Raw genomic sequence first — 230686 nt, 5'->3', positions numbered from 1 at the left:
AAATTAACAATCCGACACAAGAAATAATAAACGAATTTACAGAAGAAATAAACGACATTATTAAAAATACTGAATTTGACGGATTGAATGTATTCCAACAAACACTAAACATAAACGGAGAAGACATTAATTTAAACATTCCTTTATTAGACCCAAATAACCAAACAATTGAAGAGTATACAAAACTTATTTCCGAAAAATATGATTCATTATTTAAAACTTTACAAAACATCAGCTTTACACTGCCTTTTGAAACTTCATTCAATCCATACAATATTTACTTTCCGATATATACATCTCAAGCATTTAATTATTATTCGATAACTCCTCAAACTCTTGAATTATTACTTTTATAAACTTAACTTATTTTTCAATTATTTATAATAATTATATAATTTTTTAGCTATAATAATTGTTGAACTATCAACGAAGGAGAACAAAATGAAAAAGCTATTTGCATTTTTCGTGATTTTAGGTATGTTTTTAACAACTGCCAGTGCAGATTTACTTAAAGATGTGCAAAGTCGCGGTGTTTTAAAAGCAGGTGTTAAATATGACTTCCCGCCATTTGGGTATGTAAACTCCAAAGGTCAGGTTGTAGGGTTTGACATTGACTTAATTAAATACATTGCAAAAAAACTTGGTGTAAAACCTCAGTTTACTCAGGTTACTTCAAAAACAAGAATTCCAATGGTTCAGAGCGGAACAATAGATATTGCAGCTGCAAGTATGACCCACAAAGTAAAAAGAGATTTGCCGATAGATTTCACTATCAGTTACTATTTTGACGGACAATCAATTTTAGCAAGAAAAGACTGCAAAGCTAAAAGTTACAAAGATTTCGCAGGTAAAAGAGTCGGTGTAATTCAAGGTGCTACAAGTGGTGACAACTTTAAAAGAGTATGTCCAAAAGTTAAACTTGTTTATTTCCAAGAATATCCTCAAGCTATAATGGCTCTTAAAAGGGGAAAAATCGATGCTGTTTCAACTGACTACACTTGGTGTGCAACTCAAGCTAAAAATTCTCACGGACAATTTAAAGTGATCGGTAAACCTTTCACATTTGAACCTTATGGAATGGGTGTAAGAGAAAATGAATCTAATTTTAGAGATGCTGTAAACTTTGCAATTCAGGATGCTGTAAGAGACGGAACTTATCAAAAACTTTATAAAAAATGGTTCGGAACAGAACCAAACAGACTTCCTGAAGTTTGGCCTAAATAATATTTTCCCCTTTTGGGGGATATAAAAGGTAAAAAAACATGGGTTATGAATTTGACTGGGGTGTATTGATTGAATATAAGGGCCTTTTAATTCAAGGTCTCATTACTACTATAAAGCTGTCAATTTTAGGTATTTTTTTTAGTTTTTTAATCGGTTCGATAGTCGGAATCGGAAGAGCATCAAAAAACTTTTGGTTGTCACTTTTTGCAAGCTACTATGTAGAAAGCTTCAGAAATATTCCTTTAATTGTTCAAATGTTTTTTATCTATTTTACTTTTACACTTTCACAAATATTCCCTTTTTTAAACAATTGGGGAGAATTTCTACATATTCAGGATGTTGATGCATTTTTTTCAGCGCTTTTAGCTCTTATACTTTATACGGGCGCATACATCGGCGAAGTGGTAAAAGCAGGTATTACTTCAATTCCAAAAGGTCAGTTTGAAGCTGCTCAATCACTTGGAATGAACAGATTTCAGGTAATGTGGTATATTATTTATCCACAAGCGATTAGAATAATCATTCCACCTCTAACAAGCCAGTTTTTAAACCTGATTAAAAACTCTTCACTTGCTATGACAATAGGCGTTGCGGAGCTTACATTTGCTACACAGCAAATAGACGCCGAAACGTTCAGAGGATTTGAAGCGGCTACGGCGGTTACGATTTTATATATCTTCCTGACATTAACAACATCATTTTTTATGAATTTAATTGAGATAAAATTCTCAAAAGGTGTAAAAAATGCTTAAAAATATCGAAAACTATTTTAAAAAACACAAAATTCAGTTTTGGATTTTTAACATTATCGTAATAGCCGCTTTACTTAAAACATTTCAAATGATTGCCTACCCGGAAACGCATTTCGACGAAGTTTTCACAAAAGATAATATGAAATTTTTATTTTTCGGAAAACCCGGAGAAATCGGAGGACTTGCACTTACTTTCATACTTGCGGTAACTTCGATTTTTCTAAGTTTTATTGTGGGATCAATATTTGGTATTGCCAGATGGTCAAGTATTAAAATTATAAAAATTCCTGCAATTTTATATATCGAACTTTTACGTGCAACACCTTTACTTATGGTAATATTCTGGGTCTTTTTTGCAATTCCGGTATTTTCAATGGCGTTTTTTAATACGCAAGCACACGTATCACCAACTATTGCGGCCATAATCGCATTTACATTATTCACAAGTGCTTATGTAGCCGAAATAGTAAGAGCCGGAATCAACTCAATTCCTAAAGGGCAGTTTGAAGCTGCAAAATCACTGGGCTTTAACAATACCCAGACATTTTTATATATAATCCTGCCTCAGGCATATAGAAAAATGATTCCCGCATTTGTGTCCCAGTTCGTTGCTTTATTTAAAGATACTTCATTAGCATATACTATTGGAGTTATTGAATTTTTCAGAGCTGCAACAATTATAAACAACAGACTTTATTTAAGTTTTGAGATATTCAGTTTTGTAGCACTTGTATATTTCAGCATAGCATTTAGTATGAGTAAATTTTCTCATCAATTAGAAAAAAAAGTAGAAAAACAGCTTAACGCATAGGAGATTTGATGGAACCGATTATTCAGATGAAAGATATCCAAAAATATTATGGGGATTTTCACGCTTTAAAAGGCGTAAATTTCAATGTTGACAAAGGTGAAGTAGTAGTTGTCTGTGGTCCGAGCGGTAGTGGTAAATCTACACTTATTAGATGTATAAACAGACTTGAAGACATAGACAGCGGAAAAATAATTGTAGATGGACAGGATTTATACGACAAAAAAACAAATATCAATAAACTACGTCAGGAAGTTGGAATGGTATTCCAGCATTTCAACCTTTTCCCGCATTTAACCATTCTTGAAAACATTACAATAGCACCCATAAAAGTTAAAAAAATGCCAAAAAAAGAAGCGGAAGAGTTGGCAATGCAGCTTCTTGAGAGGGTTAAAATACCTCATCAGGCAAATAAATATCCAAGTGAACTTAGCGGTGGTCAAAAACAAAGGGTTGCTATTGCAAGAACGCTTGCAATGAAGCCTAAAATTATTCTTTTTGACGAACCTACAAGCGCACTTGATCCGGAAATGATCGGTGAAGTTCTTGATGTTATGAAAGAACTTGCTCGTGAAAACTATACGATCGTATGCGTTACTCACGAAATGGGATTTGCTAGAGAAGTAAGTGATAGGATCGTTTTTATGGATGCGGGTGAAATCGTAGAAGAAAACACACCTGAAGAATTTTTCAACAACCCTAAAACTGACAGGGCTAAAAAATTCTTAAGTGAAATTTTGCATCATTGATATGCAAACAATAAAAATTAATATAAAATTACATGAAAAAAAAACAAAGGAGTAAACAATGAAAAAACTAGTTATTGCTCTTATAGCATTGGCATCAATGCTGTTTGCAGCGGATTTTAATGTATGGAAAAATTCAACACTTCATTCAATCGTTCAAAAAGGTGAACTTAGAGTTTGTTTAGAACCAGGTTACGTTCCATTCGAAATGAGAGACAAACATGGAAGAATTATCGGTTTTGACGTGGACATTTCCAAAAAAATGGCAAAAGACATGGGTGTAAAATTAAAACTTGTCCCAACTGCATGGGATGGTATTATTCCGGCACTTATAACCGGAAAATGTGATATTATCATCTCAGGTATGACTATCACTCAGCAAAGAAATCTTAAAGTTACATTTGCTAACCCATACTTCTTAGTAGGTCAAACTCTTCTTGTTAATAAAAAACACGCAGGTGTTAAATCATATAAAGATTTAGACAAAAAAGGCATTGTAATAACTACAAAACTCGGAACAACAGGTGAAATTGCGGCAAGAAAACTTTTCAAACACGCTACTATTAAAACATTCGATAGCGAAAGTGCAGCTGTTCAGGAAGTTCTTAATAACAGAGCGGACGCATTTATTTACGACAAACCTTACAATGAATTATTTATGGCAGGAAAAGGCAAAGGAAAACTTATTTTCTTAAAACAAGATTTAACTTATGAACCTTTAGGATTTGCGATTAATCATGGAGATCCTGATTTCCTTAACTGGTTAAATAATTTCCTAAGACAAATCAAACATGACGGAACTTATGACAAATTCTACAAAAGATGGTTCCAAAGCACTGACTGGCTAAAAAGAGTGCAATGAAACAATCAGTAATAAAAGATAAAAGGATCGGGCAGCTTTTTGCCCTTTTATTTTATGTGCTTTTAGGATGGTTTTTATATCAAGCTGCAAGTAAAATAAATTATACGTGGAAATGGGATATGATTCCCAAGTATTTCGTATATGAAAAAAAAATCCCCCTTACATCTCCATGTGACGGAAAATTAGTTGTAAAACAAAACAGCGCTGAAATAATTTGTGAAGATAAAAGTATAAAAACTTTTGATTTAACGGGTTATAAACTTGAATTCAAAAACGGCGATTATCTATATCAGGATGACGAGTTTGCTTATAAATCCAAACTCGAACCTGGTCCGTTCATAATGGGGATATGGGTTACAATTAAAATTTCAATCATTTCAATGGTTATCGCTTTTATTATCGGTCTTATAATTGCCATAATGAGACTAAGCGGCATTCCGGCGCTTGATTACATAGGAAGCGTGTATGTTACGGTAATCAGAGGAACACCTCTATTGGTTCAGCTGTTTATTTTTTATTTTATAGTTGCCACGATTTTCAACTTGCCGAGATTCTGGGCAGGGGTGATGAGTTTATCCATTTTTTACGGAGCATATATCGCAGAGATTTTAAGAGGAGCTATTCAAGCAATAGACAAAGGACAGCATGAAGCAGCTAAATCTTTGGGATTTACATCTACTCAAAGAATGCAGCTCATAATATTGCCTCAGGCTTTAAGAAAAGCGCTTCCGGCACTTGTTGGTGAACTTATTTCACTAATTAAAGATAGTTCACTTGTATCTATTATTTCAATTACAGATCTTACAAAAGTGGGACGCGAAATTGTTGCAAACACTTTCTCACCTTTTGAAACGTGGCTGACTGTTGCGGCGTTATATTTAATGCTAACTTCAATTCTTAGCTTCATAGGTCATAAATTAGAGAAAAAAATGAAAGCAAAAGGCGGAATTTGATCAATTTCGCCGATTTTTTGCTCTTACTTGTTGCAATATTTTGGGGAGTCACTTTTAAACTTGTCCAAAATGCCATTGCGGACATTCCGGTATTTATGTTTTTATTTTTACGTTTTTTTGGTGCATTTTTATTAATGTTTATTATTTTCTATAAAAAAATAAGTTTTGATAAAGATTCTTTAAAAGCCGCTTTTATTTTAGGAATATTTAATTTTCTGGTTTTTTCATTTCAAACATTTGGGCTTTTATATTCACCATCATCTATTGTAGCTTTTATAACCGGTCTTTATGTAATTTTAACCCCGATTGTCGCTTTTTTTATATTTAAAAAACATATTTCAGTTTTTGCTATTATAGGAGTTATTCTTGCTTTTTTGGGTATTTACCTTTTAACGGGAGCTGATATCGGTGGATTTGGAAAAGGTGAAATCTTAACTCTTATTTCAACGGTATTTGTTGCTTTTCATATTAATTATACTGATATATATTCCAAAAAATACAATCTTTATACTTTAGTTACATTTCAGTTTTTTGCTGTAGGAATTTTAAGTTTATTGTTTGTTCCTTTTGAAAAAGGTCATACAACATTTTCAACAGATGTATTAATTGCTCTTATAGTTACGATTTTATTTGCAACAATTTTTGCTTATTTCATTCAAACTTATGCACAAAAATTTACCACCCCTACAAAAACCGCCATTATTTTTGCTATGGAACCAGTCAGTGCGGCAATTTTCGGCTATTTCTATGGAGAACATTTAAGTATTATACAAATTTTAGGTGCAGTTCTTGTAATAATTGCAATGCTCATAGCAGAAATCGGTGATTTACTCTTTAAAAAAATTTTTAAGAGAATTTAAATCTTTTATCAAAATTTTTTTATGTTCTATTTTTTCTATTATTTTTTTATTAATCATTTCATTTATAAACGTTGAAAATCTCTGTCTACTTATACCCAAAAAAGACGCCGTCTCCTCCATTGTGCAATGTATATCAATAATAATACCTGTATCTGTTTTAATCCCTATGCTATTTGCTAAATCCAATAAAAAATCTCTTATCCTTTCTTTGGCACTTTTAAATGCGAGAGATTTTAATATATCCCTTTCAAGAGCAATATTATAATTAATATTATTTAATATCAAATTGACAAAATCACTATTTTTAAAAACAGCAATAAAATGATGAGATTCAAAAAAATAAAATTCACTATCCTTTTTAGCCATAATCATCATATCATTATTACAAAAACAAAAATTATTTCTATGAAGAAAATATAATATAAGTTCTTTATTTTCTTCAAATAAAGAAATTTTTAATTCTCCTTCTTTTAATACAAGAATTCTTGGAGTTTCAGGATAACATATTTCATCTTTTTTTAGAAATCTGTGAGGTATATCTGAAAAAAAATCATTATTAAAAAGTTTTTCTATCTCTTTTGAAGCAATTAAAACTCTGCAATTTTTCATTTTGTCAAATCTTTTACATTTTTTTTATACTTAATGAATTATAATTCATTATGGTTAAATAAAAATTAAGGAGGTTACAATGAAAATTAAACATCTTGCATTAGGACTTGTAATTGTAGAAAGTTTGGCTTTCGCACATACTTTTAAATTAGCTGATACCATTAAAGGTATGGGACCTAAAGTGGAAGCTTTAAATAAAATGTGTCATTCTTACGAAAAATATATTAATTACATTACACCGGACGATTTAAAAAAATGGATGGAAGAAGATAAAGATTTCACTATAGTGGATGTTAGAAGCATTGATGAAATGAAAGGTGGAGAAATTGATTGGCCTGATTATGACGAATATCCTTTAGGTCAGATTCCAGTTTATGCTGCAATGGGAGCTTTCAAACCAACATCTATTTATGTATTTGTTTGTGCTACTGGGCATCGAGCAGTAATTGCAGGAGGACAACTTGTCAAATGGTTTGGTATACCTAAAAAAAATATCTATATTTTAAGGGGAGGAATAAACGGATGGCTTAATACTGGTTATAGTGTAGTTAATAAAGTTACAGAATTTGGTGGATTTACAAAAGGACTTAAAGCTGTAAACAATCCAAAAGAACCTATTATTTTAGACCAGTTCTAAAGATTCCAAATTCCCCAGGCCACCTGGCCTACACTGATCCCCCCGTCGTTAATCGGTATTTGTTTATTGAAATATATTTTTTTATTTACTCTTTTAATTACTTGTGAAAGCAAGGTTTTGTTTTGAAAAACACCGCCACCGAGTATAATATCCAAATCATACATATTTGAAATTTTTACAATTGCTTCCACGATGGAATTAATAAACACTGATGAAATCAATTCAAAATTTCCTCTGTTTTCAGCGGCAAAATTTAAAATAGGATAAAAATTAATCTCTTTATTTATTTCAAAATCTATATAGTCTTTAATACCCTCATTATAATATTTTTCAATCATAAGTCCGCTAACACCTTCCCATTCATTTCTTTCAATCATACCGCTTAAAAACGCAACCATGTCAAATATTCTACCCATTGAAGATGTTAAAGGAAACGAACCATTTGAAAGGTTTTTTGCTAACTTATAATTTTTAAAATTTTTGGCAATTTCGTCATTCAATAATGCAACGGCCATATTTGAAGGGTTCTTTACGGCTTTTTCTCCACCTATTAATTTAAACTGCTTAAAATGATGGATTCTTTTATATTCGTGTCTGTCGCAAATAAACACTTCTCCACCCCATATACTTCCATCATCCCCAAATCCGGTGCCGTCAAATATAAATGCAAGATATTTGCCATCTAAATCATATTCAAACATAGTAGATACTGCATGGGCATAATGATGTTGGATTTGATATATTTTTTATCCTGTTTCATCGCCCATTTTGTAGATTCATAATATGGATGTTTGTCGCAGATAATAATGTTCTCTTTAAAATCATAGAGTTTTCTAAATGTTTCTATTGTCCTTTCAAAATACTCTATACTTCCAAGTGTTCCCAAATCACCTATATGGGGCGAAAGAATAAATCTATCCTTAAACGCAAGTGAAATGGTGTTTTTCTGATTGGCACCCACCCCCAATATATTCAATGGAGAATTGAGAATGGAGAATTGAGAATTATTATTTATTTTTTCATTCTCAACTTTAAGTTTCTGATTAGAATAATTCAACTTTTCATTGTTCACTTTTAATTTTTTATTTATTTCATTTTCTTTATTCTCCCTTCTTAATTCTCCATTCTCCATTCTACATTCTACATTCCTCATTAAAGGAGCATATCCCCTTGAACACCTCATGGTTATATATTCATTTCCAACCGCCTGCACTACGCTGTCATCACATGCGTTTACTATATCCCTGTCGTTATCTAAAATATAATCAACCACGCTTCCTAATTTTTCAATTAACTCATTGCTATCTCTTATAATCGGCTCGTCTGAAATATTTGCACTTGTGGCAACTATCGGAAAATCGATATATTCAAACAAAAGATAATGCACCGGCGTATAAGGCAAAAACACCCCGTATCTGTCTATTCTATCGGCAATCCCATTTAATTCCACTTTTTTCTTTACAAGGGTTATCGGTTTTTCTTTTGAAGTTATAAGATCAATATCTTTTTGAGTTAATTCGCAGTATTTTTTAATAGTTTCAATATTTTTAAACATCATTGCAAACGGCTTGGTAGGTCTTTGTTTTCTGTATCTTAATTCTTTTACGGCTTTTTCATTTGTTGCGTCACATACCAGGTGAAAACCCCCAAGTCCTTTTATTGCTACAATTTTCCCCTCTTTGATTTTTTCAGCAATCAATTCAATTTTTTTAATTCTCCATTCTCCATTCTCAATTCTCAATTCTTTCCATGTTCCATTTTCCATTTTACATTTTACATTTAATTCGGGTCCGCACTCAAAACAGCAGGTAGGCTCGGCATGGTATCTTCTATCAAGAGGATTGGTATATTCTTCGTAGCATTTATCACACATTTTAAATTTAGCCATTGAAGTGTTTTTTCTGTCATAAGGTATGTCTTTTATAATAGTATATCTTGGACCACAATTAGTGCAGTTTATAAATGGAAAAAGATAACGCCTGTTATTTTTATCAAACATTTCTTTTAAACAATCGTCACATATCGCTATATCAGGCGAAATTGATGTAGTTTTTGAGGTTTGTTTTGATTCTATAATTTCAAAATTTTGATAGTTTTTTAGTGGCATCACTTCTTTTTCAATAGTATCTATTCTGGCAAGAGGAGGTAGATTTTTTCTAAGAGAATCAATAAATTTATTTATATTCTCACCTTCGATTTCTATAATAACTCCGTCACTGGAATTTAAAACAAAACCTTTTAAATTAAGCTGTTTTGCAATTCTGTAAACGGTCGGTCTAAATCCAACACCCTGGACTATTCCGTTGATTTTATATTTAATTCTCAACCAAGAGCCTTTTTTAAAATTTTACAACAATTAAAAAGGAGGAAAAAGGAAAAAAGGAGAAAAAATGAAAAAAGCAACTTGCTTTCATTGAAATTATACCTTTTTAAGGTTAAAATGACATTAACTCTTTGAGAGTATTACTGCACTTCCAAACGCTTCTATAGCACCACTTACAGGCAATGCTTTTGGTGTGAAAGTCGGAAAATTTTTCTTAATATTTGTATAGATTTTATTTAAAAATTCACCTTCAAAAAGATCTCCAACAATCACAGCACCATTAAGTGGAGACTCTTTGTCAACCGTTTCGTATGTATTACTTAAAAATTCAGCAAAACTTTCAAGCACTCCAAAACTTAGCAGATAATTATCAACGCCGGCAAGTTTAAAACTCATAGCTGTTCTAATAGCCCAAAGAGGATCAAGATTTTTATCTTTCATTTTGTAATCGATTCTCGGGCCTTTTTTTGCCATTGCCGAATTTGCGTAAATTAGAAGTTTTTCATAAGCTTCGTCAATATTATCCGAAAAACCTAAAACTATTCCGATAAGTCCCCATAAATATGCAATCCCTTGTTTTTTAGTATCTAATTTTGCATTTATTGCATTTCTGAAAAGTTCCGGTTCTTTATTTGAAAAATTGTTTATCAATTTTTCACCTGTATCGTTCATAATTTTTATAGAAGCAAAAACTTCTTCGAAATTTTTAAATTTAAAATCAAAGTCGATATATTCTACAAGACCGAATTTAGGGGAATTAATCATTATTTTATTTTCATTTTCTTTATAAAATGCAAATCCCATCGTAACTTTATCTTCCAACTCCCACTGATTCATAACACCAAAATATCCTGCAAAAGGAAGATTTACTTTTGGTTCTTCATATTCTTCTGTTTTTGTGATAATAGTTTTGTTTTCTTTAGACAAAGCTTTGAAACATCCGCATTTAATTTCAATATCTTTACCAAGATACTTTTCAAATTTAGGAAGAAGACCTCTGTCACCTTTTGAAATCAAAATATCGTGATTTTTTGTATCTGTTACTACGGCAATCGGGATTTCGTCTTTATTTGTTACTTCAAAAGAAAAATCATCACTTTTTTCACTTTTTTTAAGTCCAATTAATTTAATATCATTTTTAATCTCTTCGCATAAAAGTTCAAGCACCATACAATCAGGAAGTTTGACTAAAAATGCAGGATTTGAAAGTCCAAACTCTTTTTTAAAATTAAGATTTGTTTTAAGATTTACGAGAGGTTTTTCAATGCTTCCGAGCGCTTTTGCATCCCCTTCAAAACTCATAAAATACGTAGCTACCGCCGCCAAATCAACTGCCACTATCTGCTCGGCACCTTCAAGATTCGTTGATACTTCAAATTTACCGTTCATTGTCTGAATGTAAATACTACCTTCATTTTTTAGTTTACTTGCTAAATTTTCAAATATATTTTTATAATTTAATTCTCCATTCTCAATTCTCAATTCTGCATTTTTATAACCGCATACTTCACAATGATGAAAAGGATTATAATAATTTTCGTTTTCAGGATCTTTTACTTCACTCAGACATTTAGGACACGGAGGCACATTTATTTCAGGAAAATCCTTAACTAAATCATCATTAAATTCTTCAACAACTTCTGCATTTAATGATTTTAAAAATATACTAAGAGGTAATTCACGTGAAAGTTCTCTTGAAAAATTATCAATATCTTCTTCATTTCCATCAACAAAAGCATATAAATTTTTTAAATCTCTGCTAAGTCCCATTCTTACATTAAGCCTTTTGGCCACTCTTAAAAGAATTTTTTCAATTATCCCGTTATTACTATCTAATTCAAAAATAAATTTTAATACCATATTTTCCCTTTTTTATAAATTAATATTATTAGTATATTATGTATGTTTTATTTAGTCAATTAATAATTAAAATTACTATATTAATTTTTACTTTCAAAACCTCTTAAGGACTCTTCAGGAACACCTCTTTTATACGATTCTTTTGCAATCTGAGTAAGTGTAACCTTGTCATTTTTAACTACAGGTTCTACTCCGAGTTTTTTTATTTCGGTAATTAATATTCTTTCCATAAGTTCTGCTGCTTTTTGAACTTCAGGCGTTATACTAAACGTAGTGTCTTCACCTATTACATATGGAACAACGCCTATAATTTTGGTTTCAGGTAAATCTCCCATCATTTCAATCATTTGTAGTGTTTGAAGCATTTCAACTTCATGTGCGCTCCCCTGCCAACTCACGCACTCAGGCACGTCCCTGAAATCAAAAAAATAAACATCGCCGATATTTGCTTCATCAACGTCAACGCAGTCAAAAATAAAAACTTTATCATAATCTGTAATAATCGGTATTAATCTTTGAGCAAGTGTCCCGCCATCAATTATATCAACCTGATGAGGGCCAATGAAGTCATATTTTTCATCAATAAAATTTGCAAGATGAACACCTATACCCTCATCTCCAAATAAAATATTCCCTATACCTAAAACCAATATTTTCATAACAACCTTTCTTTTTTAATTTAAAGTGAAAAGTGTAAAGTGAAAAATTAAAAGGAGTTTTTAACTTTTCATTTTTCACTTTTCATTATTCCCCGCAAGGGGGAAAAGGTTTAGTGGTCTTCTTTTTCCCATTTCATTCCTGAGAAGATTGCATCCATACCACCATTTTTACCAAACACTGCATTATATACAGCCATATAAATGTGGATAAATACAACAACGATAATTGCCCACATAAATATATGGTGCCAAATTCTTACGTATGCTAATCCTCCAAAGAATGTTTCAACAGATTTAGCTAACGGATAGAAAAACGCACCAAGTCCGTTATGATACACTTCAGCGTAAAGCGCTAGCCCTGTTAAAATAATTCCATAGAAAAATACATAAAGCATACTATAAGCCCAAAATTGTAACGGGTTATAAACACCTTTTGTGTGAGGGTGTTTTGAAATTAATAGATAATATCCAACTTGCTGGAGAGCCACTTTAATATTAAACGCATCCTTAAGTGAAGCTCTTTCATATTTTCCTTCTCTAAAAAAGAAAAAGAAAAACGTTTTATATAAAACGGCACCAATCATTGCAAAACCGAAAATAATGTGCCATTCTCTTAAATATGCCTGTAAAAATCTTGTAGGTTCAGGTGACACATTTGCATATGTAATAAAAGGATTAGCAATGTAAAATCCTGTTGCAATAAGGGCAAAAATTGCTATTGCCCTTATCCAGTGCTGCCATCTGTATCCGGCAGAAAACTCAATTCCTCCCAGATATTCTCCCATTGGTTTTAAAAATTTCATGGTTCACTCCTTAACATGCGCCATATAGCGGATCTACTTTAAACTCACCTAATTTTTTACCTTTTACGTCCATTACGTGAACCGCACATGCAATACATGGGTCATATGAATGAATACTTCTAATTACTTCTAAAGGTTTAGCAGGATCTGCTAAAGTCATACCGATTAGGTTTGCTTCATAAGCACCTTTTTTACCTCTACCATCTTCTGGTCCAGCATTCCAAGTTGATGGAACAACTGCTTGCCAGTTTTCAATTTTTCCGTTTTTGATTCTACACCAGTGACTTAGCATTCCTCTTGGAACATCACCGATAAATCTACCTTTATATTCTTTTGTTTCATCAATTACATAAGGTGCAACTGTAGAATCATCTTTTTTAAGATTTTCTACAAGATTATTAAATGCTTCTAATCCATAATCTGCAATAGTTTTAGTTTGAAGCATTCTAGCCGCAGTTCTTCCAAGAACTGTAAATAGTGCTTCTGCAGGAAGTCCTGTTTGAGCTAAGAAATCATTTACAACTTTTTGAACTTTTTTATTTCCTGCCGCATAGTTAACTACCATACATGCAAGTGGTCCAACTTCCATTGGTTCTTCATTATATCTTGGCGATTTAATCCAAGAATATTTACCTTTTTCATTAACAACTTTTGCTTTTACAATATTTCCTTGTCCATCAACACTTTCACCATCAACATAACCTGTATATTCTGGTTCAGTTGTTTCATCATAAGGATGAGTAGGTGTATCAAGGTTTTTATACCAAGCATGTGTTGCTTCTTCAGTAATTTTACTCTCATCAATTTCATAGAATTTAGTTAAATCATGATTTTTAATATAACCACAAGCATCGAATAACCAAGAATTTGGTCCTGTTTGCATAGTTTTATATGTTAGGAAATTGCCTAAATTTGTTTTTTGAACTACGCTTGGTTCTTTACCATAAGCACTTGCTGCCATTACGATATCTGCATAGTATGCTCTGTTTACATAATCAGCAAGTTCTTGGAATTTAGTTAGATATTCACCTAATCTTGCAGGATCTTTTAAATCCATAACACAAGTTACACCACCAACTGTTAAGCTTTGTGGATGTGGATTTTTACCACCGAAAATTGCCATCATTTGAGCTGCAATTCTTTGCATTTCAAGAGTTTTTAAATAATGGCTTAGAGCAATTAAGTTTTGCTCAGGTGTAAACTTCATAGTTTTATGACCCCAATATCCATTTTTGAATGGGCCTAAATCACCTTTTTCAGCAAATTTAGCAACTCTTTTTTGAACTTCTCTTAGTTCGTCTTCACCAGTTGCAATCGGATTGTATCCTTTTGGAACATATTTAAACGCTTCTTCACTAGCTTTTTTAGGATCAGCTTTAAGTGCACTGATAATATCAACCCAGTCAAGTGCGTGTAATTGATAGAAATGAACAATATGATCATGGAAAAACAATGCAAAATCCATTAATGTTCTTGTTAAAAGTGCATTTAGAGGTGGTTTAATACCAAGTGCATTTTCAACAGCTGTTATACCAGCTTTATAGTGTGAATATGTACATACCCCACAGATTCTTTGAGTCATAAATCCTGCGTCTCTAGGATCTCTTCCTTTTAATATAACTTCAATACCTCTCCATAGTGTCGCACTTGAGAATGCATTTGTAATTTTATTATTTTCATCTACTACTACTTCAACTCTCAAGTGACCTTCTATTCTTGTTATCGGGTCGATTACTACTCTTTTAGCCATTTATTACTCCTTAGGATTTTTAATTGCGCTAAGTGCCGCGTGTGCTGCGATTGCCACACCAGCCACTGTTAAAATTGTTACACCATAGCTATCAGCTGTTGCATCAGCAAGCGGTGAATCATATTTTTTGTTTGCAAGAGGTTCTTCATACGGAGCCATTGAATCCCAGAAATCAGGTTCACTACATCCAATACATCCATGCCCCGCTTGAACCGGCCAAGATGTATGCTGATTAAATCTCTCACGTGAGCAGTTATTAAATGTATAAGGACCTTTACATCCTACTTTATATAAACAGAATCCGTTTTCAGCACCTGCATCACCGAATTGTTCTACAAATTCTCCTGCATCAAAGTGCCCTCTTCTTTCACAAAGGTCGTGAATTCTAAGACCATATGCGAATTTAGGTCTATTGAAATTATCAACAGCAGGTAATGCACCAAAAAGAATTACATAAAGAATTGTTCCAACAATGTTTTTAGCGCTTGGAGGACATCCAGGAACATTAATCACTGGTTTATTAATTACTTGATATACACCTTTAGCCCCTGTTGGATTTGGTGCTGCAGCTTGGATACCACCGAAACTTGAACAAGTTCCAACAGAAATAACCGCAGCAGCATCATTTGCAGCTCTTTTTAATAATTCAAGTCCTGTTTCAGCATGTGGTCCCATTGTTAAATATTGTCCATCCATATTTGTTGGAATACCACCTTCTACACAAAGGATATATCTTCCTTTGAATTTTTCCATACCTTCTTTTAGGTTTTCTTCAGCTTGCCATCCAGCTGCTGCCATGATAGTATCATGATATTGAAGATTGATATAATTAAAAATTAAATTATCAATTGTAGGAGCATCACTTCTGATTAAACTTTCACTACATCCAGTACATTCTGCCATATTTAGCCAAATTACAGGAAGTCTATCACTAACTTCAGCCGCTTCAGCTATTAATGGTGTAAAAGATGTTGGAAGGCTTAACATTGCAGCCATTGCTGCTGACCATTTTAGAAAATCCCTTCTTGTAAATCCACTATCTTCAAGCATTTTAGAAACGCTTTTTTCTCCCATTCCCGGAAGTTTTTTGAGAGCTTCAATTCTCTCTTTTACTTTTTGTAAAGTTGCTTCATTCATTTTGTCCCTCCGAAATAAATTTGCTCAGTGTTAATTATACATAAATAAATGTTCATTTTTCAATAGATATAAAAAAATTTTATATGAATATTCATTAATGAGACATACAAACGGCACAAATATCAAAACATCTAAATATTGAATCGATATATTCAACATTTTCACCCATAAGTGCGGCTTGAGCAGCAGAAGGTTTATCCTTTGTAGAAGAGGCAAGATTAAATTGAGTAGGAACTATAATATTATAATATTCTATTTTTTCATTTTTAATTGAAATTTCGTGTATTAAACTACCTCTTGGTGCTTCTACGCTAATCAAAGCTTTACCATTTTTGATCTCAGGTTTTATAAACGAAGGTTCACATAAATTAATTTCATTAAGTTTATTTTCAATATAAGAAAGCAACAACAGCGGTTCATAAATCCGGGCACACATACGAGTATAAATTGAATCGCCATAAATATTATAAATTTTTTTTATATTATCATTATTATTTACAATCATTCTAGCAAGAGGACCAACCTCATAAAATTCATCTTTATAAAGAGCATTTTTACTTAAAGATTTACTTCTTTCTTCTTTTACATCTAAATAATTACCATTTGTTTTATAAATATTTGATTCACCTAACACTAAAAACCTATTTAAACTTTTTCCTATATCTTTTGGAAGATTTTCAAAAAAATTTTTCAGATCTTCAGATTGTAAATTCTCATCCATAATCTCTTTTATATATTCTTCTTTTATCTCTTTAATCAAATCTTTTAATCTCATTATTTCCATATATGTAGGATCACAAGTTACCCCGCCTGGCACCATATATGAATTATGTGGAAACTGACCTGCTAATATTGCTATAGCTTTAGATATTTTTGAAGAAAATTTTACCGCTTTAAATAAATATTCTTTATCTTTTATCTGTGTCGGATATATTGTAATATAAAACCATTTTATATGATTTTCTACGATTTCTAAAAGTGTAGTAACTTCTCTGAAAATTTCAGCTTTTTTAGAAATTTTGGCATTAAATACTTTTTCAATGACTTTTACAGTTGCATATAAATGAGAATGTCCACATATTCCACATACTCTTGGATTTATAACAAGGGCATCCATAAAATGACGACCTTTTAAATATTCTTCTATACCATGAAACTGCCAAAATTCTATTTCTGCAAATTCAATTTTTTTATCGCCGTGTATTTTTAATGTCGCCTCACCCTCGATTTTATTAATTATTTTTTTATTTATTTTCATCTTGATCCTCACATTTATATTCAATTAATTGTGTAGAAAGTCTTTCATTATTCAAACTTTTGGCTATTCCACTTAACGTTAAATATGCTCTTTTACTGACACCAAGTGGAATATTGGCTGGAATACCCATAAACGTATCGGTTTTGAAAAGCTCGTTTTTAGGGAAATTGGCTTCTGTGCACCCAAAACATGGCGTTCCGGCTCTTGGTTTTGAGCTTACTTCATTCCATAACACCTTATTACAGCTGCTATGCGTAAATGGCCCTTGGCAACCCTGATAATAAAAAAGACAACCCTCTTTAGTCCCAAAAGTTTCCGCATCAATTTTCCATTCAAAATATTCGTTTCTGGTGCATCCCATATGAGACGTATATGCATATATATCTTTGGGCCTATTTAATTCATCCAGTGCTATTCTCCTGTTTTCACTTACCATATCAAGAATAAACGCTATCCAGTCAGGATGAGGAGGACAACCGGGAAGATTGATTATTTTATCCCTGCATTTATAATAATGCCCCTTTTGTTCTTTATTAAACATCAATCCTTCGCCAAAAATTCCACCATATACAGAACAGGTTCCAAGCGCTAGAACTCTTTTGGCTTTAAAAAAAAGTTTTGAAATAAGTTCATTTAAAGAAAAACCAAGCCTTGGATAATTGTTTTTTAAAGCGCCTTCTATGATTAATAAATCGCATTGTTTTATTTCAAGATTGTCGGAAAGAAAAAGAGGATGATATAAAAAATTTACTTTTTCAAAAAGAGATGAAATTTCTTTATAATTTAAAAAAGAATGAGTGCATCCATAACATGTAACCGCATCTATCCATATTACATTAAGCTTTGAGTGCATTGTAAATATTCTCGCTTACTGGTTCTACATATTCAAGTAGAGGCTTTGATAAAATACCTTCTTTATTTAAAAAAGCAAGCCCCCCAACATATCCCATAAATAGACCAAAAGCAGCGAAAAAATCCTGATTTTTAAGTTCTTTTTTTCTTACACCTTCTTCAAAGAAAATCATAATTTCAGTAACAAATGCCGATACACAAAGCATTCCTTCGCATCCGTTTGCGAAAATCTCTTTATTTGAAAGATAAACTCTCATAAAATAATCTACAAGTTCCGGTTCATTTAAAGCCATATTGAAATATAATTCAACTATCTTTTTTATTTTTTCTTTACTGGTAATATCCATTTCATTTATTTTTCTTATTTCATCTCCAAATTTTTTAGAAGTGTATATTAAAAGTTCTTTTGCAAGTGATTCTTTAGAAGGAAAATAGTTATACATATTACCAACGCTCATACCCATTTCTTTTGCAATATCGGCAATAGTTGTATTATAAAACCCTTGCTTTGCAAAAAGATTTAGAGCTGTTTTCATTATTAATTCTTTTTTTTCTTCTTTACTCACTTTTACGCCTTTTTTTCTATTATTATAATATAATTTCATAGATATATCGTTTTTCGATAACTTTTTATTATAAAAAATAACAATTTTTTTACAAAAATTAAAGGATTTTCCATGCATGAATATTCAATCGTAGATTCTTTATTACAATTGGCAGAAGAAAATGCAAAAAAGCATAACGCTAAATTTGTAACAAAACTTGAAATTAAAATTGGTGTTTTAAGTGGGGTTGAACCAGATCTTCTTAAAACTGCATTTGATACTTTCAAAGAAGGAACAATGTGTGAAAATGCGGAATTTATTATGCATATTCAACCTGTAGTAGTAGAATGTAAAGACTGCGGTAAAACAAGCGAACTTCAAAAAGACGAATATTTATGTCCGCACTGCAATTCTCCGCATATTAAAATAATCGACGGAGAAGACATGTATCTTATGAGTATGGAATTAGAAACGGAAGACGACTCCTAGAAAATTCTAGGAGCTATTTTAATTTCAAAAAGATTTCTTTTTATATACAAATTTCCACTTTGGGGATCAAACTCAACCTCTTCAGGTAAAAATTCGTTAATATCGGCAATCTCGTTAAATATAATTTTTCTTTCAAAAAACTTTTCCACAATTACGGGTGAATTATATACTTTGGTTTCATTTCCGAAATGATATTCAACCATGGCGTCAAATTCGCAAAAATCTTCAAACTCCCTCATTTTCGAATTCCAATTTTCAAGAAAAAAATCAAGTGCCTCAAGCCCTCTCATTTCCCCTCCTTTAAATAGTTAACAAAAATCTGCTAAAAGTCCCACTTTTAATTGATTATATACTTCTTCCCCTGCAAATTTTCTAACAATTTCAAGTCCGAAACATATAGCCGTCCCAGGACCTTTTGATGTTAATACGTTTTTATCTTCAACAACTTTTGCATCACTGACATATCCTTCTTTTCTTATATTTCCTTCCCATCCAGGATATGCTGTATAGTTGTCTTTAAGCACACCAGCTTTTTCAAGAGCATAAGGCGCTGCGCAAATCGCACCAACGTATTTGCCTTTTTTATCCATTTCTTTAAGAAGATTTTGTGTAGCTTCATCTTCTGCAAGATTAATTGCACCAGGAAGCCCTCCTGGAAGCACTACTAAATCAAGATCATCTGCATTAACAAGCTCTATTTTTGTATCAGGAATAACTCTTATATTATGAGCGCCATAAATAACATCACCACCGACACCTGCAACAATTACGTTAAGCCCTCCTCTTCTCATTACGTCAATTAAACTCATAGCCTCTATCTCTTCAAATCCGTTTGCCAAAGGAACGCATACATTTACAGCCATTATCCCTCCTTATTTTGAATTGTCACCCTTTTAAAAGGATAATCATCGGTATCTTTTAATATTATACCAAACGTTCCTTTTAAATCTTTTAATTTATGAAGTTTTTTAATTTCACCATCCACTAAAATTTCCGAGCTTTTTATTTTATTTGCTATTACAAATTGCTGAGAAGCTAAAATTTCATCTTCTTTTACAACAAATCTGTCACTGCAGCAATACACAACGCTTCCATCAAACGTATCAAGTTCGTCAATTTCGTCAAGTTCTATTTCATAACTTTTTTCAACTTCAACAATCTCTTCCAAAATAGGATCACTCGGTTCAAAAAAGATTGGAAGGTCAATCCCTTCTATTTCAAATCCCCCGAAATCTCTTAAAATACATAAAAATTTTTTAATATTTTCAATTTTTGGATGAAGAAGGATATCTTTTCCTACAATAATTTTACCTTTTTTGAGTTGTTCGAGGTCAAATTCGTCAAAATTACTTTCTCCAAAAAGGTATCCGTCATCCATTTCATCAAAATAATCTTTTATCTTTTCCGGCACTTTATCATAAGTAAAATGTTTTGATATAAGTGCAATTACAGCTTCTTCGGCCATAGGTTCGTATGTTATGCTTTCTTTATATTTTACCGGGTGTAAAAACACATCCGCATCTATTTCTTTTAAAGGCAGGTTACCTATTGAAATTATCATTTTATTTCCTTAAACTGATTTTGAAAACACTTTTTGATTAGCCATTTTTTTGAAATATTCATCAAACGGAAGAACAATGTTTCTGATTAATAAACTTCCGGTTTTATTAACTTCTATTTTCTCAGGCGTAATTTCAACAAGACCTTCATCTACAAATTCCTGAAGCTCTTTCACTTCTTCTTTAAATTTTTCAAAAAAGTTTATTCCGAATTTATCTTCAAACCTTTTAATGTCAAAACTGAAATTAGCCATCATTTCCATGATTATATATTTTCTTATCTTATCCTCTTCATTTAAAATCACACCTCTGAAAACAGGTATTTTACCTTCATCTACGGCTCTTTCATAATTTTTTAAATCTTTATAGTTTTGCATATAAACATCTTCAGTCTCACCGATAGATGTAAGTCCTACACCAATTAAATCGGCACCACCTTTTGTCGTATAACCCTGGAAGTTTCTGTGAAGCTCACCTTTTGCAATTGCCTTGAAAAGCTCATCTTCAGGTTTTGCAAAATGATCCATCCCTACCATTATATATCCGTTACTTTCAAAGAAATCGATTACATATTTAAAAATTTTAAGTTTTTCTTCAGGAGTCGGAAGAGTCGTTTCGTCGATTTTCCTCATTCCTTTTTTCATCCAAGGAACATGAGCGTAGTTAAATACCGCAAGTCTGTCAGGATTTAATTTTAAAACCAAATCAAGTGTTTTTTTAAACGTCTCGAGTGACTGATAAGGAAGCCCGTATATAAGGTCTATATTTATAGAATTGATCCCCGCTTCCCTTGCAATGTCAACCGCTTCTTTTGTCAAGTCAAACGGCTGAATTCTGTTTACCGCTTTTTGGGTTTCTTCATTAAAGTCCTGAACGCCGAAACTTATTCTATTTACCCCGAATTCCTTCATAACATCCATATGTTCGCGTGAAAAGAATCTCGGATCGATTTCCACACTTATTTCAGCGTCTTCTTCATAATTTTTAAAATGTTTTTTAATAAGTGCATAAACCTCCGCAAGTTCTTCCGGTGTAAAAAACGTAGGAGTTCCTCCTCCAAAATGAACCTGTCTGACGAGTCTGTTTGTATCTAAATGTTTACTTAGCGTTTCAAGTTCTTTTTCAAGATATTCTATATATTTTGTTCTTTTATCCGCTTTTGATGTGTAAATTACATTACATCCGCAAAAATAACATGCACTTTTACAAAACGGAAGATGAAAATAAAGACTTAATGGTTTGTCGTTTTTTAGAAAAGGAAGAATATCGCTTTCACTAAGTTCTTTAAATTCAACCGCAGTCGGATAACTTGTATATCTTGGTGCGTGTCTTGAAAATTTACTCAGTTTTTTAAAATCTATTTTTTCATTTTGAAATTTGTTGTTTTGCATTTTTACTCCAATTACATAAATTCTTTTGCAAATTCTTTACCTGCGTTTTCCCACTCGTCAAATGCAATCACCACTTCTTTTTTAATCATTTTGTCATTTTTAAGAAGTGCCGCTTTAATTTTAATGGAATCGTCAGCCATTATTTTTGCATACACGCCTACAGGTGCATGACATCCAAGATTTAAAGTATCAACAAAATCTCTCTCAATTGTTACGCATATCTGCGTTCTAATATCATTTAGAGGTTTAACTGCCTCGATCACTTTTTCATCGTTTATAGTCTCAATCCCAAGTGCACCCTGCCCCATTGCAGGAATCATAATATCGGTATCAAGAATTTCAAAATATTTCACACTTTTAAGAAGTCCAAGTCTTTTAACGCCTGCATGAGCAAGGATGATTGCGTCATATTTCCCTTCTTTAAGCTTATTTATTCTCGTATCTACATTACCTCTAAGGTCCGTAATAATCAAATCATCCCTAAATGCTTTAAGCTGCATAGCACGTCTTATAGAACTAGTCCCAACAACCGCATTGTGCGGAAGTTCTGCAAGACTTTCAAAAGTTTCGCTTAAAAACACATCTTCAACAGCTTCCCTTTTAGGAATCGCCGCAAGTGTGAAATGATCTGTTTCGTATTGAGTCGGAAAATCTTTAAGAGAATGCACGGCTATTTGAGCTTCTCCTCTTAAAAGAGCTTCTTCAACTTCTTTAATAAAAAGTCCTTTACCGCCTATTTCGGCAAGTGGTTTATCTAATATTTTATCACCTGTAGTTGTTACAATTTTTAAATCTATTTCATGGCCTAATTTTTGAAGTCTTTCTTTTACCCATTCAGCCTGCCATAAAGCAAGTTTACTACCTCTTGTTGCAATTGTTAATTTCATTTTCTCCCTTTATAATTTATGTTTTTGGAAATAATTATACCATTACTTAAGCAGTTTTGCGGCATCTTTTGCGTGATAAGTTATAATCATATCAGCACCAGCTCTTTTAAATGATGTAAGTATCTCCATCATTAAAGTATCATAATCCATCCATCCGTTTAGTGCAGCAGCTTTTACCATAGAATATTCGCCACTTACGTTATAAACGCAAAGAGGTTTTAGTGTATTTTCTTTAATTTCTTTAATTATATCCATAAATGCAAGTGCTGGTTTTACCATTAATATATCAGCGCCTTCCGCTTCATCAATAATACTTTCAAGAAGAGCTTCTCTGGAATTTGCTATATCCATCTGGTATGTTTTTCTGTTTTTAGGCACATATTCGTTATCCACAGGCGCACTTTCAGCCGCATCTCTGAAAGGTCCGTAAAAAGCACTTGCAAATTTTGTAGAATAACTCATAATCGGAACATGAGAAAAGCCATCTTCATCAAGCGCATTTCTTAAAGTTTCGATAATATTATCCATCATACCGCTTGGTGCAATCATATCCGCACCTGCTTTTGCATGAACAATAGCCTGTTTCGCACTTATTTCCAGTGTAGCTTCGTTATCCACGGTTTTAAGATGAGGATTAATAATTCCGCAGTGCCCATGGTCAGTAAATTCACAAAAACAAAGATCTGTAATTATCGCGATTTTATCCCCAAAAGCCTCTTTCGCGGCTCTTACACTTCTGGCAATTAGCCCTTCTTCATCAAGGGCATCGCTTCCACAAGAATCTTTTAGTTTAGGAATTCCAAAAAGTATTACTGCTTTAATTCCAAGGTCTATACACTCACCGATTTCATCCAAAAACTCTTTTTCACCAAACTGATAAATCCCGGGCATTGATTTAATTTCATTTTTACCTTTAAGGCCTTCTTTAATAAATACAGGCATTATTAAATCTTCGCGTCTAACATAATTTTCTCTTACCAAATCCCTTATATTACTGTTAAGTCTAAGTCTTCTTAGGTTCATTAACCTCTCCTTGTAAGTTCTTTACATAAATTTACGAAATATTTCGCATTTTCTACCGGCACATCCGGAAGTATTCCGTGTCCTAAATTAAAAATATGTCTGTGGCCTTTCATAATTCCGGCTATTTTTTCCACTGCCTCTTTTGTTGCTGTTTTTGAATAAAGTCTGGTTGGTTCCATATTACCCTGAAGAGTGTAATTATCCTTAAAAATTCTAAGCGCATGGTCTATAGGAGTTGCCCAGTCAACTCCAACTACATCAAATTCACCATCCATTTCATCCATATAAAGTCCTACACCTTTAGAAAATAAAATCACCGGAATATGAGGATATTTTGTTTTAATATTTTTAGCAATTTCTTTCATGTAATTCCATGAAAATTCAAAAAACTTCTCTTTCTCTAAAGCACCTCCCCAGCTATCAAACACCATTACAGCGTTTGCACCCGCATCAATCTGTTTTGAGAGGTATTCGATTGTCTCTTTTGTATTAAATGCAAGGAGTCTGTGTAACATCATAGGGTTTGAATAAACCATTTTTTTAATTTTTGCGTATTGTTTGCTACCTCTTCCTTCCACCATATAAGTAGCAATCGTCCAAGGACTTCCGGCAAACCCTATAAGAGCTTTCTCTTCTGGGAGTCTTTCTCTAATAAGTTTTACGCCTTTATATACGTATTCAAGTTTTTCATCAGCACTTGAATCAAGCGCTTCGATATCTTCTTCAGTGTCTATTGTTTTATCAAATATAGGTCCCACACCTTTTTCAAATCTGAGAGGCAATCCCATCTCCATCGGTAGGTTTAATATATCACTGAATAAAATAGCTGCATCAACGTCAAGTATGTCTATCGGCTGGATGGTCACTTCCGCAACCACTTCCGGATTTCTCGTCATATCAAGAAAGTTTCCAACTTTACGTCTTACTTCCATATATTCCGGAAGATATCTTCCTGCCTGTCTCATCATCCATACCGGCGTATATTCAGTTTCTTTACCAAAACATGCGTCTACAAATATCATTTATTCTCCTTTTTTCCACTTTATAAATATTTTCCTCTTCACAACTTCACAACTTACCTACTTCACAACTTCACAACTTCACAACTTAATTATTTAAAAATCCCTTTTTCCATATGATATTCACATTTGTTCATATCAAGGTTTTCACCATTCATTCCAAAAAGTCTTTTAACCGATGATACTAAAATATCAACTTCAGCACTATCAGCCATTTTTCTAAGAGTAATATTTGGATGGTGTAAAAATCTTTTAAAAGCATTATGAAGCACTTTTTCAACTTCATCCGCAACTTCAGCCGGAATATATTTTTTCTTAACGGCATTTTTTAGTGCCAAATCCGCACATTCATGCGCTTTTTCCTGTAGAAATTTTATTACAGGATCAATAGATACTGATTGAAGATATTTTTCAAATTCTTCTACACATTTTTTAATAAGCTCTTTAGCGTTTTCAAGTTCTTTTTGTCTTTTTTGCAAATTTCTCTCACTTATCTCTTTTAAATCATCCACTTTTATTAATGTAATATCATCACATGTTGGACCCTCTATATCACTCGGAATTGCCAAATCAAACCATAATCTTCTAAAAGAAGTAGGTTTTATATCTTCACCTCTAATTACCGGATAATTCGCAGCGGTTGCACTAAAAAGCAAACGATAGTTATTGATAAGTTTTGGAAGCTTTTCTAATGAATGAATATCAATATTAACTTCATCCCCAAGCTCTTCTTTTAAAGCAAAAGCATTTTCAACAGTTCTGTTTACAAGAACTATATTTACACCCTCTTTTATTAAATTCTTGCATACAATTCTTGCAGTATCACCCACTCCCACAACTACGGCGCTATAACCGCTTAAATCTTTTAATTCTTCTTTAGCTCGCCTAACCGCAATACTTGCCACACTTACAGGTTCGCTCGAAATTTGTGTTTGATTTCTCACTTTTTTAGCGCATTTAAAAGAAAAATGAATAAGCCTTGTTAAATCCTGTCCAATAAAATGTTTTTCATACGCTTCATAAAAAGCATCTTTAAGCTGTCCAGTAATTTGTGTTTCACCTACAACCATTGAATCAAGTGATGCCGCAACTTTAAAAATATGCTCAATAGCATCTCTACCTTCATATATTTCTGCTTTTACAAGCTCTTCAGGTGTTATCACTTTTTTGTAAACTTTGTCATAAAGTTCTGTTAAATCTTGTTTTTTATCAAAAATTACTTCAATCCTGTTACAAGTAGAAAGAAGAAAAACTTCTTTAAAATCTTTAAAATCTTCAAGACTCAATTGAGCAAGTTTACTTCTTAAAACAACATCAGAATTTCTATAATTAAAACTTATTATAAAATACATTTTCAACCTTTCGGATGATATTCATTATCTTCTAATTTAACCGGTTTAGAAACCCTAGATAATATACCCATAATTAATGTTACTATTACTACAGCAAACCAAGCACCCATTCCTGCAAATATAACATTAATCCACCAATAACCATCAGCCGTCCCTTGTCCATAGCTGTGAAGTCCCTGTGCTATATAGAAATTCACACCGAAATATGTCATTAAAACAAAGAAAAAGCTTAAAAAGCTAAGAAGCGAAAATATAAATTCTCCTCTTAATTTTGGAATCATTTTACCATGAATTACAAGTGCATAAACCACCATTGTAATTAAACTCCATGTCTCCTTAGGGTCCCATGACCAATATCTACCCCAGCTTTCATTTGCCCATACACCACCTAAAAACGTTCCGATACTCAAAAGAGCAAGGCCAATATATAAAGCAATATAAATAATGTTATTTATCTGTTTAATCTGATTATCAAGGTTTTTATATTTTCTAAGTGCAAATAAAATTAAATTAAGGGCACCTAACATACTACCAACACCTAAGAAGCCATAACTAGAAGTAATAACAGCAACATGGATTAAAAGCCAGTATGATTTTAAAACAGGCACCATATTTGTAATTTGAGGATCAATGTTATTTAAATGTGCAACCATCATAAACATACCTGCAACAAATAAACCAGCCCCAAGTGCAAGCATTGATTTTCTAAAGAATATGAGTGAAGCAAATGCACTACCCCAAGCAATGAATACTATTGACTCATATGCATCAGACCAAGGTGCATGCCCTGCAATATACCATCTTAGAAGCATATTTAATGTATGAACTATTAATGCCAATACACCTAATGAATATAAAATTTTTTCAATTACAGGAAATCTTTTTTCTTTTAAAATTTCGGCAAATCCTATAAAAATAAGAATAATTCCAAGAAGTGAATATACTCCTATTAAACTTGGGAATATTTGCCAATGATTATATCTTAATTCCCATTTAATTTTACTAGGATCAGGTAAAATAGGTGCTGAGTATTCTTTTTGTATTTTATATATGTTTTCTCTGATTTCTGCTACTTTTTTTGCATCAAAATCCCTTAATGCTTTTACAAGTGATGCAAACTGATTCACATAAAAATTACCTGTAAATGGATCCAATTTTTTCATCATTACCATATTTTGGATTTCAAATGGTGAATACCATTTATAGTTTTCGTTTTTTGCATTAGGTGTCGGATAAATCTTAAATATTTGTCCCGTAAATACAAGATAAGATACATAAATTCTTTCATTTAATTTAATCCATTCTCTTTGAACTTTAGTTCTGTCTTTATCAGGTGTATTGAAGGCGTCATCTATTTCTTTAGAATATTTTAAATTTCCGTCTCTTCCGAAAAATACATTATAAGGTGCATATTTGCCATCTATTCCGAGTTCTTTTCTGACTTCAGGGTGACCAACGTAAATAAGCGGTGCATTTTGAAAAATTTCTGGATATGAAAGCATACCAGTGATTAACTGATTATAGTTCATTCCTAAAAGTTTAGCTTTTTTTGTAATTTTATGAATCACGTCCAAATCTAGCGTATCCATAGGTTTAATTCTTCCGTTTTGCTGAACAAGGATTGTGGAGAATTCTTTTGCAGTATTTACTGAATTTTTGGCATACTCATCCAAGCTCATAGCCTTTGAAGCACTTGGCATTAATAAAAAGAACAATAAAAATGCAAAAAGTCCGCTTTTTTGTAATTTTTTAACCGTCATCATAAATCTGCTTTTTCTATATATCATGCTCCAGAAAAATCCAATTGCCAATAAAGCATATCCAATATAAGTAATCCACATTCCTGGGTCATGGTTTACAGAAAGAATACTTCCCTGTTCATCCGGAAAATAACTTGCCTGATAAAATCTAAATCCTTTGTAAACTAAAATATGATTCATATATATATGATATGGAAAGCTTTTATCACCATCAATAACAGTTACATAACTATCATAACTGCTCGGCTGCATACTTCCAGGATATTTTCTCATAACAAATTTATCAAGTTTTATTTTAAATCCTAAATCTACAACTTCTTTATCAGAAGGATGAGCTTTGTTTTTAATTACAACTACTTCGCCCTTAACATCACCATTTCTTAAAAATAGCTGCCCTTCATATCCAAAATATCTAGTAATAGCAGCACCTAAAAGTATAATTAACAATGATAAGTGTAATACAAAAACAGGAATTTTTTTATATGTTTTATATTTAAAAAGAACCCCAATAAGGTTCAAACCTAACAACCACATAATTAATTCAAACCAGAATGTTCCATATACATTAACCCATGCATCCGTATCCGTTTTCATTAAGGTAGCACTAATCTGTGCAATAATGAATACTAAAGAAAGCACTACCATAGTTTCTAATGAAAAAAAGACACCTAAAATTTTTTTTATCATTTCTCACCTTTATATTTTTCATTTACATTTTTAATAATTTGTAAAAATGTTTTTGCTGGTCTTGCACCAATCATTGAATAAACAAGTTCACCATTTGGTTTTAAAAACAATATAGTAGGTGTTGATCCTGTAAAGTAATTCTGAACTATTGCAGGTAACGTATCTTGATCAGCTAAATAAAAAACTGCTACGAAATTTTCATTTATATACTTAGAAACTTCTGGATCAGTATAAACTTTTTCAGCTAAATATTTACATGGGGGACAAGTAGTAAGAGCAATGTCTACCATTATTAGTTTATTACTTGATTTAGCAATATTTTGGGCTATATTATAATTCATCGCCCAATTAATTTTTCCACTCCAATCAACAGCAAACAGACTGCTAATTAATACAATCATCACAAACAATTTTTTCATGGCAAACCTTTTTTTATGAATTTTAACAAAAATTTTACATAAAACAACCGATTTTTCGGACTTTTTTATGAATTATTATTCATAATATAATTTTTATTTATTTTTTTAATATAAAAAAACAAAAAAAGAAGTAAAGCATTTAGGGAATTACATAAGTGTCTGTCACTTTTTATAAGAATAAAAACAATAAGAAAATTTTATATATAAAAAAGAGGAAATTATTCCCCTTCGTTTAATCTGTCTAGAAGATTTGGATGCGCAAAATTAACCATAGTATGATCATTATGGCAGTTTACACAACTAATGTCTTTTCCAGCATTTTTTTCTTTCCAATATTGCTCATGTGCATATCTGCTTTCTTCACTCATTCCAAATGCTTTTTCAGGCTCTTTTACCATATGGTGACATTGTAAACATGCACTATCATAAACATAATGTTTCATTTCCCAGAAGTTTTCTTTAAAATCAACCATATCAATTATTCCAAATTGAGCCATTGCATCTCTTGTTCCACTTATACCTTTTGCAATTAAATAACCAATTAAAGAGTTTTTAGGTAAGTGACAATCTGTGCAGTGATGCACTGCAAAACCTTGAGGATTGTTTCCACCATGCACACTTTCATGAAAACTTTCAACCATTGGCTTCATTGTATGACAGCTAGCACAAAAATTAGGTTTACCTGTCACATCAACTAATACAGCAGCTACATATGAAATACCTAAACCGATAATCGCACCCGCTACTAATGCTCCTAATGTTGCTTTTTTCATTCTTCACCTTTAACTTTTTGGAGAATTATAAATAACAAAAGTGCTAAAAGAGTGCTAAATAACGATTCATTAAAATAATATTAAACTATATAAAAAATAATGTTAAATTTAATATATAAAATTTGAAGGTTATACTTCAATTACAAAAACCGCACCGTTTTCTGAATTATATGCATATAGATTGCCGTTAAAATGCTGTGTAATAATTACTCTACTCATATATAATCCTATTCCGGTTCCTTGGGATTGAAATTTTGTAGTAAAATATGGCTCAAAAATTTTATCTTTTATATCATCCGGAATACCACCAGCATTATCTTCTATTTCAATCCTTTTTCCATCAATTCTTATCCAAATCTTTTTATTTTTAATATTTCTCTCTTTTAAAACATCTATCGCATTATTTATAATGTTAAGAATAACTTGTGAAAATTCACTTTTATAACCTTCAATTGGCTCAGTTTTTTTAATTTCAAATATTATTTTAAGTTTATTTTGTTTAATTCTTGCATCCATGAGTTGTAAAGCCTGTTCTATTATTTCTTTAGGACAAAAATATTCTTTTTTGGTGTCCTTTTTAAAAAAATTTGTAAAATCATCAATAGTTTGAGACATATAATCAATTTGTGATAAAGCTTTTTTCTGAAAATTTTCTAAAAATTCTTTGTCAAGTTTATTTTTTTCATACGCCATTTGTAAATTTTGAATTAATAGTGACAATCTTGTCAGAGGATGTCTCCACTGATGAGCAATATTCCCAAGCATTTCACCAAGTGCAGCTAATTTACTTTGATGCATTAAAAGTTGATCTTTTTCTTGAGTTTTAGCTATTTCTTCTTTTACTCTTTTATCTAAATCTTTGTAAAAATTATATAATGGTTTTGAAAAAAATATTCCAAGAGGTATAGCTAAAAATACAGAAATTAATATCATAATCATTGCAAGTTTTTGAGAAACTTCATTTGTTTTATTGATAAGTTTTTTATTTTGAATAAAAACAAGCTTAAATTTTTTATTTAACGAAACAACATATATATCATTTGTTACAAAAACGTTATTAGCTTTTTTAATTCTATCTGCCAATGTATATGTAAACAAGTCAAAAATGCTTTTGGCTTTTAAAAAATTACTATAATAAATTTTACCTTCTTTATCAATTAAAAGTAAATTATAAAAATTGCTTGAAGAATTAAAAAGTCTTTTTAAAGTTGATTCTAAAATAATAAATCCCTTTTTAGAATCCCTTTTTATTGGTGAGATCGTTTCAAAAACCAATCCGTCATTTGTCATAATTTCTTTTGTAAAAAGTGATGTTTGAAGCTTAAAATCCCTGAAAATAAAATTATTTTTATCATTTTCGCCACAAACTATTTCATTATCTATTTTTTTACAAAACACTATTGTTTTACCATATTGATTAACATATTTTATTTTTAAAAAATCTCTGTTTGCAGATAAAAATATTTTAAAAATAGAAGAAACTATTTCCGGGTTTATTTTAAATTCATTTGAAAAAAGCTCACTATTTGCAATCGCCAATGTGCTTTTTTTTATGATATCTTCTTTTGTTCTATATATTTGAATTATATTATTAGCAGAAATTTTTACTTTTTCTTGAAATTCCTGAGTTGAAATTTTAGTAAAGAAAAATATACTTATGTAAGTTACTGATATAACAATTAAAAATGCAAAAATTACAAATGCAACAGTTATATCAAATTTAAAATCATTGCTGTTTCTCAATTTTATACCCGCTTCCTCTTACATTTTTAATAAAATTTTCTTTAAGCTTCGCTCTTAATTTTTTAACTTGTGTTCTTAAAGTGTTGTCACATACGCTTTTTTCTTCCCAAATATAATCTTTAAGTGTTTCCATATCTACCACTTGCCCTATGTTTTTAACAAGAATTTCCAAAAAATATTTTTCATTTGGTGTTAGTTCTACTTCTTCGCCTTTATAAAAAAGTTTTAGGTTTTTGACGTCAAACTCGTAATCGTCAGTTATTTTAACTGAGTTTGTTTTTTTAAACACAAGTCTTTTAATTCTAAGTTCAAGCTCTTTAAGTTCAAATGGCTTTTTAATATAATCTGCAGCCCCTATCTCAAAAGCTTTTTCCACATGATCCATATCCGAATAAGCCGTAATAAATATTACCGGAACGTCACTTGCATATCTTTTAAGTTCTTCGTAAAATTCATAACCATTCATTTCAGGCATATTTATATCCAATAAAAATATATCATAATGACTAGGATATACTTCTTCTAATGCTTTTAAAGGTGATGAATAATAATCAACCCTGTTATCCTGAAGTTCAAGATAATCTTTTATGCTTTCACCAATAAATTCATCATCTTCAACTAAAAGAATTTTCATAAAAAAACCTTTTTTAAATTATTATATCAAAAAAAATTTTAATACAAAACCTAATAATAACTTTATAAAAAATTAATTTTTTTATTAAAAAAGTGCCAATAATGTGCCTTTTTTCTTTTTAAAAGTAAAAAAAAAGTAATATTTAAGTGAAAAAGTTGTATCATTACTATGTAAAAAGCTAAAAAGGAGTGCTTATGTCAATGAATAGAAGAGAATTTCTAAAAACAACAGCAGCGGCAGCAGCAGCAAGTGCGGTTGGAATTTCAATTCCAAACGAAGCTAAAGCAGCAGCTGAAGAAACTCAAGCCGGATGGCAATGGGATAAAGCGGTTTGTCGTTTCTGCGGAACCGGATGTGGTATTATGGTTGCAGTAAAAGACGACAAGATTGTTGCAGTTAAAGGTGACCCTGAAAGTCCGGTTAACAGAGGTATTAACTGTATTAAAGGTTACTTCAACGCTAAAATTATGTATGGTGCGGACAGACTTACTCAACCACTTTTAAGAATGAATGATAAAGGTGAATTCGACAAAAATGGTAAATTTAGACCGGTAAGCTGGAAAAGAGCATTCGATGAAATGGAAAAACAATTTAAAAAATATTACAATGAATTAGGTCCTACTGGAGTTGCGGTTTTTGGTTCAGGACAATATACAATTCAAGAAGGTTATGCAGCTGTTAAACTAGTAAAAGCTGGATGGAGAAGTAATAACATTGACCCAAATGCTAGACATTGTATGGCAAGTGCGGTTGTAGGTTTTTATCAAACATTTGGTATTGACGAACCTGCAGGATGTTATGATGATATTGAAATTACAGATACTGTTTTTGTTTGGGGTGCAAACATGGCAGAAATGCATCCTATTCTATGGTCAAGGGTATCTGATGCTAAACTAAACAATCCTGACAAATATTTTATAGTTAACTTATCTACATATAGAAACAGATGTTCAAACCTTGCAGATATGGAAATTATTTTCAGACCAAATACTGACCTTGCAATTATGAACTATCTTGGTAGAGAAATCATTAAAAGAAATGCAGTTAACTGGGATTTTGTTAAAAAACATACTATCTTCGCTACTGGACATGCAGATATCGGATACGGAATGAGAAATCCTAATTCACCACATGTAACTGATAAAGAAAGAGATACAGTTGCAAAACAAGTTGCAAAAGTTGTAACTGAAGAAGAAGCTGTAGCGCTTAGCCCGATCGGTAAATGGAAAGCTGGTGATGAAATGCAAATGACTCACACTGCAGGTAAAAAACCTTTCTGGCACTGGCAAATTAGTTTTGAAGATTTCAAAAAAGCAGTTGAACCTTATACACTTGATTACGTTGCAAAAGTGGCAAAAGGTGATCCTGACGAATCACTTGATAGCTTCAAAAGAAAATTAGTAAAACTAGCTGATTTATATTGTGATCCAAACAGAAAAGCACTTTCATTCTGGACAATGGGATTCAATCAGCACGTAAGAGGAAGTTGGATCAACGAACTTGTTTATATGGTTCATTTATTACTTGGTAAACAATCTCAGCCAGGAAGCGGTGCGTTCTCATTAACTGGTCAGCCAAGTGCTTGTGGAACAGCAAGAGAAGTTGGAACATTCGCACACAGACTTCCAGCAGATATGCTTGTAGGTAATCCTAAACACAGAAAAATTACTGAAAAAATGTGGAAAATCCCTGAAGGAACTCTTAACCCTAAAGTTGGAAGCCACTTCTTAAAAATCATGAGAGATATTGAAGATGGTAAAATCAAATGGGCTTGGGTTCATGTAAATAACCCATGGCAAAATACTGCAAATGCAAACCATTGGATTAAAGCAGCAAGAACAATGGATAACTTTATTGTTGTAAATGAAGCATATCCTGGTGTTTCTGCAAGGGTTGCAGACTTAATTTTACCAGTAGCTATGATTTACGAAAAATGGGGAGCATACGGAAATGCTGAAAGAAGAACACAACACTGGAAACAACAAGTAACACCTCCAGGTGAAGCAATGCCTGATTTATGGACAATTATGGAATTTAGTAAAAGATTTAAATTAAAAGAAGTATGGAAAGAATGGCCACAAGCTAAACTTCCAAATGTTTTAGATAAAGCACAAGCTATGGGATATGACCCAGAAATGACACTATTTGACGTATTATTTAACAGACCTGAATATCGCAAAAACTTCCCATGGCCAGATCCAATTGCTAAAAACCCTCAAACTGGTAAAATGCATAAAAATACTGAAGCAGCGGGTGATGGAAGAACTATTATCGGAACAGATGGAAAAGAATGGAAAGGTTATGGATTCTTCGTTCATAAAGCATTATGGGAAGAATATAGAAAATTCGGTCTTGGACATGCTCACGACTTAGCAGATTTTGATACATATCATAAAGTTAGAGGTTTAAGATGGCCTGTAGTTAATGGAAAAGAAACTAAATGGAGATTTAATGCAGAATACGATCCATATGCAAGAAAATATGCTAAACCTGGTGAAAAATTTGCATTCTATGGACCATTACTAAAAGCTCTTAAAAGAGGTGACCTTAAAGGACCTAAAACAAAACAAAAATATAGCTTAAAAAATAAAGCAAAAATTTTCTGGAGACCATTTATGGTTCACCCTGAAGATCCAAAATACGATACAAAAGGTTACAATTTCTGGTTATGTACAGGTAGGGTTCTTGAACATTGGCATAGTGGAACAATGACAATGAGGGTTCCAGAATTATACAGAGCAATGCCAGAAGCACTTTGTTATATGAATCCTAAAGACGCTAAAGCTCTTGGATTAAATAGATTTGACTTAGTAGTAATTGAATCAAGAAGAGGTAAAGTTAAAGCTAGAGTTGAAACAAGAGGAAGAAACAAACCACCAAGAGGTCTAGTATATGTTCCATGGTTTGACGAAAAAGTATTAATTAATAAAGTTTGTCTAGATGCAACTTGTCCTCTAAGTAAAGAGACAGACTATAAAAAAGCAGCAGTTAAAATTTATAAAGCTTAAGGATTTAAATGGACAATAAAAGACGCTCATTTCTTATAAATATGATCCAAGCAGGTGCTGCAGCTACTGCTGCGGGCACCATTGTTGCTGGATTTGCAGAAGAAAATAAAGCCAAAGAACTAACACTAAGACCGCCTGGTGCATTAAAAGAAGAAGACTTTCTTAAAACTTGTATCAGATGTGGTTTGTGTGTTGAAGCATGTAAAAACAGAGACAATAAAGTAATAATTGATGGAAATGAAATTATTACTTTAAAATTGGGGGCACCAGGTGATAAGGCCGCAATCGGAACACCTTATTTTATTGCAAGAACTGGGCCTTGTTTTATGTGTGACGACATCCCTTGTATGTATGCTTGTCCAACAGGTGCGCTTACACCTGATGAATGTAAAAACGACAAAGGTGAAGTGGCAATTGATTATGCAAAAATGGGCGTCGCTGTAATCGATCCAAGTAGCTGCATTGCTTTTTGGGGTTTACAGTGCACGGCATGTTATAGAGCATGTCCTGAACTTGATAAAGCTATAACCATTGAATGGAAACAAAATAAAAGAACAGGAAAACATGCTTATAGAATTCCTGTAGTGCATGAAGAATATTGCACGGGATGTGGAATGTGTGAACAAGCATGTGTTACTGAGATTGCAGCAATTAAAATATTCCCAAGAGAAGTTGCTCTTGGAAAAGCAGGAGATAGATACGTAAAAGGCTGGGATGTAAAAGACCAACAAAGAGTTAAAAATGCTTCTACCGATACTAAAACAGTCACAGGTAGAAGTAAGAAAAGTGCAGTTGAGAATTTAAATGAAGGAATCAAATGGGATCAATAATTAAAAACAAATATCTGATTCTAAGAAGAATATCCCAGCTTACAATTCTATTTTTATATTTTGCTGCAAATGCATACGGATGGAAAATTTTAGTAGGAAATTTAAGTTTTTCAAAACTTTTTAATGCGATACCTCTTTCCGATCCGTTTGCAGTATTACAAATGTTATTTGCAGGTGCAGTTATAAGCGCTGATCTGATTTTAGGCGTATTTGTTGTGCTTTTTTTATATGGTGTTATTGGTGGTAGAGCCTATTGTAGCTGGGTTTGTCCAGTAAATATGATTACAGATCTTGCAGCATGGGTTAGAAGAAAAACAAACCATGAAAAAGATAACCTAATTAGCACAACAAAAACAAGAAAATTTAGATACGCGTTTTTGGTGATTTTATTGCTTGCATCAGCATTTATTGGTGCTGCTGCATTTGAATTTATAAGCCCTATTGGAATATTTACAAGAGGGGTTGCTTTTTCATTAGGCTTTGGTTGGGTATGGCTTATAACTATATTCATTTTTGATGCTTTTGTGCTAAAAAATGGATGGTGTGGACACATATGCCCTGTAGGTGCAATGTATAGCTTAGTGGGAAGCAAAAGTTTAATTCGAGTATATCACAATAAAGATAACTGCACAGCATGTGGAGAATGTTTAAATATATGCCCTGAAACTCAGGTTTTAACACCTGTAATTGATAAAAAAAGTGATTTTATTAATGGTATTGAGTGCACAAATTGCGGGAGATGTATAGAAGTGTGTAATGATAATGCACTTAAATTTACCATAAGAAACTATATAAACTCAAAAGGAGAAAACAATGAAAAAACTACTAATTAGTTCTGCTTTAATTGCAGGATTTATTTTTACTGGTTGTCAAACTACAACTACTACTTCAAGTAAGGAAGTTAAGGTAACTGGTATAAGAGAAGCAAATTTAAATGCTGATTCTCAAAATTTACCTGAATTAAAACTTAATACAACACAACCAATTCCTGGTAAAGTGCAAAAACAACCTACTTCATTTGTAACAGCACCTCCTATGATTCCTCATAGTGTAGAAGGTATGGTTCCTATTACAAGAAATAATAATATGTGCTTAAACTGCCATATGCCTCAAGCAGCTAAATCAATGGGTGTTACAGCAATACCTGCTAGCCACTTTATAGACAACTTTGAAGGTGGTAAAAAAACTTCAAAACTTGCTGGAAGTAGATACAACTGCACATTATGTCATGCACCTCAAGCTCAAGTAGACCCTGTAATTGAAAACAAATTTGAATCATTAAAAAAATAATGGATAGACGCTCTTTTTTTAGGAGAGTTAAAACCTCTCCTTTTAAATCTTTCATTTATCCTCCATACTTTAATAAAAAAGAAGATTTTACAAAATGCAATGAATGTGAAAGTAAAGATTGTTTAATTGCTTGCAATGAAAAAATAATTAAAATAATTGATGAAAAACCAACACTTGATTTTACAAACTCAGGTTGCACTTTTTGTGATGAATGTGCACATGCATGTAAATACGGAGTTTTATCAATTCCATATAAAAAAAATAAAATTAATGCTGAAATGATAATTAATCCAAAAAAATGCATTGCATGGAATCAAACAATCTGTTTTTCATGTCAAGATATTTGTGAAGAATTTGCTATAATATATAAAGGAATGTTTAATCCAGTAATTGATTTAGACAAATGCACAGCATGTGGTTTTTGTATAAGTGTTTGTCCAACAAACGCAATAGAAACTAAAATTTTATAGGAGATTTTATGAAAAAGTTATTATTATTTTTAATATCAATATATGTTTTTGCTTTAACACCAGTTCAAAAAATTACATACTCAGGTTATATTTCAAAAATTGCATATAATAATAAATATCTTATTGCCGGGTTAGAAAATGGTTCGGTAGTAATAAAAGATTTTAATACTTTAAAGGAAATTGATAAAATCACATTACCTCAAATCCATGATTTTATGGGTGATTTAATTGCAATGCCCATTTATTCTCTTGATATTTCACCTGACAATAATAAATTAATGATATTAGCAGAAGGTGAAGATGCGAAAAGAGAACTTTTTATTTATTATTTTGATTCAAAAAAGCTTGATCACATTTTTACAACAAAAGAAACTTTAATGAAAGGAACCTTTATAGGAAATAATAAAATTTTCTTTGCATTATTAAGTGATGAAGCTTTGTTATATGATTTAAAAAACAGAAAAAATATATACAGAACGCAAGTAGGAAATTATGTTTTTTCAACTTATGCAATCAATAAAAGCAAAACTTTGGCTGTTTTTGGTGATGAAAGTGGTGCGTTAAAAGTAGTAGATATCAAAACAGGCAGAAAAATCAAAGAACTTAAAGGTTTTAATAAAGACAAAACATTAAGCTGTGATATAGAAAAAAACTTGGCAATTAACGGCAGCAGCGATATGAGGGTAGCAGTTTATGATATAAATACAGGGTATTCCAAACTGACTCTCAAGGTTAAATTTTTACCTTATGGTGCAACAATAAGTCCGGATTTAACAAAGTTTGCTGTTCAATATAATGAAAAAAATGACATTGCAATTTATTCTATGTATAATAAGCTTTTAAATGTTTTAAATGGTCATACAATGGCACTAAATGGAATTAAATTTTTAGATAATCAAACTATTATAAGCTTTTCTCCAGCAGAAATACTTATATGGAAATTAAAATAAAGGAGTAATATGAATATATCAAGTATTATAGTAAGAACAAAACCTGAAAATTACGATGCGGTTTGGTTAAATTTACAAGAATGTGAATTTTGTGATGTTCATTTTGGTGAAAAAGAAAAAGGTGTAATCATTATAACAATAGAAGGTGAAACCGTGGAAGAAGAAATTGAAAAACTTAATCAAATTGAACAAATGCCAATGATTATAAGTGCAGATATGCATATGAGCTATTGTGAAGAAGAGTTAGATAAATTAAGAGAAAACATCGATCTCAACTCTACCGTAGAAGAACTTAATACAGATAAAAAAGCTGAAGAAATAACTTATTTCGGTAGTTTGAAGAAAAAATACTAATTCTTTCTCCCTTTTTTCTATAATAAAAATACTCAAATCCTACTATTTAAATTTGATATAATACTACAACTTTACAAAAAGGTATGTTTATGAAAAAAGTAAAAATTGTAGCAACACTTGGTCCTTCTTCTTCTGATAAAATCGAACAAATGATAAAAGCGGGCGTAGATATTTTTAGATTGAATTTTTCTCATGCTGATCATAAAACTCACAGACATTCTATTAAAATTATACGAGATATAGCTAAAAAATTAGAAAGCAAAACAGCAATTTTACAGGATATCAGTGGACCAAAAATACGTATTGGAGAAATAAACGGATTTTTAGAATTAAAAAGAGGCGACAAAATAAGACTTGTGAAAAAAAATCCAACTAGTTCTTATGATTTAACTTTAACTTATCCAGAAATTATAGATCATGTTAATATCGGTGAGTATGTTTTTTTTGCGGATGGAAGCATAAGAACAAAAGTAATAGACAAAGATAACAATTCTTTAACTCTTGAAGTAAAAAACGAAGGGGTTCTTTCAAGCAGAAAAGGTGTAAATTTTCCTCATTCAAAACTTAAAATTTCAGCAATTACCCCAAAAGACGAAAAAGATCTTGCATTTGGAGCAAGAAATGGGGTGGACATAGTGGCAATATCTTTTGTCAACTCCAAAAAAGATATTTTAAAAGCAAAAGAGATATTAAATAAAAATGGTGCAAATCCATGGGTTATTGCAAAAATAGAAACAAAACAAGCAGTAGAAAACCTAGATGAAATACTTGAAGTAAGCGACGGGGTGATGGTAGCAAGAGGCGATTTAGGAATAGAAGTCGGAATAGAAAAAGTGCCTGTAATACAAAAGAAAATTATCAGACGCGCAAATAAATTAAAAAAACCGGTAATAACAGCAACTCAAATGCTGCTTTCAATGGTTAATTCACCATTTCCTACTAGAGCAGAGGTTAGTGATGTAGCAAATGCAGTTATGGACGGAAGTGACGGCGTAATGCTCAGTGATGAAACGACTGTCGGTAAATATCCTGTAAAAGCAGTGGAAACACTTAAAAATGTTATATTGGAAACTCAAAATATTTATCCATATTATAAAAAATATGAAATATTAGACGAAGACGCAATTGCTGCAAGTGTTGCAGATTTATGTAGAGGAATTGAACCTAAAGGAATTATTTGTTTTACAAGTAGTGGAACAACGGTTAAAAGTATTGCAAAATATCGCCCTAAATCCCCTATTTTTGCTGTAACGCACAGCAGAGAAACAAGTAGAAAACTTAATATGGTTTGGGGTGTTAAACCTCTTTTTGAAATACCAAAAATAAAAAATCCCGAAAAATTAATAGAAAAATTTAGATCTCTAGCAATTAAAACCGGACTTTTTCATAAAGGTGATATGGTTATTGTAACTATGGGTAGCCTTGTTGGAAAAGAAGGAACAACAAATATGATTAGAGTTATTGAAATTTAAATAATTTCTTCATCAAAAAAGAACTCAATTTCAGGAAAGTTTCTAAAAAGGAATTCTTCTATATTTCTTTTTATTTCAGCTGCCTGTTTTTGATTATGGGCTGCAAACACAATAGCAACGCTTGCTTCTTTTGGATATTCACCAGATATATCAAGAACCGATACATTAAATTTTTTTAGCTTCTCTTTAATAGAATTTAATATTTTTCTTCTTTCTTTTAGAGAAAAAACAAAAGGGAGCTCAAAATCAGTAATTAAATTAACAATTACCATTTAATTATTCCATTTGTTTAATAAAATAAAGCTTTCTTAAGAACTTTTTTCTTCTTTAATTTTACAATCTTTACAAATCCCATAAATATAAAGTTCTTTTTGTGAATCAGGATATTGTTTTTCAATTTCACCTTTAATTAAATCATTAAATGGAACATCTTCTACTTTTCCACATTTTTTACAAATAAAATGAGCATGGGGTTCTTTTGTAATTTCAAATTTTGGTTTATGATGAAGACAAATTTCACTTATTATATTTTCATCTTTTAAAGCAGTAATATTTTTATATATCGTTGCGAGTGAAATAGAAGGGAAAAAATCTCTTATATCTTCATAAATTTCTTCAATACTTGCATGCCCTTTTTTTTCTAATTCTTTTAAAATAGCTAATCTTTGCGGTGTTATTTTAAGGCTTGATTCTTCTAATAGATTTTTTAATTGTTTCATACTAACCTTTCAATTCTTTTCTTTAAAAATTCCACAGAACATTTAAAGAAAAGAAAAAAGAAAGAATTAAGCTTTTGCAGCTTTTACTAATTCTTCCATTTCTTTCACATCAGCTTCGTCAACTAAATCAGCTAATGTTACATAAGCTCCTACATTTCCTGTCATTGGCTCAATATCAGTATTTACAGGTAATGTTTTTTTGCCAGGTTTCCAGTTTGCTGGGCAAACTTCACCAGTTTTGTATGCATGTTGATGCGCAATGATTTGTCTTAAGAATTCTTTTACGCTTCTACCTACAGGTGGTGCTTGAACTTCTTGAGCTACAATTACACCATCAGGATTAATTAAGAATCTCCCTCTAAGTGCAAGTCCTGCACCTTCAATCATTACACCAAATTTTCTTGTAACTTCACCAGTTGGATCCGCACCGATTGTAAGTTTAAGATCTTTTAATAATGGCTCAGTCTCAACAAATTTTTTATGTGAGAATTTTGTATCAGTTGATACTGCTAAAACTTCTACACCTAATTCTTTTAAGAATGGTAATGCTGCATTCATAGCCGCAATTTCAGTTGGACATACGAATGTAAAGTCTGCAGGGTAAAAACATACTACAGTCCATTTACCTTTATAATCTTCGCTTGATACTTCTGTGTAATGACCAGTTTCTGCATTATATGCTTCCATTTTGAATTCTGGCATTTCTTTTAATACCAATACACCTTCTTGAGTTTTAATTTCTTCCATACTAACCTCCTCTTTTGTTGTTATTTTTTCATCTTTTATTGCTGTTTTTGTATCTTTTTCACATGCCATTTGGCACCTCCGTTGTTTGTTTTACATCGAAATTATAATTAATAAAAAGTTTTTTGTCAAGGATAATTTAAAAAAAAGGAAAAAATTTTTCCTTTAGAATATTTTATCTAAATCTAAATTATAAAATAAATTTGGATGTTCCAGTTTAACTTTATTAATAATTTCAGTAATAGAAGCATTTTCATTTCTTTTCATTTCTTCCAAAACTACAGCTTTAACATCATCATAATCAACGGGAAATTCACTTAAAATCGCTTTCTCAAGTTTAAGCTCAAAATTTTCTTTCATTATATTTTTCATTGATTCCATTAATTTCATGTATTCATCAACATCAAGGACGATTTTTAACTGATCATTAATTTGCATTATCCAAAGAGGATTTTTTAAATCCCCTTCAATTATTTCAAAATTTTTGCAATCTATAATCGTTTTTTCATTTATATTTAATTTTTCTGCTATTTTTTCAGCCAAACCATCAATCCTTTCTGTGCATGTAATCTGTTTTCAGCTTCTGTAAATATTTCTTCAGAGTGCAATTCAAAAACTTCTTCACTTACTTCATAACCTCTGTAGGCAGGAAGACAATGTAAAAAAATTGCGTCATTTTTTGCTAATCCCATTAATTCAGCATCTACTTCAAAACCTTTAAAATCATTTATTCTTTTCTCTTTTTCATCTTCTTGCCCCATACTCACCCAAGTATCCGTAGTTACCACATCAGCGTCTTTAACGGCAAGTTTAGGATCATATAAAAATTCTATTTTAGCACCGCTAACTTTTGCAAATTCCAAAGCTTTTTGTTTAATGTTTTCATCAACTTCATAGTTTTCAGGGGTAGCAATTCTTATATTAAACCCTAATTTTGATGCTAAAATGAGCCATGAATTTGCCATATTATTTCCATCTCCAACATAAACAGCAGTAGTGTTGTGAGGATTATTAAAATCAAATTTATCAAATTCAATCATTGTCATTAAATCCGCAAGTAATTGAACAGGATGACACAAATCGGTAAGTCCATTTATAACTGGGACTTGTGAATATTTTGCAAATTCTTCAAGCCTTTCTTGTCCAAATGTCCTGATCATCACCAAATCAACCATTCTAGTAATAACCCTGGCCGTGTCTTTTAATGGTTCACCTCTACCTAATTGAATGTCTCTTGAACTTAAAAAAAGTCCGTTTCCACCAAGTTGATTAATACCTGCTTCAAAAGAAACTCTTGTTCTTGTAGAACTTTTTTCAAAAATCATTGCAAGTTGCTGATGTTTTAAATATGGTTTATATACCCCGTTTTTAGTCTCTTTTTTTATTTGAAACGCTAAATCGATTATCTCTTTAATTTCTTCTTTTGAATAATCGCAAAGCCATAAAAAATGTCTCAATTTTAGTCCTTTACGTAAATAAAATGTAAAAATGTCATAAAGCAGGTAAAAAACCTTTACAACTTATCTGCTTCATAACATCATAACTTAATTAAGGTATAATTTTATCAAAAAAAGGAGAGTTTTTGAAAATATCTGAAATTGCTACTCTTCCGACAAAATATGGAATTTTTAAAATTCAATCATTTAAAGAAAACGATAAAGAACATTTAGCTATATTTACAGAAAATTTGCCTGAAACACCTTATATAAGAATACATAGTGAATGCTTAACGGGTGATGCTTTAGGAAGTTTAAAATGTGATTGCGGCGATCAATTAGCATTTGCATTAAAAACTATAAACGAAAAAGGCGGGATTGTTCTTTATCTTAGACAAGAAGGAAGAGGTATTGGTTTATTTAACAAAGTTAATGCTTATGCTCTTCAAGACAAAGGATTAGATACCGTAGAAGCAAATCATCAATTAGGATTTGAAGCTGATATGAGGGATTTTTCTATCGTAGAAAAAATATTAAAACATTTTGGAATAAAACAGATAAAACTTTTAACAAACAATCCAAAAAAAGAATTTGCATTTAAAGAAATCAATGTCATAGAAAGAATACCCATAAAAGTAAAACCAAACCCTTATAATGAAAACTATTTAAAAACAAAAAAAGAAAAATTAGGACATAAACTTTAAAGTGGAAAGCAAAAAATTAAATAAAATTTATATAACTTCAGATGGATTTGTTGCAACACATCTTAAAAAAGCATTTAAAAAAAATTTAACTGATGATATAAAGAACGCGGATATAATTATAAATACAATAGGTATCTTAAGAGAAGACAAATATTCTTTTGAAGAATCTCATATTGAAATAGTTAAGAATTTAATACCATTATGCAATAACAAAAAACTAATTCATATATCCGCATTAGGTTCAAAATTAAATCATCCATCAAAATACAAACATACAAAAGCCCTTGCTGAAAAATTAATTGAAGAAAATCTAAAAAATTACGCAATTATTAAACCATCAATTATTTTAGGTGATGGACAAAAACTTTATGAAGATTTAAAAAAATTTAAAAACTTACCTGTTATTTTAGCACCTAAAATGATAGTATCTCCTTTACATATTCAAGAATTAATAAATAAAATACAAGAGATAATTATAAATGATTTAAAAGGTGAATTTGAAATTTGCGGTAATAAAATGAAAATGAAAGATTTATTTAAGGAAGTTTTTCATTCATTTAAAAAAAATCCAATTATTTTAGAAATGCCAAAAACATTTTTCGGTATTTTTTTACCTATTTTCTCATTGCTTGGTATAATGACAAAAGACGAATATTTAATGATAGAAGATAATATATGTAAGGAAGAAAATGAAAGAAAAATTTGAAATTTTTATTAAAGAACTTTTAAAGTGGAATAAAGTTCATAAATTTACAAATTATAAAACTACTGAAGAAATTAAAGAACAAATTTACGATTCTCTTTACCCTTTAGAAAAAATAAAAGACGCAAAAACTGCTCTTGATATCGGAACCGGTGCCGGTTTTCCGGGACTTATTCTTGCTATGGCAATGCCTGAAACAAAATGGCATCTTGTAGAACCTTTAAAAAAAAGATATTCTTTTCTAAATTATATGAAAATAAAATTAAATCTTCACAACATTCAAATCGTTCCTTCAAGATTGGAAAATGCAAATATTAAACCTGTAGAATTAATTACAACAAGAGCTGTAATGCCAACTTCAAAAATAATCGAAATTTCAAAACCTTACTTACAAAAAAATGGTAAAATACTTCTATATAAAGGTTCTAGTGCATTGGATGAATTAAAAAAAGCAGGCGTAAATGCCGAAATTATTTCAAAAGGTAATAGGAATTACGTATTTTTAAAGGATGTTTAATGGGAAAAATTATTTTATTTATTATTATTGGTATTGCTATATATTTCTTCTTTATAAAATCGAGAGAAATTACAAAAAATGAAAAAGAAAATGATGAAAACGAATTCGTTCAATGTGAGAAATGCGGAACATTTGTTTTAAAAAAAGAGATGAAAGAAAAAAATGGAAAACTTTTATGTAAGGATTGCTATGCAAATTCTTGAAAAACCTTTTAATAATGAAGAATTTATTGAAGTTGAAACACTTGAAGATATTAAAAAATCGCCAAACAATGCTACACTAATTTTTAAATATTGCAATTCTTCTTTGGAATTGTATAATTTTTGTAAAATCAATAATATAAGATATGGAGTTATAGTATCTGACATTAAAGAATTGATTTTTTGTGCAAATCTTGGTGCAAATTATATTTTTTGTGATACAATAAAAAACGCAAAAATTTTTCAAAAAATTGCGGACGAATATTTATTAGATTCAAAAATTGTTCTATTTGTCGATAATTTTGAAGAAATTAATGAAATTGCTCATTATGGAATAGATGCAATCAAATTAAAGGGGAAAAGATGAGAAAGCCTAGCGTCACACCTATTGAAAAAGAAGTCGTTTTAAAAGAAGAAGATTTCATAATTTCCAAAACCGATTTAAAAAGTAAAATACTTTATGGTAACCAGATTTTCATTCAAATGAGCGGTTATAGTGAAGAAGAATTATTAGGACAACCTCATAATATATTAAGACATCCTGATATGCCAAGATGTGCATTCAAAATTCTTTACGACCATATTCAAAACGGAAAAGAATGGTTTGGGTATGTTAAAAACTTAAGAAAAGACGGCGGATATTATTGGGTATTTGCAAACATTTCACCCACATATGACAACAATGGTAATATGATCGGTTATTATTCGGTTAGACGTAAACCAAGAGATGGATTTAAATCAATTATCGAACCATTATACAGATCATTATTAAATATTGAAGCAAGTGAAGGAATGGATGGAGGTTTAAGAGCCGTCGAAGATCTGCTTCAAAAATACAATATGACATTTAATGAAGTAATGTTAAAAATTCAAAAAGGAATTATCAATGAACTATAAAATTATAGCCGGGATTTGCGGAGTTATTTTTTTAATAATTGGTGCATATACAGGTTTCAAAGGGGATTATATATCAGCCGGTATATCAGTATTGGGACTTATTGCATCAATATACGCAATTTTTTCAACACCTGCAAAAACTTCATCTAAACAAAGCAACCTTCAAGAACAAATAGAAAAAATTTTATTAGAGGCTTCTAACGGGAATTTTGAAAGTAGAATTACGCATATTAATACATCAGATCCATCGTCAAAAGCAGCTTGGGCACTTAATGATTTACTTGATCAGCTTGAAGCTTTTGAAAGAGACATAAAAGAATCAATTAATGCCGCTAAAAACGGAATTGATTACAGAGACATTGCACCACAGGGTTATAAAGGAACATTTAGAAGAACGGTTATAATGTTAAATGACGCTATTGATGCAATATCAACAGCCCTTAAAGAACAAGCAAGAAGCGAACTTGCAATGACTCTTAATAATTTAGGAGGGGGAATTAAAACACAAATTAATGAAATAAAAACTTCCCTTGATACTAAACTTAAAGAATTTATGATAAAAATAGACGAACTTTCAGGTGAAATTTATGAAGGTGCAAATGCAAGTGCAGTAAAAATAGAAAATCTTACAAACGTATTAAATGAACTAATTGATTTCATTGCACATACAAATGAAGCTATTAATATGCTTTCACAAAGAACAGACGAAATAGGAAAAATTGTCGAATTAATTACTGATATTGCGGACCAAACTAACCTCCTTGCATTAAATGCCGCCATTGAAGCGGCAAGAGCCGGAGAACACGGAAGAGGATTTGCGGTTGTTGCGGATGAAGTAAGAAAACTTGCCGAAAGAACACAAAAAGCCACTAGTGAAATCTCAATAACTATTAAAACGTTACAACAAGAAACAAGTGAGATTCAAGCCAACTCAGATAAAATCACTGAAATGGCAACTACTTCAAGAGAAGATATTGAAATAGTCCAAAGTATGGTTATAGGATTTAGGGACAAATCACTTGAAAATAGAAAAAATGTTGACTTTGCTCTTACAAGAATGCTTATGGATTTAGCAAAAATTTCTCATCTTATCTTTAAACTTAATGCACACGATGCAATTATTGAAGAAAAAGCAATTGAAATAAAATCAGAAAATGAATGCGATTTCGGAAAATGGCTAAATAGTGAAGAATCATTGAAAAAAATTGGATGTTATCCAGAATACAAAACAATTAAAGATCATCTACATAAACATATTCATCAACTTACAAAAAAAGCTCTTGAATGCACCAAAAATAACTCTTGTATTATCAAAAAAGATGAAACAATCAAAAACTTTGAAGAAATCGAAAATATTTCACATAAACTTTCACAAACGCTTGATGCTGTATTTGAAAAATATACTAAAGAGCCTTGTTAGTGAACAAAAAATTCAATCTAACTCTTATTCTTTTAATTCTCCCCTTTATTTTTTTAAGCCTTTTTTTAGTCAATGAAATTTCACATAGATTATTTATAAAAGAACTTATTTATATCACAATAGGACTAATTGTATTTTTAATTACTTACTTATTACCTATCAGAAAACTTTTATGGCTTATTCCTATAATTTATTGGTTTAATATTTTTTTATTAATTCTTGTTGATACAATAGGGATAAAGATATTAGGAGCCCAAAGATGGCTTAAAATTCCACTTATTAATGTTACTATTCAACCATCTGAGTTTATGAAAACAACTCTTTTACTTATGCTTGGGTATTTAATATATAAATATCCGCCTCGACCATATTATACATTTAAAGAATTCTTAAAACTCTCTTTTTTTATAATTTTACCTTTTATTTTAATTGCAAAAGAACCTGATTTAGGAACCGCTCTGATTACATTAATTATAGGATTTGGTGTATTATTTATTATAGGTGTAGATAAAAAAATTTGGATAAGTTTAACACTTGGTGTAATTTTTATGGCTCCAATTTATTATAAATACATAATGAAAGATTATCAAAAACAGAGAATTGAAAATTTTTTAAATAAGCCAAGTTACCATGTAAAACAATCTATGATTGCAATAGGTAGCGGCGGATTTAGTGGAAAAAACAAAGAAGAAGCCACACAAACTCAACTTAAATTTTTACCTATTGCAAGCAGTGATTTTATATTTGCATATTTAGTTGAAAGATTTGGATTTATTGGGGGTGCAGGCGTTATTTTATTATATTTTATATTGATTTTTTATTTAATGAAAATAGCAAATAAACTAAAAGAAGACTATTTTGCAAAGGTTATGTTTGCTGGGGTTGCATTAATGATATTTATTTATTCGTATATAAATATTTCCATGACGATGAATTTAGCCCCGGTAGTGGGTGTGCCTCTGCCTTTATTAAGCCATGGTGGAACGAGTTTTATTAATTTTATGATACTTTTTGCAATTTTAGAAAATTTAATTAGTAAAAAAGAGTTTATACATACATATGGCGTTAAATAGCTGATAGTTTATAGATAATAATTAATTGTTGCAGTTATGAAAATTTTAAGTGTTAAATTAATAGAACTTTGATATATTAAAATAAAAGCTTTAAAATGCACAAATAATATGGTAATATATTGAGAAGTAATCGAAAAAAAAATATAATTAAATTAAATAAAAAATCTTAAAACATTCATAACAATAGGTGCCAGACACTATATCATTAAAGCGTAAATGGTGCCCAGGGACGGAATCGAACCGCCGACACAGGGATTTTCAGTCCCTTGCTCTACCGACTGAGCTACCTGGGCAAAATGGTGGACTCGGCAGGACTCGAACCTGCGACCAACCGGTTATGAGCCGGTTGCTCTAACCAACTGAGCTACGAGTCCACGTATGTGGACTGAAATTATAACTATTTTTCATTTCAAATTCAAGAGGATTTTTTAAAATTTTATAAAATCCCCTATTCCTTTTTTTAATAATTTTTTACTTAGTTGTTTTTCTGTATAGTTTTGCAAGTTTTTCTTCAAAGAATCAATACTACTTTCAAATGAATCGATATTATTTATAATGATAAATTTATCTGTATTAAACCCGGTTTTTGATATTTCGTTTTTCATTTGTTCATTTAAAATTTTTTTTAATCTCAATTTAGAATTGTTTATTTGAGCATTTAATTCGTGTTTTAAATATTGAGAAAACATTTTATCTATATCTGAAGATATTTTAATGTTATATTTTTGAATATTACCAGAAACAACAATTTTTACATTTAGTTTTTTAAGTTTTTCCACAGCTTTTGCAATATATTTATTTGCTTTAAAAACCATTTTTTCCGGTTTAATATTTAAATCCGTAATAATGTCAAAATATTTTTTTTCTATAATGCCGTGTGAAAAGATATTTATTTTGGAATTCAATAATACTAATTCTCCAACATTCATTTTTTTAATCTGTATATTTTTGGCTTCAAAATCAAACATAGCTTTTTTTAAATATCTAACACTTAATTTCGCTGATTCAAAATACCTGGAAATTGCAGAAGCATTTACAAAACCTTCTTTATTCAAAAGTTCCTGATCCGATGAAATATTAGTCACCTTTATTTTAAGATCAACATCATTGCTTTTTAAAGATATTTTTCCTTTTTCAATCACAAAATCCGGATATTTTATTTTATCTTTGTATGTTATATAAACACCTTCGGATCTAATATATTCTTTATCTTTTTTATCTTCACTTTTTAAGTAAGGCTGTAACAATGTGTAATATTTAATAAATATATCGATGTATTTTTTTATTTCCGGTTGTATGAAAGTCTGGGCAAATGCATAATATTTGCCATTTTTTAACATATCATATTTTTCCGCCAATTTTTTATAGTCGTTGTTTGTTGCTTTTTTAATTTCTTCCAAATCATTCATTATCTGTTTTTTAAGTGTGACAAGTTTATTTTTTTCATATTCGGCTTTGGCTTTTAAGCTATTGATTGATTTTTTAATTTCTTTGGTTTTAGCTACTATTTTTTGAATATTATCCGGAGATTTTATATTTTTACTTAATCTTTCGAGTTCTTTAATCTGTATCTTTATTTGTTCTAAATTTTGTTTTGAATTAATTAAATCTTTTTTTACCTGATTTGCCGCTACAACGAATTCTTCATAATCTGTTTTTAATTTTTCTATTTTTTCCAGTGATTCAAGCTTGTAACCTTTAATAAGCTGTTCAGGTTTAGGTAATGAAACGTTTATTTTTCTTACAATTTTTGATGTTTTTTTAAAGTTTGATGTTTTATTATTTGATAAATCAATAAATTCGTTAATCGATTTATCCGTATGTATGTTTAATACATTTAAATTTTGAATATCAAATTTTTTCCATAAAAGATAATACCATGAAAGTTCAATATTAATCTGATCGGTTTTTGTATCACCAATTTGAAGATTTTTAATTTTTATTTCCGCTTTTTTAAAAGAAGTATCAAAAGTTTCAATTTTTACAGGCTTATTAAAAATTTTAGCCAAGCTGTATTCCGTTACTCTTTTAGCAACAGGATCTAAAAAAACGCCTATAATCACTCCGATAACTGCAAAAATAGTTACTAATCCTAATATTCCACTTAATCTAACAATTTTATTCTTTTTATGAAAATCTGGAACAATCCATTTTAAAAATTTATATCTTAAACAAAAATCAAAAAATTTTTTTCTGTAAATTTTTATACTTTTATTAAGAATAAAAAATAAAACAATTGATAATATTACACCCCAGATTAGTCCTCCCATTACAATCGTATTATTAAAACCACTCCATCTCATTAAAGGTAAATTATATAAATATTCCCATAATGGCATAAAAACTGAAGTTGTTAATAAAGCATAACCTGTTTGGGAGAATACCGGATCCAAAAAGTAACCAACAATAGAAAAAATTCCCCAGCTTGCAAGGAAAAGTCCAAAAGGTATTCTTATTATAAAAGCAATAATCAGTATAATGAGAGTAAAAATATTAAAAAACGGCAAAAAACCGCAAATCATTCCTAAAATAACGGCAAAAATAATGAATTTATCATTTTCCGCACTATTTAATTCTTTAAAAAACTTAAAAACAAACCCCATTTTTCACCCTTTTTGTTATTATTTCGTTATTATATCTTAATTAAAGAAATAAAAGGAAAAGTATGAAAGACTACACGTTTAATGAATTCAGACACGACATACAAAACCTGAGAATAGAAAAACCAGATGCGATACTCGCAATCGCAAGAGGAGGACTTACATTTTCTCACCATTTAGCCGAAAAATTAAATATGAGAGAAGTTTTTAGTATTAATGCTATTTCATACGACAAAGATAAAAAACTTGATACTATCAATATTTTCAATATTCCTGATTTGAGTAATTATCAAAACATATTGGTAGTGGATGATATAAGCGACAGCGGTGATACTTTTATAGAGGTTTTAAAAGTTTTAAAAGAAAAATATCCGGATAAAAACTTTAAAACTATTTCTATCTTTTACAAACCAACATCAAAATTTAAACCTGACATTTATATGCACGAAACAAATGAGTGGATAAATTTCTTTTGGGAAGTTTATTAAAACGGCTTATATTTTTCGATAAATTCTGCCGTTTTTTTTATATCTTCCGATAAATAATAAAATTTTTTGTATTTTTCAAAATTACCCCAAACCATTTTATAAACTTCTTTTTTCCTTTTACGCTTCTTCAATTCCAAAGCAACAGCGGCATTTATAAGACCTTTGTAAGCCCACTGAATTTCATTATCGGTTTTTCTAAGTTCCTGCCACACTTCTTCAAGCACTTCGTGAGCTTCAAAATACTCGCCGTTGATTATGTATTGTTTATATTTTTCAAATTCGTTCATTATCAATTTCCTTTTTATTATAATTACAAAAAAGGCTTTTTATGCTAAATATCGTTACAGCGCTTAAAATAGAAGCCGAGCCTATTATAAAGCATTTTAAATTAAAGTCAAGGAACGGAATATATCAAAACGAAAATATAAATCTTATAATTACCGGTCAGGGAAAAATCAAATCCGCCATTAATACCGCATTATTAGTATCAAAACATAACTATCCTACTTTAAATATTGGAATAGCCGGAAGCGATAAATATAATATAGGTGATGGTTTTTTTATATATAAAATAACCGATACCGATAATGGATATAATTATTTCCCCGATTTCTTCAAATCATTTAATGAAGAAATACACACCGTATCCAAAATCGGAAAATATTACAATCTCACAGATATGGAAGCAAGCGGTTTTTTTGAAGCGGCTTATAAATTTCTAAATGTAAATGAAATAATTTTATATAAGATCGTAAGTGACACACCTTTACATCAAACAGATAAAAACGAAATACCAAATCTTATTAAATCACACATCAATGTAATAGAAGAATTAATCGATGATTTTGCCAAAAAAAACGATTTTTTTAATGAAATAAATAATGCCTTAATAGAAGCCAAAAACAAAATGAAACTTACAAAAACCCAGGAAAACCAATTAAAACAAATACTTACTCTATACAAAATTAAAAACATTCCTTTCCCCACCTTTAAAGAATTAAAGAAAAAAGAAGAAGTTAAAGAGTTTTTAAAATCGCTAAATAAAAGTTATTGAGGTTATTGAGGGTTGTTATGGTTGGTTAAGGTTGTTGGTTAATTGGTTATTAGTGTATTGGTTATTAGTGTATTGGTTATTAGTATATTTGTTATTGTGATTATTATGGTTAGTTAAAGTTAATTAGTTATTGATGTATTGGTTATTGAAATTTTTGGTTGTATGGTTGTTATGGTTTTTGAAGTTATTATAGTTTTAAAGTTTTTATGGTTATTATGTTAATTGGTGTATTGGTATATTAGTTATTCGTATATTAGTTATTGTGGTTATTAAAGTTATTATGGTTTTTAGGGTTGTTGAAGTTACGTTGAAGTTATTAAGTTGGTTGAGCTTTTTTTTGGATTATCAGTGTCAGGCACTAACTATTCTCAAAACTCATAACTCTGCACCTCGACCTAGGAACCCAGTATTTGGAACTTAATTCTCCATCTACAATCCACCATTAACTATCAACTATTTACCATAACCATACTATTAAAAACCTCTTACGTCAATTCCCTCAAGGAATCAAAAACAAACCGGTAATTATTACCAGTTTATTTTTTTAACCTGTGATTTTGAAACATTTACATCGGTATGAGTTACATTCATTTCACTTGTTCTGTTTTCTTCACTGAATTTAGTATTACTTATTGCCTGCACGCCACCCCATGCCGAACCTGATTTTAAAAAGTCAAGTTTTAAACAAGGATGTGTTAAGCAGTCTTGATTTGTGATACTAGGATCTTGATAATCTTTCGCAAGCGGATGATACCAAAGCCATGAATTAATCTGTAAATGCACTTTAGCGCTGTATGGCAATCCATGATTGGTATGAAACACTACTCTTTGCTCTCCGTTATTAATAGCAGGTGAATTTGTAATAGTCACATATGGATTGATAGCTATATTTAAAGTATGGTTAAAATCACCAAAGTTGGCATTTGTATGATCGGTGTTTTTAACCCATCCGTTGCTTGTCCAGTATTGATATTCAAATGTTGTGTTTATATCACTGCTATAAGCAGCAGCATTTGAAACTTTTAATCTACCATATCTGAATTGAATTTGTTTGTTAATGAATATTTTTTCTCCTCTTGCAGTAGTATTAGTTCCATTATATTCATAACTCAAATCATCAATATTATTTGCAGTAATGTTTAAATCTGATAAATTTAAATCTAATGGTAAGATTGTAGTATTATTATCTTTAGGATAATTAATTAAAAATGAAATAATTGTTTTACCATAATTACTTTTTAAGAAATTATTTTTATTTAAAACCAAAGTATCATTTAATTCATAATATTCTCTACTTCCATTATTTTCATTTACTTTGTATATAAAATCTTTACCTGTAGAATTATTTGTAACGTATCCCCATGTAATATTTAAATCTTTAGCAAAACAATTATTAACAAAATTTTTAACTATGCTGTTTCCTTTTGCTACAGCAAAAATATTTCCTTCTACCCTTAAAGAATTATTTTCGTCTTTTGGATATTTTTTTATATCCGTATCATATATCCAACCCGGAAAAGTTGTTAATTTATTTCTTGTATAAGATATATTTACATCAATAATGAATTTATAAGGTATATATGTAGCATTTATTTCTTTATATGTTTTATTTAAATTAGGAGTATAATGATTTTTGTTTGTTATTAAGCATCCATTGATATTAGTTAGCACACCTGATGAAACAGATGTTATATTACTTTCTAATAAAGTCACGCTACTATTCACTTCACAATCAGTTCCCTGATAAAAATTAGCACTATGATTAATATGATGCGTTAAATAAGAAGAATCCCAATCAACTCTTGTCCATCCTCTATCTTGAATTGTAAAATTATATTCTCCAACCTCTGTATTATTAAAATCTTGTAAATTTATTTTGCCATTTATCATATAAAATGTTAAAAACCTATTTGTTATATCATTACAAACAGTTAAATTTTTATCACTGCTCCATATTAACGATACATTATAATCATTAGTAAAATTACTATTGAAATATCTAACGTATCCTGGCACACCATTTATTGAATTATACGTAGTAGCATTTATATCAACTTTATAATTAACACCAGCAGCTAATTTTACTGATGGATTTGATATAGTATTATTTACAATACTAAAGCCAGTTATAGGATCTACAATAGTAATATAATAACTATCTGGTCTTACTGAAAAGTTATCTCTTGAACAAACTTTATTTCCATATATATCTGCTACACATCTTAAACAATCAAAACCATCAGGATTAGCATTAGTATTTGAAAAACAAATATTCAAACAAGGTGAATTATCACCAAATGCTTCTTTAAAATTATCTTCATCTGCTAAGCATTTAGGTATACCTTTTAATGTATTATCAAGTGATTTATCGCTACAACCTGAAGTCAATTTTTCGTAAAATTTTTCCCAATTTACATATTTAACCCTAAAAGCAGCATTTTTAACAGCCCCATTAATACTCAACCATTTCTCAACATGTTTTGTTCCATTAAACTCTACCGGCACTTGTAATGTGTTATTTAAAGGGAATTTGGGTGTATTTGGATTAAAACATGAAGCGTTCACATCATGAAATCCTCCAACATTTATTGCTTCTAATATTACAGAGTAATTATAATCTGCTTCCTGATCTGTATGATTTGCATCATATGAAACAACTAAAAAATCACCTTTTCTTCCAGTAACCTGTGTAGGAATATTGTATTTAGTAGGATCTATATCATATACACCTTTATCTGATACATTGAAAACACTCCATTCTGGCTCATATACATAATTTTGCTGACAAATAGGTAAATCTTTTAAAGCAATATCTGGAACTGGGAAATCAATAACTTCACCATTTATAACTTTATATAATCTAAAACTAAAATACCCATTAACTGAATCATTAAGTTCATTAACCAATGGTGTAATTGCATAATATAAATATCTATAAACAGTTCCGTTTACATCACCAAACGGTATATCAGTCACATTTAAATCATTTCCAGAACTTGAAATATTAAATTCACTTGGATCCAAATGAATTGTAATTCCATCTTCACTTTTATAAATATAAACACTATTTGTTTGAAAAGAAAATTTTGATGTATTTATATCTCTTATATGAAATTTTATATCTTTTGCTATTAAGTCGTTTTGTTCAGTATTTCTCAAATAAATAGAAATATTAATGTCATCACCTCTTTTTACATAATCAGGAAGTTTTGGAAATTCACTAGGAATATAAGGTGTTGTAATATAAACTCCATTTTGCATAAACGAATAATCATAACAAAAATGAGGAACATATAATTTTGTAGAATATGCTACCATACTTGGAAAATATGCATCCCAATCTGTATCTAATGTAATTGTTACAGATGTTTGATTAGGATTATTATCCCTTACATCAGTCATTATTGATGTAACATTATACTCATCAATATCAATTCCATTAGTATTAGAAACATCATTATAGCCAATATTAGGTCTATCAACTCCATAAATTCTAGCATCCATAATATTATCTGGATCCCTAGCACCTGGCATATTTTGATCTTCTAATTTCATATGGTCAGGTGAATAAGGTTCTTCTCCTTCACCTGTAAAAACTGCTAAAAAAGAATCAACATCACCTTGTGGAGGTAAATATAAATTTGTAATAGTAATAGTTTTAGTATCATAATTACCATCGCCATGATCTGAATCTGCCAGTATCTGATATCCGTTGTAAATTAAAACTCTTTTAAATTCTGATAAGTCATTACTTCCATAAATAACTACTAAACTCCAACCACCAAAATCACCTAGCCAATATTCATGTCCTTCATTTGTTGTTAAATTAGCTATAGTAACATTAACCTCACTACCAGGATTATATTGTTGTAAAACATTTTTAACTTTCTCAGTAACATCAGCATATGCTGCATAAACCGCTCCATTATCATCATACCATTTATAATAATACAATGTTTTAGCTTCTATTGGTATATAGTTATTATTACCAATTTTAATTAAAATTTTATTTGCATCTGTATTTTCAATATCTAGAGTTGTGCTTCTACTACCTGTTACATATCTCCAACCATTCTGAGCATTTGAATCAAGAATAGCTCTCCTTTGGGGATCATGAGACCATTTGTTATTAACATTTCCTTGCCAAAATAAACCCGCCCATAATATTTTTTGATTATATGTTGAAGGAAAATGAATTGTAGCCATTGTTGAATTCCAAGTAGAAGCATTACCATCAATGTCTATATATTTAGTAACGCGAACATTGTCATTTACTGAAAAATCATTATCTACACATTGACCATAAAAATCATCATCATGAGTAGTTACACATTCTACAGTATTTCCGACTATAACATAACCACCTTTGATATTTCTTGTATTATCAGGATTTACAATTTCAAAATCATGAAAACCTTCATGATAATCTGTTGCTGCAAATATTGATGTTATTATTAAAAATAAAATATATATTCTCTTCACTTCCCATCCTTTATATTAATCCTACTTTAATTATACAACTTTTTGAAGTAAAAACAAAATGGGGAAAGTTAGTTAGGGTTGTTAAGGTTTTGAAGTTTTTGAAGTTAATCGGTATATTGGTTAATTGGTTATTTGTGTATTAGTTATTATGGTTGGTCGAGGTTATTAAAGTTAATAGAAGTTTTTAAGGTTAATTTTATTTATGGTTGGTTAAAGTTGTTGAGGTTTTTAAGGTTTTTTAAATTTTTTAAGCTCAATTAAATTGTGCTGTTATTATGGTTGTTAGAGTTGTTATGATTTTTATGGTTAATGATTAATGGTTAATAGTTAATGGTAAATGTTAAATTTTAAATACAAAATGCCAAACTTCTTTACTTTTTTCGCTGTGCCAGACACTAATTATAGACGAACATCAAGAAATATAAAAACGGGAAAAGATATAATTGTTTTATCATTTACATATACTATAAATGTTTCTTTACAAATCCTGACCAACCCTAACTAACCTTAAAAACATTCCAACTATAACAACCCCAATTACTAATACATCAATAATTAGTTACAGAATCAATGGTATCTAAACAACTCAACTAACAATAACAACTTTAATTAACTTAAAATTATTACAACCAATACACCAATTCCCAATCCTTTTTGTTACACTTTCAAAAAAGGTTTGCGGTGATATGTTATATCGAAAAAGAAGCTTTAAATGAAAATATAACCCAACACATAATTAAAAAATTCAACCCGCAAATAATAGAAATCAACCATTACAAAGACATTTTCAACCGCTCCCACCAGGATTTTAACTACCAAAAAAACAGAAATGTTTTAATACTCGCTAAGAAAAAAGAGAATTTTTTATACAAAGGGAGCAGTTTTTGCAACAACAGAGGATATAAAAACTTTTATTATTCCACTCAGGTTTTGGGATGCATATATAACTGCGAATACTGCTATATTGGCGGTATGTATCCGTGTGGATATCCCGTAATATTTGTAAATGAAGATGACTTTTTATATGAAGCCGAAAAACTGAAAAACGCCTATATCGCAATAAGCTACGAATCAGATCTGCTGGCTTTTGAAGGGTTATATCCTTTTCATAAAAAATGGATTGATTTGGCAGAAAAAAGACCGGATTTACTGATAGAAAGCAGGACCAAATCGGCAAATGCAGACAAACTTCCGCACAATCCACCCAAAAATTTCCTTTTAGGATTTTCTCTCTCACCCGTAGAAATAAACAAATTTGAAAAAAAAGCACCGAATCTTGAAAAAAGAATAAAAGCCCTTAAACTTGTAATTAAAAAAGGCTATAACGTCGAAATAGCCATAGACCCGGTAATAAAAACAGAAAATTTTAAAGAAATATACAAAAATTTCATTGCTTACCTTAAAAAAGAAATAGATTTATCAAATATAAATATAGAAATAGGCGCGTTTAGAATGAATAAAGATTTTTTGAAAAATTTAAGAAAGACGCACATCAGCGAAGTAACCTGGTATCCGTATGAAATCAAAAACAACGAAGCAAGATATAAAGACGAAAAAGAGATAATCGAATATGTTAAAGAATTGATAGTTGATAGTCAATAGTTAATGGTTGATAGCTAATAGTTTACAATAAATCAATTGAAAACTAAATACAAACAAGATATTGAAAAACCATAAAACATAAATTTGGCGCCAGACACTAAAACAATTGATGAATAGTGTATAATTTCTATAGATAATTCAGTTAATATTATTTTAAAAAAGGCTTTGAATGAAAATTATTTTAACCGGTGCGAGCAGCGGAATAGGAGCGGCTATTAAAAACGAACTTAAAGAGTATGAAATTATAGAAATATGCAGAAATTGCAAAAACAGTATCGATTTAAACGACATAGAAAAAGTAAAATCCCTCAAATTTGAAAATTTATACGGAATAATCCATAATGCGGGGGTAGGATATTTCGGTCAGTTTGAAGATATAAATATTGATAAAATCCAGGAAATGATAAATGTCAATTTCCTTGCACCGATGATTCTGACCAAAAACCACCTTAAAGATATCAAAAAAAACAGAGGATTTATCATCAACATATCTTCCACATCGGCAATCCATCCCGCACGCATGGGTGTGGTTTACGGCGCTACAAAAGCGGCGCTCAGACATTTTGGAACGTCACTTTTTGAGGAAGTTAGAAAATCAGGCGTTAAAGTATGCACCATAATACCGGATATAACACTTACAAACTTTCACAAAAATACATACTTCAAACCTTCTTCCGATGACCTCGCCCATATAAAACCGGAAGATATAGCAAAAATAGTCAAAGATATAATCAAAGCTCCTAAAAATATAGTTCTGCATGAAATTGTTATCAAACCCCAGATTTTCAAACTTGACAAAAACTAAAATACTCTATTTAATACTTTAAAAAGAACTCTTAAAGGAACGTTATGACTGTAAGCGCTAATGAAGTAAAAAAAAGAGGCGTTTCAATTTTCGATGAAATGCTAAAAAAATTCAATGAAATCGTAATAACTTTCAGAGCAAAAAGAAATTTGTCGTTATTGATATAAAAAGATATGAAGAGCTGAGAATGAAAGAATTAGAACTTGCATATAAAGAAGTAATGGAAGTTTATAAAAACGGGGATTATAAAGTTTTGAGCACAAAAGAACATATCTAATCTTTAAAAGAAGAATCAGATGTTTAAATTAATTGAAACCAAAACATATAAAAGAAAAGTTAAAAAATTTTTAAAAAAATCCAAATCTATTTAAAAAATATGAAAAAACAATTTTTTTTATTATTAGAAGCCAATCCTTTTCATCCTTCTTTGAGATTACACAAATTAAAAGGAGAAATGCAGGAGTTTTATTCTGTTTAGATAGATATGAGTTATAGAATAATAACCGATTTTATTGTAATTGATGAAAAAATATTTTTAATAGATATTGAAGAGAAGTTTATTAATTAAATTTCAGCCACTCTTTTGCCTTGCTTCTTAACTCTTCCGGATTATCACTTGCAAAAAGTTTTATATTTGTGTTTTCTCTTGTTTTCAGTCCGTATTCATTTTTGAGAAGTTCAACTATCGCCTGTCCTGAATGTATAAGTTTGGCATTTGGAAAATGTCTGCAAAAACTTTTTGCAAGAAAAGGATAGTGTGTGCAGCCTAAAATTATGTAATCTATGCTATTTTTATCTATATCACAAAAATATAAATCAAAAACTTCATCAACTATTTTACCTTCCGTTATACCTTCTTCAACAAGCGGCACAAACAGAGGGGTTGCAACGGATATAATGTTTTCATATCCTAAAACCTGCAGCATTTTTTGATATTTGTTAGAGGCTATCGTCCTTTTGGTGCCTGTTAGTAAAATATTTGAATTTTTAGGCGCTTTAAGGGCTTTTACCCCAGCTTCAATCACACCCACAACCGGAAAACCTGCTTCACGCCTTAATTCCTCTATAGCTACGGACGAAGCGGAATTGCACGCTACCACTAAAAAATCAATGTCAAAATTTTTAAGAAATTCAAGGGCTTCAAGAGAATATCTTATTATTGTAGATTCATTTTTATTTCCGTAAGGGACCCTGGCGGTATCCCCGAAATATATTATTTCATCAAAAAGTCTGGCTTTTAAAAGCTCGGAAGCAACACTCAGCCCCCCTATTCCGCTGTCAAAAACCCCGCATTTATTCATTAATAATACTTAAAAATTCCTGATTGTTTTTTGTTTTTAACATTTTTGAATACATAAGTTTAAGGGCTTCTATTTCATCCATTTCACTGATAATGTTTCTTATAGCCCAAACTTTTGCCAATTCTTCAGGCGTTAACAGAAGTTCTTCTTTTCTCGTTCCGGATTTAAGCAGGTCGATTGCAGGGTAGATTCTTCTGTCGGCAATTCTTCTGCTTAATACAGCTTCCATATTTCCGGTTCCTTTAAATTCTTCAAAAATAACCTCATCCATTTTACTTCCGGTCTCAATTAAAGCCGTGGCAATAATAGTCAAACTTCCACCCTCTTCTATGTTTCTTGCCGCACCGAAAAATCTTTTAGGTTTGTGAAGAGCGTTTGCGTCAACACCTCCGCTTAATACCTTACCGCTTGCAGGTGTTACCGTGTTGTATGCCCTTGCAAGTCTTGTGATTGAATCAAGTAAAATCACAACGTCTTTACCCATTTCCACCATTCTTTTGGCTTTTTCGATTACAAGCTCGGCTACTCTTACATGGTTTTGGGCCGGTTTGTCAAATGTTGAGCTGTAAACTTCACCTTTTACACTTCTTTGCATATCCGTAACTTCTTCCGGTCTTTCGTCAACCAATAAAACCATAAGTTCGATTTCCGGGTGATTTTGTGTAATTCCGTGTGCTATTTCTTTTAAAAATACTGTTTTACCGCTTCTTGGTGGTGCGACTATCAGTCCCCTTTGTCCCTTTCCGATTGGTGCAAACAGATCAAGAACTCTTCCCGTAAGTTTAGTAGGTTCGTATTCAAGTTTGATTTTTTCCTGCGGGTATAAAGGCGTTAAGTTATCAAACAGAGGTCTTTGTTTGGCTTCTTCAGGCGGAAGATAATTAATCGCTTCTATTTTTAAAAGCGCATAATATTTTTCCTGATCTTTTGGCGGTCTTACCTGTCCCGTTACGATATCCCCCGTCCTTAGTGCAAATCTCCTGATTTGGGTCTGGGATACATATACGTCGTTTAAAGAGTTTTCAAAGTTTCCGCCTATACTTCTTAAAAATCCGTATCCGTCAGGCATAACTTCAAGGATACCCGTAAAGAGCAGATACCCACCCTGTGCCACCTGAGCTTTTAAAATTTCAAACATCAAATCCTGACGTTTAAATTCCTGAGGATTCTCAACACCTAGTTCGTTTGCAATTTTAATAAGCTCTTCTGTAGGCTTGCTTCTTAAATCTTCGATTGTGTAGCCCTCAACCGGAATATGAGTTCTCTGTTTTTTACCATTACCATTATTTGCGGTATTTTGATTTTCGTTTTCCATAAATGTCCTTGTAAGATTAATGTAGTAAAATAGAAGTGTTTTGGTTTTGCGATTTTAATTAAAATGCTTAGTTTTGTCAAGTTTAAAAATTTTTAAAGTTATCAAAATTATTAAAGTTGTTATGATTGGTTATTGTTTTGAAAGTTACTTGGTATATTAGTTATTAGTATATTTGTGTATTAGATTAATATTTTATTTTCTTTCAATTTTTCATTTACACCTTTTTATCTCAGATTAATTACTTTTAACGGATTGATCGGTTTATCTTTATAAGTCACCTCAAATTCAAGGGCGTCTTTAACCCTTGCAATTATTTGACCTCTTTTAACATAACTTCCTTTTTTCAACAGAGGGGAAACTTTTGAAAGATTTGCGTATATACTAAAAAGATTTCCGGGATGTTTGATAAAAATAACTTTTTTATCCCCATTCTTGCCTATATAAACCACTTTTCCTCTCATTATAGACCTGACAACCGAATCGGGTTTTGTTTTTATGGTTATAGAATCATTATATATTTTAATTTTATAAATAGGATCAATGTATGAGCCGAATTTTTTAATTACTTTTCCATACACGGGCGGAATGGTTTTTTTGCCCCTGTATGTTGCCGTTTTTGGTTTATAATATGCCGAGCCCACTTTTTTTACTTTTATTTCCGGTGCTCTTTTTTTTACGATTTTAAGTTCTTGAAGTTTTTTTCTTAAACTTTGCTGTTTTTTTATCATAGCAAGAAGTTTCTTTTTATAAATTTCTTTTTGTTTTTTTAATGACGCAAGTTCTTTTACTCTTTTTTGTTTTAACTTGGCTAATTCTTTTTTCTTTTCAAGCAGAATTTTTTGTTTTTGTTTGATTGTTGTAATTTTTTTGTTTGTAAGATTTAAGTTTTTGTCTATTATTTTGTATTTGGACAATAAAGAAGATATCTGTTTGGAATACAGCTCAAGTGCTTTTTCGTTAATTTCACTGAATATTAAATCGTTTAAAGAATCAGTCTGCTTTGTATTCAGATAATAGTTTTGTGAAATGAACTTTATTACTTCCGCTTTTATTTCCTCTTTGCTTCTTTTTAATCCTTTGGCTAAATCGTTTAGTTCACTTAATGTTTTATTTGAATTTTTAAGTTCGTTTTGGAGTTTATTGATTTCCTGCTCAATTTTAGATTCTTTTTTCTTTAGAGATTCTATTTGAGATTGTTTGTTAAGTATCGCTTTTGCCAAAGAATCTAGTTTTTTATTCATTTTGGCAATTTTGTAAGAGGTGTTTTTTAATTCTTTTTTCGTTGAAGTAATCGTAGCCGCATTAATTAACAGCGCTAATAATATCAAAACAATTTTTTTCATCTGTTCCTTCCGATTACCACGACTATTGATGAAATAAGAGATATAGATAAACTAACAACAAGCAGTATTAAAAACTCTTTTTGCATATTCATATTAAGAGTAATGTTTAAGTCGCTTAAAATTGTTTTATACATTACAGAATTTTGCATATACCAAATAAGTGCAAATGTAGAAATCAAAGCAATTATGGAATCAATAAAAGCGATTTTAAAAAGCGCGGCACCCCTGAACCAAAAAGGAGCACCGAAAAGTTCCATAATATACATTCTCTCATTATGCTGAAGTTTCCAGACTTCCAGCTGTTTAACAATAAGCAAGAACCCGAGAACCGCAATTATAATCATAAAAAGATTGCTTGTTATTTTTAAAAGCATCAAAAGATTGTATATTTTTGTCTGCGAAGAGCGGTAAGTCAGAACCCTTTTGATATAAGGATAACTTTTAAGTGTTCCTTCAATTTCGTTCAATTTATTTGGTGAAGGCAAAGTTTTTAATTTTAACTTATAAAAATATGGCATTTTAATGGAATCAAGATTAAGGTTTTTAAACTTTCTTTTCATATAGTTTAGCTGTTTGGAAATATCGATTTTTTCAATTTTGTCTATCTCTTTTATGTCTATTCTGTTTAACTCTTTTTCACTGACTATTACAATAGAATAATTGTTTAATATATTTTGCTGATACTGATGTAAAACATCATTGAAAAGTCTAAACAAAAATATACTTATAAGAATTGACACAAGAGCCAATATAAGTGCCACATGGCTTTTAAGAGAGTTCATAAACCTGTCCTTTTTCAAGGTGTATTTGCCTATAATTTATATTAAACGTCTGTGGCAGTGAGTGCGACGCTATCATTATCGTTATGTCTTTTTCCCTGTTTGCCATTATGAAAAGTTCCATTACAAGATTGGCTGAATATTCATCAAGCCCGGAAATAGGCTCATCCGCCAATATCATTACTGGATCGTGTATAATAGCTCTGGCAATTGCCGCCCTTTGCTGTTCTCCACCGCTAAGCTCTGCAGGAAATTTATCCAGTTTGTGAGAAAGTTTTACTTTGTTTAAAAGTTTAATTGCTTCTTCTTCAGCGGTTGTTTTATCTATTCCGGCAATCAGCATGGGAAGCATTACGTTTTTAAGTATCGTCCATTCGGGGATAAGTTTATAATCCTGAAATACCACACCCAAATATTTTCTAAGATAAGATAGTTTTGATTTTTTAACCCTGTTAAGCTCTATTCCACCAACATTTAAAGACCCGTTTAATACCGGAACCTCTCCGTAAAGCGACTTTATTATAGTCGTTTTTCCGCTTCCGCTCACACCTGTTAAAAATACAAAATCCTTGGTATAAACCTTAAAATTTGCATTTTTTATAATAGGTTCGTTTTTGTATCCAATATATAAGTTTTTAGCTTCTACCAACACACCCATTAAACAACCTTTTTAATTCGATATGAGCAAGATAGTTTTCTTTTATGGGAGCCGGAAGCTTAAAATATTCCGGTTTTTCCTGATTTAATATGTAAATATGTTCCGGTCTGTTAAAATTACCAATGGTAGCCCTAATTAGCTCTCTTTCATTATCTATTTTAAATATTTTTTCAATATGAATTACAAAATTTTTATAAATTTTAGGTTTAAAATCAAGATTTTCCAGCCTGCAGTCAAACTCAAAATCAAAGTTTTCATTTAACTCCTCACTGACCTGATGATTTATCATATATATATCGTATATATCTTTTTGCTGCCTTTTCCATCTATCTTCATATTTACTGGATACTTCATAAGGAATGTTTTTTTTAACCTTAAGGTCTATTTGCGGAAACTTCATAAATTCTTCAAATGAATAATTAAAATAATTATCGCTGTCTGTTCTCAAATGCAAAAATCCGTTCTTTTCAAGAGTTCTTATCGACTCGTTTATAAAATCATGATTTATAACCCTTCTATGCGGCTTTTTATCCCACGGCACCGGAAAATGGACATAAATTGAATGAAGTCTATTCGAAGGAATTTTGCTTAAAATTATTCTAGCATCGTGATTTATTATTCTTATGTTGTCTATATTTTCATGAATACATCTTTTTAAAACCTGTTCGATAGAAGGTTTATGTATTTCAATTCCGAGTATTGTTTTCTTGGGATATTTCTTTGCAAGATGTATCAGATGCCTTCCGCTTCCAAATCCTACTTCAACAATATCAATACCGCTTAAATCGGACGTTATATCCAACAGGTTTTTATCGGGTATTTTTTCTTTGATTCCTTCAATGTTTTCAAATAAAATCTTTGCGTCATTTAATTTTACAAACGCTTTATACGCCTTTTTTATCTCACTTATAAGCGGTCTAGTTATTTTGTCGTATTTAACAAGGTATCCGTTCTCTTTTTTCAAAACTTTAATCAGAAATTTAGCATTTTGGGTTTTCACGCCGATTAAATTTTCTGCGTTAAATAAAAATTCGACCCCGTCAATTTCTATGGGATATTTAACATCTTTTATTTTATCTACAACTATATGCGGCATTAAAAATCTACCTCCACTCTGTTGGCTTTGGAAATTAACCCATATTTATCAACTGCATATATATCATACACATATGAATGTTTGTGTTGTAATTTATCATCAAAAAACTTATTACCATTTACAATATATTTGTATTCTTTGGCATTAAAAATACTGCCCTCTTTTTTTACAATTAAATATTTTACCGCTCTATCATCCGGACTTGATAAAACAAACTCAACCCCGTTTGGCATTATGTTGGTTGAAACCAAAGGTTTAGCGGGAGCAGGCAGAGTCTGTCCCATAACTTCAGGCGTTTTACTAAGTAATGATTCCGTATCATGCACGCTTACGGCGGTTACTTTATAATATTTTGTAACGCCATCTTTGTTGATTATATCCGTAAATGTAGTTTTGGTTGTTTTAGCAATAGGCGTATAACCGAGTCCCAAAAAATTTTTTGTATAAATTTTATAATATTTTGCGTTTTCGACCGGTGACCACGTTAAAACGATTTTTTTAGGAAGATTATTAGTGGCTTGTATATTCTCAATTACAGGCGGTTTTGGATAAGTTGAAACAGAAATTGTCTGAGAAGGTGCTGATTTTAATCCGTCAAACGTATAAGCGATAATTCTGTATTTGTAAATTTTACCATCTTCTAAGTTTTTATCGATATATTCCACATTATATCTTGGTGTCAGATTTGCTAGTTCTTCCCATTTTGCGCTTTTATCGTTAAATCTTTGAATAATATACCCTTCGACCCTTTCATTTGGGTGAGGTCTGAATATTATTTTAACCATGCCTTTTTGAAGCGGTCTTACTTCAAGCGGAATAACCGGTGCAATGGTAGGAAGTGTTTTTTGAGATATTTCTTTGGCCAAAGAAGGTATTTTGGCTTTGTTAAACGTAGCAATTCTATATGTGTAAGTTGTGGAAGGTTTTAAATCCGTATCAACATATAGCGTCTGAAACGGGTTGTTTATTGTTACAAGCATTTCCCATTTATGGGTTTTATTATTAAATTTTTGAATATAATACCCGCTCATAGATGAAACCGGATTCCATTTTAAAGCTATTGCGTTTCTATCCGGATAAGCACTGAATTTTTCGACTTTTGGCAGAGCCGGATTTGATTTTGGAGCAGGTTTGTTATTTACTGCACAACCCGTTATAAGCAGTAAAGATATCAGAAATAGTGTTAGTTTCTTCATAATTAAATCCTTTAGGAAGGTGTTTTTTAAAATCATCAAACATTGGTGCAATTATACTAAGTTTTTCACCTCTTGGGTGAATAAAATAGAGTTCCTTTGCATGCAGCATTACCCTTGGCGCTTTTTGCTCTTTTTTACCATACAAGGTATCACCGATAATATACCTTCCGATTGTATTTAAATGAACCCTGATCTGATGCGTCCTTCCGGTAAAAAGTTTTGCTGCGGCTATGTTTTCATACAGAGGAACAAAAAGCGTCTTGGCTTCCCGGCCGCTTTTAACATACGCCATTTTAAGTCTGTTTTTCGGGTTTCTGGCTATAGGTTTATCTACACACACTGCATCTTTTAAAGGTTCGTTTAAAATCATTATATAATACCTGCCCATTGATTTGTCTTTAAGCTGGGCGCTTAAAAATTCGTGCGTTTTATTGTTTTTGGCAATTAAAAGCGCACCGCTGGTTTCTTTGTCTATCCTGTGGACTATCCCGAACCTTTCTTCCCCGGCGATGGTTGAGAGTCTATAATTTTTTAATTTAAGCCAGTCAACAAGTGTCGCTTCTTTTACGCTCGGCGCCGGGTGAACTACAATCCCCGGCGGTTTGTTTATCACCAAAACATCCTCATCTTCATATAAAACCGGAATTTCAAAATTTACCACATACTCTTCTTTTGAAGGTTCGGCGCTTTTTATATCGACTTCAATATTATCTCCATTATTTAATTTTACGCCGCCCTTTTTTATAATTTTCCCGTTTACTTTTACCAAAGATTTTTTGATTAACTGCTCTATCTGGTTTCTTGAAACATTCAGTTTTTCACTTAAAAATTTATCGACTCTTTCGTTTTTATCGGAAATAAACGTATGTATCAATCATATCCTTTTTTAAAAATTATAGCAAATAATAATGGTGTTATTAAGGCTTTTAAGTTAGTTAAAATTATTATGGTTTTTAGAGTTGTTATGTTAGTTAGGGTTATTAGTTGGAGTTATTATGGTTGTTAAAGATAATTGTATCTATTTTATATCAGGTGCTACTTTTCTCAATTATTTCTTTACCACAAAAATCTAACGATTTTTCGGGTGCCACTTAATTTTACATTTTCCATTTTAAATTGAAACATTTTCCATTGAAGCATTCTCCATTAATTTGGTATAATACCGTTTTAAAAAGGCCTTCAATGAAAAGAGATCCAAAAAGAATTTTAATCAAATTTTCAGGTGAAGCATTAGCCGGTGAAGACGGCTTTGGAATAAATACAAAAATATTAAAATATTTGGCAGATGAAATAAAATCTGTAATAAACGAAGGCTTCGAAGTAGCCATTGTTATAGGTGGCGGAAACTTCATTAGAGGCGTTAGTGCGGCAAAAGACGGAATCATTAGAAGAACTTCAGGTGATTATATGGGTATGATGGCAACGGTAATTAACGCCGTAGCAATGCAAGAAGCCCTTGAAAACGACGGCGTAGCTGTCAGGGTTCAAAGTGCCATCAAGATGGAAGAAATAGCGGAAAACTTTATAGTAAGACGCGCAATTAGACATCTTGAAAAAGGAAGGGTTGTAATTTTTGCGGCGGGGACCGGAAATCCTTTTTTCACCACAGATACGGCTGGCGTGCTAAGAGCCAGTGAAATCGGAGCTCATGCCATTATAAAAGCCACAAAGGTTGACGGCGTTTACGATAAAGACCCGGCAAAATACGATGACGCCAAACTTTTAAAAGAAATAAGTTATGAAGAAGCACTAAAAGATAACATAAAAGTAATGGACGATACGGCTATCGCATTAGCAAGGGAAAACAGACTTCCGATAATCGTATGTAATATGTTTAAAAAAGGGAACCTTTTAAAAATCCTTAAAAACGACCCTGATGCAAAATTTTCCATAGTAAAATAAACAAAAGGAGCACCATGAGAATAGAACAAATCAACGCAAAAGCACTTGAGAGAGTGAATTATGACAGATATCTGTTAAGCCAGGCGATCGCAAAAAGAGTAAACGAACTTATTAACGGAGCAAAACCTTTAATCGAACTTCCAAAACCAAACATGCAGTTAACTGAAATAGCTACACTTGAAATAGCTGAAGGTCTTGTAAAGGTTAAAGAAATTTGAGAGAAGATTTCCTTCATTTAATAGAAAAAATCAAGCATATAAAAACTACTGAAGAAGCCTTAAGGCTTCTGCTTCAAAGAATCAATACACCGCTTATAAACGAAGCAATCGAATTCGCAATTAAGGCACACAGCGGCCAAAAAAGAAAAAGCGGTGAAGATTACGTAATCCACCCTATATTGGTTGCAGTTATAACCAGCTATTTTAGCGAAGACGAAGATGTAATTGCAGCGGCTATACTTCATGATATTGTGGAAGATACTGATTATACAATCTATTACATTAAAGACAAATTCGGACAAAACGTTGCCAATCTTGTAGAGGGCCTCACTAAAATAGTAGAAATAAGACAAAGTTCTCTGATTCCTTCCACGTCAAACGAAAAACTGACAAAATCGGCAATGACTTTCAGAAAAATGTTACTTGCATCCATTCAGGATATAAGGGTTTTGGTTATTAAACTCTGCGACAGATTGCACAATATGTTAACCCTTGACGCCCTGCCGCCGCACAAACAAAAAAGAATTGCCGAAGAAACACTTGTGGTATATACGCCAATTGCCCACAGACTTGGTATTTCAACACTTAAAAACTGCCTGGAGGATTTGGCTTTTAAATATCTCCTTCCGGAAGAATACAAAAAAATCGACGAATATTTAAAAAAACACAAAGAGGAATTCAGATTAAGATTAAACGAGTTTACGCAAAAAATTCAAAAGCTTTTATTAAAAGAAGGTCTAAAAGATTTTGAAGTTAAAAGCAGAATAAAACATTATTATTCAATTTTTTTAAAAATGCAGAGAAAAGGTATATCAATTGAAGAAATTTTAGACCTTCTCGCCGTAAGAATCATAGTAAACGAGCCGATAGAATGTTATGAAACACTCGGCGTGGTGCATTTAAATTTCAGACCTCTTATTTCAAGATTTAAAGACTATATCGCAATTCCAAAAGAAAACGGATACCAAACGCTTCATACAACGGTTTATGACGGAAACTCTATTATTGAAGTGCAAATAAGAACGTTTGATATGGATAAAAATGCGGAATTCGGAATAGCAGCGCATTGGAAATACAAACTAAATACAGCCCTTCCGAATATCAAATGGCTTGAAGATATGAAATTTGAAGAAGACATAGAAGACTTCTACGAACTGGCCAAAAACGACCTCTTCAGTGAAGATATTGTCGTTTATTCACCAAAATTCGACACATTCACACTGCCAAGAGGTGCTACGGCACTCGATTTTGCCTATATGATACACACCGACATCGGAAACAAAGCGATAGGTGCATACATCAACAAAGAAAAAGCAACACTTTTAACAACACTAAAAACAGGCGACATAGTCAGAATTGAAACAGGAAATGAAATAATCCCAAGATGCAGCTGGATAGAATCCCTTAAAACCAGCAAGGCCAAATACGAACAGAAAAAACTATGCCGTCAAAAAGAAAAAGAGATAAACAGACGCCTGGCTATTGCAATACTTAAAGGTGTATTCGATATAGATGAAATAAAAATAAAAGCTCTTGTAAAAGCGAATAATTTATGCGAATCGATAAGTAAAATCGTAGAAGATAAAAACTTTTTAAAAGATGTAATAAAAAGACTCTACAAAACAATGAGAAAAAGAAATATTCTTTATTTTAAAAATATAAACCTAAAAGAGTTTGAATTCGGAAATATAAGGGTATTAACAAATAAACAGGTCCAGGATATCAGTTTTAATTACTGCTGTCATCCTAAATTCGGTGATAAAATATTAGGTCTTTTAAAGAAAAAAGAAGTTGAAATTCACCACAGATTTTGTAATAATGCCGAAAAGAAAATTGACAAAGCCGTTTTCGTAGAATGGATAAGAAATACACAAAACAGATATTTTCTCGTAGTAACCCTTCAAAACAAAAAGGGGGAACTTGCTAAATTCGTAAGTTTTCTAAGCAGACTCGGTATTTTTATCCATTCTATAAATTTAGGAAAAGAATCAAATAACTGCAAACTCGAAATAGAGTTTGATTCAAAAATGTTTAATACGATTAAACAAAAAATAGCAAGCGAATACAATATCATAGAATTTATTTCAACAAAGGACGCGTATAATGGATAAAATTAAAAATGAAGAATTGCAAAAACACCCTAAACTTGATGAAGCAATGGCTGAAATCAAAAGGGGAAGCAGTGAAATTATAGGCCTTGATTATATTGAAAAACTAATCAACAGATACCTTCAGACAGGTGAAAGATTTACCATAAAAGCCGGATTTGACCCTACCGCTCCGGACTTGCATTTAGGTCATACGGTTCTTTTGCAAAAACTTAAAACTTTTCAAAAATACGGGGCTACCGTTCAGTTTTTAATAGGTGATTTTACAGCACAGATAGGTGATCCGAGCGGTAAAAGCGCCACGCGTAAAATGTTAACCCCTGAAGAAGTGGCCGAGAACGCCCAAACCTACAAAGACCAGGTATTTAAAATTCTGGATAAAGACAATACGGAAGTTGTATTCAATTCAAAATGGCTAAATGCTCTTGGTGCAGCCGGAATCGTTGAACTTACCACAACTTATACGGTTGCAAGAATGCTTGAAAGAGACGATTTTGAAAAAAGATTCAAAAGTCAAACCCCAATCGCAATAAGCGAATTTATATACCCTCTTCTTCAGGGATATGACAGCGTTGCTTTAAAATCAGACATTGAAATAGGCGGAACGGACCAGAAATTCAATCTGTTAATGGGAAGACAACTGCAAAAAACCTATAACGTAGGAAAAGAACAGAGTGTCATAATGATGCCGCTTTTAGTAGGTCTTGACGGAATTAATAAAATGAGTAAATCTTTAGGAAACTATATCGGTATAACCGAAGACCCTAATACCATATTCGCAAAAGTTTTATCAATTTCGGATGAACTGATGTGGGACTGGTATGAACTTTTAAGCGATAAATCGATAGAAGAAATAAACAAATTAAAAGAAGAAGTAAAGAACGGAATGAATCCTAAAATTGCAAAAGAAGCACTTGCAATCGAAATTGTTGACAGATTCCACGGACAGGGCGAAGGACTTAAAGCAAAAGAGCATTTCGACAAAGTGCATAAACAAGGGCAAATTCCGGATGACATACCTGAATTTGAAATAGAAGAACAAAATATCGTTGACGCTCTGGTAAATACTAAACTTGCAAGTTCGAAATCAGAAGCAAGACGCCACATAAAAGGCGGGGCGGTTAGAGTAAACCAGGAAAAAATAAACGACCAGAACTTAATATTAAAAAGCGGTGAAGAATATATACTTCAAATCGGAAAAAGAAAATTCGCAAAAGCAAAGGTAAAATAATGAAACCTCTCAAAATCGGTAAACACACTATAAAACACCCTATAATACAAGGGGGTATGGGACTTGGCATCAGCTGGGATAAACTTGCCGGAAACGTAAGTAAAGAAGGCGGCCTGGGTGTAATAAGCGCAGTCGGGACGGGATATTATGAAGATAAAAAATACGCAAAAAAACTGGTAGAGGGAAGACCTCTTTTGGAAAAAGAGTTTTATAACACTGACGCACTTTTCAAAATTTTTGAAAATGCAAGAAAAATATGCGGTGACGCACCTCTTGGATGCAACGTATTATATGCCATTAACGACTACGGAAGGGTTGTAAGGGATGCATGCGAAGCGGGTGCCGATATAATAATAACAGGTGCCGGACTTCCTATGGATATGCCCGAATACACAAAAGATTTCCCAAATGTCGCACTAGTGCCTATAGTATCAACCGGAAGAGCGTTTAAACTTATTGCAAAAAGATGGGAAAAAAGATACGGAAGAATTCCTGATGCTGTAATCGTAGAAGGACCGCTTAGCGGCGGTCATCAGGGATTTAAATACGAAGAGTGCTTTAAAGAGGAAAACCAGCTAGAAAACCTCATCCCGGACGTAAGAGAAGAAGTTGACAAATGGGATCCAAATATACCTGTAATAGCAGCTGGTGGTATCTGGTCACATGAAGATATCGTAAAATTTATGGATTTGGGCGCTGACGGGGTGCAGCTTGGGACAAGGTTTGCATTAACTTATGAATGCGACGCAAGTGATGAATTTAAACAGATTCTTTTAAACGCAAAAAAAGAGGATATAGTTTTGATGAAATCGCCTGTAGGATATCCTGCCAGAGGTATCAGGACAAAACTTATAGAAAAAGTTGAAAAAAAAGAAGGACCTATAATCAAGTGTATTTCTAACTGCGTATTCCCATGTAACAGAGGTGAAGAAGCAAGAAAAGTAGGATACTGCATTGCAGACAGACTTGCAGATGCTTATATGGGTGATGAAGAGTTAGGCCTTTATTTCAGCGGTGCCTACGCATATAAAGCAGACAGACTTTTAAGCGTTAAAGAACTTATGAAAGAACTGCTCGGAGAATAATGAAAAAATTTATTTTCATACTTCTTTTTTCCTTTTTATACGCAGCGTGTAACAAATCATCTATCAATACCGCATATCAGGATTATTACAAATACCAGCAAAAATATATCGCGGCAATCCTTGACAACAATAAACAAAACGAAATCAAAGCGCTCGAAGGCTTAATTGATTGCGGCGAATTTTTAAAATTTAACGTAACGGATTATAAACAGAAACTTAAAAAATTAAAAAAACACAAACTCAAATCAAAAATAAATTCCGAAAAACCTTCACCCGATTCAACGCCGTCAAATAAAACCAAAAAACCATCAAGATATATCAAAATCTATTCATACAGCCCTTTAAAAATTAAAATACCTGATACAAATATCAGGTTTTTTACAATTAAAACGACAATTTACAAAAAAGTAATAGATCTTCCAAATGCCATAATAGCAAAACCTATATCTAAAAAAATCGGTAACGTAAATTTAAAAATAGCCCAGTTCAATAAAAAAACAGTCCGGATAGTTTACTATTCAAAACAAAAGTTCACAATTAAATACACTTTAAAAAACCACATCATAAACATTCAGATTAACCCGTCGCAAAAAAAACAAACAATAAAAAGCGTTTTAGCACAAAAACCAAAAGCCTATAAAACCAAAAAGAAAATTATAGTTATAGACCCTGGACACGGCGGAAAAGACGCCGGAGGTGTCGGAATTAAAAACAGATATGAAAAAATAGCCGTGCTTCAAATTTCCAAATATCTAAAAAACTATCTTTTAAAAAAAGGTTATATCGTTTATTTAACAAGAAACAGCGATTATTTTATACCTCTTAAAAAAAGAACGCATTTTGCAAATTTAAAAAAAGCAGATCTATTTATTTCCATTCACTGCAACATCGCCCCAAGACACAACAGAAAAATCCATGGAATCGAAACATACTTTTTATCACCTACAAGAAACGAAAGGGCAATAGCCGTAGCTAGACTAGAAAACAAAGAAATAAAAGGTCTTAATTATATGGACCAGAGGGTAATTTTAAATTTTCTAAACAGAGACAGAATGATTGATTCAAACAAGCTTGCAATAGATATACAGCAGGGAATGTTAAGTTCACTTAAAAGCAGATACAACTATGTCAAAGACAACGGCGTAAGGCCCGCACCTTTTTGGGTTTTAGTAGGAACGCAGATGCCGGCTATTTTAATCGAAGCGGGATATTTAACCAATCCTTTGGAATCTTCGAGATTATTCACCCCAACCTATCAAAAACTACTGGCAAAAGGTATAGCCCAGGGAATTGAAAATTATTTCAGAAAAAATCCATAACTAAGTTGTGAAATCGTAAGATTGTGAAATGGTTAAGAAAATATTTAAAATTTATTCTTTAATACCCTTCGCTACTTATCAACTTCACAACTTAACTACTTATTATCCCTTTAATTAATAAGCTCAAACTCATTTTTTTCTTTATTATAATTATAAACTTCCCCGGTTTCGATTATATAATACCAGCCGATTAAATTAAGTTTACCCTCTTGAACCCTTTCTCTTACAAACGGATAAGTCATAAGATTATCAAGCTGTTTAATAACATTTAACTGCTCTACCTCCCACTCTCTGAGTTTTGGGTCTTCAATATCTATAACCGATTCTTTAACGTCATCTATTATTTCAAGCCACTTTTTAACCAGAGGCAGCTTTTCAAGCTTTTCGGGTGGATAAAAAAGAGCCTTCAATCCGCCGCAGTTGCTATGTCCGCATACGAGAACGTTTTCAACTTCCAGGTATTTTACTGCATATTCAAGAATTGAAGCGGTGCATTTATACGTCCCGTCGTTTATTTCAAAAGGCGGCACAATATTTGCAATGTTTCTAACCACGAATATTTCGCCTGGCATAGTTTTGGTTATAAGGTTTGGAACGATTCTGCTGTCACTGCAGCCTATATAAAAAGTATGCGGTTTTTGCCCTTCCTTTAATTCCTGAAACAGGTCTTTATGTGTTTCAAAATCCTCTTTTTTAAAATTTAAAACCCCTTTAAAAAGCTTTTCACTCATTTTTCATCCTTTCTATTAACTTAAGTATCGTATTAAATATTTTTTCTACCGACTTAAGGTTTACCCTTTCATTTACCGAGTGGGGATTTTCAATTATAGGACCTATTGACGCCATAGATACATTAGTAAGCTTGTTTTTTAATACGGCACATTCAAGCCCGGCGTGTATTACTTTATATTCCGTATTCATAATTTCTTTTAACATTCTTGCAAGTTCGCTTACTTCCGGTTTCCAGGCCGGATATTCGCCTTCAAATTCAATCTCGGCCCCCGCACATTTTTGTTTGATATACTCTTTTACTTCTTCAAGCTTTTCATTAGAATTTGCCCTTAGTGTCAAAATTATGTTTTCATTTTCAACCATTGCAAAATTTACCGATTTACTTACAACCTGAAATTCAAAATCGTATTCAAGCACGCCGTGAGGCAGTTTTTTTAAAAATTTCAAATAATCTTTTGAAATCACATTCATTTCCTTGCCGTTTTCCGACTCAAAACAGACTTTTGCATAAGCGTTTGCCGGTATTGAATTTCTTCTCTCACCGCCTTTTATACTACAAATATTACCCACTTTTTTTATCAGTTCGACAATAGCGTTTGGTATTTCTTTGTCAATATCCACGCCGCTGTGACCGCCAGGAAGGTTTTGAATATTTATATCCGCGCAAAACCCCCTGCATTTTATGTATTCCACAGGATATTTTACTTTTACATCCACACCGCCGGCACAACCGATGTAAATATTTTCGTCTTCGCTGTCAAGGTTTAACAAATATCTGCTTTTTATATCAAGGTTAAGATTAAAAGCGCCAATAAGCCCTATTTCTTCATCATTGGTAAATAAAAATTCCAAATTGTCATGTTTTTTCATTAAATAAAGCATAATGGCCACGCCTATTCCGTTATCTGCACCAAGTGAGGAATTTTTAGCTTTTAACCACCCTTCCTCTTCAACTATTTCAATATTAGGTGCACTGCCTACACATACCATGTCATAATGGCTTTGCAGACATAAAACCGGTTTATTTTTAAAAGCTAAAACATTGCCCGCCTCATCCACTTTATGCTCATAACCGCTCTTTTTAATCCATTCAATTAAAAACTCTCTCATCTTTTCCGTATTGCCGCTGCAGTGAGGTATTTTTGTAATTTTTTTAAAAATATCCAATACTTCTTTCATCTTTTTCCTTTTTTTATATTACTTTTTTCTTAAGCTCTTTCCTTCACAACTTCACAACTTATCCACTTCACTACTTCACCACTTAATAACTTTTTTAGATATAATTTAACAAAAAGGCCTTTTATGAAATATTTAAAATTCTTATTAATTATCATACCACTTTTTTTTATAGGATGTGTAAATAAAAAAGGCGTTTCACTTAAATATTATCCGGAATGTCACGAATATTATGACTATTACGGCGTTTATCATGAAGAATGTGATAATAATGTGTATAATTTCGACTCAAAAAAAGAAAAAAAAGAACTGCCTCCGATATGTCTTGACTGCAACTAACTAATAAGTGGATAAGTTGTGAAGGAAAGGAAGGGAAAATGGATATTAATGAAATTTTAAAAGAGCGCCAAAAATGGTTTGAATGGAAAAATATAAAACCGATTTATGAAAAAATTAAACAATGGAAAATGAAAAATGAAAAATTAAACATAACAAATATAAAATTAGACGAAATTATAGAAATAACGCTTGACGAAAATAAAGAAACACTAAATGAAATTGAAGAAATCGCAAAAATGCTAAAACCTTGGCGAAAGGGGCCTTTTCAAATAAACGACCTGTTTATTGACACGGAATGGAGAAGTTATATCAAATGGAATATATTAAAACCCCATCTAAATCTGGAAGGCAAAGAAGTTTTGGACGTAGGATGCAATAACGGGTATTATATGTTCAGAATGCTTGAAATGAGCCCGAAAAGCATTACAGGATTTGACCCAAGCGCTCTTTTTAACCTTCAGTTTGATTTTATTAACTCATTTATCAAAAGTAATATCGAATATAAGCTTTTAGGTGTAGAACACATACCTTATTACGGCAAAAAATTCGATACTATTTTCTGTCTGGGCGTTTTATACCACAGACCGGACCCCATAACTATGCTTAAAGAATTAAAAGCGGGACTTAATCCAAACAGCGAAGTAATTCTTGATACATTAATTATCGAAGGGGAAGATGAAATCGCATTATGTCCGGTTAGATACCAGAAAATGAAAAATGTATATTTTATTCCGACTTTAAAAGCTCTTTACAACTGGATAGAAAAAGCAAAATTTAAAGATGTTGAATTTTTGGGACAAAAATACACAACTTTGGAAGAACAGCGCAAAACAGAATGGATTGAAGGCGAAAGTTTAAATAATTTTTTAAATGAAGATTTAACTAAAACAGTGGAAGGATATCCACCGCCTTTAAGGGTATATTTAAAACTTAAAAATTAAGCTTCACTTCCTGCGTTCATCATGAAGTAATATACTAAAATAATAAATGCAAAAGTTGTAATAAATGAAGCCGCTAAGATTGTTCCGAATCCCATTTTTTCTCCTTTTTTTTTGAAATATAGTAAAATTATACAAAAAAGGAACTAAATGTCAAAACATTTAACCCACACCAAAGACCTAAGCAAAGAGGAGATATTACAAATATTCTCATATGCCAAAAACTTTCTTGATTTCAAAAAAAGAGACGATTTAAAAGGTAAACTGATTATTAATATTTTTTTTGAAAATTCTACAAGAACAAGAAGCAGTTTTGAAATTGCCGCAAAAAGACTAGGTGCGGATGTAGTTAATCTTGACGTTGCAAGAAGTTCTACAAGCAAAGGTGAAACACTTTTTGATACTGCTGCAAACCTTGACGCAATGGGTCCTGACGCAATCGTAGTCCGCCACAACCGCGCAGGCGTTCCTAAAATTCTTTCAAAATATGTAAAATGTTCAATAATTAATGCAGGTGATGGGGCGCATCAACATCCCACACAAGGGCTTTTGGATCTTTTTACCTTAATGCAAAAATGGGGAAGTTTGGAAGGTAAAAAAATTGCAATTATCGGCGATATAAGAAACAGCCGCGTAGCAAACAGCGATATTGAACTTTTTACAAGATTCGGTGCTAAAGTTCTACTTGTAGGTCCACCTCAATTCTTGCCAAAAACACATCTTCCGACAACCCATTCTTTAAAAGAGGCCGTGGAATTTGCAGATGCCCTGATTAGTCTGAGAACCCAGACTGAAAGACATAAAAATCCGACTTTTTCATCACTTCAGGACTATGCGCAAAACTTTAAAGTAACAAAACAAATTATCGGTGATAAAAATATTTTTATAATGCATCCTGGACCGGTTCACAGAAACATTGATCTTGATGACGCTATAATGGATGATGAAAGATGCCTGGTTTTAGAACAGGTCAGAAACGGAGTTGCTGTTAGAATGGCAATCTTAAAACATCTTTTAACGAAAAGCCTGCAGTGAATATTAAAAACTTAAAGTTTTTTCTAATAGATTTCAACGGAAACACCTACATTGAAGATGTCAAAAAATTAAAAGACATCTATTTTTCATTTCCGGCTTATCAAAATCACAATTTCAAACCTCAAAGAAAATGTAAAATTAAAGAAAAAACACCTGTAACTTTTGAACGATACAAAAAAGCTTTTAATTATGTAATAGAAGAGATTAAAAGAGGAAATACTTATTTGTTAAACCTGACTTTTCCTACAGATATCAAAACAGACTGCTCTTTATTTGAAATTTTCATTTCTTCAAAAGCTATGTTTAAATTGTATTATAAAAACAGGTTTGTATGTTTTTCTCCTGAAAGATTCGTAAAAATAGAAAACGATAAAATTTTTACATATCCAATGAAAGGAACAATTGACGCATCTCTGCCCAAAGCAAAAGAAACAATACTTTCCAATATCAAGGAAATGGCCGAACACACGATGGTCGTGGATCTTTTAAGAAACGACCTTGGAATTATAGGAAGAGATGTTAAAGTAAATAAATTTCGTTTTGTTGATAAAATTAAAGCAGGTGAAAAGGAACTTCTGCAGGTTAGCAGCGAAATTGAAGCAACCTTGCCAAATAACTGGCATTATAACTGGCTGGAGCTTATTAAACAAATGCTTCCTGCAGGTTCCATTACCGGAACCCCAAAGAAAAAAACAATAGAAATTATAAAAAAAGCCGAAAATTATGAACGTGGTTTTTATACGGGAATATTTGGTATTACTGATGAAAAAACATTTCTTGATAGCGCTGTAATTATTAGATACATTGAAACCCCTAATAACATACCTTTACAACATTACAACTTATCAACTTATCAACTTTACAATTACATTTACAAAAGCGGCGGAGGAATAACAATTGATAGTAATATTAATAATGAATACGATGAATTAATAAAAAAAGTATATATACCTAATTAACTACGATTTTATTTCTTCCACTATTTTTTGCTTTATATAATCGTTTATCTGCAAGTTTTAACATTTCAGCCAAAGTTTCACCTTCATCAGCTATTCCAGCTGAAAAAGAGTATTTAATGTTTTGCCAAGGCTTTAAACTTTTTCTTATTTTATACATCACAATCATTGCTTCTTCTTTAGTTGTATCAGGCATATAAAGCATAAACTCTTCACCCCCGTATCTTATAAGAAAGTCTGATTTTCTTATAGTGTTTTTGATGGTATTTACAAAGTGAATTAATATTTGATCACCTACTTGATGACCAAAAGTATCATTGATTTTTTTAAAATAGTCAATATCAATCATTGCAATAGATTTTTTTTCATTGATATTAAATATATTTTCAAGATTTCCTTCTAAAAACATCCTGTTATAAGCCCCCGTTAACGGGTCTATTTGAAGTTGTCTTTTTACTTTTTTTATGTTTTCACAAATTTCCAAAAGGTTATTCACTCTTAAAATCAGCTCTTCTTTTAAAAAGGGTTTTCCCAAAAAATCATTAGCACCAAGTTTTAATGTTTTTAAAAATTTATCAGTTTGAGTATCTGAAGAAAGAACTATCACGGGAAGTTCGGACATATTATATTTCTCACGAATTGACATAAGAAGCTGCTGCCCATCCATTTTTGGCATAAGTAGTTCCGTAAGCACCATATCTATATTTTGAATTTTAAGTTTTTCAAGCGCTTCTAAACCATTTTTTGCTTTTATAACATTTATATTGATTTTGTTTAAAATTTTTTCTTCTAAATCTAATATTTCAGAATCTTTATCTACAACTAATACATTAACACTTTTATTCCGATAAAGATGTTTTATAAACCTTATTAGGTAATCAATTGTATGAAAGTCATCTTTTACGATGAAATCAATAACCTCTTTTTCCAATTTAGAACCAATAAATTCTTTTTCAAACTGAGTCATAACAATTATATTACTAGAGTAATTTAAAATGTATTTAATATGTTCACCTTTTAATGAATCAGGCAGTATATAATCACACAAAAAAAGATCATACTCTTTTATATTGGAAAGGTTTTTAAGTTCTTCGAAGTTTTTTACAAGATCACAGCTTGCAAATACGAGATATTTATCAATGTTTTTCTTTAAAAGTTTCCTGTAGATTTCACTATCTTCTACAATTAAAATTTTCATGAAAACCCCCTTTTAAACAGATTATTATATCACAAAAAGAAAAAAAGGGGGAAAGAGATTAAAAATTAGCAAGAATATGAAGTTATGAATTCATACGGATGCGGTCTTCCTTCTACCGGAATAATTTCAGTTTCATATTTATAATCAATGTATGTTTTAATAAACTCATCAGTCATTACAGGTTTTAAGAAGCTGTTTGGATCTTTTAATTCATCTTCAACAGCGTAAATAGCTTCTCTTAAAGTTGCAGGAAGAGTTCTGATTCCTCTTTCTTTAATTTCATCAAGTGTAAGTTCAAATAAATCTTCGTTTAATGGTTCTCTTGCAGCTTCGTAAATTTCAAGGTTGTTTTTAATTCCATCAAGTCCTGCAAGTAACATTACAGTAAATGCTAAATAAGGGTTTGCAGTTGAATCAGGGAATCTAAATTCAGTTCTTACAGATTTTTCACCTGCACCAAAAGGAATTCTACAGCTTGCACTTCTGTTTTTAGCGCTGTATGCTAAAATGTTTGGAGCCTCAAATCCAGGCTGAAGTCTTTTGTAAGAGTTCATTGACGCATTTGTAAATGCAGCAACAGCGTTAGCGTGAGCAAATACACCTGCAATGTATTTTTTTGCAATATCGCTTAAGTTTGCATATCCGTTTGGATCATAGAATAAGTTTTTACCATCTTTCCAGATTGATTGGTGAGTATGCATTCCGTTTCCGTTATCACCATATAAAGGTTTTGGCATAAATGTAGCAGTTTTACCATTTAAGTGAGCCACCATTTTAACTACATATTTCAGTTTTTGAACATTATCTGCCGCTTCTACAAGTGTTCCAAATTTTACACCGATTTCACCTTGAGCCTGAGCAACTTCATGGTGAACAACGAATGTTTCAAGACCTACTTCTTTTAAAACTTTTACCATTTCCGCTCTTAAATCCATCATAGTATCAGTTGGAGGAACTGGGGAATAACCACCTTTTGTTCTTGGTCTGTGTCCGATATTTAGCTCATCACCCCAATCAGCATAATCATTCCATACACCTTCACTTGAATCAACTTCATAGCACTGAGAGTTTATATCGTCTCTGATTACAATATTGTCAAATACGAAAAATTCGTTTTCAGGTCCGAAATACGCAACATCACCGATATTTTGCTCTTCCATATATTTAAGAGCTTTTTTAGCAATGCTTCTAGGACATTTTTCATAAGGTGTTCCATCAGTGTTATAAACGTCACAGAAAATAACCATTGTAGGATCAGCTGTGAAAGGATCTACAAAATGTGTTCCAATTTCAAAGTCTGGTTTTAAAATCATATCAGATTCGTTAATAGGCTGCCAAGCAGGAATACTACTTCCATCAAACGGAATTCCATTTGTAAGAACTTCTTCATCCATAGCATCAATATCATATGTTACGTGGTGCCATACACCTTTAATATCAGTAAATCTGAAATCAATAAATTCGATCTCTTTTTCTCTACATTCTTGTAAGAATTCTTTTGCAGTCATTTGCTCTCCTTTTAAAAATTTGAAATAATTATATCCAAGTTATACTATTTACACCGAAAAAAATTGTATAAATTTTAATCAATGGAGAAAATGTGAAATTTATTGAAACAATATTAATAACAGATAAAATTGAAAATCTTAATTTACACAATAATAGAATGAATAAAACGAGATACAATTTTTTTAAAGCAAAACCGCTAAATTTAAAAGATTATATTGAAATCAAACCTAATAAAAGAGTAAGAGTCACATATTCCGAAAAAATAGAAAACATCGAATATTTCGATATAATAAAAAGAGAATTTAACTCATTTAAAATAGTTTATTCCGATATAGATTATCAATATAAATATGCCGATCGGGATAAATTAAACGCTTTAAAAGATTCTAATTTTGATGAAGTAATTATTATTAAAAAAGGCTTTGTAACAGATACAACCATATCAAATTTGGCTTTTTTTGACGGAAAAGAGTGGTATACACCTAAAACCCCGCTTCTAAAAGGCACTAAAAGAGAAGAACTAATCCAAAAAGGCTTTCTTAAAGAAAAAGATATATCAATAAACGATATAAAAAAATATAAAAAATTTGCAATGTTAAACGCAATAGTAGGTTTTTATGAAAGAGACATAACATGCATCAGTTTTTAAATTTTATAGGAGGGCTTGGATTATTTTTATTTGCTTTAAGTCTGCTTGAATCAAGTATTAAAAACCTAGGTTTAAAAAAACTTAAAGATTTTGTAAAAAAACACACAAGTAGCGTATATGGCGGAATTCTTGTAGGATTTATAGTAACTGCGATAATTCAGTCTTCATCAGCCACTACCATAATAGTCCTTGCGCTTGTAGGTGCAGGAATAATGCCTCTTAAAAACTCAATAGGCGTAATACTAGGTGCAAATATAGGCACAACCGTTACCGCATGGATAGTTACAATTTTAGGTTTTAAAGTAAAAATTATGCTTTTTGCAAATCCACTTTTGGCTATTGGGGCACTCGGGTATCTTCTTATAGATAACAAAAAATACAGGAATATATTTTTATTTTTCATAGCTTTTGCACTGGTTTTCATAGGACTCGAATTTATGAAAGAGAGTATGAAAGAGATAGCACATAATATAAACTTAGCCGATTTCAGGCAGTATAATTTTGTATTTTATTTAATACTCGGAATTATAATCACAGCAATTATTCAATCCTCATCAGCCACAACGGCAATAGCCCTGACCGCAACCGCCAGTGGAATAATAGATTATAAAACAGCCCTTTTAATAATAATCGGTGCAAACATAGGAACTACAATTACCGCATGGCTTGGCAGTATCGGAAGGGACAGCAACAAAAAAAGAGTGGCTTTTATTCATACTATTTTTAATCTGACCACAGGGATAATCGTTTTGGTTATATTAAATCCTTTGAGCAAATTTACGCTTTATCTCTCAAAAAACGACTATTTAATTGCGATTTCCCTGTTTCACACCATATTTAACGTTTTAGGGGTTTTAATCATTTTACCTTTTGTAAACATACTTGAAAAATTATCCAAAAAAATTATAAAAGACAAACCGATAATAGTAACTAAATACATTACCAACATAGACACTTCAATGCCGGAAATTGTTAATGAAGCACTTAATAAAGAATTAAAAAGATTCGTAAAAAAATCGTTAAAATTTTATCTTCATACATTTAAAATTTCGTCAAAAGCATTTAAAGACGAAAAATATTTAAATTTATACATCGATTATGACACCGATGAAGAGTATAAATATTTAAAAAAGCTCTCTTCCGAAATAGAAAAAGTAGCCCTTGAAGTAAATAATGACGAAATTTTAAAAACCCTTTACAACATTACGATTTCAAACAAACAGATAAAAGACATCTCACACAATATAGATGAATTTTTGTTTGACGACAACGAATATTTAAAAGAATACATTTCAGAACTCAGAAACAAACTTATAAATTTTGCAAAAGAGTTTTACGAATGGTATAAAAACGGAGGTGAAAAACCGACTTATAAACCTATAACCAGAGATATCGCCTTAGCTATCAAAAATGACAAAATCAGTCCTTACATTTCCATTACATTATTAAATGTTAATTATTACATCAACAGAGCACTTGAAAATTTAATAAATATTCCCAATCACAGAAACAATATCTAACTTTTAATTAAGTTATGATAAAATTAACAAAAAAAGGATTTCAATGAAATGGGATTTAACTCCTCTTTTCAGTTCGTTAAATGAAGCTGAAGAGTTTTTAAAACAGGCAGAATTTAAAGCGATAGAATTTGAAAAAAACTACAAAAGCAGATTATATACATTAACGCCCGAGGAATTTTTAAATGTTTTAAAAGAGTATGAGGAAATATGGGAAAACATCGGAAGAAGCCTTACTTATGCATATCTGGAATTTGCAACTGATACAAACAAAGGCAATATACTCGCCAGATTTCAGGAAATTGCCAATAAAGCGGAAGAACATTTGATATGGTTTGAGCTTGAATTTATCTATCTTCCGATAGACAAACAGCAAAAATTTATAGACAATGCCGGCGTTTATAAATATTATTTAATACATCTTCAAGAAGAAGCCCCATATAAATTAAGCGAAAAAGAAGAAAAAATTTTAATGAAAAAAGACCTTACAAGCGGTAGTGCATTCAGCAGGCTGTTTGATGAACATATAAGCAGACTTAAATTTTTCTTCAACGGCGAAAAACTGAGTGAAGAAGAGGTATTAAGCAAGCTTTATTCCTCAGACAGAAATGAGAGAAAAAAAGCACAGGTTTCCCTGACTCTTGGACTTAAACCTCATCAGGAACTTTTTGCGTATATCTACAACCAGGTAAAAAAAGACTGGAAAATAGATTTTATAGATATAAGAGGTTATGAAAACGTAGAAGAACCAAGACACTTAAGTAACAAGGTAACCAAAAAAAGCGTGGATGCCCTTGTAAAAGCCGTAAATGAAAACACATATCTTGTTGAAGAATATTATAATCTTAAAAAAGAAATTTTAGGATACGAACAGCTGTTTGATTATGACAGATACGCACCTATAAAACTTACTAAAAAAGAAGAGGAAATACCTTTTGAAAAAGCAAAAGAGATAGTTTTAAACGCTTTTAAAAATTTTTCCAATACATTTTATGATATAGCAAATAAAGCCTTTGAAGAAAAATGGATAGATGTGTATCCGAAAGAAGGTAAAAGAGGAGGGGCTTTTTCACATTCCGCAACACCCCATGCACATCCTTATGTTTTATTAAACTACACGAATCAAAGAAGGGATATATTTACTTTGGCACACGAATTAGGACACGCAATTCATCAGTATCTCGCAAGGGAAGTAGGATATTTAAATCAGGACACTCCTCTTACCACTGCCGAAACCGCAAGTATTTTTGCGGAAATGCTTCTGTTTGAAGAGCTTAAAAAATCACTTCCAAACGATGAACTTATGGAAATATATGCAGGAAAACTCGAAGACATATTTGCCACACTTTTCAGACAGATAGTTTTTACTAATTTTGAAAGAAGAGTCCATGCGGCAGATGAGTTAAAACCGCAGGATTATAACAGAATCTGGATGGAAGAAAATCAAAAAATGTTCGGTGAGAGTGTAATACTTACACAAAATTACGAAATATGGTGGAGTTATATTCCACATTTTATCCATTCTCCGTTTTACTGCTATTCATACTCATACGCACAGCTTTTAGTTTTGACATTATATAAGTTATACAAAAGCGGATTTGAAAATTTTGAAGAAAAATATATAAAATTTTTATCTCAAGGCGGAAGCATACCGCCTAAACAACAGCTTGAAATATTCGGCGTGGACATAGAAGACGAAAATTTCTGGCAGCAGGGCATTAACGCCGTAAAAGACATGCTAAACGAATTTAAAGAGCTAAAGGAAAAAAATGATAGTGAACCTACCCTATTTTAGAGAATTGAAAGCCAAACACGCAAAAGAGATCTTGATGATTCTGCTTGAAAGGGACGAACCATTTTCAATATTAGCCCATCTTCCGGCTATCGAATTTAACCCTCCCCTTCCGGAACACATAACAAAACAATTTACTGAAATAATAGTATTTGCCATAGCAAACTACACACTTCAAAGCGCCCATATACTGGATGAAAATTTTATTTTCGAAGCGGGATTCGGTGAAGAAAACATAGGAAGTGTGGTAACCGTCCCTATTGAAAACATTATTCAAATAACACAGGATGAAGTTCCTCTATTTATCAATGCCGCGGCAACGCTTCCAAAAGAAGAAAAGCCAAAAAACCCGTTCGCAATGAACCCGAGGAACAAGAAATTCATAAAAGAGTAATTTAAAAAAAGGGACAACTGAAATTGAAAAATTTTACTTCCAAGTCTCTCGCTTCAATTACAAAAAAAAGTTTACAATCTACTATATAGTGACAGACACTATAATTTAAATTAAAAATTTATTACATTTACACCTAAAAAAACTAAAACTAAATCCTAAATAAAAGGTATATTGAAAAAGAAATATAAAATATGAATAGTTAGCAAATATTATAATAATCAATACACCGATTAACTTTATCTAACCTCAATAACATTAATTAACTTTAAAAGCCTTAACTTACTTTATTAACTTTCAATCTTATTAACTTTTCACAAAATTAAGAATAGCTTCAATATCTTTATTTTTGTCTTTATAAACGATATAAGTCTTTCTTTTTAGATTCATTCCTTTAATTTTAGACATATAAAGCTTCTTATCACGAAGTTCGTCTTTAATAACCATTTTTGAAATAATTGAAACAACCTGCTCTGTTGAACTCATTACTGTATATTTCAGTGCTGTTGAATTATGAACTACACTTATAACATTTAGAGTATCACAGGCAAATTCAAATTCCTCAAACGCTTTTTTAATAAATTCCCTTGTTGAAGAATCAGGTTCACGGCATATCATTTTATAATTTTTTAAATCCTCAAGTTCTATGCTTGGTGGCAACGGCTTATTGGAAAACACAACTAACTCATCATCTATCCATTCTACATAATTTAAGCCATTGTTTTTCTTTTTGGTTACAAAAGCCATATCAACTGCTTTTTTTTCAACATCTTCAAAAAGAGCATCATTATTTTTGATTACCAAATTTATTTCACGATTAATTAAGCTTTTAAAATACTTTATACATTCAGGCAGATTATAATTCCCAACAGTAGGACTAGCGCCAATCAAAAACGGCGTATCGGCATTTCTGAACTCTTCAAGTTTTTTTTCAAAACCGCTTAAAAATTTTTCAAACTCTTTTGCATAAATTAAAAAAGTCTGTCCTTCTTTCGTAAGAATTACACCATTCTTTTTACGCTCAAAAAGACTAACGCCCAAAAAATCTTCAAGTATTCTTATTTGCTGAGTAACAGCCGGCTGAGAAATACCAAGGGCCTTACTTGCTTTTGAAAAACTGCTTTCTCTGTTTATTACAAGAAATGTATATATCTTATCAAGGTATTTAATTACCATTTCTCTCCTCTTAAATTTTATTAATGGGAATTATAACTAAAAATTATAATAATGCAAATATAAGATATTATAAATGTATTTTTTATGTTTTTTTAATTTTTATCATTTTTGTTATAATTAATATAAAAAAGCGAGAAAATGGATTTTTTAAATGAATTAAACGAAGCACAAAAAGAAGCCGCAACTCATATAGATGGAGCACTTTTAATACTTGCGGGTGCCGGAAGCGGAAAAACAAAAACAATTACAACAAGACTAGCCTATTTATTGAGCCTAGGAATAGATCCGGCAAATACGCTTACCCTTACATTTACCAATAAAGCCGCGAGTGAAATGAGAGAAAGAGCTTTAAGGATGATTAATAACAATACTGCCCATCCGCCTCTTCTAAGCACTTTTCACAAATTTGGCCTTATGTTTTTAAAATTATACATTCATTTAATCGGAAGAAAAAACACATTCGTTATTATTGACGGCGATGATCAGAAAAAAATACTAAAATCGATATCCACCGATCTTCCTTTGTCGTTTGTCAGTAAAGAGATAAGTAAATACAAAAATTCGTTTTTAAACGCTGAAGAAGTATTTTCACTCGCAAAAGATACAACATATAAAAAATTAGCACATATTTACGACAAATACCAAAAATATCTTATAGAAAACAATCTGGTTGACTTTGATGATTTACTTCTTTTAACATACACCATATTAAATGAAAACGACGATTTATGCAAGGAAATTTCAAACAAATATCAATACATAATGGTAGATGAATACCAAGACACGAACGAAATACAGCTTCTGCTTCTAAAAAAACTATGCAGAACGCATAACAATATATGTGTAGTTGGGGATGACGACCAGTCCATTTACGGATTTAGAGGCGCCAATCACAAAAATATATTAAATTTCGAAAAAGATTTTAACGCCAAAGTTATAAAACTTGAAACCAATTACCGCTCAACAAACCAGATATTAAATGCCGCAAATTCACTCATCAGCTTTAATAAAATGAGATATGACAAAAAATTAAAATCGGCTCTTGGAGACGGAAAAGAAATTGAACTTCTAAAAAGCTATAATGAAATGGCCGAAGCCGAAGCTATTGCTAAAAGAGTCAAAAATCTAATCGACAGAGGCGTAAACCCTAAAGAAATTGCCATACTTTACAGAATAAACGCGCTTTCGCGCTCAATAGAAGACGGACTCAGAACTTACGGAATTACATATAAACTCGTAGGCGGTATGAGATTCTATGAAAGAGAAGAGATAAAAGATCTAATCAGTTATTTGAGGGTGTTTGTAAATCCAAATGACGACTATTCGTTCAAACGAATTATAAACAAACCGAAAAGAGGAATAGGAAAAACCACTATTTTAAAACTTGAAGAAGCAAAAGGAGGTAAATCTTTCCTTGAGTTTATAAAAGAGGATGATCTTTCGTTTTTAAGCAAAAAAGCAGCCAAAACACTAAAAGAGCTTGAAAAAACAATAGAGTTTTTAAGCTCGCTTCCGATTGAAGAACTTCCGGAAGCAATTGAAAAAACAATAGAACTCAGCACTAGTTACAAAGATGAAGACAAAAGAAGAAACGTAGAAGAGTTCTATGGAATGATGCATGAAAGAAAAGATTTGAGTCTCAGGGAATTTTTAAACGAACTTTCCCTTGAAAGCGACCAGGACAAAATCACGGATGAAATGATAAACGTAATGACTATCCATGCAAGCAAGGGACTTGAATTCGAACATCTTTTCGTAATAGGTATGGAAGAAGGGTTTTTCCCTCTTAACGAAGCCGACATAGAAGAAGAAAGACGCCTTGCATATGTCGCCATTACAAGGGCAAAAAAAGAACTCACTCTCTCTTATGTTGAAAGCAGATATATAAGAGGACAAAGAAGCAGGGTTTCAAAAAGCAGGTTCCTAACTGAAGCGGGATTAATTAAAGGTGAGAGGGTAAATCTAAAAGAAGCACCAAGTGGCGGTATGTTTAAAGTCGGAGGACTTGTAAAACATAAAGTATTCGGAACGGGAAGAATTCTTGGCATCAACAAAGCCGGAAACAAAACAAAACTCAAAATAGATTTCGGACACAATGTAAGGGAAATATTAAGCGATTTCGTGGAAAAAGCCTAATTAATGGAAAATGCAAAATGAAAAGTGAAAAATTAAAATGTAAAAATATGCTGTTTGTAGCAAACAAGCCTATGTTTGTTAGTTCAAATAAATTTTTAAATACTCTTAAAAGAAAATATGGAATTAAAAAAATGGGATTTTCCGGAACGCTCGATCCGTTTGCCTGCGGATGCCTGATAATTGCAAGCGGGCAATATACAAAACTTTTCAGGTTTTTGAAAAAAACACCCAAAACTTACATTGCAACCCTTATGTTAGGTGCCTATTCCCCTACCCTTGATATTGAAAGAATAGAAAAAATTGAAAACACCGGCGGTTTTTCAAAAGAACAGATTACTGAAACTTTAAAAAGTTTTTTGGGAAAACAAAAACAGCTACCTCCCAAATACAGCGCAAAAAAAATAAACGGCCAAAGAGCCTATTCTTTAATGGAAAATGACAAATTGCAAACGAAAAACGGAAATGTTTATTTAGAAAAAGAAATTGAAATTGAAATATTTGATATTGAACTTATTAACTATTCCCATCCTTTTATCACATTTAAAGCAAGCGTAAGTGAAGGGACATATATAAGAAGTCTAGGATTTGACATTGCTCAAAAATTAGGGGTAAACGGAACTTTGACTTATCTTGAAAGAGTTAATGAAGGCAAATTTCATTATGAATGTGAAAAACTTTTAAATCCTTTAAAATATCTTGATTTGCAAGAAAACATATATCTCTCAGATACCGAAAACCTTATTTTAGGGAAAAAATTAAACATCAATGATTTTAAAATTAAGAAAAACGGACAATATTATGTAAAATACGACAATTTTTTTGCTATTATAGAAATAGAAGAGGAAAAAGTATCATACATATTAAACAGGATTGAACTATGCTAGTAATATCAAGGAAGATAAACGAAAAAATTAAAATTGGAGATGATATAGAAATTACAATAATATCTATTGACAAAAATCAGGTAAAAATAGGCATCGATGCACCTAAAAACATTACTATATTAAGAAGTGAACTAATAGATCAGATCACACAAGAAAACAAAAAAGCAGCAAAAGAGATTGATATAGATATATTAAACGATATTTCAAAAATTTTTAAAGGTAATTAATGAAAATAAAAGCTTATGCAAAAGTAAATATTTTTTTAAAAATTGTCGGACATGACGGATTTTACCATTTAATAAAATCAAGATTTATGAAAGTAAAAAATCTGTATGATGAAATAGAAATTTTAGATGCTGAAAAATTTAATATTGTAGGTGATATAAATTGTGCATTAAGGGAAAATAGTGTTTTTAAAGCTTATGTAGAACTTACTCAGGAGTATCCTGAAATTAAAAAATGGTTTATAGGTAAAGAGATAAGAATACATAAAAATATCCCAGAAATGGCTGGACTGGGCGGAGGTAGCAGCGATGCGGCAGCCTTTTTAAGATTAGTAAATAAAGAAAGTGGTTTAAATTTAAATACAGAAGAATTAGTTAAAATAGGAAATAAAATTGGCAGCGATGTCCCTTTTTTCATATATGACTATGACAGCGCCAATGTATACGGCAGAGGAGATATTGTTGAAAAATATGATGAAGAATTATTAAACATAGAAGTTTTTACACCGCCTATAGAATGCTCTACCCCTGCTGTTTATAAAGAATACAAAGAAAGGTTTTTTAACCCCAAAGATACTGACTTTGATAAAAAAAATTCACTTGAACTTTTAAACAATCACTCACCTAATGAATTAAACGACTTATTGCAGCCTGCTTTAAGCCTTTATCCGGATTTATATAAATATATGGATAAAGGTTTTTTTACGGGAAGTGGGAGTAGTTTTTTTAAAATAAAAAGCAGCTTTATTTAGCTGCTTTAAATTTTCCTAGTTTATTTACGACGGTATATCCGGCTTTCATCCAACCAACCATACCACCTTTTAGGACATATACATGTTTAAATCCATATTGTTTTACAAGTTTAGCACCTGCAAGTGTAGCACGTCCACCTGTTTTACAAATTACTACATATGTGTTGTTTGGTTTTAAATATCCAACTGCAGCTTTTACGTCAACTAAACCTCTTGGAATTTTTTCAAGTTCAATCCAATCAACGGTCCCTGCAGCTGTTTCAGCAGGTTCTCTTACATCTAAAACAACGAAATCTTTATCTTCGTCCATCCATTTTTTCAATTCTTGAGGTGTAATGTATTTTACATATTTAGCGTTTGCTTTAACTTCGGATTTGAAAATATGTGCCATTGGTCCTGATAGAGCAAATGCACTTGTTGCCAATACTGCTCCAAGTCCTAAAGAAACAAGTAGTTTTCTCATTTTTTCTCCTTTGAATGAGTGTTCATTTTTTCAACAATTGAATTATAATTCATTTTTATTTAATTTGTCAATAATTTCTTGTTAATTTATTGATTATAATTTTTATTTATATTAATAATAATTTAATCTTATAGATTTATACTTTTTAACGAGTTAAAGGAGGTAATTATGAAAAGAAGCTTACAATATTTTCCTGTTCAACTTTTTGCCGTAATTATGGGTCTCTCAGGCCTAACTATTGCATTTGCAAAAGCTTGGCATTTTCTTGATATTAATATTTTCGAAAATATTTACAAGTTTTTGCTTTTTTTAGATACGCTGCTGTTTTTTTTAGTTTTTATTACTTATATTATTAAATGGATAAAATATCCAGAAGCTGTAAAAAAAGAATTTAATCATCCTATTAAAAGCTCATTTACTGCAGCAATTTCTATTAGTTTTTTACTTATATCAATTGCATTTTATGATTATGCACCTAGTATTTCTATCATATTTTGGTGGATAGGTGCACCTTTACATCTATTTTTTACTTACAAGGTGATGAAATTTTGGATTGAACATAATTTTGAAGTGGACCATATAAACCCTGCATGGTTTATACCTATTGTGGGTAATGTTCTAATCCCCGTAGTTGGTGTTGACGCACAGCCTGAGATGGTAAATATTTTTTTCTATGCAATCGGTATTTTTTTCTGGCTTGTTCTTTTTACAATTGTAATTTATAGAATGATTTTTCATAATCCTTTAGGAAAAAGATTGCTTCCTACATTTTTTATTTTAATTGCACCACCAGCAGTTGGATTTATAAGTTACTTTAGAATAACTTTCGGACTTATAGATACCGATAGTCTATTTTTATATTTTATTGCATTATTTATTTTTGTATTGCTATTAACAATGTTCAGACAATTTGTTAAACTGCAATTTTTCATTTCATGGTGGGCATATACGTTCCCTATGGCAGCATTGACTATTGCAACAATACTTATGGATTCTGCATATAATACAAACTTAACTTTTTATGGTGCATTATTTTTATTAACCATAACTACTTTACTTGTAGCTTACGTAACATACAAAACATTTATTGCAATAAATAATCACAAAATTTGTATACCTGAGGAGGAATAAATGAATAAAAGAAGTTTTTTAGGTGGATTAATAATAGGTTTGGTAATATCATTATTTATTGTTCCATTATTTTTTAAATTTTCAGCACAAAATATGCTTTTTAAGCAAGTAATAAGCCCTTATTCTTTTGAAAAAACGATAAATATAATTACTAATAGAATATCAAAAACACCAGGATGGCATGTTGTAACTGTAATTAATCAAGAAGAAGAAATTAAAAAATATGGAGGCCCTGACGTAGGTAAAGTTGCAATTATAAAATTTTGTAATGCTAAATACGCAGGTAAGATGCTTAGTGATGACGATACTAAATTTATGGCTGTTAAAATGCCGTTAAGCATAGCTGTATATGAAGACACAAAAGGTGTAGTAAAAATCTCTCTTATGAACGGGTATCTTCTAACTAGAATGCTTAGCGGAACAAAAGAAGCTAAAATTATGGAAAATGTTATAAGAGATATCCAACATATTTTAGGATTTGTGCATTTTAGATATTCTATCTTTTAAAGCCTCTTTTGGCTTTAAGCTTTGAAATTAAATGTTTCCTTTTTTTTAATTTGTTCGTTATTAAATTTTTGAATATTTTTAATTTTTTTCATTTCATTCGATAATTTATTTTTTTCATTTTCTAATATTTTTATAGCTTCTTTTAAATAAGCTTGTATCTCTTTTGCTTCTTCAATAGAATTAAATTCAGGTGTTAAATCGATAATTTCTTCTAATTTTTTCAAATCTTGATTAATTACAGCAACTTTTAAATCGTTTAAATAATTTTTCATTTTAGTTTATTCCGGTCTCTTCTTTCCAAGCTTCTATCAAACCTTTTAAAACCCTAATCACATCATCAAGATACTTTGTTTCATTCTCAAGATTTGCTTTTGCCAGAAGTTCAAGCTGATAAGCATATAACCCATTCAAATAATATGCAATATCACCGCCTTTTTCAAAATCAAGTGAATTTAAAAGCTCAATAAAAATATTTGAAGTTTTGATAATATATTTTACCTTATCTTCAATATTTCCTTCATTTATGGCTTTTTTTGCAAAATTTGCAAATCTTAAAGCTCCCTCATATAACATAAGAATCAATTTTTCCGGTCTATCGATATTTACGTTCATTTGATTATAACTATCTAAAGCTTTATTATATGTCATTTTCTACACCTTTATTTTTTTGCATTTATGGCTTGTTCTATAGCCATTGTAATTGTTTGGCTTTGAGCGTTTAATTTATTTATCATTTCATCATATGCAGCAAATTGCTTAGCCATAATTTCATATTTAGTTTCAAGATATTTATTCATTGCATCAATTCTATCCTGATATCTATCTTCTTCTCTTTTTATTTCCTGATCCAAAAGATTTAGATTAGAATTGTCACCGGTAATTGTAGTTTCAAAATCGACTTTTAACCTAGTAAACATGTCTCCAAAAAGTCTGTTTGTTAAATCGGCATCTTTTTTATAAGCACTCCTGAATTTTTCTTCATCAAAGCTTATCATTCCTGTCTTATCCATACTAAAACCTACATCAGCAGCAGTAAAAATTGTATTTATAGTATATTCATTTCCGTTAAAGTCCAAAGATGTGGTTTTATTTGACATAACTACACCAAATAGATCATTACTAAATTTACTACTTAGCATTGTAAAATCACTATCCCCTTGAAACAACCCAACTGACCCCGTATCTTTATCATAAGCAGTTAAACTTTGCAGGTTTGAAATCATTGCGTTATAGTCTGCTACAAATTTTTTTATAGCTTCAACCATATCATCTACATTTGATGTTATAGAAACACTTGATTCACCTGTCGTTTCCAAATTAATAGTGACACCAGTAATTAAATCTTCAATTTTATTAGATGCTCTATGTATCTCCACGCCGTTATACGTAAAAATAGCATCTTCAGCCTTTTGAAGTCTGTTAGAATTATTAAAATCCGTATTATCATTAAAATTAGTAGTTAAATTTGTATCATCAATAACAATATTTCCAATTGCCTGTATATCAAAATTAATAGCACCAGTATCGCTATTATATGAAGCATTTATTTTTAAAGAATTACCATCGCTATCTTTTAAATTTCCGTTATTTAAAGCATCAATAAAGTCACTAACGCTCGTGCCATCCGCTACATTCATTGTATAATCTGTGCCGTTTACATTTATTTTAAAAATCTGATCACTTCCACTATTGTTTACTAAATCACTATCAGACGAATAAGCCGCCGACGTATATTTAGTTGCATTAAACCCTAAATCATCAATTCCGGAATAATTAAACTGAATATAATTATCTTCACCTGTTTTATCCGCTTTAAGAACTAATTTATAAGGATTATCCCCTACCCCTGTATCAATTATAGAAGCCGTAACACCGGCATCTGCATTATTAATTGCTTCTTTCAAATCATTTAAAGTAGCGCCTGCTTTTAATGTAAACGTTGTTTCAACCCCACCTATTCCTATAGATAAAGTAACATCACCGCCGCTATTGTTAACAATACTATCCATTGATGCAAATCCGTTTGACTGAAACACATCATTCTCGGCCAATTGAGAAACATTAATATCAAATGACTGAGGTTCTACACCATCTTCGGCTTCTACGCTTACACTACCGTCACTTACATTAGTTGTAACTTTTGCAAAAAGCGTCCCATCCGCTAAATCTAATATATCAGTTTTAACGGTTGAACCTATGGTAATAAATTGAGAAAGCGCACTTTCTCTCTTTTTTAATAAATCAAGTTTATCTTCCAAAGGTTTAACCATAGCATCTTTATCTGCATTTTTAAGTTTATCAATAATATCGTAATTTAATACCCCACTTCCTATTCCAAGCGAAGATAGTGTTCCTATATCAGCCATTTTTACCCTTTCTTATCAAACAAAAGTCCTACAATTTCTCTCATTTTTTCCATTAATTCAAGCGCTTCTTTTGGTGGATATTCTCTAATAACCCTGTTATCTTTTGTATCAATAACCTTTACCATCAGCTCTTCTATTTTATCGTTAAACTGAAATTTCAACGTTGTATTTAATGGATTTAATGCTTTGTTTAATTCTTCCGTAATTTTTTGTAACTCTTTTTTTAATTTGTCTTTATCTTGTTTTTCAATCATATTTTGTTGTTGAGTGGTTAAATCCACCTTTTCAGTTTTTACCTGTTTAATATTATTTTGATTTGTAATGGTATCTAAATTTTGTGTCTTTTGAGCTACGTTTTTGATATTGCTAAAAACGTCCATGTTAAACCCCTTATTTAATCTGCATTAATATCGGCAAAAATAACAAACTATTTAATTTTTTGCTATTATTCTTAGTGATAATTTTAATTTAATTATAAAATAACAATTATTATATACAATACAAAAGGTTTTAAATGCAATACAAAATTATATGCGATTCACCTTTATTACAATATACGCTTGAATATTTTTTAAAAGATCATTTAAGCCCTAACGGACTTGTTATAACCGACAATCCGGAAATAGACGGAATTTTAATAGGAAAAGACATTAAAAAACCTTTTACCAAAACAACATTATTTATGGAATTAGAAAAAAAACAACCCGTAAAAGAAACAACTATAGAAGAAAAATTAGACAAAGCATTCGAAAAGTTCAAACAAGAACTTCTTGAAATATTAAAGGAGTATGATGGAGAAAAGTAATATTAAAATAATAGGCGGTAAATATAGAGGCAAAAAACTTTATATGGGTAACAAAGAAGTTACAAGAAGCACAAAAAATATTTTAAAAGAGAGTGTTTTCAACACACTGCAGTGGGAAGTTCCTGATTCTACTTGGGTGGAAATGTTTAGTGGCGTAGGAAGTATAGGACTTGAAGCAATAAGCAGAGGTGCAAAAAAAGCCTACTTTTTGGAAAAAGACCCGGAAGCCGCAAAAATTCTTAAAAAAAATATTGATTCTATGGAACCAGAAAAATGTGAGATTATTTTAGGTGATAGTTTTGAAACAATTTGGGACGTAATTGAAAAACTTAAAAGAGACAGAGATAAAGCCTTTTTTTATTTCGATCCACCTTTTGCAATTAGAGAAGGTTATGAAGATATTTATGAAAAAGTTCAGCATTTGATAAAACAACTTCCTAAAATTAACGTAGAAAAAATTTTAATTGAACATCAAAGCGATTACTCTTTTCCTGAAGAGCTAGGACTTTATAAAAAAATAAAAACAAGAAAATTCGGAAAAAGTTCCGTAACATACTACGAATAAAAGGATGAACATGAAAAAAATATTATTTATACCCCTGATTGGAATTGTGTTATTTACTGGATGTGCGACTAATTCCAAACCCGAAAAAACATTAAGCTTCAAAAGTATAAATCTACTTGATAAATATGGTGTAAGTGAAAGTGCTTTAATGAAAGCGGGAAATGGATTTATTTTTGTCATACCTGATCCAAACGGAGCAGCTATATATAAGCTTGATAAAGATTACAATCTTAAATGGAAAAAAATAACTCCAATATTATTAGATCCTGTAAAATCTGAAGTTATTGGTAATAAATTATATATTCTAGGATACGATCAGAAAAAAAACAAAGTTTCTTTATTAGAATACGATCTTAATGGAAAACTATTAAAACTTTCATATTTTGGAAAAAAATATGATTTAGCCAGAGACTTTTTAATAACAAATAAAAACGTTTATGTTGCAGTAACTCAATATACTCCAAATAATAATTCAGACATAATAATATATGGAAAAAACAAAAATATAACTCTTGCAACTCCTTTTATGGATGATGTTAAATTTATAAAACCTTATAAAAATGGAATTTTAATCATAGGAACAACACAAAGTGACAGCGAAAATGTAATCATTGCTTATAAAACGCTCGATAATAAAACTATTTGGGCGAAAACAATTGATTTAGGAATGGATGAAAGACCAATAAAAGTTAATATTAAAAACAATGAAATCATTATCGATATACTTTCAACGGACAACATGGGTGCTGAAAAAGAAGTTACATTTATTATTGACGAAAAAGGAAACGTTAAGAGTGTAAAAAAAGGAATCGAATTTGAACAACTTCCTATGAAATATAGGACATAAATGAGCTTAAAAAAGGAGTTCTTTTCAAATAACTTCTCCTCTTTTATATCTGAAAATAAAAATTTTTTTACACAATATGAACCAATTTTTATAAAATCTTTTAGAGAATATTTATCGAGGATTTCTACTTCAGAAATTATTATTGACTCTACAGAAGTAAAAAATTTTTATAGGTCATTGTTTATTGAACCTTTTTTAGTAAATCGAACATATAATAACTATAAAAATTTTTTGTTTATTAATAAATTAAATGATTACAATATTGATTATATAAATATTTTAAACAAATTATTTTTAATTTTAAGCAATAATTACATAAAACATATCCTCAAACAAAAAAATTCAATTTCAAAATTAAAAGAATTAACTTTTTTACTTGATTTTTACATAAAATATCTTGAATTTTATAAAAGTGATATTGATGATATTAATATATCAACACCAAAAGAAATAGAAGAAATTTTTACTAATAAAACACCTCTTAATTTATTTAGTATATATAAAGGAATACCAATTGCTCATAAAACAAGAATTTTAGAAATTGATAAAAATGAAGGAATAATAAAAGTTACCGCAAATAATTACCAATTAATAGCAGCTAAATTTCATAAAGAAATATTCTTACTTGAAAATGATAAAGAATATAGCTTCAGAGCAAATATAAAACATTACATAATTCACAAAAAGATTATGTATTTAAATAATATAGAAAAAGTTCAAAGAAATGCGCCTAAAAGAAGCTTTATAAGAGTTCAGCCAAAAAACAAAATAGAAGTTCTATTAAAAAAAGATTCACAAAAATTTCAAGCTGAACTTTATGATATATCATTAAGAGGTCTTTGTGTTATAGGTAAAAAATCCGATTTGAAAGTTGCGGATATTGTTACATTAGAGTTTATATTGAAAACTGACAAACCCTATCTTTTTATAACCCAGGGAGAAATAAAATCAATCACAAAACTCGACTCTAAAACATTTAGATATCATATCCATTTTGAATTATCAACTCATTATGAATATATTTTATCTAAATATATTACAAAAAGAGAAAAAGAAATCGTAAAAGAATTAAACGCTTATATATCTAAAGAATTTATATCCCTTGAAGAATAAAAAGCTTTTTTAAATTCTTTAAATTTACCTTCTAAAATCGCTTCTCTTATTTCTTTTACCAAATTCAGATAATAATGTAAGTTATGTATGCTTGCAAGCCTGAAATATGTAAGTTCCTTGGCTTTAAATAAATGGTTTAAATAAGCCCTGCTATAGTTTTTACAGGTATAACAATTACATTTAGGATCAATTGGATTTTCATCCAGTTTATATTTAGCATTTTTAATTCTAAGAGTTCCAAAAGATGTAAAAAGATAGCCATTTCTTGCATTTCTCGTAGGCATTACGCAGTCAAACATATCTACACCTCTATCAACCGCTTCTATTATATCTTCAGGAGTCCCAACACCCATAAGATATCTCGGCTTATTTTCGGGCATGTAAGGTGTAGTGGCTTCAATTGTATCATACATAACTTGATTTTCTTCACCAACACTAAGCCCCCCTATTGCAAACCCGTCAAACATATATCCATTATATTCGAGTGATACTAAACTTTCTGCGCTAATACGTCTGAAATTAAAATCTGTTCCACCCTGTATAATTGCAAAAAGATTGTTTTTTTTACCCCTGTTTATATGATGAACAAGGCTTCTGTATGCCCACTCTGTTGTTCTTTCGATTGATTTTTTAATCCTTTCTTTCGTATTAGGAAGTGCTATCAAATCATCCAAAACCATCATAATGTCGCTGTTTAAATTATACTCGATATCAATTACTTTTTCAGGAGAAAAAAAATGTTTAGAGCCGTCAATATGACTTTTAAACCAGATACCTTCATCCGTAAATTTTACATTATCCCCAAGACTAAATGCCTGAAATCCACCACTATCGGTTAAAAAACTTCTTTTATAACCGCTAAATCCGTGAAGTCCACCAAGTTTTGCAATAGTTTCATCCCCAGGACGCAAATATAAATGATACGTGTTTCCAAGTATTATAGGTGCATCAAGAATTTCCATCATATCTATTGCATCAAGGCTTTTAACAGCCGCAGCCGTTCCTACAGGCATAAAAATAGGTGTTTTAATTACACTATGTGCCGTTTCAATAGTGCAAGCCCTTGCTTTTCCGTCCATTTTATCTATTTTAAACTGCATATTTTTTATTCTCCATTCTCAATTCTCAATTTAATTGACGTATGATATAATTTTATGAAATTTTAACAAAAGGAACTGCTTGAATAAAATTTTAATATTTGCAGGATGTCAGGAAGCCACATTATTAATACAGAAAATTTCTGATAATTTCTTAAATTTAGGAGAATTTCATATAATTTATGAAGAAGACGAAATAAAAAACGGCTTTAACGAAAAAGAGAACCTGTTCTTTTATAAAATAAACTTTTATGCGTATGAACTATATAAAAATATCCTGCACAGGGATTTAAATAAAATAATAATTTTTGTAAAAAACAAAAAAGAAGCGGAATTTATCCTTAAAAATTCACTTGATAAAAAAGTCCCTATTTTATTCGTAAAATTCTGGCTTGATTTTGACATACCTCAACAAAACAACATAGAAATTATTGATATCCCGGAACTTCTCACAAACAAAGTAATCGACTTTCTTCCCGGTGTTCCGCTATTTGCAAGGGATATAGGGCTTGGTATTGGAGAAATTCTGGAAGTCGAAGTTCCGCCTCATTCTCCATTTGTATATTCACATCCGAATAAACTTCAAAACGATAAGGCAAGAGTTGCGGCTATATACAGAAACAACGAGCTTAGACTAATAAACGAAAACACAATGATCCTGCCAAACGACAAACTCCTTTTAATAGGCGATCCGGAAGAGCTAAAAGACCTGTTTAATAAAATCAAAAAAAACATAGGGGCTTTCCCTCAGCCTTACGGGCAAAACATATACCTTCTGCTGGATATGAAAAATATGGAAAAAAAAGAAATTTCCTCACTATTAAAATCCGCCCTGTTTTTACATAGAAAACTTAAAAACAAAAAACTTATAATCAAAATCATTAACCCTTCAATAAACAATCAAATATATAAACTTTACAAATTTGACAACATTGAAATATCAAGTGACTATTACGAAACTTCTTACAGCGAATGTCTAAAAAAAGACGCCAAAATTTTCAATATAGGACTAATTGTAACTAACAACGACTTTTTCTTTAAATACTCGCATTTGTATTACGACCTGAAACTGCCTATTTTCAAAAAAGGCGAAGAATCCATTAAAAAATGTAAAGGTATAAAAGTTTTAATTCAGGAAAACGAAATAAAGCCTATTGCTTCTGTTATTTTTGATTTATCTTTCCAGCTTGAAAAACCTCTCACATTTATAGACGGGGACCCGGAAAACAAACATACCGAACTTATCGAATATCTTACAAACTTTGCAAAACTATTTAATTTTAAAGACGTTCATATTGAAAAAACAAAAGACAATCCGATTTTTGAACTAAACAGAGAAGACAACCAGTGTGTAATATCCCCTTTTACAAAAAAACCTGTGCCTAAAATTTGGCAAATCCTAAATCCAAAAATGGAATATTCATATCTGTTTTTGAATAAATTCAATCAGTTTTTAATACCGGTAAAATAAAAAAACAATAAGGAAAACAATGAAAGTAAACATAAAAACACCAAATAAATCATACGAAATCCTTATAGACAAACTTCCACAAATTACATTTGATAAAAAAGTTGCAATTATTACCAATCCTACAGTGGCTGGTTATCATTTAAACTATTTACTAAATAATTTAAAAGCGAAGGAATTAAAAATAATTACGCTCCCTGACGGAGAAGAATACAAAACTATGGAATATATTACATACGCACTTGATAGAATGTTTGATGCAAAATATGACAGAAACAGCGTTGTAATAGCCTTTGGGGGCGGCGTTATAGGTGATATGAGCGGATTTGCGGCTTCAATTTTTTTAAGAGGAATAGATTTTATACAGGTGCCAACCACCCTGCTTTCAATGGTTGACAGCTCCGTAGGCGGTAAGACCGGAATCAACAACAAATACGGCAAAAACCTAATCGGTGCATTTTATCAACCGGAAGCCGTATATATCGACACACACTTTCTATCCACCCTGCCAAAAAGGGAATTTGCCGCAGGTATGGCGGAAGTAATTAAAATGGCCGTCATGTTTGATAAAGAATATTTCGAAAATCTTGAAAAAGACGCTCTTTCAATTGAAGAAATTATTAAAAGATCGGTAGAGCTCAAAGCATGGGTAGTAAACCAGGACGAAAAAGAAAAAGGCATAAGAAGCGTTTTAAATTACGGACACACATTCGGACATGTAATAGAAAACCTGACAAACTACAAAACATATCTGCACGGGGAAGCCGTTGCAATCGGTATGGTAATGGCAAATGAATTATCTATCGAACTTGGATATTTAAGCCAAGAAGAGGCCAAAAGGATTAAAAACCTTCTTGAAAAACAAGGTCTTCCGACTTATTATAAAATTAAAGATCCGGAAGAATTTTATGAACATTTTTTCGCGGATAAAAAAACGCTAAACAATAAAATAAAATTTATAATTCCGGAAAAAATCGGAAAATTCAAAATAGTGGAAAATATTGATAAAGAAATCATTATGAAAGTTTTAGGAAAGTTTACTAAATGAGAATAATATTTTTCTTATTCTTTTTTTTATCATTGTTTGCAAACGAAACAAATACAACCATTTTAAAACAAAAATCAAACGATATATCTGAAATTTTAAAAAAAGATGAATTTTTTATTAATTATCAGTCATATTTAAATTACAAAAAACTTCAAAACAAAATATACTCTTTAGAAAAACTTGCAAGAAGAAATCCAAAAAAATATAAAGATAAACTGGAAAGATTAAAAACGGAACTTGAACTTTTAAGTAAAAACAGAAATATTTTCACAACGCTTATTAAAATAAAAGAACTCCCAAAACCGCCTGAAGTAAACAATCCGTTTCAAATATTCAGTGCATTAAACTACGAAAAGGAAGTCGATAACGTAATAAACGAAAACTTCAAAACATACGAAAACTTTACAAAAACTCTAAAAATGCTTCAGGAACTTCAAGAAATCAACGAAAAACTGCATATAAAAGATTCTGAATTAACTCAGGCTATTCAAGATTTTATTATGATAAACAATATTTACAAAACAAAACTAAGAACCCTTGAAGCGGAATCAAAAATTTATAAACAAAAAGTAAAAAAAGAGATAAACAAAGAGATAAACAAATTAATTTCATTAATAATTTCCATCGCTATAAGTATTTTAATTTTTACACTTATTAAACTTGCTGTTAGAAAATACGTAAAAGAAGAATCGTTTTATCTAACTAACAAAATCCTAAATTTCATAAACGCAACCGTTATTCTGATAATAATCTCATTTTTTTATATTAACAACGCCACTTATTTAATTACAATTGTCGGTTTTGCATCCGCAGGTATCGCAATTGCGATGAAAGACTGGTTTATGAACATATTCGGCTGGTTTGTCATAATGACCAGCGGTAATTTTAAAGTTGGTGACCGAATAAAAATTTATCTTCAAAACGGACAGGTAAGAATTGTCGGTGACGTAATCGACATTACAATGACAAGAATAGTTGTTTATGAAGATGTGACACTTACAACATATCTTTACAACAGAAGAGCCGGAAGAATCGTATTTATCCCGAATAATGTAATATTTACAAACCCTGTATTTAACTATACCCATCACGGAATGTCAACGGTGTGGGACGGAATTGATATCACAATTACATTTGATTCCAATTATAAAAAAGCCGTATATCTTGCAAAAGAAATTGTAAGCAAATATTCAAAAGGTTATACCGATATCACAAAAAGAAGACTTCAAAAATTAAAATCGGCCTATCATATAAGAAATGCAAACGTTGAACCAAGAATTTATACGTTTATCGAAGAAAACGGAATCAGAATAAGCTGCTGGTATTTAAACAATTACGCCACTTTAAATTTAAGAAGCAATGTATCAGCTGAAATAATAGAAGCTTTCAATAATGAAGAAGATATCAAAATAGCTTATCCGACATATACAATTGTAAAGAAAGAGAACAATGAAAAACTTAATGAAACTGAAATACCTGTATGATTTAAAAGCCGCCGGTGTTGAATATTTTGAAGGCTTTCACTCAGAAGACGGCAAAATACAAATGCCAAAAGAACTGGATGAACTTGAAAAAATATGTCTAAACTGCACTCTTTGCGATTTAAGCAAAACAAGAACGCACGTGGTTTTTGGTGAAGGCAATCCAAATGCCGATTTAATGTTTATCGGTGAAGGACCGGGCGCTGAAGAAGACAAAACCGGAAGGCCTTTTGTCGGAAGAGCCGGTAAACTGCTAACAAAAATTATTTTAAACGTTTTAGAATTAACCAGGGAAGATGTTTATATTGCAAACATAGTAAAATGCCGCCCTCCAAACAACAGAGTCCCTACAATTGAAGAAGCCGAAACTTGTAAACCTTATCTTTTAAAACAAATTGATATAATAAATCCAAAAATTTTGGTATGCTTAGGTAAAACGGCTTTTATGTATCTGATGAATACCGATATGCCTATAAGTAAAGTCAGAGGACAGATATTTGAATTTAAGGAGAAAAAAGTGATTCCGACATTTCACCCAAGCTTTCTTCTAAGAAATCCTTCAGCCAAAAAAGAAGCCTATAAAGATTTCTTGTTGATAAAGAGTATGCTATGAAAAAAGTGATATTTTTATTATTTATATCTGTTTTATTAAATGCTCAAACACTAAATTTCGAAATACCTATAGAAGAGACAAATAATTCTATAGAAAACAAAACGATTGTTTTGGAATCCAATGACACAAATTCTGAAGTAGATACTAATTTCACGTATAAACCTGTAATAAACGAAGAAGATTTAAATGATACATATATTTCATTTAATACAAAAGCAAATCTTGCAGTGGTTATTAACAAACAGAGATTTTTCAAATACCTGCCTTCTTTAATGAATGCATTAAATGCTTATTTTGCACAAAAAGGGGTTGATTATAACATTACACTATACAACAGCGATGTAAATTTATCTGATATTCAAACCGATGATATTATATACTTTACAACAAATCTGGATGAATTAAATAAACTGCAAAACATAAATAAAAGATTTTATTTACCTTTAATTCATAAAAACGAAACAAACATTAGCTCTAAAAACATCTATTTCGGTTCAATAGACTTTAAAAATCAAATTAATCTTTTATCCACGTTTATAGACGACAAAACCGACGTAATAGCGGACAATACCCAACTATCAGAAAAACTGCTAAATTATGAAAAAAATATCACATATTTAAACAACGTATATAGATTTCCGAATATTTATTACCGGGATTTAAATGATTCTTTTGTTATTTTTAATACAAGTGCAGGAAAAACCGCTCAGGTTTTATCAACGATAACCCAAAAAGAAATACAAACAAAACTAACACTCTCCCCGCAGATAGGATACGATCCTTTAATGATTATCTTAACTCAACCGGCAGATATTGAAAAACTTTTAATCGCAAACTCGATAATCCATCCACCTCTTGTTATTAACGAATACATTTCACTTTTAAATTCTGACATTAAATACAATTGGTTAAATTACGCAACTTGTATCCTTGCAAATAAAATATACAACAGACAAAACGAAGAAGACGAATTTTATATGAATGATTTTAATATTTATATTTTTGACAATCAGATCGATTACAAAACAAAACTTTACAGAATTATTGACGGAGCTTTCAAACAGGTTGAGTAATTAAGTTGTGAAAATAATTATCTCTTCACAACTTACCCACTTCACAACTTACCTACTTTTTTATGCTATAATTGCGCTTAAAAAAGGACACTAATGGCTACTTACGTTATCGGGTTCCCAAGAATCGGTGAACAAAGAGAACTTAAAAAGGCTCTTGAAGCATACTGGGCAGGTAAATCTTCTCAAGAAGAACTTCAAAAAACCGCATCAGAACTTAGAAAAAGACACTGGACTTATCAGAAAAACGCTGGAATTGATTTAATCAGTGTAAACGATTTCAGTTTTTACGACAACATGATAGATGCTATGACTATGCTTAACGCTATTCCTGAGAGATACAAAGATATCGACAACTGCATGGACAGATATTTTGCAATTGCAAGGGGTGATGCAAACCACAAAGCAATGGAAATGACAAAATGGTTTAACACAAACTACCACTACATCGTTCCTGAACTTGACGTTAATATGGATTTCAAAGCAAGCATCGATAAAATCAAAATCGAAGTTGCCGAAGCAAAAGAGCTTGGAATCAACGCAAAAGTTAACTTCGTTGGACCTATTACATTCGTAAAACTTTCTAAAATCGTAAACGGCAGCGAAGATGAAATTATTGAAAAACTAATCCCTGTATATGAAGACCTAATCGCTCAAATCAAAGCTCTTGGTGTAAACACTATTCAATTAGACGAGCCGTATTTCGTAACAAACCCAACTGAAAAAGACCTTCAGACACTTAAAAAAGTTTACGATAAACTTGGCGGCCTTGCCGACATTTTCGTAGCTACATATTTCGAACATTCAAACGAAGCAAATGAAGTTTTAGCAACTACTCCTATTAAAGGAATGCTACTTGATTTCGTTCACGGCAATGAAAACAGCATCAAAGCACTTGCTGAGGCAGGTAAAATCGTAGGTATCGGTATTGTAAACGGAAGAAACGTATGGGTTAACGACATCGAAAAATCAGTAGAATTCCTAAAAGGTATCGCTGAAACATACGATGCCGACAAAATCATGGTGGGTAGCAGCTGCTCATTACTACATGTTCCATACACATTAAAATATGAAACAAAAATGGACGAAGATATTAAATCTTGGATTTCATACGCACTTGAAAAACTTGACGAAATCAGAGTAATCGAAAAACTATTCAGAGGCGCTGAACTTAGCGAATACGAAAAAGAAGTTCTTGAAGGTAACAAAATCGCAATCGCTACAAGAAAAACAAGTGATAAAATTCACGATCCGATTGTAAAAGATAGAGTTTCTAACCTAACTGAAAAAGACAAACACAGAAGCGTTCCTTTTGAAGAGAGAATCAAACTTCAACACGAAAACCTTAAATACCCTATCCTTCCGACAACAACAATCGGTTCTTTCCCTCAAACACCGGAACTTAGAAAATTAAGAAGAGATTTCAAAAACGGCGTAATTTCTGAAGAAGAATACAAAACTCAAATAAAAGCAATGATTAAAGAACTTGTAGAATATCAAGAAGCTATCGATATCGATGTATTGGTTCATGGTGAGTTCGAAAGAAACGACATGGTTGAATATTTCGGTGAGCAGCTTAAAGGTGTTGCGTTTTCTCAAAACGGATGGGTTCAAAGTTATGGTAGTAGATGTGTTAAACCACCTCTAATTTTTGGTGATGTATCTAGACCTAAAGATATGACTGTTGAATGGACTGTATATGCTCAAAGCTTAACTGAAAGACCTATGAAAGGTATGCTAACAGGTCCTGTTACAATGCTTAACTGGTCATTTGTAAGAGACGACCAGCCAAAAAGAACAACTGCATATCAAATGGCAATCGCTATAAGAGATGAAGTTGAAGCTCTTGAAGCTGCGGGAATTAAAGTTATTCAGGTTGATGAAGCAGCCTTAAGAGAAGGATATCCTTTAAGAAATGAAAAAAGAGCCGAGTATGAAGACTGGGCTATTACAAGCTTCAGAATTACAACAAGCAGCGTAAAACCTGAAACTCAAATCCACACTCACATGTGTTATTCTGAATTCAGCGACATTATGGACGCTATTGAAGATATGGACGCGGACGTTATTTCAATCGAAAACGCAAGAAGCGACAACAGCCTACTTAAAATCTTTAAAGAAAGAGGATACAAAGGTGAAATCGGACCTGGTGTTTACGATATCCACAGCCCGAGAATCCCAAGCACTGAAGAGATGGTAGAACAGATCGAAGCTATCCTTGAAGTATTACCTGCCGAAAAAGTATGGGTTAACCCTGACTGCGGTCTTAAAACAAGAAAATGGGAAGAAGTTAAACCAAGCCTAGAAAATATGGTAAAAGCTGCCAAAGAGGTAAGAGCCAAACTTAAAAAATGAAAAAGCTCTTAATTTTAATTCCTCTTTTTGCTTTTTCTTTTTATTATCCTATTAACTTTAAATTCCAATTTATCCATTCATGCATGGAAAACTCAAACCTACAAACTCACAAATATGAATACTGCGAATGCGTATATAATAAAATTACGGAACGTTTTACATATCAGTATTTTACATATAACTCAGCTTCACCGGAAGTGTTAAACTTTATAAGAAAAGCCTCTAAAGAATGCCTCATTAAAGTTAAAAGTGTAAAATGAAAAATGTAAAATGATTTATTTAATTGTAATTTTTTACTTTTAACTTTTCCCTTCACAACTTATCAACTTATCAACTTAACTACTCATTTTATGCTATACTTTTAATTAAAAATTCTCAAGGAGATTTTGTTATGAGAGAATATCTTTTTTCAAGTGAATCGGTAACAGAGGGTCACCCTGATAAAATGGCGGACCAGATCAGTGACGCAATACTGGATTATATTATAGAAAGAGACAAAAACGCAAAAGTGGCATGTGAAACGCTTCTTAGCAACGGGTTTTGTGTTATAGCGGGTGAACTTAAAACAACAACATACGCTCCTATGCAGGAAATAGCAAGAGAAGTTGTAAGAGAAATCGGATACACCGACGCAAGATACGGATTTGATTACAGGACTGCGGGTGTTCTAAACGGAATTGGTGAGCAAAGTCCCGATATCAGACAAGGGGTTGAAAGAGGAGAAGAAATAGGTGCGGGTGACCAGGGTATGATGTTTGGTTACGCATGCACGGAAACACCTGAACTTATGCCGCTTCCGATTATGCTTGCACATAAACTTACAAAAAGATTATCGGTTGCAAGAAAAGAAGCTATTATTCCGTGGCTAAGACCTGACGGAAAGGCGCAGGTTAGCGTAAAATACGTAGACGGCAAGCCTGTAAGCGTTGAAAAGGTAGTAGTATCTACTCAGCATGAGCCTGATATCAACTATTCGGAAATTAAAGAAGCGGTAATCGAAGAAGTTATCAAAAAAGTCATTCCGGCAAATATGCTTAGCAAAAACGTCGAATACTTCATCAACCCTACTGGAAAATTCGTAATCGGAGGTCCTCAGGGTGATGCTGGACTTACAGGTAGAAAAATTATAGTTGACACATACGGAGGAGCGGCACCTCACGGCGGTGGGGCATTCAGTGGAAAAGACCCTACAAAAGTTGACAGAAGCGGTGCATATGCTGCAAGACACGTGGCTAAAAACCTTGTAGCGGCAGGTGCGGCAGATAAAATAACTGTGCAAATCGCATACGCTATCGGTGTTGTTGAACCTGTAAGTATTTATGTAGATTCTCACGGCACCGCAAAAGTGGATGAGAGAAAAATAGAAGATGCGGTAAGAAAGATATTCAACCTAACACCTAAAGGTATTATCGATTCACTTGATTTACTTAAACCGATTTATAAAAACACTGCTGCCTACGGGCATTTCGGAAGGGAAGAATTTTCTTGGGAACAATTAAACAAAGTTGAAGAAATAAAAGATTTTCTTGGACTTAAATAAAATATAAAGTTATTAAGTTTTGAAGTTTTTGAGGTTGTTTAGTTTATATATTTTAACCATAATTAATCCTAACAACCTTAACAACCTAAACTAACACTAAAAACCTTAATATCTTTAACAACTTTCTTCCTTTTTTAACTTTTTACCCTACACTTTTCACTTCTTAATTATGGTAAAATATCACTATGATAGTATATGGAAAAAGAGTAGTAGAATACATAATTCAAAAGCACGGAGATATTGTTAAAGAACTTCTTATTGCAAAGAAACTTGACAAAAAAGAATTAAATAAACTGAAGCAGTTCAAAATTAATTTTATAGACAATAAAACCGCTCAGAAAATCAGCAGGAACGGAAATCATCAGGGATATTTCGCAAAAATCGATTTCAACCCTAAAGAATGGGATATTATCGGAAACAAGATTCTTATACTTGATAACGTAACAGATATGGGAAATATTGGCGCAATTACAAGAACCGCTTATGCATTAGGCATTGATTTATTAATAATTACAGGAATAAAAGAACTTAAATGGCCTCAAATCATAAGAACGAGTGCCGGTGCGGCTCTGGATATGAAAATAATAACATATCAAAATATATTAGACTTAATCAATATTTTAAAAACAAAAGGATATATTATTGCAGGGGCAGATTTTGGCGGTGAATGTAAAATAGAAGCCTCAAAAATAGCTTTGATAATGGGAAGTGAGGGTGAAGGATTAAAGAAAAAAGTTAAAGAAAAACTTGATAAAATTTTAAGCATAGAAATGAAAAACGGGTTTGATTCTTTAAACGTATCAGTTGCTGCAGGAATCTTAATTGACAGGATTACAAATGAATGCAAATGATTTTTTTGAGCAATATTCAATAGAAATAATAAACAAACGCACAAGAATATCGCCTATTTCACTTAGATATATCAAAAACAAAGAATTTGAAAAAATTCAAAGAGTTAAATTTTTGGGTTTTATAAGAATAATTGAAAAAGAGTTTAATGTTGATTTAAGTGAACTCATAGAAGAATACAATCAGGCTACAAATCATACAATTACATCCTCATCAAATATTAATGAAACAAAACTACAAGAACCTAAAAAGCACAACACTTTAATGTTATCTATATTAGCCGTTGTTCTCTTTTCATTAGGTGCTTATCTTCTTTATAATAAATACAACTCCCTTAAATCATCAAATATAAACGAATTAAATAAAACAACATTTATTCCTACTGATGAAAATACAACCTCACAACAACCTTTGCAAGAACAAGACAATAATAGTAAGCAAATTAATATTGAAAAAAATACTTCTTTTTCAAATGTATCAAATATTAAATCACAACCAATCGCAAAAGAACAAACCAACAACACACCAAAAACCACCATCCCAAAAAATATTGAAATATATCCTAATGAAAAAGTATGGTTTAAGGCAATAAATTTAGATAATAATAAAACGTTGGAATATCTCACAAGCAATCCAAAAACATTAATAGGTCCAAATTGGTATGTAAAATTCGGACATGGAAACATTACCATCAATTACGGAAATCAAACAATTACACCAGATACTAAAAAAATAGTAAGAATTTTATTTCAAAACGGAAAAATAGAATATTTAAAAAAACCAAACAGGTATGAAAAATGAAAAAAGTTTTAATTAGTTTTATCCTTACAATATCCATATTTGCAAATAATGTTCAAACAATTAAAAATTTAATCGGGGAAGAAAAATTCAATACATATTATGAACTTCTAAAACCGGTTTTAAACGAATCCTCTTTAATTAAAACACTTGAATATTTACAAAACAACGGACTTCTTGATATTTTCTTTGATAAGCCCAAGCTTATTCACCCTACGTTTATATTTATTAATAATAATCCCGTTTTTAATACCAAGACACTTTATTCAACACTAAATTCATTAGGATACTATTATTTTTATCCGGTAAAACTGATAAAAAACAACACTTACTCAATAACTCTTGAAATGAAATCAACACACTACATCGATCCTCTGCTTTTCAGTAAAACCATTGCACAAAAAGGATGTAATGTAATTAACATTAATAAAAACAATAACTATATCTATACAATAAATTGTGAAAACGAACATTTGGACACTTTAAAAGTAGTATCAAAAAAAACAAAACTTTTAAATGCTAAAGGAATTTATTGGATTAACCCAAATGGATTTAATAAAATAATGATTTATTCTTCAAAACTTGATAATTGGTATCCTTATATTGTATTTTTTGACAAAAATTTAAATATTTTAAATATAATTGCAAAAGAAAATTCCAAAAGAATAGTTTACTTAAACATTCCACAAGAATGTGCTTATATAAAAATTTCGGACACATATTCAAAAGAGAATTTTAAAAGAGGAATTTATATTAAAGGCATCAAATGAATCATTTCGAAAGAATAGAAAGACTTCCTAATTATATATTTGCCGTAATAAACGAACTAAAACTTCAGGCAAGACGCGCAGGAGAAGACATAATAGACTTTTCAATGGGAAATCCAGACGGACCAACACCACAACCAATTGTAGATAAACTCATTGAGGCTGCCAAGAAACCAAAAAATCACCGATATTCCGTAAGTAAAGGGATATATAAATTAAGAGAAGCCATATGTAACTGGTATGCAAGAAGATATAACGTATCTCTAAACCCGGAAACCGAAGCGGTCGTTACAATGGGAAGCAAAGAAGGATATGTTCATTTAACTCAAGCAATTACAAATGTAGGGGATGTTGCTATCGTTCCTGATCCTACATATCCAATTCATTCATATGCTTTTATGCTGGCAGGAGCAAGTGTCAGAAAGGTGGAACTTAAATACAATGAAAAATATGAACTTTTAGAAGACGAATTTTTTGAGCAGCTTAAACTCGCTATGATAGAAGCCGTTCCGAAACCTAAATTTTTAGTATTAAACTTCCCTCACAACCCGACAACCGTAACGGTAACCAAAGATTTCTATCAAAGAGCGGTTGACTTTGCAAAAGAAGAAGGATTATATATTATAAGCGACATTGCATATGCTGATATTACATTTGATGGATATAAAACACCGAGTATTTTTGAAGCAAAAGGCGCTAAAGAGGTGGCTGTTGAGAGTTTTACCCTCAGTAAAAGCTACAATATGGCAGGATGGAGGGTAGGATTTATTGTAGGAAACCCTGTTTTAGTTGGTGCCCTTCAAAAATACAAATCATGGATCGATTACGGAATGTTTACGCCTATTCAGGTAGCTGCTACCGTTGCACTCAGAGATTATCAGCATTTGGTTAAGGATATAGTGGAAACATACCGACAAAGACGCGACGTTTTAATAGAAAGCTTTGCAAACGCCGGATGGGAGATTGAAAAACCGACCGCAAGTATGTTCGTATGGGCAAGAATACCGGAATGTGCAAGACACCTTGGAAGTTTGGAATTTTCAAAAAGACTTTTAACAGAAGCGCATATTGCGGTAAGTCCCGGAATTGGATTTGGTGCGTATGGTGATGAATATGTTCGAATTGCTCTAATAGAAAACGAAAAAAGAATCCGCCAGGCTGCTAAAAACATAAAAGGATTTTTAAAAGAATTAAAGGAAAGCAATGGTTAAAATAGGAATAGTTGGTGTCGGGACTGTTGGATTAAGCGTAGTAAAAAACCTGCAAAAAAACAAAGATTTAATCAGAGCTAGAGCCGGAAAAGAGATAATCGTTAAAACCGGCGTAGTTAGAAATTTGAATAAAAAAAGAGATGTTAGCATACACCTTACGACAGATTACAAAGAAGTAACAAGAGATCCGGAAATAGATATAGTCGTAGAACTTATGGGCGGAGTTGAAGAAGCTTATGAAGTAGTAAGTGATGCATTAAAACACAACAAAGCGGTTGTTACCGCAAATAAAGCGCTTCTTGCTTATCACAGATTTGAACTTCAGTCTATTGCAAAAACGCCGTTTGAATACGAAGCAAGCGTAGCCGGCGGTATTCCGATTATAAAAGCGTTAAGAGACGGGCTAAGTGCGAATCACATTCAGGAAATTAAAGGTATTATCAACGGAACCTGCAACTATATCCTTACTGAAATGAAAAAAGGAAGAAACTACGGGGAAGTTCTTAAAGAGGCACAGGAACTTGGATACGCAGAAGCTGATCCGACTTTTGACGTAGGCGGATTTGACGCGGCCCACAAACTGCTTATTTTAGCAAGTATTGCGTATAATATTGACGCAAAACCGGAAGATATTTTAATTGAAGGCATTGAAAACATTAACCTGACCGATATAGAGTTTGCAAAAGAATTCGGATATGAAATAAAACTTTTAGGAATAGCCAAAAAAATTGAAAACGAAATAGAACTCCGCGTTCACCCTACTCTTATTAAAAATACGCAAATGATTGCAAAAGTTGACGGCGTTATGAATGCCGTAAGCGTAATTGGTGATGTAGTGGGTGAAACTATGTATTACGGACCGGGCGCTGGTGGTGATGCAACCGCCAGTGCGGTTATAAGCGACATTATTGAAATTGCGAGAGGAAATGTAAATCCAATGCTCGGATATAAAAAACCACTTGAAAGTGAAAGAGTAAGGTTAAAAACAAGTGATGAAATAAAAACAAAATATTATCTGAGAATTGCCGTAAATGATAAACTGGGCGTTCTTGAAAAAATAGCAAACACGCTGGCTAAAAATAACATTTCAGTTGAAAGCTTCCTTCAAAAACCAAAAGACGGCTATGTGAAACTACTCTTCTCTACTCATAAATCACTCGAAAAAGACGTTAAAAAAGCGATTGAGGAAATAGAAAACTTTGAGTTTGTAATAAAACCAATCAATTTCATCAGGATAGAAGAATAGTGATAAACAAACTCAAAAAAATTTCCCTTTTTTTTAATATTGAAGACAGCCTCTTAAATGAAATTTCCAAATATACTACCATAAAAAGATACAACAAACAGGAAATAATATTTTACGAAGGTGAAAAAGACAAATATTTCTACGGAATAGTTTACGGACAGGTTTTAATGTATGACGTCGATTTAAAAGGCAATATAATACCCAAAAACCAGTTTGGTTGCGGTGATATTTTCGGACTTATATCGCAAATACAAAACAGACCTTATTGTCTAAGCAGTATAAGTGAAAGCGAGTCGGAAATAATAAAAATAGACTATTCAAAATTTCAAAAGCACATTTCCACCCCACCATTCAGTGACAGAATCATTAAAATGCTTAGTAATCAGATTATGCAGGAGCTTGAATTCAATAAACTTCAAAAATTTGACGCAACCAAAAGAGTGATTTACACCCTTCTTAATTTCCCTCAAAAATTTGTCAGAAAGAAAAAATATATGCTTGCCAAAGAACTCGGTATGAGCGCAGAAACACTCAGCAGAATTTTAAGTAAGTTGAAAAACGAAGGTATTATTTGCTACTGCGAAAAATCCATAAAAGTTACTGATTACGATAAATTAAAAGAATATATAAGCTGAGTGTTACGTTGTTTGTTAATTGGTGTATTAGTATATTAGTTATTTGAGTTATTGTTTTGGAAAATAACAAAACTTAAAAACCTCTAATAACTTTAGAACTTAATAACTTTTTTTATACCAACACACAAATAACAAAAACACAAATACATCAATTACATTTCATCCTGGTGTCTGTCACTTTTATGTAAATTAAAAAGGGCAAAAGCCCAAGAGAGATTAGAAGCTGTATTTTGCTTCAAGTTTTAATTCGTTGTTATCGTTGTTTGATGCTCCGTTTTTACCGTCAAGAACAGAGTATAGTGCTGAGAATTTCATTTTTTTAGTATATTTATAGCTTGCACCTACAACATATTCTGCATAGTCATTGTTTGCTACAGTTTTGTCATTAATTCCAGAGTATGCAACATATACGTTAGTTTTAGCATCTACATTATATCCAACTTTTGCATAAATTGCTGCTGTATCATTTTTAGTAGCAATTGAATATTTTTGATCAGTTGGTAATACTGCAGAAATTGGTGCGTCCATATCTAGAACAACTAAATCACCATCTTTACTTGTTTTAGCATAACCAATTTTTGCACATACTGCATCTTGAGTATATTTAGCAGAAACGTTGAAATATTTCATAGTTTTTGCATTTGCTGCATCTAATTTACCAGCTGCATAATCAGCATGAACATCAACATTTTCTACTGGCGCTACATCTACGCTTACAGTATAAAGGTTTTTAATTTTATTAGTTGCATGATAATACCAAACGTTACCTTTAACCATATCTACATTAAATAATGCAGCAACTGCATAAATATCGTTTCCTAAAGCACCACCTGCAATATTATCTACAGCTTTTACAGCATTAACCCATGCAGCAGCTAATGTTACATTGTCACTAGCTTTGAAAGTAGCGATTGCACCAGCACCATGTGCTTCACCGTGTCCGCTTCCTGTTACAGAAGTAGCTACTGGGATTTTACCTGCGATTACGTTTACACCGTTAGCTGAATATTTTAAGAATACTAAATTTTCTGCTGGATTAGGATCTGTTCCTGCTACATTTGCATTATCATCATCTGCATATGTGCTCCCCTCAACTCCAAGCTTGTAAACTACTTTTAATTCTTCGCTTACAGGAATAGTGAATTTGAAATCAGAACTTGTTCTCCATCTGTTTTCAGAATTTTGATCTTTTGGTGCATTGTTATAAAATCTAACTCTGATCATTCCGCTTAGATCAACACCTTTGATTGCTTCTGTTAGAGGAGTAGCACTTGCTACACTCATTGAACCCATTGCTATTAAAGCTGCTAAAGATAGTTTTTTTAGCATTCTCTCTCCTTTGTTTTTTTAATTTTGTCTCACAATTATATCGACAAAATTTTTAAAAATCAAATTTTTTAGTGTTATTTTTGTGCTTTTTTTCAAAAAATATCACTTATTTGTAACTTTTTTGAGATTATTTTTTATTAAAATTTTTACTTTTACAGAAATATTATTTTATTTTTCATAAATCTTACATTTATTAAGAAAATCGAAAAAATACAAAATAAAAAAGTAAATACATCAATTATTTTAAATAATAGTGACAGACACCTATAATTATAAAGACGAGTTTAAACTCGTCTTAATCATCATATCTTGGCATTCCCATAATATTATAACCGCTGTCTACAAAATGCACTTCACCCGTTACTCCACTTGAAAGATCACTTAATAAATACATTCCGCTATTACCTACTTCTTCAATGGTCACATTTTTCATAAGAGGTGAATTTTTTTCGTTGTATTTCAAAATTTCACTAAAATCCCCTATACCGCTTGCTGCGAGTGTTTTAATAGGTCCAGCACTAAGTGCGTTGATTCTTATTTTTCTCTCACCAAGATCTACTGCCAGATATCTTACACTTGCTTCTAATGCAGCTTTCGCCACACCCATTACGTTGTAGTGCGGTATGTATCTTGTGCTTCCAAGATATGTAAGTGTAAGAACTGAAGCTCCATCATTCATTATAGGCTCAAGTTTTTGAACTACTTCTATTAATGAATATACACTTATTTCCATTGCAATGTTAAAAGCTTCTTTAGTAGTATCAATAAATTTTCCGTCAAGTGCCTCTCTTGGAGCAAATGCAACGGAATGCACTAAAAAATCTATTTTGCCGTAGTCTTTTTCAATTGCTTCTTTTAAAGCATCAATTTCTTCAGGTTTACTGACATCAAGCGGGTATATATTATTTACACCAAGTTCGTCTGCTACTTTTTGAACTCTTTTTTGAAGTTTTTCATTTTGATATGTAAGTATTATATCTGCACCCTGATTTTTACAAGCTTTTGCTATTCCATATGCAATTGAGCGGTTATTAGCCACACCTATAATTAAACCTTTTTTTCCTTCCATTACCATTATTTCTCCTTTAGTTTAAGTATTAAAAGTAGCCTTGCGTAAGATTATATAGTAAGAACGCAAAGCGTGGTTTTGTTATTTTAACGAATTTATTAGATTTATTAATGCTTTTCTTATTAATTTGATTTCATTATTTATTAAAGTATTCTTTTCATCATTAAGCAATTTTAAATTAAAAGAAATTTGAATATGAGTTTCTACTTCGTTTAACGAACCTAATGAAATATATAAAAATCGTATAAAATCTTTTTTTGATCCTCTACCTGCTCCTTCTGATATATTTGCTGGTATTGAAACCACAGCTCTTTTTAATTGAGAAGTTAATCCATATATTTCATTTTCTGGAAATTCAGCTGTTATTTTATAGATTAAATTCACAAATTCAAGTGCTTTGTTATAAACAAATAATTTTTTATGCTGCAATACAATTCCTTAATATAACTTTTTCACTCTTACTGACATCATACCTTACTTTTCCTACTACCTCTTACTTCCTCTTACTTCCTCTTACTTTTTCTTACTTCCCTAACTTTTCTTATTTTTTTCACTTTCACATACTTCTTTAGCTATTTCTATCATTTTAATAAAATTACTAACATCCAAACTTGCACTACCTACCAAAACACCATCGACATTAGGTATAGAAAGTATTTCTTTAGCATTTTCAGGCTTAACGCTTCCTCCGTAAAGAAGAGGTTTGCTTGCAAGTTTTTTAATTTCATTATGAGTTTCTTTAATCTCTTCATTTGAAGCACTTACACCAGTCCCAATAGCCCAGACAGGCTCATACGCAATTATTAATTTTTCATAATCAAGATCAATTCCGACAAGCTGAGCTTTAAGATATTCAATAACCTCATCAATACCTTTTTTTCTTATTTCCAAAGGCTCACCGATACAATATGTTATTTCAAAATTGTGTTTTTTGTAAAATTCAAATTTTTCTACTATAAATTTTTGTGATTCTTTTAATATATTTCTTCTTTCACTATGTCCTATTAAGATTTTATCAATTTTAAATTCCTGTAACTGCTCAAGTCCTATCTCACCTGTATATGCACCTTTTACAGCTGGGTATGCGTTTTGAGCACCAAGATACTCTTTTTCCATTAAAGCGGTGCAAGGAGGAAAAACCCTTACGGTTACATTATCAAAATTTACAACATCAAGAACTTTTAAATACTCTTCAACTTCTTTTCTGGTTTTATTTGTTTTAAAGTTAGCTGCTACTATCATGATATCTCCAATGCCGCTATTCCAGGAAGCTTTTTACCTTCAAGAAGCTCAAGGCTTGCACCGCCACCTGTTGATATAAATGTCATTTCTTCATCATCCCCGGCTCTTTGAACCGCATCAGCAGTATCACCGCCTCCAACTACTTTTATGCCATGACTTCTGGCTATTTCATGAGAAATTTTAAATGTTCCCCTGCTGAATTTATCCATTTCATACACGCCCATAGGCCCGTTCCATAAAATCGTCTGTGCATCCCATAAAACCTCACCAAAGAGTCTTACACTAGCAGGCCCGATATCAAGTCCCATCCAGTTATCGGGAATTTCCTGGGAAGTTACGTATTTTACCATTGCATCTTCGGCAAACTTATCGGCTATAACAATATCCACCGGAAGATAAAACTTAACACCAAGTCTTTTTGCTTCAGCCATAATTTTTAGGGCCTCGTCTATTAATTCATCTTCAACCAAAGAATTACCTACATTATACCCTTGAGCTTTTAAAAAAGTAAACGCCATACCACCGCCGATTATTAATTTATCTACTTTTGGTAAAAGATTAATTAATGCCTGCAGTTTTCCGCTTACTTTACTTCCACCTACCACTGCAACGAACGGACGAACCGGATTTTCAAGCAGCTTATAAAAGAAATTGATCTCTTTAAGAAGTAAAAATCCCGCAGCTTTATGCTCATTGTCATAAAATCTCGTTATTGCCTCCACACTCGCATGTGCCCTATGACTTACACCGAAAGCATCATTTATGTAAAATTTACCGAATTCACTTAACTCTTTTGCAAAACCTTCATCGTTTTTGGTCTCTCTTGGGTCAAACCTTACGTTTTCCAAAAGTAATATTTCGCCGTTTTGAAGTTTTGAAGCTTTTTCTTTTGCATCGGGACCTACCACATCGTTAGCCATTATAATATCATGCTTAAGTAAATGTGAGAGTCTTTTTGCAACAGGTTTTAATGAAAATTTTTCATTAAATTCACCTTTTGGACGACCAAGGTGAGAAGCTATAACTATTTTACAATCATTATCTAAAAGATATTTAATAGTCGGAAGAGCCATTCTTATACGTCTGTCATCTGTTATATTTCCGAATTCATCAAGAGGAACGTTAAAATCACATCTCAAAAAAACCGAATCACCCGGTTTAAAATCAAGATCTTTAGGTGAGTTTATTTTCATACGTCTCCTTTTTAGCAAAATTATAGCATATTTGTTTATTTAGTTATTCGGGGTTTAAAAGTTTGTTGGGGTTTATAAAATATGGTTAATTAGTATATTAGTGTATTGGTTAGTAGTATATTGGTGATTTGGAAATATAGATATGAAATTAAATTTTTAAGATTGCAGGAATTTTGAATAAACTCACCAATATACCAATTACTAATTAACCATTTACTATAAATTATTTTATTTCAATATATATTCAGCCATTTCAATCATTCTGTTTGAATAACCCCATTCATTGTCATACCATGAAAATATTTTTACAAGATTTCCGTTTGCCTGCGTAAGGTCACGTGCCACTATAGAACTTGCCGGGTTTGAATTAATATCGCTGCTGACTTTATATTCTTTGTCTATTTCAAGTATGCCTTTTAAATCAGTTTTGGCATGAAATTCGAGAAGTTCGTTTATCTCTTCGGCCGTTACTTCCGTTTTAAGCTCAATCACCAAATCCATAAGGGATACATTTGCCACAGGAACCCTTACGCTTCTTCCGTCAAGCCTGCCTTTTAGATTCGGAAGAACTTTATAAATAGCCTTGGCCGCACCGGTAAAAGTCGGAATAATGTTTTCAGCCGCTGCGCGTGAGCGTCTGATATCCCTGTAATTTGGGGCGTCAAGAAGTTTTTGATCCATTGTATAGCTGTGTATGGTAGTCATAAACCCTTTTTCAATCCCGTATTTTTCGTCCATTATTTTAGCTATAGGCGCTAAGCAGTTTGTAGTGCAAGACGCGTTTGAAATAATAGTTTCACCTTTGTATTCTTTATGATTAACTCCTAAAACGTAAGTGGGCGTATCGTCATTTGCCGGTGCCGAAATAATTACTTTTTTGACATTTCCTTTTATATGCCCATTAACTTCGTTGCTGGTTAAAAATTTACCGCTGCATTCAAACACCACATCGGCTTCTTCGAATTTAGTTTCATTCGGAGACGAAAAAGAAGTATATGTAATAAAATTATCCCCGATTTTCAAAATATCATCCCCTATTATTTCCACATTCAGGCTTCCTCTTATCGTATCAAACCTTAAAAGATAAGCCGCAAGTTTTATATCCATAATATCGTTAACAGCCACTATTTCTATGTTTTTATTAAGTGCTACTCTTAAAATATTTCTTCCGATTCTTCCAAGCCCGTTAATAGCTATTTTCATTACAAGCCTTTTAATAAATTTTCGTAATTATAGTACAATTTGAAAAAAAGGTTATGAGTGAAAGTTGCAATTTTCGGAGGAAGTTTCGACCCACCGCATCTCGGGCACATAGAAGTTGTCAAAAAAGCGTTTGAAAATCTTGACATCGACAAACTGATTATAATGCCCAATTTCCTAAACCCTCTCAAACACTCTTTTTCGGCACCGCCCGAGCTTAGGCTTAAATGGCTTGAAAAAATATTTAAAAATTTTGAAAACGTAGAAGTGAGCGATTTTGAAATATCAAAACAAAGACCCGTATATTCAATAGAAACCATTGAGCATTTTAAACCTAAATACTTCATCATCGGAAGCGATAATTTAAAAACTTTAAATAAATGGCACAAAATAGATGAAATTCTTAAAAAAACCGAACTTGTAGTGGCAAAAAGAGGTGCAGTTGATAAAAATCTTTTAAGTAAATATAATATCAAAAAAGTTTTGGACGTTGATATTCCTATAAGTTCTACCCAGATTAGAAATTGCAAATTCGAATATCTTCCACAAGAAATAGAAAAAGAAATAAAGGAGTTTTATGGACAGAATTGCAAAAATTAAAGAGCTTTTAGAAGAGAAAAAAGCACTTGACGTAATGGATTACGATTTAAAAGACAATGATTATTTTGTAGATTATGTAATAGTGGCCACAACAATGGCGGACAAACACGCCCAGGCACTGCTTGACTATCTCAAAAAAACATTAAAACCGATGGGTGAAACGTTTTTGGGAGTTGATTCAAGCGACGACTGGACGGTAATTGACCTTGGCGATATTCTTATACATCTTATGAGTGAAGAATACAGAGCCAGATATCAGATGGATAAGTTTTTAGAAGAGATAAAAAACAGATTAAGAGATTAAATCCCACTCACTTATAAGCTCAATCCCCTCTTCTTTTAATATTTTGCTTGTAAACCCGGGTGCGTCGCATTTGCATTCACATCCGTTAATATAGGCGCTTGTTTTTTTAACCCCGCAGCTTGGTGATTTTTCTTTTCCTATGAATATTTTTATATTATTTTCTTTACAGATTCTAAGCGCTTCATTTGCACCTTTCATAAACGCCTCGGTTTTGTCAGTTCCGTTTATGTCTATTATTTTATCACCGATAAATCTTGCCGGAGGTCTTGGAGTCGGAAGGGAAAAAGCCTCGGGACAAAAAGGGATGAGTTCGTATTTTTCTTTGAGTTTTTCTATCACTTCACCCGGCAGCGGCTTTGATTTGCCGTCATACCTGCATGCACGTCCGAGCATACATTCACTAATCATTGCTTTCATAGCTTTTTACCGCCTTTTCATACTCAACTAAATCTTTTAATCTTTCATCAATAATGTATTTTATTATATCATGCTGCAGTTTTGTATATTCGTGTATTGCAATATTTCTAAAACCTATCATTTTTTGAAGGTTTAAACTTAAATTTTTATCTATTACGCCATGCTTTTCAAGTATTTCAAAAATCTCTTTCGAACTTTTAGGAATACCGAATTTATGTTTTTTAATCAAATAAGAACCTAAATCAATAGCCTGCTGAACCGCCCTTTGAATATTTAAAATAACAGCATCCTGCTTTGTGTAATTTTTTTCAAATTCTTCGTCGTAATCTTCCTCAATCCTTGCAATATATCTTTCAATTGATTTAATTTTATATAAAACATTACTTTGAGAAAACATCTGCAGCGTTACGGTCGAAATTTTTTTAAAATTTCGGGTTACCGTAGCGAAGCCGTTTGAAAAAAGTAATGTTTTAGTAAAATAATTTTTCACTATCTCTTTATCATTCTGTAAATCCAGATACCTAAGCCATAAGCGATATTCATAATCATCAGCATATTTTGATTTTTTAATAATTTTACCTTTTGTAACGATCTCATAAGCAAATACATCGTTTACATCTGCAAGATTAACCAAATCAATATCTTTTTTTAACAAAACTTCAAGGTTTTCTTTCATTTTAAAAAATTCAACGGGTGTTTTTTTATCTTTAAACAAAACCGCAATATCAATATCGCTGCTCTCGTTATATGTTCCATCGGCATAAGAGCCAAAAAGCCAAATACCCTCTGCTTCTTTAAAAAACTCTTTTAATACCGATATTAATTTTTCATTTTTCACTTTTATATCCCAAAAAATTTACAATTTTTCGTGGATTCCATCTCTTCACCCCAAAAAATCTGTCGATTTTTCAGGGACCCCGTTTTTTCAATTCCCCATCCTTTATTCCTTCACAACTTAATTACATTCTCTCTTTGGCTTCAATTCCAAGAAGTGAGAGTCCGAGTTTGATAATACTCGCCACAACAGCCAATATTTTAAGTCTTATCGCTTCTTTTTCACTTCCTATAACTTTATTTTTGTTATAGAAGCTGTGAAACTCGCTTGCAAGTTCATACAAATAGTTTGTAAGTCTGTGAGGTTCTCTGTTTATAAACGCGTCTTCTAATACATAAGGAAACTGAAGTGCCAAAAATACCAAATCTTTTTCGTCTTTGCTTAAATCTTTAAGTTCCGTATTTATAGTGTCATCAAGCTCCATGTTTTTGTTTCTGAAAATAGATTTGATTCTTGCGTGTGCGTAGTTTATATAGTATGCCGGGTTGCTGGAATCCTGCTTGCTTAAATCATCTACATCAAATTCAAGATGGGTATCCGCTTTTTTGGTTAAAAACACAAACCTCAGGGCATCCGCACCGACATCTTTTACAACATCGCTTACGAGTATGAAATTACCGGCGCGTTTACTCATTTTATAAGGTTCACCGCCTTTTAGAAGTTTTACCATTTGTGAAAGTAGTATTTCAAGTTTATCCGGATCAAATCCCAAAAACTTAATAGCAGCTTTTACCCTTGCGATATATCCGTGATGGTCTGCTCCCCAGATATTTATGTATTTATCGTAATTTCTTTTAAATTTATCCCAGTGATAAATTATATCGCCCGCAAGGTATGTCGGTCTTCCGTCTTCTCTTACCACGACTCTGTCTTTTTCGTCTTTGTATTCTCTGGATTTGAGCCAAACCTTGCCGTCTTTTTCATAAAGGGCTCCGTTTTTTTCCAAAATCGCCCTTACTTCGTCCCAATATTTGTAAAGTTCTTTCTCACTTACCCAATTATCAAACGGCGTAACGTTTAGGGCTTTTATATCTTCTTTGATTAGTTCAAGCATTTTATCTTTCGCCCACATATTGAGCCTGTCGTCGTTAAAGTTTTCAGCTTCAATTTCTGCTTTGAAATAATCTTCCCCGAATTCTTTTATCGCTTCTGCAGCAAGGTCTTTTATATATTCGCCTCTGTAAAACTCTTCTGGCCATTTAACCTCAAGCCCCAAAATCTCCCTTGCCGCAAGATACACGGAAAGCCCTAAAAGCGTAATCTGACGTCCGGCGTCGTTTACATAGTATTCGGTAACAACGTCATACCCGATATGCCTTCCGATTCTTGCAATCGCATCCCCAAACACCGCACCTCTAGCATGCCCTATATGAAGGGGACCTGTCGGGTTTGCCGAAATGTATTCAAGAAGGATTTTTTCTTTGCCGCTGCCTTTGGCAAAATTTTCTTTTTCATTTAATACTTTATTTGCAAATTCATTTAAAAATTTATCGCTTAATGTAATGTTTACAAACCCGCTTACGGCCTCTACCTTTTCAAAATCCTCACAATTCCCCAATGCGTCACATAAAGCTTTGGCAAATTCCTGTGGATTTTGTTTTTTCATTTTCGCATATTTGAAAATCGGCACTGCAAAATGGCCGAAATCTTTGTTTTTAGGTTTGCTTAAAGGCGGATTTTCACCTAAATGTTTTTCAAACTGCTTTGCAACTTTTTCTTTCATTAATTTCCTTTCCATTCTTTTATAAATTCTTCTATATTGTATTTGCTTCTTTTAATAAGGCTTGCAATCGCCACACTTCTTAAAAATTCTTTCGCCTCGTCAAAATCGTCGTTTATAAGCAGATAATCGTATTCGTCAATTTTCTGCATTTCCCTAAGTGCGTTAAACATTCTGATTTTCATACTTTCTTCTGTTTCCGTTCCTCTTTTTAGAAGTCTCTCTTTAAGCACTTTCTGATTCGGGGTTGTCACAAAAATTCCTGTCGTAATATCCGGATACGATTTTTTTACAAGCTCATACCCCTGGACGTCTATATCAAGAAAAACAATCTGCCCTTTTTTTAGTGCTGCGTCTATCTGTCTTTTGCTCGTTCCGTAAAAATTGCCGTGAACCTCGGCCCATTCAAGAAAATATCCTTCTTCTATGTCTTTTATAAACTCTTCTTTGGTTAAAAAGAAATAATCAACTCCTTCTTTTTCACCTTCCCTTATAGGTCTTGTAGTGCTTGAAATACTGAAATACGCCTTTTCTCCCAGCTCTTCACACACAACTCTTGCAAGAGACGTTTTACCGCTGCCGCTGGGGCCTGAAACCACCAAAATACTTCCGCTTTTTCCGTTCATTTTTAATCTCCGAAATCTATTGTTATTGTTACTTTTGCTTTTGCTTTTTTCAATTCTTCCCAGTTTATATTGAGAATACTTCCAAGCGTTTTTTCCTGAGGACTTGGCTCTTCTATAATGTTTTGCAATTCATGAGCCTCTTGAATTTCCGGAATTTTATCATCTATATTTATTTCTTCAATATTTTCATCACCAATTTCTTCTAAATTTTCTTCAATTTCTTTGTTTTCTTCTACATTTTCTTCTTTTGGTAATTCTTCTCCCAAAACTTCAGCTAATTGCATTTCATCAATATCTGAAAGTTCACTATCCAGCTCTTCAATATTCTCACCTTCCAAATTCTCTTGTGATGCAGTGATTTCTTCAGGTTCTTCATCGATGTTTATATTTTCAAGATCAAATTCTTCCAAATTCTCTTCAGGAATTTCTTCCGTTTCTACTTCAGGTGTTTCATTTTGTTCGGTTTTTTCTTCTTCAAAAACAGCTTCAGGTTCAGTTTCTTCGTTTAGTGTTTCTAAATCCGCCTCTTTGGTTTCGACAGGTTCTTCGTTTTCGGTTTCTTCAATATCTGTTTGAGTTTCTTCACTCGGCTCTTCTAATTGCATCTCTTCGATCTCACTTAATTCCTCATTTTCATTTTCAATTTCTTCATTTTCTTGCATTGTCTCTTCCTCATTAAGTTCAGGGGTTTCTTCATTTTCTTCATCAACAAGTTCCGTTTCGTCTATTTCAAAACTCTCCTCAATGTCATCATCGGGTGCTTCGCCTTCAAGTTCTTCTTCACTTATTTCAAAATCTTCTTCATCACCCGCAACAAATTCATCTTTTGCATCAAGATTTTTTAAATCCTCTTCACTTTCCAAATCTTCAAACATATCATCTATATCCAAATCATCACTCTGCTGAGTTTCTTCCAAAGGCTCAACCTCCCCTTCTTCCGATTCATCTTGCGTAGCCTCTTCTATGTCTAAATCCAAATCATCTTCATCCAAATCAAAATCCAGATCATCACTCAAATCATCTATACCTTCAATATCGTCTAACCCTGTATCTTCATCCCCAACATCCAAATCTTTCAGATCTTCAAAACTTTCAATATCAATATCATCATTTTCAATATTTTGCTCATTAGTTGTCATATTCGGAAGCTTTTCCAATAGATCCATCAAATCGGTTGGAAGAAAAGGTTTTATAAGATAATCAGTAAAACCTACAATTTTTTCATCATTCTTAGATAAGATTAAAACAAACTTGGCATTAGGGAAAAGAGCTTTTAAATTTTCAAAAAGTTCTTCATTATAAAGATCCTTGTCTATAAATACCGCATCAAAAACACCCTCGGGAATGTTTTCTGCAGTTCCAATACTGACTTCATCACCTTTTTTCTCAGCACTTAATACAAAAAGCTTTTCAATTGTCGCATTTGAAGTAATTAGAAGAATTTTCATGGCCAACCCCGTTTTTTATTATAATTATAGTAAAAAAGGAAGCAATTTGAAAAAAATTATTATTTTGGTGTTTGCTTGTTTATTATATTCTACTGAAATATATTTTATGCCAAAAGACGGAAAAACGGCTGAAAACAGACTTTTTTATCTTTTTTCACATGCCAAAAAAGAGATAAAAATAACTATGTATACATTCACAAACAAAAAACTCGCACGCGCATTAAAAATCGCCGCCAAAAAAGGGACAAAAATATACATAATTGCAGATAAAAAAGAAGCAAAATACAAATATTCTGTAATTCCAAGACTTGCTGTTTTAAGAAATTTCCATATTTATTTGTTATCTGGTAAACGCTATAAAGACGGCAATACCGCCAAGATGCACGTAAAACTTGCCATTGTTGACGATAAATATGTAATAACAGGCAGTGCAAATTACTCATACAGCGCATTTTACAAAAACTACGAATACATCATGATAAACAGCGACCGATATCTTATAAAAGAGTTTGATTCTTTTTTTAATCATCTGAGAATTTTATCTACAAATTACAGGCTTAGCCGATAAATTTAATTAATGAACCGAAAACTTGTAAAATTTCTGTAGAAAAAAGCTGCATAAGTGAAGAAATAATTGCAATCAAAACCATAAAAGCAATGGTGATTTTAATCGGAAAACCTACAACAAGAAGGTTAAACTGCGGCATTGTTTTCATTATCATTCCAAATATTATATCACCCATCAAAGATATGGCAATGATAGGAAAAGCCATTGCGATACCCAAAAGAAAATATTTTCCCATATACACAACAAAATATTCATATACATTTTGATAATTAAAAAATTCCCCAAACGGAAGCATGGAAAGTGTTTTATTCAAAAAAAGAATCTCAAGATGATCCCCACCAATACTTAAAAACATCAAAACAGCAACCCATGTGAAAAACTGGGAAATAATCGTAGTCTGAACTCCAGCATTGGGGTCCATTACATTAGCCAAAGTAAATCCCATTACAAAACTTATCTGCTCACCCGCGAATTTTAAAACATCAAACACTATCTGTAGTGCCATTCCTACAAAAAACGCAAATGCCACTTCATTAAGCACGCTCAATAAAACGTTTGCGATATTTATTTCATATGCAAATTTAGGTGTTATTGGAAAAAGAAGAATCGAAAGCCAAAAAGCAAAAGCCGCTTTTACGTTCATTGGAATTGCTGTATAATTAAAAAACGGCATAAAAGCCAGCAGGGAACTTATTCTGACAAACAACAAAAGATATGTTACCACGTTTACAGGTGTTAAATAATTAATTATCTCCATTTATTTCTGCCAGTTTTTTATTTTTAAGCTCAAACACCCTGTCAAATTTATCTGCAATATCCATATCGTGCGTAACGGTAATCAATGCCGCTTCATTATTGTCACAATACTCTTTTAAAACTTCTATAACTTCATAAGCGTTAGCTTTATCAAGATTACCGGTCGGTTCATCGGCAAATATAATTTTAGGTTTTTTGGTAAGCACTCTGGCGATACTTACCCTCTGCTGCTGTCCTCCGCTTAAAGTCTGTATATTTTGATTGATAACATCTTTTATTCCGAGCCTTTCAAGCAGTTCGTAATCTATTGTTTCCCCACTTAAAAGGGCTGCGGCCTGCAGATTTTCAAGGGCAGTAAAGGTATTAAAAAGATAATGAAACTGAAAAATAATTCCTATTTCCTTTTTTCTGATTTCTATTAAATCTTTTTCTTTTAAATTATAAATATTCTTATTATTTATGAAAACTTCACCTTTTTGAGGTTTTAAAAAAGTGGACAATATATGTAAAAGCGTAGATTTTCCACTTCCGCTGCTTCCGACTATTGCAATTTTTTCTTTTGAATTGATTTGCAAATTCACATTTTCAAAAAGCAAATAATCAAATGAATGGGTAAGATTTACAGCTTTTAACATACCGGCCTTTTTTAAGAATTATAGCAAAAGTTTATAATGACTGGTCTTTATGGTTGTTAAGTTTTTGAGGTTATTAAACTCATTGGTGTATTAGTGCATTAGAATATTGGAATATACAGATTTTATATATTAAAAATCACTTTTTTAACTTTTTTAACAAGTTTAGGGTCTGGCATTATTCAATGGTCAATGGTCAATGGTTATTGATTGACTGCTGTTTACAATTTAAGACTCAAATAATAACTAATTAATATTAAAAATACATCAGTGTCTTTTTTCCTTTCTTCCTTATCTTTTCCTTATAACCCTTTCTCCACTCTTTCATTTAGTGCCAGACACTATTAGTGGAATATAAAAAAAGAAGCGGGGATTAAGAAAGAGCCGCCGCTACTTCATCCGCCATATTGCATGCGTTTTTAACTAAACCTTCACCAACTTCAAATCTGATGAAGTCAACAAGTTTTGCTTCTCCGCCAGCAGCTTTTGCCGCTTTGCTAAGAGCTTCCGCAACAGTTTCTTTTTTCTCAGCTTTTACGTATTCCTGCTCTGTAACACATACGTCGCTGTAGAATCTTTTGATTTTACCAGGGATAATTTTTTCAATTACGTTTTCAGGTTTACCTTCTTTTAGAAGCTGAGCTTTTGCGATTTCTTTTTCTTTTTCAATCACATCAGCCGGAACGCTCTCAGGGTTTAGATACTGAGGTTTCATTGCAGCAATGTGCATTGCTATATCTCTTAAAGTATCTTTAATAGCTTCACATGTTTTTTCGCTGTCACATGCAGCAGCAACCAATACACCCACTTTTCCACCTGCGTGAATGTATCCGTTTACGATTCCGTTTTCAGGAGCTTTAATAGTTCCTATTCTTCTAACTACGATGTTTTCACCGATTTTAGCGATTTTAACTTTAAGCTCTTCTTCAAAAGTTCCAGCACCAAATGGAGCTTTGTTTAGAGCTTCAGTATCAGTGATATCGTTTACGTTGATAGTTTTAACAGTTTCACTAACAAATTCTATAAATTCGTCAGTTTTTGCAACGAAGTCAGTTTCGCAGTTAACTTCTGCAATACTACCTTTTTTGTAATCATCGCTGATATAGATTTCAACTCTACCTTCAGCAGCGTTTCTGTCAGCTTTTTTAGCAGCTTTTGCAAGACCTTTTTTTCTTAGGATCTCTACTGCTTTTTCTTCGTTACCTTCAGCTTCTACAAGAGCTTTTTTACAATCCATCATTCCGGCACCGGTTTTTTCTCTAAGTGCCTTTACCATTGCTGCAGTAATGTTTGCCATATTATGCCTCCTCAGCTTTGATTTCTTCAGTTTCAGCTTTGATTTCTTCTTCAGTTTTTTCTTCTGCTGCCGCTTCTTCTTTGATTTCTTTTACCTCTTCAGCGATTTCTTCTTGAGAAATAGGCTCTACTTCCCCTTCTTCCTCTTTAGCCGCCAATTCTTTTCCTTCGATGATAGCATCGGCAATTGTTTTACAGAAAAGGTTTACACTTCTGATCGCATCGTCGTTTCCTGGGATTGGAACATCGATTAAATCAGGATCGCAGTTTGTATCTACAGGTGCTACGATCGGAAGACCAAGTTTGTTAGCTTCACCAACTGCGATTTTTTCTTTTACAGTATCGATTATGAAAAGCATATCAGGGATAGTTTTCATATGTCTGATTCCGCCGATAAATTTTTCTAATTTTGCTTTTCTTCTAGCTAAGATTAATCTTTCTTTTTTAGTTAAAAGGTTGATTTGTCCAGTTTCTTCCATTTTTTCAATGATTTCAAGTTTTCTGATTGATTTTTGGATAGTTTTAAAGTTTGTAAGCATACCACCAAGCCATCTGTGGTTAACATATGGCATACCACATCTCTCAGCATGCTCTTTAATAGCGTCAACCGCTTGTTTTTTAGTTCCAACAAAAAGGATAGTTTTACCTTCTTCAGCAGCGTTTTTAACCACGTTGTAAGCATATTTGATATGTCTAAGTGTCTTTTGAAGGTCGATAATATAAATGTTTTTTCTTACACCAAAAATGTATTTTTTCATTTTCGGATTCCATCTTCTCTTTTGATGACCAAAGTGAACACCACACTCTAAAAGGTCTTTCATTGTTACATTACACGGCATTGTTTCTCCTTGAATTATTTGTTTTTTTGGTTCGGGTTTAGCCTCCCTCTTCTTTAACACTTTTCAGTGCAACCCTACCAAGGAATAAAGAGGTGAGAACTAGAAACGGAATTTTATCAAAAATGATGTATAATTGCAAACATAATAGTTAACTTGTATATTGGTTATTGGTGTACTGGTTATTTGGACATTGAAATATCTAAATATTAATAAATAACCATTTACATCACCAATACACAAATAACAAATATACCAATAACAAATTTTAAGGAGTAACCATGCCGATGTTAGATAGTTTTTTAGTAGATCACGTCAAAATGCCAAGTCCTGGACTTAGAGTTGCAAAACACGTAAAAACGCCAAGCGGTGATATAATTACCGTATATGATGTAAGATTTGCTAAACCGAACGTTGAAATAATAGACGAAAAAGCAATGCACACGCTTGAACATCTTTTTGCAGGATATATGAGGGACAATTTACCTGATTACGAAATTATTGATATCTCACCTATGGGATGCCGCACGGGATTTTACATGAGCGTTATTGGTGAGCCTGAAGATAACGAAATAATTGAAGCGTGGAAAAAATCTATGCAAAACATACTTGAAACAGATACAATCCCGGAAGCAAACGTATATCAGTGCGGAAGCTGCTATATGCATTCACTAGAAGGAGCAAAAAAAGTTGCCAAACATATTTTAAATAACGAAATAGTAATAATGGATAACGAAGTTTTGGCGCTTGATCCGTCAAATATACCGAATGAATGCAATGTTGACGTTTCAAAGGTGGTGATACTCGGAAAATGAAACTTTTAAAAAAAGAGTGGCTGTTTTTTATCTTTCTATCTCTTTTCTTTTTCCTTTTTTCCAATGTTAAGCCCAAATTTAAAGAAATATACGGATTTATCGACTGGGGAACCATAAGGGCTCTTAGTGCGCTTTTACTGATTACTACCGCGTTGAAACTTTCTGGATTTTTCGACGCGTTTGCCACAGCAAGTGTAAAACGTTTCAAAACGGAAAGGGCTCTTGCATTTGCGTTTGTAACATTAAGCGCCTTTTTATCTATGTTTTTAACAAACGACATTACTCTTTTTGTAATGGTGCCGCTTACTTTGGCATTTTCATCACAGATTAAAAACGACTTGACCAAACTTGTTATATTCGAAGCAATAGCCGTTAATGTCGGAAGCGAGCTTACGCCATTCGGAAATCCGCAAAATATATTTCTTTTCAGACAGATGGACATAAGTGTTATTGACTTTATACAGAAGATGAGCATTATTTTTATTCCTAAAATTATTCTTCTTATATTATTTATCTTTATTTTTTTTCCGAAAAAAAATCTTGAAATAGAAATAAACAAAACACACAAAACCGATAAATTTCTTTTTATTTCTTCAATTGTTCTTTTTGTTTTGTTTATAGTTTCACTTGAATATTCACTGGTAAGATATGCTCTGCTTGTAATAGTGTTATATTACCTGTTTGCAGGCTATAAAAATGTGTTTTTGAAATTTGATTATTTTTTGATTTTTACTTTTATAATAATGTTTATAGATTTCGGGATGCTAAGCAGACTTGAGATAATTAAAAATATAATGGGCTCGATTGAAATGGACTTTTACAATGTTTTTAATATAAGCATAATTCTGTCACAAATTATTTCTAACGTCCCTGCGGCAATTTTTATGAGCAACTTTTCAGACAATTATATAGCAATCGCATACGGGGTGGATATAGCCGGAAACGGCTTATTGATAGGCTCTTTAGCCAACATCATAGCCCTCAGGTTTCTTAAAAATCCAAAAGCGTATATAGATTTTCACAAATATTCAATTCCTTATTTTATTGTTTCTTATCTAATAGTTTTGGTTATTTTTTACAAAATAATTTGACTTAATAATTTTTTTCCGTTAAAATACGATAAAAATACTCTTAAAGGATTAAAAATGGATAGAAGAAAAGCACTTAAACTTGGAGCTTTAGGATTAGCAGCTGCAGCTGTAACTCCTGCAATGGCAAGTGAAAAAAACGAAGTATGTAACCCTTACGGAAAATACAGAGAAAAAATTTATAACAGAAACAAATATCACATCAGTGAAAACCCTACAAAAGGTGAATTAAAACACACACCTGAAATTAAAATCGGTTCAAAAGATGCAAAAGGTTATACATTAGTTGAAATTACAATTGGACAAAAAGGTATCATTCACCCAAGCACTGAAGATCACTGGATCGATTTTATAGAATTAAGAGCTGATGGAAAATTGGTTGATAGAGTTTTATTCGAACCTGGAAAAGCTATGGGTTATGCGGCATTTAAAGTAAAACTTGACGGAGTTAAAACATTAACTGCCGTTGAAGGATGCAACAAACACGGAATTTGGGATTATACAATCACCCTATAATTCCCTCTCTTTTGTTTTTTTATTAATAACATTAGTGTCTGTCACTATAAATATTTCGGATATCTTTAAATTAAGAGATTATTTTTTCTTTATAATCTCTTTAATTTTTTTCAAATCCCCGCTTTTTAAAATACATTTTTCAATAGTGCATATTTCATAATTTTCACCTTGTTTATATTCCATATAAGGATATTCCATATCAATACATTCCGGTTTTTCAATATTTAATACATATGTGCCGTAATGATACATAAAATATGCTTTTGTTATCGACGGATAATAAAGAGGATATTTGTTTATAAAATATCCTCCGTATTTAATAATATTAATACCTTCATTATATAATTCCAAATCATACAAAATTGTAGAAAGTCTTATATAATCTTTAGCTAATATACTAAGAGATGATGCATACGCGCTATCACTGAAATCAGCTTCGATGTTTTTACTTTCATTCATATACCAGTATTCATTATAAAACTTTTCTTTTGTTTTTATTATTAAATTTTTTGCTATATTTAAATATTTTTTATCAAAACTATTTTCATATGCATCAATTAAAGCATTAATAAAATAAGCATAATCTTCAAGAAGCGCCGGTGTTTTTGCTTTTTCATTTTGGTTGTATGAGTGATAAAGTTTATCATTAACATACATTTTTTCAAGAAGAGTATCAAGTGTTTTATAAGCTTCATATTTATATTTTTCATTTATGCATCCGGCTTTCAGCAATGCACTAATCATCATAGCATTCCATGATGTAATCTTTTTTGTATCTATAAAAGGGAATTCTCTTTTTTTTCTAATATTTTGAAGTATATTTAATGCTATATCGTAATTTTCCGGTATCTTACCTTTTATAACGGGATTATTTCTACCATTAAAATTGCCGAATTTTTTTATGCCGAAATATTGCATCAGTTCATCGCTGTTTTTAAGGTTTATAAACGCTTTTTTAACCTCATCGTAAGTAAAAACAAAATAGGCACCCTCTTTTCCTTCACTTTCCGCATTGCTAGCACCGAAGAAAAGGAAGTTTTCATCCCTATATCTTCTTATCATCTCATCTATACTTCTTAGAGCAACTTCTTTGTATAGTTCATTTTTAGTAATTTCATACATCCTAAAATATGCAAAAGGAAGATTTGCATTGTTATAAAGCATCTTTTCAAAATGAGGCACTTCCCATTTTGAATCGGTTGAATATCTGTAAAAACCGCCTTCAATTTGATCAAATATTCCGCCTTTGGCCATATTGTTAAATGTAGTATTTAAAATGTTTAATATTTTTTCATTTTCTGTTAGCAAATACACATCAATAAGCAGATCCAAAGCGCTTTCCATAGGAAATTTCGGAGAACCTTTCATACCGCCGTATTTCATATCAAAACTTTTAAGAGTTTCTGAAATTACTTTTTCGAGTATGTCGTCTGATATATTTACTTTTTCAAAACTTTTTGAATTTTTTAAATACTTTTTTAAATTTTCAGCAATATTTTCAATTTTTTGAGGATTGTTTTGCCAATCATTTGCTATTGAGGTGAGTATCTCTTTTAGCCCCGGCCCGAATTGGGAAAAATGGGGTGGAATATAAGTAGCGGAATAAAACACTTCCCCTTTGGGCGTCATTATTATGGTTAAAGGCCAGCCACCTGCCCTATTATGCATAATTTGATAAATTTTTTGATATTTTTTATCAATATCGGGCATTTCTTCCCTGTCGACTTTTATACTCACAAAAAATTTGTTTAAAATATTCGCAATTTCTTCGTTTTCAAAACTTTCCCTTTCCATTACATGGCACCAGTGGCATGTAGAATATCCAATAGATAAAAATATAAGCCTGTTTTCTTTTTTCGCTTTTTCAAACGCTTCATCACCCCACGGATACCAGTCTACGGGATTGTCGGCATGCTGTAAAAGATAAGGACTATCGCAATATTTTAAATGGTTGGCCATTGTAAAAACTCCCAATAAAAAAATAATAATTAATTTCATTACTTCCCTTATATCATAAAAGATAATTTTTGTCCAATTTTAACATAAAAACATATTTGTCTTATATGTTATAATTTCAATAAAAAAGGATACATTATGTCTAAAAAAAGAGTTGCGATAAACGGCCTTGGCAGAATAGGTAAAATGGTTTTATGGCATTATGTAGAAACAAAACCCGAAAATATTGAGATAGTAGTGGCAAACGGGGGAAGCGGAACACCTGAAGATTTGGCTTATATGATCAAATTCGATTCGGTGCACGGCAAATTTCCCGTAAGTGTTGAATATACTGAGAATTCTCTAATAATTGACGGAAAAGAAATAGCAATCGTTAGTGAAAGAGATCCTGCAAAACTTCCTTGGGAAGAGATGAATATAGACATCGTTCTTGAAGCTACAGGTAAATTCACAAAAAGAGACGATGCTGCAAAACACATCGAAGCAGGCGCTAAAAAAGTAATTATCACAGCTCCCGGAAAAGAAGTGGATAAAACGATCGTATTAGGCGTAAATCATAATGAATACGACCCGGATAACCACCACGTAATTTCAAACGCGTCATGCACTACTAACTCTTTGGCACCGGCTATGAAGGTTCTTGAAGAAGTATTCGGCGTTGAGAGTGCATTAATTACAACGGTTCACGCATACACTTCAAGTCAGGTTACAATCGATAGAAAAAAACCAGGAAAACACAGAAGAGGACGCGCTGCGGCTGTAAATATCATACCTACTACAACAGGTGCGGCAAAAGCTACAACGGAAGTAATTCCGGCACTTAAAGGTAAAATGAACGCAATGGCTTTAAGAGTTCCAACACCGGATGGCGCCGTTACCGATATTTCTGTAGTGCTTAAAAAACAGACAAGCGCAGAAGAAATCAATAAAGCATTCGAAGATTACGCAAACAACCAGTTAAAGGGTGTTTTAGAAATAACATACGACGAAGTGGTTTCAAGCGACATCTTAGGGAATCCTCATTCAAGTATAATTGACGGACTTTCAACAATGGTGGTTGACGGAAATAAAGCAAAAATCCTTGCATGGTATGACAATGAATTCGGATACGCAAGAAGAGTTTTAGAACTTGCCCAGATGGTAGCTGAAAAACTTTAATAAAGTTGTTAAGGTCCTAAGGGTTAAAAAGTCAAATTTATAACCCCACCTTAACTAACTTTTTCTCTTTTATTTCTCACTTTTTAATATTTTATTGATATATCCTGTGCTAACACCTAAATATCTTGCTATTTCGGTATATTTATATCCGGCTTCTTTGGCTGCGAGTATGGCGTCTTTTTTCTCTTCATATTCATCGAAAAAGTCGCTTATTTTTTTTCTGATAACCTTAAGTTCTCCGTCCACTTTAACAATTTTAGGTTCATTGTAAATTTCTTCAAGTTCAAATTTTTCAAGGGGTTTGTTAAGCCATTCAATATATTCTTCAAGCGGTTTTTGGAAAATCATACTCCCTTCTATTATTTCATTGAATTTGTTCTTTTTAAGTCTAAGTGCAAGTGACTGATATTCATAATCTTTTATATCTTCAACAAGCCCCAAGACATAAGCGTTTCTTTCTATATATTTTATAACTTTCCAGCTGTGGTTATCATCAAACATCATATAACTCTCAAACCTTCCTTTCCACAAATGTCCCACCCTTCCGGTTTTATAGTTATACCATGCGGCATAAGCAGAATTTAAAAACCTCATAGCCTCACTTAAATTCGGAAGCGTAGTTTCAAGCAATATATGATAATGATTCGGAAGTATCGTAAATGCATGAAAAACAACTTTATAGTCATATTTTGTTTTCAGCATTAGTTCCATAAATTTGAAAAAATCCTCTTTTTCATTAAATATTTCAGCTCCGTTTACGCCTCTGTTGACTATATGATAAAAACCCGGATCGTTAACTCTCGGTTTTCTTGCCATATTATCTCCTTTAAAAAGATGACTGACACCTTTTACCTTAAGTGCCAGACACTTGGTATAAAATTATATCATAATCTTAAAGTATGATACAATATTTCTTAATAGATGATAAAATACTAATTCAATATTTTAAACGGAGACAATATGAAAATAGCAGTTTTAGATGATAGTAAAACTTTTTTGACTCATATACAAAATATGTTTAAAAAACTTAAACTTAGATATATATATGTTTTTGAAAATGAAAAAGAATTTTATGACTTTGTAAATCATAATAGTGATATTGATGCCGTTTTTATTGATTATCATTTAAAAAACACTACAGGTTTTAATGTTTTAGAAAATATAAAAAAAAATTTACAATACACATATAAAATAATGATAACTTCAGATTCTTCACCACAACTCAAAGAAACTGCCTTAAATATCGGTTTTGATACTTTTCTTTCAAAAGATATAACACTTGCAGACTTACAGGCTTTGATTAATATGATTAAAACTTTAAGAAAATACATAAAAAAAGAGATTGAAAAAAAAGAAGCCTTTAAAAAACTGCTAAGTTATAAAGAATATCAAGAAAAAATCATACATCAAAAGCAAAATAAAATAATGAAAAATGAACTTGAAATGTTTTTTGACGAAAATTATTTGTTTGAGACATATTTTAAACCAAAAGATTTATTAACAGGTGATACAATTTATACAAAAAAAATATCAAAAAACAACTATTTTATAGGTGTAATCGACGCAATGGGTAAAGGGCTTGGAGCATCTCTTACATCATTCAATGCATTAGCATTTTTAAAACATTCAATTAATAAAGCTATAGAATACAATGATTTTAATTTTCAAAAACTTATTTATGACTTTGTTACTTATGTAAAAACAATATTACTTGAAAACGAAATATTATGCGTTACACTTGTTTGGATGGAAAACAATAAATTACATTATGCTAATTTTGGAAATCCGCCTATAATTACTTCTACTCAAATTATTAAATCAAATAATTACCCTATAAGGACAAAGACAGATAATATACAAATAAATACTACAAATATTGAAGATAAAATACTAATTTCTAGTGACGGAATATTTGAATCCCCTTATAAAAATACAATTTATTTTAAGAGACTGAAAGAAATTTTTCCAAAAATAACTTTTTTAAAAGAAATAATCGAAGATTTTAATGACAATTCTCATCAAATGGATGATATTTGCATAGTATATATCACAAAAGAAGAAGATAATTTTGATATTTTATTTGAAGAAACTCTGAATTTAGAAAAAGAAGAAATAGATCTTTTTTTGAAAAAATTATATATTCAAAATATTCCTAGAATTGAACAAATACATTTAATTTTACATGAAATACTTACAAATACATATGAACATTCGATCTTAATGATAGAAAATAAAGAAAACCTTAAAGATAAAAAAAAGTTTTCACAAAATTGTGTTGCAAATAAAAAATTTTTCGCTAAAATTAAATTAAGCAAAAATGAAAATTGGCTAAAAATTGAATATCAAGACAATACAAGTGGGTTTGATGTTCAAAAAATAAAAGATGCTTATTATAAAAAATATCATGGGAGGGGTATTAAAATAATCAAACATCTCTCTTACGGATTATTTTTTAATGAAAAAGGAACCGCAATAAAAATTTTCTTAAAGGTTAAACCATGAATATAGAAATTGAAGGAAATGTAATTAATGTAAATTCACCTGTTGTAACAATATCAGACGTTGAAAGATTAATACAAATATTAAGAAGTAAAGAAAATGAACCACAAATAATATTAAATATCAAATCTTTTTCTCTACCATCAAGTATTATTGGTGAATTATTAAGATTACACGATAAAGGTGTAGCTGTATTAATAAATGTGTATGACAATACATTATATGAATTACTTGAAGCACTAAAATTAACTAATAAATTCAAAATAAGGATGGTTTAATGCACTCTATAATTAAAGATTTCAACTTAAAACTGCTAGCTATAAACCTCCTAACAAGCTTTATTTTACTTTTATATACGTATTTTACGGCACCAAATGAATTCATCTCAACTGCTATTGAACATTTAATTATTGCGGTGGTAATACAAGTAGCCGCTTATTATCTTCTTAAATATTATGTAATTGTTCCTATTCAAGAATATATTTCAATTTCTAAAGAATTAAGCGAAGGTGATGGTGATTTAACCAAACAGATCCATATCAAACAGCAAAATGAAATAAAACTCGCGGCTGATTATATTAACAAATTCATAAATAATGTAAGAGAGGTAATAATAGATATTAAAAATTCAAGCACTATCGTTTCAAAAAACACAAAAGAACTTGAAAACATTATAAAAAACCTTAAAGAAACAATACATCAAACGGATATTGAAGCAAGTGAAATATCTAAAATTTCTGACACACTTTCTCAACATCTTGACAAAACAGAAGCATCAGTAGCATCTACAACACATACACTAATAAAAACAGCAGAGTTTCTAGAAAATTTCAGTAAATCATTAATTGAAACAACAAACGAAATAATCCAAATAAACTCTAAAGAAAAAGAACTCAATGATCTTCTACATAATCTGAATGCACAAACTGAAGAAATAAAGAATGTTTTAAAAATTATTTCAAGTATTACAGAACAGACAGAACTTTTAGCTTTAAATGCTGCAATTGAAGCGGCAAGAGCGGGTGAACATGGAAGAGGTTTTGCTGTTGTTGCAGATGAAGTTAGAAAATTGGCAGAAGAAAGCGGAAATTCATTAGTAAATATTGAAGCAATAATTAAAAATATAACTAATACTATAAATTTAACATCAAATGAAATTAATAAAAATTCAGAAAAAATGAATATTCTAGCCTCTCATACTAGTGAAATTACAAATCAATTAGATCAAATTCTTACAATGAATAAAGACAATATTGCTTATGCAAAAGATGCCACCAAAAACGTAACCATAATGGCTTTTGAAGCAAAACAGCTGATGACTCACACAGAAAAACTTACAGACATTTCAACCCAGAACGTATCTATCGCAAATTCAATTGCCAAAATTACCGAAATGCTTAAAACCACTTTTGAAAAGCTTCAAAAAGAAGTTTCAAGATTCAAAGTGTAAACAAGCAAATCTATATTCACAAAATTTACACTTATCTCTATTTTCGCTTCTTTTTGTTTTATATTCAATGCTTTGTATTTTTTCTTCAAGTTTTTTAGGATCAGGGTTAACAGGTATAAGTTCCGCTTTGTTTATATCCCAAAAATATATTTCACTCTCAGGCATTAAATATTTATAAAACTCAGCCTGGGTTAAGTCTTTTAAATAATCCTGGTTTGAAGATGTTTTATAGTCATAAATTTTATTGCCTATAATTCTGTCAGCCCTTGCTTGAAGTATAAAATTTTTAAAGTTTTTAGAAGGCAGATTTATTTCAGTATATATTTTATCGGTTAGCTCTTCATAATCTCGGTATGCAAATTTTTTTATTTTTTCTTCCCAGCCTGATTTAATTTCAAAATACTCTTTTTTGGAAGTGTTTTGTAAAAGATTTTCCATTATCATTTCGAAATATTCTTTAGGGGATGATGGTTTTTGTTTTAATACTTCCTGTAAAACATTATGAAACCTGCTTCCGAAATACTCTTTTTCATCTTCGTTTTTAATGTTTAAAACATAAGAAAAATAATATTTCATAGGGCATTCAAGCAGTGTTTTAAGTTTTGTAGGCGTTAATATTTCCGGTTTTTCAAACGTTTCTTCATATTCGTAAAATTCGGGCTTTGAAACTTTATACACCGCTTCGCTGTAGTATTCGTCTTTATTTTCACCGAAATCAAGGCCGAGTTCGTAAAGAAATCTGCTCGGTTCTTTCTCTTCGTTTTTAACATAAGCGATTTTAACTTTTTTAGCATTCAGCAAAATATTGTAATAATAGTTTTTCTGAAGGGCTTCTTTATCTTTTCTGGTAGGCAGGTTCGCTTTTTTTCTTATTGCAGAATTTAAAAAATAGTCTTTATCACTGACATTTGGGACATAATCGTCATTAAAATCGACAATTACCACCCCTTCGTATTTCATACCCCTGCTTTCAAGCACACCCATTGCGGTAACTTTTCCGCCTTTTACGTCATCAAATGTTAAATTTTTAAACCTTTCAAGAAGAAAATGCAAAATTTCGTCTTTGGAAAAATTTTTAAGCTCTTCAAGTTTTGAGATTTTATAAATCTCTTCATCCAAAATTTTTCTTTCCCTCATACTTGAATTTTTAAGAACAAATTCCAAAACATCATTAAAACTTTTCAGTTTTTCAAACTCTTCGATTTTATTTTTTGCTTTTTTTAAAGACACGGGGTCTTTTTCCGTAATATATTTGTAAATCGCTTCAAGCATAATAAATATGTTCGATTTTATAAAACTCTCCCCCATCGCAAAATTCAGGTTATTGTGAATATCCAGAATTTTCAAATACTCACTAAAGCCCTCATCAGGCAGTATTATTGCAATGTTTTCGGGTTTTATACCGCTTTGTATCATCTCTTCTATACTCGCAAATACAAAATTGGCTTCGTTAATCCTACTTGAGAAATGTTCAACTTCAATAGTGCCGAGTTTTTTTAAAGGTGTGAATTCCAGCACCGAATTTTTATGCAAATCATATTTATATTCACCTTCTTTAAAATCACCGAACATCTTCCGAATCAAAACTTTATTGTAAGGCGTTACCCTGAAATTAACCTCAACGCTGCAAGGCAATTGTTTAATGATTTCCAGATCGAATTTCGGAAGATAGCCGCTTAGGTGAATTTCAACTTTTTGAATGTCTTCAAAAAATTTTCTGTTTATTTCATACTCTTTTATTGTGGTTTTATCGTAAAGTCCGTCTTTTTCAAGCAGGTTTTTATATTCATAATAAAGATTTTTTAAAACCTCAAGATGATCGCTGTATTCAAGATACGTATCCGCAAGTTCTATTTCTTCAATGTTTCTTTTTTCCAAAAAAATTTCATTGAAAAACGACAAAACAAACTCGCTGTTTTTAAAAAAATTTAAAAAATCTTTCCTAAATCCGAGTTTCTCAATTTCTACTTTTTCAAGGGCTTTATAGAGATAAATTTTTTTAAGGTCTGTGTCTATTAAAGAAGCACCCTTAACAACAATACACTTATCCAAAAATTCACCGATTGTAATTAGTTTTGGTAAAAAAGTGTTATTATGAGTTTTTATATATTCTCTTATTTCTCTTTTAGTGCTGAAAACTTTTAATATCATATTCTCTCTACTCTGATTATTCTGTTTCCGTCAACCACTACACGCACCCTGTCACCCGCTTTAATGTCAACGCCTTTTACTATTGCCACAATGTCTCTTCCATCATCAAGTTTAATATAAAGTTCTTCCCCGTTTGCCTTATCAATCTGATATCCCGCATAAGCACCTGCAAGACCTCCAAGAAGCGTTGTTAACACGTTTCCTTTACCTCCACCAAAAAGACTTCCCAGAACCGTTCCTGTCACAGCACCAGTTACTACCCCGCTTCCGTCATCTTTGATAATCACTTTTTTAACGCTTTTTACAACACCGGTTTTATAGCTATACATAACATTTACATCACTCAACGCCACTTCATTGGAATTATACATTTGCGTGCACCCGGTAAAGAGAAAAGCACATACGGATAAAGAAAATAGTATTTTTTTCATTTTATATTCCTTTTTTATTGCTATTATACATTATTGCACTTTAAATAAAATTAAAAGTCGTTTTTCACTTATTTTTAACCCATTTGATGTATTATAAAATAAAAAAAGGCTGTTGATGCAGATTCTTCAAAATATTAAAAAAGAAATATCCAAAGTCATTATAGGTCATGAGCATTTAATAGATTCGATGCTTATATCATTAATCACAGGCGGTCATTTGCTTGTAGAAGGTGTGCCTGGAATTGCAAAAACAAAAAGCGTATTAACTCTTGCCAAAACTATAGGCCTTGATTTTAAAAGGGTCCAGTTCACGCCCGACCTTCTTCCGAGCGACATCACGGGAATCGAAATATACAACCCAAAAACAAACGAATTCGAAATAAAAAAGGGACCGGTTTTTACCAATCTGCTGCTTGCCGATGAAATAAACAGAGCCCCCGCAAAAGTTCAAAGCGCCCTTTTGGAGGTTATGCAGGAGATGCAAGTTACCATTGCAAACGAAACTTTTAAACTAAATCCCCCTTTTTTGGTAATAGCCACCCAAAATCCCATAGAACAGGAAGGAACATACCCGCTCCCCGAAGCCCAACTTGACAGGTTTATTATGAAAATAAACGTAACATACAATACTTTAGAAGAGGAAATACTGATAGTAAAATCCCAGCATAAACAAGAAGTTTCCCAGGTTGCCACAATCGAAGATATTTTAAATCTGCAAAAAGAGCTTCAAAACATACATATGGACGAAGAGCTCTTAAGATACATAGCCAAAATAACACATGCGACAAGAGAACCCGAAAAATACAACATCCAAACGGCACAATACATAGAATACGGCGCAAGCCCGAGAGCCACTATAGCAATGTTCAACTGCTCAAAAGCATACGCAATGATACAAAACAAAGACTACGTAACGCCGCTTGACATTATAAAAGTGGCAAAAGACGTGTTAAGACACAGAATTATTTTAAATTATAAAGCCGAAATTGACGAAATTACAATAGACAGGGTAATCAACGACGTTATCAAGGCGATAGACATACCATGAAAACAAACGCAATCGTTATAAAAACAAAAAAAAGAATTTTCGGAAGTCTGCTTGGCAGAAACCTTTCGAAATTCAAAGGAAGCGGACTTGACTTTAAAGAATTCAGGGAATATGTTTACGGCGAGGATTCCAAAAAAATAGACTGGAAAGTTTCAGCCAAAATAAACAAACCTCTGGTAAAAGAATACGATGAAGAAAGAGAACTGAGAATAATCCTTGCCGTGCTTAAAAGCGGAACGCTTTTTTTCGGAAGCAAAAAACTAAAAACCGAACTTATTGCCGAAATTATCGCTACACTCGGCATTGCCGCTTTGGAAGAGGACAATAAAATAGAGTGTGTGTTTTTGGGAAAAGAGAAAAAAATATTCAAACCCACCAAAAACAAAAAAAGCATTTATTCTTTTGTGGATTATACATTAAACACAAACTATCTGAAAGAAGACTACACGCAAAACGACATCGATTTCCTCAACAGCTTTAAAAAATCCCTTCTCTTCATTATAGGGGATTTTTTAAAACCGGTTGAAATTAAAAACCTAAAACACGAAACATACATCGTAAACGTGCGTGACAGATTTGAAGAGGAACCTAAATTCACAGGTTATACCGAAATTGTAGATCCCGTAACACTGAATGCCGTAAACGTGAATTTTACAAAAACGGCTGTTAAAAAACTAAAAAAACATATTGAAAAAATCGACACCGAACTTTTTTCTCAGTGTAAAAAACATAAAATTCCATATACCAAAATTTATACCGATGAAAACCCGGTATATAAATTAATAAAGCTTGTGAGGTAGATATGGATCTGTTAAAACAGCTAAGAGACATTAAACCCAATGCAACTATAATAGACTATCAGTTTTATTTTTTTATTGTTTTGATTTTATTGAGTATAGCTTTAGCGGTATTTTTAATTTTAAAACTTCTGAAAAAGAAAAAAACAAACCCTTATTTAATAAAACTTAAAAACCTTAATTTCAATAATTCAAAAAAAACGGCATACGAATTCAGCGAATACGCAAAATTTTTTATAAATGAAGAAAACAAAGAATTTTACGAAGAAATAGTAAAAGATCTTGAAAAATACAAATATAAACCCGTAGTGGACGATTTGGATGAACAAATAATCAAAAAAATGCAAAAATTTATAGAGGATATAAAATGAACTTTGAATATCCGTTTTTTCTGATAATACCTGTTATTTATCTTATAATGAAATATTTTTTCAGCAGTGTTGATGACAGAATAATTTTTCCGAACGCATCTTTTTTTACCAAATCCAAAAACCGCTTTTCACTGATTGAATTTATTATAATTCTGCTGCTTTCATTATCCCTGGCTTCGCCCGTTAAGAGCAAAATAATAACCGACACCTATAAAAAAGGGTATAACATCGTAATAGATTTAGATACAAGCGGCTCTATGGCAGAATTTAACAAAATAGACGCTGCAAAAGCTGTAAGTCTTGATTTTGCAAAAAAACGCAAAAACGATGCTCTCGGGCTTGTGGTATTCGGAAATATCGCATATATCGCATCACCGCTCACATTTGACAAAAAAACCTTTTCCGATATTTTAAGAAGAATCTACGTATCAATAGCCGGTGGTAAAACCGCTATTTACGACGCTTTGTTTCTATCGTCAAACCTTTTTAAAAACGCCAAAGGTGAAAAAATAATAATACTTTTAACAGACGGAATGGACAATATGAGTATCACACCTCTTGATGTGGTTATTAAAAAACTAAAAAAAGAAAACATTAAAGTCTATGCAATAGCAATAGGCGGTGACGCTGATATAAAAGTGCTTAAAAAAATAGCAAATTCCACAGGGGGTAAAATGTATATTGCGTCATCTCTTCAAGACCTTAAAAAAATCTATTCCGATATAAATAAACTCACTAAATCGGATATAAAATCAAATATTCAAATTTTAAACCAATACTATTTTCAATATCCTTTGATTTTGGCTTTGATTTTATTTTTAATCTATTTATACCAATTTAGGAAAAATATATGGAATTTTTAAATTTATACGCATTTTTAGCTCTTTTGATAATTCCGTTATTATTTTATATAAAAAGTAAAAACCTGCCTTTTTCAAGAGATATCGCCAAAAAAATAATACTTAAAGGTAAAATATCCAAAAAAACTAAATTTTTTCTTCTAATAACAAGTTACGTATTGTTTGTTACGGCACTTGCAAGGCCTGTTATCAACAACGGCTATATTACAATAAAAGCGCCTCTCCAAAACCTTGTAATCGCCCTTGACATCTCTACGCAGATGGATAAAAAAGACTTTTATCCAAACAGATTTGAGTTTGCCAAAACAAAAATAAAAGAGCTTCTCAAGCAGCTAAATGCACAAAATACGGCTTTAATTCTCTTTGATAAAAACGCATATCTCATATCACCTCCTACGAAAGATTATAATTCCCTTATTTATCTGTTAGACCATACCGACATAAAAGAATTGAAAAGAGGGCCAAAAAGTGACATACAAAATATGATAACCTCAGCAAAAAACCTTGTCAAAAATCCTAAAATAGTTATTTTCACATCCGAAAACTACATACCAGAAAACAAAAACATATTTGTTTACCATATTTCCAAAACCGAAATTTCAGGACCGAATATATTTAACGCCCAGTATTCAAACGAAAATCTTAAAAACCTAATAAAACAACTGAGAGCTTCAAAAAGCAAAGAAATAAAAATAAAAGACAAAACTGAACTTTTTTATTATCCTTTAGCTGCGGGAATTTTAATAATATTTTTCGTAATATTTTTCCCGATCAGGAGAATCAAATGAAAAAACTGATTTTAATACTTTTTGCGATAAACCTTTTTGCGTTTGACTATTTTACAATTAAAAAAGCCGATGAATTTTATAAAAACAAACAATACCTTTTAGCAGCCGAGGAATATATGAAACTAAATTCCCAAAAAGCCCTTTACAACGCAGCCAACGCCTACTATAAAGCCGGAAGATACAAAAAAGCGATATCACTTTACAATAAAATTAATGAAAAAGATTTACAATTTCAAAAATATTATAATCTCGGCAACGCGTATGCTTTGATTGGAAAGTATAAAAAAGCAATAGAATCTTATAAAAAAGCACTTAAAATCAAAAAAGACAAAGACGCCGAATACAATTTAAAACTTATTGAAAAACTATTAAAAAAACAGAAAAAACAAAACAGCAATAAAAAAAATAAACAAAATCAAAACAAAAAACAAAAACAACAAAAAAACAATCAAAAAAACAAAAACAACAAAAAAAATTCCAACAATAAAAATAAAAAAACTAAAAACCAAAAAAACCAACAGAAAAAAAGCGAAAAAAAACAGCAAAAGAATCAAAGGCAGCAGGAAAAAGCTAATAAAAACCAAAAACCTTTTAATAAAAAGATTGAAAAAAAAGAGTTTGCTAAAACAAAAGAAACCAATACAAGCGATATCAGAATGAAATTTTATGAAAAACAGATAAAATCACTCAAATTCAATACATTACTAATACCATTAAAAGGAAACGAATGAAAAAACTGCTTTTAATATTACCTATAATCTTATTTGCGTTTGTAAATGTTCATGTAAATAAAACAAGCATTTATCCCGGTGAAGAAGTTATATACACAATTGAAGCCAACGGAAACAATATAAAATTCCCGGAAATTAAAAACATTGAAGGTTTTCCGGTTCAGGGAACGGCCATAACGCAAAATATAACCGTGCTGAATGGAAATATGCAAAAAAGCGTTTCCAAAAGTTATATATTTTTTCCTACAAAAAGCGTAACTATCCCGTCATTTAGCGTTCAAGTGGATAATAATACATTTAAAACAAAACCGATAAAAATAACGGTTACAAAACCGAAAGAAAGTAAAAACAGCGACTTTAAAATCAAGTTATTAGTCAATAAAAAAAGTGTATTTATCGGTGAACCGATAATTTTCAAAATACAATTTTTCCAAAAAACAGACACTTCACCCCAAAGTATCGAAATTCAAAAACCAAACTTCAACGATTTTATCGCAAAACAGATATCAAAAAAAGAATATCTAAAAAACGGGTTTAACATTACGGAATATTCATTTTTGTTAATACCTCAAAAAGCCGGAAACTATAAATTAGGCCCTATATTGGCAAAAGTTGGTTACTTAAGTAAAGAAACGCCTTTTAACGATCCTTTTTTCAATCTGGTAACGACATCTTTGAAATATACAAACATCTTTTCCAATGAAGTTGACATTAATGTATCTGCCATCCCTCAAAATAGTGTTTATGGAGAATTTAGAGCAAAATTCAGTGCGGATAAGACAGAAGCCAAAGCAAACGAACCGGTAAAAATTACATTGACAATAAAAGGCTGTGGTGATTTTTATGATTTGCCGGATTTTAAATTAAATATTCCAAATGCTACAATTTATGAAAACACACCCAATATAAAAACTTTTATCAAAAACAATAAGTTGTGTGGAACCTATACCAAGGAATTCACTATCATATCCAACCAAAACATTTCCATACCGCCTATTGAATTCAAATCTTTTAACGGGACATTAAACACTATTAAAACAAACAAAATTTTAATTACTATTCACAATAATGATAAAATCAAAAAAACTTCCCTTACCAAAGAAATAAAACAAAAAGTTATCTATAAAACCAAAACGAACTACATAATGCTATTTTTAATATTTATTATAGGAATAATTGTCGGAGTCTTATTAACATATGTTATAAAACTAAAATTGCCTGAAAACGAAAACATCATAAAAGAAATAAAAAAAGCAAACGAAAAAGAGCTTTTTAACATATTGCTTGAATATTCATACCATCCTAAAATAGAAAAAGTATTAAAAGACCTGGAAGAAAATATTTATAATAACAAAAAAAATAAAATCAATAAAAAAGAGATTATTAAAATAATAAAATCAATAATAAAAAAATAGTTTTTCTTTTTTTCTTTCCAAAATTCCCTTGACATCAAAAAAATTTTTACCTATAATTTCAGTCCACAACGACAAGTTGTGAAAGAAAAGCTGACCCGTTAGCTCAGTCGGTAGAGCATCTGCCTTTTAAGCAGAGGGCCGCTGGTTCGAATCCAGCACGGGTCACCATCTGTCCCCTTCGTCTAGGGGTCTAGGACACCGCCCTTTCACGGCGGCGACAGGGGTTCAAATCCCCTAGGGGACGCCATTAAATACCTAGACCATGGTCGCTTAGCTCAGTTGGGAGAGCACCAGCCTTACAAGCTGGGGGTCGCAGGTTCGAGCCCTGCAGCGACCACCATTAAATGAGGAGCCGTAGTTTAGCTGGTTAGAATGCCGGCCTGTCACGCCGGAGGTCGCGGGTTCGAGTCCCGTCGGCTCCGCCATTTAAATTTTCTTCAATTAGTGTCTGTCACTATTTTAATATCTTTCTTCATTATTTACTTACATCTCCCATTATTATAATGATCATTATTATGTTGTTAACACTATGTATATTTGTAACAGCAATGATAAATGATTTTTATAACTTTTATAAATATCACTAATTTAAGCAATGTTTAAGAAATAAATGATATATTTCTAATTACAAATACTAATTAAAAAGGAGCTAGTATGGCAGTAAAAATTACTGATACTTGTATTAATTGTGGGGCATGTCTTGATGAATGTCCAGTAGAAGCAATCGTTGATGATAGCGAAAACCCAACTGGTGAAGAAATTTATTACGTATATCCAGACAAATGCGTTGAGTGTGTAGGATACTATGACGAGCCTGCATGTGCAGCTGCATGTCCAACTGAAGGATGCATTGTTTGGGATGAATGTAAAGAAGGACAAACTTGTTCAGAAAACAGAGGTGAACCAGGAGAGCCTGTAATCGAATAATCCTTTCACCCTCTTCTTTTTTCTTCAAATTTTGATATAATTCCTCTCTAAAAACTCAAGGAGAGAAATATGGAAAAAACTCTTTCAATTATTAAACCAGATGCTGTAGCTAAAAATGTTATTGGTAAAATTATCGACAGATTTGAAAGTAACGGGCTTAGAATAGCTGCAATGAAAAAAATAAAACTTACAAAAGAAGATGCAGGTAAATTTTACGAAGTTCACAAAGAAAGACCTTTTTACAACGATTTATGCGAATACATGAGCAGTGGACCTGTTGTAGTAATGGTTCTTGAAGGTGAAAACGCCGTAGCTAAAAACAGAGAACTTATGGGAGCAACAAATCCTAAAGAAGCAGCACCTGGAACAATAAGAGCAGATTTTGCTGAAAGTATCGAAGCAAATGCTGTTCATGGTAGTGACTCACTTGAAAATGCTAAAAAAGAAATCGCATTTTTCTTTGCTGAGAGGGAGATTTTATAATTGGAAATCAATAAAAGTTTCCAAGGGTTAGAGCTAAAAGCTGAAAGCTCAAAACTAAAAGATGGCACATTTATTATTGAAGGTAAACTTCAGGGAAGTGTTGAAGTTGAATGTATAAAATGTTTGAAAACATTTAAAAGAGAAGTAAACGAAGATGTTAAATTTAAAATAGTCAAACCACCTTTTAAAGGTTTTGACGAAGAGTATGATATAATCGAAATGGAAAAGTTTGATCCTATTGAACTTTTAAAAAGTGAAATAGAATCAATTAAAAACGATTATAATATTTGCGATGAATGTAAACAAGAAGAATTTAACAAAGAATTTTAAGGAGAAAAAATGGCAGTTCCAAAGAGAAGAAACTCTAAAACTAGAGCAGCAAAAAGAAGAACTCATTACAAAATTAAATTAAGTTCAGTTATTAAATGTTCTAACTGCGGTGCTTATAAAAGACCTCACAGAGTATGTCCAAGCTGCGGTGAGTATTAATGAGAATAGCAATTGATGCAATGGGTGGGGACTTCGGTCCTGCGCCAATTATTGAAGGTGTAGCAAGAGCTCTCGAAAAAAAAGATTTTACGCCGTATTTAGTTGGAAAAGAAGACATTATTAAAGAATTATTACCTAAAAAATACCATTCTCGTGTTAGGTTTATAAATAGTGAAGACGTAATAGGAATGCACGAGAGTGCTACAGAAGCATTAAAAAGAAAAGAATCCACTATTTATAAGTCTATCGAACTTTTAAAATCAGGTGAAGTGGAAGGTGTCGTATCAGCAGGACACAGCGGTGCAAGTATGAGTTTAGCTACACTAAGGCTTGGACGAATTAAAGGCATCAAAAGACCTGCAATTGTTACATTTATGCCTACTATTAAGAAAAAATATTCTCTTGTGCTTGATGTTGGTGCAAACGTAGATTGTGATGCTTCAAATCTTTATCAATTTGCATTAATGGGTGAAGTATATGCAAAAGTCGTATTAAATACTTCAGACCCAAAAATAGGACTTTTAAGCAATGGTGAAGAAAAAAGTAAAGGTAATTCTGTTACAAAAGAAGCTTATTCGCTTTTAGAAAATTTTGACAACTTTATTGGTAATGTCGAGGGCGGTGACATTTTTAAAGGCGATGTTGATGTAATTGTAACTGACGGGTTTATAGGAAACATAGTTTTAAAAACCAGTGAAGGTGTAGCAGACACCATAGGTAAACTTATTAAAGAAGAAATTAGAAACTCAGGTATTTTACAAAAAATAGGCGCACTTCTTTTAAAACCGGTATTCAAAGGCCTTAAAAAAGCTACCGATTATGCGGAATATGGTGGTGCTCCATTACTTGGGGTAAACGGATGTGTTATAATAAGTCACGGAAAAAGTAACTCAAAAGCAATTAAAAATGCAATTTTCCAGGCAATGAAATACATCGAAAATGATGTTACAAATAAAATACAAGAGTCATTAAAGGTTCATTAATGTTTGCTAAATTTACAAGTATAGGTGCTTATGTTCCTGAAAAAATTTTAACAAACAAAGATTTGGAAAAAATAGTAGATACTAATGATGAATGGATTACAAAAAGAACAGGTATCAAAACAAGACATATAGCCGAAGAGGAAGTCACAAGCGATTTAGCATATAAAGCTGCACTGGACGCACTTAAAAATGCCGATATGAAGCCAGAAGATATTGATATGATAATAGTAGCCACTATTACACCTGATTATTTCACGATGCCTTCAACTGCATGTGTTGTAGCTGAAAAACTTGGAATTGTAAGACCTGCTGTTGATATAAGTGCAGCATGCACAGGATTTATATACGCTTTAGCACATGCAAAAGCATTCATCGAAAGCGGAATGTATAAAAACGTAATGATAATAGGTGCGGAAACCTTAAGTAAAATTGTTAATTGGAAAGACAGAACTACATGTGTATTATTTGGTGATGGAGCAGGCGCAGCAATTATAAGCGCTACAGAAGAAAAGCAAGAAGCAATAATCGATATTGACATAAATGCAGACGGAAAATATCAGGATTTTCTTATCACACCAGGAAGAGGCGTTAAACTTGGATGTGAAACGGATAGAATTTGGCTTGAAATGAAAGGAAATGAAACCTTTAAAGTTGCAGTTAAAACACTTTCCCAATCTGTAAGAGATATTTTAAACAGAAACAATATGACAAGTGACGATATTGATTGGTTTATACCTCATCAGGCAAACTATAGAATTATAGACGCAGTTGCAAGAGCCATTAAAATGCCTGAAGAAAAATCTGTGTTAACTGTTCATAAATACGGAAATACCTCGTCGGCATCAATTCCTATGGCAATAAATGATATGTTTAAAGAAGGCAAACTTAAAAAAGGCGATATTATGCTTTTAGACGCCTTTGGAGGCGGATTTACTTGGGGAAGCGCTCTAGTCCCTTTCAATTAATTTTTTCTCACAGCTCTCAATAGCTGTTAATACGTTATCTTCCAATTCAGGAACATGGGAAAACACAATTTCAAACGCTACTTTTATCCCTTCATATTCTGTATTTTCTAATTTATTCTTTATTCTTTTTACTATTTTATCTGTAATCTCTAAATTGTTAAACGTCAAAATTTTAAATATATATCCGTTTCTAAATACAAAATCTATATCCCTTACTGAACTTTTAATAGCTTCAGCATAAGTTTTTATTATCTCATTAATTTTGTCCGCTCCGTAAAAACCTTCCAATATGTTCATGTTTTTAAGTTCTATAAAAATTATCCCAAGAGGCTTATTAAATTCATTATATTCTTCAAGTAATACATCAAAATATTTTTGGTTAAATAATCCGGTTAAAGGATCTTTTATAACAATATCGGCTATTTTCAGGCTTAATGTTTTAAATGAAATTTCACCTAATAACTCACCTTCTTCGTTTACTATGGGAATATGCTTTAATTTATTACTTCTCATAAAATAATAAGCATCTAAAATATTAGTTTTTATCGTCAATTTTTTAACCTGTTTTGGGTTTTTATTGATGAATTCTTCAATATTGACACTCAGTAGATTTTTCATAAAAATTTCAAGCATATCGGTGCTTGTAAAAATATATATAGGTTTTTTATTTTCAACAACATAAAACGTTGAAGAATCACATTTATACATATATGCAATTAAATCTGCCAATGTTTTATTTTTAAGATCGTTTATATCCTTGTAGCAAACTTTTTCCAGGTAATTTTTAAGTGTCATTTTTTGCCTTTAATTATTTTGCAATATTTTATTGTAGCATAGTTTTAAACTTTATGCTATAATTTCATCTCAATTCGTAAAAGGAGAAGCTATGCCTAAAATGAAAACAAACAGAGGGGCGGCTAAAAGATTCAAAGTTAAAAAAAGTGGTAAAATCAAAAGAGGTGCGGCATACAGAAGCCATATCCTAACTAAAAAATCACAAAAAAGAAAAAGAAATTTAAGAGCCCCAAAATACGTAGATAGCACAAACATCAAAGCGGTAAGAGATTTACTAGCTATCTAATTTAAGTGAAGAAGCGGCAAAGTAGGCAAAAAGCCTCACGCTATTGTAGCGTCAAGTTGCATAGATGCACGCCAAAATTGTAAGGAGATAAAATGAGAGTAAAAACAGGAACAGTTAGAAGAAGAAGACATAAAAAAATATTAAAAATGGCAAAAGGCTTCTACAGCGGTAGAAGAAAACATTTCAGAAAAGCTAAAGAACAGGTTGAAAGAAGCTTAGTATACGCTTTTAGAGACAGAAAACAGAAAAAAAGAGATTTTAGAAAATTATGGATTATTAGAATCAATGCTGCTTGTAGATTAAATGATATTAGCTATTCAAGATTTATTAACGGTCTTAAAAAAGCAAATATTGATTTAGATAGAAAAATTCTTGCTGATTTAGCAATGAACGAACCTGAAGTATTTGCTCAAATCGTAGAAAAAGCAAAAGCAGCTTTATAATTTATTTCCCTTTTTGGGATTTTTTTATTTTACCCAAAAATATAGTGTCTGTCACCAAATACTTTTAGTGCTGTTTTAAAGATATATTTAGAAAAATATTTAAAAAAACCATTTTAGTGAGTTAAACAAAATCAAAAATTATAAATTACCAGTTTTAAATAAAGCAATAAATTAATAAAAAGCGCCAGACACCTTATCTAAAATCTTTAAGGTCCCCAGACACCTGCGGCACAGGACGATAAGAGGTGCTCTGCTCCCTTCCGGGCCTGAAGCGTTGCCTCTTACCGCCCTTGCACAGGGCTGAGGATGCGAAATTATATCAAAAATTCACTATTTTTCCAATAAATCCGCCTTTTTTTCCATAATATAATGATATATGCTTAAAACCCCCAATGCTGGCGCAAACATATTCACCAGAGGTATAAAATTCAAAAAGACACTAACTACCGAAAATCCCCACAATAGCTTTTTATCAATTTCAATTTTTCCTACTATAGAAAAAACGCTTTCAAAAAGTGCATTTTTTATTATATACGACCAAAGAGCTATAATAATGAAAATATTTAAAAAAGGAATAAACAATAAAGGATACAATACAACAAGTGCGATCAGAAAAATCATAAAATCTCTCATCAATATAAAAAACAATCTTATTTTCGAAAATCTACTTGATATTTCAATATAAGGATACTCTTCTTCTATAAGTGCTAATAAATATTTTTCACTAAAAAGTAAAAATCCCAAATACATACTCACAATATAAAACGAATAAAAAATAAATATTGCCAATACAACAGAAACTGCCTCTTCTATTGTTTCAAAAGGAAAAATCTTTATAAGTTTTTGCAAATAAGCCAATATTTCGTTTTTATAATAGAAAAAAACTATCACCCAAAACAAAGCAAATATAAATGCTATAGAAATAGTAAAAATTTTTTTAGAGAGAAAATTATTAAAAAGAGTAAAAAATATACCAATCGATATTAATACCGCCTGCAGCCATAATATCATAAAAATAAATTCCGCCCCGGCGTTTTGAACAAACTTAAAAGGTAAAAGATTTATCATGAAATTTGTAAAATTCACCATATACTGCCAGCCTAATATACCGATACCAAACCAAACAACTGCCCAAAAAACACCATTTATTATTGATAATTTACTAATGTTTTTTCTTGTTAAATCTTTGAATGATTCTATAATTGAATATAAAAACTCCATTTTATTTCCTTAAATTATTTATATTATTATAACTCTTTTGGGTTAATAAAATGAAGTTCTAAGAAAAAAGAAGAGAAGATTAATAAAAAAGTTTTGCAATAACTCTTCTGTTTTTAGCTTTGCCTTCTGCGGTATCATTTGAAGCTATCGGGTTTTCCTCACCAAAACCTTTATAAGAAAGTCTTCGCGGATCGACTCCTAAATCAATCAGTGCTTCATATACAGCTTTTGCTCTTTTTTCTGAAAGAATTTTATTGTATTTAGCAGAACCTTTTGAATCGGTATAACCTTGAATTTCAGCTTTATATACTGGATTTTCTTTTAGAAATTTTGCAAATTCTTTTACTTTACTCATAAATTCAGGCTTAATTTCAGCACTATTGTTATCAAATGTAATATCGAAATTAAATACTAAAGCACACCCTTTTTTATCTACTTTTACCCCATTAGGTGTATTTGGACACTTATCCAAATAATCTGCAACTCCATCACCATCACTATCTACAGGGCATCCGTTTACGTCAACACTGACGCCTGCAAGAGTGTTTGGACATTTATCAACATTATCATAAACACCATCGCCGTCACTATCGATTTGACATCCATTTTTATCAACTTTAACTCCTTTAGGCGTATTAGGACATTTGTCCAATTCATCAGCTATTCCATCATTATCGCTATCAAGCACTTTTTTAACTTCTGGCATAACTATTTTTTTTTCTTCACCAAACTTATAATTTATACCTAAAATTGCACCATAATGATTATCATTATTTCCAAAATCTCTAAGTCCTCTTAACTCCAAAAAAGTATTAAAATTACTATTTATAAAATATTTTGCCCCAATACCTAAATCTGCCACTATATTATTATCATAATTACCGCTAACCCACTGATATCCCGCACCTATATATGCATAAGGCATAAACTTGCTGTTTTCTAACGGAAAATAGTGTTCAACATTTAACAATGCTCTTGTCAAATGTTCTTTATTGTTTAATACCTTTTCACTTCTTTCAAGCTCTAATCTTAAAATATGGTTTTTAGGTAAATATTTACCAATCCTTGCATTTAAAAAATTATAATTTTCGATTGGTGAATTATCTACTGAATTTCTACCTATTCCAAAACCTAATTCATATTGATTTGAAGCGAGTAAAGTTGCTACACTGATTGAAAGCCCTATTAGTATTTTATACATTTAATCTCCTTTTTTTACGAATGACCAGAAGGTCACCCCCCCTGTTTGAAATTATATTAATAAGAAATGACATTAAAATGACTTATGAATACCAAAGGGCTTTAATTCCTCCTACCAAAAACAAAAACGATATAGCACCAATTATAAGTCCCATTATTCTTGTAACTATTTTTAATCCGTTTACACCCAAAAATCTAGAAATAAACGCCCCATTTCTTAAAATCAAATAAGTTAAAAAAGATGAAAGCGTAATTGCTATAAATAATATAAATTTACCTTTTAATGTGCTATGCTTTTCACTTAATACAATAATTGTAGTAATTACCCCGGGTCCGAATAAAATAGGTATAGCCATCGGAATAATGGCTACGTCATCTTTTTCTTCTGCCGCGCTGTGCTCATCTTTTGTCGTATTTGTAGGTGCGATCTCTTTACCCTGAATCATATTAAGTGCTATAATTAATAATACAACACCACCGATTGCTTTAATTGATGGAATGTTGATTCCAAAAAACTTCAGCAACATTCCTCCTGCAAACATTGTAACAACAGATGCTATAAACACTGCAAAAGAAGATTTTGCCGAAACATATTTTATTTCCGAATATTTAACAAGTGATAGCATTATTGCAGCTGCGGCTATAGGGTTTAAAATAGTAAGGATGGATATAGTGTCAAATAAAATTTCCCTAAACATTTTATGCCTTTTTTATATAACTATAACAAAAAATAAGTAAATGATAAAAAGCTCTGAATTTAGTGACAGACACCTCTTAAGGAAAATTTGAATGGCGGAGAGGGCGGGATTCGAACCCGCGGTACCCGGATTGGGTACAACGCCTTAGCAGGGCGCCGGTTTCAGCCACTCACCCACCTCTCCATTTGTGTGGACTGAAATTATAATAAAAATAATTCGTTTTTGCAATAGTTTTTATATAATTTTAGTCTATTTTGTGAAAGGAGAAAGGATGAATAGAAAAATAGCTAATGTTTTTAAAAAGTTTTTTAAAGGCAATAAAGGTGAGGAAGAAGTTTTAGAATCAATCATAGAAATATTAAGAAAAAACGGAGATGATAATTATTATTTAATTCCAAAAGCCACAATTAAAGATTTAAACGGCTCAAGAGAAGTTGATCTACTTTTACTACATCCTGTGTTTGGACTTTACATTATTGAAGTTAAAAACTGGGAGACATTAAATATAACTCAAGAAAACAATCCTTTCACCAGGGCAAATGAATATCAAGACCTTATATTATCACTATTAAAAGACTCATTTAAAAAAATTCCTATTAACGTAGAATATAGGGTTATATTTCCATCTATATCTAAAGAGATAGCTAATGAATTTTTTGAAAACAACCCTTATTATAAAAATTACGAAAACCATGCTTTTTTTAAAGAAGATTTGCAGGAAAATGATATTTTTAAAAGATTTTTCAATTCAACTAATCCCACTATTCCGAACAAAAAAGAATTCACTCAAATTGCCAAGCTTTTAATTCCTACAGATACAATAAAAGAAAAAAAGGTCATACCTATAATCACAAAAGATGAAATAGTGTTTTTCGATCAAAAACAATTAAGTGTTTTAAATGGTTATACGGGTGGATTTAGAATAATAAGAGGTGTTGCAGGGACGGGAAAAACGGTAATTTTGACAAATTTCGTATCCAATAAATTAAAAGACCACCCTGATGAAAAATTTTTAATTCTATGCTTTAATAAAAAACTTGCCAATGATTTGAAATATTCCTTTTCCAGAAAACAAAGAGAAAATATTGAAATACATTCTGTTTTTGAATTTTTAAATATTATTGAATTTGACTTTGAAAAAGTTGGAATTACAAAAGAAACCTCTTTTGAAGAAAGATATAAAATATTTGAATCTACAGTTGCATTAAAAGAATTTAGAGAAAAACTAAGAAACTATCTAAAAACCCATCCAATTGATTATTTTCTTGCAGACGAAACGCAAGACTTACCTGCCGGATTTGTCAGAATGATATATGAGGAAATTAACGATACCATTTTATTTATAGACGAGGCACAAAGATTTTATTCATACACAATGAAAAGTATCGCAGACGTTTTTCATCATCCTAAATTTAAAGAAAAAATTTCAATGAGAGGAAGAGTTAAAAACTTAAAAAACGTATATAGAACGCCAAGCAATATTGCAAAATGCGCATTTGAAATTTTAACTCTTGACAAATCAATTAATGACTATTATAAGAAATCGTTTTATTTAAAAAAAGATTTTTTGACAGACATAAATTTTGTGCTTGAAGACGGAAGTATTGATATACAAAACTTCGATGATTTTAATGATTTAATTGAACTTATCAAAACATTTTCGGACGAAGAAGAAAACATTATCCTAACATACACCAAAAAATCAAAAAGCGCAATTGAAAAAATCGTAGAAAAACTAAACAAAAATATAAAAGTTTTAACCATGGCTTCCGTTAAAGGATTGGAAGGACAAAATATTATCATTCATAATTTCGGTCAATTTTTAATTAACAACTCAAATAAAGAAAAAGACGTATTTTATAGACAAGTATATGTTCTTCTTACAAGAGCACAAGAAAAAGTAATATTATCTATTTCTAACGAAAAAGAACTATTAAATAATGACAAAACAAGAGAAGTTTTAGAAATCTTAAAAGAGTATCAAAAAAGCACAAAAAGTATTAAAGAACAAACTACTAAAAAAGAAAAAAACGTCAAACTTGCAAAAATAAAACCTATACTTAATGAAATAAAAGAAAGTGCGGAAATTATTGTAACGGGCGCCGAACTTTTTGGCGTAATAGCAGGATTATTTAGTTTTTAAGGATTGTAAATGAGAAAAGTATTAATTTTATGCACAGGAAACAGCTGCCGCTCTATTATGGCCGAAGGACTTATAAACAAATATTTCAAAAACATAAAAGCTTACAGCGCTGGAAGTAATCCAAGCGGTAAAGTAAATCCTAATGCCAAAAAAGTCCTAATAGAAGAAAACGCCTGGAAAGATGAATATCATTCAAAAACTATTGAAGAGGTTTTAAAAGAAGCGCCTTTTGACCTTGCTATAACGGTATGCGACAACGCCGCAAAAGAATGCCCAACAATTCCAGGCACCAAAACGATCCACATTCCGTTTGAAGACCCTGACGGCAAAGATTTTAAAGAATTTATAAAAACAAAAGAGGAGATTAAAGATAGATTATTTAGTGCACTCCGCACGCATTTTCAGGTTTAATCTCTTCTATTTCACCATTTATCAGTCTGTTTACCGCTTCCTCAACGGTAGGTGAGATATTGTCAAAATAAACTTTAATTCCAACTTCTTTAAATCCAGCAAGAGGTCTGCCGCCTATTCCGGCCACAATTAAAGCATCTGCGCCCAAACTTTGAATATTGCTTACCGCATTACCGCATGCCCCTCCTGCGTGTCCGGGATTTTGAACGGCACTAACTTCTTTGATTTCTCCATCTTCAATATCAACAATAATATAAAAAGGCGCTTTTCCAAAATGCGCACCCCTTTTTGCAAGAAGTCCGTCCGGTGTAGCAGTCGGAATAACTATCCTCATTGTAACTGCCCTTTTATTTTTTCTAAAACTTCAGGTGCTGTTAAACCATCTTTTTTGCTAACTTTAATTATTTTAACCCCGGCAAGTTTTAATGCATCTTCCATATTCGGCCCAAGCGCTCTTACGACAATATAATCGCAATCATCAACCCTGCTTGCTTTTACGTGTTTATGGTGATGTTCTACCTCATCGGAAGTGTGCTCTTCCTGATGTTCTCCATGCTCATGCTCGTGTTCACCGGCATGTGTATTTTCGTTTAGTCCTAAAAGTTTAAATTCGTTTCCGTCAAATTCATATATTGCAAAAAACGGAGCTCTTCCCGTTCTTGTAACTATTACTAAATTATCACCTTCTACAGGTATAGCTACTTTTACCATGTTTAATCCTTTATTTCTCCCCATCCGAGGAATTCATTTATTCGCGGTAAATATAGCACATCTTTTGGTCTTATGTCAATATCAAGTTCTTTAATTAAATATTCTCTAACATCTTTGATTCGCCAGAAAAACAGCAAATCCCCCTTATAAGGTGTATTTGTCCAATGCCCTACTCTGATAGGAATTCCCCATTCGTTTGCTATGCTGTTTTGAATTTCCACTATTAAATCCTCAAATTCTGTTCCTTTTAATTCTTTGTGTTCATATTCAGCAAGCGCCCTTGCGTATGATTTGCAAGCCGTTTTTATTTTTTCTATATTTTCGCTTTTTACATACACATCTTCAAGAACTCCTTTGAATACTTCCATTTTAAAGCCATTTGTAAATTCTTTCTTTTCTAAATCATATATTTTTACAAGCTCTTTTGAAATATTTTCTTTAGGCAGATAAATTTTTTCGGGAATTTCAACTCCGTCTAAAACAGGGTATTTTTCAAATACTATTTTTTTAACTTCCCTACTTATTTCTTTTATTTTAGGCTTTGTTGTCAAGTATTTTTTAACAAGGTTTTCTAATTCTTTATCTTTTTTAATGTAATAAAACACTACAGCACTCTCAAGCGCTTCAAGTATCGCGTTTCTCGGCAGAAACTTTCCTTTTTCATCCTCTAAAAATCCTTCTTTTTCAAAAGAAGTGGCATTCCAAAATATCAACATTCCCTCTCCTTATTTAAACTCTGCCAGGGTTTTGTCTATTTTTTCACTGATTTTTTCATCAAAAAGTGCGATTGTAGGCACCATCCACTCCATCCAATATCTCGCATCACCGCTTTTATTTTCTCCAAAATATGCCAAAGCAACTCTCCCAAATCCCATCTCTTTTTCTATTTTTTTCGCATCTCTTAAAAATCTTCTCGGCACAGGAGGTAATTCCTCAAAAGGCATAGGTTTTCCCTCATCCCCGTGTTTTTTAAATAAACTCGCCGCACTGCCTATATTTCTTAGCGCTTCTATAATATGAACAAATTTATGTTTTTTTAAAAAAGCAATTAATAATTCACCCGCAGGCACATATAATACTGGAATATCCACATCATCTTCTCTTAAATATACGTATAAATATGCCCTGCCTTCAATCATTTCTATTTTTGCATACATTTTTTTGTTTTTTGGAAGTTCTTTAAGTATTTCAATTACTTCATGTTCAATGTCGTTTTCGGTATATTTGTCACCAACTTTTTTATCAACTGCGGCAAAATACGTCTCAACTCCGTCTTTTTTTCCAAATACCAAATCAAATCCCCATTTTTTGAGTGATTTAATTTTAAATTCCCTCTCTTTAGAAGGCTCACCCAATGTTTCAAACACCAATGTATTTAAAAGTTGTTCACGTCTTAGTTCATTAATCATACTCACCCTTTTTTAGTTTTTTGTAATTATATAACTTTAGTATAATTATGTCAAATTAATTGATTGCTCGATTCTTTCTACCAATAGTGTCTGTCACTTTATTTTTATAATTAAAAAAGAAAAAAAATCAAACTTCTTTAGGAGATATTAATTTTTTTCCTTCTAATATTTTTTCCCACAGCAAAGGATCATGCCACTCTTCTTTTATACGATTGCTGAATATTATATCGGTAAGCTTTATTTCACCCATTCCCTCAAAATTATAAGCATCTTCCCTGAAACATTCCGCATACCCCGTATCCGTCTCGTGAACTACTATTGAATGCAGTTTTACTTCTCTCTCGCCATTGTTAAATTCCATGAGTTCCAATACCCTGTCTATCATAAGAAAAAACACCCTGCTAAACTGCTCGGCTGAGGGATTCACTGGTAAAATCACCCATCTTTCACTAAATTTTTTGGCGTATTCTATATATTCTTTATCATCTTTTGCCCAAAGTGTAACGGCATGGTCAAAGCTGTCTATAAGGTCTTTTATTGTTATTTTCATTAGTCCGAAATCATATACCATCTCCCCATTATCCAAATAATTCGAACTGAGTTTTACCTCCACTTTGTAACTATGCCCGTGAATTGAACGGCTGCATCTTCTGCTTGTGCAGTTTCTGACTATGTGTGCGTTTTCAAATTTGAAAAGTTTTCTGATTATCACCTATTTCCTTTGTTATGAAATATTTATTTTTATTTAATTTTATCACATTTTCACAATTAAACAGGTGTCTGTCACTATAATTTTGAATTTTTTATTTTTGTTGCAATACTATAATACTATCGTTTATTTTAAATTGTTTATATTTTTTCATTAACTATATATAAAACTATTTACTATCAACCACCCACTATTTACCATTTGTTTATTTTCCACTTATCATTGCTGCTTTATACCCCCTTTTTCTTTCCAAAAAGCCTTATATGAATCCTGTCGCTGTAACAATAACCATTTTTCAGGCAAAATTCGAATACAAAAGGCGCGTTTTTTTCAAGCTCGGCTTTATCGGCCCCCAAAGGCATACAATAAACCGGAAGATCAATATTTTTCGTAATCTCTTTTATTTCATTGTTAAGGTCTTTGTTTATTACAAATTTAAAAAAACTTTTTTTTGCGTTACGGGCATATTTTTCAATAACCTTTTTTTTAACCCTTTTTTTATACTCTTCCCCGCTGTTTGAAAGTTTTACGCTCATTGCAAACACAACTTTCCTGTAAGCAGGATATTTTTCAAAATCAATATCTATCGTAGCATTCGTTTCAATCGTAACAAGCCCTTCAAACCATTCTATTAAGGAATGAAGTTCTTTATGAAAAAGAGTAGGTTCTCCCCCGGTAATTACGAGATGCGGTTTTTTATTCAGATATTTTGAAATTTCATTTTTTATTTCATCCACATTCATTAATTTCCATTCTTTTTTATACGCTTTATCAACTGCATAATAACTATCACAACCCTTTTCACCAAATCCCGGGCATTTTAGATTACATCCCCCTACTCTTACAAATACACTCGGATGACCGGCGTATTTTCCTTCGCCCTGAATTGAATAAAATATTTCACTTACGGGTATATGACCCATAAAATCTGACGATTTTTCGGGGACCCCTTCTATACACCCCATAAAATCTGATGATTTTTCGGGGACCCCTGATATTTTATTTATTTTATTCTCAATTCTCAATTCTAAATTCTCCATTATTTAACTGTCCACTTTTTGCTTACAAGGACTTTGTCGCCTTCCAAAATTCTACCTTCAAACTCATCCCCTCTTTCCACAACACCAACGCCTTTTGGTGTCCCGGTCATTACTATATCACCTGCATTCAATCCGAATATTCTCTCAATATCTTCAAACAGAAACTCGGGTTTATACATCATTAAACCGACATTTCCCTTTTGCACCACTCTTCCGTTTTTATATACCTCAAGCCCTAATTCGTCAATATTTTCAAATTCCACAAAATCACTGAATACAGCGGCACCCTTAAACGCTTTGGCCCTCTCCCATGGAAGTCCCTTTTTTTTAAGTTCACTCTGTATTTCACGGAGTGTAAAGTCAAATCCGAATCCTACTTTAAGTTTTTCACCTATTAAAAAACATATTTCACCCTCATAATGCATAGGCGAATATCCCGGAAGTTCTATTTCATCTCTTACACAACTTAAAGGCTTCATAAAATAAACAGGCTCACTCGGTATTTCGTTGTTAAGTTCTTTTACATGCTCTACATAATTTCTTCCCACACATACGATTTTATTCTTCATAATTTTCTCCATTTAATTTTACACTTTTCACTTTTCATTTTTAATTTCACAAAGTTTCGCATACCCTTTTCCAACCCTTGCCACGGGTTCGAATTCTCCCTCCATATACATTTTGCGAATTCTTAAAAAAAACGGAATTGTTGCCATTTCCTCATTTTCAAACGTTCCGTAAAGCTCACATAAAAACGCTCTTTTGCATCCTTTTACAATCGGGGGATAGTTTTCATCTATTCTTTCAAGTTCAATTCCGAATTTTTCCGCCTCATTCACTCCAAAAGGCAAAACCTCCCCGGTTTTATCCATTTTTTCGAACATTTCAACAGGCACGAGACAAACGCTGGCTTTCTCGGTTTCTTTTATATTTTTAAAAGTGTCTTTAGGCTCGTCGATAGTAGGCTTTTTTCTTCCTATGCTTACCATTAAAAGAGGCGGTTTGCTGGATATTCCAGTAAAATAGCTAAAAGGCGCCACGTTTATTTTGCCCTCATTCTCAGTTACAATCCATGCAACCGGTCTTGGAACAATGTTTCCGGCCATCAGTTTATATATCTCTTTACTCTCAACGCTGTTAAAATCAAGGATCATTACATTTCACCTTTTTTGTGAAATTATATTATAATTAACAAAAAAAGGCTTAATATGAAAAAGCTGCTTATCTTCTTAAGTGTATTTCTCTGGTCATATACAATCACCAATACCAAAACATACTCCAAAAAACTTGAACCGGATATGTTAAAAGCTAACCTTCAGGTTACAATAACACAGAAAAACCTCGATAATTTAATTGAAATATTAAACCAAAACGTTAAAACACTCAAAACCATGTGTCAAAAAACAACATACTCTTTCCAGCCGGTATATAAATATATAAACAAAAGCGAAATTTTTGACACATACAAAGCAAACATATATGCGACATGCTCTTTCAAAAACAAAGAAATAAAAAATTTCTCAAAATTAATAAACTCTCTCAAAAATTCAAAAGTAAGACTTACATCTTTAAACTATACGACTAACGAAAATGAAAAACAAACCGTTATCAAATCTCTTAAAACGAAAGCTTATAACGACATTTTAAAAGAAGCGGCCTTTTTTTCAAAAAAACTTAATAAAAAATGTTTTGCAACAAATATAAATATATATACGCCTTATGCTGCGCCTAAAAGAGTGTATATGACAAAATCGTTATCATCATTACCGCTTCCGAAAGACAATAAACAATTCACAATAAGAGCGGATTATAAAATAGAGTGTTACTGACCGAATATCGTTATTACGATATGTCTCGAAGAAGGATAGTCCCTGTGCTCATTAAGGTATATTCCCTGCCAGGTTCCAAGATTAAGTCGTCCGTTAGTGATAGGAATATTAAGACTGACCCCAAACATTGAAGATTTGAAGTGTGCGGGCATATCGTCCTTGCCTTCAAGTGAATGTTCGTAATTGTATCCGTCTGGAATTAAGTTGTTTGAAATATTTTCCATATCGATTCTTACATCGGGGGAGACGTTTTCATTTATTGTAAGAGATGCCGAAGTGTGCTTTAAAAAAAGATTCATCATACCAACATTAACATCACTTATATCTACTTCTCGTAAAATTTTATCCGTTATGACAAAAAAGCCCCTTTTTGGGGCTTTTATTATAATCTCTTTTTGTTTAAAAATCATCAAGGTTGAGGCTTCCTTTTGAGTAGTTAACCACGTTACCTTCGAAAAAGTTTGTTTTTTGCTCATTGAAACTTGAAAATCCGTCAAACCAGCTGATAGGATTTTTAAGCCCCGTTTCAGGGAATAACAGATCAAGTCCCATTGCCTGAGCCCTTTTGTTTGCAAGATACTGGGTAAATCTGTCGATCAGTTCTTTACTCATACCTAAAATTTCATCATTTGTAATATACCATCCCCAGTCTCTTTCAAGCTCATACGCCGCATAAAGCATATCTTTTATGTTTTTGATAACTTCCGGCGTAAATAGATCCGGAAATTCTTTTCTGATTTCTTTAAAGATATTTGCAAATAACAAAGTATGTGTCACCTCGTCCCTTTGGATAAATCTGATCATCTGCGCACTTCCGAGCATCTTTCCGGCACGGGCCAAAACATAAAACGCAGCAAATCCGTTATAAAAATAAACGCCTTCCAAACACTGGTTTGCTACTATCATATAAACTTTAGCTTCATCGTCTCCGTTTAGGGCTTTTGTTCCCCACTCTTCATATACGTTCCCGATAAATTCGTTTTTCTTTTTAAGGTTGTTATCAACCCTCCACATTTCGTAAATCTCATCCGTATTAAGAGAAATACTATCAACCATTACTGCATAGCTTTGGGAATGAAGAGCTTCTTCATACGCCTGTCTTACGATACACATATTAACTTCAGGTGCCGTAATCCAAGGGTTTACATGATCAGGCGTATTGTTTGTCTGGATAGAATCCATAAATATAAGCTGGCTTAACGCTTTGTCATACATTCTTTTTTCGGCAGGAAGAAGCTGTCTGTATTGTCTTGCGTCTTCTGTTAAATCCACTTCTCTTGGGAACCATGTGTTTGCAAGCATCATTTCCCACAGGTTATACGCCCAGGGATATGAAAGTTTATTTAAGTTGATTATCCCTTCGGTGCATCCGTTTATTATGGATGTGGTAGAACCTTTATGTAAAGGGCAGTCGTAATTGAAAAGTTTTTTTATTTGCATTTATTCTCCTTTTGAGGAATTGCTGAATTTTTTAATTTTCCATTATCCATTTTCAATTCTCCATTAATTACTGACATCCAAAGCACTCGATACTTCTGTCCATCACCTCTTCTTGAATTTCCGGAGACTGGCTTCTTAAATAATAAAATGATTTAAGCCCTAACTTCCATCCGAGCGTATAGATTTCATTGAGATATCTACCGCTTGCTTTATCGGTAGTTATGAATATGTTAAGGCTCTGTCCCTGGTCAACCCATTTCTGTCTGATTGCCGCTGCTTTTACAAGCACGGTCTGGTCAAGCTCATAAGCCGGCGTATAGAACATATATGTTTCAGCACTTAAGTTTGGAACCACTACTGGAATAAGCCCGCTTAAGTTTTCTTCATACCATTTTCTTTTGTAAACCGGCTCTATAGTCTGTGTTGTTCCTGTAAGAATGGAAATCGAGCTCGTAGGCGCTATCGCCATTAAATATCCGTTTCTCATACCTTTTTTAACTTCTTCCCTTAAACCTTCCCAGTCATACTGCATTGCACTGAAAAGGTCCCTTTCAACAAGTCTTTTGGCTTCTTCGTTTGCGCTGTCAATCGGAAGTATTCCCTTAGACCAGCGGCTTCCTTCAAATTCAGGGTATATCCCTTTTTCCTGTGCGAGCGCGGCACTTGTTTTAATAGCCCAGTAACTTATCCCTTCAAACACTTCGTCTATCAGTTTAAGGTGTTCATCACTTCCCCAGAAAATCTGCTTTTCGGCAAGCATCTGAGCTTCACCCATGGCACCGAGGCCTATGGCTCTGTTTTTAAGGTTTGTATCTTTCGTTTTTCTGACAGGATAATAGTTAAGGTCAATTACGTTATCAAGCATTCTTATAGCAATTGGCACAACTTCTTTAATTTTTTCAGGCGTGTTTACTTTGCTTAAGTTAACACTTGCGAGGTTACATACGGCCGTTTTACCTTCAACAGGCACTTTTTCTACGATATATACCTGCTTGCCGTTTATAGAATCGATTGATGTTATTTTTTTGGCTTTTTTTGTCAGTTTAACATCGCCGTGTTCCACCGTTACATCTTCTTCCTCTTCATACATATTGAAGCTTCCGTCTTCAAACGTAACTTTTACTTTGTAATGGTTAGGTTCTGTGTTTTGGAAAATTTCCGTGCATAAATTTGAACTTCTTATAATTCCCGCATGGTCGTTTTGGTTTCTTCTGTTGGCATTGTCTTTGAAACACAAAAAAGGATTTCCGGTTTCGTAATATTCAAGAAGTATTTTTTTCCAAAGTTCTTTTGCTTTTATTGTTTCTTTTGTAATGTTAGGGTCGTTTTCGTATTCAATATATCTTTTTTCAAACTCTTCCCCGTATAAATCGGTCAAATCCTTTACCTCATACGGGTCAAAAAGTGTCCATAAAGCATCTTCTTGAACTCTTTTCATAAATAGATCTGATATCCACAAAGCAGGGAAAAGGTCATGCGCCCTTCTTCTCTCTTCCCCAGAGTTTTTCTTTAGATCAAGAAAATCTAAAATATCCATATGCCAAGGCTCAAGATATACGGCAATCGCACCTTTACGAGTTCCCAGCTGATCCACGGCAATTGCAATGTCGTTTGTAATTTTAAGCCATGGGATAACTCCGCCTGCGGCGTTTTTGTGATTGTCTATAAAGCTTCCGAGTGCTCTTATTCTGCTTACATCCCATCCGATACCGCCGCCGAATTTACTTAAAAGCGCCATTTCTTTAAAGTCATCGAAAATTCCTTCGATATTGTCGTTCATACTTCCGACATAACAACTGCTTAGCTGATGTCTTGTGGTTCTGGCGTTACTAAGCGTAGGTGTTGCAACCATTACCTCAAACTTACTGATTACATCATAAAACTTCTTAGCCCAGTATCCCCTGATTGCTTTTGGGTCATTGGGAATATCTACTCTTTCCTCTTCAGGAATGGATTCGTAGTTTGTTTCATTCTGCGCCAAAAACATCGCAACGCCCATAAAAAGCTGCTGAGGAAGCTCTATTGGTTCGTTGTTTCTATCTTTTATAATATATCTGTCATAAAGCGTTTTGATACCAAGATATGTAAACTGAAGATCCCTCTCAGGTTTAATATATTCGTTTAAATCATCAAGGTCAAATTTTTCTTTAAGCCCAAGAAGTATTCTTCCGGCTTCTTCGCCTTTTTTAAAATAATCCCTTAAATGGTTATATCCCGTAAAGCCGGTTACCCTGTGATACAAATCATATAAAAAGAGCCTTGCGGCCACAAAATTCCAGTTTGGTCTGTCTATATCTATTTTGTCAACCGCCGTTTTTATAAGAGTGTCCTGAATTTCAGCAGTAGTAATCCCATCACGAAACTGAAGCTTGGCATCAAGTTCAAGCTCCGTATAATCCACCCCCTCTAAACCTTCACATGCCGCTTTTGTATATTTTCTGATTTTAGAAATATCAAGCGGCTCTCTTCGTCCGTTTCTTTTAATAACTGTAATCCCCGGATACATTATTCTCCTTTATTTAATGCACGAAATAAGTAATTGATTATTAGACTATAGTCTATGAAAATGAAAATTATTGTAATAATAACACAATAAATTTAAAGTTTAATAAAAGATAACTAAAAATAATAAAAGAAGAAATCAGGAAAAAAGTTTAATTAAGCCAACCCCTATAAGTGCGGCAATATACGCAAATACATTAGGATAAATCGTATAAAAAATCCTCCACTGCCACTGCGGAACTTCGGCCCAGAATGTCCCCATCGCCGCAAGACAAGGCGAATAAAACATAATAATTATAATCATAGCCACGGCAGCCGTAAACGTCATATTTTCCCTGATAATTTCCACCGTTTCTTTTGATGAATCGGTTTTGCCCCCGTATAACACGCTTAAAGTTGACACAACCACTTCTTTAGCGGCAAGTCCGGCTATAAGAGAAACATCTTCCTTCCAAGTAAGTCCAAGCGGTTTAAATACCGGCTCAATAAATTTACCCATATCCGCAAGGTATGAGTTTTGAAGTATTTCCCTGTTCATTTTTTCAATTAATTCTGTTTTTTGTGACGGATTTTGCGTTATTAAATGTTCATATTTTTTTTCAATATCCGCTCTTGGAAACGAACTCAACACCCATATAATAAGACTCGCCGTTGCAATAAACGTTCCGGCTTTTTTAAGATATAGCTTACTTTTAATCCATAAATCAAAAAGTATCCCTTTTAGCTTTGGAAACCTGTATTTTGGAAGTTCCATTACAAAAGGTTCAGGCTCACCCTTAAACAGCACACTTCTTAATATCTTAGCAACAATAAGTCCCGTAAGAGCTCCTCCTATATAAATCGCAAACAGCACATTACCCTGAATTTCGGGTCTGAAAAACGCACTTACAAGCAATACATAAACAGGCAGCCTCGCCCCGCAGCTCATAAAACCTATTACCAGCATAGTTATTAGTCTGTCTTTTGGGTTTTTAAGTGTTCTTGCCGCCATGTACGCAGGAACCGAACACCCAAACCCGGAAACAAGAGGTATGAAAGCTCTTCCCTGAAGACCGAATCTTTTTAAAACGCCGTCCATTATATACGCGGCTCTTGCCATATATCCGGTCTGTTCTAAAAGATTTATACCCAAAAACAGAATGAGGATATTCGGTAAAAACATAACAACAGCACCTACAGCCGGAATTACCCCGTTAACAATTGCGTCATTAATAATACCTTTAGGTAAAAAATGAGACAACCCTGCACCAAACGCACTAAATGCCCTGTCAATATATTCCATCGGTATTGCACCGAGGGAAAAGGTAGCTTGAAAAATAGCCCACATAATTAATAAAAACAATGGAAGTCCAAATACCGGATGTATTAAAATTTTATCCACTTTTTCGGTAAGGGTTTCTTTCTTAGCCTTTTTTGCAACCTGAGTGACTATACCTTTTGCAAGAGCAAGTCTCTCTTCAAAAAGCACCGTTTTGGTGTCATCTTCGTCAAATTCTGCTCTTAATCTTTCTTTTGCGCTTTTCAATGTGCCCATAATATCCACAAACCACGGCTTTTCATGAACGAATTTATACATATCTTCATCGTCTTCAAGCAGCCTTACCGCTACAAACCTTTTTGAGAAATTACAAGATTTTATTTTTCTTTTTAAATTTTCTATTTCTTCTTCAATTATTTCGCTGTAATAAACTTTTGGAACATTTTTGTTTTCATACGTTTTTATAACTTTTTCAAACAGCTCCTCAAGCCCGAAATTTTCTTTTGCGGATACGTTTTGTGCAAAGATGTTAGTAAGTTTACTGAATTTTTCAGTATCAATCTCCCCGCCTTCTCTTGCAAACTCATCATACATATTAAACGCCACAACCATTGGTCTTTGAAGATCACTAAGCTGCCAAGTAAGCGTTAAGTTTTTTTCAAGCTGGTTTGAATCAAGCACATTTAATATTATGTCATACTCTTCATTAAACAAAAACTTTTTAGTAACCTCTTCTTCAGGTGTGTAAGTATGCAAAGAATATGTCCCGGGCAGATCTATCAGTTTAAGTTTATATCCTTTTCTTACAAATTCAACTTCCTTTTTTTCAACGGTTACGCCGCTGAAATTTCCCACATGAAGCTGTGCCCCCGAAATTGAATTTATAAGATGGCTTTTACCGACATTCGGCTGTCCGACAAGCGCTATGACTATTTCTTTCATATCTCCTCCAAACTTTTCATTTTTAACTTTTCATTGTTCACTTTTATCAACTTCCACCTCAGCAGCTTCCTCATCTCTGAGAGCGACTTTGGTATTGCCTATTTCTATTTCAAATGTATTTTTTGCAAGTGTATGTTTTAAAACCTTGACCTTCTGTCCTTTTGCAATCCCGAATGCAAAAAGACGGCTTTTTAGCGGTTCTTTGGCATATACTTTTTTAACTGTTGCACTTTCTCCTATTTTTAATTCATTCAGCCTCATGCTTCACCTTTATAAAATATTGTTTTCCGTATAATATCAATTGTTTGATTTTTATTTCTTGATAAATATCAAAAATGTTATAATCACTTTAAAAAAGGATGATTATGACACTTTCCACACCTTTAAAATCAAATTCAATCAAAATTATGCTGCTTGGAAGCGGAGAACTCGGAAAAGAGGTTGCAATTGAAGCAAACAGGCTCGGATGTGAGGTTATAGCCGTTGACAGATATCCAAACGCCCCAGCAAGCTTAGTGGCACAAAAATCTTACGTAATAGATATGAAAAACAAAGACCAGGTGCTGGATATAATCAGACGTGAAAAACCGGATTTTGTCCTGCCCGAAATAGAAGCAATAAACATCGATGCGCTTTTTGAAGCGGAAAAAGAAGGAATACACGTAATTCCAAACGCAGAAGCCGTAAACAAAACAATGAACAGAAAAAACATAAGGGTGTTTGCGGCAGAAACACTAGGGCTTAAAACCTCGAAGTATGAATTCGTTTCAACCTACGAAGATTTAAAAGCCGCATGCGACAGACTCGGATACCCCGTAGTTGTAAAACCTATCATGAGTTCATCCGGACACGGGCAGAGTATCGTTAAAAGCCCGGAAGAAGTAATTACGGCATGGGAATTTGCCAAAAGCGACGCAAGGGGAAGTGCTGATGAGCTGATTGTGGAAGAATTTATTCATTTTGATTACGAAATAACTTTACTTACGGCTAAAAACGACAATGAAATAGTGTTTTGTCCACCAATAGGACATATTCAAAGCGGCGGGGATTATATATTTTCATGGCAGGAAATGGAAATGAGCGAAACGGCTCTGAACAGGGCAAAAGATATTGCAAGAAAAATTGTAGAGGGACTTGGGGGAAGAGGAATATTCGGGGTTGAAATGTTTGTAAAAGGCGATGAGGTTTATTTCTCAGAAGTCAGTCCTCGTCCTCACGACACCGGACTTGTTACACTTATAACCCAGTCACAAAGCGAATTTGCCCTTCATATAAGAGCGGTGCTTAATCTGCCGCTTGGATTTGAATTTTTAACACCGGGAGCCAGTGCCGCGTTTAAAGCGGACAAAGACTCTTACATTCCTCGGTTCGAAATTGACCCTGCCGTGTTTAGGGTTAATTCAAGATTTATAATATTCGGAAAGCCGGAAAGTCATCCCGGAAGAAGAATGGGAGTGCTGTTGGTCAGTGACAAAGAGGCAAAAGAAGCCCTAAAACAAGCAGAACTATTAATTCAAAAAATTAAAATTTTATAAATCTCTTCCCCTATTTTTTCACTATCTTCATCCGTTATATAATCTTCCGAAAAAAAATGGACAAACACCTTTTTTACAATTAAAATAATTTCATGTTTAGAGAGTTTTTTATTATAAGTTTTACGAGCTATGGCATATGATTCGTTATTATATTCATTTTCACTTAAATAGCCTATTTTAACCGGATCTACATAATCTACAATCTGTTTAACTTTATGAAAATATTCTTCAAAAGCTTTATCATATTGCATTGTTTGCCCTTTTTTGTATAAAATTTAATCACTATTCGTTTATTTTTAAGACAATTTGTTTAATACAATTACACTATATCAAAAAAAGGAGCGCATATGAAAAAAATAGAAGCTATTATCAAGCCTTTTAAACTTGATGATGTCAAAGAAGCCCTGCTTGAAATCGGAATTCACGGAATGACGATCAGCGAAGTTAAGGGACACGGAAGACAGCAAGGACACGCTGAACTTTACAGAGGTGCGGAATATATAGTGGATTTCTTACCGAAAGTTAAAATTGAGCTTGTAGTGGCTGACGAAGACGTTGAAAAAGTTATCGAAACAATAAGCGAATCTGCAAGAACAGGGAAAATTGGTGATGGTAAAATATTTGTTATGCCTGTGGAAAAAGTAATCAGAATCAGAACCGGAGAGGAAGACGAAGAAGCGATATAGTAAGTAGTTAAGTAATAAGTAGTGAAGTTGAGAAGTAGTTAAATAGATAAGAAAAATTAAAAGGAGAAAATATGGACTTTGCATGGGTAATTGATACCTTTTTTGCGTTGTTCGCCTTTACGCTCATTATTCTTATGGTCCCTGGCTTTGCGATGCTTGAAGCGGGACTCGTAAGAACAAAAAACGTAACGGCTGTATTAACCGTTAATACAATGATCTATATCGTGGCAAGCCTTGTATTTTTCCTTTGGGGATATACACTGGCTTTTGGCGGATGGGACGGAAGCAGTATGAGTATGTATGCCGCGTTTCTTTTCCAGATGGCATTCGTTGGAAAAACCGTAAACATTATGAGCGGCGGTGTTAGTGAAAGAACAAGAATTGTTCCTCTTGCAATATTTACTATTTTTATGGCGGGACTTATTTATCCGCTTGTGGTAAACTGGACATGGGGTGCCAATATGCTTGGCGGCTCAATACTTGATATTTCAAGTATGCATGATTTAGCAGGTTCTACAGTTATCCATTCAACAGGTGCATGGGCGCTTCTTGCGGCTATTTTAATTATAGGGCCTAGAAAAGGAAGATACTCTAAAGATGGAAAAGTAAGAGTAATTCCTGCAAGTAATATTCCTTTGGTGGTTCTTGGCGCCCTGCTTTTATGGATTGGATGGTTTGGATTTAACGGCGGAAGCGTAGGAAGCATATCAAGCAAAGAAAATGCCGACACGGTTGCGCTTGTTGTAATGAATACAAACAATGCGGGCCTTATAGGCGGACTTGTTGTAATGATTTTAGGATATCTTAAATATAGAAAATTTGATATTACTATGATTTTAAACGGAGCGCTTGGAGGACTTGTGGCAATTACGGCAGGTGCCGACGTTGTTAGCCCTTATGCAGCGCTTATTATCGGTGCAATAGGTGGTGCACTCGTATTTTATGCCGTTCCTTTCTTTGACAGATTAAAAATTGACGATCCTGTAGGTGCGCTTTCTGTTCACCTAATTAACGGAATTTGGGGAACTATTGCTACAGGTATCTGGGGAAGCGGTGTTAGTTTAATAGCCCAGATTAAAGGTGTTGTGGTTGTTGGCGTATTTGCCTTTGTAATATCTTATATTGTAATTTTTGCTATAAACAAATTAACTAAATTCAGAACAGACGAAGACAACGAAGTTGAAGGACTTGATGTAAGCGAATGCGGGATTGAAAGCTATCCTGAATTTAAAAGGGCTATTTAATTAAGCCCTTTCTCTTTTAAATATCTTCTTGTTTTTTAATCATATCCATAATCTCAATCGGTGTCAGTCCGTTAGGAAATGCAATTTCTCTTAACGTTTTTTTAGGATCGGCTTTTATGCCTTTATTTTTCAGTATTTTAAGACATTTATCAATTTTGATCCCTTCTTTTTTACATACATCCTCAAGTCTCATTTTTCCATATCCACTGCCAGGCATAACTGCAACTGCTTTAGCGTTTTTTATGATTTCATAAATATCAGCAGGCGTTGTATTGTTATTTTTTGCTATTGTTTTAAGAGTATCATTTATACTAAATTTAAAATTTTTAGATTTTAATTTTTTAACTGCCCCATTAAGGTTTATATTTAATCTTTCACAAAACTCTTTCAACGTCATTAATTCTGCGTGTGAAATCGGAACGGATTTTTTATTAACTTCCCATGAATCTTTTATCATTTCTTCCAAATCACTGACACTTTTAAACGGCTGAACGTTTGCAATGGTTCCCGCGGTAATAACTGATGTTATCAAAAGCGCGAAAACCGATTCTTTTTGCAGTAGGTATTTTTTCATAACTTTCCAGTTTATTAAAATATGCCAAACAGCCACCACAACCATTAAAAATCCGAAAATCACATGGATATTATCCCATCCGTCCTTATCCACACCCAAAAATTTCCATCCCGTAAAATACGCAACACGCCCGTGCGGCATAATATATAATATTATACCGCTTATAATAATCATTAGCGTTGCATAAAAAAGCAGAAGATCTATCCATTTTCTTTTCAATTTTTACACCTTTTAAATCTGTTTTGAAGTTTAAACCCGCTTGTTTTGTCTTCAATTTCACATGTAACAAAGCTGTAAATACCTTTGTAACCTTTAATATTCACAATATCCCCCGCCTTTATATTTAATGTTTTATACAAAAAGTCAGTTGTTACGGCCACTTTTACAATTCCGTTAGCGGTTTTTATATCAATCATCCACCAATTTATTTTTTTGTTTACAATTCCTGGAAGTTTATAAATTTTAATCACTTCTCCCTCTATTTCATTAGAAACATTTTTTAAATTAGCCATTCCCATTTCATGTTTTTTAGCAAGTATTTCATTAAATTCTTGAACGCTTATATACTGAGGGGTATAATCACTTCCGTATCTTCTGAGAATTCCCACAAATGCCCTCATATGGTTACGGCTTCCTTTTTCAAGGTTTTGATATACAAGAGTTATATCTTTATTGTCCGTATTTTCTATAGCCTTTTGCAGATCATAAATATCCACATCTTCTATTGTCGCTCCTACTTTTAACGCATCTATCAAAGATTTATATCCTTTTGCAACTAAAGTATTGTATAGTTTTTGAAGTTTTTTATTTTTAAATACCCCGACTTGATTACCGCTCTGATCCACTGGATCAGGTAAATTGTATTTATCAAGCAAAACTTTTATCATATGCATATGCCAACTCTCACTTCGTGCAATATTTTTAAACACAGGCAAATCCCATTTTTTGTATAAAGTTAAATACACATCCCTTGCAAGTTTCTCCTCTTCTCTCATATGTAACAAATCTTTTTTTTCTCTTACGCTTAATGTTGATTTTGGAATATTAATCACCATATCTTCTATTGGTGACAGATTATTCAACGCAAACACCTGAATACCCATGCCAATAACAAATATCGGAATTATCAATTTTTTCATTTCATCCTCCTTAAAAGTTTTAGAAATTATAAACATTAGAAGTAAACTGAATATAAACTCAGAAATAAAGTTCAGATTTTGAAAATAAGACTAGTTAAATTTAACGATAGTTTTTACAAAGCCTTTATCATTGTAGATGGTAAACTCAAACCCGTAGTAATCGCAGATTTTTTTAACAATGTATAATCCAAGACCAAACCCGCCTTCATTTTGGTCTTCTCTGTAAAATTTTTTAGTTATTTTATTTAAATTTTTTATTTCACCTATATTTGAAATAGATAGTTCTTTATTTTGCAAAGATATATAAATTTTTTCATTTTGAGGGGAATATTTAATTGCGTTTGAGAGCAGATTGTCAACCAGTCTTATCATATCTTCCCTGTCAGCCGTTACAAAAACATCTTCACAATCTCTGTTTATTTCTATATTTTTATTTTCTATAATGGTTTGAAAAATTTCTATTCTTTTTTTCAATAAATCTTTTAAATTTATATCTGTTAACTCTTTTTTCTGTTTATGATTAAGCCTCACAAAAGCAAGGTCTTTAAAAATCTTTTCAAGCCTTTTTGCAGAAAATTCAATTCTTTGAAGCTCTTTTGATTCTATGTTTTTCATTTTAAGCATCTCGATATTGGTTAATACCACACTTATAGGCGTGTTCATTTCATGTGTAGCATCACGAATAAAATCTTCAAGCATTTCTATACTGCTTTTGAGGGGTTTTAAAAAAATTTTTCCAAGAATTACAGCCGTTAATACGATTATAATAAAAACAAATAAATTAAACACTAATAATTGCTTTTTTAATTCGAATATTTTTGACTTATCAATCGGTTTACTTACAACTATATCCACTTTTCCCCAAGGCTTTGGCAATGTATATAAATAATAAATGTTCTTATTATCAACCCAGAATTCTTTGTTCCAAAACACCTTCACAGGCTTAAAATTTCCAAACATATACTTGCCATCTTTATATATTACAATTTTTATATCTTTTTCTTTTCCTATTTCATAATTTTGAGAAAACCTCAAACTTCTTAACATTCCTCTGTTTTCTGCCAAAAAAAGTTTTAATTCATTACTTAAAGAGGCAACCTGAGAATCGATTTCTGCATGAACTTTTGATTTGTAATAAAACCACTCCCCTATTCCAACAAGTAATAAAGTTGATATTATATAAATAAATAAAAATCTTCTTAAACTTTTCTTTTCAGCCAACAAATCTATATCCTACATCTTTAATGGTTTCGATTTTTTGATTTCCGAGTATGTTTCTTAAAGTTTTTACAAATGTTCTTAATGAAGCCTCATTAGGCGTTTCATCATAATCGTATATCTCACTGAAAATTTTGTCTTTACTTAAAATTTCACCTCTGTGTTTTATGAAAAGGTTTAAAAGTTTTGCAACTTTTGTCTTTAAATGAACAGGCTTTGAATTTTTTAAAAGTTCTAAATTTTTGACATCAAATGTAAACCCATCACCCAACTCAACCATTTCACTATTTCCATACAACCTTCGTAAAATTGCGTCAATCCTGAACTTCAACTCTTTAAGTGAAAAAGGTTTTCTTATGTAATCGTCCCCGCCGCTTAAAAACCCTTTTTCGACATCTTTCTCACTATCAAGGGAAGTAATGAAAATAATCGGCACATCATTAAATTTTCTTATTTCTCTTGCCACGTCAAATCCGTTTTTATTGGGAAGTTTGACATCCAAAAGAATTAAATCAAAATTTTTTTCATAAGCTTTATTGACGGCACTTTCACCATCATATACGCTCACGTTTTCAAAGTCATTCAGATCCAAAAACTCTTTAATTGTTTCATTTAAAGAAACGTCATCTTCCACTATTAATATTTTTCTTTTCATTTCAGCCTTTTTGTTTTATATTATCTTACAAAATTAAACCAAATCTAAACTAAAATTCTTCAAGCAGATCTTTATTTAAATATTTTTTATTTTTTGCATAAAAATATGTGTAGGCTTTTATTGTTTTGCCGTTAAATTTTACATTAATGAGTTTACGCTTATAATAATGAGGAACTTCTTCTAACCTATCAAGTCTTTTTAAAAGATTATAGTCAATTTCATAAATTTCACCTTTTACAAAAAAACCTTTTCCGGGGCAATTTAAAAGATAAGGATACCACCCCGATTTGCTAATTATTAAAGGATAGCGTTTAGCGGTTTTGGCATATCCCAAAAACTTGGCGTTTTTGAGATAAAAATGCAGATTTTTGTTTGTTTTCAGACTTCCGTAAACAAATATTTTCATTTACACTGATAATAAATTATCATTTTTTGTGACGGAATGCTAATACCGATTTGTGACGATTTAGGATCGGTGAGTATGAATAAATCAGATGATTTGGTTTTATAAAGAGATACTTTATTGTCAATCAATTTCACAAAATCAAGCGTATCGTTTTTATCATCCACATAAATTACAAGCTGTTTTTCCTGCGGTTTTATTTTTACGCTGTATAGAGCTTTAAGTGTTTTTTTTAATTGTTCATTTGTTTTTACGTTATTAGGTATATTGTAAGTTTGGTTGTTTTCTTTAAAACTAAGCCCCAATGTATCGCATGTGTATGTCTGGTTTAAATTAAAAGCAAACGCAAACGCCGCAATCATTCCAATAGATAAAATTTTTTTCATTTTTTTCCTTTAAATAAATTTTCTTATTTCTCTCAATGCTTCAAGTGCGCCTTTTTTTATCTGAATATCGGCACCATCTGCTTCAAGCGGGTTTATTCTGATAAGAGTCGAATCAAAATTTCTTCTGATTTTCTCGCTCATCATTCTTACGGTCGGCACCGCTTTACCGGCACCGATTTCAATTATAACAAGTTTATCGTTAATTTGTGAAAGCCAATACTCAAATCTCGCAAGCTGAAGATTCACTCTTTTATCCACAAACCTAAGATCACTGAACATCAAAATATTGGGTCTTGCTATTGTTTTGCAGTTTTTACAAAGCGGGAAATTCATAGCTTCAAATTTTTCTTCGTCTATTTCTATTGTTTCGTTGTTTTCCCAGATACTTTCACTGCATGGTTCACTGCACTGCAGATAATGAATGCTTCCGTGGATTTCAACAACTTTCAATTCACTAAATCCCGCTTTTTGAAAATGCCCGTCCACGTTTGAGGTAAATACGAATTTATTATGAGGCATATTAAGAAGTATGTTAAATCCTTCATGTGGCGTAGTGTTTCTGTACATATTGAGCCTGTGCCCGTAAAACGCCCATGCCAATTTCGGATTTATATCAAACCATCTCGGATTTGCCAAAGCCTGAAAATTAAGCCCAAGTTTTTCGGCCACGGGATACGCCTTCCAAAATCCTTCATTACCCCTGAAATCAGGCAGTCCGCTGTCAACCCCCATCCCGGCGCCTGCGGCTATTAGAAGATATTTTGCTTCTTTTATTGCTCTTGCGGCTTTTTTAATTTCTTCCATTCCCCTCCTTTGATTAAATTATTAAAGGTTTTTAAAGTTAAAAACTTTTCATCATTTTACATTGTCCATTTGCCATCAACATTATCCTCCCGTTTCCCAAAACGCTCTTGTTGAAACCTCATCTTCCTGCCAGTCGTTTTTTTCCGGTTTATTAGCAACAACCTCTCTTAAAATTTCGGCGGCTTTTTGAATATTCCCTTCTCTTAACGCTTCTTTTATATTATAACTTTCCGTAAAGAAAAGACATGGGATCAGATAACCCTCAGCAGTTAAACGGATTCTGTTACAGCTTTTGCAAAAGTCTTCGTTATGAGGTTCGATTATACCGAATATATACCCGTCTTCCATTTCAAAATACCTGCTGGCGCTGTTGTCTTTTGGAAGTTCTTTAAAATTGTATTTTTCTTTTATCTTATCGAGTATAACTTTTGAATCCACACGTTTTATTCCCGGATAAGCTCTTTCGTTTTCCATAAATTCTATAAACCTTATCGTTACACCCTTGGATTTTGCAAAATCCAAAAGATCCACTATTTCTTCATCATTAATACCCTGCATAACCACCGTGTTGAGTTTTACTTTTAAACCGACTTTAAGAGCTTCATCAAGACCTTCCAAAACTTTTTCAAGCATGTCTTTTTGCGCAATTTTTGCCGCCGTTTTAGGTTTTAGGGAATCAAGAGACATATTTACCCTCTTAAGTCCCGCGTCTTTAAGCTTTTTGGCATATTCTTTAAGATAATATCCGTTGGTTGTAAGCGCAAGATCCAGTTCCGGCTTGTAATCGTGCAGCATTTTAACAAACACATCCAAATCTTTCCTTAAAAGCGGCTCACCGCCTGTAAGGCGGATTTTGTTTATTCCTTCGTCAATCGCAAGACGCAAAAATTCAAACATCTCTTCATACCGCAGGATATTTTCATGAGGTTCCCATTCAAACGGGGTATTTGGCATACAGTAAAGACATCTGAAATTACACCTGCTCGTTACAGACACCCTTATATAATCTATTTTTCTATCAAACTTGTCGATTAACATTTTAAACCTTTAATGTTATAATAAAATAACTTTTTGGTTATATATACTTAAATATAACGCTTTAAAAATTGTAGCACAAAAAAGGAAAAAAAGATGTCTTTTTATAAAAATTTGGAAAAAATAATTCAGTGCAGCGATATAAATCAAAAATTTGAAATGTTTTATGAATTGTGGGATAAAAGAGATAATTTAGACTTTAAATCGGATGAAAAACCTAAAATTTTCGAAAATCCGAGCTACTCGGATTTCTGTGAAATAGTCCATCCTGCTCGCGTTCCAAGACGAAGAGGATTTGAAACACCGGAAAAAAAAGCCGTTTTACTGCATGCAATAGTTCATATTGAATACAGCGCAATTGACCTGGCATTGGATGCATGTTACAGATTCAGAAATTTACCTGAAGAATACTATTACGATTGGCTTGAAGTTGCGGAAGATGAAATAAGACATTATAAAATGATTAATTCCCTTCTTGAAAAAACAGGCTATAAATACGGAGATTTTCCCGTTCACAATTCTCTTTTTGAAGCGAGTCAAAAAACCCAGGATCTGTTAAGCCGTATGGCGATAATACCGAGATGGTATGAAGCGGGCGGACTTGACGCAAATGAAAAAATAATAAACAGGCTCTCAAAAACAAACGATCCGTTTGCACAGGAGGTAATCGACGCGCTTCTCATTATTTTAAAAGAAGAAATCCCGCACGTTCAAAAAGGCGATAAATGGTTTAAATGGGAATGTCAAAGACAGGGTCTTGAGCCGATTGAAACATATTTTAAAATAGTGGATAATTTCTTCAAAGACTGGAAGAAAAAAGATTTAAACGTAGCCGCCAGATTGAAAGCCGGCTTTACGTGCAAAGAGCTTAAAATTTTAAATGAAAAAATAGAGTGTTAATTTTTATTTTTTATAAAAAAACAAACCTTATTTCCCTTTTTATTATAAAATAAACCATCAGATAATTTTCTAGAAATAAAAATACCTCTACCACTATATTTTTTTATATTAATTGAATAAATGTCGAATCCATTACCTTCGTCACAAATCTTAGTTATAAAATAATTACCCACTCTATAAAAAAATATTTTTATTAATTTTTTGCAATATTGTTCTTTTTCGTTTAAAAAATTTTCATATTTGTTTTCTAAAATCATTTTATCTTTATTTTTCAAACCTAAATTCCCATGTTCATAAGCATTCATAAGTAATTCATTAAATATTAATAATGCTTTTAAATCAACATTATATTTATTTAAAATCTTTTCATACCAATTAATAGTTGTTTTTATATCTGACTTTTTAGTTTTAATAATTTTTTTTTCTAATAACATGTAAGCTCTTATAAAAATCAAATCATTGAAATTTTAAATATATCCAATAAATTCAAATCTTCAAACACTTCTTTTAACTCATTTTTACCTATTTTTATTGATATATCTATCCCATCTTTTTCTTTTAATTTATATAGTAATCCTACAAGTGAAGAAGTTATATAAATTGAATCTATAATTTCTATTATTAAACTTTTTTCTTTTTTTAAAACTGACTCTATGGATTTTTTTATTATTTCAAAATCTTCTATGCTAGTAATATTTCCAACTATTTTTATATTATTTGTTTTAATCTTGATATTAACCATTATTAAATCCTTTTAATAAATTTATTTACATTATCAACAGGTTTTGAAAAATAATATCCTTGAGAATATTCAATATTCATTTCATTTAGTATGTTAAAAATCGCTTCATTCTCTACATATTCAGCAATCGTTTTTGCATTTATACTATTTGCTAGTTTCTTAATAATCTTGATAATTTTTTTACTTTTTTCATCTTCCACAATATTTTTAACAAATTTTCCATCAATTTTTACATAATCTAAATTTAACAGCAAAATTTTTTCAAAATTTGAACTTTGCGTTCCAAAATCATCAAGTGACAATTTAAACCCTAAATTTTTTAATTCTCTTAATTTTAATATAGAATGCTCAATCTCTCTAGATGAAATATTTTCTAATACTTCAAAAGTAATCCTTTGAGGATCGATTTTATATTTATTTAATGTATCTTTTAAAAAGTCTATGAAATATTCATCTGCCAAATCTTTTTCACTTATATTTATAGAAAAAATAAAATCATTCTCAGAAGCAATTTTAAAAGTTTTTTCAATCATTATTCTAGTAATTTTCCCTATTAAATTGGTATGTTCTGCTATTGGTATAAAATCATTTGGATAAATTAATTTATCTGACAATTTAATTCTTGAGAGAACTTCAAATTTCGCAATTTCCCTCGTTTTGTTATCTATAATAGGTTGAAAAAAAGGAATTATTAAATCATTTTTTAAAGCTTCTACTATAAGAGGTTTAATTATATTTACTTTCCTTTTAAATTTTTCAATTTCTAAATCATCATCATAAAAATTTATTTTATTTTTTTTATGTAATTTAATTTCTTCTAATGCCAATCTTGCTTTTTTAAAAAGATTATCCGTTCTATATGCTATTGCTATATTTATGTCAACGTAAATTTTATCATTTTCTATAGTAAAATATTTTCTATTTAATTCATGAATTATTTGATTACTTAAATTAATAATTTCTTCTTTATTCTTATCAGTTAAAATTGTAAATTTATCAGCTTCTATTCTAAATATTTTATTTTCTTTTACAAAATGCTTTAAAAAATCTGCAAAATATTTTAATAATTTATCACCTTTTTCATAACTATAAACTAAATTTATAGTGCTAAAATCATTTATATCGAATAAAATTAATGAAGTATCATATTTTAAAAATTTTAATTCTTCATTGAGCGCATGTCTATTTAATAATCCAGTTATATCATCTGTAATATATTTTAATGCCAATTCTTTTGTTTTTTCATCAAGTTCTTTTTCAATTATTTTATGATAATTTTCAATCAATTGCTTTGCTCTTATAGATTCAATAATTTTATTTAACATATCAGATAATTTTTTATATTGTATGGGTTTTAATATAAATCCATCAACTTGTAAATTAATAACTTCCAATAAAAAATCTATATCAGAATGAGCAGTGATAACTACACATTTTATATCTTCATTAACTTTTCTTATTTCTTTAATTAATTTTATTCCGTCCATTCTAGGCATTGATATATCTGTAAATAAAATATCATAATTATTTTGAACAAATTTTTCTAAACCTTCTATCCCATCTACTGCGGTATCTACTTCTTTAAAATATAATTTGAATATTTCAGCTGTTTCGTTTCTTGAATCTTCATCATCTTCTACATATAATACACTTAATGTTTTACCTACTTTTTTTAAATCTTCATTCATCGTCAACCTTTAAAAATAATATTGTTATATCATCTTCTATTTTTATATAGTTTTTTTTAAATTTACCTATAAATTCATTTATATTTTTGGAAATAATAAAGTCCTCCATCATTTTTTTATAATATAAAGTATCATTATATTTTGCTTCACTTAACCCGTCAGTATATACCAATAGCTTGAAAAAATCATCATTTATTGTATTTGTATGAAACGTTTGAGTATTAAAATTAATTGCAAAATTATTAGATTTTATTTTATATAATTTTCCATTTTTAACAGCCAAAATAGGTGGCATTGAAAATAAAGCGTATTTTAATTTACCATCTTTTTCTTCTATAAAACCACAAGATACAATTTCACCTTCAAGCAAAAATTTTTTTATAAATTCAATAAAATGAAAAACAATCTCTTCAATAGAGTTATACATATCTATTAAATAATCTACAAAACTAGTAGCTATTACTGAAGTTATTGAAGCAGATACACCTTTCCCCATAGCGTCTATTAAAAAAATAATATTATTTTTAACTAAAAAACCATCACCAGCTAATATATCTTTTGGCATATAATAATATTCCAATTTATATTTCTTAATATTATGATCTAAATATAGTTTTGATATTTTAGATTCTTTTTGATATGCTAAACTTTCCTGATATTTAGTATATTCTATAAATTTTTTTTGTTCTTTTATTAAAAATCTTTCAGCGATTATTGATTTAGAAATAAAATCGAGTTTAGACAAAAGTATATCTTTTCTTAATGGTTTTTTAATAAATGCCGTAATATTAATATCTAAAGATTTCCTTAATATATCTAAATCTTCAAGCGCAGTTACCATTATAATCGGTATAGTAAAATCTTTTTCCCTGATTTTTTCAGACATTTGAAGTCCATTCATAAATGGCATATTTTGATCGGTAATAATAATGTCTATTTTATTATTGTTAAAAATTTCCAAACCCTCTTTCCCATTTTTAGCCAAAAAAACTTCATTAAACATCAATGAAAAAAGAGATTCATAAACGTCTAAAGTAACTTTATCATCTTCTACACATAATATATTTATATCATTATACATTATTGTTCAAATCCTTAAAACGAAGTATAAATTTTGCTCCATTCTCAGTATTTTCTACTAATAAATCACCATTTAATTTTTCTTTTGCAATTTTTTTCGAAAGATATAACCCAAGTCCAGTTCCATTTTCTTTCGAAGTATAATAAGGCTCAAAAACTTTTTCTAAAGGTTTAGCTTTTATGCCTCCGCCATTATCTTCAACTTCAATTATTTTATATTCATTTTTTTGGTATGTTCTAATAATAATAAATTTGTTAATTTTATTTATCTTATCTAACTGATCTCTTGCATTTGTTAATAAATTAAGAATTATATGTTCTATCTCTTTTTTATAACTTTTAATAGAATAATTATCAATTTCCAACTCTACTTTTATATTATGATTTTGAAGTTGCGCTAACATTATTTTCATAATATTTTCTAACACTTCTATTATTTTAAATTCTTCGCATTTAGAAATTGGTTTTGAAAAATTTAAAAACTCATCAATTGTTTTAGAGACATTCTGAATTGTTTCAGAAATAAAATTTAATGAATTATTTAAATCTTCATTATTTAATTGATCTAATTCCATTAAAAGTTGTAATTTAATAATAGTTGCACTTATGGCATTTATAGGTTGTCTCCATTGATGTGCTATCATATTGATCATTTCACCCATTTGTGCAAGTCTTGATTGTGCTATTAACATTTCATCTTTTTTTCTTATTTCACTAATATTAATTATTATTCCATAAATTTTATCTTCACTTTTTTTTGCAAAAATTACATAACTATCGCCTTGTGTCGATTTAATTTCTATGTAATTTTCATTATTAAGCTCTTTTAAAAAATTTATAATCATCTTTTTCTCATTAAAAGTTATATTATTTAAAAAATCTTTTTTGTTTATTTTAATAAATTCAAATATAGCCATTTCATTATTTAAAGAATCATTCTTTAAATCTATTTCAAAAGTTGCAATTTTTTCAATATCTTCCACATGATTTATTAATTCTGATTTTATTTTTAAAGATTTTTCTAAATTTTTAACTTCTTTTTCTTTTTCATAAAATTCTTTTACAATAGTGTTTAAAATATTGAGTAATCCAATATAATTTGAATAATTATCTTTATTACAATTTACTTTATTTTTTAGTTTTTTAGGTTTTTTAAGTAATTGTTCGCTTATTGCACATAATGTAAAAGTTTGATTTAAAAACTGATTATTATAAAATTCACCATAAGTAAAAAAACCACTTACTTTAGAAACATCTGCAAATGGTTCTGTTTCCTTTATAATATTATCTTTTAAAAATCTTTTTCTTGCCATACAAGAAAAAACAAGGAATAATTCATAGTTTTGATTTATTAATTTATCTAAATGATTTTGCAAAATATTTTCTAAAAAGCCTATTCCGATATATACCATTTCTCCTTCAATTACGTTTCCTCCAACTTTTAAAGCAGAATCATTAATTACCTTCAAAATTGCTCTTGCAATAAATTTGTTATTTCTGTTAACAATTAATGGAAATTCAATTCCTATTTTTGGAAGTTTATTTGAAAGTCTTTCACCTAAATATTTTTTGTAAAACTCTATAGCAGGTTTATTATCTATTTCATAGATAACATCACCTTTAGATTTTGTTATTTTATGTTCGATTCCTACTGGAATCCATCCTAAAGAAGAGTAGTTTTCTACAATAAGATCATTATTAAACAATCCAATAGCCACAGCCCCTTTTGAATAAATATTTTTATTATATCCGATAAAAGTTTCTTTAAATTCTCCTTTATCACCTGCCATTCCACCTGATACTAATACATCGTCATAAACAGAATATATTCCTTTTAAATATTCTTCTGCGTTTGTATAAAAAGCATCAGTAAAAGTAATTATTAATTTTGGCTTTTTAGAAAATTTTTTTGCAATATTTTGACCCATTAAATAAGAATCGTGATGATAGTCAACATAAACTTCGAATTTAGTTCTTTGAAATTTTATTACGGAAATAATTGTTTTTTCAGTGATAAAATGGTTAAAAATTTCACCATCCGTCGTAACCAAAACGATTTCAGACGTGGGTGAATTTAAAGTTAATGTATTCATTATTTCATGAATCTTATTGATTTCACTACTAAAAACTAATATTAATGCATTATTAAAATTTAAATTTTTAATTTCATCATATAAATAATTTTCAACAAACATTTAAAACCTTTTGTATACTCTATTTTATACAAATTTCTAATCTAACTATTAAAGATAAAATTAATGCATCAATATAATTAATATTTATTTGTTTTTTTTCTTCAAAAACTTCTTTTAACCATTTTTTAATTAATATCATAGTTTCATCTATTGTAATTTTTATTTCTTTACTTATATCTTCATTTAAATTGGTATAATCAATTTTTTTGACAATTTTCATTATTTTTTCAAATAAAAGTCTTAAAAACGCAAACTCATCATAATATTCTAAAAAAGTATTTAATTCTTTAATAAAATTGATAAAACTCTCAATATAAACATCATTTATTAATTGATCATCACCACTTAATATAAAATATTCATTCATTAATTCTTTTAAATCAATTAAATGATCTTTATCAATCCCTTCACTACTTAATAACTCATTTGGTGTTATGATATTCATGTCATCAATATTTAAAATCACGTTATTAAAATTATTTATTTCGACAAACTTTTCTATTTCAAATAACTCATAAAGCTTATTTAAAACATTATGATTATTTTTTCTTAGCCAATTAATATATAAAAGTAAAAACATTTCAAAAAAACTCTTCGTTTCTTTATCTAAAATTAAACTCTTATTACTATAAATTTTAAGTAATTTTTGCATTTCAACATTGTAATTTTCTTCATCATTATAAAAAGGTAAAAGTGCAATTTTATATATTCCAAATAGTCTATGAAATGAAGAATCTGAATGAATATTTTGATTATAATAATTATTTAAAGGCACAAAAACATCTTCAATTAAACTTTTCATAACTTCACACGAAGCCATTTTTTTCTCCTTAACTTGACATAACAATATGAATAATAACATATTAAAATAAAATGACTCAAACATATAATTAAAATTAATATTACATTAATTTTACATTATTTTTACATATAGGAATTTAATTTTTAACGTGGATAAAAAGAAGGAAGAAAGAAATTAAAAAATTCCGCACTCTATATTCGTTCCGTCTGCAAAATCAGCTCTTATAACTTCGAAGTAAATTTTAAGATTTTCTGGTTTTTCATCTTTAAGGTATTGTTCCAAATCCGAATTTAGCTGATGAGTTTTTTTAATTGTAATCTCACCACCTACAGGCAAATCAACATCCCTTTGTATAAAATCTTTAAAAATTTTAACTTTGTCCTGATCTTCTACGTAAAGGTTTCCGGAAAGATAAGTTATTTTTTTCGGATATTCGTTTTTAAGCGTAACCGTAATATCATAATAAGGGATTACTTCATCGTGATATTTGTATTGCATACTTACAACTTTTATTTTTTTACAACTTTTAACCGCAAGCTGGGTTTTTACTTCTTTTTTAACTTCTTCGTTACTTTTTTTAATCTCTTTTTGCTGAACTTTGATCTCTTTTTTAAGCTCTTCGATTTCAGCGTCCTTTTTGTCAACTTTTTTCTCAAGCTGTTCTATTTTTTGAAGAAGTAAATCGAGTTTTTTGTTGATATCATCACTGCTGGCAGCAAAAAGCACCGCAGCAGCCACACCCAATAAAGCTAATTTTTTCATTCTTTACCTTTTTTTCTTGCTATTTTATCAAAAAAGTATTACAATTCTACTTACCGACCAGTAAGTAAGGAATAAAATGGCTACAAAAGAAGAAATTTTAAAAACGGCTCTGAAGTTATTTGCAACTAAAGGATATGAAAACACTTCTTTAGAAGAAATCGCAAACCGAATCGGAATAACCAAACCGGCAATTTATTATCATTTCAAAAACAAAAAAGCCCTGTATAATGAAATTTTTGTTGAAAAATTCTCAAAACTCGAATTTGAATTAAAAAACTCACTCGAAGAAAATTTAAAAGAATACATTTATAAATTAGGCGAATTTTTTATAAAAAATCCTTGCATCGCAAAATTGTTTTCAAAAGAAATAACCTCAGAAGCTATGCATTTAGAAAACGAAACGCTAAGAGTAATTTCCAAAACGTTAAAACATCTGACCTTGATTTTAAAAGATACGAATTTAAATCCGTTTTTTATACAGACGATGGTGGTTTCAACATTTACCACCTATGCAAACACTTTAAAAGTAAGGGAAAAAATAAGCGGTATATTAAAAGAAAACAAACTTACAAAGGACTTTGACATCACATCAGAAATATATCAAACAATAATACACTACATAAAGGCTCACAAATGAAAAAGAGTTTAATTTTAGCCGCGGCCGTTTTTTTAAATGCCCAGTCAATCGGCACTCTATTAACCAAAATAGAAAAAATACCGGATACTAAAATAGACAACCTAATGATTAAAGAGATGAAAACGAATAAAAAAAGCGTTGTCAGCTCATTATATCCCAAAATCACACTTAATGCATCAGCAGAACATTTTTCAAGACCGAACAGCTTAGTTCCTTTGCCGCCTACACAAAGCACCGAAATTATAAAAAGTGGTGGAAGCCTTCCGTTTTCAAAAAACATTTATCGATTAGGTTTTTCACTTTCAATGCCTCTTTTTATAAAAGAAATATATGAAAATAAAAAGAAAATGGAACATTTGCTAAAAGCGACAAAATATCAGGCAAAAATAAATCTGCTAAAAAGACAAAGTTCTTTAATTATTTATATCAGTAATTTAAATTATCTTTATCAGTTAAAACAGGCTTTGATTTTCCAGCAAAAATCCGTTCAAACTACTTATGAGGGCATTAAAAAAGGAGTTGAAGTCGGAAGGATACCTGAATTCAAACTTTTAAGACTAAAAGATTCATTAATTATGATAGAAAATAAAATCTCTGAAATTAATACAAAAATAGCGGATATCCAATCTAAAATTTATACCCTGACAAACACCGAAGTTTCAAAGCCTGTTAATTTTACTTCTTATAATGTAAAAAAAAGTGAATTTTTTGCCATCAAACCTCTCAAAGAAAAACTCAAATCAAGCTATTATGATATAAATGCGAAAAAAGCGGCCAACTATCCGAAAGTTATGCTTAAAATTCAAGGTAACAGATCTTTTGCAAAAGCATATAACACAAATGAAGACATTGTTGAAGATTTGGCAAGTGCCGGAATTTATATTAGCTGGGATATTTTTAACAAAAAAAACAGCTCTGAAATTCAAAAAGCAAAAATAGAAGCTTCAAAAACATCCCTTGAAATACAAAAAACGTTAAAGGATTTAAGCGCTCAGATAAATTATATCAACGCATCCTTAAAAGAAATCAGAAAACAGCTTTTATTAACCAAAGAATCAATAACATTAAAAGAAGAACTTTTAAAAGGTGCAAAAGTAGCGTTCAAACTTAACACAATGACGGTTGACGAGTATCTGAAATATGAAGATGACCTGGTAAAAGCAAAAGCCGAGCTTGCAAATTTAATTGCACTCAAAAACACATTAATTGCACAAAAAGCGTTAATTTATGGAAAAAATCTTAAAAAGGTGTTCAAATGAAAATATTAAAAATCGTAATCCCGGTATTACTTGCGGTAATTCTTGCCATAAGCGGTATGAAACTTATTAAAAAAAGACAGGCGGTGGACGAAAAACTGCCTCCCGCACAGCAAATTGCAATAGTTGTAAAAACATTTACCCCTATTGTTGAAAACAAAACAATAACCCTGCCTTATATTGCAACCGTAAAAAATGATAATGAAGTGCTAATTAATACTAAATTTACGGGGAAAGTTTTATATATCAAAAACCTGGGTGATGAAGTAAAAAAAGACGAAATTGTTGCAAAAATCGACAGCAGTGATTTAAATGCGAAATTAAAAGAGATAAATTCTCAAATCGCTTCTATTAAAAACAAACTTTCCGCAGAAAAGATAAATCTAAAAAACCTGCTTGCAACACACGAAAGAACAAAACAGCTTCTTGATGTAAAAATGGCGTCAATCGAGCAGTATCAAACGGAAGAGAGTAAAATAGCAACCCTCAAAGCACAGATTAAAGCGGATAAAAACACTATTAAAGCATTACATGCCAATAAAAAGGCAGTTTTAAACAATCTTTCATATACAACATTAAAATCACCGATCAACGGCGTTATAAGCGCTAAAATGCTCAACAAAAACGACATAGCTTTTATGGGCAAACCTATACTTAAAATTACGCCTAAAAACGGAAACTATCTTTTTATAACTCTACCAAAAGATTATAAACAAATCTTATATAAAAACAGAATTTATGATCTTAAACCTTTGAACAACACGTTTAATTCGTTAAAAACATTCAAAGCCGACGTAAAAGATGCGACACTTCTTAACGGGGAAAAGGTAAATATAAGAGTGGTGGAATACAGCGGAAAAGGTGTTTTTTTACCATATGACGCAATATTAACCATTGATGGGCAAAATTACATTTTTATAGTAAACGGCAATAAAACCGACATAAAAGAGATAAAAATACTTGCTCAGGGTGAAAAATACGCCCTTATAGATCAAAATATAACAAGCCCCGTAGTAGTGGCAAAACCGGATATATTATTAAGAATAAAAGCGGGATATCCCGTAAAAATGGAAAATTAAACAATGGAAAATGGAAAATTAAACACCAATATACCAATGACAAATATACAAATAACTAATATACCAAAGGATAAAAATGTTTGAATTTTTTCATAAAAGGACGCATTTTCTGTTTGCGATTATACTTGGTATGTTCGTATTCGGAATTATCGGACTTATAAAAATGCCAAAAAACCTCTTTCCGGATTCAAACAGACCGGAAGTGGTAATTTTCACCCAGGTTCCGGGTGCTCCTGCAAACGTTGTAGCTACGACGGTTTCAAAACCGATAGAAGAGGAAATGGCAACGCTTAGCAATATATATGAAATAAAATCGACAAACGTTGCGAACTTCTCAATCGTTCACGTAATTTTTAATTACAAAAAAACGCTTCAATCTGCGGCGGTTGACGTATCTAACGCACTCAACAGAATCAAAGGGAAACTGCCCGAAGGATCTACTCCTGCGATTTATATTGTAGGTGCGTTTACGGCTCCTGTGGATGTGTTTTCGTTAAGTCCTAAAAACGACTCAATTACACTTCCGGAAATTAGAAAAATAGCAGACAGCTTTATAAAACCAAAACTTTTAAGCAACCAAAACATTGGTAACGTAGAAATTTTCGGGGGATATCAAAGCTCTATAATGATTAAAATAGACCCTCTTAAAATGGAAAAATACGGACTAACTCTTGATAATTTCATAAAAGTTCTTAAAACCTCAAATATCGATTTGCCTATAGGGTTTATTAAAAGCAAAGACTCGTTTTTAACGCTTACATTTTACGGGAATGAGAGCGACATTAAAAAACTGAAAAACCTTTTTATTAAACCAAACCTCAAACTCTCGGACATTGCTGAAGTCAAATGGAGCTACAAAACAAATAACAGCGCATATATAGGAAACAACTTGCCTTCAATCGCCGTATCGGTCCAGAGGGCTCCTGGTGGAAACCTTCTTGCGACAAGTGACGCCGCAAGAGAAATGATGAAAGAAATCGAAAAAGAGTATCCTAATATCAAAGTAAGTGTTTCTGACACTCAAAGAAACATCGTAGAAACCGCAAATATTAATATGATTGAAGCTTTGCGTGACGCCATTATATTTACACTTATGGTGCTTTTAATCTTCCTTGCAAATTTAAGGGCCCTTGCTGCGGCCGCCATTTCAATTCCTATGGTATTTTTCGGTGTTTTGGCGTTTCTTTATTTAACCGGTGGAGAATTGAATGTAATTATCTATACGGCAATCATCTTGGCACTCGGAATGCTTACAGACGATGCCGTGGTCGTTCTTGAAAACATAGAACGTCACCTTGAAGAAGGGGAAGAGTTAAAAAAAGCCATTTACAACGGAACAAAAGAAGTGCTAATGCCGGTATTTGCCGGAACAATATCTACTATCGCGATTATTTTTCCTTTAATGTTTGTAGGCGGATATCCTGAAAAAATATTCAGACCTCTAATTGAAACATTAATTGTAGCACTACTGATCAGCTGGTTTTTATCCGTAACATTCATTCCAAAACTTTCCGAATATCTTTATAAAAACGGAACAAATAAAACAAAATTTGAAAAATTCTTTGAAGCCCTTTATCAAAAAACGATTGCAAAACTTATAACCCCGTATGTGGGTATCCTTAAATTCTCAAACGGAAAATTCAAAATTTTTAGAAGATTTTTATTAATAGCCGGTGCGGTTATAGTGCTGGCAATGACAATGAAAAACATAGTCCCAACAATCGGAAGGGACGTTATGCCTCCGATGGATACGGGAATTATGAAAGCCAAAATAGAATTCTCTTCAAACCTAAACGCTGATGAAAGCGCTAAAAGACTTAAACCATTTCTTGAATGGCTGAACAAACAGCCTTGGCTTGAAAAAAGCTCAATCGCCATCGGAACTGAACAGGGTGTATTATCAATCAGTGGAAACGGAGGCGGAAACAGCATAGGCATGACAATAATCGCCGTTGACAGGTTTCACAGAAAAAGAAGTATATGGAATCTTGAAAAAGAAGTAAGAGACGAACTTGCAAAAATAGAAGGCATTAAAAACCTTGCGGTGTTTGATTATGGCGCCACCGCTCTTTCTACAATTAACGCACCTTTGGCAATTGAATTCAGAAGTGAAAACTATGAAAACCTGCCTCAAAAAGCGAAAGAAGCGGAAAATATAATAAAAAATATCAAAGGACTCACAACAACGATGATTAGCTGGGATAAAGATTTCTTAGAAGCGGAAATCGTTATTGATAAAAATAAAGCCTTAAGCTACGGACTAACCCCTGCTGCCATCGTATCGCAAATAGCGATAAAAGACCAAATTGCATCTATTTCAAGCTCACTTGCGTCTATGAACGTGCAGTTTGTTAGGGTAAGATTTTTAGGTGATTATTCCAAAAACCTTCAAACCCTTAAAATGCTGCCTATCACGACAAAAACCGGAACAATTCCTTTAAGTGAACTTGCTACTATCAAAACACATTTCACTTATAGCAAAATCGAAAGAAACGATTTAGAATATTCAATAGAAGCCCAGGGTTACAGGGAAAAAAGGGCTATCAGTAAAATTACCGACGATGCCGATAAACTATTGCACGAACACGGGATTTATAATTATTACCAATCAGGTGATATGAAAGAGCTTAATGATGCATTTTCAAGACTCATTAAAGCCGTGGTAATAGGTGTAATCGTTCTTATTCTAACGCTTATGGTAGTTTACCGCTCACTGAGATTATCTCTTATTATGATTGTAGTGCTTCCTCTTTCTATGATAGGCGGAATGTGGGGGCTTTTAATTGCAAACAAACCTTCATGTATGCCTAGTATGGTAGGATTACTGCTGCTTTTTGGTATTATAATTAAAAATGCGGTATTATTGATTGACTTCTATAAAGAATACGAACATCAGGGAATCGCGCCGTTTGAAAGCGCAATCGCCGCTATTAAAATCAGGTTCAGACCCGTAATGATGACGGCATTCGGAACAATTGCCGGAATGATCCCTATAGCCCTCGAACAGGCTATCGGGCTTGAGAGACTCTCACCTATTGCTGATGTGGCAATCGGAGGACTTTTAATAGGAACCTTTCTGACACTAGTTTACGTTCCTATGTTTGCATATTCAACGGATCCTAGAAGAAAAAAGGGAAAAGAGTAATCCTTTTTTCACTTCTAATTAACACATATTCACTATAATTCTACAAAAAGGAGAACATATGCTCAAATACGCAACACCTGCCGGTAATAAAGAGCTCAAAATAAACATCGAAGAGTTTTTAAAACTATACAAAGAAGACAAAGCTGTTTTAGTAGATATCAGAATGCCTTTTGAAAAAAAAGTATGGGGTCTAAAATTTACTATCGAACTCTCACCCGAAGAACTTGAAGCAAACCTGGACAAACTTCCAAAAGATAAATTAATCGTTACGGCATGCCCTGGGAACGGACGTTCACCATATGCCGCTATTTTCCTAAAAGAAAAAGGATTTAACGCAAAATACCTTGAAGAAGGTTTAATAGAACTTATGAAAAAACTAAAAGGAGCGGAAGCGAAAAACTTCCTTTCTTAATCTTCTTTTACCTTTAAATAAAGGAAAACAATGTTTTATTTCGAAATTTTTCTAATTGCTACAATTCTTAGCGCATTTTTCGCTCTTGGAGGAGTCGGAAGCGCAACCGCAATGGTTCCCGTAATGCACTGGCTCGGGATTGATTTTAACTTCGCTAAAGCAATCGGACTTTTCGTAAACACAACAACAACACTTACCGCAACATTTATGAATATTAAAAGAAAAGTGCTCGATATTAAATTTGCCCTGCCCCTTGCGGTATCCCTTGCGGCGTTTGCGCCGTTTGGAGCTATGTATTCAAAACACATTCCCGTTCATCAAGTAAAATGGCTTTTTGCTCTGTTTTTGTTTTTTAGTGCAAGCATGATAATGTTTGGCAAAAAAGAGCAGAAATTCCACTACAACAAACAATGGGTAATGGTGCTTATAGGAGCGGTTGTGGGCTTTATAAGCGGACTGCTCGGAATCGGGGGCGGAGCGCTATTGATGCCTATAATGATACTTTTGGGGTTTGATGCCAAAAAACTTGCCGTTACCATGAGTTTTGTCATTCCGTTTTCAACGTTTGCGGCGTTTTTAACGTATATGAGCTTTGTAAAATTTGATTGGATAATTCTTGGGGTTGCCGCTGCAGGTGCGGTTCTTGGCGGATATATCGGAAATTATTTTATGCATTTTAAACTAAATCAGCAGCAGATCAAAAAAATAATCGGAATACTTTTATATATAATTGCAATAAAAATGATCTGGAGTTTGATAAATGCTTAAATACGCACTTCCCGAATATAATAAAAATATAAAAATTTCAACGGAAGAAGCGCGAAAACTGCTAGAAAATGACGAAGCAATCCTTCTTGATATCAGAATGCCGGATGAAGAAGACGTTCTGACACATGAGTTTGTAATGAGAATAGACCCTGTAAAACTTGAAGAGCATCATATTCACCTTCCAAAAGATAAAACGATACTTGTAGTATGTAACACCCAAAACCGCTCTCCTTTTGCCGCAGCTTTTTTAAAAGAAAAAGGTTTTGACGCAAAATATGTCGAAAAAGGCATAAAAGAACTTGAAAAAGAGTTTAAAAACAGGGTTTATTTCGTATGAAAAAAGAGATATTTGCCTTAATTATTTCCCTTTTAATCACAATGGTAGTGCTAAATATTTTAAAACTCCCCCCTATTGCCGGTTTTATTGTAGGTTCGATACTCTGGAGCGTTTTACATTTTAATTTAAAAAAGATGCTTTAAGATTTGAGTTTTTAAAAGTTTTTCAGAGTTATTAAAGTTTTTATCAATCTTTTAACACCCCGGACAACTTTTAAGTTATAATACTTCAAAAAAAAGGCTTAAAATGGATCTAACTCATATCAACGAAAAACACAATCCAAAAATGGTGGATGTTGGTGATAAAGAAATCACTAAAAGAATCGCAACGGCAAGTGGAACAATCCATATGAAACTGCAAACAAAAGAGGCTATTTTAAAAGAAAAAACAAAAAAAGGTGCAGTCCTTCAAACGGCAATAATAGCGGCCATTATGGGAAGCAAAAAAACAAGTGAACTTATTCCTATGTGTCACAACATTTTAATAGACGGCGTTGATGTGGATATAGAAGAAATCGAAGACGGATTCAAAATCATAGCAACAGCTAAAACCACTTCAAAAACCGGAATAGAAATGGAAGCACTGACTGCCGTAAGTGTAGGACTTCTTACGATTTACGACATGGCAAAGGCTATTGACAGGGAGATGGTAATAAGCGATATCAAACTCGAATATAAATCCGGCGGGAAAAGCGGCACCTTTAAAAGAATGGAGAATGGAGAATGAAGAATTGAGAATTAAAATCAATAACATAAAACATTCCTCTCAATTCTCAATTCTCAATTCTCAATTCGATCACGTTCCCTGCTTCATTCTTGTAGGTGGAAAATCAAGCCGGTTCGGAAGTGAAAAAGACGATAAAGCAGTTCTTTTTTACAAACTCCAATACGATAAATGCAAAAAAATATTCAAAAACGTCTATTTCGTCGCCAAATATGAAAAATTTAAAAATTATCCGTTTTTTATAGAAAAATCCAAAATTTATGCCCCTCTTCCGGCTATTGAAGAAATAGTCAAAAAATATAAAAAAATATTCATTTTAAGCGTTGACACGCCAAACATCACACAAAAATCAATTATCAGGCTTTTACAAAAAAAAGCAGTTGCCTCTGACAATCCTCTTATAGGGTATTATGATTATACGATGTTAAAAAAAATAAGAAGAAATTTAAAAGGAAAAATGAGAATTTATGATATCAATAAAATAAAAATCAATATAAATGAAAAAGAACTTTTAAACATCAACACATTAAAAGACTTAAACAACCTATAAACTCAGCCTATGTCTTCCCATATCTTTTCAGGAAGTTTATACAGATGCCATTTAGTCAAATCGCCTTCTTGTATATTGCTCAAATCTATATCCAGTTTAAGTTTTTTGGCTTTATCTATCAAATCACTAATTTCCATATCAAATCCGAAAAGTTTAATGTAATTTTTTACTGCTTTTTCAAAATATTTGCTTACATTTTGACCTTTCATGGCTCTTGCCAAAAGAGAAATTATCTGTTGTAAATAAGCACTTTTTACGATTTGTCCGATTTTTATTCTTTTGTCTTTTATTTTCATATAATCGTTTAATTCGTTAAGTATCTCTTTTACATTTCCTTTTGCGGCAAAAATTTCTGATTTTTGCAGTTTATCCCGCCACTCTTTTTCAATTTCCTGATAATCTTCTACATCTTCCAAAAACGGATGTTCTTTTACGTAATTTTCTATTAAATTTAAATCGTGTGTAGCCAAAACTCTATGAAATTCAAGAAGCGTCTTGGCTTTTCGTTTAAGATCATCTACTTCTTCTTTAAACATAGGAAACTGCTCTAAAAGCTCAGCAATATTTACGACTTTTTTATATTCGCCTTTTTTTAGTAAATCATAAGCTTTTTGTTTTAAACTTTCACCATATTTTATCGCTTTTTCATATTCGTCGGAATCACTTAAAAACGGGAATCTGTTAATTAATGCAAAAAAGTCCGCAAATTCTTTTTTTTGAAGTTTTTGCTGCAGCAGTTGATAAAGCTGCTTTTCATTAAAAAGCGTCTGAATAAAAGGTGTTTTTTCCGTAACACCCCTGAAAGGTTTTAAAACTTCTCTAACCTCATCCTCTTTTCCTTTTTGAAAAATAAGCTCTTTTGCCTTATTAAATACTTTTTTCCAGTCATCTTCCATTTTTTTATAATATATTGTATTTTTAAGATACGGATATTTGGTAACCAGTGAATAAGCAAGAGGATATTTAAAACTTAATACTGCTTTTTTAAATTTTTCAAACTCACTGAAATCATTAAATAACGACTGAACCAAACTTCTTTTTGATGGGATTTTTAAAAAAGGCGCAAGAATCTGTTTGGCAAGATCCGTCTCACCCTTTTCAAACTTTTTCTGTGCCAAAACAAGTAGTTTATTCCATTTATCTTCCAGTGCTTCATATGTTTTCGTTCTTTTTAAAAACGGATTTTTGTTTACCAGTTCATATGCTTTTTCAAATTCATTATTATCTATAAGTTCTTTTAGTTTTTTTTCATCTTCAAAAAGATCATAAAAATAAACACCCCCGTCAAATGTTCCCACAACCAGATAATCAAGTTCAGGTATGTATTCAATACGCGAAGGAAGCTCTAACATTTTTATAAACTCTTCACTTATAAGTTCATAATCTTCCATCGAATATAAGGATACCTTTTTATTGGTGTTACACACTACAAACATAAAACTCTCATCCGAATTAAAAGTAGCATCTAAAATTTTATCAACCATTGGTATCAGACGTTTATCTATTCTTCCTTTTGCATAATTCCAAACCACAAGTTCACCGGTTTTATCCCCGCTTACCATTCTTTGTTTGTCCATAAACCTTAAAAGAGTAACAGCGCCTTTATGAACTTTTTTTCTATAGCTTATATCCATCGATGAAATATTTGTAATAGTTACGGATTTATCATAACTACCAGTCGCTCCCCATAAGCAGTTTTTGGAAAAAGCCACAGATGTAATATAATCTGCATGTGGCGGAAGGGAAGAAACCATCTTTCCGGTTGTCATAGACCATATATATGCCCGGCCGTCTTCTCCGCCCGTCATAAGATATTTTTCTTCTCTGTCAAAATTAACGCTTAAAATATCACCCTTATGCCATCCAAGTGTATATATAAGTTTTTTTTCTTTTAATGACCATATTGTCGTTTTATGTTTTCCTCTTATTGCTATTGCTATATATTTTCCGTTATTTGAAATATCAACGCTGCTTTCTTGCGGATTGTTTTTGGGAAGTTTAATTTTAAATCCGTCTGTTAATTTGAAATTGGTGACATCATATATTCTAACCGTATTATCTTCATCAATAACACAAATCTGTCCATCCCCAATGTATTTAATTTTACTTACCGCCCTTTTTACATTCAATATTTTTATCGGCTGCAAAAATTCTCCTTTTAAAAATATGTTAACATTTTATCAAAAAAGGCTTTTTATGACTTTAACAATAATCGACACTTTTGGATTTTTATTCAGAAATTTTTACGCCCTGCCGCCTCTAAAAAGCAAAAAAGGATTCCCTACGGGAATGATTACGGGATTTTTAAACTTCATAGCTTCTCTTGGACGTGATTTTGAAACGGACTATCTGGTATTTACGCTTGATTCTAAAGAAAAAGAAACGTTCAGAAAAGAGATATTCAAAGACTACAAGGCAAACCGACCTGAAGCCCCGGAAGATTTAAAAACCCAGCTTCCGGTAGCCATAGATTTAATCAACGAAATGGGGTTTAAAATTTTGGAAATTCCAGGATATGAAAGTGACGATATCATTGCAAGCCTTGCAAAACTTGCCGCAAACCAGGGCATAAAAGTCAAAATAGTAAGCCACGACAAAGATATGTATCAGTTAATAGACGATGATAAAATAGTTTTGTTCGATCCAATTAAAAAAGTTGAAATCAACGAAGAAAAATGCATGGAAAAATTCGGCGTTCATCCTAAAGACTTTATAAACTTCCAAGCGCTTGTTGGAGACTCAAGTGACAATATCCCGGGCGTAAAAGGCGTAGGCGTCAAAACAGCCGCAAAACTGATAAACCAGTATAAAACGCTCGAAAACCTTTACGACCACATAGACGAAATAAAAGGCGCCCTTCAAAAGAAACTGCTCGCGGATAAAGAAAATGCATTTTTAAGCCGCAAACTCGTCACTTTAAAAACGGATTTGTTTGATAACATCAACCTTGAGGAGTTCAAATACCCGGAAATCAATCCGATACTCAAAGTAGCCGACAAACTGATTGATTTGGATATAACCTCAATACTTGAGAGGGTAAAAAAAGACGGCCTCTATGTAAAAACCAAAATGCCGGACAACCAGGTTAAATTTGAAGCGGTTTTGATTGAAAACGAAAAAGAACTTTTCGAAATCATTGATAAAATAGGCGATAACATAGTGGCGTTTGATACCGAAACCGACGGGCTTGAAAATCCAAACATAGTAGGATTCAGTTTCGCTTTTGAAGAATCAAGGGCTTACTATGTTCCTATAAATCACTTTTATCTTGGTGTTACTGACCAAATACCGCAAAACAAAGCCCTTGAAGCCATTCAACAAATACTTGATAAAAAAATAATAGGCCACAACCTCAAATTTGATTTTAAAATGCTGAAAAAATACGGCCTGAATATCCCAATCCCTCACGCTGATACGATGATACTCGCATGGATACTCGACCCAGACAGCCCGGTAGGGCTTGACAGCGTTGCCAAAAGATACCTTGACCATACCAACATAAAATTCAAAGAAATAATAGGCAAAAACAAAAATTTCTCGGAAGTCGATATCCAGGAAGCTACAAAATACGCCGCAGAAGATGCGATTATTTCTCTTAAACTATACAAAATCCTAAAAGAAAAGCTTTGGGAAGAGGTAAAATGGGATATTGAAAACATAGAGATGCCTTTTATAAACCTGCTTATAGACATTGAATCTCAGGGAATTAAACTTGACATAAACTATACGCAAAAACTTCAAACCGAAATAACCGAAAAACTGCAAAACCTCACAAAAGAAATATATGAATTGGCCGGAAGCGAATTCAATATAAAATCCACAAAACAGCTTGCACATATTTTATTCGAAGTGTTAAAACTGCCTGTAAAAAGAAAAACCAAAACGGGATATTCCACCGACGAAAAAGTCCTTACATCCCTCAAAGGAACTCACCCGATTATTGACAGGCTGCTTGAATACCGCAAACTGGATAAACTTTTAAGCACATATATCATCCCTCTTCAGGAATACGCCAAAAAAGACAAAAACCATAAAATTTACACAAATTTCCTCCAAACCGGAACGGCAACCGGAAGACTCTCAAGCAAAAACCCAAACCTCCAAAACATCCCCACATCAACGGATATAAACATAAGGGATGCTTTTGTAGCCGAAAAAGAGTTCGTAAGCCTTGATTATTCACAAATAGAACTCAGACTCCTCGCACATTTCAGTAAAGACGAACACCTTATCCAGGCATTTTTGGAAGATAAAGACATTCATTTGGAAACAGCGGTTAAAATTTTCGGAGAAGACAAAGCCAAAGAATACCGCCCCGTAGCAAAATCGATAAACTTCGGACTTATATACGGCATGGGACCTAAAAAACTAAGTGAAACCATAAACGTTTCCACAAAAGAAGCCAAAGATTTTATAGAAAAATACTTCGCATCATTTCCTACCGTTAAAACGTTTTTGGAAAACACCAAAATAGAAGCCAGAGAAAAAGGATATGTTGAAACGCTGCTTAAAAGAAGAAGATTTTTCGATTTCGCAGCCGCAAATGCAAGAACCCTCGCAAACTTTGAAAGAGAAGCCGTAAACACGATATTTCAAGGAAGTGCAGCCGATATTATCAAAAAAGCTATGATTGAAATCAAAAAACGCTTCCCAAACGCCAAAATGCTTTTACAAATACACGATGAGCTTATTTTTGAAATAGATTCGCGCGACGAAGCATACGAATACAAAGAAATTATGCAAAACGTCTTTAACCTCGAAGTGCCTTTAAAAGTTGGAATAAGTTTTGGGAAAAGATGGGGAGAGCTGAAATAATTAAGGAAGAGCCACTTCGTTTACTTCATATGCCACCCCATTTTTTCCTTTTATACTGAAAGAACTCACGTTTCTTTTTACTATAAACAACACCTCAGGCCTTTTATTAAACACTTTAAAATAAACTATCTGACCTTTGGAATAATCATTAACCCCTTCTTTTCTCCTATCATCAAAAAGAACTTTACTCTGCACAATTGTTCTTGATTTTATATGAACTTTATATATTGTATTTTTATCCTCATCTAAAGCATAAAAATAATTTTTATCCCTGCTGAATTTTAGTAATCTTGTTCCTATAAGTCTTTTGTCTTTAAATTCAAGCCCATACGAAATTTCAGGTTCTTTACGATTAAAAATACTTATATTATAAAAGTGGTCTTTTGCGGATACATATACATTTTTATTTTTTTCATCTACAAGCATACTTATAGCATTTCCGACAGGAACGACACCTATAACTTTTTCGTGATTTACCCATTTTTTTTCGATTATATATAAATTATATTCGGTTAATATATAAAAATATTTTTTATCATTACTCATTATCACTTCATAAACAGGACGATGTTGGTTTATGCATTTTAAACCTTTGTCATAACTCATATGATCAATATATGGATTTTTGTTAAGTTCTACTTTTAAATGAAGTGGATGGAAATAGTAAAACTGCAATTTTGCATTGTTTTCTTTAAATACAAATAAACCTTTATTTGTAAAATAATACACTAAATTTTTATCACTTAATACCCTGTAAATAATTATACTTTCAAACTTTTGTCTTTTCCTTAATTTCTCAAAACTTTCTCTTAAATCATAACATTTTTTATTCTGTTTTTTATAAAAAAATCTATCATATTTATCATCAATATTAATATAATTGTAAAATATAATCGGTGGTAAAAACTTTTTATCTCTTAATAAATTAAATGAATAAGAAATAGTATAATCAAATTGATCCGTTTTATATTTCATACTTTTTTTTCTTGAAGGGAAATATTCTTCATCAATAGATAAATAAGTGAAAAATGATTTCTTTATTTCCGGTTTATATAAATTCTTAATGTTTATCTGATATATATTGTTTACAAACATTCCTTTAAAAGAATAAGATTTGGTTCTTCTGTAAAAATAATATAAATCATATTTTTCGCTTATTAACAACAATAAATCATCATTAACATTCACTAATTGCTGATAGCATTTTAAAATATTATCATAACCTATATTATCCAATGAAAAATATTGCTTATAATCTTTTAATCGATAAGCTTCAAGTTTATATGTTTTATAAATATAATTGTTTTGTTTATAAAAATAGTCTTTAAATAAAAACAAAACATTTTCATTATGTCCAAACTCGGCTAAAAAATCTACTTTATATTTTTTCATATACAAAGGTTCAAACAATATCTCTTTTCTACTTATAACATCACCTAATTTATAATTTTTATATTCTATTTTTGGAGGTGTATTTGTTTTACTTTTAACAGGCTCAACTGCTGTCTTTGTTGTAGGTGAAAGATTCACGTTAAAAGCATACAACCCCATCCCTATTAAAATCATCATCCAGGCAAAAATTTTCTTTTTCATTTTTAACCCTTTTTTTAATTAATTATAACTCTTAATAAATATTAAGTCAATATTAATCAATATTTAATTGTTAATTAAGCTTACTATAAAATTAACTTATATTTGAACAAATATTCATACATTTTGATAAAATAAAGAAAAAAAGGAGAGAAAGAATGTGTCAATTACCTGATTTAGCAACTGCAACAAATGTAGTAATGGTATGTGGATTCTGGCTGTTTACAGCAGGAATGGTAGTAAGTTTTCTAAAAGCCTTCGCTAAATAAGCGGAGGTTTAAAAGTTATATCCTATATAACCCGCAACCTCGCTTATATCAAAATCACCTGCTTTTGTAGTCAGCGTTCCCGTCATATACGAAACACCTAAATTTAAGGCTTTATAATTATATTCAACCCCCGCAATCGCTCCGTAAGCCGGATCGGTATCGTTCTCAAACCCAACAAAACCAAACTTACCACCTGCATAAACTCTCACATTACCGCTGCCAACGTCAAACGTATATGTTGGGGCTATTGTGGCATAATAATCCGAATATGTAAAATTAACTCCGTCCGAATCTTTCATACTTCCAAAATCAAGTTCAAAGTTAAATTTCATACCCCATGCACCAGGTTTACCAAAATCCCAGTTAAATCCATAATAAAGTCCGTAAACCGGTGACTCGTCAACTTGTAATTTGTCGTCAAAACTCACACTTTTAGTCTGAATACCAAAAGTCGCTCCTTTTTTAAATTTTGGCTGAATAATTCCATAAGCGCTTGCACCAGTAGCTAAGAGTGCACCTAAAACTAAACCCGCCATTAATTTGTTCGTCTTTTTCATACTTTCTCCTTGTGTTTTGATTTGTTACGCTGAAAGTATAAAAGAATTCAATGTCAAAAAATGACGCTTTGTTTTTTTATGTTTTTTTCTTTTAGTGTCTGTCACTATAAGAGTTAATTGGAAGAAACAATGTTTCTTCCGGGTAATAGGTAAATATCGTTTCCGCCCTTGTGTTATCTGCATTGGGTAATACGTCTCGAAATCACTCTGTCTCCGAGTAATAGATAAATAATGTTTTTTTGCTTCTTCCTCCTCTTCGTGTTAGGGTCTCGAAATCACTCTGTCTCCGAATAATAGGTAAATTTGCTGCATTGTTTCACGAATTCTCACACTACACTCATTGGAAGTCTCGAAATCACTCTGTTTCCGAGTAATAGGTAAATGTAAGAATGGAAAACAATCTCACTTTATTCGAGGAATTTCCTTATTTAGAACAAGTCTCGAAATCACTCTGTTTCCGAGTAATAGGTAAATTTCCTTGAATACCAGGTAACTGCCCTAAGTTTTTCATTTCAGTAGGCGTCTCGAAATCACTCTGTTTCCGAGTAATAGGTAAATACAATGTTTTTTTAAATCCATTTGAAATTTTGTTAAATTTTGTCTCGAAATCACTCTGTTTCCGAGTAATAGGTAAATGGTATGAAAAAAGAGAGTTGACCATTTGGGTCAACTCGTCTCGAAATCACTCTGTTTCCGAGTAATAGGTAAATAAACCTTCTTTCCAAAAAAAAGAAGCGAAAAAAACAAAGTCTCGAAATCACTCTGTTTCCGAGTAATAGGTAAATGGCAACACTTGACAGAAATGGGATCAAAATTCTTGACGCAGCTGTCTCGAAATCACTCTGTTTCCGAGTAATAGGTAAATGCTATCTTAACATTAAAACTAATCTGGTTTTTCGAAGATAGTCTCGAAATCACTCTGTTTCCGAGTAATAGGTAAATTTTGGTTTTTGCTGTAATTATGGTCGTTTTTACAGTGACCATGTCTCGAAATCACTCTGTTTCCGAGTAATAGGTAAATAGCCTATATCCCGGAAATCTTATTTTAGCATATTTTTGTTTAAGTTTCCTCTCTCCCCAGTTTACCGCTTACTCGAAAAAAGTCGGAGAATCAAAACTTTTTTACATCCCTCAACTTCATCATTTTGCTTAAAGTTTGCTTAAAATTCCATATTTTAGGCACTTTTCTTTATTCTAAAACTCGGAAAATCGGATAATGTTTTTTTGATTTTTTGCGATTTGCCGACTTTTTATTTTTTTACCTATTACAAACCGCCTATTCTCGGGACTTTTTTAACAACAAATTGTCAAAAATCGGAGAATCGAATCTCTTGAAACCTTATTTTAGTCGATTTGCCGACTTTTTTCAATCCTGTTTTTTAATTTTTGAATATTTTTGGCTAAAAAAAGTCGGAGAATGATTTTTTAGTTTTTTATTCAAAGAGGAATAAAAAACACCGATAATCAAACTTAATAATAATATTAATATACCGACAATCAAACTTTTTCTCTTGTTTTTGTTTTTTAGATACAATGATATTTTTTTCAAATCCACAAGAAGTATTCCACCTATAAAACCAAACATTATTATCAAAAACACAATAATACTCTGTTTTATTTCAATACCATTTATACCCAATACTCCCACAATAAGACTAGAAGGGATAAATACGGCACCCAGAATCGACAAAAATTCAAGGTTTTCGTTTCTTTCTTTTTCTTCTAAAATATCAACATAATTATCAAGTTCTTCCATTTCCCTATCAAAACTTTCAACTAACTCTTTTATATCAGTAATTTCAAGAAACTTTTTGTAAAGTTCTATTCCCTGTTCCTGAGGTGTAATCTCTCGAAAATATATCCCGTTTAAAAATTTCAGATAATCGTGATAAAGATTTTTAATATCTTTTCTTATCTGGGTTAGATTTAGATTTTCTTTTTTATTTGTTTTAATTATGGATTGGATTTTCTTTGAGAAACTTATAATAAGGCTTCTGTATAACAATACTAAAACAGACATCTGGTAATACATCGTTTTGGTATGCGTTAACATTAAGTCCCAATTTCCAATCCCGACAAAAGAATAACGGCTTATTCCCCAAAACGTTCCGTATTTTCTCCATCTCGGATATGTCGATTTTTTAATGATTTCCGCACAAAATTCATCATCCTGACACATTTTGTCTTTTCCATCAACGAAAACATACTTATACCACCATTCGTTATTGATATAATCATCCTTTAAATCTTTTAAAAGCCAATTAGGCGCCATATAAAAACTGACGACAAACATCCTGTCATCAAGAATCAGGTCAATATTATCACCTATAAAACCTTTTATGAAATTAGGAATCAGAAGTTTGTTCTCGTTTTCTGTTACGTCATATGTTTCGGCAAATTTGCAAAAGTCCTCTTTGTAAACCTTCTTATCCAGAATAATTTTTATTTCATCCGGTAAAAAAGAGTTTTTGGCGGCTAAAACATTGTCTTTGTCGATATATTGTGGAAAAATTCTTCTGCCGTATTCATTTATTTTCAGTATGTCATCTTTGTCATCATAATCGTAATTGTTAAGATGAAACGACAAAACACCTATATCCCCGTCAAAAAGCCTTAAAGAAATATCTTCTATCTCAAGCTCGTATGTTTTTTCAAATTTGCTGTTTTCATCTTTAATTTTTATGATATATCTTTTGTCTTTTATGTTCTCAAGATTTTGTTCATAATAAAATGATTTATAAAGGGTTTCTCTTGTATATTTATAAAAATATACATATTCGTTATAATATTCCGGACTTTTTATTTTAAAATCTTTTTTTTTAAATCCGTTATTTTCAATTATTTCCTTAAATTGTTCCTTATCGTTTATTAAAAAAGGCAAAATAAAAATATGGGTACTGATTAGTTTTTTTTCTTTTTCATTAAACATCTTTTCGATTATCCTTTCATCAAGTTTTTCCTCTATTCCGAAATAGCCCTTTTCCCCTCCTCCGTAAAAGACTTTTTTGTTTTTAAATTTTTGTTTTAGTTTTTTGTTATCAAATCCGTAAAAAATGGTAACTTTGTCATTATAAATTACATACCTCTCAACCCCTTCAGCAAAAAGTCTGTCCGCAAGCGGTGAAAAATGCTCATAAGGAAAATAATTGATCTTTTTAAGAGGCAAAAAAGCTGCAGCGGCTTCTTCCTTTGGTGTTACATTTTGGCATTTTCTGTCATATTTTCTGATTCTCTGAATATCTGAATCGTTAAAGCAGGCGTTTTTAAGAGCTCTAATATACCCTTTGTCATTCAAAGCCACGGCTTTTTCAAAACGGCTTAATTTATGCCCCAGAATTTCCGCCACCTGCTCTATTGAAGAAGGTTTGAGAGAGTTTTCGTTATGATGGTCTATATGTTCTATATTCGGCAGACTCAAAACACCGGCATCATCTTCAAATTCTATCAAATATATTTTGTCGTAGTTTTTATACTTTTCAAGTTCGTCTTTTATTTCGGATGTTTTCGCACCCCATTTAAGTTTTTTGTCAACAAATTCTTCTTTATATTTTTTTAAAAGCCTTTTAATGGCACACATTTCAAGATCACAGCCGCCCAGGAAAAAAACCCTACGCATCCTCAAATCTTCCGTATCCCACGTTGGTTTTAGCACCCAGTCCCAAATCTTTTATTACTCTTTTTACAAACTCTTCTTTTTTTTGGGCTTCATTTTTAAATATAAACTGAAATCTGAAAACCACTCCCCTTTTAACCTTTAAAAATTTAATAGGCACAGGGTTCTTTGTCAATTCTTTATGCGGCGTTATAAAATCTTCATCAAGCACTTCTTCGTTATTTGCCACTATTTCGGCATCTAAAAACACATCTTTGCTAAAATCCAATTCCTTTACATTTAGTTCTTTTTTTAAACTCTCAAAATACTCTTTTTTATTTTCATCTTCCACTACGTGCGTTACGACACCTTTGATACTGCTTCCGGGTATATACGGAAATCCCATGGTATAATCAAGCGACAACCCTAAATTTATACCCTCGTTTACGCTCTTTATGGCATGAGGATATCCGCTTCCTATCAAAAGCCCTGCTGATTCCACCCTCAGATCAAAACTGACATTGCCGATTTTTCTGGGATTGTTTGAAACTTTTACGGATATTATTTTTTCAGCTTTTTCTTTTGCCTTCTTTTTATTCTCCTCTTTTACCTGTGGATTGTCCATATTTAAATATTCAAAATTTTTAAAATAATCTTTGTAAAACAAAAAAGAAAGGTTCGGTCTGGATCTTCTGATCTTAACTTTTTTATCTGGGTTTTTGTTTTTCTTTGTTTCAGTATTGTCGTCAAACCCGACTAATCTCATTCCCATTTCAGTCCTTTAAATCAAATGTTCTTATACAGAGTTTCATAGCAGTGGCGATATCCAAAATTTTGTTTTTCAAGTATTTGTCATTATCGAACTTAACAATATATTCTAAAAGCGAATTTTCTATAATGTTGTTTTCTTTTTTTAAAACTTCCAAAATAATGTCGACTATTTTTTTTCTGTCGGCTTCACTTGAAGAAGTGTTACTCTCAAACATGGCAACCGTCGACCTAAGACCGCTCATCATTACGCTGGCGCCAAAAGACGAAATATACCCGTTATATACTTTTTGAATTTTTCCGTTTGGAAATTTTGTATGTAATATCTCTAACACATCCGGAATATATTTTTCCACTCTTTTCATTTTATTTCCTTTAATGTAGAAAATCCGTAACCTATAGATTTATTCGCACCGAACTGAATCAGCTCTTTGTTTTTTATAACTTTTTCAAACACTTCGTTGAACTCTTTCACTTTATTATTTTGTAAATTTTTCGGTTCTTTTATAAAAAAGTAAAACTTACTTCTTTTAGGAACGATTTCTTCATACCATAAATTGTCACTTGTCCCATCTTCATTTAACTTGTTTCTTGCGATAAACGGAAGGTCTATGTTTTCAAACAGGTTATGCGGATATAAAACAAATCTTCCTAAAAATTTTTCAAGAACTTCTTTTGATTCTTTAGAAATATTGCCTTTTTTTGCTTTTTCGTCTTCTACGTAAACCTCTTCAGTATATTCGTCAAAATACAATATTTCATTGGATACCGAATTTTTAAGCTCATTGAATGCTTTTTTTATTTTTGTAATATTGTCACTCTCTTTTACAAATTCAAAATAATCCAAAAATTCTTCAATAATTTTATCGGATATAGCATTAAAATAAAGCTCCACATTGCTTCTTACAGGCAACGTCAACAGCTTTGCCTCAAAAAAGCTGTATGCGCCCGGATTTTTCATATCGCTGTTATCCGGATCCTGCCCGAAAATATATGTAATCTCATCTTTTGAACACAAATCTTCAAAATATTCCCTCAAAGCCCCCTTCAATGAACTCGAATGAATTACAGGCAGGTTTGTTACAGGATCCTTTTGCACAAGATTATCCACTACACCGAAATTTATGTCACCGCTTCCTACATGCATATTTGTTAAATTTTCTAAAATAAATAGTCTCATTTTACCTCCTTGATTATATTAAATCCTATTTTTTGTGATATGTGTGTTAAATCGTTTTTGAGATTCACAAACAAAGAGCCTTTTTCATATAAAAAGACGCTTTTGCTTTTATAAAACCTGTGTCCTTTTCTTCCTCCGTATTGTTTTATGGTTTTATAAACACATTCATTGGTAATTCCGAAATCGGTGTTCAAATCCGGAATATAACAATCCCCTATTGCAAGAAACAGCTTCTCCTCACTTTTAACAGGGATTTTAATATCTATACTATCAATACTATCCTGTGTTTCTTCAACGCTCATCTCAAACATACTTCCGTCCGCCCCAAGCGTTACAATAGAATCCTTAAGATCAAAATCCACATCTATAAAAAACGCAAAATACACATTATCGGAAAGTTTATAGGCAATTTTCTTAAAAAACGAATCTTTTTCCCTCTTTTTGGCATTAAAAGCCATTTCAACTTCTTTAAATATATCCTCACCGGATAAAGAGTCTTCGTTTGAAAAATATCTGCCCCATACACCCTTTTTATAATCAAAACCAACAGCGAAATTGCCGTTTTCTTTTTTAACATATTCGATATCCGGCGCATGAAAATAATATTTTCCATCAGAAAAAATAAACACCGGGGATATGGATTTGATTTTTCCAAATTCAAGTTTTTCATCCCTTTCATCAAAATAGAGCTTGCCTCTGCCCACAAGTTCTTTGGCTTTTTGATAGTCATCTTTTAAAACCCATTCGTCTTTTAAGCCTCTTTTAAGCAAGCCGCTTTGTAGCAAAATCTCCTTTCTAATCATTCCAAACACTGCACTCTGCTGAGGAAACAAAGCAGACTTCACAAAATAATTGCTTCCGAGTTTTCCAAACGTATTGTTATATCCGAAAAAATACGGAGTAAGAGGTTTTAACTTTACAAGTTTCATTTATCACCCTTTAAAAATTTCATAAATCTAAGAGTCGAATATATGGTTTCAAACCATAAAGGTTCGTCTTTGGATCCATAAATAAACCCTATCAGTTTTTCAAAAAAATTTTTGTATTCCGAATGATTTTCATTAAAAAAGTTGTCAAAAAAGTTATTTAAGGCTTTTTTATCTGCTTTAAGTGAATCCAACAATGTTTTATGCAAAGAGATTTTCAAATATATTGAATGTAAAAACGCTTCTTCCTCGTCCGTTTTCAATAAATCCAAAAATTTAATATATACTTCGCTGTGTTTTTTTAAAACACTTCCGAATTCCTGTCCGCTGTGTTTTATGACTTTAAAGGCGACGGAATTTTTCTCTTTTTCGCTTTTTGCCTGTGAAAGCAGGTTTCTGCTAATTTCCAAAGCTTCATTCATAGGAAATTTGTAATATGTAATACTGATCCCAAAAGAAAGAGTAGACTGGTCAAAATCATATTTTTCACTGATGTTTTTCACCAAATCAAAGATAGTCTCGTTTCCGTTTTTTACGGGGGCGAAAAACATCAGATCATCACCACCGGCATAAATAACTTCACCTCCGTAATTTTCTATAATACCAACCGCCTCTTTTGAAAAGTCAAAAAGTTTTTTTGAAATTTCCCTCAGCTGAGAAGGCTCTTTATCCTGGATCAGTTTACTTAAATTATCCCCGTCTGCATGGACAATCGCCACGTATTTATAATAAGGCTTGATTTTTTTGAGTTTTGATATCTGTTCGAAAACCGCTTTTTCGTCTCTTTTTTCAAAATGGACTTTATAATAATATTTTTCCATTATTTCTTTAAATTTCTCATCTTTTCTTATTTCCGTCATCGCAATTTCCGGTAATGACAAAAATCTTTTCGTCTCTTCCAGTGATTTATATTTCTTGTCAATCCAGTTTTTTAAAGGTTTTTCGTTTTCATAATTTTCCGTTTTATAAAAAAGTTCACTGCAGTTCAAAAGATAATTGATTCTTTCCTGCGGCTTTTCACACTCATCCTCTACCACATAAAATTTCAAATACTCTTTAAAAAACTTATCACCAAGTTCTTCAACAACGGCATCAATTGCGTTAAATGCCGCATTTTTCCCGCCTTCATAAATAATCCTGTCATGAAACTTGCCTATTTTTTCATCTTTAAAAAACTCTTCGCTGTTTTCGACATAAGGAGTTATAAATCTGTCTTCATCGATATATTCCGATAATTTTTTAATAATTTCTTTCATTACATAACTGAATAAATAACTACTCCCCCAAATTTCTCTTGTTTTTTTGGCCGAACTCAGTGTTTTGTATATAGGCCCTATGCTTATTCCCGTATATTTTTTCATTGTTCAACCTTTAACGTGCCGTAAGCTTCTTTTAAAAATTTATTTATTTCATGATCTGAATTGTTACTTATTATTTGATTTTTTTGCTGATAAACAAAATCCAAAAATTTATTTAAATCAAGTTCATTTGCTACATTCATACTAAAATTCCTGTTTCCGGCTTTTATATGTAATCTGTTCGCAAGTCTTACATCCGGATACCAGCTTTCCAACCAAAAATAAATCTTATATTTGTCGTTTGAAATTTTTACGGGCTTAAACATAAGAGGTGACGGATATCTGTCCATCCCAGATTTTTTAACCTGCAACACTCTTCTACGTTGTTTGGGCAAAGTGTTACAATTAACAATTCTTTCATCTATACAATAGCTTCCCCACCTCTGAATACCGGAAAAACCGAGCAAATCCCTAACTATTTTATAATTATTTCCGCATCCGCTTCCCCTGGATATGCCAAGTTCGTTTTTGATTTTTCTTTTTTCCCAGGTAATGCCGTTTTCACACGCATATTTATACATCAGTGATTTAAAATAAAACCCTTTTTCATTAATACCTGATCTTAAGCTTTTATAAAAATAGGAAAGAGTTTTTTTCCAGTTTTTAATAGTTTCAAACGAATACACCCTGACATCCGGTTTAATAAAACCGGCTTCGGTTGTGAAACTCCCAAACCCTTTACTGGTTCTCATTCCAAAATTATGAACACTGACAAATTTATCAAAATATTTTTCAATCAAATCCAAAACTTCTTTGTTATAGGCAAAAAACTCAACTTCCACATCCGCCGTTACAAATTTTATTTCAGGTTTTTTAATAGCACCGAAAAACAGAGGATCATATTTAGGTATATCATGAATGTCAATATTAGAATATTTTATCGCCACTTTATAAGGATAATCTTTTTTGAAGGATTTTTCGTCATTTCTGTAATTAATTTTTTTTATGAGAAATCTGTCAAACGCGGGTTTTAATTCTGTAGCTCTTATAGGAACGTCACCGGGTTTAAAATGGATTATTTCCGTATGCTGAATAAGTTTGTAACTTTTTTTCATAACTCCCCTTTCTCGAATATAAAAAATTTTAACAAAAGATTTTTTGAATATTCATTCGAAATTAATAAATTTTCAAAAAATTTCATAAATTTTAAGAAAATTTGTATTTACAACAAAAACGAAAAAATTAATATGACATTTTTGATACTTATCTTACTTTTTTATGACTTTTTGATTTATAAATTATATATGTATATACAGACAAAAAACGACGTTGAAAAATTCAATCTTATTAGTGTCTGGCACTAATGAATTGAGTCGGAAGAGATATACTCGTCTCTTCCTAGTAATAGGTAAATAGTAGCAGTTAGTGGTGACTTGGTTCAAGAGAACTGGGTGTCTCGAAATCACTCTGTTTCCGAGTAATAGGTAAATAACAATAAATATATAGTGGTAGCAGGGAATTATGAGTCTCGAAATCACTCTGTTTCCGAGTAATAGGTAAATAAAATCGGTGGAATTGAAAGTACTCAGACAGCAGGTTGGTTTTAGTCTCGAAATCACTCTGTTTCCGAGTAATAGGTAAATAATGGAGGTGAAATATGAAAAATTTCAAAAACATTGCCGCTGTCTCGAAATCACTCTGTTTCCGAGTAATAGGTAAATCAACAAGCGTGGTGCTTTGATAGTTATCAAAATGCAGGTCTCGAAATCACTCTGTTTCCGAGTAATAGGTAAATAGCCTATATCCCGGAAATCTTATTTTAGCATATTTTTGTTTAAGTTTCCTCTTTCCCCAGTTTACCGCTTACTCGAAAAAAGTCGGAGAATCAAAACTTTTTTACATCCCTCAACTTCATCGTTTTGCTTAAGATTTGCTTAAAATCCCACATTTTAGGCACTTCTCTTTATTCTAAAAGTCGGAGAATCGGATAATGTTTTTTTGATTTTTTGCGATTTGCCGACTTTTTGTTTTTTTACCTATTACAAACCGCCTATTCTCGGGACTTTTTAAACAACAAATTGTCAAAAATCGGAGAATCGAATCTCTTGAAACCTTATTTTAGTCGATTTGCCGACTTTTTTCAAGCCGTTTTTGCCGTTTTCGGGCTTTTTAGGCCTTAAAAAGTCGGAAAATCAAAAAAAGCCTCCTATTAAATCGAATACTTTTGAATTTTTCGTCAAATCAAACGATTTACTCTCACAGCTCTTACATATATGGTAAAACCTCACGCTGTCGTATTTTTTTGAAACGATTTTTTTAAGCTCCCGTTTAATGGTATTCAACTCTTTTACCGAAACATCCATCTCAAACACCGAAAAATTAACCCTTATCCCATACCCTTCCAACAATTCGGAAACTTTTTTTCTTCTTTTGTCATCCGTAATGTCATATGCCACAACATAATACATCAGTATCTCCCTATAAAAGGTCTGAAAGGTTTATTTTCGAGAATATGGTTTCTAAACTCATACGCCTGGGAATATATGATGTTTTCTATCTGCATCGATTTGTTTTTATATTCGGTAAATGTGGCAAGGCGTTCGTGTATGTTTTTTGAGATGTTTTTTCTGCTTTCATCATCCAGTGCGCCTTTTACGACTTTAATGTGCTCGTTTTTGTTTATCATTGCGACAATAGTCCTGTCAACCACGTAACTTCTAAACAGTTCCATAAAATCAAAAACAAGAGTGGGTTTGGTGTTTTCAAGCGAATGCAGATAAGAAATATGCAAACTCAAACCCGCCGTAATCAAAGCGTGCTGAATTTTTCCGTATAAAATTGCATACGCATAATTCAACGCCGAGTTTACCTCATCGCCGGCGCCTTTTGTAATCCTTTCAAACCCTTCTTTGTCAATCAGCTTTCCGACTGCATTCCAGTAAGCTGCGGCGGCGCTTCCCTCATATCCCATCAGTTCGTTTATTGAAGCCGCTTTGTTTGTGTTTTTGATTATTTCTTTTATCGTTTTTATTTCCTTATCGGTTTCTTTGTGGTATTTGTTCATATAAATTAAGAAATTTTTTTGATTTTTCAGTTTTGCATAAACAAATTTTTTTGCGATATCCAAATGTTTAGGTGTGTTTAGTATCGTTGCCTGTTTGTGTATCAGCTGATGAACCGAGGCGTTATAAAAAGTAACACTTGCGTAAGGGTTTGACTTTTTGTCTATAAAATCAATGGAAATGTTTAGATTTGAAACTTTATAAAGCACATTGGAAGATATTGAAAAACCTTCCGATTCGACTATTATCCGTTTGATTTTATTAACAGGAAAATATTTTATTACTTTTCCGTATTTTTTGAGTGTGAATCTGTTTTTGGAAACGCCCAGGCTCATTCCGTATCCGGAAATATGTATAAGCCCAGAAAGGACGACTTTTCTTGCGTATCTGCTTCTTTGGACGTTCAGTGCGGATTTGACGCTTTTTTGTAAATTGTATGCCCTTTTTAAAATAATATCCACAACCCTGCTTTTGGATACGAAAACATCCAAAGCTTTCATATTTGTTAAAACTTCTTTTATTTCCGATTTTTTCAAATTCTCTTTTTGCCCTATTACCGCTTTTACCAGAGAATCTATAAGAAGGTTTTTAATTTCTTCTTTTGCGGCGGTGTTGTTTTTGACGATCTGCAGGTAATAGTTTGATATAAGAGTAAAGTATCTGTCTATGTTTTCAAAAGAATTATTCTCTTTTGCGTAAGAAAAAAGCTTCTGTTTTATTTTTTCAAATCTTTCGTTATCGAGAGTCCTGTATTTTCCCCTGAAATAAACCCCTAAAAATGTAAATCCGTTATTTATGTGCGTAATGTATGTTTTTTCTTCATTTAAAGAAAGTTTCAGCAGTTTTAAAAATCTTTTAAGGTTTCTTAATATAAACTCCGCTTTTTTCTTCGATTTGGCAAATACTACGAAATCGTCGGCAAACCTGACAAAATCTATATTGTGTCTTTCTAAAAACTTATCCATCATATCAATATATATGTTTGAGAGTATAGGTGAAACCACGCTTCCCTGATCGACACCCGCAGTGTGTTCGATGAAATTATTTTTCGTATCAAACGATCCTATTTTCAAAAAAAATATAATGTATTTGATTAAAATTTCATTTTTTATTTTTTCTTTTAATATTTTTACCAGAAGGTCATGGTCTATATTTTCAAAAAAATCCTCTATATCCGTTTTCAAAACATGTGTATATCCCCTGTTGATAAAATCGCTCACCCTGTTTACCGCACGCAGTGCGGATCTATTGGGTCTGTATGCGTATGATTTGTTGCTGAATGTTTTATCGTAAAGTTGTGTTAAAAATTTTGAAATAATACGCTGGACTATTTTATCTTTTGTTAAGCTTAGTTTTATAGGTCGTGTTTTGTCTTTTTGTTTCAGTTCTATTTTAATCAGCGGCTCGGGAACGTAACTACCCGATATCAGCTGATTGTGAAGGTTTATAAAATTTTCCTCGTCATTTACAAACTCAAAATAATCTTCAGGCTTTCCTATCTCTTTTGCAGCTGATTTTAAGTTCTCAACCGAAAAAAGATCTTCCATTTTAAGCCTTTAAAAATTCATATATTTCCTTTATTTTCCCGGGTGTGAAATTAATCAGCCTGATGTCGAAATTTCCCGCTCTTTTTTCTATCATTTCCTCAACTTTTTCCTTTAAAGAGACAATCACCGCTTTCGAATCGTAATCGACTATTCTTTTAAGCGCGGCGTATTTATATACCACTTCGTTCATGTCAAGCATTTTGTCTTTATGTTTGCATTCTATTATATGAAGATGATTGTTTTTAATCACCAATACGTCGTATTCGTTTTTAAAGCCGTTGTCATATACTACGGTGCTGACTGATATGTCATCAAAATCGTATTTTTTTAACCGAAGATAAATATAATATTCAAAAAGTCCCCCGGTTAAAAGCTGTTTATCTGATCTAAAACTAAGGCCCATGTTTTTTAAACACCTGTAAATATTAGGAAAATTGTATTGCGTAGGTTTTTTATACTGATGTTTAAATCTTTTGTCATTTGGATTAACGGTTAAGGAGAATTTTAATTTTCTGTATTCTTGATGATGTTTTTCAAAAATTTCACTGATATGCTCTTCATTGGCAACGGCAAAATTTATGTCGCTGTTAAACCATACCTCAACGCCTTTTAGCAAAAAGTGCTCTTTTATGCCCATAGGTTTGGCTTTTTTTCTTTCTATTATCCCGTTTTGGCCTATGATATGGTATTCATTGTCAAAAATATCGTATGAAATGAATTTAACGCCTTTATTAAGCAGTTTTTGAGTCATTATGGTATTTAACGTGGCAAGCCCGTCGCTTATGTTGATGTATATGTCGCCTTTTGAGTTTTCGAGTATATATTTGCAGGCTTTGTCAATTGCACTGCCGGAATCCTCATCTATTCTTACGAAATGCTGGGTTATGGTTTTGTTTTTTTCGATACAGAAATTTTTTACGCCCTCTTTAAATTTTCTGGCGTATTGTGAGTCTCTTTTAGAATCGTCCGAAATAATTATGTGTGTTGAAATATCATCAAAAAAATCATAAAAAACGGGAGCCACCGACGAGAAAAAATCCCCTATCACACTTACCAAAGTCATAACAAACCTTTTTAAAAATTATAACTAATCCAAAATTTCTTTTGCAATGTTTTCAAGTTTATCCTGTAGATGTGAGGGTGAAATTATTTTCATATAAGGCATCCATTCCTTTGCCAAAAGCAGTATTTCGTTTTCATCATTAATATAATATTTGAGTATAAGCCCCTCTTTGGTGTCTTTTACGATAGTCTGCGAATCTAAGAATTTTTTGGCTTTAAAATGTCTCTCCACTTCCTGGTCTACAAAAACAATAACCTCGAATTTCGGTTTGTCATAAGCGCTCATTAACGATTGAAAATTTTCGATAAATTTTAAAAGCTCTCTGTTTTTTTTGAATTCTTTGGATTTTAAATTCACTTTTTTTATAAAATTCAGCCTTAAAAATTTCACACCGCCGTTTAACTCTTCGTCATCCTGTGTTACAAGATACCAGTTCCCTTCGGCAAAAACTATTTTATGGGGTCTTAAATTCTCAAAATATCTTAAACGCTCACCCTCATATTCCACATCGATCGTCTGGGAATATTTTATTGCCTTTTTTACTTTCTGAAAAAGCGAAAAGTTCATTATCTCTTCAAAAGGTGATATTTTTATATAAAACAGCTCATCGTCAATTATTTTTTTAAGCAGCTTTTCTTCCACATTAAAGTATTTAAGCAGATTGGGATTAAATGCGGAAACGATGTTTGCAAACTTTTCAAAATCCTCATAATCTTCCTGATTTAGAAGAATTTCCCTAACTTTCTCAAAATTCAAAAATTTATAACACCCTCTACTTTCCTGAACCAGTTCAATATCGAAAAACTCGCTTATATCTTCAAGATACCTCTGAATGGTGCGCACACTCACATTCATTTTTTGGGCGTATTCTTTTGTGCAGATTGTGTTGAGTTTTGAAAGGTCTTTTAAAATCTGAAGTATGTTAAAAACTTTTTTATCCTTCATAAAACCCCTTGTTTAATGATTCTTTTAAAAAAATTGCATATTCCACAGGAAACAGAATTTTTCGGATTATTTTATCATTTATTTGTTCAAAAAGCGGTATGTTTTGTGTAAAATCATCATACTCAATTTTTGTAAACACCAAATCTTTTATAAAACTAAGATACTTCACATCCGCTTCTTTGTATAATTTTATCAATAATTCCATATAATTATGATCAAGCAGATACCTCGCCTCAACCTGATCCGCACTATAAACGTCAAAAAGTTTTTCAAATTCCGGATTATCCATTTTTACCCTGTATTTATCATACGTAACTGGCAAAAAATCACTCAAATGAAAGCTTGATGGTTCAATCAATACATAATCTCTCACAAATCTGTTGTGCTTTAAAAAAATCAAAAAACCAGCAAACTTTGTAACCGTTCTTATTTCTATATTCCCTTCGCTATCTTCATCCTCTTCTTCTTTCGTAAATTCCACATACGCAAGCCTGAAATCCTTACCTACCACAAGACTATGCGAATCATAATCGTCATATTCAAAGTTGAAAAGATTACTGCTGAGGGCTTCATCTTCTTTAAACCCTTCTTTTGGGAAAAAATGTAAATCATTGCTTTTCAACAGAGGCTTTAATATCCTCTCGATAAACGCAGATTTGTAATCTTCAACTGCCGATATCGCCATTCCGATAATTAAAAGCGCTATAACCCCGCCTATTAAATAATGCCACCAAAGCACGGCAAATTTAAAAGTCAAATATCCTACAATTCCAACCAAAACAACAGCCAATAATACTTTAAAAACGGCTGTTTTTCTCAACAATTCAACTTCCTGCATTTTCAGCCTTTAAAATAATCGGCAACGTTTATGTTTTCACGTTCATTCTCAGGAATTTCAAATACTTTTTTGCGGGTGTATCCCATCATCGAAGCCAGTATGTTAGTCGGAAACATCTCTATTGCATTGTTATAATCAGTCACTGCCTGGTTATAAGCCCTTCTTGCCGCCGAAATTTGATCTTCCACATCCTTAATGGCGTTTTGCAGCTGCATAAAATTTTCGCTTGCCCTAAGTTGCGGATAATTTTCGACATTAACCATCAAATCCCTTAAATACCCGCTTAATCTGCTTTCAAGTTCTATCTTTTCATTTTCATCCGTTGTATGCAAAATTTGGGATCTTATTTCCGTAATTTTTGTAAGTAGATCCCTCTCATGTTGCATATATTCTTTTACGCTCGCAATTAAATTGGGAATCATATCCACTCTTTTTTTCAAAAGTGCATCCACTGCACCATACATATTCTCAACCATGTTTTTTCTGGCAATTAAAGAGTTATACATCATTACAATAAAGATCAATAAAACAAACCCGCCGCCCCAATACATCCAATTCTCGAAATGCATAATCACTCCTTTTTTATTGCCATTTTAAAAGAAAAGAAAGACAAAAAATGACGTTTATTAAGAATTTTCGGAAGTTTCTATCAGTGCGGTGTCGGTTAGATCTTTTGAAATCTCTTTTTTTGGTTTGATTCCGGCTTTTTCTTTTAGTAGTTCCACCTGTCTTAGGACGTTGCCCCTTCCGGATGTAAGTTTGTTTTTGGCGTTGTCAAATGATTTTTGCGCGCTTTCAAGCGATTTGCCGATTTTCTCAAAATCTTCCGTAAATCCCCTTACCTTGTCGTAAAGACTCTCGGCCGCTTTTACCACCTCATCGATGTTTTTGGCCTGTCTTTCAAACCGCCAGCTGCTCTCAATCGCCCTTAAAGACACCAAAAGAGTGGTAGGCGATACAAGCACCACCCGTTTTTTAAACGCATACTCAAAAAGCCCCGGATCGTTTTCAAGGGCAAGTAAAAGTGCGTTTTCCACAGGCACGAACATAAATATAAAATCAAGTGAATTTACGCCTTTTAGGTTTTCGTATCTCTTTTCGGCCAAATCGTCTATATGTTTTTTCAGTGCCTGGATGTGCGCTTTTATGAACGTTTTATCTTCCGTTTTTATATATTCCTGATATGCATTAAGAGATGTTTTGGCATCTATTATCACATCCCTGCTGTTTGGCAGATGAACTATTACATCCGGGCGGTAGCGTCTGTTGTCTTCGTCATTGAGGCTTACTTCCCTCTCATACTCCCTGCCTTTTTCAAGCCCGCTTAACTCCAGCACTCTCTCAAGCACCATTTCACCCCAGTTACCCTGTGTTTTGCTCTCACCCTTAAGGGCTTTTGTAAGGTTTTCGGCATCTGTTGAGAGTTTGTGGCTCAATTCTTTCAGGTTTTTGAGTTCGTTTTGAAGGGCGCTGATTTTTTCGGCTTCGTCTTTGCTTAAAAACTCTATTTTTTCTTTAAACTCTTTCATCTGGTTTTGAAGCGGGTTTAGTATCTGCAGTAAGTTTTCTTTTGAAGTTTTTGTCATTTTTTCGTTTGTTTTTTCCAAAATTTCGTTTGCAAGATTTTCAAAAGTGGTTTTTAATTTTTCTTCGCTTTTTTTAAGAAGTTCGAGTTTCTCTTCAAATGCTTTTTCACTCTCTTCAAGTCTGGTTTTAAGATCCCTGTTTTCAACCTGAAGTTCGGAATTTAACATATTCAAACGCTTAAGTTCATCTTCAAGTTTTTCAAGTTGTATATTTTTATCGGAAAGCTGTTTTTGGCTTTCTTCGTATTTTGTCATAATTTCTTTAAGCATCTCTTTGTTTTTAAAAAACTCTTTTTCAATGGTTTCATATTTTGTTTTATATTCGTTTAGGTTTTTCACCTGTTCTTCTTTTATTGCGCCCTGTGTTTTTTCATATTGAAGATTTGCCGCAAGCTCATTGATTATCTCTTCTTTTTCATTAAGCATATTAAGAAGTTGGGTATTCTTTTTCTTAATAAACAACGCAAAAGCCAAAAAAACGACGGCCAAAACACCGATTATTCCAAGCAGTAAATAGATATTTTCCATCCTCTCTCCTATAATAGTTTTTCAAATTTTCTTAAATCCCTGCGCCGTTTTGTGACATCCGGTAGGTATTTTTCCACTTCTTTCCAAAAATCTTTTGAATGGTTTTTGTGTCTTATGTGGGCAAGTTCGTGCACCACAACATACTCTATAAGCTCTTCGGGCAGCTGGGCAAGGTAATAATTAAAGCTTAAAGCGTTTTTGGCACTGCAGCTTCCCCATCTCGTTTTATTAAACCTGAAAGATATTTTAGACGGATGCAGATTCATTTTTTGTGAATATATTTTAACGTATCCAAGCACCAAAGGCGGCAGTTTTTCTTTGAAAATTTCTTTTATATCCATTCCGTTTGAGTCGTATTTTTTACCAAAAAGATAAAAAAACTCTTTGTTTTGGAGTTTATGAATGATATGCTCCGCGTGCTTTAAAATAAATCTCTCAATATGAAACCTCGGCACAAACCGGTTGCACCTAATCTCGACAAATCCGTCTTTTACCTCAAGATAGAGGTTTTTAATCGGTTTTTTAACAACTTTGTAATTTATTTCAACCCCGTTAAAAAAAAGCTTATCCATTCTATTTCTTCATAAATTCAACAATTTTTCCGTGAAATCTCGCATAACACAGATTGAGGCTGTTTTCATAAACATCCGATAGTTTTTCCCAGTTTTCTTCAATTCCCCTCTCGCACCATTCCCTCATATCATCGTAACTTTCAAACTCATATCCGTGTTTTTTTAAAAGCCTTCTCGTATAAGCGTCCACAACCATAATATCCCTGCCGCAGGCATAACACAAAATCGAATCGGCCGTTTCAAAACCTATGCCTTTTTGTGAAAGTAGCCACTCCCTGTCAACATTTTCCTTAAAATTCTCAAAATCCCCGAAATCCCCCAAAATATTACGACTCAAGGTAATAAGGCGCTTTGATTTTTGATTGTAAAAACCCGCTGGTTTTATAAGTTCGGCTAAATAGATCGGATCATATGAAGCAATTTCTTCAATTCTTAATTCTCCATTCTCAATTCTCAATTTATTTAGTGCTTTTTCCACATTTTCCCATTTCGTATTCTGCGTCAAAACAGCCCCTACCACAACTTCAAACGTTCCGTAACCCGGCCACCAATATTTGGGTTTGTTTGTTAGCAGGTTTTTGCCTCTAAGTTCTTCTAAAAGCTCGTAGGAATTACTGAATTCCATTTTCAGCCTTTTCTTCGGTTTTACTATTTATCCCGGAGCATACAACTTCCTGCGTTATTACAAGTTCCCCGTCATCAACGGCTTTTAATTTTTTGGCTTCGATTGATTTTCTGCCGTCGGTTTTTATTAAAAGGGCCTGAAATATTTTTGAGCATTTTTCTTTTACGTCAAAATTATGTTTAAGGCCTGTTAGCATATGGGCAATAGGCGCCTTTGCCTCCATTCCTATTACATTATCCCTGCATCCGCTAAGTCCGATATCCGTCAAATAACATGTCCCTTCATCTATTTCCAGATCATCCGTGCCTATATGTGTATGCGTTCCTACAACCGCACCTGCCCTGCCTTTTAACATCAGATACATTGCTCTCTTTTCAGCCGTGGCTTCTGCGTGAAAATCCACAAAAACATATTTCTCTTTTCCTTCTACGAAATTGTTAAGTTCAATAAATGGATTTTTCCCGTAAGGCATCGCAAATATCCCCATAGCGCTAATTACTATAATGTTTTCATCTTCATAATACCACCCGCCGGGGGCTTCAAAATAGTTAAGAGGTCTTAAAATTTTGTTTTCTTCCAAAAGCTTAAAAGCGTCCTTTTTTTTATCAAACGTGTGATTACCGCCCGTAAATATATCTATTCCGGCATTTTTAAGCTCGTTATACACTTTTTCGGTTATTCCAAACCCGTGAGCTGCGTTTTCGTAATTTGCTATAACATAGTCTATTTCATATTTTTTCCTGATTTCAGGCAAAAATTTTTTAACCATTTTTCTTCCGGGTTTACCTACAATATCGCCTATAAAAAGTATATTCATTAAAATCCTTTGGTAAAATATCAAAATGAAAAAGCTTATTATACTAATAATTATATTCAATTTTTTAACGGCTTCAGAAAAAACGCTGTATAAACATACCAAAATAGAAAACAATACCATTGAAGAAATATTAATCGGCTTTAAAAAAGATTTTATTTCAAAGATAAACTACATTATTCCGGCATATCTTAATATTAACCCCGAAAAATCGTTTTTCAACCTCTCGGCAGAGTATTCAACCCTTTCGCACAAAACCGATGTGTCCTTTTCACTTCATCTAAGACTTCCTTCATTTAAAATTGAAAAGAAAACCGAACCAAGAGATGCCAAAAAACAAATTTCGGAAAATTTCACCTCAGTAAAATTTAAAATCAGACCATATATACGGCTAAAAAAAGGCAAAATCAAAACGTTTCTCTCAAATTCATTTACAATAGAAAAACACGGGGAGTTTAATTTAACCTTTTTGCAAAAATTTGATTATTACTTAAATTCTTACTGGGAAGAGAGCACCCAGTTTTCGATAAACAAAAACCAAAAAACCTCAACACTCACAATCTCTACAAACAAAGACGAAAAAAACAATCTATTTTACACGCTCGGATTTTACAGACACACCCCGTTTTACAAAAAAATATTTATATTAGGATACGAACTGAGCGGTGAAAAAAACAGATCCCCGTTTTTCTACTCACACACGTGGTTTATCAGTTACAGACAAAATCTTTTTCACACAAAAAGAGTATATTATGAAATCAAACCTTTTATTCTCTATTCCAAAGCATATAATTTTAAATTAAAAGAAGCGGTTGAGCTGAGTATTCATTACAAATTTTAGATAAAATTTCATTAAAAAGGTTTTGTATGATTAAAGCATTAAGAGGTATGAAAGACATTGAAGATCCTCGCTTTTTAAAAATATTCGATACCGCAAGAAAAATAGCCGAAAACTACGGATATTCGTATATAGAAACCCCTGTTTTGGAAGAGACGGCTCTTTTTAAAAGAAGCGTGGGCGAGAGCAGTGACATTGTAAATAAAGAGATGTATCAGTTTACCGACAAAGGCGGAAACGATGTATGCCTAAGACCGGAAGGCACCGCCGGGGTGGTCAGAAGCTTTATAGAACACAAATACGACAAAGCCGGAACACCTAAAAGATTCTGGTATTTCGGTCCGATGTTTAGATATGAAAGACCGCAAAAAGGAAGACTCAGAGAATTCCATCAGTTCGGAATCGAAAGTTTCGGTGAACCGAGCATTTATGAAGACATAAACATTATAGCAATGGCGGCGGATATTTTTGACGCACTCGGAATTGACTACACTTTAAAAATAAATTCCCTGGGATGTAGTGAATGTATGCCAAAATACAGAGAAAAACTGGTAGAATTTTTAAATGCCCACAAAGACTCTCTTTGTGAAGACTGCCAAAGAAGAATCACACAAAACCCGATAAGAACACTTGACTGCAAAGTCGAAAACTGCCAGACGATTTTAAAAGACGCACCTAAAATTACGGACAATCTGTGCGAAAACTGCCAAAAAGATTTCGAAACCCTAAAAAAAGGCCTTGAAAATTTAGGAATTAAATATGAAGTCGATAAAAATCTTGTAAGAGGGCTTGATTATTACACCAAAACAACGTTTGAATTCGTATCAACCGAGATAGGGGCGCAAAGCGCAATAGCCGGGGGCGGAAGATACGACAGACTCGTTGAATTTTTAGGCGGTAAACCTACGCCGGGCGTTGGATTTGCAATCGGGATTGAAAGAATAATGGAGCTAGTAAAAACCGAAGAGGAAAGAAAAGGAATCTATATAGGCGTAATGCTCGAAGATGCCTTACCATTTGCCCAAAAAGAAGCCAAAAACTTAAGAAAAGAACAAAAAGTATATTTCGAACCGAAAGTAAAATCGCTAAAAGCACACCTTAAAGCGGCGGATAAGGGTAATTATAAAAAAGCAATGATAGTAGGTGAGGAAGAGCTTAAAAACAAAACATTTTTCGAAAAAGAATTATAAAAGTTATGTGTATCGATTAAACGATTACACAACAACCAACAAACCTATAAAGGCTGAAAAATGAATTACGGAATCGACATCTGGGGTGCCAACAACTTTTTTATAGAAAACGGCAAACTGAAAATAAACTACGGAAACCAGCCGGCACTTATAGACATCATAGAAGAAATTGAAGAAAAAGGAATAAAAGGGCCTATTCTTCTCCGTTTCCCGCATCTTATAAGAAAACAGATAAATTCCCTTTATACGTCATTCAACAAAGCCATAAAAGATTTCGAATACAAAGGAAAGTTTCAGGCCGTATTTCCCCTGAAAGTAAACCAGTTTCCGACATTTCTCAAACCGCTTATAAAAATAGCAAACAGATACAATTACGGGCTTGAAGCCGGAAGCAAGGCAGAACTTATACTTGCCATGGCTTATAACAACAAAACGGCACCCATAACTATCAACGGATTTAAAGACAAAGATATGATCCGCCTGGCATTCATAGCGGGATTTATGGGATATAACGTGACAATTACAATTGAGGGTCTTAACGAGCTTAAATCCATTATAGAAGTAAGCAGCGAATACCACAAAATGCCCGTAAATATCGGAATAAGAATCCGTCTTCACACTTCAGGTGTCGGAATATGGGCAAAAAGCGGCGGAATTGAGAGTAAATTCGGGCTTAGTTCCACAGAAATCATAGAAGCTATTGAAATTTTAAAACAAAACGGAATGCTTGATAAATTAAAAATGATTCATTTTCATATCGGAAGCCAGATTAACGACATTTCACCGCTAAAAAAAGCGATAAGGGAAAGCGGAAACATATATGCAGACCTTAGAAAACTCGGTGCCAAAAACCTAAGCGCCATAAATATAGGTGGAGGTTTAGCAATTGAGTATTCGCAGTGGGAAGAAAAAAGGGATAAAAACTATTCGATTGAAGAATTCAGCAACGACGTCGTGTATCTTTTAAAAGAAATTTCAAACAAAAAGCAGGTTCCGATGCCTGATATTTTCACCGAAAGCGGCCGTTTTATCGCATCGCCTTCCACTATTCTTATAGCCCCTGTAATTGAGCTTTTCTCTCAGGAATACAGCGAAAAATCATTAAGACTTAAAAACAAAAACCCTGATTTGGTGGAAGAGCTTTTTGACTTATACGATACGATAAACGAAGGCAACT

The 230686-nt window shown here is 31.8% G+C and carries 236 protein-coding genes, 7 tRNA genes, 1 other RNA gene and 1 CRISPR repeat array (2 of these 245 running past the window's edge); of the genes, 117 read left to right on the top strand and 127 right to left on the bottom strand.

Translation table 11 applies throughout. The annotated features are described in order from the left end of the window. The 8 genes from ACYQ19_RS06655 to ACYQ19_RS06620 all read left to right on the top strand — a co-directional run. Positions 1-356: the 3' portion of a glycoside hydrolase family 18 protein gene (locus ACYQ19_RS06655; protein WP_459978651.1), read on the top strand. The gene continues 256 nt to the left of window position 1, outside the view; the window shows 356 of its 612 coding nt (coding positions 257-612); the start codon falls outside the window, past its left edge; it ends in the stop codon at positions 354-356. A gap of 85 nt (positions 357-441) precedes the next feature. Next, positions 442-1224 carry a transporter substrate-binding domain-containing protein gene (locus tag ACYQ19_RS06650; RefSeq protein WP_459978650.1) on the top strand — a complete coding sequence of 261 codons (783 nt, stop codon included), beginning with the start codon at positions 442-444 and terminating at the stop codon, positions 1222-1224. Positions 1225-1262: 38 nt separating this feature from the next. Then, positions 1263-1976: an amino acid ABC transporter permease gene (locus ACYQ19_RS06645; protein ID WP_459978649.1), complete on the top strand. Its 714-nt coding sequence runs from the start codon at positions 1263-1265 to the stop codon at positions 1974-1976. Then, positions 1969-2787 carry an amino acid ABC transporter permease gene (locus tag ACYQ19_RS06640; RefSeq protein ID WP_459978648.1) on the top strand — a complete coding sequence of 273 codons (819 nt, stop codon included), beginning with the start codon at positions 1969-1971 and terminating at the stop codon, positions 2785-2787. The genes ACYQ19_RS06645 and ACYQ19_RS06640 overlap by 8 nt, the downstream gene beginning before the upstream one ends. Before the next feature lie 8 nt (positions 2788-2795). Continuing rightward, entirely contained in the window at positions 2796-3533 is a 738-nt protein-coding gene (locus ACYQ19_RS06635) for an amino acid ABC transporter ATP-binding protein (RefSeq protein WP_459978647.1), read from the top strand. 58 nt (positions 3534-3591) lie between these two features. Further along, entirely contained in the window at positions 3592-4392 is an 801-nt protein-coding gene (locus ACYQ19_RS06630) for a transporter substrate-binding domain-containing protein (protein ID WP_459978646.1), read from the top strand. After that, positions 4389-5345 carry an amino acid ABC transporter permease gene (locus tag ACYQ19_RS06625; protein ID WP_459978645.1) on the top strand — a complete coding sequence of 319 codons (957 nt, stop codon included), beginning with the start codon at positions 4389-4391 and terminating at the stop codon, positions 5343-5345. Before ACYQ19_RS06630 ends, ACYQ19_RS06625 begins: the two co-directional genes overlap by 4 nt. After that, complete coding sequence (locus ACYQ19_RS06620) at positions 5342-6205, top strand: DMT family transporter (protein WP_459978644.1); 864 nt, start codon at positions 5342-5344, stop codon at positions 6203-6205. The genes ACYQ19_RS06625 and ACYQ19_RS06620 overlap by 4 nt, the downstream gene beginning before the upstream one ends. Here the strand turns inward: ACYQ19_RS06620 and ACYQ19_RS06615 are convergent. Then, the gene (locus ACYQ19_RS06615) at positions 6173-6814 is read right to left on the bottom strand and encodes a Crp/Fnr family transcriptional regulator (protein WP_459978643.1); all 642 of its coding nucleotides are present in this window, start codon (positions 6812-6814) and stop codon (positions 6173-6175) included. The two genes, ACYQ19_RS06620 and ACYQ19_RS06615, sit on opposite strands and share 33 nt — an antisense overlap. Before the next feature lie 79 nt (positions 6815-6893). On the opposite strand from ACYQ19_RS06615, the gene ACYQ19_RS06610 reads away from it, so the two are divergent. Next, positions 6894-7451, top strand: coding sequence for a rhodanese-like domain-containing protein (locus ACYQ19_RS06610; RefSeq protein WP_459978642.1), 558 nt, complete (start codon positions 6894-6896; stop codon positions 7449-7451). On the opposite strand, the gene ACYQ19_RS06605 is transcribed toward ACYQ19_RS06610, so the two are convergent. The 10 genes from ACYQ19_RS06605 to ACYQ19_RS06560 all read right to left on the bottom strand — a co-directional run bounded on the left by ACYQ19_RS06605 (position 7448) and on the right by ACYQ19_RS06560 (position 18698). After that, entirely contained in the window at positions 7448-8152 is a 705-nt protein-coding gene (locus tag ACYQ19_RS06605) for a Kae1-like domain-containing protein (RefSeq protein ID WP_459978641.1), read from the bottom strand. The two genes, ACYQ19_RS06610 and ACYQ19_RS06605, sit on opposite strands and share 4 nt — an antisense overlap. Further along, complete coding sequence (gene hypF / locus ACYQ19_RS06600; protein WP_459978640.1) at positions 8134-9777, bottom strand: carbamoyltransferase HypF; 1644 nt, start codon at positions 9775-9777, stop codon at positions 8134-8136. The genes ACYQ19_RS06605 and hypF overlap by 19 nt, the downstream gene beginning before the upstream one ends. 120 nt (positions 9778-9897) lie before the next feature. Next, complete coding sequence (locus tag ACYQ19_RS06595; protein ID WP_459978639.1) at positions 9898-11634, bottom strand: hypothetical protein; 1737 nt, start codon at positions 11632-11634, stop codon at positions 9898-9900. 80 nt (positions 11635-11714) lie between these two features. Continuing rightward, a complete protein-coding gene (locus ACYQ19_RS06590; RefSeq protein WP_459978638.1) occupies positions 11715-12293 on the bottom strand; it encodes a HyaD/HybD family hydrogenase maturation endopeptidase in 579 nt (192 codons plus the stop codon). Positions 12294-12403: 110 nt separating this feature from the next. Further along, entirely contained in the window at positions 12404-13096 is a 693-nt protein-coding gene (cybH, locus tag ACYQ19_RS06585; RefSeq protein ID WP_459978637.1) for a Ni/Fe-hydrogenase, b-type cytochrome subunit, read from the bottom strand. A 10-nt stretch (positions 13097-13106) separates the two neighbouring features. Then, positions 13107-14846 (bottom strand): nickel-dependent hydrogenase large subunit, encoded by a 1740-nt coding sequence (locus ACYQ19_RS06580; RefSeq protein ID WP_459978636.1) that lies wholly within the window; start codon positions 14844-14846, stop codon positions 13107-13109. A gap of 3 nt (positions 14847-14849) precedes the next feature. After that, positions 14850-15983, bottom strand: a complete 1134-nt coding sequence (locus ACYQ19_RS06575) for a hydrogenase small subunit (protein ID WP_459978635.1) — start codon at positions 15981-15983, stop codon at positions 14850-14852. A 94-nt stretch (positions 15984-16077) separates the two neighbouring features. Continuing rightward, the gene (locus ACYQ19_RS06570; protein WP_459978634.1) at positions 16078-17241 is read right to left on the bottom strand and encodes a nickel-dependent hydrogenase large subunit; all 1164 of its coding nucleotides are present in this window, start codon (positions 17239-17241) and stop codon (positions 16078-16080) included. Further along, positions 17228-18094: an NADH-quinone oxidoreductase subunit B family protein gene (locus tag ACYQ19_RS06565; RefSeq protein WP_459978633.1), complete on the bottom strand. Its 867-nt coding sequence runs from the start codon at positions 18092-18094 to the stop codon at positions 17228-17230. The genes ACYQ19_RS06570 and ACYQ19_RS06565 overlap by 14 nt, the downstream gene beginning before the upstream one ends. Continuing rightward, on the bottom strand, positions 18078-18698 hold the full coding sequence (locus ACYQ19_RS06560) for a TetR/AcrR family transcriptional regulator (protein WP_459978632.1): 621 nt from the start codon (positions 18696-18698) through the stop codon (positions 18078-18080). The genes ACYQ19_RS06565 and ACYQ19_RS06560 overlap by 17 nt, the downstream gene beginning before the upstream one ends. A gap of 72 nt (positions 18699-18770) precedes the next feature. Between ACYQ19_RS06560 and hypA the strand changes: the two genes are divergently transcribed. Further along, positions 18771-19127: a hydrogenase maturation nickel metallochaperone HypA gene (gene hypA, locus ACYQ19_RS06555; RefSeq protein WP_459978631.1), complete on the top strand. Its 357-nt coding sequence runs from the start codon at positions 18771-18773 to the stop codon at positions 19125-19127. Here hypA and ACYQ19_RS06550 read toward each other — a convergent pair. The 13 genes from ACYQ19_RS06550 to ACYQ19_RS06490 form a co-directional block, all read right to left on the bottom strand. Continuing rightward, positions 19124-19417 (bottom strand): hypothetical protein, encoded by a 294-nt coding sequence (locus tag ACYQ19_RS06550; RefSeq protein WP_459978630.1) that lies wholly within the window; start codon positions 19415-19417, stop codon positions 19124-19126. The genes hypA and ACYQ19_RS06550 overlap by 4 nt on opposite strands. A gap of 18 nt (positions 19418-19435) precedes the next feature. Beyond that, positions 19436-19990: a DJ-1 family glyoxalase III gene (locus ACYQ19_RS06545; RefSeq protein WP_459978629.1), complete on the bottom strand. Its 555-nt coding sequence runs from the start codon at positions 19988-19990 to the stop codon at positions 19436-19438. Then, positions 19990-20688: a hypothetical protein gene (locus ACYQ19_RS06540; protein WP_459978628.1), complete on the bottom strand. Its 699-nt coding sequence runs from the start codon at positions 20686-20688 to the stop codon at positions 19990-19992. The genes ACYQ19_RS06545 and ACYQ19_RS06540 overlap by 1 nt, the downstream gene beginning before the upstream one ends. 9 nt (positions 20689-20697) lie before the next feature. After that, complete coding sequence (hemN, locus tag ACYQ19_RS06535; protein WP_459978627.1) at positions 20698-22077, bottom strand: oxygen-independent coproporphyrinogen III oxidase; 1380 nt, start codon at positions 22075-22077, stop codon at positions 20698-20700. An 11-nt stretch (positions 22078-22088) separates the two neighbouring features. Then, positions 22089-22964, bottom strand: a complete 876-nt coding sequence (gene hemC / locus ACYQ19_RS06530) for a hydroxymethylbilane synthase (RefSeq protein WP_459978626.1) — start codon at positions 22962-22964, stop codon at positions 22089-22091. Between the two features lie 42 nt (positions 22965-23006). Then, positions 23007-23987, bottom strand: coding sequence for a porphobilinogen synthase (hemB, locus tag ACYQ19_RS06525; protein WP_459978625.1), 981 nt, complete (start codon positions 23985-23987; stop codon positions 23007-23009). Next, positions 23987-25009 carry a uroporphyrinogen decarboxylase gene (gene hemE, locus ACYQ19_RS06520; protein ID WP_459978624.1) on the bottom strand — a complete coding sequence of 341 codons (1023 nt, stop codon included), beginning with the start codon at positions 25007-25009 and terminating at the stop codon, positions 23987-23989. Before hemE ends, hemB begins: the two co-directional genes overlap by 1 nt. Positions 25010-25098: 89 nt before the next feature. Continuing rightward, a complete protein-coding gene (gene hemA / locus ACYQ19_RS06515; protein ID WP_459978623.1) occupies positions 25099-26358 on the bottom strand; it encodes a glutamyl-tRNA reductase in 1260 nt (419 codons plus the stop codon). Positions 26359-26360: 2 nt separating this feature from the next. Continuing rightward, a complete protein-coding gene (locus tag ACYQ19_RS06510; protein ID WP_459978622.1) occupies positions 26361-28805 on the bottom strand; it encodes a cytochrome c biogenesis protein in 2445 nt (814 codons plus the stop codon). Then, the gene (locus ACYQ19_RS06505) at positions 28802-29206 is read right to left on the bottom strand and encodes a thioredoxin family protein (protein WP_459978803.1); all 405 of its coding nucleotides are present in this window, start codon (positions 29204-29206) and stop codon (positions 28802-28804) included. Before ACYQ19_RS06505 ends, ACYQ19_RS06510 begins: the two co-directional genes overlap by 4 nt. A gap of 236 nt (positions 29207-29442) precedes the next feature. Further along, the gene (locus tag ACYQ19_RS06500; RefSeq protein ID WP_459978621.1) at positions 29443-29997 is read right to left on the bottom strand and encodes a cytochrome c3 family protein; all 555 of its coding nucleotides are present in this window, start codon (positions 29995-29997) and stop codon (positions 29443-29445) included. A gap of 129 nt (positions 29998-30126) precedes the next feature. After that, a complete protein-coding gene (locus ACYQ19_RS06495; RefSeq protein ID WP_459978620.1) occupies positions 30127-31740 on the bottom strand; it encodes a sensor histidine kinase in 1614 nt (537 codons plus the stop codon). Further along, positions 31724-32374, bottom strand: coding sequence for a response regulator transcription factor (locus ACYQ19_RS06490; RefSeq protein ID WP_459978619.1), 651 nt, complete (start codon positions 32372-32374; stop codon positions 31724-31726). Before ACYQ19_RS06490 ends, ACYQ19_RS06495 begins: the two co-directional genes overlap by 17 nt. A 194-nt stretch (positions 32375-32568) precedes the next feature. Between ACYQ19_RS06490 and napA the strand changes: the two genes are divergently transcribed. The 8 genes from napA to pyk all read left to right on the top strand — a co-directional run bounded on the left by napA (position 32569) and on the right by pyk (position 40748). Continuing rightward, the gene (napA, locus tag ACYQ19_RS06485; RefSeq protein ID WP_459978618.1) at positions 32569-35382 is read left to right on the top strand and encodes a nitrate reductase catalytic subunit NapA; all 2814 of its coding nucleotides are present in this window, start codon (positions 32569-32571) and stop codon (positions 35380-35382) included. Between the two features lie 8 nt (positions 35383-35390). Next, positions 35391-36212 (top strand): ferredoxin-type protein NapG, encoded by an 822-nt coding sequence (gene napG, locus ACYQ19_RS06480; protein WP_459978617.1) that lies wholly within the window; start codon positions 35391-35393, stop codon positions 36210-36212. Further along, positions 36200-37045, top strand: coding sequence for a quinol dehydrogenase ferredoxin subunit NapH (gene napH / locus ACYQ19_RS06475; RefSeq protein WP_459978616.1), 846 nt, complete (start codon positions 36200-36202; stop codon positions 37043-37045). Before napG ends, napH begins: the two co-directional genes overlap by 13 nt. Continuing rightward, the gene (locus ACYQ19_RS06470) at positions 37026-37502 is read left to right on the top strand and encodes a nitrate reductase cytochrome c-type subunit (protein ID WP_459978615.1); all 477 of its coding nucleotides are present in this window, start codon (positions 37026-37028) and stop codon (positions 37500-37502) included. Before napH ends, ACYQ19_RS06470 begins: the two co-directional genes overlap by 20 nt. Continuing rightward, positions 37502-37972, top strand: coding sequence for a 4Fe-4S dicluster domain-containing protein (locus tag ACYQ19_RS06465; protein ID WP_459978614.1), 471 nt, complete (start codon positions 37502-37504; stop codon positions 37970-37972). The genes ACYQ19_RS06470 and ACYQ19_RS06465 overlap by 1 nt, the downstream gene beginning before the upstream one ends. Before the next feature lie 8 nt (positions 37973-37980). Further along, entirely contained in the window at positions 37981-38922 is a 942-nt protein-coding gene (locus ACYQ19_RS06460) for a WD40 repeat domain-containing protein (RefSeq protein WP_459978613.1), read from the top strand. Positions 38923-38931: 9 nt separating this feature from the next. After that, a complete protein-coding gene (locus tag ACYQ19_RS06455) occupies positions 38932-39276 on the top strand; it encodes a chaperone NapD (protein WP_459978612.1) in 345 nt (114 codons plus the stop codon). Positions 39277-39365: 89 nt separating this feature from the next. Then, entirely contained in the window at positions 39366-40748 is a 1383-nt protein-coding gene (gene pyk, locus ACYQ19_RS06450; RefSeq protein ID WP_459978611.1) for a pyruvate kinase, read from the top strand. Here pyk and ACYQ19_RS06445 read toward each other — a convergent pair. From ACYQ19_RS06445 to argF, 5 genes are all read right to left on the bottom strand, one after another. Next, entirely contained in the window at positions 40745-41020 is a 276-nt protein-coding gene (locus ACYQ19_RS06445; protein ID WP_459978610.1) for a DUF503 family protein, read from the bottom strand. The two genes, pyk and ACYQ19_RS06445, sit on opposite strands and share 4 nt — an antisense overlap. A gap of 36 nt (positions 41021-41056) precedes the next feature. Next, positions 41057-41467, bottom strand: a complete 411-nt coding sequence (locus tag ACYQ19_RS06440; RefSeq protein WP_459978609.1) for a Fur family transcriptional regulator — start codon at positions 41465-41467, stop codon at positions 41057-41059. 66 nt (positions 41468-41533) lie between these two features. Further along, a complete protein-coding gene (locus tag ACYQ19_RS06435; RefSeq protein WP_459978608.1) occupies positions 41534-42283 on the bottom strand; it encodes a peroxiredoxin in 750 nt (249 codons plus the stop codon). A 93-nt stretch (positions 42284-42376) separates the two neighbouring features. Further along, positions 42377-42754: a DUF2603 domain-containing protein gene (locus tag ACYQ19_RS06430; RefSeq protein ID WP_459978607.1), complete on the bottom strand. Its 378-nt coding sequence runs from the start codon at positions 42752-42754 to the stop codon at positions 42377-42379. Then, positions 42739-43668, bottom strand: a complete 930-nt coding sequence (argF, locus tag ACYQ19_RS06425) for an ornithine carbamoyltransferase (RefSeq protein WP_459978606.1) — start codon at positions 43666-43668, stop codon at positions 42739-42741. Before argF ends, ACYQ19_RS06430 begins: the two co-directional genes overlap by 16 nt. 125 nt (positions 43669-43793) lie before the next feature. On the opposite strand from argF, the gene ribA reads away from it, so the two are divergent. From ribA to ACYQ19_RS06385, 8 genes are read left to right on the top strand one after another with little or no spacing between them, the layout of a single operon-like run. After that, positions 43794-44351 carry a GTP cyclohydrolase II gene (gene ribA, locus ACYQ19_RS06420; RefSeq protein ID WP_459978605.1) on the top strand — a complete coding sequence of 186 codons (558 nt, stop codon included), beginning with the start codon at positions 43794-43796 and terminating at the stop codon, positions 44349-44351. Position 44352: 1 nt separating this feature from the next. Beyond that, positions 44353-45057 (top strand): SDR family oxidoreductase, encoded by a 705-nt coding sequence (locus tag ACYQ19_RS06415; RefSeq protein ID WP_459978604.1) that lies wholly within the window; start codon positions 44353-44355, stop codon positions 45055-45057. Next, positions 45041-45571 carry a 16S rRNA (guanine(527)-N(7))-methyltransferase RsmG gene (gene rsmG / locus ACYQ19_RS06410; protein ID WP_459978603.1) on the top strand — a complete coding sequence of 177 codons (531 nt, stop codon included), beginning with the start codon at positions 45041-45043 and terminating at the stop codon, positions 45569-45571. The genes ACYQ19_RS06415 and rsmG overlap by 17 nt, the downstream gene beginning before the upstream one ends. After that, positions 45571-45774, top strand: a complete 204-nt coding sequence (locus ACYQ19_RS06405) for a PP0621 family protein (RefSeq protein WP_459978602.1) — start codon at positions 45571-45573, stop codon at positions 45772-45774. Before rsmG ends, ACYQ19_RS06405 begins: the two co-directional genes overlap by 1 nt. Then, positions 45761-46138, top strand: coding sequence for a hypothetical protein (locus ACYQ19_RS06400; RefSeq protein WP_459978601.1), 378 nt, complete (start codon positions 45761-45763; stop codon positions 46136-46138). The genes ACYQ19_RS06405 and ACYQ19_RS06400 overlap by 14 nt, the downstream gene beginning before the upstream one ends. Continuing rightward, a complete protein-coding gene (locus tag ACYQ19_RS06395; RefSeq protein WP_459978600.1) occupies positions 46135-46668 on the top strand; it encodes a PAS domain-containing protein in 534 nt (177 codons plus the stop codon). Before ACYQ19_RS06400 ends, ACYQ19_RS06395 begins: the two co-directional genes overlap by 4 nt. Beyond that, positions 46658-48088, top strand: a complete 1431-nt coding sequence (locus ACYQ19_RS06390; RefSeq protein WP_459978599.1) for a methyl-accepting chemotaxis protein — start codon at positions 46658-46660, stop codon at positions 48086-48088. Before ACYQ19_RS06395 ends, ACYQ19_RS06390 begins: the two co-directional genes overlap by 11 nt. After that, positions 48088-49161, top strand: coding sequence for an FtsW/RodA/SpoVE family cell cycle protein (locus ACYQ19_RS06385; RefSeq protein WP_459978598.1), 1074 nt, complete (start codon positions 48088-48090; stop codon positions 49159-49161). Before ACYQ19_RS06390 ends, ACYQ19_RS06385 begins: the two co-directional genes overlap by 1 nt. A 217-nt stretch (positions 49162-49378) precedes the next feature. Here the strand turns inward: ACYQ19_RS06385 and ACYQ19_RS06380 are convergent. The 3 genes from ACYQ19_RS06380 to ACYQ19_RS06370 form a co-directional block, all read right to left on the bottom strand. Beyond that, positions 49379-49454: transfer RNA gene (locus ACYQ19_RS06380), tRNA-Phe, on the bottom strand. A gap of 4 nt (positions 49455-49458) precedes the next feature. Continuing rightward, positions 49459-49535, bottom strand: a tRNA-Ile gene (locus ACYQ19_RS06375). A gap of 54 nt (positions 49536-49589) precedes the next feature. Next, positions 49590-51764, bottom strand: a complete 2175-nt coding sequence (locus ACYQ19_RS06370) for a TIGR03545 family protein (protein ID WP_459978597.1) — start codon at positions 51762-51764, stop codon at positions 49590-49592. Between the two features lie 62 nt (positions 51765-51826). Between ACYQ19_RS06370 and ACYQ19_RS06365 the strand changes: the two genes are divergently transcribed. Beyond that, complete coding sequence (locus ACYQ19_RS06365) at positions 51827-52249, top strand: phosphoribosyltransferase (RefSeq protein ID WP_459978596.1); 423 nt, start codon at positions 51827-51829, stop codon at positions 52247-52249. On the opposite strand, the gene ACYQ19_RS06360 is transcribed toward ACYQ19_RS06365, so the two are convergent. Then, on the bottom strand, positions 52246-52536 hold the full coding sequence (locus tag ACYQ19_RS06360) for a DUF309 domain-containing protein (RefSeq protein ID WP_459978595.1): 291 nt from the start codon (positions 52534-52536) through the stop codon (positions 52246-52248). The two genes, ACYQ19_RS06365 and ACYQ19_RS06360, sit on opposite strands and share 4 nt — an antisense overlap. Positions 52537-52577: 41 nt before the next feature. Between ACYQ19_RS06360 and ACYQ19_RS06355 the strand changes: the two genes are divergently transcribed. Further along, positions 52578-53303, top strand: coding sequence for a 5'-methylthioadenosine/S-adenosylhomocysteine nucleosidase family protein (locus ACYQ19_RS06355; protein WP_459978594.1), 726 nt, complete (start codon positions 52578-52580; stop codon positions 53301-53303). 528 nt (positions 53304-53831) lie between these two features. On the opposite strand, the gene ACYQ19_RS06350 is transcribed toward ACYQ19_RS06355, so the two are convergent. Further along, on the bottom strand, positions 53832-57785 hold the full coding sequence (locus ACYQ19_RS06350; RefSeq protein WP_459978593.1) for a hypothetical protein: 3954 nt from the start codon (positions 57783-57785) through the stop codon (positions 53832-53834). A gap of 681 nt (positions 57786-58466) precedes the next feature. On the opposite strand from ACYQ19_RS06350, the gene ACYQ19_RS06345 reads away from it, so the two are divergent. From ACYQ19_RS06345 to ACYQ19_RS06335, 3 genes are all read left to right on the top strand, one after another. Further along, positions 58467-59387: an SPL family radical SAM protein gene (locus tag ACYQ19_RS06345; RefSeq protein WP_459978592.1), complete on the top strand. Its 921-nt coding sequence runs from the start codon at positions 58467-58469 to the stop codon at positions 59385-59387. A 169-nt stretch (positions 59388-59556) separates the two neighbouring features. Beyond that, a complete protein-coding gene (locus ACYQ19_RS06340) occupies positions 59557-60192 on the top strand; it encodes an SDR family oxidoreductase (protein WP_459978591.1) in 636 nt (211 codons plus the stop codon). A gap of 44 nt (positions 60193-60236) precedes the next feature. After that, a complete protein-coding gene (locus ACYQ19_RS06335; protein WP_459978590.1) occupies positions 60237-60359 on the top strand; it encodes a hypothetical protein in 123 nt (40 codons plus the stop codon). Between the two features lie 393 nt (positions 60360-60752). Here the strand turns inward: ACYQ19_RS06335 and murI are convergent, their stop codons facing one another. From murI to ACYQ19_RS06295, 8 genes are all read right to left on the bottom strand, one after another. Beyond that, positions 60753-61493, bottom strand: coding sequence for a glutamate racemase (gene murI, locus ACYQ19_RS06330; RefSeq protein WP_459978589.1), 741 nt, complete (start codon positions 61491-61493; stop codon positions 60753-60755). Continuing rightward, a complete protein-coding gene (rho, locus tag ACYQ19_RS06325) occupies positions 61486-62808 on the bottom strand; it encodes a transcription termination factor Rho (protein WP_459978588.1) in 1323 nt (440 codons plus the stop codon). Before rho ends, murI begins: the two co-directional genes overlap by 8 nt. A gap of 224 nt (positions 62809-63032) precedes the next feature. After that, positions 63033-64151 (bottom strand): murein hydrolase activator EnvC family protein, encoded by a 1119-nt coding sequence (locus ACYQ19_RS06320; protein WP_459978587.1) that lies wholly within the window; start codon positions 64149-64151, stop codon positions 63033-63035. Further along, positions 64148-64933, bottom strand: a complete 786-nt coding sequence (locus ACYQ19_RS06315; RefSeq protein WP_459978586.1) for an FtsX-like permease family protein — start codon at positions 64931-64933, stop codon at positions 64148-64150. Before ACYQ19_RS06315 ends, ACYQ19_RS06320 begins: the two co-directional genes overlap by 4 nt. Further along, a complete protein-coding gene (locus ACYQ19_RS06310; RefSeq protein ID WP_459978585.1) occupies positions 64920-65588 on the bottom strand; it encodes a cell division ATP-binding protein FtsE in 669 nt (222 codons plus the stop codon). Before ACYQ19_RS06310 ends, ACYQ19_RS06315 begins: the two co-directional genes overlap by 14 nt. After that, on the bottom strand, positions 65566-66684 hold the full coding sequence (trmB, locus tag ACYQ19_RS06305; protein ID WP_459978584.1) for a tRNA (guanosine(46)-N7)-methyltransferase TrmB: 1119 nt from the start codon (positions 66682-66684) through the stop codon (positions 65566-65568). The genes ACYQ19_RS06310 and trmB overlap by 23 nt, the downstream gene beginning before the upstream one ends. Then, the gene (locus tag ACYQ19_RS06300) at positions 66684-67880 is read right to left on the bottom strand and encodes a hypothetical protein (RefSeq protein ID WP_459978583.1); all 1197 of its coding nucleotides are present in this window, start codon (positions 67878-67880) and stop codon (positions 66684-66686) included. Before ACYQ19_RS06300 ends, trmB begins: the two co-directional genes overlap by 1 nt. Beyond that, on the bottom strand, positions 67819-68754 hold the full coding sequence (locus ACYQ19_RS06295) for an RluA family pseudouridine synthase (RefSeq protein ID WP_459978582.1): 936 nt from the start codon (positions 68752-68754) through the stop codon (positions 67819-67821). The genes ACYQ19_RS06300 and ACYQ19_RS06295 overlap by 62 nt, the downstream gene beginning before the upstream one ends. A 308-nt stretch (positions 68755-69062) precedes the next feature. Between ACYQ19_RS06295 and pyrH the strand changes: the two genes are divergently transcribed. The 6 genes from pyrH to ACYQ19_RS06265 are packed head-to-tail and all read left to right on the top strand — an operon-like array spanning position 69063 to position 75743. Further along, the gene (gene pyrH, locus ACYQ19_RS06290; protein ID WP_459978581.1) at positions 69063-69782 is read left to right on the top strand and encodes a UMP kinase; all 720 of its coding nucleotides are present in this window, start codon (positions 69063-69065) and stop codon (positions 69780-69782) included. Between the two features lie 14 nt (positions 69783-69796). Further along, positions 69797-70000, top strand: coding sequence for a DNA-directed RNA polymerase subunit omega (locus ACYQ19_RS06285; RefSeq protein ID WP_459978580.1), 204 nt, complete (start codon positions 69797-69799; stop codon positions 69998-70000). Then, a complete protein-coding gene (locus ACYQ19_RS06280) occupies positions 69997-72111 on the top strand; it encodes a RelA/SpoT family protein (protein WP_459978579.1) in 2115 nt (704 codons plus the stop codon). Before ACYQ19_RS06285 ends, ACYQ19_RS06280 begins: the two co-directional genes overlap by 4 nt. Then, on the top strand, positions 72104-73339 hold the full coding sequence (gene tyrS / locus ACYQ19_RS06275; RefSeq protein ID WP_459978578.1) for a tyrosine--tRNA ligase: 1236 nt from the start codon (positions 72104-72106) through the stop codon (positions 73337-73339). The genes ACYQ19_RS06280 and tyrS overlap by 8 nt, the downstream gene beginning before the upstream one ends. Then, positions 73339-74424: a nitronate monooxygenase gene (locus tag ACYQ19_RS06270; protein ID WP_459978577.1), complete on the top strand. Its 1086-nt coding sequence runs from the start codon at positions 73339-73341 to the stop codon at positions 74422-74424. Before tyrS ends, ACYQ19_RS06270 begins: the two co-directional genes overlap by 1 nt. After that, entirely contained in the window at positions 74424-75743 is a 1320-nt protein-coding gene (locus tag ACYQ19_RS06265) for an N-acetylmuramoyl-L-alanine amidase family protein (protein ID WP_459978576.1), read from the top strand. Before ACYQ19_RS06270 ends, ACYQ19_RS06265 begins: the two co-directional genes overlap by 1 nt. Positions 75744-75853: 110 nt before the next feature. On the opposite strand, the gene ACYQ19_RS06260 is transcribed toward ACYQ19_RS06265, so the two are convergent. After that, positions 75854-76474, bottom strand: coding sequence for a carbonic anhydrase (locus ACYQ19_RS06260; protein ID WP_459978575.1), 621 nt, complete (start codon positions 76472-76474; stop codon positions 75854-75856). Further along, positions 76467-77654 (bottom strand): M20/M25/M40 family metallo-hydrolase, encoded by a 1188-nt coding sequence (locus ACYQ19_RS06255; RefSeq protein ID WP_459978574.1) that lies wholly within the window; start codon positions 77652-77654, stop codon positions 76467-76469. Before ACYQ19_RS06255 ends, ACYQ19_RS06260 begins: the two co-directional genes overlap by 8 nt. A 123-nt stretch (positions 77655-77777) precedes the next feature. Between ACYQ19_RS06255 and ACYQ19_RS06250 the strand changes: the two genes are divergently transcribed. The 4 genes from ACYQ19_RS06250 to ACYQ19_RS06235 all read left to right on the top strand — a co-directional run bounded on the left by ACYQ19_RS06250 (position 77778) and on the right by ACYQ19_RS06235 (position 80922). Beyond that, a complete protein-coding gene (locus tag ACYQ19_RS06250; protein WP_459978573.1) occupies positions 77778-77990 on the top strand; it encodes a hypothetical protein in 213 nt (70 codons plus the stop codon). Between the two features lie 38 nt (positions 77991-78028). After that, on the top strand, positions 78029-78931 hold the full coding sequence (gene cmoB, locus ACYQ19_RS06245) for a tRNA 5-methoxyuridine(34)/uridine 5-oxyacetic acid(34) synthase CmoB (RefSeq protein WP_459978572.1): 903 nt from the start codon (positions 78029-78031) through the stop codon (positions 78929-78931). A 147-nt stretch (positions 78932-79078) separates the two neighbouring features. After that, positions 79079-79963 carry an aspartate carbamoyltransferase catalytic subunit gene (locus ACYQ19_RS06240; RefSeq protein WP_459978571.1) on the top strand — a complete coding sequence of 295 codons (885 nt, stop codon included), beginning with the start codon at positions 79079-79081 and terminating at the stop codon, positions 79961-79963. Next, positions 79960-80922 carry an aminodeoxychorismate synthase component I gene (locus tag ACYQ19_RS06235; protein WP_459978570.1) on the top strand — a complete coding sequence of 321 codons (963 nt, stop codon included), beginning with the start codon at positions 79960-79962 and terminating at the stop codon, positions 80920-80922. The genes ACYQ19_RS06240 and ACYQ19_RS06235 overlap by 4 nt, the downstream gene beginning before the upstream one ends. On the opposite strand, the gene ACYQ19_RS06230 is transcribed toward ACYQ19_RS06235, so the two are convergent. Continuing rightward, positions 80915-82117 (bottom strand): GGDEF domain-containing response regulator, encoded by a 1203-nt coding sequence (locus ACYQ19_RS06230; RefSeq protein WP_459978569.1) that lies wholly within the window; start codon positions 82115-82117, stop codon positions 80915-80917. The two genes, ACYQ19_RS06235 and ACYQ19_RS06230, sit on opposite strands and share 8 nt — an antisense overlap. 65 nt (positions 82118-82182) lie before the next feature. Beyond that, on the bottom strand, positions 82183-83625 hold the full coding sequence (gene glnA / locus ACYQ19_RS06225; RefSeq protein WP_459978568.1) for a type I glutamate--ammonia ligase: 1443 nt from the start codon (positions 83623-83625) through the stop codon (positions 82183-82185). Between the two features lie 92 nt (positions 83626-83717). Here glnA and ACYQ19_RS06220 point away from each other — a divergent pair, with 92 nt between their 5' ends. Genes ACYQ19_RS06220 through ACYQ19_RS06205 form a run of 4 tightly spaced genes read left to right on the top strand, consistent with a single transcriptional unit; the run spans position 83718 to position 87978 of the window. Beyond that, a complete protein-coding gene (locus tag ACYQ19_RS06220; protein ID WP_459978567.1) occupies positions 83718-84275 on the top strand; it encodes an aminotransferase class IV in 558 nt (185 codons plus the stop codon). Then, a complete protein-coding gene (locus ACYQ19_RS06215; protein ID WP_459978566.1) occupies positions 84260-85795 on the top strand; it encodes a Na/Pi cotransporter family protein in 1536 nt (511 codons plus the stop codon). The genes ACYQ19_RS06220 and ACYQ19_RS06215 overlap by 16 nt, the downstream gene beginning before the upstream one ends. Positions 85796-85838: 43 nt before the next feature. Next, positions 85839-87587 (top strand): M3 family oligoendopeptidase, encoded by a 1749-nt coding sequence (locus ACYQ19_RS06210; protein ID WP_459978565.1) that lies wholly within the window; start codon positions 85839-85841, stop codon positions 87585-87587. After that, complete coding sequence (locus ACYQ19_RS06205; protein ID WP_459978564.1) at positions 87562-87978, top strand: hypothetical protein; 417 nt, start codon at positions 87562-87564, stop codon at positions 87976-87978. Before ACYQ19_RS06210 ends, ACYQ19_RS06205 begins: the two co-directional genes overlap by 26 nt. 303 nt (positions 87979-88281) lie before the next feature. Here ACYQ19_RS06205 and ACYQ19_RS06200 read toward each other — a convergent pair whose 3' ends face one another. Further along, positions 88282-89151 (bottom strand): LysR family transcriptional regulator, encoded by an 870-nt coding sequence (locus ACYQ19_RS06200; protein WP_459978563.1) that lies wholly within the window; start codon positions 89149-89151, stop codon positions 88282-88284. 138 nt (positions 89152-89289) lie between these two features. Between ACYQ19_RS06200 and ACYQ19_RS06195 the strand changes: the two genes are divergently transcribed. Genes ACYQ19_RS06195 through ACYQ19_RS06180 form a run of 4 tightly spaced genes read left to right on the top strand, consistent with a single transcriptional unit; the run spans position 89290 to position 93147 of the window. Then, on the top strand, positions 89290-91287 hold the full coding sequence (locus ACYQ19_RS06195) for an ATP-dependent helicase (RefSeq protein WP_459978562.1): 1998 nt from the start codon (positions 89290-89292) through the stop codon (positions 91285-91287). A 17-nt stretch (positions 91288-91304) separates the two neighbouring features. Further along, entirely contained in the window at positions 91305-92171 is an 867-nt protein-coding gene (locus tag ACYQ19_RS06190; protein ID WP_459978561.1) for a pseudouridine synthase family protein, read from the top strand. Further along, positions 92165-92398, top strand: a complete 234-nt coding sequence (gene csrA / locus ACYQ19_RS06185; RefSeq protein WP_459978560.1) for a carbon storage regulator CsrA — start codon at positions 92165-92167, stop codon at positions 92396-92398. The genes ACYQ19_RS06190 and csrA overlap by 7 nt, the downstream gene beginning before the upstream one ends. Next, a complete protein-coding gene (locus ACYQ19_RS06180) occupies positions 92398-93147 on the top strand; it encodes a 4-(cytidine 5'-diphospho)-2-C-methyl-D-erythritol kinase (protein ID WP_459978559.1) in 750 nt (249 codons plus the stop codon). Before csrA ends, ACYQ19_RS06180 begins: the two co-directional genes overlap by 1 nt. Here ACYQ19_RS06180 and ACYQ19_RS06175 read toward each other — a convergent pair. Further along, entirely contained in the window at positions 93140-93610 is a 471-nt protein-coding gene (locus ACYQ19_RS06175) for a rhodanese-like domain-containing protein (RefSeq protein WP_459978558.1), read from the bottom strand. The genes ACYQ19_RS06180 and ACYQ19_RS06175 overlap by 8 nt on opposite strands. 168 nt (positions 93611-93778) lie before the next feature. Here ACYQ19_RS06175 and ACYQ19_RS06170 point away from each other — a divergent pair, with 168 nt between their 5' ends. Both ACYQ19_RS06170 and ACYQ19_RS06165 read left to right on the top strand, forming a co-directional pair. Further along, positions 93779-94741 (top strand): SLAC1 anion channel family protein, encoded by a 963-nt coding sequence (locus ACYQ19_RS06170; protein WP_459978557.1) that lies wholly within the window; start codon positions 93779-93781, stop codon positions 94739-94741. Beyond that, complete coding sequence (locus ACYQ19_RS06165; RefSeq protein ID WP_459978556.1) at positions 94742-95248, top strand: DUF302 domain-containing protein; 507 nt, start codon at positions 94742-94744, stop codon at positions 95246-95248. A gap of 14 nt (positions 95249-95262) precedes the next feature. Here the strand turns inward: ACYQ19_RS06165 and ACYQ19_RS06160 are convergent, their stop codons facing one another. Genes ACYQ19_RS06160 through ACYQ19_RS06145 form a run of 4 tightly spaced genes read right to left on the bottom strand, consistent with a single transcriptional unit; the run spans position 95263 to position 97994 of the window. Beyond that, positions 95263-95520, bottom strand: coding sequence for a hypothetical protein (locus ACYQ19_RS06160; RefSeq protein WP_459978555.1), 258 nt, complete (start codon positions 95518-95520; stop codon positions 95263-95265). A 1-nt stretch (position 95521) separates the two neighbouring features. Beyond that, positions 95522-95896 (bottom strand): flagellar export chaperone FliS, encoded by a 375-nt coding sequence (gene fliS / locus ACYQ19_RS06155; protein WP_459978554.1) that lies wholly within the window; start codon positions 95894-95896, stop codon positions 95522-95524. Between the two features lie 11 nt (positions 95897-95907). Then, on the bottom strand, positions 95908-97614 hold the full coding sequence (fliD, locus tag ACYQ19_RS06150) for a flagellar filament capping protein FliD (protein WP_459978553.1): 1707 nt from the start codon (positions 97612-97614) through the stop codon (positions 95908-95910). A gap of 2 nt (positions 97615-97616) precedes the next feature. Further along, entirely contained in the window at positions 97617-97994 is a 378-nt protein-coding gene (locus ACYQ19_RS06145; RefSeq protein ID WP_459978552.1) for a flagellar protein FlaG, read from the bottom strand. A 134-nt stretch (positions 97995-98128) separates the two neighbouring features. Between ACYQ19_RS06145 and ACYQ19_RS06140 the strand changes: the two genes are divergently transcribed. From ACYQ19_RS06140 to ACYQ19_RS06125, 4 genes are all read left to right on the top strand, one after another. Then, positions 98129-98419, top strand: a complete 291-nt coding sequence (locus ACYQ19_RS06140) for a hypothetical protein (RefSeq protein ID WP_459978551.1) — start codon at positions 98129-98131, stop codon at positions 98417-98419. Then, positions 98406-98984, top strand: coding sequence for a 16S rRNA (guanine(966)-N(2))-methyltransferase RsmD (rsmD, locus tag ACYQ19_RS06135; RefSeq protein ID WP_459978550.1), 579 nt, complete (start codon positions 98406-98408; stop codon positions 98982-98984). Before ACYQ19_RS06140 ends, rsmD begins: the two co-directional genes overlap by 14 nt. Before the next feature lie 10 nt (positions 98985-98994). After that, the gene (locus ACYQ19_RS06130; RefSeq protein ID WP_459978549.1) at positions 98995-99831 is read left to right on the top strand and encodes a hypothetical protein; all 837 of its coding nucleotides are present in this window, start codon (positions 98995-98997) and stop codon (positions 99829-99831) included. 231 nt (positions 99832-100062) lie between these two features. Then, complete coding sequence (locus ACYQ19_RS06125) at positions 100063-100944, top strand: PilZ domain-containing protein (protein WP_459978548.1); 882 nt, start codon at positions 100063-100065, stop codon at positions 100942-100944. Here ACYQ19_RS06125 and tgt read toward each other — a convergent pair. Further along, on the bottom strand, positions 100908-102044 hold the full coding sequence (tgt, locus tag ACYQ19_RS06120; RefSeq protein WP_459978547.1) for a tRNA guanosine(34) transglycosylase Tgt: 1137 nt from the start codon (positions 102042-102044) through the stop codon (positions 100908-100910). The genes ACYQ19_RS06125 and tgt overlap by 37 nt on opposite strands. A gap of 79 nt (positions 102045-102123) precedes the next feature. Between tgt and ACYQ19_RS06115 the strand changes: the two genes are divergently transcribed. From ACYQ19_RS06115 to ACYQ19_RS06055, 13 genes are all read left to right on the top strand, one after another. Then, the gene (locus tag ACYQ19_RS06115) at positions 102124-103512 is read left to right on the top strand and encodes a COG3400 family protein (RefSeq protein WP_459978546.1); all 1389 of its coding nucleotides are present in this window, start codon (positions 102124-102126) and stop codon (positions 103510-103512) included. Positions 103513-103531: 19 nt separating this feature from the next. Beyond that, entirely contained in the window at positions 103532-104557 is a 1026-nt protein-coding gene (gene aroB, locus ACYQ19_RS06110; RefSeq protein WP_459978545.1) for a 3-dehydroquinate synthase, read from the top strand. 32 nt (positions 104558-104589) lie between these two features. After that, positions 104590-106041 carry a mechanosensitive ion channel family protein gene (locus ACYQ19_RS06105; protein WP_459978544.1) on the top strand — a complete coding sequence of 484 codons (1452 nt, stop codon included), beginning with the start codon at positions 104590-104592 and terminating at the stop codon, positions 106039-106041. After that, a complete protein-coding gene (locus ACYQ19_RS06100; protein WP_459978543.1) occupies positions 106007-106651 on the top strand; it encodes a uracil-DNA glycosylase in 645 nt (214 codons plus the stop codon). Before ACYQ19_RS06105 ends, ACYQ19_RS06100 begins: the two co-directional genes overlap by 35 nt. Then, positions 106648-107724, top strand: coding sequence for a hypothetical protein (locus tag ACYQ19_RS06095; protein WP_459978542.1), 1077 nt, complete (start codon positions 106648-106650; stop codon positions 107722-107724). The genes ACYQ19_RS06100 and ACYQ19_RS06095 overlap by 4 nt, the downstream gene beginning before the upstream one ends. A 93-nt stretch (positions 107725-107817) precedes the next feature. Further along, the gene (gene metE / locus ACYQ19_RS06090) at positions 107818-110076 is read left to right on the top strand and encodes a 5-methyltetrahydropteroyltriglutamate--homocysteine S-methyltransferase (protein ID WP_459978541.1); all 2259 of its coding nucleotides are present in this window, start codon (positions 107818-107820) and stop codon (positions 110074-110076) included. 391 nt (positions 110077-110467) lie between these two features. Next, a complete protein-coding gene (gene metK, locus ACYQ19_RS06085) occupies positions 110468-111616 on the top strand; it encodes a methionine adenosyltransferase (RefSeq protein ID WP_459978540.1) in 1149 nt (382 codons plus the stop codon). Between the two features lie 185 nt (positions 111617-111801). Then, positions 111802-112467 carry a 23S rRNA (guanosine(2251)-2'-O)-methyltransferase RlmB gene (rlmB, locus tag ACYQ19_RS06080; RefSeq protein WP_459978539.1) on the top strand — a complete coding sequence of 222 codons (666 nt, stop codon included), beginning with the start codon at positions 111802-111804 and terminating at the stop codon, positions 112465-112467. Then, positions 112454-113266 carry a hypothetical protein gene (locus tag ACYQ19_RS06075; protein ID WP_459978538.1) on the top strand — a complete coding sequence of 271 codons (813 nt, stop codon included), beginning with the start codon at positions 112454-112456 and terminating at the stop codon, positions 113264-113266. The genes rlmB and ACYQ19_RS06075 overlap by 14 nt, the downstream gene beginning before the upstream one ends. After that, positions 113263-114033, top strand: coding sequence for a hypothetical protein (locus ACYQ19_RS06070; RefSeq protein ID WP_459978537.1), 771 nt, complete (start codon positions 113263-113265; stop codon positions 114031-114033). The genes ACYQ19_RS06075 and ACYQ19_RS06070 overlap by 4 nt, the downstream gene beginning before the upstream one ends. Continuing rightward, positions 114030-115241: an LL-diaminopimelate aminotransferase gene (locus ACYQ19_RS06065; protein WP_459978536.1), complete on the top strand. Its 1212-nt coding sequence runs from the start codon at positions 114030-114032 to the stop codon at positions 115239-115241. Before ACYQ19_RS06070 ends, ACYQ19_RS06065 begins: the two co-directional genes overlap by 4 nt. Continuing rightward, positions 115234-116487 (top strand): homoserine dehydrogenase, encoded by a 1254-nt coding sequence (locus tag ACYQ19_RS06060; RefSeq protein WP_459978535.1) that lies wholly within the window; start codon positions 115234-115236, stop codon positions 116485-116487. The genes ACYQ19_RS06065 and ACYQ19_RS06060 overlap by 8 nt, the downstream gene beginning before the upstream one ends. Further along, positions 116487-117122: a Crp/Fnr family transcriptional regulator gene (locus ACYQ19_RS06055; RefSeq protein WP_459978534.1), complete on the top strand. Its 636-nt coding sequence runs from the start codon at positions 116487-116489 to the stop codon at positions 117120-117122. Before ACYQ19_RS06060 ends, ACYQ19_RS06055 begins: the two co-directional genes overlap by 1 nt. A 216-nt stretch (positions 117123-117338) precedes the next feature. On the opposite strand, the gene ACYQ19_RS06050 is transcribed toward ACYQ19_RS06055, so the two are convergent. From ACYQ19_RS06050 to gap (ACYQ19_RS06025), 6 genes are all read right to left on the bottom strand, one after another. Next, complete coding sequence (locus tag ACYQ19_RS06050; protein WP_459978533.1) at positions 117339-118451, bottom strand: major outer membrane protein; 1113 nt, start codon at positions 118449-118451, stop codon at positions 117339-117341. A 295-nt stretch (positions 118452-118746) separates the two neighbouring features. Further along, entirely contained in the window at positions 118747-119526 is a 780-nt protein-coding gene (gene fabI / locus ACYQ19_RS06045; RefSeq protein WP_459978532.1) for an enoyl-ACP reductase FabI, read from the bottom strand. Positions 119527-119601: 75 nt separating this feature from the next. Beyond that, complete coding sequence (locus ACYQ19_RS06040) at positions 119602-119949, bottom strand: four helix bundle protein (RefSeq protein ID WP_459978531.1); 348 nt, start codon at positions 119947-119949, stop codon at positions 119602-119604. Between the two features lie 102 nt (positions 119950-120051). Beyond that, entirely contained in the window at positions 120052-120762 is a 711-nt protein-coding gene (locus tag ACYQ19_RS06035; RefSeq protein WP_459978530.1) for a triose-phosphate isomerase, read from the bottom strand. Next, a complete protein-coding gene (locus ACYQ19_RS06030) occupies positions 120759-121955 on the bottom strand; it encodes a phosphoglycerate kinase (protein WP_459978529.1) in 1197 nt (398 codons plus the stop codon). Before ACYQ19_RS06030 ends, ACYQ19_RS06035 begins: the two co-directional genes overlap by 4 nt. Before the next feature lie 228 nt (positions 121956-122183). Then, positions 122184-123158: a type I glyceraldehyde-3-phosphate dehydrogenase gene (gap, locus tag ACYQ19_RS06025; protein WP_459978528.1), complete on the bottom strand. Its 975-nt coding sequence runs from the start codon at positions 123156-123158 to the stop codon at positions 122184-122186. Positions 123159-123215: 57 nt separating this feature from the next. Here gap (ACYQ19_RS06025) and nadD point away from each other — a divergent pair, with 57 nt between their 5' ends. Both nadD and rsfS read left to right on the top strand, forming a co-directional pair. Continuing rightward, entirely contained in the window at positions 123216-123755 is a 540-nt protein-coding gene (nadD, locus tag ACYQ19_RS06020) for a nicotinate (nicotinamide) nucleotide adenylyltransferase (protein WP_459978527.1), read from the top strand. Then, a complete protein-coding gene (gene rsfS / locus ACYQ19_RS06015) occupies positions 123733-124059 on the top strand; it encodes a ribosome silencing factor (protein WP_459978526.1) in 327 nt (108 codons plus the stop codon). Before nadD ends, rsfS begins: the two co-directional genes overlap by 23 nt. Here the strand turns inward: rsfS and ACYQ19_RS06010 are convergent. From ACYQ19_RS06010 to ACYQ19_RS05990, 5 genes are all read right to left on the bottom strand, one after another. Further along, positions 124048-124476, bottom strand: coding sequence for a 2-thiouracil desulfurase family protein (locus ACYQ19_RS06010; protein WP_459978525.1), 429 nt, complete (start codon positions 124474-124476; stop codon positions 124048-124050). The genes rsfS and ACYQ19_RS06010 overlap by 12 nt on opposite strands. Beyond that, on the bottom strand, positions 124460-125314 hold the full coding sequence (hepT, locus tag ACYQ19_RS06005; RefSeq protein WP_459978524.1) for a type VII toxin-antitoxin system HepT family RNase toxin: 855 nt from the start codon (positions 125312-125314) through the stop codon (positions 124460-124462). The genes ACYQ19_RS06010 and hepT overlap by 17 nt, the downstream gene beginning before the upstream one ends. A 121-nt stretch (positions 125315-125435) precedes the next feature. Further along, positions 125436-127034 (bottom strand): arginine--tRNA ligase, encoded by a 1599-nt coding sequence (argS, locus tag ACYQ19_RS06000; protein ID WP_459978523.1) that lies wholly within the window; start codon positions 127032-127034, stop codon positions 125436-125438. Beyond that, complete coding sequence (gene gmk / locus ACYQ19_RS05995; RefSeq protein ID WP_459978522.1) at positions 127034-127657, bottom strand: guanylate kinase; 624 nt, start codon at positions 127655-127657, stop codon at positions 127034-127036. Before gmk ends, argS begins: the two co-directional genes overlap by 1 nt. A 2-nt stretch (positions 127658-127659) precedes the next feature. Next, positions 127660-129105, bottom strand: a complete 1446-nt coding sequence (locus ACYQ19_RS05990; protein WP_459978521.1) for a DNA-binding transcriptional response regulator — start codon at positions 129103-129105, stop codon at positions 127660-127662. A gap of 46 nt (positions 129106-129151) precedes the next feature. Between ACYQ19_RS05990 and ACYQ19_RS05985 the strand changes: the two genes are divergently transcribed. Continuing rightward, positions 129152-129673, top strand: coding sequence for a phospholipase D-like domain-containing protein (locus tag ACYQ19_RS05985; RefSeq protein ID WP_459978520.1), 522 nt, complete (start codon positions 129152-129154; stop codon positions 129671-129673). Here ACYQ19_RS05985 and fliR read toward each other — a convergent pair. The 4 genes from fliR to rpsB form a co-directional block, all read right to left on the bottom strand. Then, a complete protein-coding gene (gene fliR, locus ACYQ19_RS05980; protein WP_459978519.1) occupies positions 129663-130430 on the bottom strand; it encodes a flagellar biosynthetic protein FliR in 768 nt (255 codons plus the stop codon). The genes ACYQ19_RS05985 and fliR overlap by 11 nt on opposite strands. Next, positions 130417-131064 (bottom strand): ABC transporter ATP-binding protein, encoded by a 648-nt coding sequence (locus ACYQ19_RS05975; RefSeq protein ID WP_459978518.1) that lies wholly within the window; start codon positions 131062-131064, stop codon positions 130417-130419. The genes fliR and ACYQ19_RS05975 overlap by 14 nt, the downstream gene beginning before the upstream one ends. A gap of 370 nt (positions 131065-131434) precedes the next feature. After that, on the bottom strand, positions 131435-132358 hold the full coding sequence (gene tsf / locus ACYQ19_RS05970) for a translation elongation factor Ts (RefSeq protein ID WP_459978517.1): 924 nt from the start codon (positions 132356-132358) through the stop codon (positions 131435-131437). A 1-nt stretch (position 132359) separates the two neighbouring features. Beyond that, the gene (gene rpsB / locus ACYQ19_RS05965) at positions 132360-133196 is read right to left on the bottom strand and encodes a 30S ribosomal protein S2 (RefSeq protein ID WP_459978516.1); all 837 of its coding nucleotides are present in this window, start codon (positions 133194-133196) and stop codon (positions 132360-132362) included. A 278-nt stretch (positions 133197-133474) separates the two neighbouring features. Between rpsB and luxS the strand changes: the two genes are divergently transcribed. The 3 genes from luxS to ACYQ19_RS05950 are packed head-to-tail and all read left to right on the top strand — an operon-like array spanning position 133475 to position 135612. Next, entirely contained in the window at positions 133475-134008 is a 534-nt protein-coding gene (gene luxS, locus ACYQ19_RS05960; protein WP_459978515.1) for an S-ribosylhomocysteine lyase, read from the top strand. Continuing rightward, the gene (locus ACYQ19_RS05955; protein ID WP_459978514.1) at positions 134005-135099 is read left to right on the top strand and encodes an SLC13 family permease; all 1095 of its coding nucleotides are present in this window, start codon (positions 134005-134007) and stop codon (positions 135097-135099) included. Before luxS ends, ACYQ19_RS05955 begins: the two co-directional genes overlap by 4 nt. Before the next feature lie 54 nt (positions 135100-135153). After that, positions 135154-135612 (top strand): desulfoferrodoxin family protein, encoded by a 459-nt coding sequence (locus ACYQ19_RS05950; RefSeq protein WP_459978513.1) that lies wholly within the window; start codon positions 135154-135156, stop codon positions 135610-135612. A 78-nt stretch (positions 135613-135690) separates the two neighbouring features. On the opposite strand, the gene ACYQ19_RS05945 is transcribed toward ACYQ19_RS05950, so the two are convergent. Further along, positions 135691-137610: a thioredoxin domain-containing protein gene (locus tag ACYQ19_RS05945; RefSeq protein WP_459978512.1), complete on the bottom strand. Its 1920-nt coding sequence runs from the start codon at positions 137608-137610 to the stop codon at positions 135691-135693. Between the two features lie 96 nt (positions 137611-137706). Here ACYQ19_RS05945 and gap (ACYQ19_RS05940) point away from each other — a divergent pair, with 96 nt between their 5' ends. After that, positions 137707-138726, top strand: a complete 1020-nt coding sequence (gene gap, locus ACYQ19_RS05940) for a type I glyceraldehyde-3-phosphate dehydrogenase (protein ID WP_459978511.1) — start codon at positions 137707-137709, stop codon at positions 138724-138726. A gap of 69 nt (positions 138727-138795) precedes the next feature. Here gap (ACYQ19_RS05940) and ACYQ19_RS05935 read toward each other — a convergent pair whose 3' ends face one another. Further along, positions 138796-139542, bottom strand: a complete 747-nt coding sequence (locus tag ACYQ19_RS05935; protein WP_459978510.1) for a transposase — start codon at positions 139540-139542, stop codon at positions 138796-138798. 144 nt (positions 139543-139686) lie between these two features. Between ACYQ19_RS05935 and ACYQ19_RS05930 the strand changes: the two genes are divergently transcribed. Genes ACYQ19_RS05930 through ACYQ19_RS05920 form a run of 3 tightly spaced genes read left to right on the top strand, consistent with a single transcriptional unit; the run spans position 139687 to position 142675 of the window. Beyond that, positions 139687-141228 (top strand): response regulator, encoded by a 1542-nt coding sequence (locus tag ACYQ19_RS05930; protein WP_459978509.1) that lies wholly within the window; start codon positions 139687-139689, stop codon positions 141226-141228. Then, a complete protein-coding gene (locus ACYQ19_RS05925) occupies positions 141225-141503 on the top strand; it encodes a phospholipase D-like domain-containing protein (RefSeq protein WP_459978508.1) in 279 nt (92 codons plus the stop codon). Before ACYQ19_RS05930 ends, ACYQ19_RS05925 begins: the two co-directional genes overlap by 4 nt. Beyond that, positions 141503-142675 carry a methyl-accepting chemotaxis protein gene (locus tag ACYQ19_RS05920; RefSeq protein ID WP_459978507.1) on the top strand — a complete coding sequence of 391 codons (1173 nt, stop codon included), beginning with the start codon at positions 141503-141505 and terminating at the stop codon, positions 142673-142675. Before ACYQ19_RS05925 ends, ACYQ19_RS05920 begins: the two co-directional genes overlap by 1 nt. On the opposite strand, the gene ACYQ19_RS05915 is transcribed toward ACYQ19_RS05920, so the two are convergent. Then, positions 142658-144826 carry a PD-(D/E)XK nuclease family protein gene (locus tag ACYQ19_RS05915; RefSeq protein WP_459978506.1) on the bottom strand — a complete coding sequence of 723 codons (2169 nt, stop codon included), beginning with the start codon at positions 144824-144826 and terminating at the stop codon, positions 142658-142660. The genes ACYQ19_RS05920 and ACYQ19_RS05915 overlap by 18 nt on opposite strands. Continuing rightward, the gene (locus ACYQ19_RS05910; protein WP_459978505.1) at positions 144823-145257 is read right to left on the bottom strand and encodes an outer membrane lipoprotein; all 435 of its coding nucleotides are present in this window, start codon (positions 145255-145257) and stop codon (positions 144823-144825) included. The genes ACYQ19_RS05915 and ACYQ19_RS05910 overlap by 4 nt, the downstream gene beginning before the upstream one ends. Positions 145258-145369: 112 nt before the next feature. Here ACYQ19_RS05910 and ACYQ19_RS05905 point away from each other — a divergent pair, with 112 nt between their 5' ends. The 17 genes from ACYQ19_RS05905 (at position 145370) to ACYQ19_RS05825 (ending at position 155114) form a co-directional block, all read left to right on the top strand. Then, complete coding sequence (locus ACYQ19_RS05905; RefSeq protein ID WP_459978504.1) at positions 145370-146305, top strand: AAA family ATPase; 936 nt, start codon at positions 145370-145372, stop codon at positions 146303-146305. Then, positions 146302-147105, top strand: a complete 804-nt coding sequence (locus ACYQ19_RS05900) for a DUF58 domain-containing protein (RefSeq protein WP_459978503.1) — start codon at positions 146302-146304, stop codon at positions 147103-147105. The genes ACYQ19_RS05905 and ACYQ19_RS05900 overlap by 4 nt, the downstream gene beginning before the upstream one ends. Positions 147106-147107: 2 nt before the next feature. After that, positions 147108-147473: a hypothetical protein gene (locus tag ACYQ19_RS05895; protein ID WP_459978502.1), complete on the top strand. Its 366-nt coding sequence runs from the start codon at positions 147108-147110 to the stop codon at positions 147471-147473. Beyond that, on the top strand, positions 147470-148336 hold the full coding sequence (locus tag ACYQ19_RS05890) for a vWA domain-containing protein (protein ID WP_459978501.1): 867 nt from the start codon (positions 147470-147472) through the stop codon (positions 148334-148336). Before ACYQ19_RS05895 ends, ACYQ19_RS05890 begins: the two co-directional genes overlap by 4 nt. Further along, positions 148324-149121: a vWA domain-containing protein gene (locus ACYQ19_RS05885; RefSeq protein ID WP_459978500.1), complete on the top strand. Its 798-nt coding sequence runs from the start codon at positions 148324-148326 to the stop codon at positions 149119-149121. The genes ACYQ19_RS05890 and ACYQ19_RS05885 overlap by 13 nt, the downstream gene beginning before the upstream one ends. Next, the gene (locus ACYQ19_RS05880; protein ID WP_459978499.1) at positions 149118-149852 is read left to right on the top strand and encodes a tetratricopeptide repeat protein; all 735 of its coding nucleotides are present in this window, start codon (positions 149118-149120) and stop codon (positions 149850-149852) included. The genes ACYQ19_RS05885 and ACYQ19_RS05880 overlap by 4 nt, the downstream gene beginning before the upstream one ends. Continuing rightward, entirely contained in the window at positions 149849-151267 is a 1419-nt protein-coding gene (locus ACYQ19_RS05875) for a BatD family protein (protein ID WP_459978498.1), read from the top strand. The genes ACYQ19_RS05880 and ACYQ19_RS05875 overlap by 4 nt, the downstream gene beginning before the upstream one ends. A 92-nt stretch (positions 151268-151359) precedes the next feature. Then, a tRNA-Lys gene (locus ACYQ19_RS05870) sits at positions 151360-151435 on the top strand. Between the two features lie 3 nt (positions 151436-151438). After that, positions 151439-151514 (top strand) — tRNA-Glu (locus ACYQ19_RS05865). Between the two features lie 17 nt (positions 151515-151531). Beyond that, positions 151532-151607: transfer RNA gene (locus ACYQ19_RS05860), tRNA-Val, on the top strand. 8 nt (positions 151608-151615) lie between these two features. Next, a tRNA-Asp gene (locus ACYQ19_RS05855) sits at positions 151616-151692 on the top strand. Between the two features lie 229 nt (positions 151693-151921). Beyond that, positions 151922-152194, top strand: a complete 273-nt coding sequence (locus tag ACYQ19_RS05850; protein ID WP_456479825.1) for a 4Fe-4S dicluster domain-containing protein — start codon at positions 151922-151924, stop codon at positions 152192-152194. A 69-nt stretch (positions 152195-152263) separates the two neighbouring features. Next, entirely contained in the window at positions 152264-152677 is a 414-nt protein-coding gene (gene ndk / locus ACYQ19_RS05845; RefSeq protein ID WP_459978497.1) for a nucleoside-diphosphate kinase, read from the top strand. Further along, complete coding sequence (locus ACYQ19_RS05840; RefSeq protein ID WP_459978496.1) at positions 152678-153007, top strand: DUF177 domain-containing protein; 330 nt, start codon at positions 152678-152680, stop codon at positions 153005-153007. Between the two features lie 9 nt (positions 153008-153016). Beyond that, complete coding sequence (rpmF, locus tag ACYQ19_RS05835; RefSeq protein WP_459978495.1) at positions 153017-153166, top strand: 50S ribosomal protein L32; 150 nt, start codon at positions 153017-153019, stop codon at positions 153164-153166. Next, positions 153166-154149 carry a phosphate acyltransferase PlsX gene (gene plsX, locus ACYQ19_RS05830; RefSeq protein ID WP_459978494.1) on the top strand — a complete coding sequence of 328 codons (984 nt, stop codon included), beginning with the start codon at positions 153166-153168 and terminating at the stop codon, positions 154147-154149. Before rpmF ends, plsX begins: the two co-directional genes overlap by 1 nt. After that, on the top strand, positions 154149-155114 hold the full coding sequence (locus ACYQ19_RS05825; RefSeq protein ID WP_459978493.1) for a beta-ketoacyl-ACP synthase III: 966 nt from the start codon (positions 154149-154151) through the stop codon (positions 155112-155114). Before plsX ends, ACYQ19_RS05825 begins: the two co-directional genes overlap by 1 nt. On the opposite strand, the gene ACYQ19_RS05820 is transcribed toward ACYQ19_RS05825, so the two are convergent. After that, the gene (locus ACYQ19_RS05820; RefSeq protein ID WP_459978492.1) at positions 155097-155909 is read right to left on the bottom strand and encodes a diguanylate cyclase; all 813 of its coding nucleotides are present in this window, start codon (positions 155907-155909) and stop codon (positions 155097-155099) included. The two genes, ACYQ19_RS05825 and ACYQ19_RS05820, sit on opposite strands and share 18 nt — an antisense overlap. Before the next feature lie 91 nt (positions 155910-156000). Here ACYQ19_RS05820 and rpmI point away from each other — a divergent pair, with 91 nt between their 5' ends. Continuing rightward, complete coding sequence (gene rpmI / locus ACYQ19_RS05815; protein ID WP_459978491.1) at positions 156001-156195, top strand: 50S ribosomal protein L35; 195 nt, start codon at positions 156001-156003, stop codon at positions 156193-156195. Between the two features lie 92 nt (positions 156196-156287). Next, positions 156288-156638, top strand: a complete 351-nt coding sequence (gene rplT, locus ACYQ19_RS05810; RefSeq protein WP_459978490.1) for a 50S ribosomal protein L20 — start codon at positions 156288-156290, stop codon at positions 156636-156638. 209 nt (positions 156639-156847) lie between these two features. On the opposite strand, the gene ffs is transcribed toward rplT, so the two are convergent. The 5 genes from ffs to ACYQ19_RS05785 form a co-directional block, all read right to left on the bottom strand. Then, positions 156848-156945, bottom strand: an RNA gene (gene ffs / locus ACYQ19_RS05805) — signal recognition particle sRNA small type. Positions 156946-156968: 23 nt separating this feature from the next. After that, complete coding sequence (locus ACYQ19_RS05800) at positions 156969-157859, bottom strand: hypothetical protein (protein ID WP_459978489.1); 891 nt, start codon at positions 157857-157859, stop codon at positions 156969-156971. 79 nt (positions 157860-157938) lie between these two features. Continuing rightward, positions 157939-159060 (bottom strand): OmpA family protein, encoded by a 1122-nt coding sequence (locus ACYQ19_RS05795; RefSeq protein WP_459978488.1) that lies wholly within the window; start codon positions 159058-159060, stop codon positions 157939-157941. A gap of 82 nt (positions 159061-159142) precedes the next feature. After that, positions 159143-159757, bottom strand: a complete 615-nt coding sequence (locus ACYQ19_RS05790; RefSeq protein WP_459978487.1) for a MarC family protein — start codon at positions 159755-159757, stop codon at positions 159143-159145. A gap of 92 nt (positions 159758-159849) precedes the next feature. After that, a tRNA-Ser gene (locus ACYQ19_RS05785) sits at positions 159850-159940 on the bottom strand. 88 nt (positions 159941-160028) lie between these two features. Here ACYQ19_RS05785 and ACYQ19_RS05780 point away from each other — a divergent pair. Both ACYQ19_RS05780 and ACYQ19_RS05775 read left to right on the top strand, forming a co-directional pair. Continuing rightward, entirely contained in the window at positions 160029-161900 is a 1872-nt protein-coding gene (locus ACYQ19_RS05780; protein ID WP_459978486.1) for a nuclease-related domain-containing DEAD/DEAH box helicase, read from the top strand. A gap of 9 nt (positions 161901-161909) precedes the next feature. After that, positions 161910-162311, top strand: a complete 402-nt coding sequence (locus tag ACYQ19_RS05775) for an arsenate reductase ArsC (protein ID WP_459978485.1) — start codon at positions 161910-161912, stop codon at positions 162309-162311. Here the strand turns inward: ACYQ19_RS05775 and ACYQ19_RS05770 are convergent. From ACYQ19_RS05770 to ACYQ19_RS05735, 8 genes are all read right to left on the bottom strand, one after another. Continuing rightward, complete coding sequence (locus tag ACYQ19_RS05770) at positions 162280-162645, bottom strand: NifB/NifX family molybdenum-iron cluster-binding protein (RefSeq protein WP_459978484.1); 366 nt, start codon at positions 162643-162645, stop codon at positions 162280-162282. The genes ACYQ19_RS05775 and ACYQ19_RS05770 overlap by 32 nt on opposite strands. Beyond that, positions 162642-163022 carry a NifB/NifX family molybdenum-iron cluster-binding protein gene (locus tag ACYQ19_RS05765; protein WP_459978483.1) on the bottom strand — a complete coding sequence of 127 codons (381 nt, stop codon included), beginning with the start codon at positions 163020-163022 and terminating at the stop codon, positions 162642-162644. Before ACYQ19_RS05765 ends, ACYQ19_RS05770 begins: the two co-directional genes overlap by 4 nt. Positions 163023-163024: 2 nt before the next feature. Further along, entirely contained in the window at positions 163025-163738 is a 714-nt protein-coding gene (locus tag ACYQ19_RS05760) for a hypothetical protein (RefSeq protein WP_459978482.1), read from the bottom strand. A gap of 9 nt (positions 163739-163747) precedes the next feature. Then, a complete protein-coding gene (locus ACYQ19_RS05755) occupies positions 163748-164431 on the bottom strand; it encodes a TIGR00703 family protein (protein ID WP_459978481.1) in 684 nt (227 codons plus the stop codon). A 127-nt stretch (positions 164432-164558) separates the two neighbouring features. Next, complete coding sequence (locus ACYQ19_RS05750; RefSeq protein WP_459978480.1) at positions 164559-165143, bottom strand: 6-pyruvoyl trahydropterin synthase family protein; 585 nt, start codon at positions 165141-165143, stop codon at positions 164559-164561. 227 nt (positions 165144-165370) lie between these two features. Continuing rightward, complete coding sequence (locus tag ACYQ19_RS05745) at positions 165371-166180, bottom strand: 7-carboxy-7-deazaguanine synthase QueE (protein ID WP_459978479.1); 810 nt, start codon at positions 166178-166180, stop codon at positions 165371-165373. Continuing rightward, a complete protein-coding gene (locus ACYQ19_RS05740; protein ID WP_459978478.1) occupies positions 166180-166749 on the bottom strand; it encodes a fumarylacetoacetate hydrolase family protein in 570 nt (189 codons plus the stop codon). Before ACYQ19_RS05740 ends, ACYQ19_RS05745 begins: the two co-directional genes overlap by 1 nt. Before the next feature lie 27 nt (positions 166750-166776). Beyond that, the gene (locus ACYQ19_RS05735; protein ID WP_459978477.1) at positions 166777-167334 is read right to left on the bottom strand and encodes a flavin reductase family protein; all 558 of its coding nucleotides are present in this window, start codon (positions 167332-167334) and stop codon (positions 166777-166779) included. 54 nt (positions 167335-167388) lie between these two features. On the opposite strand from ACYQ19_RS05735, the gene ACYQ19_RS05730 reads away from it, so the two are divergent. After that, positions 167389-168009, top strand: a complete 621-nt coding sequence (locus tag ACYQ19_RS05730) for an SIMPL domain-containing protein (protein ID WP_459978476.1) — start codon at positions 167389-167391, stop codon at positions 168007-168009. Here the strand turns inward: ACYQ19_RS05730 and ACYQ19_RS05725 are convergent. The 5 genes from ACYQ19_RS05725 to ACYQ19_RS05705 all read right to left on the bottom strand — a co-directional run bounded on the left by ACYQ19_RS05725 (position 168003) and on the right by ACYQ19_RS05705 (position 174412). Beyond that, positions 168003-168419: a secondary thiamine-phosphate synthase enzyme YjbQ gene (locus ACYQ19_RS05725; RefSeq protein WP_459978475.1), complete on the bottom strand. Its 417-nt coding sequence runs from the start codon at positions 168417-168419 to the stop codon at positions 168003-168005. The genes ACYQ19_RS05730 and ACYQ19_RS05725 overlap by 7 nt on opposite strands. Then, positions 168409-169449 carry a ribonucleotide-diphosphate reductase subunit beta gene (locus ACYQ19_RS05720; RefSeq protein WP_459978474.1) on the bottom strand — a complete coding sequence of 347 codons (1041 nt, stop codon included), beginning with the start codon at positions 169447-169449 and terminating at the stop codon, positions 168409-168411. Before ACYQ19_RS05720 ends, ACYQ19_RS05725 begins: the two co-directional genes overlap by 11 nt. A 67-nt stretch (positions 169450-169516) precedes the next feature. After that, the gene (locus tag ACYQ19_RS05715) at positions 169517-171943 is read right to left on the bottom strand and encodes a ribonucleoside-diphosphate reductase subunit alpha (RefSeq protein ID WP_459978802.1); all 2427 of its coding nucleotides are present in this window, start codon (positions 171941-171943) and stop codon (positions 169517-169519) included. Positions 171944-172090: 147 nt separating this feature from the next. Then, positions 172091-174151: a ferrous iron transport protein B gene (gene feoB, locus ACYQ19_RS05710; RefSeq protein ID WP_459978473.1), complete on the bottom strand. Its 2061-nt coding sequence runs from the start codon at positions 174149-174151 to the stop codon at positions 172091-172093. Between the two features lie 30 nt (positions 174152-174181). After that, positions 174182-174412, bottom strand: a complete 231-nt coding sequence (locus ACYQ19_RS05705; RefSeq protein WP_459978472.1) for a FeoA family protein — start codon at positions 174410-174412, stop codon at positions 174182-174184. Between the two features lie 104 nt (positions 174413-174516). Between ACYQ19_RS05705 and purT the strand changes: the two genes are divergently transcribed. Next, positions 174517-175686, top strand: a complete 1170-nt coding sequence (gene purT, locus ACYQ19_RS05700) for a formate-dependent phosphoribosylglycinamide formyltransferase (RefSeq protein ID WP_459978471.1) — start codon at positions 174517-174519, stop codon at positions 175684-175686. Here the strand turns inward: purT and ACYQ19_RS05695 are convergent. Next, positions 175665-175937 (bottom strand): hypothetical protein, encoded by a 273-nt coding sequence (locus ACYQ19_RS05695; protein WP_459978470.1) that lies wholly within the window; start codon positions 175935-175937, stop codon positions 175665-175667. The genes purT and ACYQ19_RS05695 overlap by 22 nt on opposite strands. A 96-nt stretch (positions 175938-176033) precedes the next feature. Here ACYQ19_RS05695 and ACYQ19_RS05690 point away from each other — a divergent pair, with 96 nt between their 5' ends. Beyond that, entirely contained in the window at positions 176034-176372 is a 339-nt protein-coding gene (locus ACYQ19_RS05690; RefSeq protein ID WP_459978469.1) for a P-II family nitrogen regulator, read from the top strand. Positions 176373-176443: 71 nt separating this feature from the next. Next, positions 176444-177616 carry an ammonium transporter gene (locus ACYQ19_RS05685; RefSeq protein WP_459978468.1) on the top strand — a complete coding sequence of 391 codons (1173 nt, stop codon included), beginning with the start codon at positions 176444-176446 and terminating at the stop codon, positions 177614-177616. A gap of 16 nt (positions 177617-177632) precedes the next feature. Here ACYQ19_RS05685 and ACYQ19_RS05680 read toward each other — a convergent pair whose 3' ends face one another. The 8 genes from ACYQ19_RS05680 to moaA form a co-directional block, all read right to left on the bottom strand. Beyond that, positions 177633-178409 carry a DUF4405 domain-containing protein gene (locus ACYQ19_RS05680; RefSeq protein ID WP_459978467.1) on the bottom strand — a complete coding sequence of 259 codons (777 nt, stop codon included), beginning with the start codon at positions 178407-178409 and terminating at the stop codon, positions 177633-177635. After that, a complete protein-coding gene (locus ACYQ19_RS05675; protein WP_459978466.1) occupies positions 178406-179329 on the bottom strand; it encodes a DUF2202 domain-containing protein in 924 nt (307 codons plus the stop codon). Before ACYQ19_RS05675 ends, ACYQ19_RS05680 begins: the two co-directional genes overlap by 4 nt. Before the next feature lie 90 nt (positions 179330-179419). Beyond that, positions 179420-180550 carry a sensor histidine kinase gene (locus tag ACYQ19_RS05670; RefSeq protein WP_459978465.1) on the bottom strand — a complete coding sequence of 377 codons (1131 nt, stop codon included), beginning with the start codon at positions 180548-180550 and terminating at the stop codon, positions 179420-179422. Beyond that, positions 180543-181202 carry a response regulator transcription factor gene (locus tag ACYQ19_RS05665; RefSeq protein WP_459978464.1) on the bottom strand — a complete coding sequence of 220 codons (660 nt, stop codon included), beginning with the start codon at positions 181200-181202 and terminating at the stop codon, positions 180543-180545. Before ACYQ19_RS05665 ends, ACYQ19_RS05670 begins: the two co-directional genes overlap by 8 nt. Positions 181203-181251: 49 nt before the next feature. Next, positions 181252-181608, bottom strand: a complete 357-nt coding sequence (locus ACYQ19_RS05660; RefSeq protein ID WP_459978463.1) for a gamma-glutamylcyclotransferase family protein — start codon at positions 181606-181608, stop codon at positions 181252-181254. Then, complete coding sequence (locus ACYQ19_RS05655) at positions 181605-181991, bottom strand: hypothetical protein (protein ID WP_459978462.1); 387 nt, start codon at positions 181989-181991, stop codon at positions 181605-181607. The genes ACYQ19_RS05660 and ACYQ19_RS05655 overlap by 4 nt, the downstream gene beginning before the upstream one ends. A 9-nt stretch (positions 181992-182000) precedes the next feature. Further along, positions 182001-182795 (bottom strand): SIR2 family NAD-dependent protein deacylase, encoded by a 795-nt coding sequence (locus tag ACYQ19_RS05650; RefSeq protein WP_459978461.1) that lies wholly within the window; start codon positions 182793-182795, stop codon positions 182001-182003. A gap of 81 nt (positions 182796-182876) precedes the next feature. Then, on the bottom strand, positions 182877-183833 hold the full coding sequence (gene moaA / locus ACYQ19_RS05645; RefSeq protein ID WP_459978460.1) for a GTP 3',8-cyclase MoaA: 957 nt from the start codon (positions 183831-183833) through the stop codon (positions 182877-182879). Between the two features lie 93 nt (positions 183834-183926). Between moaA and ACYQ19_RS05640 the strand changes: the two genes are divergently transcribed. After that, complete coding sequence (locus tag ACYQ19_RS05640) at positions 183927-184730, top strand: ferritin-like domain-containing protein (RefSeq protein WP_459978459.1); 804 nt, start codon at positions 183927-183929, stop codon at positions 184728-184730. On the opposite strand, the gene ACYQ19_RS05635 is transcribed toward ACYQ19_RS05640, so the two are convergent. From ACYQ19_RS05635 to ACYQ19_RS05605, 7 genes are all read right to left on the bottom strand, one after another. Then, on the bottom strand, positions 184727-185164 hold the full coding sequence (locus tag ACYQ19_RS05635; RefSeq protein ID WP_459978458.1) for an ATP-binding protein: 438 nt from the start codon (positions 185162-185164) through the stop codon (positions 184727-184729). The genes ACYQ19_RS05640 and ACYQ19_RS05635 overlap by 4 nt on opposite strands. A gap of 17 nt (positions 185165-185181) precedes the next feature. After that, the gene (locus ACYQ19_RS05630; protein ID WP_459978457.1) at positions 185182-185472 is read right to left on the bottom strand and encodes a hypothetical protein; all 291 of its coding nucleotides are present in this window, start codon (positions 185470-185472) and stop codon (positions 185182-185184) included. A gap of 2 nt (positions 185473-185474) precedes the next feature. Further along, positions 185475-187160 carry an EAL domain-containing protein gene (locus ACYQ19_RS05625; protein WP_459978456.1) on the bottom strand — a complete coding sequence of 562 codons (1686 nt, stop codon included), beginning with the start codon at positions 187158-187160 and terminating at the stop codon, positions 185475-185477. After that, positions 187153-188241: a response regulator gene (locus ACYQ19_RS05620; RefSeq protein WP_459978455.1), complete on the bottom strand. Its 1089-nt coding sequence runs from the start codon at positions 188239-188241 to the stop codon at positions 187153-187155. Before ACYQ19_RS05620 ends, ACYQ19_RS05625 begins: the two co-directional genes overlap by 8 nt. After that, positions 188234-190435: an FIST N-terminal domain-containing protein gene (locus ACYQ19_RS05615; RefSeq protein ID WP_459978454.1), complete on the bottom strand. Its 2202-nt coding sequence runs from the start codon at positions 190433-190435 to the stop codon at positions 188234-188236. Before ACYQ19_RS05615 ends, ACYQ19_RS05620 begins: the two co-directional genes overlap by 8 nt. 19 nt (positions 190436-190454) lie before the next feature. Beyond that, positions 190455-191255 carry a hypothetical protein gene (locus ACYQ19_RS05610; RefSeq protein WP_459978453.1) on the bottom strand — a complete coding sequence of 267 codons (801 nt, stop codon included), beginning with the start codon at positions 191253-191255 and terminating at the stop codon, positions 190455-190457. Positions 191256-191411: 156 nt separating this feature from the next. After that, positions 191412-191999: a coiled-coil domain-containing protein gene (locus ACYQ19_RS05605; RefSeq protein WP_459978452.1), complete on the bottom strand. Its 588-nt coding sequence runs from the start codon at positions 191997-191999 to the stop codon at positions 191412-191414. Between the two features lie 76 nt (positions 192000-192075). Here ACYQ19_RS05605 and ACYQ19_RS05600 point away from each other — a divergent pair, with 76 nt between their 5' ends. From ACYQ19_RS05600 to ACYQ19_RS05560, 9 genes are all read left to right on the top strand, one after another. Then, entirely contained in the window at positions 192076-192636 is a 561-nt protein-coding gene (locus ACYQ19_RS05600; RefSeq protein ID WP_459978451.1) for a TetR/AcrR family transcriptional regulator, read from the top strand. Then, complete coding sequence (locus ACYQ19_RS05595; RefSeq protein ID WP_459978450.1) at positions 192633-193895, top strand: TolC family protein; 1263 nt, start codon at positions 192633-192635, stop codon at positions 193893-193895. Before ACYQ19_RS05600 ends, ACYQ19_RS05595 begins: the two co-directional genes overlap by 4 nt. Then, the gene (locus ACYQ19_RS05590) at positions 193892-194971 is read left to right on the top strand and encodes an efflux RND transporter periplasmic adaptor subunit (protein ID WP_459978449.1); all 1080 of its coding nucleotides are present in this window, start codon (positions 193892-193894) and stop codon (positions 194969-194971) included. The genes ACYQ19_RS05595 and ACYQ19_RS05590 overlap by 4 nt, the downstream gene beginning before the upstream one ends. A gap of 76 nt (positions 194972-195047) precedes the next feature. Continuing rightward, complete coding sequence (locus tag ACYQ19_RS05585) at positions 195048-198116, top strand: efflux RND transporter permease subunit (protein WP_459978448.1); 3069 nt, start codon at positions 195048-195050, stop codon at positions 198114-198116. A 58-nt stretch (positions 198117-198174) separates the two neighbouring features. Next, positions 198175-198528, top strand: coding sequence for a rhodanese-like domain-containing protein (locus ACYQ19_RS05580; protein ID WP_459978447.1), 354 nt, complete (start codon positions 198175-198177; stop codon positions 198526-198528). A 30-nt stretch (positions 198529-198558) separates the two neighbouring features. After that, positions 198559-199296, top strand: coding sequence for a sulfite exporter TauE/SafE family protein (locus ACYQ19_RS05575; protein WP_459978446.1), 738 nt, complete (start codon positions 198559-198561; stop codon positions 199294-199296). Beyond that, positions 199289-199633 (top strand): rhodanese-like domain-containing protein, encoded by a 345-nt coding sequence (locus tag ACYQ19_RS05570; RefSeq protein WP_459978445.1) that lies wholly within the window; start codon positions 199289-199291, stop codon positions 199631-199633. Before ACYQ19_RS05575 ends, ACYQ19_RS05570 begins: the two co-directional genes overlap by 8 nt. Positions 199634-199879: 246 nt before the next feature. Continuing rightward, the gene (moaC, locus tag ACYQ19_RS05565; RefSeq protein WP_459978444.1) at positions 199880-200359 is read left to right on the top strand and encodes a cyclic pyranopterin monophosphate synthase MoaC; all 480 of its coding nucleotides are present in this window, start codon (positions 199880-199882) and stop codon (positions 200357-200359) included. Then, positions 200349-200906: an NTP transferase domain-containing protein gene (locus ACYQ19_RS05560; protein ID WP_459978443.1), complete on the top strand. Its 558-nt coding sequence runs from the start codon at positions 200349-200351 to the stop codon at positions 200904-200906. Before moaC ends, ACYQ19_RS05560 begins: the two co-directional genes overlap by 11 nt. 2 nt (positions 200907-200908) lie before the next feature. On the opposite strand, the gene ACYQ19_RS05555 is transcribed toward ACYQ19_RS05560, so the two are convergent. Continuing rightward, a complete protein-coding gene (locus tag ACYQ19_RS05555) occupies positions 200909-203053 on the bottom strand; it encodes a WD40 repeat domain-containing protein (protein WP_459978442.1) in 2145 nt (714 codons plus the stop codon). Positions 203054-203102: 49 nt separating this feature from the next. Between ACYQ19_RS05555 and polA the strand changes: the two genes are divergently transcribed. Further along, positions 203103-205721 (top strand): DNA polymerase I, encoded by a 2619-nt coding sequence (gene polA, locus ACYQ19_RS05550; protein ID WP_459978441.1) that lies wholly within the window; start codon positions 203103-203105, stop codon positions 205719-205721. On the opposite strand, the gene ACYQ19_RS05545 is transcribed toward polA, so the two are convergent. The 19 genes from ACYQ19_RS05545 to ACYQ19_RS05455 all read right to left on the bottom strand — a co-directional run bounded on the left by ACYQ19_RS05545 (position 205722) and on the right by ACYQ19_RS05455 (position 227484). Then, entirely contained in the window at positions 205722-207314 is a 1593-nt protein-coding gene (locus ACYQ19_RS05545) for a hypothetical protein (RefSeq protein WP_459978440.1), read from the bottom strand. A 274-nt stretch (positions 207315-207588) separates the two neighbouring features. After that, the gene (locus ACYQ19_RS05540; protein ID WP_459978439.1) at positions 207589-208137 is read right to left on the bottom strand and encodes a hypothetical protein; all 549 of its coding nucleotides are present in this window, start codon (positions 208135-208137) and stop codon (positions 207589-207591) included. A gap of 193 nt (positions 208138-208330) precedes the next feature. Further along, a CRISPR array of direct repeats spans positions 208331-209158; the repeat unit is 37 nt; unit sequence GTCTCGAAATCACTCTGTTTCCGAGTAATAGGTAAAT. Positions 209159-209503: 345 nt separating this feature from the next. Further along, the gene (locus ACYQ19_RS05535; protein ID WP_459978438.1) at positions 209504-211714 is read right to left on the bottom strand and encodes a CorA family divalent cation transporter; all 2211 of its coding nucleotides are present in this window, start codon (positions 211712-211714) and stop codon (positions 209504-209506) included. A gap of 31 nt (positions 211715-211745) precedes the next feature. Beyond that, entirely contained in the window at positions 211746-212501 is a 756-nt protein-coding gene (gene cmr6, locus ACYQ19_RS05530) for a type III-B CRISPR module RAMP protein Cmr6 (protein ID WP_459978437.1), read from the bottom strand. 1 nt (position 212502) lies between these two features. Then, positions 212503-212862, bottom strand: a complete 360-nt coding sequence (locus ACYQ19_RS05525) for a type III-B CRISPR module-associated protein Cmr5 (protein WP_459978436.1) — start codon at positions 212860-212862, stop codon at positions 212503-212505. Continuing rightward, complete coding sequence (cmr4, locus tag ACYQ19_RS05520) at positions 212859-213677, bottom strand: type III-B CRISPR module RAMP protein Cmr4 (protein WP_459978435.1); 819 nt, start codon at positions 213675-213677, stop codon at positions 212859-212861. The genes ACYQ19_RS05525 and cmr4 overlap by 4 nt, the downstream gene beginning before the upstream one ends. Then, positions 213674-214606, bottom strand: coding sequence for a type III-B CRISPR module-associated Cmr3 family protein (locus ACYQ19_RS05515; RefSeq protein WP_459978434.1), 933 nt, complete (start codon positions 214604-214606; stop codon positions 213674-213676). The genes cmr4 and ACYQ19_RS05515 overlap by 4 nt, the downstream gene beginning before the upstream one ends. After that, the gene (gene cas10, locus ACYQ19_RS05510) at positions 214603-215964 is read right to left on the bottom strand and encodes a type III-B CRISPR-associated protein Cas10/Cmr2 (RefSeq protein WP_459978433.1); all 1362 of its coding nucleotides are present in this window, start codon (positions 215962-215964) and stop codon (positions 214603-214605) included. The genes ACYQ19_RS05515 and cas10 overlap by 4 nt, the downstream gene beginning before the upstream one ends. Beyond that, positions 215961-217016, bottom strand: a complete 1056-nt coding sequence (locus tag ACYQ19_RS05505) for a hypothetical protein (RefSeq protein WP_459978432.1) — start codon at positions 217014-217016, stop codon at positions 215961-215963. Before ACYQ19_RS05505 ends, cas10 begins: the two co-directional genes overlap by 4 nt. Positions 217017-218093: 1077 nt before the next feature. Further along, complete coding sequence (gene cas2 / locus ACYQ19_RS05500; RefSeq protein WP_459978431.1) at positions 218094-218369, bottom strand: CRISPR-associated endonuclease Cas2; 276 nt, start codon at positions 218367-218369, stop codon at positions 218094-218096. After that, complete coding sequence (gene cas1 / locus ACYQ19_RS05495; protein ID WP_459978430.1) at positions 218369-220510, bottom strand: CRISPR-associated endonuclease Cas1; 2142 nt, start codon at positions 220508-220510, stop codon at positions 218369-218371. The genes cas2 and cas1 overlap by 1 nt, the downstream gene beginning before the upstream one ends. A 1-nt stretch (position 220511) precedes the next feature. After that, positions 220512-221573: a Card1-like endonuclease domain-containing protein gene (locus ACYQ19_RS05490; RefSeq protein WP_459978429.1), complete on the bottom strand. Its 1062-nt coding sequence runs from the start codon at positions 221571-221573 to the stop codon at positions 220512-220514. A 24-nt stretch (positions 221574-221597) separates the two neighbouring features. Continuing rightward, positions 221598-222518 (bottom strand): helix-turn-helix transcriptional regulator, encoded by a 921-nt coding sequence (locus tag ACYQ19_RS05485; protein ID WP_459978428.1) that lies wholly within the window; start codon positions 222516-222518, stop codon positions 221598-221600. Next, entirely contained in the window at positions 222508-223356 is an 849-nt protein-coding gene (locus tag ACYQ19_RS05480; protein ID WP_459978427.1) for a DUF3137 domain-containing protein, read from the bottom strand. The genes ACYQ19_RS05485 and ACYQ19_RS05480 overlap by 11 nt, the downstream gene beginning before the upstream one ends. A 2-nt stretch (positions 223357-223358) precedes the next feature. After that, a complete protein-coding gene (locus ACYQ19_RS05475) occupies positions 223359-223925 on the bottom strand; it encodes a LemA family protein (protein ID WP_459978426.1) in 567 nt (188 codons plus the stop codon). A gap of 57 nt (positions 223926-223982) precedes the next feature. Next, positions 223983-225470 carry a DNA recombination protein RmuC gene (locus tag ACYQ19_RS05470; RefSeq protein ID WP_459978425.1) on the bottom strand — a complete coding sequence of 496 codons (1488 nt, stop codon included), beginning with the start codon at positions 225468-225470 and terminating at the stop codon, positions 223983-223985. Between the two features lie 8 nt (positions 225471-225478). Next, positions 225479-226042, bottom strand: a complete 564-nt coding sequence (locus ACYQ19_RS05465) for a M48 family metallopeptidase (protein WP_459978424.1) — start codon at positions 226040-226042, stop codon at positions 225479-225481. 1 nt (position 226043) lies between these two features. Next, entirely contained in the window at positions 226044-226667 is a 624-nt protein-coding gene (locus ACYQ19_RS05460; RefSeq protein WP_459978423.1) for a 3-methyladenine DNA glycosylase, read from the bottom strand. Continuing rightward, positions 226654-227484 carry a TIGR00282 family metallophosphoesterase gene (locus ACYQ19_RS05455; RefSeq protein ID WP_459978422.1) on the bottom strand — a complete coding sequence of 277 codons (831 nt, stop codon included), beginning with the start codon at positions 227482-227484 and terminating at the stop codon, positions 226654-226656. The genes ACYQ19_RS05460 and ACYQ19_RS05455 overlap by 14 nt, the downstream gene beginning before the upstream one ends. Positions 227485-227509: 25 nt before the next feature. On the opposite strand from ACYQ19_RS05455, the gene ACYQ19_RS05450 reads away from it, so the two are divergent. The 3 genes in view from ACYQ19_RS05450 to speA are tightly spaced (at most 60 nt apart) and all read left to right on the top strand, a layout consistent with a single transcriptional unit that may run on beyond the window. Continuing rightward, positions 227510-228322: a hypothetical protein gene (locus ACYQ19_RS05450; protein WP_459978421.1), complete on the top strand. Its 813-nt coding sequence runs from the start codon at positions 227510-227512 to the stop codon at positions 228320-228322. Positions 228323-228348: 26 nt separating this feature from the next. Next, on the top strand, positions 228349-229509 hold the full coding sequence (gene hisS / locus ACYQ19_RS05445) for a histidine--tRNA ligase (RefSeq protein ID WP_459978420.1): 1161 nt from the start codon (positions 228349-228351) through the stop codon (positions 229507-229509). A 60-nt stretch (positions 229510-229569) separates the two neighbouring features. Further along, positions 229570-230686: the 5' portion of a biosynthetic arginine decarboxylase gene (gene speA / locus ACYQ19_RS05440; protein ID WP_459978419.1), read on the top strand. The gene runs 710 nt beyond the window's last position; 1117 of the gene's 1827 nt are visible here — the first part of the coding sequence; the start codon lies at positions 229570-229572; the stop codon falls past the right edge of the window.

This window comes from Nautilia lithotrophica (assembly GCF_054656815.1).
Note: the sequence above shows the minus strand (reverse complement) of the source record. Positions and strands in the feature narration are given on the sequence as shown.

What these genes read in the sequence shown, in the direction of transcription:
- ACYQ19_RS05505 (WP_459978432.1), bottom strand. Translation starts at nt 217,016, where the DNA reads ATGAAAAAAAGTTACAAACTTATTCAGCATACGGAAATAATCCATTTT.
- hypA (WP_459978631.1), top strand. Translation starts at nt 18,771, where the DNA reads ATGCATGAATATTCAATCGTAGATTCTTTATTACAATTGGCAGAAGAA.
- ACYQ19_RS05825 (WP_459978493.1), top strand. Translation starts at nt 154,149, where the DNA reads ATGTTTGCTAAATTTACAAGTATAGGTGCTTATGTTCCTGAAAAAATT.
- ACYQ19_RS06215 (WP_459978566.1), top strand. Translation starts at nt 84,260, where the DNA reads ATGCATCAGTTTTTAAATTTTATAGGAGGGCTTGGATTATTTTTATTT.
- plsX (WP_459978494.1), top strand. Translation starts at nt 153,166, where the DNA reads ATGAGAATAGCAATTGATGCAATGGGTGGGGACTTCGGTCCTGCGCCA.
- tsf (WP_459978517.1), bottom strand. Translation starts at nt 132,358, where the DNA reads ATGGCAAACATTACTGCAGCAATGGTAAAGGCACTTAGAGAAAAAACC.
- ACYQ19_RS05740 (WP_459978478.1), bottom strand. Translation starts at nt 166,749, where the DNA reads ATGAAGAATAAAATCGTATGTGTGGGAAGAAATTATGTAGAGCATGTA.
- cas1 (WP_459978430.1), bottom strand. Translation starts at nt 220,510, where the DNA reads ATGGAAGATCTTTTTTCGGTTGAGAACTTAAAATCAGCTGCAAAAGAG.
- ACYQ19_RS06455 (WP_459978612.1), top strand. Translation starts at nt 38,932, where the DNA reads ATGAATATATCAAGTATTATAGTAAGAACAAAACCTGAAAATTACGAT.
- moaA (WP_459978460.1), bottom strand. Translation starts at nt 183,833, where the DNA reads ATGTTAATCGACAAGTTTGATAGAAAAATAGATTATATAAGGGTGTCT.
- hemB (WP_459978625.1), bottom strand. Translation starts at nt 23,987, where the DNA reads ATGAACCTAAGAAGACTTAGACTTAACAGTAATATAAGGGATTTGGTA.
- ACYQ19_RS06075 (WP_459978538.1), top strand. Translation starts at nt 112,454, where the DNA reads ATGAATGCAAATGATTTTTTTGAGCAATATTCAATAGAAATAATAAAC.
- ACYQ19_RS06360 (WP_459978595.1), bottom strand. Translation starts at nt 52,536, where the DNA reads ATGAACGAATTTGAAAAATATAAACAATACATAATCAACGGCGAGTAT.
- rplT (WP_459978490.1), top strand. Translation starts at nt 156,288, where the DNA reads ATGAGAGTAAAAACAGGAACAGTTAGAAGAAGAAGACATAAAAAAATA.
- rpsB (WP_459978516.1), bottom strand. Translation starts at nt 133,196, where the DNA reads ATGCCGTGTAATGTAACAATGAAAGACCTTTTAGAGTGTGGTGTTCAC.
- ACYQ19_RS06145 (WP_459978552.1), bottom strand. Translation starts at nt 97,994, where the DNA reads ATGGACGTTTTTAGCAATATCAAAAACGTAGCTCAAAAGACACAAAAT.
- ACYQ19_RS06565 (WP_459978633.1), bottom strand. Translation starts at nt 18,094, where the DNA reads ATGCACTCAAAGCTTAATGTAATATGGATAGATGCGGTTACATGTTAT.
- ACYQ19_RS06505 (WP_459978803.1), bottom strand. Translation starts at nt 29,206, where the DNA reads ATGATTGTATTAATTAGCAGTCTGTTTGCTGTTGATTGGAGTGGAAAA.
- ACYQ19_RS06465 (WP_459978614.1), top strand. Translation starts at nt 37,502, where the DNA reads ATGGATAGACGCTCTTTTTTTAGGAGAGTTAAAACCTCTCCTTTTAAA.
- ACYQ19_RS05535 (WP_459978438.1), bottom strand. Translation starts at nt 211,714, where the DNA reads ATGTGTGCCATTAAAAGGCTTTTAAAAAAATATAAAGAAGAATTTGTT.
- ACYQ19_RS06240 (WP_459978571.1), top strand. Translation starts at nt 79,079, where the DNA reads ATGTCAAAACATTTAACCCACACCAAAGACCTAAGCAAAGAGGAGATA.
- ACYQ19_RS05890 (WP_459978501.1), top strand. Translation starts at nt 147,470, where the DNA reads ATGAACTTTGAATATCCGTTTTTTCTGATAATACCTGTTATTTATCTT.
- ACYQ19_RS06605 (WP_459978641.1), bottom strand. Translation starts at nt 8,152, where the DNA reads ATGTTTGAATATGATTTAGATGGCAAATATCTTGCATTTATATTTGAC.
- ACYQ19_RS05595 (WP_459978450.1), top strand. Translation starts at nt 192,633, where the DNA reads ATGAAAAAGAGTTTAATTTTAGCCGCGGCCGTTTTTTTAAATGCCCAG.
- ACYQ19_RS06250 (WP_459978573.1), top strand. Translation starts at nt 77,778, where the DNA reads ATGAAATATTTAAAATTCTTATTAATTATCATACCACTTTTTTTTATA.
- gmk (WP_459978522.1), bottom strand. Translation starts at nt 127,657, where the DNA reads ATGAACGGAAAAAGCGGAAGTATTTTGGTGGTTTCAGGCCCCAGCGGC.
- ACYQ19_RS05955 (WP_459978514.1), top strand. Translation starts at nt 134,005, where the DNA reads ATGAAACTTTTAAAAAAAGAGTGGCTGTTTTTTATCTTTCTATCTCTT.
- polA (WP_459978441.1), top strand. Translation starts at nt 203,103, where the DNA reads ATGACTTTAACAATAATCGACACTTTTGGATTTTTATTCAGAAATTTT.
- ACYQ19_RS06355 (WP_459978594.1), top strand. Translation starts at nt 52,578, where the DNA reads ATGCTAAATATCGTTACAGCGCTTAAAATAGAAGCCGAGCCTATTATA.
- ACYQ19_RS06545 (WP_459978629.1), bottom strand. Translation starts at nt 19,990, where the DNA reads ATGGCTGTAAATGTATGCGTTCCTTTGGCAAACGGATTTGAAGAGATA.
- ACYQ19_RS06635 (WP_459978647.1), top strand. Translation starts at nt 2,796, where the DNA reads ATGGAACCGATTATTCAGATGAAAGATATCCAAAAATATTATGGGGAT.
- ACYQ19_RS06645 (WP_459978649.1), top strand. Translation starts at nt 1,263, where the DNA reads ATGGGTTATGAATTTGACTGGGGTGTATTGATTGAATATAAGGGCCTT.
- ACYQ19_RS05745 (WP_459978479.1), bottom strand. Translation starts at nt 166,180, where the DNA reads ATGGAGAATTTAGAATTGAGAATTGAGAATAAAATAAATAAAATATCA.
- ACYQ19_RS06205 (WP_459978564.1), top strand. Translation starts at nt 87,562, where the DNA reads ATGATAGTGAACCTACCCTATTTTAGAGAATTGAAAGCCAAACACGCA.
- ACYQ19_RS05580 (WP_459978447.1), top strand. Translation starts at nt 198,175, where the DNA reads ATGCTCAAATACGCAACACCTGCCGGTAATAAAGAGCTCAAAATAAAC.
- aroB (WP_459978545.1), top strand. Translation starts at nt 103,532, where the DNA reads ATGAAAGTAAACATAAAAACACCAAATAAATCATACGAAATCCTTATA.
- ACYQ19_RS06320 (WP_459978587.1), bottom strand. Translation starts at nt 64,151, where the DNA reads ATGAAAAAAATTGTTTTGATATTATTAGCGCTGTTAATTAATGCGGCT.
- ACYQ19_RS06500 (WP_459978621.1), bottom strand. Translation starts at nt 29,997, where the DNA reads ATGAAAAAAGCAACATTAGGAGCATTAGTAGCGGGTGCGATTATCGGT.
- ACYQ19_RS05615 (WP_459978454.1), bottom strand. Translation starts at nt 190,435, where the DNA reads ATGTTTGTTGAAAATTATTTATATGATGAAATTAAAAATTTAAATTTT.
- ACYQ19_RS05820 (WP_459978492.1), bottom strand. Translation starts at nt 155,909, where the DNA reads ATGACACTTAAAAATTACCTGGAAAAAGTTTGCTACAAGGATATAAAC.
- ACYQ19_RS06050 (WP_459978533.1), bottom strand. Translation starts at nt 118,451, where the DNA reads ATGCTAAAAAAACTATCTTTAGCAGCTTTAATAGCAATGGGTTCAATG.
- ACYQ19_RS06550 (WP_459978630.1), bottom strand. Translation starts at nt 19,417, where the DNA reads ATGAGAGGGCTTGAGGCACTTGATTTTTTTCTTGAAAATTGGAATTCG.
- hemA (WP_459978623.1), bottom strand. Translation starts at nt 26,358, where the DNA reads ATGTATTTTATAATAAGTTTTAATTATAGAAATTCTGATGTTGTTTTA.
- ACYQ19_RS06010 (WP_459978525.1), bottom strand. Translation starts at nt 124,476, where the DNA reads ATGAAAGCAATGATTAGTGAATGTATGCTCGGACGTGCATGCAGGTAT.
- ACYQ19_RS06445 (WP_459978610.1), bottom strand. Translation starts at nt 41,020, where the DNA reads ATGGTAATTGTTAATTTAATTACTGATTTTGAGCTCCCTTTTGTTTTT.
- ACYQ19_RS05930 (WP_459978509.1), top strand. Translation starts at nt 139,687, where the DNA reads ATGAAAATAGCAGTTTTAGATGATAGTAAAACTTTTTTGACTCATATA.
- ACYQ19_RS06575 (WP_459978635.1), bottom strand. Translation starts at nt 15,983, where the DNA reads ATGAATGAAGCAACTTTACAAAAAGTAAAAGAGAGAATTGAAGCTCTC.
- ACYQ19_RS05850 (WP_456479825.1), top strand. Translation starts at nt 151,922, where the DNA reads ATGGCAGTAAAAATTACTGATACTTGTATTAATTGTGGGGCATGTCTT.
- murI (WP_459978589.1), bottom strand. Translation starts at nt 61,493, where the DNA reads ATGAATAAATGCGGGGTTTTTGACAGCGGAATAGGGGGGCTGAGTGTT.
- rho (WP_459978588.1), bottom strand. Translation starts at nt 62,808, where the DNA reads ATGGAAAACGAAAATCAAAATACCGCAAATAATGGTAATGGTAAAAAA.
- ACYQ19_RS05490 (WP_459978429.1), bottom strand. Translation starts at nt 221,573, where the DNA reads ATGACTTTGGTAAGTGTGATAGGGGATTTTTTCTCGTCGGTGGCTCCC.
- ACYQ19_RS05455 (WP_459978422.1), bottom strand. Translation starts at nt 227,484, where the DNA reads ATGAATATACTTTTTATAGGCGATATTGTAGGTAAACCCGGAAGAAAA.
- napG (WP_459978617.1), top strand. Translation starts at nt 35,391, where the DNA reads ATGGACAATAAAAGACGCTCATTTCTTATAAATATGATCCAAGCAGGT.
- cas2 (WP_459978431.1), bottom strand. Translation starts at nt 218,369, where the DNA reads ATGTATTATGTTGTGGCATATGACATTACGGATGACAAAAGAAGAAAA.
- ACYQ19_RS05600 (WP_459978451.1), top strand. Translation starts at nt 192,076, where the DNA reads ATGGCTACAAAAGAAGAAATTTTAAAAACGGCTCTGAAGTTATTTGCA.
- ACYQ19_RS06255 (WP_459978574.1), bottom strand. Translation starts at nt 77,654, where the DNA reads ATGAAAGAAGTATTGGATATTTTTAAAAAAATTACAAAAATACCTCAC.
- tyrS (WP_459978578.1), top strand. Translation starts at nt 72,104, where the DNA reads ATGGATAAAATTAAAAATGAAGAATTGCAAAAACACCCTAAACTTGAT.
- ACYQ19_RS06140 (WP_459978551.1), top strand. Translation starts at nt 98,129, where the DNA reads ATGCAATACAAAATTATATGCGATTCACCTTTATTACAATATACGCTT.
- ACYQ19_RS05875 (WP_459978498.1), top strand. Translation starts at nt 149,849, where the DNA reads ATGAAAAAACTGCTTTTAATATTACCTATAATCTTATTTGCGTTTGTA.
- fliR (WP_459978519.1), bottom strand. Translation starts at nt 130,430, where the DNA reads ATGGAGATAATTAATTATTTAACACCTGTAAACGTGGTAACATATCTT.
- ACYQ19_RS05655 (WP_459978462.1), bottom strand. Translation starts at nt 181,991, where the DNA reads ATGAAAAAAATTTTATCTATTGGAATGATTGCGGCGTTTGCGTTTGCT.
- hemC (WP_459978626.1), bottom strand. Translation starts at nt 22,964, where the DNA reads ATGAAATTAACAATTGCAACAAGAGGTAGTAAACTTGCTTTATGGCAG.
- ACYQ19_RS05920 (WP_459978507.1), top strand. Translation starts at nt 141,503, where the DNA reads ATGCACTCTATAATTAAAGATTTCAACTTAAAACTGCTAGCTATAAAC.
- ACYQ19_RS05515 (WP_459978434.1), bottom strand. Translation starts at nt 214,606, where the DNA reads ATGAAACTTGTAAAGTTAAAACCTCTTACTCCGTATTTTTTCGGATAT.
- ACYQ19_RS05470 (WP_459978425.1), bottom strand. Translation starts at nt 225,470, where the DNA reads ATGGAAAATATCTATTTACTGCTTGGAATAATCGGTGTTTTGGCCGTC.
- ACYQ19_RS06570 (WP_459978634.1), bottom strand. Translation starts at nt 17,241, where the DNA reads ATGAAAATAAATAAAAAAATAATTAATAAAATCGAGGGTGAGGCGACA.
- ACYQ19_RS06065 (WP_459978536.1), top strand. Translation starts at nt 114,030, where the DNA reads ATGAATCATTTCGAAAGAATAGAAAGACTTCCTAATTATATATTTGCC.
- ACYQ19_RS06580 (WP_459978636.1), bottom strand. Translation starts at nt 14,846, where the DNA reads ATGGCTAAAAGAGTAGTAATCGACCCGATAACAAGAATAGAAGGTCAC.
- ACYQ19_RS05765 (WP_459978483.1), bottom strand. Translation starts at nt 163,022, where the DNA reads ATGGTAAAAGTAGCTATACCTGTAGAAGGTGATAATTTAGTAATAGTT.
- ACYQ19_RS06210 (WP_459978565.1), top strand. Translation starts at nt 85,839, where the DNA reads ATGAAATGGGATTTAACTCCTCTTTTCAGTTCGTTAAATGAAGCTGAA.
- ACYQ19_RS06540 (WP_459978628.1), bottom strand. Translation starts at nt 20,688, where the DNA reads ATGATAATTTCAATAGGTAACCTGCCTTTAAAAGAAATAGATGCGGAT.
- ACYQ19_RS05895 (WP_459978502.1), top strand. Translation starts at nt 147,108, where the DNA reads ATGGATCTGTTAAAACAGCTAAGAGACATTAAACCCAATGCAACTATA.
- ACYQ19_RS05675 (WP_459978466.1), bottom strand. Translation starts at nt 179,329, where the DNA reads ATGAAAAAATTGATAATTCCGATATTTGTTATTGGCATGGGTATTCAG.
- ACYQ19_RS05480 (WP_459978427.1), bottom strand. Translation starts at nt 223,356, where the DNA reads ATGCAGGAAGTTGAATTGTTGAGAAAAACAGCCGTTTTTAAAGTATTA.
- gap (WP_459978528.1), bottom strand. Translation starts at nt 123,158, where the DNA reads ATGAAAATAGCTATTAACGGGCTTGGAAGAATCGGAAGAAATATTTTA.
- ACYQ19_RS05465 (WP_459978424.1), bottom strand. Translation starts at nt 226,042, where the DNA reads ATGGATAAGCTTTTTTTTAACGGGGTTGAAATAAATTACAAAGTTGTT.
- ACYQ19_RS06180 (WP_459978559.1), top strand. Translation starts at nt 92,398, where the DNA reads ATGAAAATAAAAGCTTATGCAAAAGTAAATATTTTTTTAAAAATTGTC.
- fliD (WP_459978553.1), bottom strand. Translation starts at nt 97,614, where the DNA reads ATGGCTGATATAGGAACACTATCTTCGCTTGGAATAGGAAGTGGGGTA.
- ACYQ19_RS05790 (WP_459978487.1), bottom strand. Translation starts at nt 159,757, where the DNA reads ATGTTTAGGGAAATTTTATTTGACACTATATCCATCCTTACTATTTTA.
- trmB (WP_459978584.1), bottom strand. Translation starts at nt 66,684, where the DNA reads ATGCCGCATATAGTTGTAGATAAAATAAAAGATGTTAAATATCCCATA.
- ACYQ19_RS05720 (WP_459978474.1), bottom strand. Translation starts at nt 169,449, where the DNA reads ATGCAAATAAAAAAACTTTTCAATTACGACTGCCCTTTACATAAAGGT.
- ACYQ19_RS06160 (WP_459978555.1), bottom strand. Translation starts at nt 95,520, where the DNA reads ATGAAAAATTATTTAAACGATTTAAAAGTTGCTGTAATTAATCAAGAT.
- ACYQ19_RS06625 (WP_459978645.1), top strand. Translation starts at nt 4,389, where the DNA reads ATGAAACAATCAGTAATAAAAGATAAAAGGATCGGGCAGCTTTTTGCC.
- cybH (WP_459978637.1), bottom strand. Translation starts at nt 13,096, where the DNA reads ATGAAATTTTTAAAACCAATGGGAGAATATCTGGGAGGAATTGAGTTT.
- ACYQ19_RS06095 (WP_459978542.1), top strand. Translation starts at nt 106,648, where the DNA reads ATGAAAAAAGTGATATTTTTATTATTTATATCTGTTTTATTAAATGCT.
- cmr4 (WP_459978435.1), bottom strand. Translation starts at nt 213,677, where the DNA reads ATGAGACTATTTATTTTAGAAAATTTAACAAATATGCATGTAGGAAGC.
- pyrH (WP_459978581.1), top strand. Translation starts at nt 69,063, where the DNA reads ATGAAAAGAGATCCAAAAAGAATTTTAATCAAATTTTCAGGTGAAGCA.
- ACYQ19_RS06285 (WP_459978580.1), top strand. Translation starts at nt 69,797, where the DNA reads ATGAGAATAGAACAAATCAACGCAAAAGCACTTGAGAGAGTGAATTAT.
- ACYQ19_RS06265 (WP_459978576.1), top strand. Translation starts at nt 74,424, where the DNA reads ATGAAAAAATTTATTTTCATACTTCTTTTTTCCTTTTTATACGCAGCG.
- ACYQ19_RS05800 (WP_459978489.1), bottom strand. Translation starts at nt 157,859, where the DNA reads ATGGAGTTTTTATATTCAATTATAGAATCATTCAAAGATTTAACAAGA.
- ACYQ19_RS05775 (WP_459978485.1), top strand. Translation starts at nt 161,910, where the DNA reads ATGAGAAAAGTATTAATTTTATGCACAGGAAACAGCTGCCGCTCTATT.
- ACYQ19_RS06030 (WP_459978529.1), bottom strand. Translation starts at nt 121,955, where the DNA reads ATGAAAATAAACTCACCTAAAGATCTTGATTTTAAACCGGGTGATTCG.
- ACYQ19_RS06190 (WP_459978561.1), top strand. Translation starts at nt 91,305, where the DNA reads ATGAAAAGTGAAAAATTAAAATGTAAAAATATGCTGTTTGTAGCAAAC.
- ACYQ19_RS06365 (WP_459978596.1), top strand. Translation starts at nt 51,827, where the DNA reads ATGAAAGACTACACGTTTAATGAATTCAGACACGACATACAAAACCTG.
- ACYQ19_RS05690 (WP_459978469.1), top strand. Translation starts at nt 176,034, where the DNA reads ATGAAAAAAATAGAAGCTATTATCAAGCCTTTTAAACTTGATGATGTC.
- ACYQ19_RS05525 (WP_459978436.1), bottom strand. Translation starts at nt 212,862, where the DNA reads ATGAAAAGAGTGGAAAAATATATTCCGGATGTGTTAGAGATATTACAT.
- ACYQ19_RS05735 (WP_459978477.1), bottom strand. Translation starts at nt 167,334, where the DNA reads ATGATCCTTGATTTTAACAGCGTTGAGAGTAAAGAGATATATAAACTG.
- moaC (WP_459978444.1), top strand. Translation starts at nt 199,880, where the DNA reads ATGGATCTAACTCATATCAACGAAAAACACAATCCAAAAATGGTGGAT.
- feoB (WP_459978473.1), bottom strand. Translation starts at nt 174,151, where the DNA reads ATGAAAGAAATAGTCATAGCGCTTGTCGGACAGCCGAATGTCGGTAAA.
- ACYQ19_RS06405 (WP_459978602.1), top strand. Translation starts at nt 45,571, where the DNA reads ATGGGAAAAATTATTTTATTTATTATTATTGGTATTGCTATATATTTC.
- ACYQ19_RS05640 (WP_459978459.1), top strand. Translation starts at nt 183,927, where the DNA reads ATGTCTTTTTATAAAAATTTGGAAAAAATAATTCAGTGCAGCGATATA.
- rpmF (WP_459978495.1), top strand. Translation starts at nt 153,017, where the DNA reads ATGGCAGTTCCAAAGAGAAGAAACTCTAAAACTAGAGCAGCAAAAAGA.
- ACYQ19_RS06200 (WP_459978563.1), bottom strand. Translation starts at nt 89,151, where the DNA reads ATGGTAATTAAATACCTTGATAAGATATATACATTTCTTGTAATAAAC.
- ACYQ19_RS06165 (WP_459978556.1), top strand. Translation starts at nt 94,742, where the DNA reads ATGAATAAAAGAAGTTTTTTAGGTGGATTAATAATAGGTTTGGTAATA.
- ACYQ19_RS06070 (WP_459978537.1), top strand. Translation starts at nt 113,263, where the DNA reads ATGAAAAAAGTTTTAATTAGTTTTATCCTTACAATATCCATATTTGCA.
- ACYQ19_RS06610 (WP_459978642.1), top strand. Translation starts at nt 6,894, where the DNA reads ATGAAAATTAAACATCTTGCATTAGGACTTGTAATTGTAGAAAGTTTG.
- ACYQ19_RS06630 (WP_459978646.1), top strand. Translation starts at nt 3,592, where the DNA reads ATGAAAAAACTAGTTATTGCTCTTATAGCATTGGCATCAATGCTGTTT.
- ACYQ19_RS05950 (WP_459978513.1), top strand. Translation starts at nt 135,154, where the DNA reads ATGGATAGAAGAAAAGCACTTAAACTTGGAGCTTTAGGATTAGCAGCT.
- napA (WP_459978618.1), top strand. Translation starts at nt 32,569, where the DNA reads ATGTCAATGAATAGAAGAGAATTTCTAAAAACAACAGCAGCGGCAGCA.
- ACYQ19_RS05485 (WP_459978428.1), bottom strand. Translation starts at nt 222,518, where the DNA reads ATGAAGGATAAAAAAGTTTTTAACATACTTCAGATTTTAAAAGACCTT.
- argS (WP_459978523.1), bottom strand. Translation starts at nt 127,034, where the DNA reads ATGAAAGAAAAAGTTGCAAAGCAGTTTGAAAAACATTTAGGTGAAAAT.
- ACYQ19_RS05575 (WP_459978446.1), top strand. Translation starts at nt 198,559, where the DNA reads ATGTTTTATTTCGAAATTTTTCTAATTGCTACAATTCTTAGCGCATTT.
- luxS (WP_459978515.1), top strand. Translation starts at nt 133,475, where the DNA reads ATGCCGATGTTAGATAGTTTTTTAGTAGATCACGTCAAAATGCCAAGT.
- ACYQ19_RS05910 (WP_459978505.1), bottom strand. Translation starts at nt 145,257, where the DNA reads ATGAAAAAAATACTATTTTCTTTATCCGTATGTGCTTTTCTCTTTACC.
- rpmI (WP_459978491.1), top strand. Translation starts at nt 156,001, where the DNA reads ATGCCTAAAATGAAAACAAACAGAGGGGCGGCTAAAAGATTCAAAGTT.
- ACYQ19_RS05935 (WP_459978510.1), bottom strand. Translation starts at nt 139,542, where the DNA reads ATGGCAAGAAAACCGAGAGTTAACGATCCGGGTTTTTATCATATAGTC.
- ACYQ19_RS06435 (WP_459978608.1), bottom strand. Translation starts at nt 42,283, where the DNA reads ATGGCATGTGAAAAAGATACAAAAACAGCAATAAAAGATGAAAAAATA.
- ACYQ19_RS06035 (WP_459978530.1), bottom strand. Translation starts at nt 120,762, where the DNA reads ATGATAGTAGCAGCTAACTTTAAAACAAATAAAACCAGAAAAGAAGTT.
- cmoB (WP_459978572.1), top strand. Translation starts at nt 78,029, where the DNA reads ATGGATATTAATGAAATTTTAAAAGAGCGCCAAAAATGGTTTGAATGG.
- pyk (WP_459978611.1), top strand. Translation starts at nt 39,366, where the DNA reads ATGAAAAAAGTAAAAATTGTAGCAACACTTGGTCCTTCTTCTTCTGAT.
- ACYQ19_RS05885 (WP_459978500.1), top strand. Translation starts at nt 148,324, where the DNA reads ATGGAATTTTTAAATTTATACGCATTTTTAGCTCTTTTGATAATTCCG.
- ACYQ19_RS05475 (WP_459978426.1), bottom strand. Translation starts at nt 223,925, where the DNA reads ATGCATTTCGAGAATTGGATGTATTGGGGCGGCGGGTTTGTTTTATTG.
- ACYQ19_RS06310 (WP_459978585.1), bottom strand. Translation starts at nt 65,588, where the DNA reads ATGGGTGTGTTGGTAGAAGCTAAAAACTTATATATTGGATACAAAAAC.
- ACYQ19_RS05990 (WP_459978521.1), bottom strand. Translation starts at nt 129,105, where the DNA reads ATGAAAATTCTTCTAATTACTTCAAATGCGACAATTGAAAAGCTTTTT.
- ACYQ19_RS05695 (WP_459978470.1), bottom strand. Translation starts at nt 175,937, where the DNA reads ATGCAATATGATAAAGCTTTTGAAGAATATTTTCATAAAGTTAAACAG.
- ndk (WP_459978497.1), top strand. Translation starts at nt 152,264, where the DNA reads ATGGAAAAAACTCTTTCAATTATTAAACCAGATGCTGTAGCTAAAAAT.
- ACYQ19_RS06060 (WP_459978535.1), top strand. Translation starts at nt 115,234, where the DNA reads ATGGTTAAAATAGGAATAGTTGGTGTCGGGACTGTTGGATTAAGCGTA.
- napH (WP_459978616.1), top strand. Translation starts at nt 36,200, where the DNA reads ATGGGATCAATAATTAAAAACAAATATCTGATTCTAAGAAGAATATCC.
- metE (WP_459978541.1), top strand. Translation starts at nt 107,818, where the DNA reads ATGGCTACTTACGTTATCGGGTTCCCAAGAATCGGTGAACAAAGAGAA.
- ACYQ19_RS05755 (WP_459978481.1), bottom strand. Translation starts at nt 164,431, where the DNA reads ATGATTAATGAACTAAGACGTGAACAACTTTTAAATACATTGGTGTTT.
- ACYQ19_RS05460 (WP_459978423.1), bottom strand. Translation starts at nt 226,667, where the DNA reads ATGGAATTCAGTAATTCCTACGAGCTTTTAGAAGAACTTAGAGGCAAA.
- rsmG (WP_459978603.1), top strand. Translation starts at nt 45,041, where the DNA reads ATGAAAGAAAAATTTGAAATTTTTATTAAAGAACTTTTAAAGTGGAAT.
- ACYQ19_RS05625 (WP_459978456.1), bottom strand. Translation starts at nt 187,160, where the DNA reads ATGAATGAAGATTTAAAAAAAGTAGGTAAAACATTAAGTGTATTATAT.
- ACYQ19_RS06400 (WP_459978601.1), top strand. Translation starts at nt 45,761, where the DNA reads ATGCAAATTCTTGAAAAACCTTTTAATAATGAAGAATTTATTGAAGTT.
- gap (WP_459978511.1), top strand. Translation starts at nt 137,707, where the DNA reads ATGTCTAAAAAAAGAGTTGCGATAAACGGCCTTGGCAGAATAGGTAAA.
- purT (WP_459978471.1), top strand. Translation starts at nt 174,517, where the DNA reads ATGACACTTTCCACACCTTTAAAATCAAATTCAATCAAAATTATGCTG.
- ACYQ19_RS06230 (WP_459978569.1), bottom strand. Translation starts at nt 82,117, where the DNA reads ATGAAAATTTTAATTGTAGAAGATAGTGAAATCTACAGGAAACTTTTA.
- ACYQ19_RS05590 (WP_459978449.1), top strand. Translation starts at nt 193,892, where the DNA reads ATGAAAATATTAAAAATCGTAATCCCGGTATTACTTGCGGTAATTCTT.
- ACYQ19_RS05630 (WP_459978457.1), bottom strand. Translation starts at nt 185,472, where the DNA reads ATGGTTAATATCAAGATTAAAACAAATAATATAAAAATAGTTGGAAAT.
- glnA (WP_459978568.1), bottom strand. Translation starts at nt 83,625, where the DNA reads ATGACTGCAAAAGAATTCTTACAAGAATGTAGAGAAAAAGAGATCGAA.
- ACYQ19_RS05795 (WP_459978488.1), bottom strand. Translation starts at nt 159,060, where the DNA reads ATGTATAAAATACTAATAGGGCTTTCAATCAGTGTAGCAACTTTACTC.
- ACYQ19_RS05760 (WP_459978482.1), bottom strand. Translation starts at nt 163,738, where the DNA reads ATGTTGATATTTTGGAATGCCACTTCTTTTGAAAAAGAAGGATTTTTA.
- ACYQ19_RS05975 (WP_459978518.1), bottom strand. Translation starts at nt 131,064, where the DNA reads ATGTTAAAAGCTGTAAATCTTACCCATTCATTTGATTATTTGCTTTTT.
- ACYQ19_RS05545 (WP_459978440.1), bottom strand. Translation starts at nt 207,314, where the DNA reads ATGAAAAAGAAAATTTTTGCCTGGATGATGATTTTAATAGGGATGGGG.
- ACYQ19_RS06440 (WP_459978609.1), bottom strand. Translation starts at nt 41,467, where the DNA reads ATGAAACAATTAAAAAATCTATTAGAAGAATCAAGCCTTAAAATAACA.
- cas10 (WP_459978433.1), bottom strand. Translation starts at nt 215,964, where the DNA reads ATGAAAAAATATACGGGAATAAGCATAGGGCCTATATACAAAACACTG.
- ACYQ19_RS05900 (WP_459978503.1), top strand. Translation starts at nt 146,302, where the DNA reads ATGAAAACAAACGCAATCGTTATAAAAACAAAAAAAAGAATTTTCGGA.
- metK (WP_459978540.1), top strand. Translation starts at nt 110,468, where the DNA reads ATGAGAGAATATCTTTTTTCAAGTGAATCGGTAACAGAGGGTCACCCT.
- ACYQ19_RS05540 (WP_459978439.1), bottom strand. Translation starts at nt 208,137, where the DNA reads ATGAAAAAGACGAACAAATTAATGGCGGGTTTAGTTTTAGGTGCACTC.
- ACYQ19_RS06340 (WP_459978591.1), top strand. Translation starts at nt 59,557, where the DNA reads ATGAAAATTATTTTAACCGGTGCGAGCAGCGGAATAGGAGCGGCTATT.
- ACYQ19_RS05450 (WP_459978421.1), top strand. Translation starts at nt 227,510, where the DNA reads ATGAAAAAGCTTATTATACTAATAATTATATTCAATTTTTTAACGGCT.
- ACYQ19_RS05725 (WP_459978475.1), bottom strand. Translation starts at nt 168,419, where the DNA reads ATGATTTTTAAACAAAAAGAGATTATAATAAAAGCCCCAAAAAGGGGC.
- ACYQ19_RS05585 (WP_459978448.1), top strand. Translation starts at nt 195,048, where the DNA reads ATGTTTGAATTTTTTCATAAAAGGACGCATTTTCTGTTTGCGATTATA.
- ACYQ19_RS06300 (WP_459978583.1), bottom strand. Translation starts at nt 67,880, where the DNA reads ATGAAGAAACTAACACTATTTCTGATATCTTTACTGCTTATAACGGGT.
- hemE (WP_459978624.1), bottom strand. Translation starts at nt 25,009, where the DNA reads ATGATATTTGTAGACGCATGTTTTGGTAAAGAAACTGAATATACGCCG.
- cmr6 (WP_459978437.1), bottom strand. Translation starts at nt 212,501, where the DNA reads ATGGGAATGAGATTAGTCGGGTTTGACGACAATACTGAAACAAAGAAA.
- ACYQ19_RS06615 (WP_459978643.1), bottom strand. Translation starts at nt 6,814, where the DNA reads ATGAAAAATTGCAGAGTTTTAATTGCTTCAAAAGAGATAGAAAAACTT.
- ACYQ19_RS06460 (WP_459978613.1), top strand. Translation starts at nt 37,981, where the DNA reads ATGAAAAAGTTATTATTATTTTTAATATCAATATATGTTTTTGCTTTA.
- ACYQ19_RS06100 (WP_459978543.1), top strand. Translation starts at nt 106,007, where the DNA reads ATGAAAAACTTAATGAAACTGAAATACCTGTATGATTTAAAAGCCGCC.
- rlmB (WP_459978539.1), top strand. Translation starts at nt 111,802, where the DNA reads ATGATAGTATATGGAAAAAGAGTAGTAGAATACATAATTCAAAAGCAC.
- ACYQ19_RS06490 (WP_459978619.1), bottom strand. Translation starts at nt 32,374, where the DNA reads ATGAAAATTCTTTTAGTTGAAGATGATGAATTTATTGGTGAAAGCATA.
- rsfS (WP_459978526.1), top strand. Translation starts at nt 123,733, where the DNA reads ATGGACAGAATTGCAAAAATTAAAGAGCTTTTAGAAGAGAAAAAAGCA.
- ACYQ19_RS06370 (WP_459978597.1), bottom strand. Translation starts at nt 51,764, where the DNA reads ATGGGGTTTGTTTTTAAGTTTTTTAAAGAATTAAATAGTGCGGAAAAT.
- ACYQ19_RS05570 (WP_459978445.1), top strand. Translation starts at nt 199,289, where the DNA reads ATGCTTAAATACGCACTTCCCGAATATAATAAAAATATAAAAATTTCA.
- ACYQ19_RS06640 (WP_459978648.1), top strand. Translation starts at nt 1,969, where the DNA reads ATGCTTAAAAATATCGAAAACTATTTTAAAAAACACAAAATTCAGTTT.
- ACYQ19_RS05770 (WP_459978484.1), bottom strand. Translation starts at nt 162,645, where the DNA reads ATGAGGATAGTTATTCCGACTGCTACACCGGACGGACTTCTTGCAAAA.
- ACYQ19_RS06395 (WP_459978600.1), top strand. Translation starts at nt 46,135, where the DNA reads ATGAGAAAGCCTAGCGTCACACCTATTGAAAAAGAAGTCGTTTTAAAA.
- ACYQ19_RS06650 (WP_459978650.1), top strand. Translation starts at nt 442, where the DNA reads ATGAAAAAGCTATTTGCATTTTTCGTGATTTTAGGTATGTTTTTAACA.
- ACYQ19_RS06315 (WP_459978586.1), bottom strand. Translation starts at nt 64,933, where the DNA reads ATGAACTCTCTTAAAAGCCATGTGGCACTTATATTGGCTCTTGTGTCA.
- ACYQ19_RS05650 (WP_459978461.1), bottom strand. Translation starts at nt 182,795, where the DNA reads ATGGAAGAAATTAAAAAAGCCGCAAGAGCAATAAAAGAAGCAAAATAT.
- ACYQ19_RS05915 (WP_459978506.1), bottom strand. Translation starts at nt 144,826, where the DNA reads ATGATATTAAAAGTTTTCAGCACTAAAAGAGAAATAAGAGAATATATA.
- rsmD (WP_459978550.1), top strand. Translation starts at nt 98,406, where the DNA reads ATGGAGAAAAGTAATATTAAAATAATAGGCGGTAAATATAGAGGCAAA.
- csrA (WP_459978560.1), top strand. Translation starts at nt 92,165, where the DNA reads ATGCTAGTAATATCAAGGAAGATAAACGAAAAAATTAAAATTGGAGAT.
- ACYQ19_RS06170 (WP_459978557.1), top strand. Translation starts at nt 93,779, where the DNA reads ATGAAAAGAAGCTTACAATATTTTCCTGTTCAACTTTTTGCCGTAATT.
- ACYQ19_RS05685 (WP_459978468.1), top strand. Translation starts at nt 176,444, where the DNA reads ATGGACTTTGCATGGGTAATTGATACCTTTTTTGCGTTGTTCGCCTTT.
- ACYQ19_RS05780 (WP_459978486.1), top strand. Translation starts at nt 160,029, where the DNA reads ATGAATAGAAAAATAGCTAATGTTTTTAAAAAGTTTTTTAAAGGCAAT.
- fabI (WP_459978532.1), bottom strand. Translation starts at nt 119,526, where the DNA reads ATGGTAATGGAAGGAAAAAAAGGTTTAATTATAGGTGTGGCTAATAAC.
- ACYQ19_RS06510 (WP_459978622.1), bottom strand. Translation starts at nt 28,805, where the DNA reads ATGATAAAAAAAATTTTAGGTGTCTTTTTTTCATTAGAAACTATGGTA.
- ACYQ19_RS06595 (WP_459978639.1), bottom strand. Translation starts at nt 11,634, where the DNA reads ATGGTATTAAAATTTATTTTTGAATTAGATAGTAATAACGGGATAATT.
- ACYQ19_RS05605 (WP_459978452.1), bottom strand. Translation starts at nt 191,999, where the DNA reads ATGAAAAAATTAGCTTTATTGGGTGTGGCTGCTGCGGTGCTTTTTGCT.
- tgt (WP_459978547.1), bottom strand. Translation starts at nt 102,044, where the DNA reads ATGCAGTTTAAAATAGATAAAATGGACGGAAAAGCAAGGGCTTGCACT.
- ACYQ19_RS05635 (WP_459978458.1), bottom strand. Translation starts at nt 185,164, where the DNA reads ATGTTATTAGAAAAAAAAATTATTAAAACTAAAAAGTCAGATATAAAA.
- ACYQ19_RS06335 (WP_459978590.1), top strand. Translation starts at nt 60,237, where the DNA reads ATGACTGTAAGCGCTAATGAAGTAAAAAAAAGAGGCGTTTCAATTTTC.
- ACYQ19_RS06130 (WP_459978549.1), top strand. Translation starts at nt 98,995, where the DNA reads ATGAAAAAAATATTATTTATACCCCTGATTGGAATTGTGTTATTTACT.
- ACYQ19_RS06390 (WP_459978599.1), top strand. Translation starts at nt 46,658, where the DNA reads ATGAACTATAAAATTATAGCCGGGATTTGCGGAGTTATTTTTTTAATA.
- ACYQ19_RS06590 (WP_459978638.1), bottom strand. Translation starts at nt 12,293, where the DNA reads ATGAAAATATTGGTTTTAGGTATAGGGAATATTTTATTTGGAGATGAG.
- ACYQ19_RS05665 (WP_459978464.1), bottom strand. Translation starts at nt 181,202, where the DNA reads ATGAAAAGAAAAATATTAATAGTGGAAGATGACGTTTCTTTAAATGAA.
- ACYQ19_RS06560 (WP_459978632.1), bottom strand. Translation starts at nt 18,698, where the DNA reads ATGAAATTATATTATAATAATAGAAAAAAAGGCGTAAAAGTGAGTAAA.
- ACYQ19_RS05880 (WP_459978499.1), top strand. Translation starts at nt 149,118, where the DNA reads ATGAAAAAACTGATTTTAATACTTTTTGCGATAAACCTTTTTGCGTTT.
- ACYQ19_RS06470 (WP_459978615.1), top strand. Translation starts at nt 37,026, where the DNA reads ATGAAAAAACTACTAATTAGTTCTGCTTTAATTGCAGGATTTATTTTT.
- ACYQ19_RS05945 (WP_459978512.1), bottom strand. Translation starts at nt 137,610, where the DNA reads ATGAAATTAATTATTATTTTTTTATTGGGAGTTTTTACAATGGCCAAC.
- hisS (WP_459978420.1), top strand. Translation starts at nt 228,349, where the DNA reads ATGATTAAAGCATTAAGAGGTATGAAAGACATTGAAGATCCTCGCTTT.
- ACYQ19_RS06260 (WP_459978575.1), bottom strand. Translation starts at nt 76,474, where the DNA reads ATGAGTGAAAAGCTTTTTAAAGGGGTTTTAAATTTTAAAAAAGAGGAT.
- ACYQ19_RS05730 (WP_459978476.1), top strand. Translation starts at nt 167,389, where the DNA reads ATGAAAAAGCTGCTTATCTTCTTAAGTGTATTTCTCTGGTCATATACA.
- ACYQ19_RS05620 (WP_459978455.1), bottom strand. Translation starts at nt 188,241, where the DNA reads ATGTATAATGATATAAATATATTATGTGTAGAAGATGATAAAGTTACT.
- ACYQ19_RS06175 (WP_459978558.1), bottom strand. Translation starts at nt 93,610, where the DNA reads ATGAGAAAACTACTTGTTTCTTTAGGACTTGGAGCAGTATTGGCAACA.
- ACYQ19_RS05705 (WP_459978472.1), bottom strand. Translation starts at nt 174,412, where the DNA reads ATGAGGCTGAATGAATTAAAAATAGGAGAAAGTGCAACAGTTAAAAAA.
- ACYQ19_RS05925 (WP_459978508.1), top strand. Translation starts at nt 141,225, where the DNA reads ATGAATATAGAAATTGAAGGAAATGTAATTAATGTAAATTCACCTGTT.
- ACYQ19_RS05660 (WP_459978463.1), bottom strand. Translation starts at nt 181,608, where the DNA reads ATGAAAATATTTGTTTACGGAAGTCTGAAAACAAACAAAAATCTGCAT.
- fliS (WP_459978554.1), bottom strand. Translation starts at nt 95,896, where the DNA reads ATGACATATAATAAAGCTTTAGATAGTTATAATCAAATGAACGTAAAT.
- ACYQ19_RS06270 (WP_459978577.1), top strand. Translation starts at nt 73,339, where the DNA reads ATGAAACCTCTCAAAATCGGTAAACACACTATAAAACACCCTATAATA.
- ACYQ19_RS05610 (WP_459978453.1), bottom strand. Translation starts at nt 191,255, where the DNA reads ATGGCTTCGTGTGAAGTTATGAAAAGTTTAATTGAAGATGTTTTTGTG.
- ACYQ19_RS05560 (WP_459978443.1), top strand. Translation starts at nt 200,349, where the DNA reads ATGGAGAATGAAGAATTGAGAATTAAAATCAATAACATAAAACATTCC.
- hemN (WP_459978627.1), bottom strand. Translation starts at nt 22,077, where the DNA reads ATGCAAAACAACAAATTTCAAAATGAAAAAATAGATTTTAAAAAACTG.
- ACYQ19_RS06195 (WP_459978562.1), top strand. Translation starts at nt 89,290, where the DNA reads ATGGATTTTTTAAATGAATTAAACGAAGCACAAAAAGAAGCCGCAACT.